Origin of the sequence: Hoeflea marina, from assembly GCF_003182275.1 — a bacterium.
Taxonomy (GTDB): Bacteria; Pseudomonadota; Alphaproteobacteria; order Rhizobiales; family Rhizobiaceae; genus Hoeflea; species Hoeflea marina.
In genome coordinates this window covers 338287-565029 of the sequence record NZ_QGTR01000004.1, presented here as the reverse complement: position 1 = coordinate 565029, position 226743 = coordinate 338287, and the positions used below count along the sequence as shown (strand labels likewise).

Annotated in this window: 205 protein-coding genes, 1 tRNA gene, 1 other RNA gene and 1 pseudogene (2 of these 208 cut by a window edge); 123 read left to right on the top strand and 85 right to left on the bottom strand. The window is 65.9% G+C overall.

What is annotated here, in order from left to right; translation table 11 throughout:
* Positions 1 to 445, top strand: partial view of a UDP-N-acetylmuramate dehydrogenase gene (gene murB / locus DFR52_RS18055; RefSeq protein ID WP_110033376.1) — the final stretch only. It extends 533 nt beyond the left edge of the window; only the last 445 of its 978 coding nucleotides appear in the window; its start codon lies beyond the left edge, outside the window; the stop codon is at positions 443 to 445.
* Positions 446 to 493: 48 nt separating this feature from the next.
* Here murB and DFR52_RS18050 read toward each other — a convergent pair whose 3' ends face one another.
* Both DFR52_RS18050 and DFR52_RS18045 read right to left on the bottom strand, forming a co-directional pair.
* Complete coding sequence (locus DFR52_RS18050) at positions 494 to 1267, bottom strand: EAL domain-containing protein (RefSeq protein WP_110033375.1); 774 nt, start codon at positions 1265 to 1267, stop codon at positions 494 to 496.
* 158 nt (positions 1268 to 1425) lie between these two features.
* Entirely contained in the window at positions 1426 to 2532 is a 1107-nt protein-coding gene (locus DFR52_RS18045; protein WP_110033374.1) for a DmpA family aminopeptidase, read from the bottom strand.
* Positions 2533 to 2834: 302 nt separating this feature from the next.
* Between DFR52_RS18045 and DFR52_RS18040 the strand changes: the two genes are divergently transcribed.
* The 8 genes from DFR52_RS18040 to recN all read left to right on the top strand — a co-directional run bounded on the left by DFR52_RS18040 (position 2835) and on the right by recN (position 13209).
* Complete coding sequence (locus DFR52_RS18040; protein ID WP_158284997.1) at positions 2835 to 4151, top strand: MBOAT family O-acyltransferase; 1317 nt, start codon at positions 2835 to 2837, stop codon at positions 4149 to 4151.
* Positions 4152 to 4349: 198 nt separating this feature from the next.
* Entirely contained in the window at positions 4350 to 5276 is a 927-nt protein-coding gene (locus DFR52_RS18035; RefSeq protein ID WP_110033372.1) for a D-alanine--D-alanine ligase, read from the top strand.
* Positions 5264 to 6193, top strand: coding sequence for a cell division protein FtsQ/DivIB (locus DFR52_RS18030; RefSeq protein WP_245415393.1), 930 nt, complete (start codon positions 5264 to 5266; stop codon positions 6191 to 6193). The genes DFR52_RS18035 and DFR52_RS18030 overlap by 13 nt, the downstream gene beginning before the upstream one ends.
* The gene (ftsA, locus tag DFR52_RS18025) at positions 6190 to 7518 is read left to right on the top strand and encodes a cell division protein FtsA (RefSeq protein WP_110033371.1); all 1329 of its coding nucleotides are present in this window, start codon (positions 6190 to 6192) and stop codon (positions 7516 to 7518) included. Before DFR52_RS18030 ends, ftsA begins: the two co-directional genes overlap by 4 nt.
* A 54-nt stretch (positions 7519 to 7572) precedes the next feature.
* The gene (ftsZ, locus tag DFR52_RS18020) at positions 7573 to 9255 is read left to right on the top strand and encodes a cell division protein FtsZ (protein WP_110033370.1); all 1683 of its coding nucleotides are present in this window, start codon (positions 7573 to 7575) and stop codon (positions 9253 to 9255) included.
* Positions 9256 to 9542: 287 nt separating this feature from the next.
* Positions 9543 to 10496 (top strand): UDP-3-O-acyl-N-acetylglucosamine deacetylase, encoded by a 954-nt coding sequence (lpxC, locus tag DFR52_RS18015; RefSeq protein ID WP_110033369.1) that lies wholly within the window; start codon positions 9543 to 9545, stop codon positions 10494 to 10496.
* A gap of 161 nt (positions 10497 to 10657) precedes the next feature.
* The gene (locus DFR52_RS18010) at positions 10658 to 11524 is read left to right on the top strand and encodes an outer membrane protein assembly factor BamD (protein WP_110033368.1); all 867 of its coding nucleotides are present in this window, start codon (positions 10658 to 10660) and stop codon (positions 11522 to 11524) included.
* Between the two features lie 11 nt (positions 11525 to 11535).
* A complete protein-coding gene (gene recN, locus DFR52_RS18005; protein WP_110033367.1) occupies positions 11536 to 13209 on the top strand; it encodes a DNA repair protein RecN in 1674 nt (557 codons plus the stop codon).
* Between the two features lie 3 nt (positions 13210 to 13212).
* On the opposite strand, the gene DFR52_RS18000 is transcribed toward recN, so the two are convergent.
* Positions 13213 to 13830 carry a hypothetical protein gene (locus DFR52_RS18000; RefSeq protein ID WP_110033366.1) on the bottom strand — a complete coding sequence of 206 codons (618 nt, stop codon included), beginning with the start codon at positions 13828 to 13830 and terminating at the stop codon, positions 13213 to 13215.
* 200 nt (positions 13831 to 14030) lie between these two features.
* Between DFR52_RS18000 and ligA the strand changes: the two genes are divergently transcribed.
* Positions 14031 to 16151, top strand: a complete 2121-nt coding sequence (gene ligA, locus DFR52_RS17995) for an NAD-dependent DNA ligase LigA (protein WP_110033365.1) — start codon at positions 14031 to 14033, stop codon at positions 16149 to 16151.
* Between the two features lie 105 nt (positions 16152 to 16256).
* On the opposite strand, the gene DFR52_RS17990 is transcribed toward ligA, so the two are convergent.
* On the bottom strand, positions 16257 to 16760 hold the full coding sequence (locus DFR52_RS17990) for a winged helix-turn-helix transcriptional regulator (protein ID WP_110033452.1): 504 nt from the start codon (positions 16758 to 16760) through the stop codon (positions 16257 to 16259).
* Between the two features lie 123 nt (positions 16761 to 16883).
* Here DFR52_RS17990 and DFR52_RS17985 point away from each other — a divergent pair, with 123 nt between their 5' ends.
* Positions 16884 to 17414 (top strand): dihydrofolate reductase family protein, encoded by a 531-nt coding sequence (locus DFR52_RS17985; protein WP_110033364.1) that lies wholly within the window; start codon positions 16884 to 16886, stop codon positions 17412 to 17414.
* A 78-nt stretch (positions 17415 to 17492) separates the two neighbouring features.
* Positions 17493 to 18338 (top strand): MBL fold metallo-hydrolase, encoded by an 846-nt coding sequence (locus tag DFR52_RS17980; RefSeq protein WP_110033363.1) that lies wholly within the window; start codon positions 17493 to 17495, stop codon positions 18336 to 18338.
* A 131-nt stretch (positions 18339 to 18469) separates the two neighbouring features.
* On the opposite strand, the gene DFR52_RS17975 is transcribed toward DFR52_RS17980, so the two are convergent.
* From DFR52_RS17975 to DFR52_RS17955, 5 genes are all read right to left on the bottom strand, one after another.
* A complete protein-coding gene (locus DFR52_RS17975; RefSeq protein WP_110033362.1) occupies positions 18470 to 19972 on the bottom strand; it encodes an inorganic phosphate transporter in 1503 nt (500 codons plus the stop codon).
* A 154-nt stretch (positions 19973 to 20126) separates the two neighbouring features.
* On the bottom strand, positions 20127 to 20981 hold the full coding sequence (locus DFR52_RS17970; protein ID WP_110033361.1) for a sigma-70 family RNA polymerase sigma factor: 855 nt from the start codon (positions 20979 to 20981) through the stop codon (positions 20127 to 20129).
* Positions 20978 to 21877 carry an alpha/beta fold hydrolase gene (locus DFR52_RS17965; protein ID WP_110033360.1) on the bottom strand — a complete coding sequence of 300 codons (900 nt, stop codon included), beginning with the start codon at positions 21875 to 21877 and terminating at the stop codon, positions 20978 to 20980. Before DFR52_RS17965 ends, DFR52_RS17970 begins: the two co-directional genes overlap by 4 nt.
* Before the next feature lie 65 nt (positions 21878 to 21942).
* On the bottom strand, positions 21943 to 22257 hold the full coding sequence (locus DFR52_RS17960; RefSeq protein ID WP_110033359.1) for an EthD family reductase: 315 nt from the start codon (positions 22255 to 22257) through the stop codon (positions 21943 to 21945).
* 242 nt (positions 22258 to 22499) lie between these two features.
* Positions 22500 to 23558 carry a hypothetical protein gene (locus tag DFR52_RS17955; RefSeq protein WP_110033358.1) on the bottom strand — a complete coding sequence of 353 codons (1059 nt, stop codon included), beginning with the start codon at positions 23556 to 23558 and terminating at the stop codon, positions 22500 to 22502.
* A 268-nt stretch (positions 23559 to 23826) separates the two neighbouring features.
* Here DFR52_RS17955 and DFR52_RS17950 point away from each other — a divergent pair, with 268 nt between their 5' ends.
* The 7 genes from DFR52_RS17950 to DFR52_RS17920 all read left to right on the top strand — a co-directional run bounded on the left by DFR52_RS17950 (position 23827) and on the right by DFR52_RS17920 (position 30683).
* Positions 23827 to 24543, top strand: a complete 717-nt coding sequence (locus DFR52_RS17950; RefSeq protein WP_110033357.1) for a spermidine synthase — start codon at positions 23827 to 23829, stop codon at positions 24541 to 24543.
* Between the two features lie 321 nt (positions 24544 to 24864).
* Positions 24865 to 26139 carry a CaiB/BaiF CoA transferase family protein gene (locus tag DFR52_RS17945; protein ID WP_110033356.1) on the top strand — a complete coding sequence of 425 codons (1275 nt, stop codon included), beginning with the start codon at positions 24865 to 24867 and terminating at the stop codon, positions 26137 to 26139.
* A gap of 85 nt (positions 26140 to 26224) precedes the next feature.
* Positions 26225 to 26638, top strand: coding sequence for an antitoxin Xre/MbcA/ParS toxin-binding domain-containing protein (locus tag DFR52_RS24920; RefSeq protein ID WP_245415391.1), 414 nt, complete (start codon positions 26225 to 26227; stop codon positions 26636 to 26638).
* The gene (locus DFR52_RS17935; protein WP_245415390.1) at positions 26635 to 27315 is read left to right on the top strand and encodes an RES family NAD+ phosphorylase; all 681 of its coding nucleotides are present in this window, start codon (positions 26635 to 26637) and stop codon (positions 27313 to 27315) included. Before DFR52_RS24920 ends, DFR52_RS17935 begins: the two co-directional genes overlap by 4 nt.
* Positions 27316 to 27440: 125 nt before the next feature.
* On the top strand, positions 27441 to 28181 hold the full coding sequence (locus tag DFR52_RS17930; protein WP_110033355.1) for an AzlC family ABC transporter permease: 741 nt from the start codon (positions 27441 to 27443) through the stop codon (positions 28179 to 28181).
* A 17-nt stretch (positions 28182 to 28198) separates the two neighbouring features.
* Complete coding sequence (locus tag DFR52_RS17925) at positions 28199 to 28495, top strand: AzlD family protein (protein ID WP_110033449.1); 297 nt, start codon at positions 28199 to 28201, stop codon at positions 28493 to 28495.
* 334 nt (positions 28496 to 28829) lie between these two features.
* Positions 28830 to 30683, top strand: a complete 1854-nt coding sequence (locus DFR52_RS17920) for an ABC transporter ATP-binding protein (protein WP_110033354.1) — start codon at positions 28830 to 28832, stop codon at positions 30681 to 30683.
* A gap of 282 nt (positions 30684 to 30965) precedes the next feature.
* Here DFR52_RS17920 and DFR52_RS17915 read toward each other — a convergent pair whose 3' ends face one another.
* Both DFR52_RS17915 and DFR52_RS17910 read right to left on the bottom strand, forming a co-directional pair.
* A complete protein-coding gene (locus tag DFR52_RS17915) occupies positions 30966 to 32309 on the bottom strand; it encodes an esterase-like activity of phytase family protein (protein WP_110033353.1) in 1344 nt (447 codons plus the stop codon).
* A 71-nt stretch (positions 32310 to 32380) separates the two neighbouring features.
* Positions 32381 to 34231 carry an aminopeptidase P family protein gene (locus DFR52_RS17910; protein ID WP_110033352.1) on the bottom strand — a complete coding sequence of 617 codons (1851 nt, stop codon included), beginning with the start codon at positions 34229 to 34231 and terminating at the stop codon, positions 32381 to 32383.
* A gap of 287 nt (positions 34232 to 34518) precedes the next feature.
* On the opposite strand from DFR52_RS17910, the gene DFR52_RS24625 reads away from it, so the two are divergent.
* On the top strand, positions 34519 to 34692 hold the full coding sequence (locus tag DFR52_RS24625) for a hypothetical protein (protein ID WP_170132302.1): 174 nt from the start codon (positions 34519 to 34521) through the stop codon (positions 34690 to 34692).
* A 278-nt stretch (positions 34693 to 34970) separates the two neighbouring features.
* Here the strand turns inward: DFR52_RS24625 and DFR52_RS17905 are convergent, their stop codons facing one another.
* From DFR52_RS17905 to DFR52_RS17895, 3 genes are read right to left on the bottom strand one after another with little or no spacing between them, the layout of a single operon-like run.
* The gene (locus DFR52_RS17905; RefSeq protein WP_110033351.1) at positions 34971 to 35861 is read right to left on the bottom strand and encodes a 50S ribosomal protein L11 methyltransferase; all 891 of its coding nucleotides are present in this window, start codon (positions 35859 to 35861) and stop codon (positions 34971 to 34973) included.
* Positions 35858 to 37765: a cation:proton antiporter gene (locus DFR52_RS17900; RefSeq protein WP_110033350.1), complete on the bottom strand. Its 1908-nt coding sequence runs from the start codon at positions 37763 to 37765 to the stop codon at positions 35858 to 35860. The genes DFR52_RS17905 and DFR52_RS17900 overlap by 4 nt, the downstream gene beginning before the upstream one ends.
* Positions 37766 to 37767: 2 nt before the next feature.
* Positions 37768 to 38364, bottom strand: coding sequence for an SCO family protein (locus tag DFR52_RS17895; protein ID WP_110033349.1), 597 nt, complete (start codon positions 38362 to 38364; stop codon positions 37768 to 37770).
* A gap of 358 nt (positions 38365 to 38722) precedes the next feature.
* Here DFR52_RS17895 and DFR52_RS17890 point away from each other — a divergent pair, with 358 nt between their 5' ends.
* Complete coding sequence (locus tag DFR52_RS17890) at positions 38723 to 39250, top strand: CreA family protein (RefSeq protein ID WP_110033448.1); 528 nt, start codon at positions 38723 to 38725, stop codon at positions 39248 to 39250.
* Positions 39251 to 39731: 481 nt separating this feature from the next.
* Here DFR52_RS17890 and DFR52_RS17885 read toward each other — a convergent pair whose 3' ends face one another.
* Together DFR52_RS17885 and DFR52_RS17880 are read right to left on the bottom strand one after the other, a co-directional pair.
* Positions 39732 to 40085, bottom strand: coding sequence for a DMT family protein (locus DFR52_RS17885; RefSeq protein WP_110033348.1), 354 nt, complete (start codon positions 40083 to 40085; stop codon positions 39732 to 39734).
* Between the two features lie 101 nt (positions 40086 to 40186).
* Positions 40187 to 42148: a putative bifunctional diguanylate cyclase/phosphodiesterase gene (locus tag DFR52_RS17880; RefSeq protein WP_110033347.1), complete on the bottom strand. Its 1962-nt coding sequence runs from the start codon at positions 42146 to 42148 to the stop codon at positions 40187 to 40189.
* Between the two features lie 466 nt (positions 42149 to 42614).
* On the opposite strand from DFR52_RS17880, the gene DFR52_RS17870 reads away from it, so the two are divergent.
* The 5 genes from DFR52_RS17870 to uvrB all read left to right on the top strand — a co-directional run bounded on the left by DFR52_RS17870 (position 42615) and on the right by uvrB (position 51595).
* Entirely contained in the window at positions 42615 to 43499 is an 885-nt protein-coding gene (locus DFR52_RS17870) for an HNH endonuclease (protein ID WP_110033345.1), read from the top strand.
* A 158-nt stretch (positions 43500 to 43657) separates the two neighbouring features.
* On the top strand, positions 43658 to 44575 hold the full coding sequence (locus tag DFR52_RS17865; protein WP_110033344.1) for an SMP-30/gluconolactonase/LRE family protein: 918 nt from the start codon (positions 43658 to 43660) through the stop codon (positions 44573 to 44575).
* 427 nt (positions 44576 to 45002) lie between these two features.
* Positions 45003 to 46076, top strand: a complete 1074-nt coding sequence (locus DFR52_RS17860) for a hypothetical protein (protein ID WP_158284996.1) — start codon at positions 45003 to 45005, stop codon at positions 46074 to 46076.
* A gap of 62 nt (positions 46077 to 46138) precedes the next feature.
* Positions 46139 to 48130 carry a DUF2272 domain-containing protein gene (locus DFR52_RS17855; protein ID WP_110033342.1) on the top strand — a complete coding sequence of 664 codons (1992 nt, stop codon included), beginning with the start codon at positions 46139 to 46141 and terminating at the stop codon, positions 48128 to 48130.
* A gap of 132 nt (positions 48131 to 48262) precedes the next feature.
* The gene (uvrB, locus tag DFR52_RS17850; protein WP_110033447.1) at positions 48263 to 51595 is read left to right on the top strand and encodes an excinuclease ABC subunit UvrB; all 3333 of its coding nucleotides are present in this window, start codon (positions 48263 to 48265) and stop codon (positions 51593 to 51595) included.
* A 119-nt stretch (positions 51596 to 51714) separates the two neighbouring features.
* Here the strand turns inward: uvrB and DFR52_RS24620 are convergent, their stop codons facing one another.
* A complete protein-coding gene (locus tag DFR52_RS24620) occupies positions 51715 to 51861 on the bottom strand; it encodes a hypothetical protein (protein ID WP_170132301.1) in 147 nt (48 codons plus the stop codon).
* A 286-nt stretch (positions 51862 to 52147) separates the two neighbouring features.
* Here DFR52_RS24620 and DFR52_RS17845 point away from each other — a divergent pair, with 286 nt between their 5' ends.
* The 5 genes from DFR52_RS17845 to DFR52_RS17825 all read left to right on the top strand — a co-directional run bounded on the left by DFR52_RS17845 (position 52148) and on the right by DFR52_RS17825 (position 55669).
* A complete protein-coding gene (locus DFR52_RS17845) occupies positions 52148 to 52465 on the top strand; it encodes a flagellar basal body protein (protein ID WP_110033341.1) in 318 nt (105 codons plus the stop codon).
* 362 nt (positions 52466 to 52827) lie between these two features.
* The gene (locus DFR52_RS17840; protein ID WP_110033340.1) at positions 52828 to 53112 is read left to right on the top strand and encodes a hypothetical protein; all 285 of its coding nucleotides are present in this window, start codon (positions 52828 to 52830) and stop codon (positions 53110 to 53112) included.
* Positions 53113 to 53344: 232 nt separating this feature from the next.
* Positions 53345 to 53968 carry a DUF922 domain-containing Zn-dependent protease gene (locus tag DFR52_RS17835; protein WP_425351220.1) on the top strand — a complete coding sequence of 208 codons (624 nt, stop codon included), beginning with the start codon at positions 53345 to 53347 and terminating at the stop codon, positions 53966 to 53968.
* 90 nt (positions 53969 to 54058) lie between these two features.
* A complete protein-coding gene (locus tag DFR52_RS17830) occupies positions 54059 to 54643 on the top strand; it encodes a polysaccharide biosynthesis C-terminal domain-containing protein (protein ID WP_110033339.1) in 585 nt (194 codons plus the stop codon).
* 3 nt (positions 54644 to 54646) lie between these two features.
* Positions 54647 to 55669 carry a glycosyltransferase family 2 protein gene (locus DFR52_RS17825; RefSeq protein ID WP_110033338.1) on the top strand — a complete coding sequence of 341 codons (1023 nt, stop codon included), beginning with the start codon at positions 54647 to 54649 and terminating at the stop codon, positions 55667 to 55669.
* A 108-nt stretch (positions 55670 to 55777) separates the two neighbouring features.
* On the opposite strand, the gene DFR52_RS25015 is transcribed toward DFR52_RS17825, so the two are convergent.
* Positions 55778 to 56395: a Kazal-type serine protease inhibitor domain-containing protein gene (locus DFR52_RS25015; protein WP_110033337.1), complete on the bottom strand. Its 618-nt coding sequence runs from the start codon at positions 56393 to 56395 to the stop codon at positions 55778 to 55780.
* Positions 56396 to 56574: 179 nt separating this feature from the next.
* Between DFR52_RS25015 and DFR52_RS17815 the strand changes: the two genes are divergently transcribed.
* A complete protein-coding gene (locus DFR52_RS17815; RefSeq protein ID WP_110033336.1) occupies positions 56575 to 56988 on the top strand; it encodes an MAPEG family protein in 414 nt (137 codons plus the stop codon).
* Between the two features lie 496 nt (positions 56989 to 57484).
* Here DFR52_RS17815 and DFR52_RS17810 read toward each other — a convergent pair whose 3' ends face one another.
* Positions 57485 to 59989 (bottom strand): ATP-dependent helicase, encoded by a 2505-nt coding sequence (locus DFR52_RS17810; RefSeq protein WP_110033335.1) that lies wholly within the window; start codon positions 59987 to 59989, stop codon positions 57485 to 57487.
* 510 nt (positions 59990 to 60499) lie between these two features.
* On the opposite strand from DFR52_RS17810, the gene DFR52_RS17805 reads away from it, so the two are divergent.
* From DFR52_RS17805 to DFR52_RS17795, 3 genes are all read left to right on the top strand, one after another.
* Entirely contained in the window at positions 60500 to 62032 is a 1533-nt protein-coding gene (locus DFR52_RS17805; RefSeq protein WP_245415389.1) for a sensor histidine kinase, read from the top strand.
* A gap of 20 nt (positions 62033 to 62052) precedes the next feature.
* Positions 62053 to 62982: a fatty acid desaturase gene (locus tag DFR52_RS17800; protein WP_110033333.1), complete on the top strand. Its 930-nt coding sequence runs from the start codon at positions 62053 to 62055 to the stop codon at positions 62980 to 62982.
* 145 nt (positions 62983 to 63127) lie between these two features.
* On the top strand, positions 63128 to 64270 hold the full coding sequence (locus DFR52_RS17795) for a glycosyltransferase family 4 protein (RefSeq protein ID WP_110033332.1): 1143 nt from the start codon (positions 63128 to 63130) through the stop codon (positions 64268 to 64270).
* An 85-nt stretch (positions 64271 to 64355) separates the two neighbouring features.
* On the opposite strand, the gene DFR52_RS17790 is transcribed toward DFR52_RS17795, so the two are convergent.
* The 4 genes from DFR52_RS17790 to DFR52_RS17775 all read right to left on the bottom strand — a co-directional run bounded on the left by DFR52_RS17790 (position 64356) and on the right by DFR52_RS17775 (position 69566).
* Positions 64356 to 65960, bottom strand: coding sequence for a GumC family protein (locus DFR52_RS17790; RefSeq protein WP_146215630.1), 1605 nt, complete (start codon positions 65958 to 65960; stop codon positions 64356 to 64358).
* 93 nt (positions 65961 to 66053) lie between these two features.
* Positions 66054 to 67115 (bottom strand): glycoside hydrolase family 5 protein, encoded by a 1062-nt coding sequence (locus DFR52_RS17785; RefSeq protein WP_245415388.1) that lies wholly within the window; start codon positions 67113 to 67115, stop codon positions 66054 to 66056.
* Positions 67116 to 67125: 10 nt separating this feature from the next.
* Positions 67126 to 68220, bottom strand: a complete 1095-nt coding sequence (locus tag DFR52_RS17780) for an acyltransferase family protein (RefSeq protein WP_110033330.1) — start codon at positions 68218 to 68220, stop codon at positions 67126 to 67128.
* Between the two features lie 68 nt (positions 68221 to 68288).
* A complete protein-coding gene (locus tag DFR52_RS17775; protein ID WP_210205864.1) occupies positions 68289 to 69566 on the bottom strand; it encodes a hypothetical protein in 1278 nt (425 codons plus the stop codon).
* 477 nt (positions 69567 to 70043) lie between these two features.
* On the opposite strand from DFR52_RS17775, the gene DFR52_RS17770 reads away from it, so the two are divergent.
* Together DFR52_RS17770 and DFR52_RS17765 are read left to right on the top strand one after the other, a co-directional pair.
* Positions 70044 to 71576, top strand: a complete 1533-nt coding sequence (locus DFR52_RS17770; RefSeq protein WP_110033329.1) for an oligosaccharide flippase family protein — start codon at positions 70044 to 70046, stop codon at positions 71574 to 71576.
* Positions 71576 to 73357 carry an alpha/beta fold hydrolase gene (locus DFR52_RS17765; RefSeq protein ID WP_110033328.1) on the top strand — a complete coding sequence of 594 codons (1782 nt, stop codon included), beginning with the start codon at positions 71576 to 71578 and terminating at the stop codon, positions 73355 to 73357. Before DFR52_RS17770 ends, DFR52_RS17765 begins: the two co-directional genes overlap by 1 nt.
* 23 nt (positions 73358 to 73380) lie before the next feature.
* On the opposite strand, the gene DFR52_RS17760 is transcribed toward DFR52_RS17765, so the two are convergent.
* From DFR52_RS17760 to DFR52_RS17735, 6 genes are all read right to left on the bottom strand, one after another.
* Entirely contained in the window at positions 73381 to 75840 is a 2460-nt protein-coding gene (locus DFR52_RS17760) for a glycoside hydrolase family 2 protein (RefSeq protein WP_245415387.1), read from the bottom strand.
* A 7-nt stretch (positions 75841 to 75847) separates the two neighbouring features.
* Positions 75848 to 76807, bottom strand: coding sequence for a DUF1839 family protein (locus DFR52_RS17755; protein ID WP_110033327.1), 960 nt, complete (start codon positions 76805 to 76807; stop codon positions 75848 to 75850).
* A 3-nt stretch (positions 76808 to 76810) separates the two neighbouring features.
* Positions 76811 to 77719 carry an amino acid--[acyl-carrier-protein] ligase gene (locus DFR52_RS17750; RefSeq protein ID WP_110033326.1) on the bottom strand — a complete coding sequence of 303 codons (909 nt, stop codon included), beginning with the start codon at positions 77717 to 77719 and terminating at the stop codon, positions 76811 to 76813.
* A 3-nt stretch (positions 77720 to 77722) separates the two neighbouring features.
* Positions 77723 to 78904, bottom strand: a complete 1182-nt coding sequence (locus DFR52_RS17745; protein WP_110033325.1) for an acyl-CoA dehydrogenase family protein — start codon at positions 78902 to 78904, stop codon at positions 77723 to 77725.
* Positions 78904 to 79155, bottom strand: a complete 252-nt coding sequence (locus DFR52_RS17740) for an acyl carrier protein (protein WP_110033324.1) — start codon at positions 79153 to 79155, stop codon at positions 78904 to 78906. The genes DFR52_RS17745 and DFR52_RS17740 overlap by 1 nt, the downstream gene beginning before the upstream one ends.
* A 489-nt stretch (positions 79156 to 79644) precedes the next feature.
* A complete protein-coding gene (locus DFR52_RS17735) occupies positions 79645 to 80115 on the bottom strand; it encodes a YchJ family protein (protein WP_110033323.1) in 471 nt (156 codons plus the stop codon).
* 284 nt (positions 80116 to 80399) lie between these two features.
* Here DFR52_RS17735 and DFR52_RS17730 point away from each other — a divergent pair, with 284 nt between their 5' ends.
* Entirely contained in the window at positions 80400 to 80933 is a 534-nt protein-coding gene (locus DFR52_RS17730; protein WP_110033322.1) for a DUF3833 family protein, read from the top strand.
* Between the two features lie 116 nt (positions 80934 to 81049).
* On the opposite strand, the gene DFR52_RS17725 is transcribed toward DFR52_RS17730, so the two are convergent.
* The 4 genes from DFR52_RS17725 to DFR52_RS17710 are packed head-to-tail and all read right to left on the bottom strand — an operon-like array spanning position 81050 to position 84575.
* Entirely contained in the window at positions 81050 to 81766 is a 717-nt protein-coding gene (locus DFR52_RS17725) for a GntR family transcriptional regulator (protein ID WP_110033321.1), read from the bottom strand.
* Between the two features lie 43 nt (positions 81767 to 81809).
* Positions 81810 to 83093, bottom strand: coding sequence for a TRAP transporter large permease (locus DFR52_RS17720; RefSeq protein ID WP_110033320.1), 1284 nt, complete (start codon positions 83091 to 83093; stop codon positions 81810 to 81812).
* A gap of 14 nt (positions 83094 to 83107) precedes the next feature.
* Positions 83108 to 83545, bottom strand: coding sequence for a TRAP transporter small permease (locus DFR52_RS17715; RefSeq protein WP_110033319.1), 438 nt, complete (start codon positions 83543 to 83545; stop codon positions 83108 to 83110).
* A gap of 49 nt (positions 83546 to 83594) precedes the next feature.
* Positions 83595 to 84575: a C4-dicarboxylate TRAP transporter substrate-binding protein gene (locus tag DFR52_RS17710; RefSeq protein ID WP_110033318.1), complete on the bottom strand. Its 981-nt coding sequence runs from the start codon at positions 84573 to 84575 to the stop codon at positions 83595 to 83597.
* A 139-nt stretch (positions 84576 to 84714) separates the two neighbouring features.
* Here DFR52_RS17710 and DFR52_RS17705 point away from each other — a divergent pair, with 139 nt between their 5' ends.
* Positions 84715 to 85626 carry an SMP-30/gluconolactonase/LRE family protein gene (locus DFR52_RS17705; RefSeq protein ID WP_110033317.1) on the top strand — a complete coding sequence of 304 codons (912 nt, stop codon included), beginning with the start codon at positions 84715 to 84717 and terminating at the stop codon, positions 85624 to 85626.
* Between the two features lie 153 nt (positions 85627 to 85779).
* On the opposite strand, the gene DFR52_RS17700 is transcribed toward DFR52_RS17705, so the two are convergent.
* A complete protein-coding gene (locus tag DFR52_RS17700; protein ID WP_110033316.1) occupies positions 85780 to 86673 on the bottom strand; it encodes a LysR family transcriptional regulator in 894 nt (297 codons plus the stop codon).
* A 117-nt stretch (positions 86674 to 86790) separates the two neighbouring features.
* On the opposite strand from DFR52_RS17700, the gene DFR52_RS17695 reads away from it, so the two are divergent.
* Positions 86791 to 87654: an SDR family oxidoreductase gene (locus DFR52_RS17695; RefSeq protein WP_110033315.1), complete on the top strand. Its 864-nt coding sequence runs from the start codon at positions 86791 to 86793 to the stop codon at positions 87652 to 87654.
* 51 nt (positions 87655 to 87705) lie between these two features.
* The gene (locus tag DFR52_RS17690; protein ID WP_110033314.1) at positions 87706 to 88179 is read left to right on the top strand and encodes an AtaL-like protein; all 474 of its coding nucleotides are present in this window, start codon (positions 87706 to 87708) and stop codon (positions 88177 to 88179) included.
* Between the two features lie 193 nt (positions 88180 to 88372).
* On the opposite strand, the gene DFR52_RS17685 is transcribed toward DFR52_RS17690, so the two are convergent.
* Positions 88373 to 88918 (bottom strand): dihydrofolate reductase family protein, encoded by a 546-nt coding sequence (locus DFR52_RS17685; RefSeq protein ID WP_110033443.1) that lies wholly within the window; start codon positions 88916 to 88918, stop codon positions 88373 to 88375.
* 120 nt (positions 88919 to 89038) lie between these two features.
* Here DFR52_RS17685 and DFR52_RS17680 point away from each other — a divergent pair, with 120 nt between their 5' ends.
* Positions 89039 to 89554 carry a winged helix-turn-helix transcriptional regulator gene (locus DFR52_RS17680; RefSeq protein WP_110033313.1) on the top strand — a complete coding sequence of 172 codons (516 nt, stop codon included), beginning with the start codon at positions 89039 to 89041 and terminating at the stop codon, positions 89552 to 89554.
* A 4-nt stretch (positions 89555 to 89558) separates the two neighbouring features.
* Here DFR52_RS17680 and DFR52_RS17675 read toward each other — a convergent pair whose 3' ends face one another.
* Together DFR52_RS17675 and DFR52_RS17670 are read right to left on the bottom strand one after the other, a co-directional pair.
* Positions 89559 to 90533: a magnesium transporter CorA family protein gene (locus DFR52_RS17675; RefSeq protein ID WP_110033312.1), complete on the bottom strand. Its 975-nt coding sequence runs from the start codon at positions 90531 to 90533 to the stop codon at positions 89559 to 89561.
* A 118-nt stretch (positions 90534 to 90651) separates the two neighbouring features.
* The gene (locus tag DFR52_RS17670; protein WP_110033311.1) at positions 90652 to 91065 is read right to left on the bottom strand and encodes a carboxymuconolactone decarboxylase family protein; all 414 of its coding nucleotides are present in this window, start codon (positions 91063 to 91065) and stop codon (positions 90652 to 90654) included.
* 201 nt (positions 91066 to 91266) lie between these two features.
* On the opposite strand from DFR52_RS17670, the gene DFR52_RS17665 reads away from it, so the two are divergent.
* A complete protein-coding gene (locus tag DFR52_RS17665) occupies positions 91267 to 92169 on the top strand; it encodes a dienelactone hydrolase family protein (RefSeq protein WP_245415386.1) in 903 nt (300 codons plus the stop codon).
* 181 nt (positions 92170 to 92350) lie between these two features.
* Positions 92351 to 94165: a chloride channel protein gene (locus DFR52_RS17660; protein ID WP_110033310.1), complete on the top strand. Its 1815-nt coding sequence runs from the start codon at positions 92351 to 92353 to the stop codon at positions 94163 to 94165.
* Positions 94166 to 94306: 141 nt separating this feature from the next.
* Here the strand turns inward: DFR52_RS17660 and DFR52_RS17655 are convergent, their stop codons facing one another.
* Positions 94307 to 94789, bottom strand: a complete 483-nt coding sequence (locus tag DFR52_RS17655) for a thioesterase family protein (protein WP_110033309.1) — start codon at positions 94787 to 94789, stop codon at positions 94307 to 94309.
* A gap of 169 nt (positions 94790 to 94958) precedes the next feature.
* Here DFR52_RS17655 and DFR52_RS17650 point away from each other — a divergent pair, with 169 nt between their 5' ends.
* Positions 94959 to 96374 carry an FAD-binding oxidoreductase gene (locus DFR52_RS17650; RefSeq protein WP_110033308.1) on the top strand — a complete coding sequence of 472 codons (1416 nt, stop codon included), beginning with the start codon at positions 94959 to 94961 and terminating at the stop codon, positions 96372 to 96374.
* A 208-nt stretch (positions 96375 to 96582) separates the two neighbouring features.
* The gene (locus DFR52_RS17645; protein WP_110033307.1) at positions 96583 to 100473 is read left to right on the top strand and encodes an AsmA family protein; all 3891 of its coding nucleotides are present in this window, start codon (positions 96583 to 96585) and stop codon (positions 100471 to 100473) included.
* Positions 100474 to 100514: 41 nt separating this feature from the next.
* Here DFR52_RS17645 and DFR52_RS17640 read toward each other — a convergent pair whose 3' ends face one another.
* The 4 genes from DFR52_RS17640 to ssrA all read right to left on the bottom strand — a co-directional run bounded on the left by DFR52_RS17640 (position 100515) and on the right by ssrA (position 102041).
* The gene (locus DFR52_RS17640; protein WP_110033306.1) at positions 100515 to 100742 is read right to left on the bottom strand and encodes a ribbon-helix-helix domain-containing protein; all 228 of its coding nucleotides are present in this window, start codon (positions 100740 to 100742) and stop codon (positions 100515 to 100517) included.
* Positions 100739 to 100942 carry a DUF4169 family protein gene (locus tag DFR52_RS17635; RefSeq protein ID WP_110033305.1) on the bottom strand — a complete coding sequence of 68 codons (204 nt, stop codon included), beginning with the start codon at positions 100940 to 100942 and terminating at the stop codon, positions 100739 to 100741. Before DFR52_RS17635 ends, DFR52_RS17640 begins: the two co-directional genes overlap by 4 nt.
* A 9-nt stretch (positions 100943 to 100951) precedes the next feature.
* Positions 100952 to 101488 (bottom strand): SspB family protein, encoded by a 537-nt coding sequence (locus DFR52_RS17630; RefSeq protein ID WP_110033304.1) that lies wholly within the window; start codon positions 101486 to 101488, stop codon positions 100952 to 100954.
* 172 nt (positions 101489 to 101660) lie between these two features.
* Positions 101661 to 102041, bottom strand: a transfer-messenger RNA (tmRNA) gene (ssrA, locus tag DFR52_RS17625).
* A gap of 123 nt (positions 102042 to 102164) precedes the next feature.
* Between ssrA and DFR52_RS17620 the strand changes: the two genes are divergently transcribed.
* From DFR52_RS17620 to DFR52_RS17575, 10 genes are all read left to right on the top strand, one after another.
* Entirely contained in the window at positions 102165 to 102473 is a 309-nt protein-coding gene (locus tag DFR52_RS17620) for a DUF2853 family protein (RefSeq protein ID WP_110033441.1), read from the top strand.
* 328 nt (positions 102474 to 102801) lie between these two features.
* Complete coding sequence (locus tag DFR52_RS17615) at positions 102802 to 103974, top strand: WD40/YVTN/BNR-like repeat-containing protein (protein ID WP_110033303.1); 1173 nt, start codon at positions 102802 to 102804, stop codon at positions 103972 to 103974.
* Between the two features lie 72 nt (positions 103975 to 104046).
* On the top strand, positions 104047 to 104841 hold the full coding sequence (locus tag DFR52_RS17610; RefSeq protein ID WP_110033302.1) for a thymidylate synthase: 795 nt from the start codon (positions 104047 to 104049) through the stop codon (positions 104839 to 104841).
* A 1-nt stretch (position 104842) separates the two neighbouring features.
* On the top strand, positions 104843 to 105361 hold the full coding sequence (locus DFR52_RS17605; RefSeq protein WP_110033301.1) for a dihydrofolate reductase: 519 nt from the start codon (positions 104843 to 104845) through the stop codon (positions 105359 to 105361).
* A 145-nt stretch (positions 105362 to 105506) separates the two neighbouring features.
* Positions 105507 to 106610 (top strand): FtsH protease activity modulator HflK, encoded by a 1104-nt coding sequence (gene hflK, locus DFR52_RS17600; protein ID WP_110033300.1) that lies wholly within the window; start codon positions 105507 to 105509, stop codon positions 106608 to 106610.
* Positions 106610 to 107575 carry a protease modulator HflC gene (gene hflC, locus DFR52_RS17595; protein WP_110033299.1) on the top strand — a complete coding sequence of 322 codons (966 nt, stop codon included), beginning with the start codon at positions 106610 to 106612 and terminating at the stop codon, positions 107573 to 107575. The genes hflK and hflC overlap by 1 nt, the downstream gene beginning before the upstream one ends.
* 16 nt (positions 107576 to 107591) lie before the next feature.
* A complete protein-coding gene (locus DFR52_RS17590) occupies positions 107592 to 107783 on the top strand; it encodes a DUF2065 domain-containing protein (protein ID WP_110033298.1) in 192 nt (63 codons plus the stop codon).
* A gap of 165 nt (positions 107784 to 107948) precedes the next feature.
* The gene (locus DFR52_RS17585) at positions 107949 to 109385 is read left to right on the top strand and encodes a Do family serine endopeptidase (RefSeq protein WP_110033297.1); all 1437 of its coding nucleotides are present in this window, start codon (positions 107949 to 107951) and stop codon (positions 109383 to 109385) included.
* Positions 109386 to 109848: 463 nt separating this feature from the next.
* Positions 109849 to 110472 (top strand): hypothetical protein, encoded by a 624-nt coding sequence (locus DFR52_RS17580; protein ID WP_110033296.1) that lies wholly within the window; start codon positions 109849 to 109851, stop codon positions 110470 to 110472.
* Positions 110473 to 110476: 4 nt separating this feature from the next.
* On the top strand, positions 110477 to 111949 hold the full coding sequence (locus DFR52_RS17575; protein ID WP_110033295.1) for a radical SAM/SPASM domain-containing protein: 1473 nt from the start codon (positions 110477 to 110479) through the stop codon (positions 111947 to 111949).
* 68 nt (positions 111950 to 112017) lie between these two features.
* Here the strand turns inward: DFR52_RS17575 and DFR52_RS17570 are convergent, their stop codons facing one another.
* The 3 genes from DFR52_RS17570 to serB all read right to left on the bottom strand — a co-directional run bounded on the left by DFR52_RS17570 (position 112018) and on the right by serB (position 114482).
* Positions 112018 to 112848 (bottom strand): hypothetical protein, encoded by an 831-nt coding sequence (locus tag DFR52_RS17570; RefSeq protein WP_110033294.1) that lies wholly within the window; start codon positions 112846 to 112848, stop codon positions 112018 to 112020.
* A gap of 135 nt (positions 112849 to 112983) precedes the next feature.
* Positions 112984 to 113595 (bottom strand): GNAT family N-acetyltransferase, encoded by a 612-nt coding sequence (locus DFR52_RS17565; protein ID WP_110033293.1) that lies wholly within the window; start codon positions 113593 to 113595, stop codon positions 112984 to 112986.
* Entirely contained in the window at positions 113592 to 114482 is an 891-nt protein-coding gene (serB, locus tag DFR52_RS17560; protein ID WP_110033292.1) for a phosphoserine phosphatase SerB, read from the bottom strand. Before serB ends, DFR52_RS17565 begins: the two co-directional genes overlap by 4 nt.
* Here serB and miaA point away from each other — a divergent pair.
* Positions 114481 to 115386: a tRNA (adenosine(37)-N6)-dimethylallyltransferase MiaA gene (gene miaA, locus DFR52_RS17555; RefSeq protein ID WP_110033291.1), complete on the top strand. Its 906-nt coding sequence runs from the start codon at positions 114481 to 114483 to the stop codon at positions 115384 to 115386. The genes serB and miaA overlap by 2 nt on opposite strands.
* A gap of 197 nt (positions 115387 to 115583) precedes the next feature.
* Positions 115584 to 116273 (top strand): GGDEF domain-containing protein, encoded by a 690-nt coding sequence (locus DFR52_RS17550; RefSeq protein ID WP_245415385.1) that lies wholly within the window; start codon positions 115584 to 115586, stop codon positions 116271 to 116273.
* Between the two features lie 136 nt (positions 116274 to 116409).
* Here DFR52_RS17550 and DFR52_RS17545 read toward each other — a convergent pair whose 3' ends face one another.
* Positions 116410 to 118419, bottom strand: a complete 2010-nt coding sequence (locus DFR52_RS17545) for an ATP-binding protein (RefSeq protein ID WP_110033290.1) — start codon at positions 118417 to 118419, stop codon at positions 116410 to 116412.
* A 374-nt stretch (positions 118420 to 118793) separates the two neighbouring features.
* Here DFR52_RS17545 and DFR52_RS17540 point away from each other — a divergent pair, with 374 nt between their 5' ends.
* The 4 genes from DFR52_RS17540 to ilvN are packed head-to-tail and all read left to right on the top strand — an operon-like array spanning position 118794 to position 121889.
* Positions 118794 to 120569 (top strand): acetolactate synthase 3 large subunit, encoded by a 1776-nt coding sequence (locus DFR52_RS17540; RefSeq protein WP_110033289.1) that lies wholly within the window; start codon positions 118794 to 118796, stop codon positions 120567 to 120569.
* A gap of 48 nt (positions 120570 to 120617) precedes the next feature.
* The gene (locus DFR52_RS17535; RefSeq protein ID WP_146215628.1) at positions 120618 to 120905 is read left to right on the top strand and encodes an AbrB/MazE/SpoVT family DNA-binding domain-containing protein; all 288 of its coding nucleotides are present in this window, start codon (positions 120618 to 120620) and stop codon (positions 120903 to 120905) included.
* Complete coding sequence (locus DFR52_RS17530) at positions 120886 to 121287, top strand: type II toxin-antitoxin system VapC family toxin (RefSeq protein ID WP_110033287.1); 402 nt, start codon at positions 120886 to 120888, stop codon at positions 121285 to 121287. Before DFR52_RS17535 ends, DFR52_RS17530 begins: the two co-directional genes overlap by 20 nt.
* Before the next feature lie 29 nt (positions 121288 to 121316).
* The gene (gene ilvN, locus DFR52_RS17525; RefSeq protein ID WP_110033286.1) at positions 121317 to 121889 is read left to right on the top strand and encodes an acetolactate synthase small subunit; all 573 of its coding nucleotides are present in this window, start codon (positions 121317 to 121319) and stop codon (positions 121887 to 121889) included.
* 137 nt (positions 121890 to 122026) lie between these two features.
* On the opposite strand, the gene DFR52_RS17520 is transcribed toward ilvN, so the two are convergent.
* Positions 122027 to 122872: an aldo/keto reductase gene (locus DFR52_RS17520; RefSeq protein ID WP_110033285.1), complete on the bottom strand. Its 846-nt coding sequence runs from the start codon at positions 122870 to 122872 to the stop codon at positions 122027 to 122029.
* A 132-nt stretch (positions 122873 to 123004) separates the two neighbouring features.
* Between DFR52_RS17520 and DFR52_RS17515 the strand changes: the two genes are divergently transcribed.
* From DFR52_RS17515 to DFR52_RS17500, 4 genes are read left to right on the top strand one after another with little or no spacing between them, the layout of a single operon-like run.
* Complete coding sequence (locus tag DFR52_RS17515) at positions 123005 to 123613, top strand: LysE family translocator (protein WP_110033284.1); 609 nt, start codon at positions 123005 to 123007, stop codon at positions 123611 to 123613.
* Between the two features lie 25 nt (positions 123614 to 123638).
* Positions 123639 to 124280 carry a nitrile hydratase subunit alpha gene (nthA, locus tag DFR52_RS17510; protein WP_110033283.1) on the top strand — a complete coding sequence of 214 codons (642 nt, stop codon included), beginning with the start codon at positions 123639 to 123641 and terminating at the stop codon, positions 124278 to 124280.
* Positions 124277 to 124936: a nitrile hydratase subunit beta gene (gene nthB / locus DFR52_RS17505; protein WP_110033282.1), complete on the top strand. Its 660-nt coding sequence runs from the start codon at positions 124277 to 124279 to the stop codon at positions 124934 to 124936. The genes nthA and nthB overlap by 4 nt, the downstream gene beginning before the upstream one ends.
* Complete coding sequence (locus DFR52_RS17500) at positions 124923 to 125288, top strand: nitrile hydratase accessory protein (RefSeq protein WP_110033281.1); 366 nt, start codon at positions 124923 to 124925, stop codon at positions 125286 to 125288. Before nthB ends, DFR52_RS17500 begins: the two co-directional genes overlap by 14 nt.
* Positions 125289 to 125475: 187 nt before the next feature.
* On the opposite strand, the gene DFR52_RS17495 is transcribed toward DFR52_RS17500, so the two are convergent.
* The 5 genes from DFR52_RS17495 to DFR52_RS24615 all read right to left on the bottom strand — a co-directional run bounded on the left by DFR52_RS17495 (position 125476) and on the right by DFR52_RS24615 (position 127728).
* Positions 125476 to 126141, bottom strand: coding sequence for a glutathione S-transferase family protein (locus DFR52_RS17495; protein ID WP_110033280.1), 666 nt, complete (start codon positions 126139 to 126141; stop codon positions 125476 to 125478).
* On the bottom strand, positions 126138 to 126626 hold the full coding sequence (locus DFR52_RS17490) for an SRPBCC family protein (protein ID WP_110033279.1): 489 nt from the start codon (positions 126624 to 126626) through the stop codon (positions 126138 to 126140). Before DFR52_RS17490 ends, DFR52_RS17495 begins: the two co-directional genes overlap by 4 nt.
* Positions 126623 to 126973: an ArsR/SmtB family transcription factor gene (locus DFR52_RS17485; protein ID WP_110033278.1), complete on the bottom strand. Its 351-nt coding sequence runs from the start codon at positions 126971 to 126973 to the stop codon at positions 126623 to 126625. The genes DFR52_RS17490 and DFR52_RS17485 overlap by 4 nt, the downstream gene beginning before the upstream one ends.
* A gap of 133 nt (positions 126974 to 127106) precedes the next feature.
* The gene (locus tag DFR52_RS17480; RefSeq protein ID WP_210205862.1) at positions 127107 to 127568 is read right to left on the bottom strand and encodes a group III truncated hemoglobin; all 462 of its coding nucleotides are present in this window, start codon (positions 127566 to 127568) and stop codon (positions 127107 to 127109) included.
* Between the two features lie 4 nt (positions 127569 to 127572).
* Positions 127573 to 127728, bottom strand: a complete 156-nt coding sequence (locus DFR52_RS24615; protein ID WP_170132300.1) for a hypothetical protein — start codon at positions 127726 to 127728, stop codon at positions 127573 to 127575.
* Between the two features lie 86 nt (positions 127729 to 127814).
* Between DFR52_RS24615 and DFR52_RS17475 the strand changes: the two genes are divergently transcribed.
* From DFR52_RS17475 to DFR52_RS17465, 3 genes are all read left to right on the top strand, one after another.
* Entirely contained in the window at positions 127815 to 128237 is a 423-nt protein-coding gene (locus DFR52_RS17475) for an RrF2 family transcriptional regulator (RefSeq protein WP_110033277.1), read from the top strand.
* 212 nt (positions 128238 to 128449) lie between these two features.
* Positions 128450 to 129577 carry an ATP-dependent DNA helicase gene (locus DFR52_RS17470; RefSeq protein WP_110033276.1) on the top strand — a complete coding sequence of 376 codons (1128 nt, stop codon included), beginning with the start codon at positions 128450 to 128452 and terminating at the stop codon, positions 129575 to 129577.
* Between the two features lie 340 nt (positions 129578 to 129917).
* On the top strand, positions 129918 to 130289 hold the full coding sequence (locus DFR52_RS17465) for a DUF1428 domain-containing protein (protein WP_110033275.1): 372 nt from the start codon (positions 129918 to 129920) through the stop codon (positions 130287 to 130289).
* A gap of 119 nt (positions 130290 to 130408) precedes the next feature.
* Here DFR52_RS17465 and DFR52_RS17460 read toward each other — a convergent pair whose 3' ends face one another.
* Positions 130409 to 130690 (bottom strand): hypothetical protein, encoded by a 282-nt coding sequence (locus DFR52_RS17460; RefSeq protein ID WP_110033274.1) that lies wholly within the window; start codon positions 130688 to 130690, stop codon positions 130409 to 130411.
* A gap of 258 nt (positions 130691 to 130948) precedes the next feature.
* Positions 130949 to 131326: a VOC family protein gene (locus tag DFR52_RS17455; protein ID WP_110033273.1), complete on the bottom strand. Its 378-nt coding sequence runs from the start codon at positions 131324 to 131326 to the stop codon at positions 130949 to 130951.
* 180 nt (positions 131327 to 131506) lie between these two features.
* Between DFR52_RS17455 and DFR52_RS17450 the strand changes: the two genes are divergently transcribed.
* Positions 131507 to 131905 carry a winged helix-turn-helix transcriptional regulator gene (locus DFR52_RS17450; RefSeq protein ID WP_110033272.1) on the top strand — a complete coding sequence of 133 codons (399 nt, stop codon included), beginning with the start codon at positions 131507 to 131509 and terminating at the stop codon, positions 131903 to 131905.
* Positions 131906 to 132043: 138 nt separating this feature from the next.
* Here DFR52_RS17450 and DFR52_RS17445 read toward each other — a convergent pair whose 3' ends face one another.
* The gene (locus DFR52_RS17445; protein WP_110033271.1) at positions 132044 to 133165 is read right to left on the bottom strand and encodes an NADH:flavin oxidoreductase; all 1122 of its coding nucleotides are present in this window, start codon (positions 133163 to 133165) and stop codon (positions 132044 to 132046) included.
* A gap of 101 nt (positions 133166 to 133266) precedes the next feature.
* Between DFR52_RS17445 and DFR52_RS17440 the strand changes: the two genes are divergently transcribed.
* Positions 133267 to 133635 (top strand): winged helix-turn-helix transcriptional regulator, encoded by a 369-nt coding sequence (locus DFR52_RS17440; protein WP_110033270.1) that lies wholly within the window; start codon positions 133267 to 133269, stop codon positions 133633 to 133635.
* A 149-nt stretch (positions 133636 to 133784) separates the two neighbouring features.
* On the opposite strand, the gene DFR52_RS17435 is transcribed toward DFR52_RS17440, so the two are convergent.
* From DFR52_RS17435 to DFR52_RS17425, 3 genes are all read right to left on the bottom strand, one after another.
* Positions 133785 to 135179 (bottom strand): putative bifunctional diguanylate cyclase/phosphodiesterase, encoded by a 1395-nt coding sequence (locus DFR52_RS17435; RefSeq protein WP_158284995.1) that lies wholly within the window; start codon positions 135177 to 135179, stop codon positions 133785 to 133787.
* Positions 135180 to 135496: 317 nt separating this feature from the next.
* Positions 135497 to 136732, bottom strand: a complete 1236-nt coding sequence (locus DFR52_RS17430) for a hypothetical protein (protein WP_110033268.1) — start codon at positions 136730 to 136732, stop codon at positions 135497 to 135499.
* Between the two features lie 37 nt (positions 136733 to 136769).
* Positions 136770 to 137216: a hypothetical protein gene (locus tag DFR52_RS17425; RefSeq protein WP_110033267.1), complete on the bottom strand. Its 447-nt coding sequence runs from the start codon at positions 137214 to 137216 to the stop codon at positions 136770 to 136772.
* 218 nt (positions 137217 to 137434) lie between these two features.
* On the opposite strand from DFR52_RS17425, the gene DFR52_RS17420 reads away from it, so the two are divergent.
* The 3 genes from DFR52_RS17420 to DFR52_RS17410 are packed head-to-tail and all read left to right on the top strand — an operon-like array spanning position 137435 to position 138918.
* Entirely contained in the window at positions 137435 to 137866 is a 432-nt protein-coding gene (locus tag DFR52_RS17420) for a hypothetical protein (protein WP_245415384.1), read from the top strand.
* Complete coding sequence (locus tag DFR52_RS17415; RefSeq protein WP_110033266.1) at positions 137853 to 138182, top strand: SCO4225 family membrane protein; 330 nt, start codon at positions 137853 to 137855, stop codon at positions 138180 to 138182. The genes DFR52_RS17420 and DFR52_RS17415 overlap by 14 nt, the downstream gene beginning before the upstream one ends.
* A 34-nt stretch (positions 138183 to 138216) precedes the next feature.
* A complete protein-coding gene (locus DFR52_RS17410; protein WP_110033265.1) occupies positions 138217 to 138918 on the top strand; it encodes a spermidine synthase in 702 nt (233 codons plus the stop codon).
* Positions 138919 to 139032: 114 nt separating this feature from the next.
* Here DFR52_RS17410 and DFR52_RS17405 read toward each other — a convergent pair whose 3' ends face one another.
* The gene (locus DFR52_RS17405) at positions 139033 to 139848 is read right to left on the bottom strand and encodes a hypothetical protein (RefSeq protein ID WP_110033264.1); all 816 of its coding nucleotides are present in this window, start codon (positions 139846 to 139848) and stop codon (positions 139033 to 139035) included.
* A gap of 225 nt (positions 139849 to 140073) precedes the next feature.
* On the opposite strand from DFR52_RS17405, the gene DFR52_RS17400 reads away from it, so the two are divergent.
* Positions 140074 to 140352: a hypothetical protein gene (locus tag DFR52_RS17400; protein ID WP_110033263.1), complete on the top strand. Its 279-nt coding sequence runs from the start codon at positions 140074 to 140076 to the stop codon at positions 140350 to 140352.
* Here DFR52_RS17400 and DFR52_RS17395 read toward each other — a convergent pair whose 3' ends face one another.
* The 9 genes from DFR52_RS17395 to DFR52_RS17360 form a co-directional block, all read right to left on the bottom strand.
* Positions 140353 to 141291, bottom strand: a complete 939-nt coding sequence (locus DFR52_RS17395) for a hypothetical protein (RefSeq protein WP_110033262.1) — start codon at positions 141289 to 141291, stop codon at positions 140353 to 140355.
* Positions 141292 to 141529: 238 nt separating this feature from the next.
* Positions 141530 to 142324: a hypothetical protein gene (locus tag DFR52_RS17390; protein WP_110033261.1), complete on the bottom strand. Its 795-nt coding sequence runs from the start codon at positions 142322 to 142324 to the stop codon at positions 141530 to 141532.
* 77 nt (positions 142325 to 142401) lie between these two features.
* Positions 142402 to 142578: a hypothetical protein gene (locus tag DFR52_RS24540; RefSeq protein ID WP_158284994.1), complete on the bottom strand. Its 177-nt coding sequence runs from the start codon at positions 142576 to 142578 to the stop codon at positions 142402 to 142404.
* 200 nt (positions 142579 to 142778) lie between these two features.
* The gene (locus DFR52_RS17385) at positions 142779 to 143903 is read right to left on the bottom strand and encodes a hypothetical protein (RefSeq protein WP_110033260.1); all 1125 of its coding nucleotides are present in this window, start codon (positions 143901 to 143903) and stop codon (positions 142779 to 142781) included.
* A gap of 27 nt (positions 143904 to 143930) precedes the next feature.
* Positions 143931 to 144386, bottom strand: coding sequence for a hypothetical protein (locus DFR52_RS17380; RefSeq protein WP_110033259.1), 456 nt, complete (start codon positions 144384 to 144386; stop codon positions 143931 to 143933).
* A 312-nt stretch (positions 144387 to 144698) separates the two neighbouring features.
* Entirely contained in the window at positions 144699 to 145970 is a 1272-nt protein-coding gene (locus tag DFR52_RS17375) for an SEL1-like repeat protein (RefSeq protein WP_110033258.1), read from the bottom strand.
* Positions 145967 to 147565 (bottom strand): tetratricopeptide repeat protein, encoded by a 1599-nt coding sequence (locus DFR52_RS17370; protein WP_110033257.1) that lies wholly within the window; start codon positions 147563 to 147565, stop codon positions 145967 to 145969. Before DFR52_RS17370 ends, DFR52_RS17375 begins: the two co-directional genes overlap by 4 nt.
* A 96-nt stretch (positions 147566 to 147661) precedes the next feature.
* Complete coding sequence (locus DFR52_RS17365; RefSeq protein ID WP_110033256.1) at positions 147662 to 150757, bottom strand: FG-GAP-like repeat-containing protein; 3096 nt, start codon at positions 150755 to 150757, stop codon at positions 147662 to 147664.
* 311 nt (positions 150758 to 151068) lie between these two features.
* Positions 151069 to 153381 (bottom strand): autotransporter outer membrane beta-barrel domain-containing protein, encoded by a 2313-nt coding sequence (locus DFR52_RS17360; RefSeq protein ID WP_110033255.1) that lies wholly within the window; start codon positions 153379 to 153381, stop codon positions 151069 to 151071.
* 444 nt (positions 153382 to 153825) lie between these two features.
* Between DFR52_RS17360 and DFR52_RS17355 the strand changes: the two genes are divergently transcribed.
* Positions 153826 to 154572 (top strand): pyridoxine 5'-phosphate synthase, encoded by a 747-nt coding sequence (locus tag DFR52_RS17355; protein ID WP_110033254.1) that lies wholly within the window; start codon positions 153826 to 153828, stop codon positions 154570 to 154572.
* Positions 154573 to 154834: 262 nt separating this feature from the next.
* Here DFR52_RS17355 and DFR52_RS17350 read toward each other — a convergent pair whose 3' ends face one another.
* Positions 154835 to 155266 carry a potassium channel family protein gene (locus DFR52_RS17350; protein ID WP_110033253.1) on the bottom strand — a complete coding sequence of 144 codons (432 nt, stop codon included), beginning with the start codon at positions 155264 to 155266 and terminating at the stop codon, positions 154835 to 154837.
* A 75-nt stretch (positions 155267 to 155341) separates the two neighbouring features.
* Positions 155342 to 156484, bottom strand: a complete 1143-nt coding sequence (locus tag DFR52_RS17345; protein ID WP_110033252.1) for a glycosyltransferase family 4 protein — start codon at positions 156482 to 156484, stop codon at positions 155342 to 155344.
* Between the two features lie 314 nt (positions 156485 to 156798).
* Here DFR52_RS17345 and DFR52_RS17340 point away from each other — a divergent pair, with 314 nt between their 5' ends.
* Positions 156799 to 158373, top strand: a complete 1575-nt coding sequence (locus tag DFR52_RS17340; protein ID WP_158284993.1) for a glycosyltransferase — start codon at positions 156799 to 156801, stop codon at positions 158371 to 158373.
* Positions 158374 to 158492: 119 nt separating this feature from the next.
* On the top strand, positions 158493 to 159986 hold the full coding sequence (locus DFR52_RS17335; protein ID WP_110033250.1) for a sensor histidine kinase: 1494 nt from the start codon (positions 158493 to 158495) through the stop codon (positions 159984 to 159986).
* Positions 159987 to 160110: 124 nt separating this feature from the next.
* Here the strand turns inward: DFR52_RS17335 and DFR52_RS17330 are convergent, their stop codons facing one another.
* On the bottom strand, positions 160111 to 160989 hold the full coding sequence (locus DFR52_RS17330) for an SDR family oxidoreductase (RefSeq protein ID WP_110033249.1): 879 nt from the start codon (positions 160987 to 160989) through the stop codon (positions 160111 to 160113).
* A 142-nt stretch (positions 160990 to 161131) separates the two neighbouring features.
* Between DFR52_RS17330 and DFR52_RS17325 the strand changes: the two genes are divergently transcribed.
* Entirely contained in the window at positions 161132 to 161545 is a 414-nt protein-coding gene (locus tag DFR52_RS17325; RefSeq protein WP_110033248.1) for a winged helix-turn-helix transcriptional regulator, read from the top strand.
* A gap of 112 nt (positions 161546 to 161657) precedes the next feature.
* Here the strand turns inward: DFR52_RS17325 and DFR52_RS17320 are convergent, their stop codons facing one another.
* Positions 161658 to 162584 (bottom strand): bifunctional helix-turn-helix transcriptional regulator/GNAT family N-acetyltransferase, encoded by a 927-nt coding sequence (locus DFR52_RS17320; protein ID WP_110033247.1) that lies wholly within the window; start codon positions 162582 to 162584, stop codon positions 161658 to 161660.
* Between the two features lie 155 nt (positions 162585 to 162739).
* Between DFR52_RS17320 and DFR52_RS17315 the strand changes: the two genes are divergently transcribed.
* The 10 genes from DFR52_RS17315 (at position 162740) to DFR52_RS17270 (ending at position 172499) form a co-directional block, all read left to right on the top strand.
* A complete protein-coding gene (locus DFR52_RS17315; protein WP_110033246.1) occupies positions 162740 to 163393 on the top strand; it encodes a DUF1007 family protein in 654 nt (217 codons plus the stop codon).
* Between the two features lie 44 nt (positions 163394 to 163437).
* Positions 163438 to 164517, top strand: coding sequence for a nickel/cobalt transporter (locus DFR52_RS17310; protein ID WP_158284992.1), 1080 nt, complete (start codon positions 163438 to 163440; stop codon positions 164515 to 164517).
* Positions 164518 to 164739: 222 nt separating this feature from the next.
* Entirely contained in the window at positions 164740 to 165492 is a 753-nt protein-coding gene (locus DFR52_RS17305; protein WP_110033244.1) for a FadR/GntR family transcriptional regulator, read from the top strand.
* Positions 165493 to 165519: 27 nt separating this feature from the next.
* Entirely contained in the window at positions 165520 to 166512 is a 993-nt protein-coding gene (locus DFR52_RS17300) for a TRAP transporter substrate-binding protein (protein ID WP_110033243.1), read from the top strand.
* A gap of 55 nt (positions 166513 to 166567) precedes the next feature.
* A complete protein-coding gene (locus DFR52_RS17295) occupies positions 166568 to 167035 on the top strand; it encodes a TRAP transporter small permease (protein ID WP_110033242.1) in 468 nt (155 codons plus the stop codon).
* A gap of 9 nt (positions 167036 to 167044) precedes the next feature.
* Positions 167045 to 168319 carry a TRAP transporter large permease gene (locus DFR52_RS17290; protein ID WP_110033241.1) on the top strand — a complete coding sequence of 425 codons (1275 nt, stop codon included), beginning with the start codon at positions 167045 to 167047 and terminating at the stop codon, positions 168317 to 168319.
* Positions 168320 to 168341: 22 nt separating this feature from the next.
* Positions 168342 to 168788, top strand: a complete 447-nt coding sequence (gene rpiB / locus DFR52_RS17285) for a ribose 5-phosphate isomerase B (protein WP_110033240.1) — start codon at positions 168342 to 168344, stop codon at positions 168786 to 168788.
* A 101-nt stretch (positions 168789 to 168889) separates the two neighbouring features.
* Positions 168890 to 169621: a TetR/AcrR family transcriptional regulator C-terminal domain-containing protein gene (locus DFR52_RS17280; protein ID WP_245415383.1), complete on the top strand. Its 732-nt coding sequence runs from the start codon at positions 168890 to 168892 to the stop codon at positions 169619 to 169621.
* 95 nt (positions 169622 to 169716) lie between these two features.
* Positions 169717 to 170736, top strand: a complete 1020-nt coding sequence (gene ilvC, locus DFR52_RS17275) for a ketol-acid reductoisomerase (protein ID WP_110033239.1) — start codon at positions 169717 to 169719, stop codon at positions 170734 to 170736.
* 575 nt (positions 170737 to 171311) lie between these two features.
* Positions 171312 to 172499 (top strand): acyltransferase family protein, encoded by a 1188-nt coding sequence (locus tag DFR52_RS17270; RefSeq protein ID WP_110033238.1) that lies wholly within the window; start codon positions 171312 to 171314, stop codon positions 172497 to 172499.
* 130 nt (positions 172500 to 172629) lie between these two features.
* On the opposite strand, the gene DFR52_RS17265 is transcribed toward DFR52_RS17270, so the two are convergent.
* Positions 172630 to 173124: a DUF992 domain-containing protein gene (locus tag DFR52_RS17265; RefSeq protein ID WP_110033237.1), complete on the bottom strand. Its 495-nt coding sequence runs from the start codon at positions 173122 to 173124 to the stop codon at positions 172630 to 172632.
* Between the two features lie 333 nt (positions 173125 to 173457).
* Here DFR52_RS17265 and DFR52_RS17260 point away from each other — a divergent pair, with 333 nt between their 5' ends.
* On the top strand, positions 173458 to 173649 hold the full coding sequence (locus tag DFR52_RS17260; RefSeq protein ID WP_110033236.1) for a hypothetical protein: 192 nt from the start codon (positions 173458 to 173460) through the stop codon (positions 173647 to 173649).
* Positions 173650 to 173671: 22 nt separating this feature from the next.
* Here DFR52_RS17260 and DFR52_RS17255 read toward each other — a convergent pair whose 3' ends face one another.
* The gene (locus DFR52_RS17255) at positions 173672 to 174391 is read right to left on the bottom strand and encodes a hypothetical protein (protein WP_110033235.1); all 720 of its coding nucleotides are present in this window, start codon (positions 174389 to 174391) and stop codon (positions 173672 to 173674) included.
* Between the two features lie 246 nt (positions 174392 to 174637).
* Between DFR52_RS17255 and DFR52_RS17250 the strand changes: the two genes are divergently transcribed.
* The gene (locus DFR52_RS17250; RefSeq protein ID WP_110033436.1) at positions 174638 to 175891 is read left to right on the top strand and encodes an aminotransferase-like domain-containing protein; all 1254 of its coding nucleotides are present in this window, start codon (positions 174638 to 174640) and stop codon (positions 175889 to 175891) included.
* 209 nt (positions 175892 to 176100) lie between these two features.
* Positions 176101 to 176790 (top strand): FKBP-type peptidyl-prolyl cis-trans isomerase, encoded by a 690-nt coding sequence (locus DFR52_RS17245; protein ID WP_110033234.1) that lies wholly within the window; start codon positions 176101 to 176103, stop codon positions 176788 to 176790.
* A gap of 54 nt (positions 176791 to 176844) precedes the next feature.
* On the opposite strand, the gene DFR52_RS17240 is transcribed toward DFR52_RS17245, so the two are convergent.
* Entirely contained in the window at positions 176845 to 177099 is a 255-nt protein-coding gene (locus DFR52_RS17240) for a hypothetical protein (protein WP_146215627.1), read from the bottom strand.
* A 413-nt stretch (positions 177100 to 177512) separates the two neighbouring features.
* Here DFR52_RS17240 and DFR52_RS24730 point away from each other — a divergent pair, with 413 nt between their 5' ends.
* The 6 genes from DFR52_RS24730 (at position 177513) to DFR52_RS17210 (ending at position 185244) form a co-directional block, all read left to right on the top strand.
* The gene (locus DFR52_RS24730) at positions 177513 to 180707 is read left to right on the top strand and encodes a peptidoglycan-binding protein (RefSeq protein WP_210205861.1); all 3195 of its coding nucleotides are present in this window, start codon (positions 177513 to 177515) and stop codon (positions 180705 to 180707) included.
* A 165-nt stretch (positions 180708 to 180872) separates the two neighbouring features.
* Complete coding sequence (locus tag DFR52_RS17230; protein ID WP_110033232.1) at positions 180873 to 181907, top strand: hypothetical protein; 1035 nt, start codon at positions 180873 to 180875, stop codon at positions 181905 to 181907.
* A 133-nt stretch (positions 181908 to 182040) separates the two neighbouring features.
* Positions 182041 to 183147: an endonuclease/exonuclease/phosphatase family protein gene (locus DFR52_RS17225; RefSeq protein WP_110033231.1), complete on the top strand. Its 1107-nt coding sequence runs from the start codon at positions 182041 to 182043 to the stop codon at positions 183145 to 183147.
* An 11-nt stretch (positions 183148 to 183158) separates the two neighbouring features.
* Entirely contained in the window at positions 183159 to 183866 is a 708-nt protein-coding gene (locus tag DFR52_RS17220) for an NUDIX hydrolase (RefSeq protein ID WP_110033230.1), read from the top strand.
* A 210-nt stretch (positions 183867 to 184076) separates the two neighbouring features.
* Positions 184077 to 185003 (top strand): PhzF family phenazine biosynthesis protein, encoded by a 927-nt coding sequence (locus DFR52_RS17215; protein WP_110033229.1) that lies wholly within the window; start codon positions 184077 to 184079, stop codon positions 185001 to 185003.
* A gap of 165 nt (positions 185004 to 185168) precedes the next feature.
* Positions 185169 to 185244 (top strand) — tRNA-Lys (locus tag DFR52_RS17210).
* 173 nt (positions 185245 to 185417) lie between these two features.
* Here the strand turns inward: DFR52_RS17210 and DFR52_RS17205 are convergent.
* The 3 genes from DFR52_RS17205 to DFR52_RS17185 form a co-directional block, all read right to left on the bottom strand.
* On the bottom strand, positions 185418 to 187208 hold the full coding sequence (locus DFR52_RS17205) for a putative bifunctional diguanylate cyclase/phosphodiesterase (protein WP_245415382.1): 1791 nt from the start codon (positions 187206 to 187208) through the stop codon (positions 185418 to 185420).
* 231 nt (positions 187209 to 187439) lie between these two features.
* Positions 187440 to 187817, bottom strand: coding sequence for a hypothetical protein (locus DFR52_RS17195; RefSeq protein WP_110033228.1), 378 nt, complete (start codon positions 187815 to 187817; stop codon positions 187440 to 187442).
* Between the two features lie 304 nt (positions 187818 to 188121).
* Positions 188122 to 189108: a GlxA family transcriptional regulator gene (locus tag DFR52_RS17185; RefSeq protein ID WP_110033226.1), complete on the bottom strand. Its 987-nt coding sequence runs from the start codon at positions 189106 to 189108 to the stop codon at positions 188122 to 188124.
* 258 nt (positions 189109 to 189366) lie between these two features.
* Between DFR52_RS17185 and DFR52_RS17180 the strand changes: the two genes are divergently transcribed.
* The 7 genes from DFR52_RS17180 to DFR52_RS17150 all read left to right on the top strand — a co-directional run bounded on the left by DFR52_RS17180 (position 189367) and on the right by DFR52_RS17150 (position 198319).
* Positions 189367 to 190233 (top strand): helix-turn-helix transcriptional regulator, encoded by an 867-nt coding sequence (locus DFR52_RS17180; protein WP_110033225.1) that lies wholly within the window; start codon positions 189367 to 189369, stop codon positions 190231 to 190233.
* Between the two features lie 92 nt (positions 190234 to 190325).
* A complete protein-coding gene (locus tag DFR52_RS17175; protein ID WP_110033224.1) occupies positions 190326 to 193301 on the top strand; it encodes a xanthine dehydrogenase family protein molybdopterin-binding subunit in 2976 nt (991 codons plus the stop codon).
* On the top strand, positions 193298 to 194125 hold the full coding sequence (locus tag DFR52_RS17170) for an FAD binding domain-containing protein (protein WP_110033223.1): 828 nt from the start codon (positions 193298 to 193300) through the stop codon (positions 194123 to 194125). The genes DFR52_RS17175 and DFR52_RS17170 overlap by 4 nt, the downstream gene beginning before the upstream one ends.
* Positions 194113 to 194625 (top strand): (2Fe-2S)-binding protein, encoded by a 513-nt coding sequence (locus tag DFR52_RS17165; RefSeq protein WP_110033222.1) that lies wholly within the window; start codon positions 194113 to 194115, stop codon positions 194623 to 194625. Before DFR52_RS17170 ends, DFR52_RS17165 begins: the two co-directional genes overlap by 13 nt.
* Positions 194618 to 196135 (top strand): AMP-binding protein, encoded by a 1518-nt coding sequence (locus DFR52_RS17160; protein WP_110033221.1) that lies wholly within the window; start codon positions 194618 to 194620, stop codon positions 196133 to 196135. Before DFR52_RS17165 ends, DFR52_RS17160 begins: the two co-directional genes overlap by 8 nt.
* A gap of 37 nt (positions 196136 to 196172) precedes the next feature.
* Complete coding sequence (locus tag DFR52_RS17155; RefSeq protein WP_110033220.1) at positions 196173 to 196979, top strand: enoyl-CoA hydratase/isomerase family protein; 807 nt, start codon at positions 196173 to 196175, stop codon at positions 196977 to 196979.
* A gap of 77 nt (positions 196980 to 197056) precedes the next feature.
* Positions 197057 to 198319: a benzoate/H(+) symporter BenE family transporter gene (locus tag DFR52_RS17150; RefSeq protein ID WP_110033219.1), complete on the top strand. Its 1263-nt coding sequence runs from the start codon at positions 197057 to 197059 to the stop codon at positions 198317 to 198319.
* A 122-nt stretch (positions 198320 to 198441) separates the two neighbouring features.
* On the opposite strand, the pseudogene DFR52_RS17145 reads toward DFR52_RS17150, so the two are convergent.
* The 7 genes and pseudogenes from DFR52_RS17145 to DFR52_RS17115 form a co-directional block, all read right to left on the bottom strand.
* Positions 198442 to 198828 (bottom strand): annotated as a pseudogene (locus tag DFR52_RS17145) (tyrosine-type recombinase/integrase); the annotation flags it as partial.
* A gap of 281 nt (positions 198829 to 199109) precedes the next feature.
* Positions 199110 to 199802, bottom strand: a complete 693-nt coding sequence (locus DFR52_RS17140; RefSeq protein ID WP_110033218.1) for an aspartate/glutamate racemase family protein — start codon at positions 199800 to 199802, stop codon at positions 199110 to 199112.
* Between the two features lie 8 nt (positions 199803 to 199810).
* Positions 199811 to 200533: an ABC transporter ATP-binding protein gene (locus tag DFR52_RS17135; RefSeq protein WP_110033217.1), complete on the bottom strand. Its 723-nt coding sequence runs from the start codon at positions 200531 to 200533 to the stop codon at positions 199811 to 199813.
* Positions 200534 to 200536: 3 nt separating this feature from the next.
* Positions 200537 to 201319, bottom strand: coding sequence for an ABC transporter ATP-binding protein (locus DFR52_RS17130; RefSeq protein ID WP_110033216.1), 783 nt, complete (start codon positions 201317 to 201319; stop codon positions 200537 to 200539).
* Positions 201316 to 202296: a branched-chain amino acid ABC transporter permease gene (locus DFR52_RS17125; RefSeq protein ID WP_110033215.1), complete on the bottom strand. Its 981-nt coding sequence runs from the start codon at positions 202294 to 202296 to the stop codon at positions 201316 to 201318. Before DFR52_RS17125 ends, DFR52_RS17130 begins: the two co-directional genes overlap by 4 nt.
* 4 nt (positions 202297 to 202300) lie before the next feature.
* Positions 202301 to 203170, bottom strand: coding sequence for a branched-chain amino acid ABC transporter permease (locus tag DFR52_RS17120; RefSeq protein WP_110033214.1), 870 nt, complete (start codon positions 203168 to 203170; stop codon positions 202301 to 202303).
* A gap of 75 nt (positions 203171 to 203245) precedes the next feature.
* Positions 203246 to 204433 carry an ABC transporter substrate-binding protein gene (locus DFR52_RS17115; RefSeq protein WP_110033213.1) on the bottom strand — a complete coding sequence of 396 codons (1188 nt, stop codon included), beginning with the start codon at positions 204431 to 204433 and terminating at the stop codon, positions 203246 to 203248.
* 176 nt (positions 204434 to 204609) lie between these two features.
* Between DFR52_RS17115 and DFR52_RS17110 the strand changes: the two genes are divergently transcribed.
* The 18 genes from DFR52_RS17110 to DFR52_RS17020 all read left to right on the top strand — a co-directional run.
* Entirely contained in the window at positions 204610 to 205320 is a 711-nt protein-coding gene (locus DFR52_RS17110; RefSeq protein WP_110033212.1) for a GntR family transcriptional regulator, read from the top strand.
* A gap of 355 nt (positions 205321 to 205675) precedes the next feature.
* Positions 205676 to 206332: a class I SAM-dependent methyltransferase gene (locus DFR52_RS17105; RefSeq protein WP_158284991.1), complete on the top strand. Its 657-nt coding sequence runs from the start codon at positions 205676 to 205678 to the stop codon at positions 206330 to 206332.
* Positions 206333 to 206343: 11 nt separating this feature from the next.
* A complete protein-coding gene (locus DFR52_RS17100; RefSeq protein WP_158284990.1) occupies positions 206344 to 207153 on the top strand; it encodes a beta/alpha barrel domain-containing protein in 810 nt (269 codons plus the stop codon).
* The gene (locus DFR52_RS17095) at positions 207140 to 208060 is read left to right on the top strand and encodes an NAD-dependent epimerase/dehydratase family protein (RefSeq protein WP_110033209.1); all 921 of its coding nucleotides are present in this window, start codon (positions 207140 to 207142) and stop codon (positions 208058 to 208060) included. Before DFR52_RS17100 ends, DFR52_RS17095 begins: the two co-directional genes overlap by 14 nt.
* A gap of 4 nt (positions 208061 to 208064) precedes the next feature.
* A complete protein-coding gene (locus tag DFR52_RS17090) occupies positions 208065 to 208748 on the top strand; it encodes a glycosyltransferase family 2 protein (RefSeq protein WP_158284989.1) in 684 nt (227 codons plus the stop codon).
* Positions 208735 to 209496 carry a class I SAM-dependent methyltransferase gene (locus DFR52_RS17085; RefSeq protein ID WP_110033207.1) on the top strand — a complete coding sequence of 254 codons (762 nt, stop codon included), beginning with the start codon at positions 208735 to 208737 and terminating at the stop codon, positions 209494 to 209496. Before DFR52_RS17090 ends, DFR52_RS17085 begins: the two co-directional genes overlap by 14 nt.
* The gene (locus tag DFR52_RS17080) at positions 209496 to 211001 is read left to right on the top strand and encodes a hypothetical protein (protein WP_110033206.1); all 1506 of its coding nucleotides are present in this window, start codon (positions 209496 to 209498) and stop codon (positions 210999 to 211001) included. Before DFR52_RS17085 ends, DFR52_RS17080 begins: the two co-directional genes overlap by 1 nt.
* A gap of 443 nt (positions 211002 to 211444) precedes the next feature.
* Positions 211445 to 211534 carry a K(+)-transporting ATPase subunit F gene (kdpF, locus tag DFR52_RS17075; RefSeq protein ID WP_110033205.1) on the top strand — a complete coding sequence of 30 codons (90 nt, stop codon included), beginning with the start codon at positions 211445 to 211447 and terminating at the stop codon, positions 211532 to 211534.
* A gap of 121 nt (positions 211535 to 211655) precedes the next feature.
* Positions 211656 to 213725 carry a potassium-transporting ATPase subunit KdpB gene (kdpB, locus tag DFR52_RS17070; RefSeq protein WP_110033204.1) on the top strand — a complete coding sequence of 690 codons (2070 nt, stop codon included), beginning with the start codon at positions 211656 to 211658 and terminating at the stop codon, positions 213723 to 213725.
* A 123-nt stretch (positions 213726 to 213848) separates the two neighbouring features.
* Positions 213849 to 215531 (top strand): potassium-transporting ATPase subunit KdpA, encoded by a 1683-nt coding sequence (kdpA, locus tag DFR52_RS17065; protein ID WP_110033203.1) that lies wholly within the window; start codon positions 213849 to 213851, stop codon positions 215529 to 215531.
* A 13-nt stretch (positions 215532 to 215544) separates the two neighbouring features.
* On the top strand, positions 215545 to 216096 hold the full coding sequence (locus tag DFR52_RS17060) for a potassium-transporting ATPase subunit C (RefSeq protein ID WP_110033202.1): 552 nt from the start codon (positions 215545 to 215547) through the stop codon (positions 216094 to 216096).
* Between the two features lie 54 nt (positions 216097 to 216150).
* Positions 216151 to 218871 carry a sensor histidine kinase gene (locus DFR52_RS17055; protein WP_110033201.1) on the top strand — a complete coding sequence of 907 codons (2721 nt, stop codon included), beginning with the start codon at positions 216151 to 216153 and terminating at the stop codon, positions 218869 to 218871.
* Positions 218868 to 219560, top strand: coding sequence for a response regulator transcription factor (locus tag DFR52_RS17050; RefSeq protein ID WP_110033200.1), 693 nt, complete (start codon positions 218868 to 218870; stop codon positions 219558 to 219560). The genes DFR52_RS17055 and DFR52_RS17050 overlap by 4 nt, the downstream gene beginning before the upstream one ends.
* A gap of 158 nt (positions 219561 to 219718) precedes the next feature.
* Positions 219719 to 220171, top strand: a complete 453-nt coding sequence (locus DFR52_RS17045) for a PTS sugar transporter subunit IIA (protein ID WP_110033199.1) — start codon at positions 219719 to 219721, stop codon at positions 220169 to 220171.
* 195 nt (positions 220172 to 220366) lie between these two features.
* Complete coding sequence (dgcN, locus tag DFR52_RS17040; RefSeq protein WP_110033198.1) at positions 220367 to 221380, top strand: N-acetyltransferase DgcN; 1014 nt, start codon at positions 220367 to 220369, stop codon at positions 221378 to 221380.
* Between the two features lie 397 nt (positions 221381 to 221777).
* The gene (locus DFR52_RS17030; RefSeq protein ID WP_110033196.1) at positions 221778 to 222692 is read left to right on the top strand and encodes a helix-turn-helix domain-containing protein; all 915 of its coding nucleotides are present in this window, start codon (positions 221778 to 221780) and stop codon (positions 222690 to 222692) included.
* 256 nt (positions 222693 to 222948) lie between these two features.
* On the top strand, positions 222949 to 226077 hold the full coding sequence (locus DFR52_RS17025) for an autotransporter outer membrane beta-barrel domain-containing protein (RefSeq protein WP_110033195.1): 3129 nt from the start codon (positions 222949 to 222951) through the stop codon (positions 226075 to 226077).
* Positions 226078 to 226522: 445 nt separating this feature from the next.
* A protein-coding gene (locus DFR52_RS17020) for an AMP-binding protein (protein WP_110033194.1) crosses the window boundary here: on the top strand, positions 226523 to 226743 show its 5' portion. It continues 1762 nt past the right edge of the window; 221 of the gene's 1983 nt are visible here — the first part of the coding sequence; its start codon is at positions 226523 to 226525; its stop codon lies off the right edge, out of view.

Genomic DNA, 226743 nt, shown 5'->3' with positions numbered 1-226743 from the left:
AGAGATGGGCTATGCCTACCGGCATTCCTCGGCGCCCCAGGGACTGATCTTTACCCGCGCAATTTTCGAGGGCGTGCCCGCCGATCGCGACGAGATCCGCGTCGCCATGGACGCCGTGCAGCATCATCGGGAAACCGTGCAGCCGATCCGCGAGAAGACCGGCGGTTCCACCTTCAAGAACCCGCCCGGCCTGTCGGCCTGGAAGGTGATCGACGAGGCCGGCTGCCGCGGGCTCACCGTCGGCGGCGCGCAGATGTCGCCGATGCACTGCAATTTCATGATCAACACCGGCCAGGCCTCGGGCTACGAGCTCGAATATCTCGGCGAAACCGTCCGCGCCCGCGTGCTGGAAAACTCAGGCGTCCGGCTCGACTGGGAAATCAAGCGCATAGGCCTGTTCAGGACCGGCGAGCCGGTGCAGGAGTTTTTGGGGCAGTTGGTCTGAGCAAGACGAAATTTGGCTGCCAAGTGCTGAAAATCGACAACCAGCCCTTTACGCAGCCCTGGCCGCCACCACGCCCCAGTCCTCGAACGCCTCCAGTTTGGGCCGGGCGAAATAGTAGCCCTGGAACAGGTCGACGCCGGCTTCGTGCAATGTGCGGACTTCGGCTTCGGTTTCGGCGCCTTCGGCAAGCACCGTTATGTCGAGCGCCTTGCAGATGGCGAGGACGCCCGAGACGATCGCGCGCTTGGGCAGCGACTTGTCGATGTCGTGCACCAGTTCCATGTCGAGCTTGATCAGGTCGGTCTGCAGCAGTGCCAGGCGGGTCAATCCGGCGTAGCCTGCGCCGAAATCGTCGAGCGCCGTGGTGAAGCCCATCGCCCTGTAGGTTTCGACGATACGGGCGATGTGGCCTGACTCGAGGATGGCCTCGTTTTCGGTGAACTCGAACATCAGCCGATGGGGGGCAAAATCCGAACGGGCGGCAGCCTCCAGAGTGGCGCGGATGCAGGCCCGTGGTTCATAGACCGCGTTGGGAAGGAAATTGACGGAAAGGATGGCGGTCGACGCAGACGGCATGTGCTTGCCGGCAAGTTCGATGGCAGTGACCCGGCAGGCCTGGTCGAAGGCATAGCGGTTTTGGTCGGTGACCTCGGCCAGAACCTCGGCAGCCGACTGTCCGCCCATCCCGCGAACCAGCGCCTCGTAACCCCAGATGTCGCCCGCGGAGACATCGATGATCGGCTGAAAAGCCATGGTAAACGGAATGGCAAAGGATTTCGGATCAGTGTTCCTGCAGCCTGCACAGGGTGATTTGGCTGACATTTCGAAGTTCCTGGATTGCCGCAATCATGATCGTGGGCTTGTGTACAATTCCAGGATTGCGGAAAGGTTAGCTTTTCACCGTGTTCTTTAGCCATCCGTGTTCAATCATATGCCCGGTGGCCGGTTGCTCGATGCCGGATCGTCGCGATTGATCCGGGTCATCCCGCCGTTACCCCATGCGGCAGAGCCGGCACGACATTGCGGTCGCGGCCGGTCATCGTTTCGTTGGCGATCATCGAGTTGAGGATGGCTTCTTCCGTCGCCTGCGCCACCGCCTCGAACAAAGGGTCCATGTCCTCGTCTGGCACGTAACGGGCAGTGAGGATCCTTGGCGCTGCGGCGCCGCCGAGGCCGGTGTTGGCGGTGGAGAAAGCGAGGAACAGGTCGCCCGAGCCGTGGTTGGCAAGCCCGCCGGTGCGGCCGACGCCGAAGGTGACGCGGCGGGCGAGCCGCTTCAACTGATGCGGCAGCAGCGGCGCGTCGGTGGCGACCACGGCGATGATCGAGCTCAGCTCGCGGTCGGGCGCGCCGCTTTGCATCTCGGGCAGCCCGGGCAGGGCGCCGATATTGCGGCCGAGCACGGTGAGATGCCTGCGGGTGCCGAAATTGGCCTGCACGAAGACGCCGACGGTAAAGGTCTCTTCTCCATACTCCACCAGCCGCGAGGCGGTGCCCGAGCCGGCCTTGAAGCCGAAGCATTTCATGCCGGTGCCGCCGCCGACGCTGCCTTCCTCGATCGACCCGCCCGCAGCCCCGTCGATGGCCTCGAACACATGCCGGTCCTGGACATGGAAGCCATTGATGTCATTCAGAAACCCGTCATAGGTCTCGGCCGCTACGGGCAGCGAGAAGGTGTCCGAGTAACGCGCGCCGAAATGCCTGACCGCCCAGCGGATGGTGGCGTCGCGGGCAAGCCCGCAGGAGTGCGTGTTGGTGATGGTGACCGGTAGCGAGAACTTGCCCGCCTCCTCGATGTAGTGCGTGCCCGAGAGTTCGCCGTTGCCGTTGAGGCTGAAGAAGCCGGCGAAGACCGGCTCGCCGATCGCCTGCCGCGGTCGGGGCAGGATCGCCGTCACGCCGGTGCGCACCGGGCCCCGGCCCACCACCAGCGGACCGTCGCCGGAGATGATGGTCGAATAGCCGACGCTCACGCCGGGCACGTCGGTGATGGCGTTGGCGGGGCCGGGCCTGCCCTCGAAGGCGAGACCCAGGCCGCGGGCGCGCATCCGGCCGGAGGGCGTCGATGTCCAGGCGGAGTTTGTCATGTCGGTCCGTCTCGCTCGGTGGCTCGGGCAGGTGGCTGGCGCTCATTGTGGGCCGGCGGCATCGATGCGGCAATCCCGCCCGCATTGCCGATTGCGTCTCCGGCCGGTCCCCTGGCGGGGCCTGAGTTTCGGAAAACCGGGGCGGGGGGTGGAAATTCCTCGCCAAAGCCGCAATTGTGGCGGACGTTCGGCTTGTAGCGCGGGCAGGGAGAGGCTGGCGCTCACGGCGCATGGGCGATATTCGGCTGCGAGGCCGGACGTCTCCGCCGTGGCACGCCGATCAACGGGAATGGACATGTGTATTGAATAGTCTGCTCTACGGGGTTTTCGCGCTTGATCTGGCGCAGGAGCTCAGCATCAACAAGATACCGCTGCTGGAACTGCTGCGTGCTCCCTTCGCCATCAATCTGGGCATTCTAGGCGTCGCCGTGGTCTGGCTGTGCCGGCAGCGGTCTGTCAGGCTCGGCCTGACGCTGTTGGGGCTCGCCTGCCTGCTGGTCATGACCGGGCTGATCTTCACCTCCCTGCTGCTGGCGGCGGCGGTCGGCGTCTGGCTGCTGGCGCGGGTGCTGCAGCGATGGGCGCTCAGGCGCGGCCGCCACGGGCTGCCGCTGCTTGTCGGCTGGGTGGTCGTCAACGGGCTGTACTTCCCGCTCTTCTTCATCACGCTGCCGCAGTTCGGCCCGTTCATGAGCGTTGGCGAGCTGGTGCTGTTCTGGGGCCCGGCGTTCTTCGTCTTCCGCTCGCTGCATTACCTGCACATGGCCTGCAAGGGCCGTGTCGATCCGTTCGTGCCCGAGGCCTTCGCGGACTTCCTGCTCTATGTCGTGCACTTCGCCTCGTTCTGGTTCGGGCCCTACCAGAAGTTCGCGCAGTTCGGCGAGGAGGTGGCCACCTGCAAGCAGCGGCAGACGGCGAAGAACCAGTTCAAGGGCTGGCTGCGCATTCTCATGGGCCTGGGCAAGTTCCTGATCCTGTTTCACTTCTTCAACATCGACCATTTCTACCGCTTCGGCTATTTCGGCCCCTTCACCGACACCCTGTTCGCCGATGCGGGCAGCGCCGAGCCGGGGCATCTGTGGCTGATGATGTATCTCTTCGCCTTCCGGATGATGCTGTTCATCTCGGCGCTCAGCGACGGCGTCATCGGCATGAACCTGCTGATGGGCATCAGGGTGCCGGAGAATTCCAACTGGCCGATCCTGTCGCGCGACATCATGGATTTCTGGCGACGCTGGCATGTGCAGACCGGGGTGTTCCTGCGCGAGGAGGTGTTCTTTCCGTCCGGAGGCATGCGCAAGCGCCGGCTCGGATTTTTCTGCGTCTTCGCCTACAGCGGCTTCTGGCACTTCCCCGCCTGGACCTCCATCCTGCTGTTTCCGCTTGTGCAGCTGGCCCTGTTCGAGCTCACCATCGCCTGGCAGGGCTTCTGGAAGTTCCATGACCGCCGCGAGGACCAGATCTCGGAGATCGGCAGGCGGCTTTACCTGCATGATTCGCTGCCGAGCGGCGTGGTCGGCTTCTTTCTGGTGCTCAATTCCAACGTGCTGACCATCGCCTTCATCCATGACCACTTCCATCATGGCAGCCGCATCCTCCCAGCCCTCCTCGGCTTCTAGCGGCTTTGCGCATGCGAAGGCCGCCGCATCCCGCCGCCCTCAATGATGAGGAGTCTGTTTGTAGACTTGCGCCGCCCGCAAACCTCTGATTCCTAGAAGCAATGACCGGGCGCCTGATGAGTCGGAGCCGAAAACGGCCGCGGCAGGCGGATCGGCCGCGGGGCGCCGCGCCCGTCCGGGGGCGATGAAGGGGTGAGAATGGGCGACAGACACGTGGCAGTCCTGATGGGCGGGTTTTCCTCAGAGCGGCCGGTGAGCCTGGCGTCGGGCAATGCCTGCGCCGATGCGCTTGAAACGGCCGGCTACCAGGTCACCCGTGTCGATGTCGATCACGACATCGCCGCAACCTTGCGCGACCTCAAGCCCGACGTCTGCTTCAATGCGCTGCACGGGCCCTTCGGCGAGGACGGCACCATCCAGGGCGTGCTCGAATTTCTCGACATTCCCTATACCCACTCCGGCGTGCTCTCCTCCGCGCTGGCGATGGACAAGAAACTGGCGAAGATCGTCGCCAGGGCCGCGGGCGTGCCGGTCGCCGAATCCAAGGTGATGAACCGCTTCGACATCACCTCCGCCCACCCGATGAAGCCACCCTATGTGGTCAAGCCGGTCAACGAGGGATCGAGTTTCGGAGTGGTGATCGTGCGCGAAGGCGAGCCGCACCCGCCGCAGGTGATCACCTCGAGCGAATGGCGATACGGCGACCGGGTCATGGTCGAACGATTCGTCCACGGACGCGAATTGACATGCCTGATCATGGGCGATGTGGCGCTCGGCGTCACAGAGATCGTTCCGGTGGGTCACGGCTTCTATGATTATGATTCAAAATATCTCGCAGGTGGCTCTAACCACATCTGCCCGGCGGAAATTTCACCAATTGTTTACCAAAAAATACGATCATTGGCTTTGAAGGCGCATCAGGCAATCGGATGCCGCGGCGTGAGCAGGTCGGACTTCCGTTACGATGACCGGTTTTCTCCCAACGGCGAGGTTGTCTGGCTCGAGGTCAACACCCAGCCGGGCATGACACCGACGTCTTTGGCGCCTGAACTGGCCCGGCATGCCGGACACAGTTTTGAAGAATTCGTAAGCTGGATGGTGGAGGACGCATCGTGTCGCCGTTGACGGGAACCAGGGCAACAGCCGGTCTGACCGGAGAGATCGCAGGGCGCCACGCGCTTCGCGACGCTCTGGTGCTGCCGCGCGTCATGCGCCGGCCGGTCCGCTTTCTGGCCGCACTTGCCGGCGGCCGCGTTGCCATTCCCGCCCATGTCGGCTCGGTCGGCGTCGCGGCGCTGTTCGTCGCCACCGGCCTCTACGGCATGTCGCTGGGCGGCCATACCGAATCCGTGAGTCAGGCGCTTACCACCGGCGCCGGCTTCGCGCTTGAAGACATCACCATCGCCGGCAACACCGAGACCTCCGACATCGACATCCTGCAGCAGCTCGGCCTCGACGGCACCACATCGGTGATCGCGCTGAGCGCCGATGCCGCCCGGCAGTCGCTGATCGGCCTGCCTTGGATCGCCGATGCCAAGGTGAGCAAGGTCTATCCGCGCGCCCTCTCCATCCAGGTCACGGAACGCCAGGCCGCCGGCATCTGGCAGCATGGAACCGACCTGTCGCTGATCGATGCGCGCGGCGACATCATCGCCCCGCTGACCGGCGCCCGTCACGCCGAGCTGCCGCTCTATGTCGGCCTCGGGGCCGACCGCCATGCCGACGAGTTGGAAGCGCGGCTGCTGTTTCATCCCGACATCCGCGCCCGGGTCAAGGCAGCGATCCGGGTGGCCGACCGCCGCTGGGACCTGCGGCTCGACAACGGCGTCACCATCAGCCTGCCCGAACACGATGTCGAAGCCGCCTTCGACCGCTTCTATGCCTTCGATGGCGGCCGCGGCGTGCTCGACCGCGACATCACCCTCGTGGATCTCCGCCTCGAAGACCGCATCACGCTCAGGCTGTCGCCCGCGTCGCTCGAGCGCCGCGAAAAGGCACTGACCCTGCGCGACAAGGCCATCAAGGCGAGCAAGCGCACATGAACTTCTTCCGCTCCTCCTCCATGCTTCCGCGTCTCAAGCCGCTTTCGAGCAAGCGCCCCAGCATCGTCACCGTGCTCGACATTGGCTCGTCCAAGGTGGTCTGCATGATCGGCCGGCTGACGCCGGTCGAAGCCGTCGAGCTGCTTGCGGGGCGGACCCACAAGATCGAGATCCTCGGCATCGGCCACCAGAAGTCGCGCGGGCTCAAGGCCGGCGTGATCGCCGATATGGACGCGGTGGAAAGCTCTGTGCGGCTCGCCGTCGATGCCGCCGAACGCATGGCCGGCGTCACCGTCGAATCGCTCATCGTCAACGTCACCGCCGGCCGTCTCAACAGCGAGACCCATGCGGCCTCGGTCAATCTCGGTGGCCATGAGGTGGCGCAGGCCGACCTCAACAAGGTCGTCTCCGCCGCAACGCGCCAGTCGCATCCGCATGAGCGCGCGGTCCTGCATTCCATTCCGTCCGGCTACACGCTCGATGGAGAGCGCGGCGTGCGCGATCCGCGCGGCATGTTCGGCGACGTGCTCGGCGTCGAGATGCATGTGATGAGTGCCGACCGGGCGCCGCTGAAGAATCTCGAACTCTGCATCAACCGCGCCCATCTCTCGGTCGAGGCCATGGTCGCCACGCCCTATGCCTCCGGGCTTGCCGCGCTGGTGACGGACGAGGCCGAAATGGGCTGCGCCACCATCGATCTGGGCGGCGGCACCACGACGATCTCGGTCTTCGCCGAAGGCAAGCTGGTGCATGCCGACGCCATCGCCATCGGCGGCCATCATGTCACCATGGATCTGGCTCGCGGCCTGTCGACACGGCTAGAGGACGCAGAGCGAATCAAGGTCGTGCACGGCTCGGCGCTGCCGCAGGCGAGCGAGGACCGCGACGTGGTCTCGGTTCCGCCTATCGGCGAGGACGAGCGCGACCAGCCGGTGCAGGTGCCCCGCGGTCTGGTGGCGCGCATCGTCCGTGCCCGGGTCGAGGAGACCCTCGAACTCATTCGCGAGCGCATCCAGCAGTCGGGCTACGGCTCCATCGTCGGCAAGCGCATCGTGCTCACCGGCGGCGCAAGCCAGCTCACCGGTCTGAGCGAAGTCGCTCGGCGGATCCTGGCGCGCAATGTGCGCATCGGCCGGCCGCTTGGCGTATCGGGCCTGCCGGCTGCGGCAAAGGGCCCTGCATTTTCCACTGCGGTGGGTCTGATGATCTATCCGCAGCTCGCACATCTGGAAACCCACGGGACAGCTCAGCGCGGTATCACCGCGATGACCGGTACCGGTGGTCGCCTTGTCCATGTGGGCAGGTGGCTGCGAGACAGCTTTTAATTCAAGAATTGGCCGACGCGGCGGTGCGGCCATACCACGGAAGGAACGGGTGCCATGACTATCAAGTTGCAGAAGCCGGACATCACTGAGTTGAAGCCCCGGATCACCGTATTCGGCGTCGGCGGCGGCGGCGGCAACGCCGTCAACAACATGATCAATGCCGGCTTGCAGGGTGTCGACTTCGTTGTCGCCAACACCGACGCCCAGGCGCTGACCATGTCGAAGGCCGAACGGATCATCCAGCTCGGTGCGGCGGTGACCGAAGGCCTTGGCGCCGGATCGCAGCCGGAAGTCGGCCGCGCGGCCGCCGAGGAGTGCATCGACGAGATCCTCGATCACCTCAACGGCACCCACATGTGCTTCGTCACCGCGGGCATGGGCGGCGGCACCGGCACCGGTGCGGCCCCGATCGTGGCCCAGGCCGCCCGCAACAAGGGCATCCTCACCGTCGGCGTCGTCACCAAGCCGTTCCACTTCGAAGGCCAGCGCCGCATGCGCCTGGCCGAGCAGGGCATCGAAGAGCTGCAGAAATGCGTCGACACGCTCATCGTGATCCCGAACCAGAACCTGTTCCGCATCGCCAACGACAAGACCACCTTCGCCGACGCCTTCGCGATGGCCGACCAAGTGCTCTATTCGGGCGTGGCCTGCATCACCGACCTGATGGTCAAGGAAGGCCTGATCAATCTCGACTTCGCCGACGTCCGTTCGGTGATGCGCGAGATGGGTCGCGCCATGATGGGCACCGGCGAAGCCTCGGGCGAAGGACGCGCAATGGCTGCCGCCGAAGCAGCGATCGCCAATCCGCTGCTTGACGAAACCACGATGAAGGGCGCCCAGGGCCTGCTGATCTCGATCACCGGCGGCCGTGACATGACGCTGTTCGAAGTCGATGAAGCCGCGACCCGCATCCGCGAGGAAGTCGACGCCGACGCCAACATCATCCTCGGCGCCACCTTCGACGAGGCGCTGGAAGGCCTGATCCGCGTCTCGGTCGTTGCCACCGGCATCGATCGCGCCGCCGGCGCCATGGACGCCCGTCCGCCGCTGCCGCAGCGCACCGCGCCGCGTCCGGCCGCGGCACCGGCCGCCGCACCGCGTCCGCAGGTGCAGCAGGCAGCCCCCGCGCCGCAGGCACCGGCACGGGACACCGTGGCGGAGACCATTCGCGCCGCCGAAGCCGAAATCGAGCATGAACTCGACATCGCCGCCGAACTGGACATGTCGATGGGGTCGAGCCTGCCGCATGCGACCGCCAAGCCGGAATTCCAGCCGCAGAACCGCATCTTCCAGGCGCCGCCCGCGGCCGCTCCCGCACCGATGCAGGCAGCCCGTCCAGCCGCCGTTCAGCAGGTTGCCGTCCCGCAGCCGCAGCCGGTCTTGCGCAGCGAGGCCGAGCCCATGCGGATGCCGCGGGTCGAGGATTTCCCGCCGGTGGTCAAGGCCGAGATGGAGCATCGCCAGGCACAGCACAACGGCGTCGTCGACGAGCGCGGCCCGATGGGCCTGCTCAAGCGGCTGTCGCACACGCTGGGCATGCGCGAGGAAGAGCAGGCGGCCCAGTCCGCCCAGGCTGCTCCCGCACCGCAGCGCCGTCCGCTGTCCGCCGAAGCCAGCGTCTATGCCCCGCGCCGCGGCCAGCTCGACGATCAGGGCAGGGTCACACCGCAGGCTCGCGGCATGAGCGAAGATGACCAGCTGGAAATTCCGGCCTTCCTGCGCCGCCAGGTCAAATGAGCCGTCGCCGGCGACTGTAACAAACGATCACACGGCGGCCTTCGGGTCGCCGTGTTGCCTTGGTTAACCCTTTGTAAAGCATGATCTATCTTTTCCGCGTGTCCGTTTCAGTTTCGTAACAAAACGAAAGAAAGCGTGATTTGGAAAGTTACAGTGGCCGCCGTATCTTGCGGTCGAAATTTGGGGTTGGGGAATCGTCGCCTGCGGGGAAGCACCGACGTTACCCTGGATAATTTGGGGCTGTGCCGGACCTTTGCGTCCGGAGTGTACGGGAAATGGCGAACCTTATGGGTATCGACGTAGTCGGCTATCAAACCACGATCGCGCGTTCAACAACCTTGTCCGGCATTGGCGTGCATTCGGGTGAGAACGTCTCGATCAGCTTTCATCCCGCCGATCCCGATACAGGCATCGTTTTCAATCGCTCGCTTGACAACGGCGACGTCGTCAGCGTCCGCGCGGTGTCGTCCCAGGTTGGCTCCACCGACCTGTGCACGCTGCTCGGCAAGGCACCCGACCGGTCGATCGCCACGGTCGAGCATCTGATGGCCGCTCTCTATGCGATGGGCATCGACAATGTCGCCATCGACATCGACGCGGGCGAAGTCCCGATCATGGACGGCAGCGCCGCCGTGTTCATCGAGGCCTTCGACAGCGCCGGCCTGACCGCCCATGCCGTCAAGCGCCGCTACATCCGCGTCACCAAGCCCGTCCGCATCGAGATGGGCGGGTCCTGGGCCGAGTTCACGCCGCACAATGGCACGCGCTTCGAGATCGACATCGATTTCGACACGCCGCTGATCGGCCGCCAGTCCTGGAAGGGCGAGGTCACGGCCGACACGTTCCGCCGCGAACTCGCGCGCGCCCGCACATTCGGCTTCATGCGCGACGTCGAGCGGCTCTGGGCTTCGGGCCATGCGCTCGGCTCGTCGCTGGAGAACTCCGTCGTGATCTCGGATGATGACAAGGTCATCAACATCGAAGGCCTGCGCTACCGCGATGAGTTCGTCCGGCACAAGACGCTCGACGCCGTGGGCGATCTGGCGCTGGCCGGCGCTCAGTTCATCGGCTGCTACCGGTCCTATCGCGGCGGGCACAGGCTCAACGCCATGGCGCTGCGGGCGCTGCTGGCCGATTCGAATGCCTATGACGTGGTCGAGGCTCCGGCCCGGCGCAACTCCGTTCGCCATGGCGAACTGGTTGCCGTCAGCGCTCCGGTGTTCGCCCCCTGGTCGGTCTGATCCTCTTCCCGAAGCCGGCAATACTTTGTTTGTCCGGGGCCGTGCCACAAATTTGCGGCAAAGCGCCATCATGACATTGCGAATGTACGGCGTTTCCGGCTAGAAACGCGGTTGATCGACCGTGCGGCGATTTCGCTGCCCGGCTCTTGAGAGGTTTGCAGATGGTGTTCTCGGGTTTTGACGGACAGCGGCGCGGCATGCGTATCGCCTTTGCCGCGGCTGGATTTATCGGCGTCGCGTCGCTGTTGGGCGGTTGCCAGAGCGATCCGGACATCGACATCACCGCCTATGTCCAGACCATCGATCCCGCGGACGTGCTCTACAACGAGGGTCTCGCCAACCTCAATGCCGGCCAATTGACCGAGGCCGGGCGCAAGTTCGACGCGATCGACCGCCAGCATCCCTATTCCGAGTACGCCCGCAAGGCGATGGTGATGAACGCCTTCGTCAACTACCGTCAGGGCCAGTATGCGGAGGCCATCAATGCCGCCTCGCGCTATCTCAGCCTCTATCCCGGCGACGCCGACGCGGCCTATGCGCAGTACATCGTCGGCCTGGCCTATTTCCGGCAGATCCCGGACGTGACGCGCGACCAGCGCACCTCGGCGCGCGCCATCGCCGCCTTCACCGAGGTGATCGAGCGGTTTCCGGATTCCGAATATGTCGAGGACTCCCAGACCAAGCTGCGCTTTGCCCGCGACCAGCTCGCCGGCAAGGAAATGCAGATCGGCCGCTACTATCTCGAGCGCAAGGAATTCGTTGCCGCGGCCAACCGCTTCCGGCTCGTGGTGGAGCAATATCCCAACACCCGGCAGATCGAGGAGGCGTTGGCCCGCCTCACCGAGACCTATTACGCCATGGGCCTGACCAGCGAAGCGCAGACGGCGGCGGCGGTGCTGGGCCACAATTACCCCGACTCCCAATGGTACGCCGATTCCTACAAGCTCCTGAAGACAGGCGGCCTGGAGCCGCGTGAAAACAAGGGCTCGTGGATTTCGCGTGCGGGAGCGCGCCTCGTCGGCGCCTGAAACGGGCGGTCATGCTTGTCCAGCTGTCGATTCGTGACATCGTTCTGATCGAGCGCCTCGATCTCGAATTTCACGCCGGACTCTCGGTCCTGACCGGCGAGACCGGCGCAGGCAAATCCATCCTTCTCGACAGCCTGTCGCTGGCGCTCGGCGGCCGCGGCGACGGCAGCCTCGTGCGCCAGGGCGCCGAACGCGGCCAGGTCACCGCGGTCTTCGATGTCGGCATCGATCATCCGGCGCGCAGGCTGATCCGCGGCAACGGCATCGATGACGAGGGCGACCTCGTCTTCCGCCGCATGCAGAGCGCCGACGGCCGCACCCGGGTTTTCATCAACGACCAGCCGGCCAGCGTCGCCCTGATGCGCGACGCGGGGCAGATGCTGGTCGAGATCCACGGCCAGCACGACGACCGCGCGCTGGTCGACATGGACGCCCACCGCACGCTGCTCGACGCCTTCGGCGGTCTCACCGAGACCGCGGCCGGGCTGGCGCGGCTGCACGAGGCCTGGCGCGAGGCGGAGCGGGCGCTGAAGGCGCAGCGCGCCAAGGTGGAGAAGGCGGCACGTGATGCCGACTGGCTGCGCTCGTCGGTGGAAGAGCTCGAGCGGCTCTCGCCACGCGACGGAGAAGAGGAAGAACTGGCCGAGAAACGGTCGCTGATGATGAAGTCGGAGAAGATCGCCAGCGACATCAACGAGGCCAACGAGGTGCTCAACGGCCAGGGGTCGCCGGCTCCGGTGATCAGCGGGCTGCTCAGGCGGCTCGAGCGCAAGGCCGCCGACGTGCCGGGGCTGCTCAACGACACGGTCGAGGCGCTGTCGCAAGCGATGAATGCGATCGCCGAGGCGCAGACGGCTGTGGAAGCCGCCATGCGTGCTGCGGATTTCAATCCGCGCGATCTCGAGGTGACCGAGGAGCGGCTGTTTGCGCTGCGGGCCGCGGCGCGCAAGTACAATGTGCCCGTCGATACGCTGGCCGAGCTTGCCGCCACCATGATCGGAGATCTTGCCGATCTTGATGCCGGCGAGGAGCGGCTGGCGCAGATGGAGTTGCGGGTCGGGGAGAACCGGACGGCCTTTCTGCAGGCAGCGACGGCGCTGTCCGAACTCCGGCATCACACCGCCGATGCGCTGGCGCGGGCGGTGATGGCGGAACTGCCGGCTCTCAGGCTGGAGCGGGCCGAGTTCCTGGTGATGATCGAGACCGATCCCGACAGGGCGTCGGCCTCCGGCATCGACACGATCGAATTCCACGTTCGCACCAATCCGGGCACCCGTCCCGGGCCGATCATGAAGGTGGCGTCCGGCGGCGAGCTGTCGCGCTTCCTGCTGGCGCTGAAGGTGGCGCTGGCGGACCGCGGATCGGCGCCGACGCTGGTCTTCGACGAGATCGACACCGGAGTGGGCGGCGCGGTGGCCGATGCCATCGGCCAGCGGTTGAAACGTCTTGCCTCCACCGTGCAGGTGCTCTCGGTCACCCACGCGCCGCAGGTGGCTGCGCGCGCCGCCACGCATCTGCTGATTGCCAAGGGGCTCAATGCGGATGGCTCCGGCTCGGTGGCGACTCGCGTCAGCACCATGGACGACGACGGCCGGCGCGAGGAAATCGCGCGCATGCTGGCGGGCGCCAGCATCACCGAGGAGGCGAGGGCGGCCGCGGCAAGCCTTCTCGCCGGAGCCGACTGAGACCTATCCGAAGGTCCTGACGAACGCGCCCGGGCCTTCAAGGCCGAGCATGATGCCGGTCACCCGGGCGGTGGCGTCGCGGGCGCTGTCGGCCGATCCCCAGATGTCGGCCCGCCCGTCCTGATCGGAAGCTGCCAGTTCGGCGATGAAGCGGAGCTGTTCGGCGGTGTTCATGAAGCGGACGGCGGTCTCCTCGTCCTCGCTGGACAGCTTGACGCTGCCGCTGCCGATGCTGCCGTCGAGGATGTCCAGATAGGACTGCGGAAGCTGTGACGGCGCGGCTGCGCCGGAATCCTGTTCGGTACCGGCCAGCGTGCGGACCGAACCGGCGAAATCGCCGGCGGCCGATTCGAGTTCGCGGGCCATGCGGGCGGTGTGATCGACGAGAAAGCCCGGCGCCAGGTTGAACAGCGACAGCTTCGTCATCTGCTCGCCCAGGAATTTGAGCCGGTCCTCGGCAAAGGCCTTGCGGCTGCGGGCGGCGGATTCGACGAAATCCTCGAGCTGCGCCAGCGGATCGGACGGGTCGGCGTCCGCGACGCCGCTTGCGGACATTGCGGCCGAAGCGACCCGTTCGGGCGCCGGCCTGGGCGCGGTGGAACTCGTTGATGCGAGGATCATGGCACTGCTTTCCTGCCGCTTCGGCTCTTCTCGATATGCATGTCGTGATTCCGAACCGCCGCACACATTCGGGCGACGTGCATTGGCCAACCTGCATCATGGCAAGGAAATCTTAAGGTCTCATTGATGGCCGGCGGACGTCTTGCATCTTCTCATTTCGCCAAATCCGTCTAAAACACTGTCGAACGCCGGAGCCCCTGATGACCCAAGACCCAAGACCGGTCGCCGACCTCACCGAAGCCGAGGCCAAGGCCGAGCTCGAGCGGCTCGCCGCCCTGATCGCCCATCACGACGAGCGCTACCACCAGAAGGACGCGCCGGAAATCTCCGACGCCGACTATGACGCGCTCAAGCGCCGCAACCAGGAAATCGAGGCGAAATTTCCAGCCCTGCTGCGCATGGATTCGCCCAGCTTCAAGGTCGGCGCCGCGGTGGCCGAAGGGTTTGGCAAGATCACCCACCGGGTGCCGATGCTGTCGCTCGACAATGCGTTTTCCGACGAGGACGTGCGCGATTTCGTCCATTCGGTCTACCGCTTCCTCGGACAGTTGCCGGACCAGTCGATCGCGATCACCGCCGAACCGAAGATCGACGGCCTGTCGATGTCGATCCGCTACGAGGATGGCAAGCTGGTCACCGCCGCCACCCGCGGCGACGGCACCACCGGCGAGAATGTCACCGCCAATATCAGGACCATATCGGAGATCCCCAACCAGCTGCCGAAGGGCGCGCCTTCGGTGGTCGAGTTGCGCGGCGAGGTCTATATGGCCAAGGCCGACTTTCTGGCGCTCAACGCCCGCATGGAGTCCGAAGGCAAGCAGACCTATGTCAATCCGCGCAACACCGCGGCCGGCTCCCTGCGCCAGCTCGACGCCAAGGTGACGGCCAGCCGCAAGCTCAAGTTCTTCGCCTATGCCTGGGGCGACATGTCGGAGATGCCCGCCGACACCCAGCACGGCATGATCGAGGTGTTTTCCAAGTGGGGCTTTCCGGTCAATCCGCTGACCAGGCGGCTCAACAGCATCGAGGAGCTGATCGGTCACTACAACGAGATCGGTCTCGCGCGCGCCGATCTGCCCTACGACATTGACGGCGTCGTCTACAAGGTAGACCGGCTCGACCTGCAGCAGCGGCTGGGCTTTCGTTCGCGCAGCCCGCGCTGGGCCATTGCCCACAAGTTTCCGGCCGAAAAGGCCACCACCCGCCTGACCGCCATCGATATCCAGGTCGGGCGCACCGGCGCGCTGACCCCTGTCGCTCGCCTTGTGCCGGTCACCGTCGGCGGCGTCGTCGTCACCAATGCGACGCTGCACAATGCCGAGGAGATCGCCCGGCTCGGCGTCAGGATCGGCGATCTGGTCGAGATCCAGCGCGCCGGCGACGTCATCCCGCAGATCCTCAGGGTGGCCGAATCGCCCGATGACGCTGTCGAGTTCGAGTTCCCGCAGACCTGCCCCTGTGACCTGAAAACCCCGATCGTTCGCGAGGAGACCGCCGGCGGCGTCGAGGGCGTCATCCGCCGCTGCTCTGGCGAGTTCGCCTGCCCGTTCCAGCGCAAGGAACACTTGAAGCACTTCGTCTCGCGCAAGGCCTTCGACATCGACGGTCTGGGCGAGAAGCAGATCGAGTTCTTCTACGACGACGCGACGCTGCCGATCCGTCAGCCTGCCGACATCTTCACGCTGCGCGCCCGGGACGAAGCCAACGGCCTGCAGCGGCTCAAGAACCGTGACGGCTATGGCGACACCTCGGCGCAGAAGCTGTTCGATGCCATCGAGGCGCGGCGCGAGATTGCGCTTGACCGGCTGATCTTCGGCCTCGGCATCCGCCACGTCGGCGAACAGACCGCCAAGACGCTGGCGCGCGCCTATGGCGACTGGGCTTCCGTGCACCAGGCGGCGCTGGCCATTGCCGGCGGCGACACGGCGGCGATCGAGGAGATGGACGCGCTCGACGACATCGGCCCCGCGGTGGTCGAGGCGGTCGGGCGTTTCTTCGGCGAGAAGCACAATATCGACATGGTCGACCGGCTGGTGAAAGAGCTCACCATTCTCGAAGCCGAGAAGCCGGCGCAGGATTCCCCCGTCGCCGGCCTCACCGTGGTCTTCACCGGCAGCCTCGAAAAGATGACCCGCGACGAAGCCAAGGCGATGGCCGAGCGGCTCGGCGCCAAGGTGGCGGGCTCGGTGTCGAAAAAGACCGACATCGTCGTCGCCGGCCCCGGTGCAGGCTCCAAGCTCGCCAAGGCCACCGAACTCGGCCTGCGCACCATGAGCGAGGATGAGTGGTTCGAACTGGTCGGCGTCACCCCGGGCGGCTGAGGCGCCGTCCTTTGTCCTCTTGTCCCACACGAGGAGAGGTGGTCGTTCCGCACTTCGGGTGCCCAGCGGCTTTCCGCCCGGGCCAGGCAATTCCTGCGTTTGGGCTCACAGCCGCGCAGAGGTGCTTCCGGCCACCGCGGTCTCGTAGGCAGATTGCATCCCGGCCAGCACAGGCACTTCCGGCGGCGGGGCGCCCAGATGGATATGCGCCAGTTCCTCCATCAACCGGGACCACATCTGTGGCCCGCCGTCCTCCAGAATCCTTGCCCGGATTGCGAGCTCCGGCGAAGCATGAGTGTGGCGCAGCCCCCAACTGCCCATCGCCGCCATCAATGGTACAAGGCCGATTGCCTTCTCGGTCAGGGAGTAGATGGCCTTCTGCCTGTGGCCCGGATCTCCGCAGCGCCAAAGCAGGCCGTTGGCCGTCAGGCGCTTGAGCCGGTCGGCAAGGATGTTGGAGGCGATCCCCTCGATGCTTTCGGTGAGCAGGGAGCGGAAGCTCCGGCGCCGCCCGCCGAACATGATGTCGCGGATGATGATCAGGCTCCAGCGGTCGCCGAAGGTTTCAAGCGTCAGGTTGATCGGGCATCCCGAGCGGCGCCGGTTCATCGACATCCTCCGTCAGACTGGTTGCAAAATAGTAGTGGTTCCTCGCGGGACAGATTGCTAGCACATTGCATGGCGCGGATGAAGGCGGTCGCTGGATCGCCGCCGGTGGACAGGAGGCATCGCATGGCCAAGTTCGTCTTCGGATTGAACCAGTCGCTCGACGGCTATGTCGATCACGACGGATTCATGCCAGACCGGGTGCTGTTCCGGCATTTCATCGAGCAGGTGCGCGACGGGGCAGGGATGGTGTACGGGCGGCGCATGTACGAGGTGATGCGCTACTGGGACGACGACCACCCGGAATGGGATGATGATCTGGCCGAGTATGCCGATGCGTGGCGCAGCCGTCCCAAATGGGTTGTGTCGCGCACGCTCGCCTCGGTCGGGCCCAACGCCACGCTTGTTTCGGATGACCTCGAAGCCGTGATGCGGGGGCTGAAAGAGCGGCTCCATGGCGACATCGAAATTGCCGGGCCGGAACTGGCTGCGAGCCTGACGGCGCTCGGGCTTGTCGATGAATACCAGATCTACCTGCACCCCGCCGTTCTTGGCGGCGGCAAGCCGTACTTCGCCGCTCCTCCTCCGCCGCTCAGTCTCGTGGCCAGCGAACGGATCGGCGAGTCTGCAATACGACTGACCTATGTGCCGGCGTGAGCGCGGTTCCACGCAAACCGGGCGTGGAGCGCCGAAAATCTGGACCGATCAAACCGTGAGTGAAGAGGAGCAATCGCGATGCTGAGTTGGCAAGTGGGGAGGGTGAAAATCACCCGCATCGTCGAGATGGATCTGCCGGTGCCGGCGACGGTGATCGCGCAGGCCACGCCTGAAGCGTTGCGCAAGCTGCCCTGGCTCTATCCGCATTTTGTCAGCGATGACGATGCCACGCTGCATCTCAGCGTTCACGCGCTGCTGGTCGAGGCACCGGGGATGCGGCTGGTCGTCGACACCTGCGTCGGTAACGACCGGCCACGCGAATTCACCGGCGGCGAGCCGCTGTCGACGCAATTCCTCGAGCATCTCGGCGAGGCCGGCTGGTCGCGCGATGGCGTCGACGCCGTGGTCTGCACCCATCTCGATGTCGATCACATCGGCTGGAACACGATGCTGGAGAACGGCAAATGGGTGCCCACCTTTCCGAAGGCGCGCTACCTCATCGGCCGGCAGGAATATGAATTCTGGAAGGATATCGATGAGGAGGAGCAGAAGGCGGCGATGGGCGACAGCATCAAGCCGGTCTTCGACGCGGGCCTCGTCGAGCTGGTCGAGCAGGACCACGTCATCTCGCCGGAGATCCGGCTGGTGCCGTCCACAGGCCACACACCGGGCCATGTCAGCGTGATGATCGAGTCCGAGGGCGCGCGGGCGGTCATCACCGGCGACATGACGCACCACCCCTGCCAGATGGCCCACCCCGACTGGACGCTTGCCGACATTGATCCAGAAGTTGCCGTGCTGACGCGCTCGCGGCTTTTCGCCGAATGGGCCGACCAGCCGATCCTCGTCATAGGCACCCACTTCGCCGCCCCCACCGCCGGCCACGTGCTCCGCGACGGCGAAGCGTTCCGGTTCAAGGTGTAAGTCTGGGGAGTCTAGACATTTTCCACCTCCCGTTTGAGGGCAGGTGGGAGAAGCGAGCGCAGCGACGCTGATTCCCGGTGGGGGCAGAGTCATCCATACCATCGATGTTTTCGCCGGCCGGGTGCCGATATTCACCCGCTGACGATCATCATCCTGATAATTACGAAAAGCACGCCCGACAGCAAGGCTGCGGCCGGCACGGTGATGATCCAGGCGGCGATGATGGTGAGGAAATGCGAGCGCCGCACCAGCAGCCGGCGGCGCTGGTCTTCGCCCTTCCTTGCCTTGGCGTCGTCGTCGGGCTTGTCGAAATGGTGGCGGGTGACATAGTCGGCGCGGCGGCGCGAATTGCCGGTGTACCATTCACGAAAGAAGCCGACGCCGAAGACGGCGCCCACCGCGATATGGGTGGAGCTTACCGGCAGGCCGAAGGCCGAGGCGACGATGACGGTGATGGCTGCCGACAGCGCCACGCAGAAGGCGCGCATCGGGTTGAGCTTGGTGATCTGGTCGCCGACCATGCGGATCAGCCGCGGGCCGAACAGCAGCAGGCCGATGGAGATGCCGAGCGCTCCCACCGCCATCACCCACAGCGGAATGTACACCGAGGTCGCCACTTCGCCGAGTTCTGCGGTGTGGACGATGGCCGCCAGCGGGCCTACGGCGTTGGCAACATCGTTGGCGCCATGGGCGAATGACAGGAGGGCCGCGGAAAACACCAGTGGCAGGCCGAAGAGCTTCCGAAGCGACTGGTTGCGATTCTCCAGTCCCTCCGACTGGCGCCGCACCAGCGGCCGGGCGACAAGCCAGCTGCCGGCGCCGATGACAATGCCGATGACGACGGCCAAGCCGAGGCTGATCGACATCACGTGATTGAGGCCCTTGAGCGCCAGATAGGCGGCGAACGTCCCCGACATGACCGCAATCAGCACCGGCACCCAGCGGCGGGCGGCGGCGATCTTGTCGTCCTGGTAGATGATCGCGGTCTTGATGAAATAGAGGACGCCCGCAGCAATGATGCCGCCCAGGAACGGCGAGATCACCCAGCTTGCGGCAATCCCGCCCATGGTCGGCCAGTTGACCGCGTCGACGCCGGCTGCGGCGATGCCCGCGCCCATGACGCCGCCGACGATCGAATGCGTGGTCGAGACCGGCGCCTTGAGCCAGGTGGCGAGATGAATCCACATGGCCGAGGAGACGAGGGCTGCCATCATCGCCGAGGTGAAGACCGCCGGATCGCTGACCGCTGCCGGGTCGATGATCCCCTTGGAAATGGTGGAGACCACGTCGCCGCCGGCAATCAGCGCGCCGGCGCTCTCGAACACGGCTGCGATGATCAGCGCGGTGACCAGCGTCATGGCGCGGGCGCCGACGGCGGGGCCGACATTGTTGGCGACATCATTGGCGCCGATGTTGAGCGCCATGTAGGCGCCGATGATGGCGGCGGCGACAATGATGACGGCGCCTGGCTGGCCGGTGACGGCGACGGCGGCAAAGACGGCGCAGAGCGCCACGAAGACCAGCGCCAGGCCCGGGGCGACGTAGAACTGGTTGAGCGAACCGGTGGCCTCGCCGATGCGGGTGAACTTGTTCAAGTCCTTGTCGAGCGTCGGCTTGCGCAATGTATCGGGCATGGGCGGTGTCCTGCTGGTCTGGCTCGGTGGCGGGGCAAGATTGCGAAGCCCGGGCCGCGGGGTCTGTCGCCGTGGCGATGCCCGTTTGTGACAGTCGGGTCAAGCCTGCGGGGGCGAAATCCCCGCGAAAGCCGGGTATTGTCTCGCCCCCAAGCTAGCCCAGTCGCACCCAATCCATTGCCTCGGTCGCGTAGGGAGCGAACAGGAAATCACGGATCGCCGAGATCTGTTCATTGCGCCACTCGAGCAGCACAAAATGCGACGGTTTTCCCATCGCATCACGATCGAAGACCAACATGGCCGGGCGGCCATCGACGGCCCCGAAGGCGAACCGCCATCTCGTTTCTTCTGCATAGCGGGTGAAATACGGGACGATCTTTTCGCGTCCATCCCATTTGAGACGGTTGACCAGTTCAAGTTTCACGTCGTCGGCAAGCATGGAACGGATCGTATCGAAGTCGCCCGTGCGGAACAGGTCGACGAAGACTGCCATCTTCTGGCGCGCCGCATCGGGCATGAGCGGAAGCCGCGTGTCCGCCGGCAATTGCGCGAGCCGGCGCAGCGCCCCGCGTCCGCGTTGGAGCGCAGATTTGGCGGCAGCGGGCGTGCACCCGGCGATACTGGCGATCTCGTCGATCGAATGGCCCAGCACATCCTTGAGGATCACGGCGCAGCGCTGAAGTTCGGGCAGCCTCAGAAAGGTCTGGAAGCCGACCGCGACGATATCCGTCTCGGGCATGGGTGCTCCCTCCAGGTCCTCCGTAAGCGGAACGATCGTCCTGCGCGCCCGGCGGCGAAGCAGGTCGAGGCTCGTGTTGTGGGCGATGCGAAACAACCATCCTTCGAGATTGTCCACCTTGGCGCCTTCGGCCCGTGCGCTGAGCGCCTTGACGATTGTATCCTGCAGCACGTCCTCCCCATCGACAGTCGATCCGGTCATGCGGGCGCAATATCGATGAAGCCGTGGCCTGAGCGCCGCCAGGCGATCCTCAAATCCCTCGATGCTCATTGAGTGTTCCGCGTTGCAAATCCGGGCTGATCGGCGAGGGAATGCGCCGCTATGTCGAGGAGAATCGTCGACAAGGCAACAGGTTGCGACAGAAAGGGCGAGTGGCTGCTTGCCAGTGTATGGGTGATTGTCGTGCTGCCGATGGTACCGTCGACCGCGGCGACCATGTAATCCTGGCCAGCCAACGGAACCGCGCAATCCTCCGTGGTGCGGATATAGTGGCGCGGCACGGAGCCAAATCTCTCCGGGGTGATTTCGGATGGCGCGAGGGCTCCGCCGTTCGGTTCGTCACAGTGCAACTGCGCTGCCGCCCTGGCAAAGTCTGCGTCGGTCACGTCTGCATAGAACGATGCCTTCAGCAGGGACCTGTAAGCCTCATCGGCTGGTCCGGGGTTGATCCTCGTCGCGCCGATTGCCCGAGCGTCACCGACGAACAGTCCAGGCGACAGAGCACTGGACATTGCTTCATGCTGAAGCATGGCGAGCAGGGAAAGACCGTTGGACACCATGAATCCTGCCAGATAGACGACGGCTTCCAACAGGTCTGGAACCTGCTCGGCGACAGCCGAAATCGTCATCCCGCCGGCCGAGTGCCCGACGAGGATGATTTTTCCGTCACTCAGCGACGCACCTCTCCTCACCAATTCGACGACCGCCTGTGTGCGTTCACCTTGGGTAACGCCGGCGATGGGCGAGGCCTCGGTCGAGAACGCCGCGAGGTCGAACGGGCGAACGGCAAGCGACTTCGGTGCCGTCGTGTTTCTGCCTGCGCCGGGAAGGTCGAGTGTGAGCACCGCATGGCCCTGGGCTTCGAGCAAGGGCCTGACCTTGTCCCAGGTCGATTGGTTGTGCCACCCGCCGTGGACCAGGACGAAAGCTGCTTTCGGTATCGACATTGGGGCTCCCCCTTGTGAAATTTTACGGTATGTGCGGTTCGCAAAGCCTGCAACCGCAAGTGAGCTCAGACTTCCCTTGTGTCGAAAACAAGGATCTGCACGCCTGTATCGTCGGGAGCGAATAGCCGGCGGTCGGCGGCAGTCGCACGGCCTTCCGGGCTGGCGAATGCCCTCTTCATCGCCTCAAGATCATCAAAGTGCACCGTCCCGATCAGATGGACATCGGCTGGCCCCGCCAACACGGAAACAGGTCCGCGGCTGACCTCGTACCGCCGCACCCCCGGCATCGTCTTGGCAAGCGGAATGTGCGTCCCGAAATAGTGCTTCTCGAACGCCTCGATGTCAGCCGGCTTTTTGTAGATGGCAACCAATCCAGCCATTGTGGCTCTCCTTTTGGATGTGGACATACCAAGGACGAAACGATGGCCGGAAACGGATCGCGGCTTTCGAAAAGTTTCAGGACGCAGCGGAAAGCATGGAGCTTTCCGGCCATGGCCCGCTGTTCCGGGTGTTCAAGGATGACATTGATTCTCGGTGTCGATGGAACGCAATCCAGCCTGAGGGACCATCCCGGTAGATGGTTGCCTCAATCCGTGATTTGACCGGTGAGCCGCGTGGGAGCCTAGACGCCCGGCGCTGGGCTTCGCCGGAACAGCCGCAGGATCCGGCGTCCCATGCGCCAGGCAAATGCCAGGGCGAGGCCAAGCCAGATCAGCGCCGAGATGAGCCAGAAAGTCAGCGAAGCGGCGATGGAGGCAAGCGAGAGCGCAGCGCCGCCGGCCAGTACCAGCACGGCCCGGGTGCGGGTGCCGAAGGTCTTCGATATCCTCGCCACCCGGCGCACATCATCGGTGTTTTCGGCAACCGACAGCGTCTGCAGCGTGCCGCGATAGCCCACCCGTTCGCCAAGCGTGGCAACATCGGCGCCGAGCGCGCGGATGGCGGAAAGTGATTTGGCAGGCACGATGCCGCGAACGGCCATTCGGGCTGCCGAAAGATCGAGGCTGCGCAGCGAGGCGCCCGCTGCCTTGAGCGCATCCATGTCGATGGCGGCTCCGAGCGTTTTGCCGAGGTGTCTTTGCAGCGCAGGCGAAAGCCGCCCCGCGCGCTTTGCCGCCTTGATGGTGCTGATGCCGGCCTTGGCGGGCAGGGCAGCGCCGAGCGAAGCGACCGTGGCCACCGTCAGCACCACCCCGACGGCGGCGAGGCCGACGGTCAGCCGGTCGACGGTCTCGCCCGCCTGATGCAGCCTTGCCTGTGTGTAGAGATCGCGAAGGTCGCCATATCCGCTGAGATCTGCCGCCACGACGCCGGCCAGTGCGGCTTCGCTCGGCGCCTCGCCGGACAGGAAACCTTTCCAGGCGTCCTGCGCGGTTCGCCCGTGGCTTGCCGCCTCGGCGGCGTCCACATCGGCCGAAAGCTCGGGGGAGACGGCAATCCCGCCGGCTGCCGCGACATCGACAAGGCTGACGGCGAGTTCGGCGTCGTCGCTGGCGATTGCCTTTCGCGCGGCTGTCTCGATGTCTCCCGCCGAAATGGTCGCCAGCCGGTAGGCGGCCACGGCTTCCGGGTCGTCGCCACCCAGGAGCAGCTTTCCTGCGCGAACGCCCTGCGGGATCACTTGCCAGCCTGTCAGCACAAGCGCGGCGGCGAGCAGAACCGCGAGGGACCGTTTAAGCACAGCTTCTCCTCCAAGGTTCGAGGTGTCGGGACAGAAAAGTTCACCATAGGCAATCCGCCCGCTGCGGCAAGATCGGCGTAGCGTTAAGATAGGTATCGTCAGGGGGTGCCGCCAGCTCTGCTGTTGACCGCTATGCCCGGCAATCCTGGCCGACGCCCCTCCACTTCAGGTCCGGCAACAGGCCGCATCGGCGATTTCCGCGTTTGCTGTCGCCTTGCGGACCGGTCCGGTGCTATCTCCCTCGTAGCCATGCATGCAGGAGACGCCGATGAGCCGACTGTTCGAGGAACTCGACTACCGCCCGACGCCGATCGGCGATATCAGCCTGCGCCGTAGATTCGAGCACAAGCTCGGCGTCGATGTGCTGGAGATCAAGCTCGGCGAGGAATTCCTGATGACCAGCCTGTTCACGGCGTCGGAGATCGCGCTGGCGCGGCTCGGGCTGGCAGAGCTTGCGGGGGAGGGGCTGGATGTCGTCGTCGGCGGGCTGGGACTTGGTTACACCGCGCAGGCGGTGCTGGAGCATGACAGCGTCGGTTCGCTCGTCGTCGTCGATTTTCTCGAGGCGGTGATCGACTGGCATGTCACCGGACTGCTGCCGCTCGGACCGGGACTTGTCGCCGATCCGCGCTGCCGGCTCGTGCACGGCGATTTCTTCGCCATGGCGCAAAGCGCCGGCGGCTTCGACCCGCAGGCGCCGGCGCGGACGTTCGACGCCATCCTGCTCGACATCGACCACTCGCCGGATTCGCTGCTCGACGCGCGCTCCACCAGCTTCTACCGGCGCGAGGGGCTCGCCGCGCTGTCATCCCATCTCAAGCCCGGCGGCGTCTTCGGCCTCTGGTCGGACGACCGCCCCGACCCCGCCTTCACCGAGCGGCTGGCGCAGGTCTTCAGCGACGCCCGCGCCGAACCGGTGACCTTCGACAATCCGCTGCAGGACCGGCCCTTCACCCAGACTGTGTATCTGGGGCGCAAGGCCTGAGGGCGAAGCCTCCGGGTGGCGTTCCCGTTCGCGTCACGGTGAGTTTTGCCCCCTCCGTCGGCTGCGCCGACACCTCCCCCCGTTGGGTGGAGGAAAGGCACTGTGCTCTCGGCGGGTTTTCCATCCCCTTCAGGGAAGGGTGGCGCGTAGCGCCGGGTGGGGTCCCTGGCATGAGCCGCCCCTCTGCGCTCCGTCCGCCGCACTTCCACGTCTGGCTGCGCATCGTGCCATCGCGCTTTCGCGTTTGTTGGCAAGTGGTTGGCCAGCCTGTACACCGGAGGTGAGGGCCGTGGTCGAGCGGCTGGAGGAGGAGGATTTGCAATGACCACCAACACACCGGGCGATGCTGTCCCGGCATCATCGACTGCGCCGGAGGCGGCACAGGTCCTGCCGCTGACCGGCATCACCGTTCTTGACATCGGCCATGTGCTCGCCGGGCCGTTTGCCAGCTACCAGCTGGCGCTGCTCGGCGCCGAGGTCATCCGGGTCGAGCCGGTGGATTCGACGGATTTCGTCCGCCGCCACGGCGGCACGGCGGAGATGAAGGCCGCGGGACTCGGCGCCTCGTTCCTGAGCCAGAATGCCGGCAAGCGCTCCGCCGCCATCAATCTCAAGGATCCGCGCGGCATTGAGCTGGTTGGACGACTTGCGGCCCGCTCCGACGTGATGCTGCAGAACTTCCGGCCCGGCGTCGCCGCGCGGCTGGGGATCGGCTTCGACGCCATTGCCGAGCTCAACCCGAGGATCATCTATCTCAGCCTCTCGGGCTACGGCGAGAGCGGGCCGCTGGCGCATGCGCCGGCCTATGACCACATCCTGCAGGGCCTGTCGGGCATGATGGCGATGACCGGCACGCCTGACAGCGGCCCGATGCGGGTCGGCTTCCCGATCGTCGACTACATCGCCGGCCAGACGGCGGCCGGCGCGGTGCTGGCGGCGCTGCTGCAGCGCGACCGCAACGGCGCCGGCGCCCAGCACCTCACGGTGTCGATGCTCGATTCGATCGTCTCGCTGATGGCCGCCTATGCGGTCGACCATCAGACCACCGGCCAGTCGCGCGGGCTCGAAGGCAACAAGGCGTTTTCCGGCAGCCCGTTCTCCGACCGCTTCGAGACCGCCGACGGCCAGCTGGTGGTCACCGCGAACACCGCCGACCAGGCGCTGCGGCTGTGCAACGCAACAGGTAAGTCAGATCTTACCATCCATGTGCGCCGCGAATTGGCTGGCGAGACGCTGACGGAGGAGGACCGCGCGCGCATCGGCGCGGGGCTGAAGGCCGCCTTCCTCGAGCGCCCGGCGGCGGAATGGGAGGTCCTGCTCAACCGCGCCGGCGTGCCCTCGGCGCATGTCCGCTCGCTGGCGCAGGTGCTGGAGCATCCGCAACTCACCCACAACCGGCTGATGCGCGAACTCGCGGTGCCGGAACTGGGTCTCAGCGTCAGCGTTCCGCATCTGCCGTTCAGCTCGTCGGGCTGGAGGCGGGGGCCGCTGGCGCCGGCCCCGACGCTCGGCCGCGACACGTCCGCGGTGCTTTCCGAACTCGCCCTTGGCGAGAGCGAGATCGACGCCCTGCGCGCCGAAGGTGTCATCGGCTAGGGCTCCGGGTTGCTTGCGACAGCCTTGTGTCTTGCCATATGGCAATCTATATTGAGCCAAATGGCAATATTGGGTGGGTATCCCCATGGCGATCATGACCGAGAGAGCGACTGAATACCGGCTCGATGCCCATGATCCGGGCGAGGTGGCGCGGGTTGCGGCCAAGGCGGCGGCCCGGGTCATGGAGGCCTGGCGGATCGGCAACGCCGCCGCGGCGGTGCTGGTCGATGTCAGCCCGCGCAGCTGGGCACGAATGAAGACTGGGCAGTGGGCCGGGCGGATGAGTCATGACCAGATGCTGCGCGTCAGCGCGCTTACCGGACTCTACAAGGCGCTGCATCTGTATTTCCGCGACGATCTTGCCGACCGCTGGGTCGGGCTGGCCAATTCCGGTCCCCTGTTTTCCGGCCGCACGCCGCTTGATGTCATGCAGTCGGGCGGCCTGCCGGCGATCCTCGAGATCCGCGCCTATGTCGATGCGCTCAGGGGCGGGGTGTGACGCCGCCGCTCGCGCATGTGGCCGAGCAGGCAACGGTGCGGCTGATCTCGACGGCCTGGTACAAGCCGCCGGTGCTGCGTCCGCTGGTCGATTCCGATGCCGATCTGGAGATCCTTGCCGTTCTCGAAGGGCTGACCAGCCGGCGGCTGAAGGCCGAGGCCAGCGGACTGCCCGGGCTCGACCCGCGCGAGCTGGTGTTCGCGGCCTGGGGCCAGACCCACATCAACGCCGCCTTCGCCTATACCCGGCCGGAAGGCAACCGGTTCAACGACTCGGGCCGTGGCGCCTGGTACGCGGCGCTCGATGATCTCACCGCCATTGCCGAGGTGGGCTGGCACCGCGGCCGCGAGCTCGCGCGCATCAATGTCTTCGAGGACGAGGCGGTTTATCAGGCGCTGCTGGCAGGTTTTCTCGGAGAGTTCCACGATCTGCGCGCCGCGCCGGCGGACACGCCCTGTCTGGGGCCAAATCCGGAAACCGCCTATCCGGAGGGACAGAAACTGGCGCGGCAACTGCGCCAGTCTGGTTCGCGCGGTCTTCTTTATCCATCGATCAGACGGCCCGGCGGCACCTGCCTCGCCGCCTTCCAGCCGCATCTGGTGCAGAATGTCCGCCCCGGCGCGCGCTGGAAACTCACCTGGTCGGGCAACGCGGACTATACGGTGACGACCGATTGAGAACGGAGCGCCAGGCAGCGGCTGCCGATCCACCGCATTTCCCGGCCTGATCGCCGCATCAATCCTATTGAATTGACTGGTCAGCATTCCTGACCTATCGCTCGGTCATCCGGAGCGAGCCATTGATGACCTTTGACAGACGCGAATTCCTGGCGGGTATGCGCGCCAGCCTGCCGGTGGTGGTGTCGGCCGCGCCCTTCGGCATGCTGTTCGGGGCGCTGGCGGTCGACAACGGCCTGTCGGTCGGCGAGGCGGTGGCGATGAGCGCCGCCGTCTATGGCGGCGCCAGCCAGATGGTCGGCATCGAGCTCTTCGGCCATGACATCGCGCCCTGGATGATCGTTTTCTCGATCTTCGCCGTCAATTTCCGCCATGTGCTCTATTCCGCCTCCATCGGCCGCCACATGCAGCTGATGAACGGCTGGCAGAAGGCGGTGGCGTTCTTCTTCCTCACCGATCCGCAATACGCCGCCTCCGAAACCCGGGTCGAGCGCGGGCAGCCGCTGGGCTTCGGCTGGTATATGGGCCTGGCGCTGGCGATCTATGTCCCCTGGGTGCTCGAGTCCTGGATCGGGGCGCTGTTCGGCAGGCTGATCACCGATCCCGAGGCGCTCGGCATCGATTTCCTGCTGCCGATCTATTTCCTGGCGCTGTTGCTCGAGTTCCGCGGCCGCAACCACTGGCTGCCGGTGGTGATCGCCAGCGCCATCGGCTCGGTGGCCGCCATCCATCTCGTCGGCTCGCCCTGGCATGTGAGCCTCGGGGCGCTCTGCGGCATCGCCGTGGCGGTGCTGCTGCCGCCGAAGGCGCCGCTGGATCTCGACGAGCCGATTCCGGCCGAGGGCCACATGGAGGCAGGCGAATGAGCGGCGAATTTCTCGGCATCTCGGCCATCTACTGGATCATCATCGCCGGCGCTCTGGTCACCTATGCCGCCCGCTTCGGCGGCCACCTGGTGCTGTCGCGCTTCGACTCCATCCCGCCGCGGGTCGACGCGGCGCTCAACGCCGTGCCCGCCGCCGTCATCACCACGCTGGTGGCGCCGGCGGCCGTCTCCAACGGCCTGGCCGAGGGGATCACCATCCTGATCGTGCTCGCCGCCGGCCTGCGCTTCCCGCTGATGGCGATCTTCGGCATCGGCTGGGTCGCCATCGTCGCGCTGAGGGCGGCGGGCCTGTAGCCGAGCCTGATCGCCCGGCCGTTCTCCGCTGTTTGATACGGTCCGCCAATGCATGTCGCCCGAAAGTGTGGAGCGGTTTCGGGATCATGACATGCATGAAGACGAAGAGCCAAAGGACAGCGCGGTCCGGAGCGCACTTTCATCATCGGGAGGGCAGCGGGCAATCACGGCACCGCAGCGCGGAAGGGAATGCAGTCGTCAGGTGCATGATCGTCCTGCTCATGGCCATCCGATTTCCCATCCCGCGCCTTGTCCGTTGCGGCTTCGGCATTGCAACCGGAAGCCGGAAAGGGTGTTCTGGGCCCGATGATTCCACCGGGACGGGGCGCAGGCCATGTCGTTGTCAGATTTTGTTTTTCGACCTTTCGAGAGCCTGGTCCGGCCGCTGGATATCCCATTCGTGCCGTTGCCGACCGACGGGCCCGCCGCGCTGGTGCTGCATTTCGCGCGGATGTTCCGCGGCGTGCTTGCCAGCGTCGCCCTGCTGATGATGGCGGTCGAGGGGATCAATCTCTCAGTCATCTGGGGAATCTCGTTCATCGTCGACGGGGTCGGCGCGACCGGGGCACGGGCCTTCCTGCATCAGGAATGGCCGGTGCTGGCGGTCCTCGGCATCCTCGTCTTTCCACTGACGCCGCTGCTGATCTTCCTGGCCAACACCATGAATTCGCTGGTGGTTGGGGTCAGCATGCCGGTGGCCATGCAGTGGCAGGGCCACAAGGCGGTCGAACGGCAGGACCTGGGCTTCTTCCACGACATGTTCGCCGGGCAGGTGGCGTCGCGCATCTCCCAGGTCGCCTCCGCCGTCCAGCAGCAAGTGGTCGTCGCCTTCTATTCCGTTCCCTATTTCCTCGTGCAGTTCTTCGGCTCGCTGGTGCTGCTGGCGACGCTCTCCTGGCCGCTCGCCCTGCCGGTGCTTGTCTGGATCGCCGCCAATGTCGGGCTTGCCACGGTCGCCGTGCCGCACTTCGCCGAGCGGTCGCGGCGCTCGGCCCGCGCCCGCAGCATGGTCGTCGGTGCAATGACCGATCTCTACGCCAATATCCAGATGGTCAAGCTTTTCGCGGCGGAGGACAGCGAGGCGGGCGCCATGCGCAAGGTAATGGGGGAAGCGGTCCGGTCCCAGCAGTTCGAGCGCCGGACCCATCTCGCCACCGACAGCACCGTCGTGCTGATCAACGTACTTTTGATCCTGGCCAATGTCGCCATCGGCCTGTGGGGCCTTGTCGCCGGCTTCGTCACCACCGGTGAATTCGTGGCCTCGATCGCCATTGTGCAGCGGCTCAATGCCAATTCCCGCGCCTTCCTGCAGATGGGGCAGCAGGTCTTCCAGGCGCTGGGCACCATCCGCGACGCCATGCCGGTCGTCACCTCGCTGCCGACGATCACCGATGCGGCGGGGGCGTCGCCGCTGGCCGTGAGAGAGGGCCGGATCGAGTTCAGGAATGTCCGGTTCGAGTACCGGCAGGGCCAGAGCGTGATCAGGGACCTGTCTCTGGTGATCCGTCCGGGCGAAAAGGTCGGGCTGGTCGGCATGTCCGGCGCGGGCAAATCCACGCTGGTCAGCCTTCTCCTCCGTTTTTTCGACGTCGAGAACGGCGCCATCCTCATCGACGGCCAGGACATCCGCGACGTGACGCAGGAGAGCCTGCGGCACACTGTGGGCGTGGTGACCCAGGACGTGTCGCTGCTGCACCGGTCGGTCGGCGACAACATCCGCTATGGACGGCCCGCCGCCTCGGTCGCCGACATCCGGCGCGCCGCGGCGCTGGCGGAAGCGGACGACTTCATCGGCGGGCTCAGCGATGCCGAGGGCAGGACGGGCTATGACGCCTTTGTCGGGGATCGTGGCGTCAAGCTGTCGGGCGGCCAGCGCCAGCGCGTCTCGATCGCCCGCGTTCTGCTCAAGGACGCACCGATCCTCGTGCTCGACGAGGCCACCTCGGCGCTCGACAGCGAGGCCGAGGCGGCGGTGCAGGACAAGCTCGCGCTGCTGATGGAGGGCAAGACGGTCATCGCGATCGCCCATCGGCTTTCGACCATTTCCAGCATGGACCGGATCGTGGTTCTCGACGAGGGCAGGATCGTGGAGGAAGGATCACCCGCCGCGCTTCTGGAGCAGGACGGGCTTTACGCCCGGCTTTGGAAACGGCAGACCGGGGGCTACATTCCAACCAGCATCGCTTGAATACCCCTCCGTCAGATGGCGCCGCGGTGTGGCAGTCGTCGGCGTGGTTGGGGACGATCATGCCCGGCATCCCCGCGCTGGTGATGATGCCGCCGGGATTTGGTTCCCGCTCCTGGCTATCTTCGGCATCGGCTCTGTGCCCATCGCCGCGGCCGTGACGACCGGGCCGGTGATGGAAGCCACGGGAGCGCGGCGCGGTGCCGTGCCGTGCTTTGACGGCACAATGGCTGATCGAGGAGATGGCGCGCCACCCGGATCGCCCGGGTGGCGCGCCGGCAGGGCTTATTTGGCCGAAAGCAGTTCCGGCACGCTGAGCAACACCACTTCATTGTCCGCCGCGGCGTTCAGCTTGCGGCCCGAGGAGAACGGCAGGTTGTTGTCCACCGCCACCATGATGTGGGTCTCGTCAACGCGCATCACGTCCTCGATGGTGAAGAAGGGCAGGCTGAAGCGCCCGGCTTCGCCGCCATCGGTGGCGATCCGTGCGCGGTTGTCGGGATCGGCGATGTTCATCAGGTCGATCTGGCCGATACGGCGGACATAACCTTCTGCGTCGACGCTGGCGGTGTCGATGAGAACGACGTGCTTGACCATCGCCGGGCTCGGAAAGCAGTCCGGCTTCGCCTCGCCGGCGCATTTCAGGCTCGGTTCGCCCTCGCCGTTGTCACGTTCGATCACCAGCGCACGCGTGGCGTCGATGAAGTTGAAGTCGCCGATCGCGGTCGCGCCTTCGGCCAGCTTGAACTTGAAGCTTTCGCCGGTCCAATCGCGCTTGGCCGGATCGAAGGCCAGCACGCGCAGGAAGTCGCCCTCGGCCTTGCCGTCCTCGCCGAGAAGCGGCTTTTCGAGCATCGCCCACAGCAGGCCGGTGCCGGGCTGCAGCGCCATGCCCTCGTAGCCGCCGGAACGCGCGACGGTCCAGTCCTTGCCGATCACCGACGTGGCCGAAATGCCCGGCGTATCGGCGCCCTTGAGCTGCTTGCCGTCCTTCATCGTGGGGTAGACGCCCTTCACCCGGCCGTCGAGACCTGCCTCGATCAGATAGGGTCCGAACTCATCGCCGATCCACACCGAATCGCCGATGCGCTGGATGCTTTCGAGGTCGAAATCGGCGCCGGTCAGGTAGCGGCTGTCGGTTCCATCCCAAGAAATACGGAAGGGCACCTTGAAATCGGGGTCGTGCAGGAAGACGGTTTCCCTGACGTCCACCTTGCCGGTGTCGAAGTCCGTGTCGATGCGGCTGAAGAACAGCATCGTGTCGGGGCTGTTGGCCTTGGAGCCGAAGCCGTTGTCGGTCAGCACAAAGACCGAGCCATCGTCCGCGCGGTCCATCGCGAAGCCGGAAAAGCCCTGCAGGGGCTGGCCGATGAAAGGCAGGCTGATGCCGGTCAGGCGCTTGCCGTGCTGCGCACCGGTGTCGCCCTCGACAGACATAGGCACCGCATTGCGTGCGGCGCCGGTGAACTTGCCGCTGATCCACGCGTCGCGCGGCGCGTCGGCCGGCGGCGCCACCAGGCTCATCGCCGGCAGATAGGCGTGCCCGGCCAGGGTGGCGGGGAAGGTTTCCTGGGCCGCGGCAGGAGCAGTCAGCGCGAGCAGGGCAAGGGTGAGCAGACGGGTCTTCATGGGGATCTCCTTGGTTGGAAATCCCTCATGACCGGAAGCGGTTACAGGGCGATGACGGCGGCGTTATGCTTTCATGACAGCCGGGCGGCCGCTGACAGCGGTGCGGTGGCAGCCTCCAGCCACTGAAGCGCCGGCTCGCCAGTCAGCAGCGGCGCGAGTTCCTTGCGCACCCGTGCATGATAGGCGTCGAGCCATTCGACCTCGGCCGGATCGAGCAGGTCGCGGATAATCAGTCGCCTGTCGATCGGACACAGCGTCAGCGTGTCGAAGCCGAGCATCGGCATGTCGCCGCCCGCGATGGCGCGCGGTTCGTGGACGACGACCAGGTTCTCGATGCGGATGCCGAAGGCGCCGTCGCGATAGTAGCCGGGCTCGTTGGAGACGATCATGCCGGGCAGCAGCTCCTGGGTGCCGCGGCGCGAAATGTTCTGCGGGCCCTCGTGCACCGAGAGGAAGCTGCCAACGCCGTGGCCGGTGCCGTGGGCGAAATCGGCGCCCGCCTTCCACAGATTGACCCGCGCAAACGCATCGATGTCCATGCCGCGGGTGCCCTTCGGAAAGCGCAGCTCTGAGATGGCGATCATGCCCTTGAGCACCAGCGTGAAGAAGCGCCTCTGCTCCTCGGGCACGTCGCCCACGGCGATGGTGCGGGTGATGTCGGTGGTGCCGGAGACATACTGGCCGCCGGAATCGATCAGGAACATTTCGCCGTCGCGGATCGTCCGGTTGGTCTCGGTGTTGACCCGGTAGTGCATGATCGCCGCGTTCGGACCGGCGCCGGCGATGGAATCGAACGACAGCGCCCGGAGCGGCATCTGCATGGCTTCGCCGGTTTCGGCGCGGAAGGTCTCGAGCCGGCGCGTCGCGGTGATTTCGTCGAGGCTACCCGGCTCCCGGGAATCGAACCAGGCGAGGAAGCGCACCATGGCGGCGCCGTCCTGGATATGGGCCGCGGCGCTGCCGGCGATCTCGGCGGCGTGCTTGACCGCGCGCGGCAGCCGCGCCGGATCGACGGCATCGATCACCGTCGCGCCGGCGGAAACCAGGAGCATGGCGACGGCATGCGGGGCGATCGCCGGATCGACCATCACCTTGGCGCCGGTCCGGCCCAGTTCGCTCAGCGCATCGTCGAACTCCGCCGGCTGCCGCAGATCGGCCAGTTGCGTCAGATAGGCTTTCGCTTCGATGCCGGTCTTGCGCTGGTCGATGAACAGCTGCGGGCGGCCCTCGGCGGGGATGATGGCGCGCGACAGCGGATGCGGCGTCGAAGGCAGGTCGGCGCCGCGGATGTTGAAGCTCCACGCCACCGAGGAGGGGTCGGCGAGCACCACCGCGTCTGCGCCGCCCGCAGAGACCAGCGCCTGCATGGATTCGAGCTTGTCGCGGGCGAGCTGGCCGGCATAGGCGAGCGGCTGGATCGAGACGGCGCCCAGCGGCGGCGCGGGCCGGTCGGCCCAGATGGCGTCGACCGGATTGGCCGACAGCAGCACCAGTTCGCCGCCGATGGATGTCAGCGCCGCCGCCAGCCGTTCGACCTCGCTGCCGGGCCAGGTCCAGGGGTCGATGCCGAGCCGCAGGCCGCTTGCGCCCTTCTCCGCGATGAAGCGCGCCAGCGGCATGGCGTGCAGGTCCTCGTAGCTGAACAGCGACGGGTCTGTCTGGGCCCGGACCTGCGCCGCATAGCGGCCGTCGATGAACATGTGCGCCGAGCCGCGCTGCACCAGCGTTGATCCGGCCGAGCCGGTGAAGCTGGTCAGCCACGCCAGCCGCTCGGCGCAGGCCGGCACGTATTCGCCCAGATACTCGTCGCTGCGCGGCACCGCGACGGCGTCGACCCCGAGTCCGTCGAAACACTGCCTCAGCCGAGCGAGGCGGTCTCGGGCAAGTGCAGGCGAGGACAGGACTTCGAATTGCTGGAACATGATCGGGCTTCCTGCCGGGCGGGCATGATGGTCAACGGCGGTGATTTCACCGGCGGACCTTAGAGCCACGTCCGGGCAAATTCAATTGCGCCGGCCCGATGCCGAAGAATCGCGCAACTGCAAATGGTTAACAAACTGGTTGCACAAATTTGCAGCAGCCCGATTCCATGCATGCAGTTTGCGCATAGCTGCACTGCAGCATAAGCGCTGGAATCCGCGCCGAAAGTGCTTATGTTGCATTGCAGCAGGAGGAGTGATTAGACACTCAACCAAGAGGGAATACCGAAATGCCGAAGAGCTTCATCCGCACCGCACTTGACCGCATGATCACCGCCCGCGAGCGTCAGGCCCGCCGTTATGTCAATGGCGCGCTGCTGCACATGGACGACGCCACGCTCAAGTCGCTCGGCCGCACCCGCGCCGAAATCGAACGCGAAGGCGCGCAAGACTACATGTATTGATCCGGCAGCCGCCTCTGGCGGCGCCAGGCATCGATCGCAGCTTTCACCAACGGCTCCCTCGCGGGAGCCGTTTTGCGTTTGGGGGACTGTTGCTCACTCCCGGCTGCATGTCGGCCTTCCCTCGCCCATCGCGCTCATCCTGAGGCCGACGCATAAGGCAACTCGCAGGGCAGGGGTATGCCGTGAGCAATTTCACCTGGACCCAGTGGTTCGAGGCTTCCCTTCACCCTCTTCCTGAGGCGGCCGCGAAACGGCCCTCGAAGGGCGAGGGCGAAGCGCTATTTGCGCAGATGAATCGTCACCCAGCCGTTGCGCCAGATGGTCTCGACATGGCTCAGCCCCTGGCCGTTGAAAGCGGCGAGAACCTTCCATCGCTGCGCCGCGAGGATGCCGGAGAGGATCACCGAGCCGCCCGGTGCTGCGCAGGCGGCGATCTCAGGCGCCATCTGCATCAAGGGTCTTGCCAGAATGTTGGCGATGATCAGCCGAAAGGGCGCCCATCCGGCGATCGCCGTGCTGTGGAATCCCCTGGCCGTGACCGCCTCGACCCGGGCAGCAACCCCGTTGAGACGGATGTTCTGCCGCGCGATGCGGGTGGCGATCGGGTCGATGTCGGTGGCCAGCACCCTGACGGGGCCCAGCATCGCGGCGGCGATCGCCAGCACGCCGGACCCGGTGCCGAGGTCGAGCACCGGGTCGAAGCCGCGCGGCCCCTCCGGGCGGCTCAGCATCACCCGCTCGATCATCTCCAGGCAGCCGGCCGTGGTGCCGTGATGGCCTGTGCCGAAGGCCTGCGCCGCGTCGACCTCGATGGCGAGATCATGCGGGCGGACGGCGGCGCGGTCGTGCGAGCCGTGCACCAGGAAGCGGCCGGCGCGCACCGGCTTGAGCCCCTCGAGCGATCTGGAGATCCAGTCGATGTCGGGCAGGATCTCGGTCTGGATGGCGACGCCGGGAAAGGCATCGGCGAGGCACTCCGCCATCCGCGCGGCGATGCTGCCGTCGTCCTCCGCTTCGAGATAGAGCGAGGCCTCCCAGATGTCGGCGGCCTCGTCCACTTCCATGGTGGCGACCGGATGGCCCTCGTCCTCGAAGATGTCCGACAGCAGCTCTAGCGCCCGTCCGGCGCCGGCCTCGTTGGTGGACAGATAGAGGCGGACATTGCTCATCGGTTCGAATCCCGGTCGGAGGCGGTGGTGCTGGAGAGGTTCGGATCGGCCGGGCCGTGGGCCTCGGACGTCCCGGCGATCCCGCCGGCGGCATTGGCGGCGCGGATCGCCTCAATGCGCGCCTCATCGCGCGGCAGCGCGAAGCTCAGGACCCGGTCATTGGCCTGCGGCTTCGAGCCGCTGACGGAGGCGAAGATGATGGCGCCCGACGGCTTGATCCAGAACATGATCATGGCATTGTCGGCCCGGGTCTGCTGGTAGGTGTCCCAGTTGAATTCGTCGGTCAGCCGGGTGATCTGGAAGGTCCAGCCCGAGAGCAGCCGCTCGCGCAGTTCGTGAAAGCCGGCGCCGGGAAGGGCCAGCGGGCGGCCGCCGAGGGTGAAGTTGATCGACTGCCGGCCAGTGTCCTCGCTGCGGCCAATCTGGAAGACGTTGGAACGCCCCAGTTCGGGCCCGAAATCGGTGCAGACCAGAGCGTTGTAGGCCTCGTTGTCGCTGGCGGCGATGAGGTTGGCGAAGCGCTTGGGGTCGATGGCGTGGTGGGCCTGCTCGGAGAGCACCTCGCCGAAATAGACCGGAATGCTGGCCAGCCGCGCCTCGGTGAGATGGTTCCAGTTCGGGTCGGCGAGCATCACCGGCACCTCGATCTCCTTGAGCTTGCGCGCCAGCGTCGTCGACCAGCGCGAGCCGCCGACGATGAGAATGCCGGGCTTGCTGTCCTGCTTGAGCTTGAGGAAGGCGGCCAGTGGCCCGAGCGTGAAGCCGTGCAGCACGATCGTGGTCACCACGACGGCGAAGGCGAAGGCGGTCATCCGCCCGGCATCCTCGACGCCGGCATCGAGCAGCAGTGTTCCGAACAGGCCGGAGACGGCGACGGCGACCACGCCGCGCGGCGCGATCCAGGCGGTGAGCAGCCGCTCCTGCATGGTCAGGCCGGCGCCGATGGTGGCGATCATGATCGCAACCGGCCGGATCACCACCAGCAGCGAGGCCACGAACAGTGCCGCGCGCCAGTCGAGGCTGACGATGTCGGCCGGCGTCAGCGAGGCGGTGAGGATGATGAAGACGCCGGAGACCAGCAGCGTGGTGATGGTCTCCTTGAAGCGGCGCATGTCGGTGAGCGAGGTGATGCGGGTGTTGGCCAGCGCCACGCCCATGATGGTGACGGTCAGCAGCCCGGCCTCTTCCAGTGCCAGGTTGGTCAGCGCATAGGCGCCGAGCACCGAGGCGAACAGCACCGGCGCCTTGAGATATTCCGGCACGTGGCCGCGCGCAAACGCCCATTCGATCGCCTTTGCCGCCGCAAGCCCGCCGCCGACCGCAATGACCATGCCGATCGTGACGAGCGCCAGCAGGTTGTCGACCTGGTGGCGGCCGAAGACGACCAGGATGACCTCGAAGGACAGCACCGCGAACAGCGCCCCGATCGGGTCGTTGACGATGGCCTCCCAGCGCAGGATCGAGGCCGGGCGCGAGTTGAGCTGCGCCTGGCGCAGCAGCGGGATGATCACGGTCGGTCCGGTCACCACCAGCACGGCGCCGAGCACGATCGCCGTCGGCCAGCTGAGCCCGCCGATCACATGCGCGGAGACGGCGGTCATCGCCCAGACCATCGGCCCCGCAAGGATGATGATGCGGCGCACCGCCTTGGATGTCTCCCGGATCTCGCGAAAGTTCAGCGACAGCCCACCCTCGAACAGGATGATGGCGACGGCCAGTGACACCAGCGGCCGGTAGATCTCGCCGAAGTCGGCCGCGGGCGTGATGAAACCGGTGGCCGGTCCGGCTATGAATCCGGCGATCAGCAGCAGCACGATGGCCGGCAGCTGCAGCCGCCAGGCCAGCCACTGGGCGGCGATGCCGGCAGCGCCGATCAAGGCGATCTTGATGGCAATGTCGTGCACGCTCAGTTCTTCAGCAGGTTGGTGAGCTTGCCGATCGCCATGTCCGGATTTTCGCCCCAGCCGATGGTGGACTTGAAGCGGCCCTTGTCATCGAGCAGGAACACCGAGGCAGTGTGGTCCATGGTGTAGTCGTCGGCGTCGCCGCTCTCGCCGGGCACCTTCTTGGCGTAGACATTGAAGCCGCGGACCATGGCGTCGACCTTCTCCGGATCGCCGGAAATGCCGATGATGCGGTCGGAGACGCCGCTGACATAGTTGCCGAGCAACTCGGGCGTGTCGCGCTCCGGGTCGACGGAGATGAAATAGGCGCCGATGCGGCCGCCCTCGGGGTCGACCTGCTTGAGCCAGCCGTTGAGCTCGTAGAGCGTTGTCGGGCAGATCTCCGGGCAATGGGTGAAGCCGAAGAAGATCGCGGTCGGCCGGCCCTGGAAGGCTGCCTCGGTGATCGGCGCGCCGGTCTGGTCGGTGAGCTGGAACGGCACGCCGTAGGCCTTGGCGTCGAGATCGGCGCTGCTGCGGTACCATTCGAAGGTCAGCCAGCCGAGCCCCGCGGCGAAGAGGACAATAAGGCTCCACAGGATGGTTCTGAAGGCGGTCATCAAAGGCTCCGTGACTGTGTTTGGGCCGCGGCGCGGCGAGGTGGCGAAGGACAATGCCCGGCTACATGCACCAGGCCAGGCCGCTGGCCGCCAATGCGTACAGCATCGAGGCCCCGTGGGTGTGCCAGCCCGCGAAGACCAGTCCGGCTGCGATCGCGCATGCAACCAGACCAGCCGCGCCGAGCAGTATCGGACGCCACGCAGGTCGGCTTCTGATCGGATCTGCTTCGGCCATGGCCCTGTCTAGGACAAGTCCGGCTGCCTGCCAAGCGGAACCTCTTTCAATGCGGCGTGTTGCGGCCCATATGGAAGGCAGCGCGGCAACACGCCGCAACCCTGACAGGAGATCCCGATGCCGATGGAATGCAGACCTTCCGCCCGTTCCGCCACAGCCATCCGCCTGCGCGCCGGCGTGGCCGCCGGCCTGCTGGCGGCCTCGGTGCTCGCAGCGCTGCCCGCCCGAGCCGAGGAGGTGGGCAAGGTCGGTGTCGACTGGCTCGGCAACGACATCCTCATCGAGGCGGTGCGTGACCCGAAGATCTCCGGCGTCACCTGCCATGTCGCCTATTTCGACCGCGGCGTCATCGACCGGCTGCAGAAGGGCAACTGGTTCGAGGATCCCTCCAACGCCTCCATCGCCTGCCGCCAGACCGGGCCGGTCGTGATCGGTGACATTGATCTCGACGAGGACGGCGAGGAGATCTTCAAGGAATCGCGCTCGCTCGTCTGGAAGAAATTGGTGGTGAACCGGATCTATGACAAGGCCAACGACACGCTGGTCTATCTCGCCAATTCCCGCCAGGTCCAGGACGGCTCGGCGAAGATGTCGCTGTCCACTGTGCCGCTCTACGGCACCGAGGTGACCTGGACAAGCGGCAAGCCGTAGCCGGGCCAGGCCGCCGCTGGTTTTCCTCCCCCGCGGTCGGGTTACGGCAGTCACACATCGCTGTCGCAGATCACCAGCGGGATGAGGAGATGCGGTTTCAGCATCCTGATGCAGTTACCCGGCAGGAATTGAAGGTGAGGGGGCGCGCCGCATGGCCCCTTGCCTTTGACGGCGGCCCCGGCCGCACGCCGGTGCCCGATGTCTGACGACGTCCTCTCCTCCGTCATGCCGGGCTCGACCCGGTATCCAGCGGCTCGCGTCCACGAGCCGGGAGACTCTTTCGGACCGTCCGCAAGCAGGAGAGTCTCTCACCGCGCGCACGCGCGGCGGCTGGACCCCGGCTCGGGGGCTGGGGTGACGGTGTGGAGGGTGCATGGTCACACGATGGTGGTTGCGATCTTTCAAAGATGGGGAGTTCTGGTTGCGCCGTCAATCCCCTGGACGGCGATCGATGTGTGCCGGCTGCGGCATCCCGGTCACCTCAGCCGCGAAAGATCAGCGCCGCGCCCGCGGCGATCAGCACGAAGCCGCCGACATGGTTCCAGCCCAGCGGCTCCTTGAGGAAGATCACCGAGAAGCCGGCGAAGACGATCAGCGTGATCACCTCCTGCATGGTCTTGAGTTCGGCCGCCGACCAGACCTCGTGGCCGATGCGGTTGGCGGGCACCGCCAGGCAGTATTCGAACAACGCGATGCCCCAGGCCACCAGGATGACGATCATCAGCGGCGTCGACTTGAACTTGAGATGCCCGTACCAGGCGAAGGTCATGAACACGTTCGAGAGGCTGAGCAGCAGCACGGGCAACCATTTGACGGCAAAGGGAGAGAGCGACATGGCGGGGTTCCGGAAGGGGCCGAGCCACCGATATGCCTCCACGCCGTGCGATTCGGCAAGGCCTGCCTGGGTCTTGGCGTGCCGGTGCCACTGGTGCGGCGTCAGCCGGCCTGGAGCTGTTCCGAGCGGACGGACAGAAATTCCGCCACCCGTGATACCGCCATCGGCCTGGAAAACAGATAGCCCTGATAGGTGGTGCCGCCGATGGAGGCAAGGATCGCCAGCTGCGAGTGGGTTTCCACGCCCTCGACGATGCACTGCAGACGCAGATTGCGGCACAGGTCGAAAATCGTCTTTAGAATGTCGCGTCCTGCCTGCTCCTTCTCGATGTCGAGAATGAAGGACCGGTCGATCTTGATGCGATCGATCGGCAGCTTGCGAACATAGCTGAGGCTCGAATAGCCGGTGCCGAAATCATCGAGCGCGATCGCCGCTCCCGCGGTGCGCAATTCGTTGAGTGCGGTGCAGGCGCGGCCGAAATCCTGCATGATGGCCGATTCCGTCACCTCGAAAACCAGCCGCGTGATGGGGAAGCCGGTCCGCTCGATCTCTTCGAAGATGGCTGCCATCGTGTCGCCCGAACAGACGTCCTGCGCCGAGAGATTGAAGGACAGATAGATATCGTCGGGCCAGGTGGAGGCTGCCCGGAGCGCCTTGCGAAAGAGTGCAAGCGTGACGCGGCCGATGACGCCGGCCTGTTCGGCGGTGCGGATAAAGACATCCGGCGGCACCCGGCCCAGCACCGGGTCGTTCCAGCGGGCCAGCGCTTCCAGACCCAGCGTGGTGCCGGTGCGGGCGTCGACAATCGGCTGATATTCCATGCTCAGCACGGCGTCCAGGTCGGCGTCGCGCAGGCGCTGGCTGACTGTGGCAGCCTGCTTGATGGCCGTCTCGTGGTTGCTGGAGAAGATCGTCGTGCCGCCGCGTTCGTGTGCCTTGGCATGGTAGAGGGCGAAATCGGCGCGCTCGAACAGGTCGGCGGCGGTTTGCCCGGCGTCCGGAAAGCGGGCGACACCGCAGGTGGCGGAAATCCTGATCTTCCCCTCGTCGAGCGCAAAGGTCGGGGCAAGCGTTGCCAGGATGGCGCCGGAGGCCTCGAGGATGTCGTCATCGCTGCCGGGGCAGGGCAGGATGATGGCAAATTCGTCACCGCCCAGCCTGAAGATCGAGGCACCGTAGGGCATGGCGGTCGCCAGCCGGCGGCCGACGGCGTGCAGCAGCTTGTCGCCGGCGCCATGTCCCAGCATGTCATTGACCGGCTTGAAGCCGTCGAGATCGATGATCCCCACCGCAAACGGGCTCCCCTTGATCCCGTCGCCATCGATCAGTCGTGCCAGCCCGTCGAAAAAGCTGCGGCGGTTGGGCAAGCCGGTGAGGCTGTCCTCGGCGGCGAGCAGGCTCACCCGATCGTTCAGCGACTGCAGTTGCTGACGTTGGATGTCGAGTTCCAGCTGCTTTTCGACCCGCGCGCTGAAGTCGGTGTGGGCGCGGCGCAGCACCACCGACAAGGCGCCGATCACCAGGATCATGTTGACGGCGATGGCGCGGAAGGCCGTCTCGTCCTGCAGCAACAGGAACAGGCAGGTGGGCACCACCACGACGCTGATCATCAGCGGCGGGATCTGCCTCAGCGGCATCAGGCAGGTGATGATGGCGATGATGGTGATGCCGTTGAAGAACGTCACCTGGCCCTTGGAGTAGGCGTCGCCGTAACCGAAAAGCGTCAGCGACCAAGCGGTGATGGCCGCGCCCAGCACGACCGCCATGATCATGGTGTCGCGGTTGTTCCTGCGGATTGTCTCGACCGCCGGCATCTGGTGCCGGCCGCGATACTTGCCTGCGGCCCGGTAGACGCAGACCAGGCCGAGCACGGTCGGCACCGCGATGGTCAGGTAATCCGGCGCCGCGCCGAGATGGATGTAGGCCAGCGTCGCCATGTTCACCAGCAGGATGGCGTACATCATTGGAATCTGGCGTGTCAGCGCGCCGTATTGGGCGTGGTGGAAGTCCGGCGTGGAATGGCCGGCGCTCCAGGCGGCGGTGAAGATGCGTCTGATGGACATGCCTGCTCCCGACAAGTTCGCGCCGATGACCCGGGGCGAGCGCACGCTTCTCGTCCCCTGCGCCCATTACAGGACTTTGCTCCGCGGCCGGATCGACCATCGTGTCGGAGTTCCAGTCCTTGGACCGGAGACTTATACCGCCAGAGTCCTTAAGGAAGTCGTGAGCCGCTGCGGCAACTTCTTGGAATTACTAATATTTCAGTGGATTATTATGGGTTTTCGATGGATTTGCCCGCCCCGCGGGCCGCTGCCGACCGTCGGCGTGGATCGGGCCAGGCCCTAAGGGGCCGCCGGCGAACGCTGTTTGCCTTGCGTCGCGTCCTCCCGGCCGATCTCGCCTGCCGGGCATTCCCTCCTACGACCCGGCCGACGGTTGGTCAGGCTTCGGCAGCAAACGCCAGGCTTGTGTTGTCGGTGCGGGCCTGGCTAACTGCGATGAACGACTCTCCAATGGTCCGGCATCATCATGGTCGCTGCAGTCTTCTATCATCGTGCCGACAGCGTTTATGACGACCTGCCGTCGAAACACTATCATTTCCCGGCGCAGTATCTGACTCGCGTCGAGCAGGTCATTGGCCGGCCGATCGTCTATTATGGCCCTCTGGAAGGGATGCCGGGGCGCTATTACTGGGGCACCGCGATCGTGTCCGGTGTGCGCGCCGATCCGACTCTGGGCGGACATTTCTACGCGGACCTGGCGGCCTATATCGATTTCGACCGGCCGGTCGATTCGAGGGAAGACGGTGGATACGAGAAAAAGCTCATCCTGCCCGATGGCAGGGTCAGCGGCGGTCGGGCAGTGCAGGCGGTGCGTGTGATCCCCGACGACGAATGCGATGCCCTCCTGCAGGCCGGCATGGGCGTGCGCAGTCCCTGGCCGGAGCGTTATGACCAACCCGGCGATGTCGCCTTTGAAATCTCCGAGCCGCCGCAGGCGCCCTTCGAGCGGCCCATGCTCGAGCAACTGGTCAATCGCCGCTTTCGCGACGTCAAGTTCCGCCAGCATGTGCGCATCGCCTACGACCGGCGCTGCGCCTTCACCGGGCTGCGCCTGATCAACGGTCTCGGCCGGCCCGAAGTCGAGGCCGCGCACATCATGCCGGTGGAGAAGAACGGGCCGGATTCGGTGCGGAACGGCATTGCGCTGTCGGGCACTGTGCACTGGATGTTCGACCGCGGGCTGCTGTCGCTGGATGACGATTTCACCATCCTGCAATCCCGCCATCTCAACCACGAGGTCTCACACCTGCTCCGCCCCGACATGAAGGCCCTGGTCCCCGACGATCCGAGGCTGCGACCGCACCCGCATTTTCTCGATTGGCACCGCAGCAACTGCTTCAAGGCGGCGTGAGGGCACGCCGCGTCCCGCCTGCGCGCCTTTGGATGGCTTGGGCCGGGTCGGCACGACCCGTTGCCGGCTTCGTCGGTCGGCCCGGGGAGGAAGCCCCTCCTTCCCCAATTCGGCGCCCTGCGCTAGGGTCGCCGCACACAGCCACCGGGGAGGGTGAGATGGCGGACGAGGATTTCGAGATTTTTGACGCGCGGTTCAATTCGCGGGTGAAGACGAGCGCCCGGCTCGACCATCTCTTCGATGATTGCCGCTGGGCGGAGGGGCCGGCCTATTTTCCGGCGCACCGGCAGCTCGTCTGGTCCGACATCCCCAACAACCGCATGCTGCGCTACGACGAGACCAGCGGGGGGGTGTCGGAATTCCGCAATCCTTCGAATTTCTCCAACGGCCACACCGTCGACCGCCAGGGACGGCTGGTGAGCTGCGAACATGGCGCCCGCCGCGTCAGCCGCACCGAGCCGGACGGCTCGATCACGGTGATCGCCGATCGCTTCGAGGGCAAGCGGCTCAATTCGCCCAACGACGTGGTGGTGCGCTCGGACGGCTCGATCTGGTTCACCGATCCGACCTACGGCATCGATTCCGACTATGAGGGCCATCGCGCCGACAGCGAGATCGGCGCCAGCCTGGTGTTCCGGGTCGATCCGCAGTCGGGCGAGATCCGCAAGGTCGCCGACGATTTCACCCAGCCCAACGGCCTGGCCTTCTCGCCCGACGAGACGAAACTCTACATCGCCGACACCGGCGCCACCCACGTGCCCGGCCATCCGCGCCACATCCGGGTCTTCGACGTCGGCGCCGACGGCGTCAGCCTCGGCGGCGGGGCGGAGTTCTGCGAGAGCACCAACGGCCTGTTCGACGGCTTCCGCTTCGACCGGGACGGCTATCTGTGGACCAGCGCCGGCAACGGCGTGCACTGCTACGCCCCCGAGGGCAGGCTGGTCGGCGTGATCCTGACGCCGGAGCGGGTAGCCAATGTCTGCTTCGGCGGCCCGCGCCGCAACCGCCTCTACATCTGCGCCACCACCTCGCTCTACGCCATGACGCTGCCGGTGATCGGGGCGAGGACGTTCTGAGGCACATCGCCGGCGGGAGCGGGTCCCGTCCAGCGGTCCTGCCCGGCCCCTCGTGCCTCGAGGCCCGCCGGCGCGCCGCCGGGCACCTCACCATGAGGGGAGCGGCGTCGCGGCGGCAGGCTGCCGGTCCGCGGTATTGCAGAATTGTGCAGGCCGGCTGCGTCCCGATCCGGCCCGACACTGTTCTGAACTGCAACTAGATACCCGAATGCGATGCTGCGACGCACAAGCGGCACGAAAATCTTCAATGCTGATAATCTATATTTATGAGCAGCATGCATGAAATCTGAAAGACGGGAAAATTGCCTCACTGCAAGAATAGTGGAAACTATTTCGGCAAGAGGAATTTGAGATTGACTCACCGGTGTCTTGGAACTCTTATTGCATCCAGCAGGTTTCAGACAATGTTGGGGGGTTGGTCTGGGTCATGGGTGCGAAGAGTGGCGTCTTGTTTGGTTCTGACCGGGTTCGACACATGTTCGTCCGATGCGGCATCCTGGTTCCGCTGCTCTTTCTGGCGACTGCTTGCCAGGAGGGGCGGCAGAACTATCTGACCAGCGGCATCGGCACAGAATTGTCGGGCACCAACCTTGCCGCCGCCGAAACCCTGCAGAACCGGTACTTTGGCTATCTCTGCCGGCAGGCATCGGCCATTGCGGTTCCGGACACCACGTGCCTGGTCAGTGACTGGAACCTCATTGCCGCTCAGGGCATGAACGACATCGACCGCCGCTGCGACGCCTATCTGCAGTGGCTGGACAACCGCAAGCGATCAAAGGGTCCCTGGGTTAGCCAGATCGGCGACACGGCGGCGGCGACAAACTCGATCCTCTCGCTGGTCAGTCCGGGTTCCAAGGCCATAACGATTGTGGCACAGGCATTCCAACTGGTGACAAAAAGCGTCGAGAACTATCATAGCCGACTGCTGCTCGAGGTTGAGTCATCGACAGTGAATTCGATCGTGCTGCAGTCAAGGCAGAACTTCCGTCAGTACCTCATCGACAATCACCGCAAGGCGACCAACAAGCCGGAAGCCGAATACATCCTGCGCGCCTACACAAGGCTTTGTCTGCCTTTCGCCATCGAGGCCAAGGTCAACGATTATTCGACCCTGGGTTCGCTCGGCGTGGCGGTGAGCGCCCAGAGCAGGGTTGACCAGGAACCGGTGCTGAATAAGTCCAGCGATCAGCTCCCGCAGGTGAGCATACAGCAGTTCAATAATTCCGGACTCAACCGTTTCGAGAAGGCGCTTGGATCTTCGGAGATCAGCCAGATTCAGGCGGCGCTGTGCGTCGAGGTGGATGGCGTGTGGGGCGCGGCGACGCGCGCCGCGCTGGTCGAGTTTTACAATGGCGCCGGGGAACCGCGTCCGTCGATCGCCCAGACCGGCATCCGGTCTGACGATCTGGTAAAACTGCGCGTTGCCATGCAACAGAGTCCGACATGCAATGCGCCCAGTGCCCACAAGAGCGCGTTCCAGCTCGGCCAGTTCGTATCTTAAGTCGGGTGTCGCCGCGCAGGCTGTGCGCCCATCTGTCCTTTTGATTGGGGGAGATCAGTTCAATGGCCATCATGACCGCGACACGCACACTCCGGGACGCTCCGTTCGGGGCATCGCTGGGAATCGAGGCAGTGGCTGGTGTGCGCGTCCGGATCGTTGACGCCGCAACCACGCCGTTCTGGACAAGGATTGAATTGATCGAAAGTACGATCGATCCGAAGCCTCAGGGCTGGGTGAGTGCCCAGGCGGTCAATGCCGACGCGGACGCAATCGGCCCCTTGGACAAGGTGATCTTTGCCCGTGAATGCGTCTTCGAGGGCGGCTCATTCGGCGTGCTTGCCCATTATCTAATGGCGGTCGCACAGATGCGGACCAACGTCACCGATGGTCCTCAGTCAGGGGATGCCGACTACGGACCATTCGCGCTATCCACGGCGGAGTGGGATTTGTTCGGCTCGCTCGAAGAATTCGATTTCAACATGAGCGCCGAGAACTACAGGAATTGGACCGCCCAGTGCATGGTGTTCGCGGCGATGACCAATGTCATGCAGCGCAAGCTGGCCGGCCTTCTCGCCAACCAGCCGACAGCCGCCCAAATGGCCCTGGCCCAGATGATCGGCACCGAGGCGTCATTCCGATCGATCAGGGCGCCGGAAAAGCCGGTGATGGATGTGGTCGCTGCTGTGACTGATGACCTGTTGAGTGCGGAAGCCATCGACCGAACCCGCTTGCCCCTCCGTTACAAGGACTACCTCGACGGCAAGACCGGGGAGGAGGTGCTGTCGGCGATAACCGCCGCGTTGCAGACATCGCTTGACGAGACACGCAGCGTCATTGCCGGGGCGGGAGCACAGCCCATTGAATTCCCGAGCGGTCCGGTGGGTGAGGCAACGTCAAGTTCCGACTTCGTCACGGCCAAGCTGACTGCTCCCAAGACCGTCACCTACACCGCTGCGGACGGATCGGTGATGGTGCGCAAGGGCGGGAGCATCGCGTGGCGGCAGAACAACCCCGGGAACATCCGCCCCGGGAATTTTTCCACCACTCATGGTGCAATCGGTGAAGCGGGGAACTTCGCGATATTTCCCAGCGAGAGTGTGGGGTTCGACGCAATCCTGCAACTGCTTTCCGGCCCAAGCTACCGTGATCTCACGCTCGAAAAGGCCATGTTGAAATATGCGCCGCCCGAGGACAGCAACAACACCGAACAGTATATCGTGGCCATTGTCAGCCAGACCGGAATTGCGCGCGATCGGGTCGTCAGCGGCATGAGCCGGGAGGAACTGACCGCCTTCGGCAAGGCCATCCAGAAGCACGAGGGCTGGACGGTCGGCAGCGAGACCTTTACGCCAGGCCCCGATGGCGCCGTTTCCGGTCTCGGCGTGACCGCCGATGCAATCGTGCTCGCCGCCACCCAGGAGTGGGAACGCTGGGGCAAATCGACCTGGAATACGATCACGGGAGCCAAGGCAATCGGCAAGACCGAAACGTCTCCCGGCTTTGCAGATTTCGTCTATGAGACCTATTACAAGACGGTGGTGAAGTCGCCGGACCCGACCAAGAAGGCTAAGATGCTCAGGCGGATCCAGGAGCTCGACACGCCCACCTATCCTTGGTCGGCGATCACCATCTCCTACATCATGAAAACGGCCGGCTTCACAAAGGCGCAGTTCGAATTCTCGGAAGGGCATTCGCGCTATATCCGCAACGCAGTCGCCGCCAAGGGCGTCGATACCGCTGCGAGCTATTGGGGCTTCCGGATCACCGACGCAGTGCCCACTGTCGGTGATCTCGTCGGCTGCGCCCGCAACAGCAACGGCACGCCGGTTTCGCACGCTGCCGGCCAGGCCTGGTACGACAAGACCGGAGACTATTCCTCCCATGCCGACATCGTGGTCGCCGTCCGTCCCGGAGAGATCGATGTGATCGGCGGCAATGTCTCGAATTCGGTGACCATGAAGACGCTCAAATGCGATCCGGTTTCCGGCAAGCTCACGGATATGTCGCATCCGTGGTTCGTGGTGATGAAACGGCGCCTGCCGGCCCCGTCCTGAGCAGAGGCCGTCGGCAAGAGCATCCCTTGCGCCATCATTGCTGACACTCCCTGTCAGCATGCCGCAGCCCGGTCGCCGTTTTGCCGCATGCTGCCTCTTTCCATTGCCGCGGACTCTGCCCATATTGCGGGCATGGCCAGATCCCCTTCCAAACCCGCCCGCCCCGTCTCCGACCGGGGCATCAATGACGAGTATGACGGCTTCGCCGAGGCGCCTCAGCGTCCGCTTTCCGGTGTGCCCGCCGGCGGCTCGATCGCCGACTGGGCCGCCGACCTGGCGCGCGAGGCCGAGCACGACGCCGCCAAGGCGCGGCGGCAGGCGGAAAACCGCGCGATCCGCTCGGCCGCCGGAAAGCACCGCTTGAAGGCGGCCAAGGGGCCTGCCAGCGACGAGCAGAGCGAGGAGCTTAAAGGCGGGACGGAGACTGCCGGAAAGCACCGCTTGAAGGCGGGCAAGATCAGCGTCGACGAGGCTGCGGCTACGCCGCCGAAGCCCGTGGCCCGGAGGTCGGCCGGTTCGGACGCCGAAACTGGAAAATTGACCGGCGGGGCGAAGAAACGGGCCCCCACCGGTGCCGAGGCCGAAGCCGAGAAGCTCAAGGGCGGGGCCAAGAAGACCGCGCGCGGCACCTCGATCGGCGGGTCGAACAATCCGCGCGAACGCGCCGCCGCAGGCCTCAACGCCGTGTCCGGGCTCGACATGTCGATGGAGGAGGCCGAGCACTCCGGCGCAACGTCGGCCAACACGGCCACCGTGCAGGCGCTGGCCGATCTGATCGAATCCGGCAATCCGCTGTTCAAGAACGGCAAGTTGTGGACGCCGCACCGGCCAGCGCGCCCGGAGAAATCCGAGGGCGGCGTGCCCTTCAAGATGATCACCGACTATGCGCCCGCCGGCGACCAGCCCACCGCGATCGCCGATCTGGTGGCCGGCGCCAATGAGGGCGAGCGCAGCCAGGTGCTGCTCGGCGTCACCGGCTCGGGCAAGACCTTCACCATGGCCAAGGTGATCGAGGAAACGCAGCGCCCGGCGCTGATCCTGGCGCCGAACAAGACGCTCGCCGCCCAGCTCTATTCCGAGTTCAAGAACTTCTTCCCCGACAACGCGGTTGAGTATTTCGTCTCCTACTACGACTACTACCAGCCGGAAGCCTATGTGCCGCGCTCGGACACCTTCATCGAGAAGGAATCCACCATCAACGAGCAGATCGACCGCATGCGCCACGCCGCCACGCGGGCGCTGATGGAGCGCGACGACTGCATCATCGTCGCCTCGGTCTCGTGCATCTACGGCATCGGCTCGGTGGAAACCTACACCGCCATGACCTTCCAGATGACGGTCGGCGACCGCATCGACCAGCGCCAGCTCCTGGCCGACCTGGTGGCGCAGCAGTACAAGCGCCGCGACATGGATTTCCAGCGCGGCTCGTTCCGGGTGCGCGGCGACACGATCGAGCTGTTCCCGGCCCACCTGGAAGATGCTGCCTGGCGGATCTCGATGTTCGGCGACGAGATCGACGCCATCACCGAGTTCGACCCGCTCACCGGGCAGAAGACCGGCGATCTCAAGTCCGTCAAGATCTACGCCAACTCGCACTATGTGACGCCGCGGCCGACGCTCAATCAGGCGGCGAAGTCGATCCGCGAGGAGCTAAAGGCCCGTCTCGCCGAGCTGGAAAAGGCCGGCCGGGTGCTGGAGGCGCAGCGGCTCGAGCAGCGCACCCGCTTCGATCTCGAGATGCTCGAGGCCACCGGCGTCTGCCAGGGCATCGAAAACTACTCCCGTTACCTGACCGGGCGGGCTCCGGGAGAACCGCCGCCGACCCTGTTCGAATACATCCCCGACAACGCGCTTTTGTTCATCGACGAGAGCCACGTCACCATCCCGCAGATCGGCGGCATGTATCGCGGCGACTTTCGCCGCAAGGCGACGCTGGCCGAATACGGCTTCCGGCTGCCCTCCTGCCTCGACAACCGGCCGCTCCGCTTCGAGGAATGGGACGCGATGCGGCCCGCCACCGTCGCCGTCTCGGCGACGCCGTCGAACTGGGAGATGGAGCAGGCCGGCGGCGTGTTTGCCGAGCAGGTCATCCGCCCCACCGGGCTGATCGACCCGCCGGTCGAGGTGCGGCCGGCGAAGAGCCAGGTCGATGACGTGCTGGGCGAGATCCGCGCCACCGCCCAGGCCGGCTACCGGGTGCTGTGCACGGTCCTGACCAAGCGCATGGCCGAGGACCTGACCGAATACCTGCACGAGCAGGGGGTGCGGGTGCGCTACATGCATTCCGACATCGACACGCTGGAGCGCATCGAGATCATCCGCGACCTGCGGCTCGGCGCCTTCGACGTGCTGGTCGGCATCAACCTGCTGCGCGAGGGGCTCGACATCCCGGAATGCGCGCTGGTCGCCATCCTCGATGCCGACAAGGAGGGTTTTCTGCGCTCCGAGACCTCGCTGATCCAGACCATCGGCCGGGCGGCGCGCAATGTCGACGGCAAGGTCATCCTCTACGCCGACAAGATCACCGGCTCGATGGAACGCGCCATGGAGGAGACCAAGCGCCGCCGCGCCAAGCAGGAGGAGTACAACACCGCCCACGGCATCACCCCGGCCTCGGTCAAGTCCCGCATCAACGACATTCTGGATTCGGTCTACGAGCGCGACCATGTCCGCGCCTCCATCAGCCTGCCCGGCGGCCGCGGCCCGGCCGGCGGCGAGGGGGCGATGGTCGGCGCCAATCTCAAGGCGCATCTCGAGGCGCTCGAAAAGCAGATGCGCGACGCCGCAGCCGACCTCGACTTCGAGACCGCGGCGCGGCTGCGCGACGAGATCAAGCGGCTCAAGGCCGTCGAGCTGGAGCTGATGGACGACCCGATCGCGCGCAACACCGGCATCGACAACACGCAGGCGTCGCGGAAGGCCGCGGCGACGGGCAAGCCGGTGCGGGGCGGCAAACGCGAAGCCCTTTCCTCCCCCCAACGGGGGGAGGTGTCGCCAACGGCGACGGAGGGGGGGCCGACGGATGGGCAGACCCCACCCGACCCTTCGGGCCACCCTCCCCTGGAAGGGGAGGGAAAACCCGCACGTGCCGAACGCCCGATGCGCGGCCCCAGCAAGGAGCCGAACCCGGACATCATGCGCAACCGCGAGTCGTCCTATTTCCGCAAGAACGACCTTGACGAAATGACCGTCGGCCGCACCGAAAAGCCGCTGGCGACGGGTCCGTTGCCGGTCAAGCCGAAAGCCGGAGCCGCGAGCCCACTCTCCCCCCCTGTGGGGGAGATGTCGCCGCAGGCGACAGAGGGGGGTAAGCCGGCCCCCGACTCCGTGCCGCGCAAAACCGGTCTTGCCACCGACGACGGCATCCGCACCCGCGGCCGCATCGGCGCCGGCTCCTACGAGGACCCCGCCGACGCCGCCCGCCAGAAACGGCGGCCGGGCAAAACGGGACGTCCGGGACGGTAGGGGGATGCCGCTTTTCCTCCCCCGCATTCGGGGGAGGTGGCGGCGCAGCCGACGGAGGGGGGCCGGACGCGAATTCGAAGCCGGACATCACCCCACCCCTGCGGCACGCCCCCGATCCGTCAGTGGAAGTGCACCTGGCCGGTCTTTTTCTCCATGTGGCAGCATTGTCCGGGCGGCGAACTCTTGCGGCAGCCGCCGCCATGGGCGGAGGCGTAACCTGTGGACATCAGCGACAGGATCGCCAGCAAGGCCGCACATCGTTTCATCTCAAAACCTCCCGCTCGGTATGAGCTGACGCACCGTTTCATCTACGGGACGACATTGCAATGCTGAGTTGATGAAAGGACTTCCGCATATCGGGCACGTTGCGGGAAGCGGGCTGGCGTGGTTCGCAAGGGAGGGCGGAAGTCCGCGGCTCGGGTCTGCTCTCCTGCTCTTGATGTCGGCAAAGCCGGTGGAGGGCGAGACCGATCCCTCAAATCCCGCCGATCCGCTTAACCCGGCCCTAACCCGCGTCCGCTAGGCTCCGGTGACATCAATCGGACCTCCGCCATGAGTCTCACCGTCGCCATGAACACCTCGCTCTCGGGCATGCAGGCCTACGGCACCCGTGCGCAGGCGACGGCGAACAACATTGCCAATGCCGAGACTCCCGGCTACCGCCGGCTCGAGACCTCGACCGCGGCGATGCCCGGCGGCGGCGTCTCGGCGCGGGTCAAGGAGGCCGATGGCGGCGTCGATCTCGGCACCGAGATCCTCGACATGCGACAGGCCGAGATCGGCTTCGAGGCCAACGCCTTCGCCTACCAGGCAGGCGCCGACATGTGGGACGTGCTGATGTCGCTCAACCGCGACGATTCCCGCGACTGACGCCTGCCGCCCGGCGCGCGACGCTCTGCTTCGGAATGGCGGCAACGGGTCTTCCGGCTCGCGCTGAACCCACTCTCCCCCCTTGCGGGGGAGATGTCCCGGCTTGCCGGGACAGAGGGCGGCAGGCTGCCACGCCCTTCGATCGGTTCGCATGCATGGAGACATTGCCCCCCTCTGTCGGCTTCGCCGACATCTCCACCACAGGTGGGGAGAATGGCATCGTGCCGCGGCGCTGATCGGGCGGCCGAGGGTGGAACTGGTCGGCGATGGCGGCAATTTGAGTCAATTCCACGACAGCGTGTTCATCCGGTTCTCACGCGCCGATGCTAGACAGCGCCAGACCCCGACACCGGACCGCCTCCATGCTGATCACCGCCGCCCCGCCCGTTTCGCCCGCGCCGTCCCGCCGGGTCCCGGCCCCCTCGGTGACGACAACTCCCGCCTCGGTTCGCCATCCGTCGGCGGCGGCCGACCGCTCCGCCCGCATCGAGTGGCCGCGCGACAGCGTGCCGGCGCTCAATGCCGAGCTCATCGCCGCCGGCCGGACCCAGCTTGCCTTCGCCGGCAAGCCCGGCGTGCTCGACAGCGGCGCCGATTTCTGGGACATGCTGGCGGTCACGCTGGAGGCTGAGCGGCGGCGGGGCTGAGCGGCGCGGCACCGGGTTCAAGCCCGTCCCCGGACCGGCCGCTGCCGCCGGCGATCAACCACTCCGGTCGCGACCGCCGCAACAACCCGGTTGATAAAGCGATTTCCGCGAGCGTTTCCGGTGTGCCGGCGCAGGGCATCCGCCTTGACGACAGACCGGCAATTCCGTGCGCTTTTGAGATTTCCCGCCAGGCAAAAGCGATCTAGGGTCCAGGCCTGATCCGGAGACCCTCATGCCCGCTTGCGTCAATCTCATGCCCCGCCCGATCTTCCGCCTTGCCCTGATGCTGGCAGCCGCGCTCGCCGGCCTTGCCGCCGCGCCGGCGCGCGCCTGGGAACCGGTCGAGAAGGTGGTCCCCTATGCCGTCAGCGGCACGAGCGGCGCCGCGCTCTATGCCTCGATCGGCGAGAACGGCCCGGTGATCGGCGGCGACCGCCGCACCATCGCCCATACCACCTTCAAGCTGACCTGGACGCGCGACTACCAGAAGCGGGGCAAGGCCTGCGTGCTCGCCAGTGCGGTGCCGAAGCTCACCATCACCTACACTCTGCCCCGGGCCGGCAAGCTGCCGCCGACGGTGAAGGCGCGCTGGGATGCCTTCGTCGAGGGCATCGCCGCCCACGAGCGCGTGCATGGCGCACACATCATCGAGATGGTGCGCGAGATCGAGGCGGTGAGCCAGGGGCTCTCTGTCGCCGTCGACCCGAAATGCGAACAGGTCCGCGTCGTGCTGCAGGCGCATCTGAAGCGGCTGTCGGACCGGCAGCGGCAGCGCGGCCGCGATTTCGACCGCATCGAGATGGGCGGCGGCGGCAATATCCAGCAGTTGATCCTCGAGCTGATCAGCGGGCAGTGAGCGCGCCGTACCGGTCAAACAGCTTGCGCGCGGCCGGCAAATGCGGAATGCTGGCGGTTTCCTCGAACCCTTTGGATGTGGAGCTCACCGATGCAGACGCCGGACCATGAACCCATTCCGGCATCCGACCGGTCGACGATCCTGGAGCGGACGCTTGCCGGCGCGGTGCAGGACCAGCGCACCGTCGACGCCGGACGCAAATCCATCGCGCCGCTGCTCGACGGCATGAGCTTTTTCGATTCGGTGCGCCACGATGACGACCGCGGCAGCGTCACCGAACTCTACGACCCGCGCTGGCCGTGGAGCACCGAGCCGATGGTGTTTTCCTACATGTTCACCATCCGCCCGGGCATGGTGAAGGGATGGGGCCTGCACAAGCTGCACGAGGACCGCTATTTCGTCATATCCGGCGAGATCGAGCTGGTGCTGTACGATCCGCGTCCGGACTCCTCGACCTGCGGCAAGATCTGCAAGGTCTATCTGTCGGGCCACAGGCCGCGGCTCATCAACATCCCGCGCAATATCTGGCACGCCGATCACAACATCGGCACCGTCGAGGCGGTGGTGATCAATTTCCCGACCATCCCCTATGATCACAGCGCCCCCGACAAGTACCGGCTGCCGATCGACACCGACTTGATCCCATATGATTTCGGCGCGGCGAAGGGCTGGTAGCAGGTGACCCGCAAGCCGCTGTTCAGCGTGCTGATGCCGACGCACAGCCGCGTTGATGTCATCGGCCATTCGATCGCCTCGGTGCTGGCACAGGACGAGGCGGATTTCGAACTGCTGGTGGTGGGCGACGGCGCGGCGGCGGGCACCGCCGAACTGGTGGCCGGGTTCGGTGACCCGCGCATCCGCTATCTCGGCCTGCCCAAGGCGCCGGATTTCGGCTATGCCAACCGCAACGCCATGCTGCGCCAGTCGCGCGGCCGCTTCATCGCCTTTGCCGCCGACGACGATCTCTGGCTTCCCGACCATCTCGCCATCCTCGCCGCGGCGCTTGAGGGCGGGGCGGCGCTGGCCCACACCCAGGCGCTGTGGGTGTCGACCGACGGCATCGCGGCGCCGTTTCCGGCCAATCTTGAAATCGCCGACCAGCACCGGGTGTTCATGGAGTCGCACAACACGATTCCCGCCAGCTGCTTTGCCTATCGCGCCGACTGCCTCGAGCGGCGCGACGCATGGCCCGAGGACGTGGCGGCGGCCGGCGACTGGCGGCTGTGGCAGCGCATCATCCGGGAGAACCCGGACCGGCCGGTGGTCTGCTGCCCGGTGATGACGGCGCTGCATTTCAGCGCGCTGTGGAAACGCTCGCGCCATTCCGGCATGCCGCAGCTCGCCGCCTGGCTCGGCATCGCCGACACCGTGTCCTGGTGGCCTGCCGAGCTGAAGGCCGCCATTCCGGACGGCAGTACCGAACAGGAAGCCTATGCGGCGCGGCTATGCGCCGACCCGACCGGCTGGAGCCGCAGCATCCGCCGCGCCGCCGACGATGTCGCCGACCATCTGGCCTGGACCCATCTGCAGCAGGGAGCCGTTGATCCGGCCGCACTCCGCGCCGATCTCGCCGCCGCCCTATCGGCACGGGACGCGGCTCTGACCGAGCGGGATGCGGCGCTGGCCGAGGTTCAGGCCCTGCGCGCATCAACCAGCTGGCGGCTGACGGCGCCGCTCAGGGCGCTTCGCCGTCCGCGCTGACAACCGGCTCGACGCGCATTGGGGACAGTTTACTTTCGCCACCGCCCATGAGATCGGGCACCGTGCCAAAAGTAAACTGTCCCGACATCCGCCGACATCCGACTCCCGTCAGTTGCGGCGGCACATCCGGTCGGAGACCACGGCCCAGCCTTCGGCCTGCGCCAGGCAGTCGTTGGAGAAGATGCGGTGGCGGCCGTTCTGCTCGCCGCAGACCGGGGCGTAGATCTGCGGGCAGATGGCGTCGGACTGGCCGGGCCGGCCGGGACGGCCAGGGCGGTCGGGCCGGCCGGGCCGATCCGGACCGCGGCGGCATTCGCCGCCCGACACCACGTTCCAGCCGGCGCGATCGGCCTCGCAGGCATTCGGGAAGGTCTGTTCGCTGCGGCCCTGGCGGGCGCACACCGGCTGGTAGATCTGGGCGCACATCTGCGGGCCGGGGCGGTCGGGGCGCCCGGGCCTGTCGGGCCGGCCCGGGCGGTCGGGGCGGCACTGGCCGCCATGCATCACCCTTGCGCCGGAGGCGCGGGCCTCGCAGGAATTGGGGAAGGTGCGCTCGCGGCCGTACTGGTCGGCGCAGACCGGATCGTAGATGCGCGGGCAGATGGTGCCGCGTCCCGGCGGCGGTCCATTGTCGACCTGGACATCGCAGGAGGCGACGATGAGGCCTATGCCGGCCAGCGCCGCAAGCCTGAGAAGTCTCGTAAACCCGTTGAAATACTGTGTCATGACCTGTCTCCCGCCGTTGCCGTCAGACAACCACCATGGAGCGGCGCGGTCAAGCGGAAGTGATGGAGCCGCGCCCGCCGCGCGCCGCTGTTGCATCCGGACGGGCAAATGGGCATGGATGTCGGCGCGGGCGCAGGCCCGGCGATCGACAACCGGCGCCCGGCGCCAGGGAGACTTGAATGGACTTTTCACCGCAACTGGCCGCCACCGGGCTTTATGCCAGCCTCAACATGCTGATCCTGCTCTGGATCGCCACCGTGACCGGAAAGCTGCGCGCCCGCTACAAGGTCTCGATCGGCGACGGCGGCGTGCCGCATCTCGTGCGCATCCTGCGCGGCCATGCCAACGCGGTCGAAAACATGCCGATGTTCTTCGTGCTGCTCACGATCGGCGCCCTGATGGGCATGCCGCTCATCATGGTGCAAGTGCTCGGCGCGATGTTTACAATCGGCCGGGTGCTGCATGCCTGGCACTTCATCCAGGCCGATGCACCGGGCTGGCAACGCAGCGCCGGCTTCGGCCTCTCGGCGCTGGCGCAGATCCTGATCGTCGTGGGGTTCCTGTGGCATGCGGTGGAACGGCTGCTGGTGTAAAAGGCTTTGCGCTGAACGCTTTCGGCCCCTTGCGGGCTACGGCATTCACACATCGTTGAGGCGGGGGAAGCTGCGGCCGCCCTCTCCGCCGTCATGCCGGCCCCGAGCCGGCATCCAGCAGGCGAGCGTCCGCGAGCCGGGCGACTCGTTTCCTGCTGCCCGCGCGGAGTCTCCCGCGCCGCCGACGCGCCGCACGCCGACGCCTGATGTCCGACAACGCCCTCTCCTCCGTCATGTCGGGCTTGACCCGGCATCCAGCGGCTCGCGTCCGCGAGCCGGGAGACTCTTTCAGACCGTCCGCAAGCAGGGAGTCTCTCACCGCGCGGACGCGCGGTGGCTGGACCCCGGCTCGGGGGCCGGGGTGACGGTGCGGAGGGTGCGGGATATGCAATCTGCTCCACATCTTCACTCAGCCCCACGCTGTCAACACGCGCGGCATCTCCGAAATGTGTGAATCTCTTAGAGCAAGGGGGGAGACTGGCGTCGTGTCCCGGCCTCACACCCTCGACACAAACCCGTCCAGCACGCGCTTTTGCCCTGCGCGGTCGAAGTCGATGGTGAGCTTGTTGCCGTCGATGGCAGAGATGTTGCCGTTGCCGAACTTCATGTGGAAGACGCGGTCGCCGAGCGAGAAGGCCGACGGCGTGTCGGTGGCGGAGCGGGCGACCAGCTCGCCGTCGATGGTGCGGCCGCGCGGGCCGGATTCGCCATAGGCGATGCGCTCCACCGAAGGCCCGGAGCGGGTGCCCCAGTTGTCGCGGGTGGCGTCGGACTTGTTGGCCTGGGCCCGCTTCCAGCCCGGGGTCTCGTAATTGCCGGAGAACGGCTCGGCGCGGTCGAAGCGCGAGGCGCCATAGGGCCCACCGGACTGGCCGCGGCCGCCGTAGCCGCCATAGGAGCCGTCCGCCTCCGCCACCTCGATATGGGCCTCGGGGAGCTCGTCGAGGAAGCGCGAGGGCAGGGTGGACTGCCAGAGGCCGTGGATGCGGCGATTGGAGACGAACCAGATATGGCAGTTCCTCTTGGCCCGGGTCAGCCCGACATAGGCGAGCCGCCGCTCCTCCTCGAGACCGGAGCGGCCGCCCTCGTCGAGCGCGCGCTGGTGCGGGAACAGGCCTTCCTCCCAGCCGGGCAGGAACACGGTCTCGAACTCCAGTCCCTTGGCCGAGTGCAGCGTCATGATCGAGACGGCGTCGAGGTCGGGATTGTTCTCGGTGTCCATCACCAGGGCGACATGCTCGAGAAAGGCGCGCAGCGATTCGAAGGTGGAGATGGTCTGCACCAGTTCCTTGAGGTTTTCGAGCCGCGTCGGCGCGTCGGCGGCGCGGTCGTTCTGCCACATCTCGGTGTAGCCGGATTCATCGAGAATGGTCTCGGCCAGTTCGTGGCCGGGCGTGGTTTCCATCATCGCCTGCCAGCGGGTGAACATCTCCACCACGTCGGTGAGCGACTTGCGCGCCTTGGGCTTGAGCTCGTCGGTGGCGACAAGATCGCGGGCGGCGTCGAGCATCGGCACGCCGCGACCGCGGGCATGGTCGTGCAGCTGGCGGATGGTGGCGTCGCCGAGGCCGCGCTTGGGGACATTGACGATGCGCTCGAAGGCGAGGTCGTCGGCGGGCTGCGAGACGACGCGGAAGAAGGCCATGGCGTCGCGGATTTCCTGGCGCTCGTAGAAGCGCGGGCCGCCGATGACACGGTAATTGAGCCCCAGCGTGACGAAACGCTCTTCGAATTCGCGCATCTGGAACGACGCGCGCACCAGGATCGCCATGTCGTTGAGATCGTGGCGCTTGCCGTTGCGGTCGGGGCGCTGCAACTGCTCGATGGTCTCGCCGATGGCGCGGGCCTCCTCCTCGGAGTCCCAGCCGGCATGGACCTGAACCTTCGCGTGCTCGGGGTCGGACTGCTCGGTGAACAGCGTCTTGCCGAGCCGGCCCTCATTGTGGGCGATGAGATGCGCCGCCGCCCCGAGAATGTGTTCGGTGGAGCGATAGTTGCGCTCGAGCTTGATCACCTTGGCGCCGGGAAAATCCTTCTCGAAGCGCAGGATGTTCTCGACATCGGCGCCGCGCCAGCCATAGATCGACTGGTCGTCGTCGCCGACGCAGCAGATGTTGGGGCGCTCGGGCGCCGGGCGCTGGGCCAAGAGCCTGAGCCACATATATTGCGCCGAGTTGGTGTCCTGATACTCGTCCACCAGAATGAAGCGGAATTTTCGCTGGTATTCCTTCAGCACGTCGGCATGGGCGCGAAAAATGCGGATCGGGTGGCAGAGCAGGTCGCCGAAATCGCAGGCGTTGAGCGTCTGCAGCCGCGCCTGGTAGGCGGCAAACAGCGCCCGGCCCTTGCCGTTGGCAAAGCCGCGGGAATCGCCCTCGGGAATGTCGGCGGGCGCATAGCCCTTGTTCTTCCAACCGTCGATCATCTGCGCGAACTGGCGCGCCGGCCAGCGCTTGTCGTCGATGCCCTCGGCCTGGATGAGCTGCTTGACGAGCCGCACCACGTCGTCGGTGTCGAGAATGGTGAAATCCGAGCGCAGACCGGCGAGCTCGGCGTGGCGGCGCAGGAGCTTGACGCCGATGGAGTGGAAGGTGCCGAGCCACGGCATGCCCTCGACGGTGTTGCCGACGAGAACGCCGATGCGCTCCTTCATCTCGCGCGCCGCCTTGTTGGTGAAGGTGACGGCGAGGATCTGCGAGGGGAAGGCGAGGCCGAGGTTGAGAATGTGGGCGATGCGGGTGGTCAGCACCCTCGTCTTGCCGGTGCCGGCGCCGGCGAGCACCAGAACGGGGCCCTCGATGGATTCCACCGCGTCGGACTGCTCGGGGTTGAGCCCTGAAAGATATTGAGCCTGCGGCTGGCTCGCCTGCCGGGCGGCATTGCTGGCGGCGAGAGCGCGCGCGGCGATGCCGCCGCCTGCCGACCGGGGCGCCGGACGGGCGGGCGTGGCGGCGGGCAGGTCGTCGCCGAAGAAGGGGATGTCGTCGCTGGAATCGCTCATTGCCGGTGAATGTAGTGATTCGGCGGCGAAAGACCAGCGTTCGCGGTTCATTCCGGGCAGAACCGCCGCCGGCGGCGATCGACCGGGGCCCGTCGGCGGGCCATTCCTGCCAGCCCGGGCGCCGCCGGCAGCCCGGGCAAACGGGCAATGGCGAAGACTGTCCGCCTTCCACCGGCCGCGACGCGGGAGAGGAGTCGTTTCTGCGTCCTGGCGCTGCCGCGCGCGGGGAGTTAAAGCGGAGGGTTTCCTGCGGCGCGACCGGCGGGGACGGTCCCGGGCCCCAGACTTCGAGCGCTTCCGCCACCCTCTCCACGATCCGCGGCGGCAAAGATTCAGCTTGATTTCATGTGGCTGTTCCGGCGATATGGGGGCAAATATGGCTTGAATTCCCAGCCAGAACCGAATTCGCCGGCACGTGAGATCGTCGCCGCAGGGGGCGCAGATCGGGGCAGGGAGAGTTGCAGGCCCCTGTTACCCTTTCCAGAGCCCAGCAGGCCAAGGTCCACGCAGTTGAACGTCCCAGACATCGTATTCGATCCCCGCCGGCTTGCCGTTCTCCGATCCTACCAGGTGCTCGACACGTTGCCGGAATCGGGTTTTGACGACATCGTGCAGCTTGCCGCCCATATCTGCGCCACGCCGGTGGCGCTGGTCAGCCTGGTCGACGGCGACCGGCAGTGGTTCAAGGCCCGCACCGGCTTTGACGGCAGCGAGACCGATCTCACCCGATCGGTCTGTGCCCATTCGCTGGCCAGCCCCGATCTGCTGGTGATTCCGGATCTTGCCCTCGACCCGCGCACAAACGCCAATCCGCTGGTCGCCGGCGAACCACGCATCCGGTTTTACGCCGGAGCTCCGCTGGTCACCGACGATGGGGTGGCGCTCGGCAGTCTCTGCGTCATCGACCAGGTCCCCCGCCCGGGCGGACTGACCGGGCAGCAGCAGACCATGCTGCGGCTGCTGGCGCGGCAGGTGATGTCGCAGCTCGAGCTGCGCCGCGCGCTGGTGGAGCGCGATGCGATCCTGCTCGACAAGCAGTCCGCGGAGGCGCTGGAAAAGGTCACAGCCTCGCTCTACACGTCGCTGTTTGATGCCATCGACGCAGGCTTCTGCATCATCGAGATGAAATTCGAGGATGGAGCGGCTGTGGACTACCGTTTCGACGAGGTCAATCCGGCCTTCGCGATGCAGACCGGCCTGCACGACGCGCGCGGCAAATGGATGCGCGATCTGCATCCCGGCCACGAGCAGCACTGGTTCGATCTGTACGGCAAGGTGGCCCGCACCGGAGAGAGCATCCGCTTCGAGAACCCGGCGCGCGAGCTTGGGGACCGATGGTATGAAGTGCACGCCTTTCCCATCATCACCAGCGGCGGAAGCCGCAAGGTCGGCATCCTGTTCAACGACATATCCGACCGCAAGGAGATCGAGCTTGCGCGTCGTGAAACCGAACGAGTGCAGGAACTGGTCAATGGCGAGCTCAGCCACCGGATGAAGAACATGTTCGCCATGGTGCAGGCGATCGCCACCCAGACGCTGCGGTCGGTCCCCGACAAGGTGCCGGTGGAGGCCTTCACATCGCGCATCCACGCGCTGTCGAAGGCCCACGACGTATTGCTGCACCAGGACTGGACGGCCGCGCCGATCGGCGACATCCTCAAGGCGGTACTGGGGTCGCTGGAGCGGATCGACCGGTTCGAGCTTGCCGGCGACAAGGTGATCCTCGGCGCCCGGGCGACGCTGACCGTCGCTCTGCTGCTGCACGAGCTGACCACCAACGCAATCAAATATGGCTCGCTTTCCAACGACACCGGCAGCGTCGCGGTGAGCTGGCGGCTGGCCGGTGCCGGCGACGGGGTGGAGCTGGTGCTCAACTGGCGCGAATCGGGCGGTCCGGCGATCGGCCCTCCCACCCGCAGGGGCTTCGGCTCGCGTCTGATCCAGACCGGTCTGGTCGGCTCGGGCGGGGTCGACCTCGACTATGATGCCGCCGGCCTGCGTGCCGAGTTCCGAGCGCCGCTGGTGCAGGTGCAGCTCTCCTGACGCAATTCCGGGAAGACACCATGGACCACCGCCAGTTTCTTGCCAGCCTGTCGCCGGAGCAGTGCCGCGACCTGACGGAGAAGTCCGACCGGCGCGGACTCGCGCAGCTGGCGCTGCATTGGGGCGCCATCCTGCTGGTCGGTGGACTGATCGCTGCGCGGGTGCCGTTCTGGCCGCTGCTGCTGCCGCTGCAGGGCGTGCTGCTGGTGTTTCTGTTCACGCTGCTGCACGAGGCCAGCCACCAGACGCCGTTCCGCGCGCCGTGGCTCAACATGCTCGCTGCCTGGAGCAGCGGCCTGGTGATCGGGCTGCCGCCGCGCTGGTTCCGCTACTTCCATTTCGCCCATCACCGCTTCACCCAGATACCGGGCAAGGATCCGGAACTGGCGGAGCCGAAACCCGAGAGCTGGGCGCAGTATCTCACCTATGTCTCGGGCATTCCGGTGTGGATCAGCCATGCTCGGGCGCTGGCGCGCAACGCCGCCGGCCGCTGCACTGACGATTATGTGCCCGCTGCAAGGCGTGACGCGGTGCGCGACGAGGCGCGGATCATGATCGGCGTCTATATGGCGCTGCTCACCCTGTCGCTGGCGCTCGGCACGCCGGTGCTCGTCTTCGTCTGGCTTCTGCCAATGCTGCTGGGCCAGCCGTTCCTCCGGCTCTATCTGCTGGCCGAGCACGGCCGCTGCGCCTATGTCGCCAACATGCTCGAGAACACGCGCACGACGCTGAGCAACCGTCTGGTGCGCCGGCTCGCCTGGAACATGCCCTATCACGCCGAGCACCACAGCTATCCGACCGTGCCGTTCCACAGGCTGCCCGACCTGCACCGGCTGATCGCCCCGCATCTGGCGGTGACGGAAGCGGGCTACGCGTCCTTCCACGCCCGCTACGCGCCGGATCTCAACGGATCGGCCGCGCCCGCGCGGGCGGAGCCGCCGGCGCCCTGAGCCGGTCGTGGCGGCGCGGCGCATGCGGCCGGAAAGTCCGGTGAAATGGCCCTGTTTTCGTTCAAAGCGGAAAAAGCGATCCGCCGGCTTAAGCAATCGCTCAATGTTTGACCGCATAGTCCAGACCGTCGAACAGCCTTGAGGAATGACCTTGCTCCCTGCCGAAGCCCCGCTCGTCGTCCATGTGGTGCGACAGTATCTGCCCAACCGCGGCGGGCTGGAGGATGTCGTCGCCAATCTGTGCGCCGAACTGCTCGGGAACGGATACCGGGTGCGGGTCGTGACCCTCGACCGCCTCTTCGGCGCTCCCGGCGAGACGCTTGCCGCCCGCGAAATCATCGCCGGGGTTGAGGTGGTGCGCATTCCCTGGCGCGGCTCCAGCCGCTACCCGCTGGCGCCGTCGGTGTTCCGGCATCTGCGGGACGCCGACATTGTCCATGTGCACGCCATCGACTTCTTCTTCGACGCGCTGGCCTGGGGCTGGCCCTTGCACCGCAGGCCGATGCTGGTGACCACCCATGGCGGGTTCTTCCACACCCGGCGCTTCTCCCGGATCAAGACGGTCTGGTTCAACACGGTCAGCCGGATCTCGTCGCTGGCCTACAGCCGCATCATCTGCTGCAGCAAGGCCGATCGGCGGCTGTTCGACGCCATTGCGGTGCGGCGCACCAGCCTGATCGAGAACGGCGCCGACACGGGGAAATTCGCCGACGCGGCCGCGCCGGCGCCGACGCAGGGCATGATCACCATCGGCCGGTTCTCCGCCAACAAGCAGATCCTGCGCCTGCTCGATGCGGCCCGTGTGCTGGTCGGGCGCGATCCCGGCTGGACGCTGACCATCGCCGGCGTGGCCTCCGACCTGTCGGAAGCCGATGTCCGGAGCGGCATTGCCGATCGCGGCCTCGACGCAAATGTCCGGCTGGTGACCGGCCCCTCGAACGCGGACATCCGGCGGATGATGGCGGAGGCAAGCCTGTTCGTCTCGGCCTCCGACTATGAGGGATTCGGGCTTGTCGCCATCGAGGCCATGAGCGCCGGCCTGGTGCCGGTTCTCCAGCCCAACAGCGCCTACCGCGATCTGGCCGGTCGGCATGACTGCATCGCGCTGGCGGACTATCGCAACCCGGCGCTGGCCGCGGACGCCATCGAGGCCGCGCATCTGCGGCTGCACTCCGATTTCGCCGGCCTGCGCGACGCGACCCGGGCGGCGGCGGCGGGCTATGGCTGGCCGGCAGTCGCCGGCGAGTACATGGCGCAGTACCAGGCGATCCTCGGCAAGGGGCGCTGACCGGCGATATCGGGAGATCGATGACCGGTCCTTTCGGTCCGGGCAGGGTCGCCCGGGCAGACCGGCAGTGCGGCGGGTATGCCGTTCAGGCCGCTTCGTCCGGCACGGAGTGGCCGCGCCTGCGCGGCGTGCCGCGGTAGTCGCTGATCAGGGCGAGAAGCATTCCAAGTCCCAGGCCGAGAAGGCTTCCGCCGAAGAGACCGGCGATCAGCAGCATGGTGCGGCCCGGTCCGTCGGCCTTGAGCGGCGGGACGGCTGCCGAGATGATCCTGATGTTGCTCTGCAGCAGGTTCTGCTCCTCGTGGATTTCCGTGACCCGCTTGAGCGCCGTGCTGTAGATTTCGGAGGACACCGTCGCCTTTCGCTCCAACTCCTTGAGCTTCACGGTCTCCGGAGAGCTGGTCGATTGCAGCGCCTTCTGGACGGTCAGTTCCTTCTTGATGTCGTTTTCGGCGTTCACGGCCTGTTCGTACTGGTCCTTCGCAGTCGCACCGGCGCGGGCAAGTTCTTCCCTGATCTGCGCCTTGACCGATTCCAGCGACGCCTGCGCGGCCATCAGCGCGGGATGGCGCGACCCCATCTTGCTGGCGAGGCTTTCGACGATGGATGTCTGCCGGGTGTACTCGCTGCGCAGGTCGCCGAGCGTGCGCGAGCCGACGCTTTCGGCCACCGACCCCGAGACGCCGTCGTTCAGCGTCGCGTTCGACACGGCCTCGTACCTGGCCTTGGCGGAAATCGTGGCCTTCTGGGCCTGGACAAGCAGTTCGTTCAGTGCGGTCAGGCGCTTGTCGGAGATCAGGTCGCCGCCCGCCTCGACCAGGTCGTTGCGGGCGCGGTAGGTCTCGACCTCCAGTTCGGCGGTCTGCGCGGCCTTGCCGAGCTCCATCAGCCGCGAACCCAGGGCGCTGTTGGCGGTGGTGTATTTCTCGACTGCGATCGCGTTGATCTCGTCCTTGAAGACGGACACCACGGTGTTTGCGATCTCGGCTGCTTTTCCGGCCTCGGACGACACCACCTTGACGGTCGTCACATAGGCGCCGTCCGCCCGGTCGACATCGATGGCGGACTGCAGCTTTGCGGCCGCCATGCGCCTGGCGTCACCGGCATCGCCGCCGACGGTTGCCGTGAAGTCCGGATCCTCGTCGAGGCTGAGCAGGTCGACGACCTTGAACAGGACATTGTCGGAGAGGATGATCATGCTCTGGCTGTCGATGATCGTGGAGATGACCACCGGAGACAGCGCGGCGGTCTTGTCGGTGTCGTCGGTCACCCGGATCTGGGTCGGGTCGAAATAGATGGTTGCCGTCGCGCTGTATTTCTTGTGAAGGAGCAGGGTTGCGCCGGCAAGCAGGACGGCACAGGTGACGACGGCCACGGCGACCGTGCCGCGATGGGCCCAGCTGGTCCGGAGGATCGACGCCAGATCAATGAGCGGCGCATCGGAACGCCGCGGATCGGATGGCTGCAGTATCTCCGCGGGCCTGGCCTCCGGCTCCAGGGCCTCTTCGCGCGGAGCGGTGGCGGCCTGGGTCGCAGCTGCGGCCGGGCCGTGCCGGTCAGTCGGCTGGAGCGGCGGCGGCCTGCCCTGGTCGGCGCGCGCGCACAGCGGACGCTGCTGGCGCCGGGTGAGGCCGCGTTCGCCCATCCACCTCGCCACAGTCGGCTTCCTGTTGTCGTCGTGCTGTGTCACGGGGCGAATCTTTGGCTGGAGGATGGGACCATTGTCGCTGATGCTATTGTTTGTTGGTTAACAAAAAATGCATTTCGCCGTCGCGGGCCGGTCTCAGTCCCGGCCGCAGCCGGGCGCGCCGGGGAGATGCGGTCCCATCGAACTCACGAGCGCGGTCAGCTGCGGCTTATCGCCCGTGCCGTTCGGCTGGATGTTCAGCGCCTCGGTCGGCGGCCACCAGTCGCCCGCCGCCCAATAGGTGAGGCCAAGCCAGGCGTCCGAGTTGGCGCGAAGATGCTCGACGATGCGGGAGAGCGCAGCGGTGCAGTCCGGTGCGGAGGAGACGCCGATCTCGCCGATCATGCCGCGGAACTTGTTCGCCCTGAGCCAGGCCGTCGCATTCACGATCGCCTGTTCGGCGCCGTCGCGGTTGGAGCATTCGGCATGCGTTCCAGACGAATCCGCATCGAGATACTGATGAAACTCGATGGCGAAATTGTTGCCGGGATCGATGACGTCCTTGATGACCTCGCTGTTGGCTCCCTGTCCGTAGTCGTCGCCCCAGCTGGCGGCGCCGCTCCAATGGGTGCCGGGCACCAGGATGAGGTTTTCAGCCTTCACCCGCCGGATGCCCAGGATGGCGGCATTCGCCGCATCCAGCCAGTCGCGCGCGCCGATGTCGTAAGGCTCGTTCATCAGGCCGAAGATGACGTCCCGATCGTCGGTGAAATGGACGGCGAGCCGTATCCAGAAGTTGGCGAACAGCGCGGCGGGCAGATCCGCCGAGCCGATGCGGCGACCGCCATGATAGCCGAAATTGTGGGGATTGAGGATCACCCGGAAGCCGCGGTCGCGCAGCGACCTGACCGAGATTGTCAGCCGCTCCAGCTCCAGGGCGTCAAGATCGCCTCCGAGGGTCGGTTGAAGCCTTTCCCACTTGAAGGGAAGCCTTATCGTGTCGAAACCCTTTTCGGCGAAATAGGCCATTGTCGTCGGCGTCGGGTAGAAATAGTTGGTGCCCACCTTGCCGTCCGCCTCGCCGTATTCGGCGCCCGACAGATTGACGCCGCGAAAGCAGAGCCGGTCTTCGGCCGATGCTGGGACAGCGGCCTGGATGCAGAGGCAAAGCGCCAGGAGCGGCGCAATGGCAAGGCGTGCCAACGGGTTGGTCATCATGGAATGCACCTCAGGAACCGGCGGATTGGTCCAGCTTGGAGTTGTTGCCGGCAAGGGCGAAGGCCGGCTCGGCCGCGGGTTTTGGCGGTTTCCTGCCGCTCAGGTATCGATCGACCGGCAATTCGAACATCAGGTGGACGAGCCCGCCGACGATGCAGGAGGCCAGCAGCATGGATGCCACGAGGATGTACTGGTTGGTCAGAATGCCTTCGGGCAGGTGGCTGTAGGCCATTCGCCAGCCCGCCAGCACGAAGATGTGGGTCAGGTAGATGCTGTAGGACGCGTCGCCCAGGAAGCGCAGGAGGCGCAGCTCGCGAACCCTGGTGAAATCGATCGAGGTCATGGCGAAAACGATCAGCACGGCAGGCAGGCCGATGGTCAGGAGGCGCTCATGAGGCAGTTCCAGGAAGTCAAAGACCAGCAGCAGGGCGGTCGACACGACGGCCAGTGCAACCGCGACAGTGGTGCCGATGCGGAACCCGCGCAGATAGAGAAGGCCGAGAACCGCGCCGGCGGCGAATTCGAAGACGATCGGATTGCCGTAGAACGTAGTGGCCGTGGTCTGCATCGACGCCAGCGAGCACAGCGCGGCGATCGCCGCCAGCGTGGCCACGAGCAGCGCGAGCCGGAACCGCGGGCGGATGAACAAGAGGGCGCCGAATATCAGGTAGAAATACATCTCGTAGTTCAGCGTCCAGCCGGGAACGATCACCGGCGCGATCATCCTGCCCTCGGGATCTGCGGGATTGATCCAGGGGAGAAAGGCCAGCGACGCGGCGACATGCTGCGCATCGAAGACGGTCGACTTGAGGATCTGCGGCGCCACCAGTGCGACCGCGGCGGCCGCGAGCGTGACCGCCCAGTAGAGCGGAACAATGCGCCGTATGCGCTTGCCGTAAAACTGCAGGGCGGTGATCGGCTTGCCGGAGGTGGTGACCCACATCACGAAGCCGCTGAGCACGAAGAACACGTCGACTCCGCTCTTGCCGAACAGCGCCACGCCGAGAACTGCCGAAGGGTCGATGGTGCGCAGCTGGAGGATGGCGTGGAAATAGACGACCAGCAGGGCGGCGAGGGCGCGTATGTATTGAAGCTGAACTAGCACTGTGCCGGTCTCCTGTCGCAATTGTTCAGCTGCTTCCGCACGCCGGCCCGGCGCCGCGATCCGGAAGCCTAGCCGGCCAATGCCGCGGCGTAGCTGTTGCGGGAAGGCACGCACTCGCGGACGTCGTCCAGCTCGGACACCTTCATGTAGCCGACCAGCAGCCACAGCAGAGCGGCGATCTTGATGGAGAACACCGCATTGCCGCCGATCATCATGTTCATGAAAAAGAAAATAGAAAGTGAATAGGCCGCCCGCCTCTGCGCCGCCGTGCGTCCTGCCGGCAGGAAGGAGACGAAGAGCCAGAGGGCGAGAAGGCCGAACGCGGTGCCGGCATTGACGACATAGGCATAGCCGCTGTCGGCGAGCTCGCCGATGACGGCGACGTTCAGTCCCATCAGCGCATTGAAGTCGATCTCGGCGAGCTTGTTGATGGTCAGCACGATCCGGCCGTTGATCGTGTCGCCCGATGCCGAGGGAAAGACAAGGTAGACAAGCAGGCCGGCCGCAAGGATCCCCGGCATGATCAGGGCCGTCAACTTCGTGCTGAGCGAGGGAAAGATGAAATAGCCGAGAAAGCACACGCCCGAAAAGATCAGCATGGTCCGCGAATCGTTGGTGGTGATGATGGCGGCGATCGTGACCATCAGCAGAATCCGGTCAGACCGCGCGATCCTGGTGTACATCGCCATCAGATAGATGATCAGGACGCCGGAGAAGTTGGCGAGCGAAACCTGCTCCAGGAAGATCGATGAGGTCCGGTGGTCGGCGAGGCCGAAGGAGAACCTGCCCGGAATCTTCTGCGCATTCTGAAACAGCTTGGAGCCGTCGAAGGAAATCTGCCGAAGCCCGCGGGTGTTCTCGAAATAGGAAGCCGGATTGAAGACATTCTCGTAGATGGTGGTCCGGAATATCTCCACCAGCAGCACGGCGAGAACGGCAATGCAGGCAATGCGGAAAATGGCGACCACCGTGGCCCGGTTCGCCCATGTGCCGATCATCGTGAAGATCGAGATGATCATGATGCTGCGGAGATACTCGATGAACAGCGCGGCGTTGACGACCATCATGTAGCCGGCGACCATGACATTGAAGCCGAGAAAGGCCAGAACGGGCAGATGCTGGCGGAATATGCCCTTCGTGAGCAGATAGATCATGCAGAGCACCAGGATGAGCATCTCCGCCAGGGCAATGTGCGCGAAGCCCAGAGGCATGACCATGTTGTTGATGACGGCCAGCACGCAGTTGTACAGAACCGATGGCAGCAGCAGCGCCATGATGACCGGGTTCCGGTCCGTCCGGCCCGACATGCCGGCGCGGTGCATGGGTCCGGTCGTCGTCTGGCTCATGATGTCCACCCGCCCGGGCCCGGGGCAGGGCAGCATGGCAGGCCTGCACAGGCATCGCCGGTGACGCGGATCCGGGAGTTGTCGACGATGTGATCGGTGCGGTTCATGGCGCGGGCTTCGTTCGAACCTCTCGCCTCCTGTCCGATCCGAAGACCGGTTGGCGCGTGGCGGTGCAGTGTGTGCGACCTGGTCGCGTCGGACTTGTCTTCGAAAACTGCCAGAGCCGGATTAACAAGCCGTCAACCATGAATGGCTTTCGATCCCGGCGCCATGGGCTCTGTCCGTTCGGATTCAGCGCAAGTTAAGTGCCCGGTTGATAGACTGGCGGATGAGACGTTGCAGGCGAGGCAGATGAACCGGAATGGCAAGGCAGCGATCATCGGGAAGCAAGTTGGACCATGAGCACGCCGCCAGGGCTTCGCGCCGCTTGCGCGGAAGGCCCGTCCGCTCGCGCCCGGCAACGGAAAGGCCTGGGCGATGAAGCCGGCCGATAGCGGGATTGTCAGGAATTCGGCGCTGAACGCCGGGGCAGGGCTGACGCTGCTGATCGCCGGATTTGTCTCGTCCGTCGTCGTGGCGCGGCTGCTCGGCCCCGGCGCCAGCGGCACCATCGCCTTTTCGCTGTGGCTGGTGACCACGGGGACGCTGATTGCCGAACTCGGCACCGGCGTCTCGTTGCTGCGGCTGTTGCCGCAGCTGGCAGCGCGCGGCCACGATCTTGCGGCCCGGCGGCGCTTCGCCGCCTACCTCGCCTGGCCGGTGGTGTTCTCGACGACGGTGTTCACCCTTGGCTATGCAGTCGTCGCCGCGCTCTCGGATCGGTCGCAATGGCACGACCTTCCATCCGAGATCGTGGTCGTCACCGGCGTCCTGTTCTTTGTCCAGTCGATCGGCTCCTACTCCAAGAACTACCTGATCGGCGAACAGCGACTGGGCGGCTTCATGAAGCTGTCGCTGGCCAGCGCGGCGATGCAACTTGCCTGCGTCACGCTCGGGGCATGGCATTTCGGAGTGCCGGGGGCATTGGCGGGCTATGCCTGCGGCCAGTTCATCCTGTTCGTGGCGACCGTCTCGATCCTGCGGTCACGGCCGGACAATTGCGGCCTGAGCATGCGCCAGGTGGCCAGCTCATCCTTGGTGGTCATCATCGAGTACATCGTCGCCGCGGTCTTCCTGGCACGGCCGGAGATCGTGTTCCTGCAGTATTTCCGCGACGCCGAAACCGTCGGACTCTACGCAGTGGCGCTGTCGCTGGCCAATCTGGCGCTGCAACTGCCGATCCAGCTGACCGGAAGCCTGCTGCCCTACTATTCCGGCCATCTGGAGCGCAACGGCGGCCTGCTGCCGGGCGGCGTCTTCGAGACCGTGGTGCGGAACTTCGCCTATCTGACGCTTCCGATCAGCTTCGGGCTCGCCGCCGTGGCGGAACCGCTGGTCACCAGCATCTACGGCGCGGCCTTTCGTGAAGCGGGGATCTTCGTGGCCATCCTGGCAGTGGCTGCCCCGGCAAGCGTGTTCCTGCAGCTGTGCACGCAGTATGTGTTCTCCATCGACAGGCCGGGGATCCGTCTGATGACCGCCCTCTTCGGCGCGATTTCGATGGTGCTCGGGCTGCTGCTGATCGTTCCCGCCTATGGCGGCGAGGGCGCGGCGGCGGTGCGCGGTCTCGTGCTGGTCGGCATGTGCGTCTACATCGTCCGGTTCACCCGGCTGTCGGCATCGTCGGCGTCCCTGGTGCCGAGCCTGGCACGGATCACGCTGGCCGCGGTGCTGTGCGCCGTCTCGGCATGGCTGGTGACGGGCGTCGTCGACGGACTGCCCGGCGTCCTGCTGGCGGTTCTCGGCGGCATTGCCGTCTATCTCGCAGGCCTTCGCGTGCTCGGCGCCGTCAGTCGGGACGACAGGGCCTCCCTGCACGCCATCGGCGCCAAGGTCCCGGCGAAGGCGCGTCCGTTCTACCTGTCGGTGGTCACGCTGGTGGCTGCGCGCGCCGGCGACGGCGGCCTGTGATGGGATATATCGACCTGTCCGGGCCCGGCACCGCGACTTCGCGTCTTCGCTCCGCCGCCGTGCCCGTCCGCTTCGGGGGCTGTGCCGGCCTGTTCAACGCCGCGGAGGCCACGGCGCCCGCTTCGGACAGCGCCGTGCTTCTCGTCAGCCCCTGGGGCTTCGAGGAGATGTGCCTGCGCAAGTTCCACTGCGAGATCGGCGAGGCGCTTGCGGCAAAGGGAATTGCCTGCCTGCGCTTCGACCTGCCGGGGACCGGCGATTCCGCCGACCCGGCGGGCGATGCGTCGCTCGCCGGATGGCGCGCCTCCGTCACGGCGGCGGCGGCCGAACTCAAGCGGCTGTCGGGCGCGCGCAGCGTCATCCTGGCCGGCCATGGCCTCGGCGCAACGCTGGCGCTCGACGCAGCCGACGGAATCGACGATGTCGCCGGTCTGGCCCTGCTTGCACCGGTGACCTCGGGGCGAAGCTATCTGCGCGAGACCGCGCTCTGGTGGAAGATGGTGGCCGCCGATCTCTATCTCGATCCGGCCGCCGATGACGGGGGCGGACTGTCCATCGCCGGCCTCGTCCTGCCCGCGGGCATCACCGCCGAGCTGCGCAATCTGAAGGCCGCGGAGTTGCGGCTGGCGCGGCCGCTGCCGGTGCTGTTGGTGGGCCGCTCCGCCGCCGCCGGCGACGAGGAGCTGGCGACGCAGCTGCAAGCCGCCGGCTGCCCCGTCGAGCGGCTGGTCTACGAGGGCTACGAGGCGCTGAAGACCAATCCGATGCGCTCGCGCAGCCCGGCGGCCGTGATCGAGGGGCTAGCCGGCTGGGCACGGATGATCGCCCCGAACCGGGCGCCCGGCCGCACCGTCGCAACCTGTCGGGAGGCCGGGCTGGCCGGCGATGGCTTCCGCGAGACAGGCATTCGCTTCGGCGACCATGGCCGGCTCTCGGGCACGCTGTGCGAGCCGGCGGGGCCCCGCCGCGGCGCGTCGGTGCTCATCGTCGGAACCGGCTATGACCGGGCATCGGGCTGGGGCCGGATGGGAGTCAAGACCGCCCGCGGTCTCGCCGGCCGCGGCATTGCCAGCCTGCGCTTCGATGCGGCCGGCGTCGGCGACAGTCCGCCATGTCCGGGAGATCCGGATCAGGTTCTCTATGCGCCGTGCATCGACCGCGATGTGGCCGCCGCAGTGGCCGAACTTGTCCGCCGCGTCCCCGGACCCACGGTGCTGAGCGGCCGCTGCAGCGGCGGCTATCATGCGTTCCGGGCGGCATTGCGCGAACCCTCCTGCCGCGGCGTGGTGAGCGTCAACTCCTATGCCTATGTCTGGGACCCGGACGTGGATTTCAACGAGGCGCTGGCGGGCGTCGCCCGGCCGCTGCGCGATTACTCGCAGCGTGCGCTCAACCCGAAGACCTTCAAACGGCTCATGGCCGGCGAGGTGGATGTGCGGCGGGCGGGACTCAACATCGCACGCCAGATCGGCAGGGGTATCGCCGGCAGATTCGGTCCCCGCATCGCCGCGCTCGTGCATCGCAACCGCCTGCGCGCCGACATCGAGAATGACTTCCGCAGGCTGCAGGCCGACGGCAGGCTGGCGGCGCTGGTCTATGGCGACGATGACCCCGGCCTCGAGCAGTTCCGGATGGTGTTCGGCCATGGCGGCGAGAGACTGAAGCACTACCCGAACGTCGTCCGGGTCAGCCTCGGCGACAGCGATCACAATGTCACGTCTGCGGAAGCTCAGGATCGGGTGATCGCCACCATCGGCGACATGGCGCTCAGGGTCGGCTGACCGGTTCGTTCCGCCGGTGCCGGTCAGAACGGGACGATGCCCCTGCCGCCGGCCAGCCGGACTTCGCCGCCGGGCCTGGCGGTGACGGATCCGAGCCGGACCAGACGCGGCCTGCCCGGCGCCAGATGAAACCAGTTGTCTTCCGGCTCGGCACCGGTGACCGCGATCTCCACATTCTGCGCAAACCTGTCGGTGGCGATTTCCAGCGCGTAGCCATCCGCTGTCTCGATCAGGAGGGCGGTGAGGTTGGCCTCGTGGCGTGCGGCGGCGCGGCCCGATGGAAAATGGAACGACGAGGCGATCTCTGCGCCGGTTTCGGCGTCGATGAGCCGCGCCAGCGTGACATTGTGCGATGGAGGGCCGAAGCGGTAGGCATAGGCGGTGTCGAAGAACGCCCCGAAGAAGTCCGTCGCGGCGATGGTCGAGGCGGAACTAGCCGCCAGCACCAACTCCTTGCGGCCGGAGGCCACCGGCACCGTGCCGTCGCGCAGGCAGACGATCTCGGCAACCACCGCGCGATCACCGGCACCATCATTGAGGAGGTGGACGTCGACGCCGTTGGTGCCCTCGTCGGTGAGCGCGATCTGTACGGGCCGGAACGCACGTTTGGCGGCAAAATAGGCGGGTTTCGGCAGGCCGGTGGAATCGACCAGCCCCCACCCGGCGCCGGGCATGAGATCCTGAAATGTCCAGATCAGCGCGCCATTGCAGGATGAGTCGCGCCGCCGCCATTCGGCGAACGTCGCCTCGATCACCTCGCCGGTGACGACGCGGGAGAGGTCGAGATAGAGTGCCGGGTTCTCGCGCCGAAGCCGCGCCGGGTCGACCTCGTAGAGGAGGCGCAGATAGTGCTCGCGGATGTCCTCGAAATCCCAGCTGGCGTCGCGGTCGCGCGGCACGCTGGCCTTCCAGCGGGGATCGTGAACCGGCGGAACCGGCAGATGCGCGTCGAGCGTCGACTGAGCGGGAACATGGGCGAAGGCGAGGCTTTCCGCAGCGAAGCGAACATTGGCGCGCCGGGCATCCTCGAGCGGACGGCAATAGGCGCCGACGCCGTAATAATGGCTGACGCCGGCATTGGGTGAAAACGGCATGGCGCCGCCATGGGGGGAGTTGGGCACATACACGCAGTCGGGTCGAAGCTCGGCGACGATGCCGGGGAGCAGATCTTCTGTGAGCGGTCCCTCGTAGACCTCGCGCGGCAGCCCCAGCATCGCTGCCTGCTGGTGGATTTCGGAACCGCCGCAGAGGACCGTCATCGAGGGCGAGGCGGAGGTGGCGGCGAGTATCTGCCGCGCCTCGAGCTCGACCAGCGCCATCCAGGCCTCGTCGGCCATCGGATAATGGAAATTGGCGAGCATGAAATCCTGCCACACCATCAGGCCCATCTCGTCGCAGAGGGCGAAGAAATCCGGGCTTTCATAGGCCATCGTGCCGCCGATGCGGATCATGTTCATGCCGGCCTCGGCCGCTTTCCCGAGCCATGGACGGTAGTCCTCGCGGCCGCCGGGAAGCCGGACGATGTCGGCGCTGGTCCAGGCGGCGCCGCGGCAGAAGACCTTGACGCCGTTGATGCGCAGTCCGAAATCGAACCCGTCGGTGCCTTGCTCGACCTCGATGCGCCGGAAACCGGTGCGGCCGATGCGCCGGGTCACGCCGCCGGTTTCCATGAGGATCTCGTGCAGGACGGGCTCGCCATGGGTGGCCGGCCACCAGGGGCGGACACCGGGAATGGCAAGGTCGGCCACGAAGCTCCCGCTGACCTCGACCAGCGGAGCGCTGTGCCCGGCGCAATGAATGATGCCGCCCAGGCCGCCGGCGAGGCGGACGCGCAGCAGGCCAGTGCCGTCGGCATCGAGGCGTGCGGAGATGGTGAGGTCGGTGACGGCATCACCGCCGCGCCTGATCAGGCTGACCGGACGCCAGGGACCGGCGGCATGGATCTCGGGGCACCAGCCCGGCATGCGGCCGAGCACGGTGGTCCGGAAAAGCCTGAGGCCCGCAGGCGTGATCATCCGCGGTCGCCAGCGGGCACGGGGGCCTTTGCGTGCCAGTTCCGGCGCCAGAGCGCGGAAGCGGATCGTGATGGTGTCCTCGCCGGTCAGCCGAACCGGCACGTCATGGCTGGTGAACATGCTCTCGGAGCGCAGCACCAGTTCCGCGTTGACGAAGACATCGCTCAGGGTGGCGAGGCCTTCGAGCCGCAGCAGCGCCTCGCCCGCAAGTCCGTCGCGCAGGCGCAGCCGGTACCATGCATCAATGCCGTCGAGGGCCACGGGCGCGTCGCGGTCGAACCGGCCTGCCTGCTCGAGCGCCGCGGCGACGGTACCGGGAACGATGGCCGGAATGAGGTCGAGGTCCTCGGGCAGGTCGCCGGGGACGGACCAGGCGCCGGGCTCGCAGAGATGCATCGTCCAGCCGCTGTCGAGCCGGCGGATTGTCTCTCCGGAAATGTTGGCATGGGGGGAGGGGCTGATATCCATGTCCGCCTCAGGCAAGCGCCTTGCCGGCGCTTTCCATCAACTGGTCCCAGGCATCGGCCGCGGGCTCAAGCACGCTGCCGAGCGCATCGAACTTGCGGCGGGTGACGGCGCGGGCGAGCTGGAACTGCGCCGATTTCATCCCCTCGGATATCTTGAGGGCATGCCCCGCCGGCTCGGTGAAGTCTTCGCCCAGCCAGTCGAAATAGCTGCCGCAGAGCTCGAAATTGGCGCCCGCCTGGCGCAGCGTGTTGAAGGCATATTTGTGGAAGAAGCCGAACGGCTTGTCGGCCACGCGGGCAGCCTCTGACGCGAAGGCAGCGGAGAAGGCGCGCAGCGGATTGGCCGCGGGACGGCGGTTCAGGTGGCGCCGGCCGAGCGACAGCGCCCCGGCGCGCAGTCGGGCTTCGTCCGGATACGTGGCTGGAAACTTGGCGAACTCGGTGTAGGGCAGGAAGGGCAGCGCATCTTCCGCTGCATTCAGCTGGAACAAATTGTCGAAGTCGTCGCCGGAAAGATGGAAGAAGCCGCCATTGTGGAAATAGTCGAGTTCGCGGCTCTCGAGATCCAGCCTGTTGATCGCAACCGTGGTCTTGCCATGCTCGATCCGGTAGGCGACGCCCTGGGTGTCGGGCATGTAGTAGCTGTCCATCTCCACCAGGCAGACGCGCCCGCGGGCCGCCTGTTCGGCGACATGGGCTTCCAGCCGGTCATAGATGGCAAGCTCTGTCACCTTGATGCCGAAGAGGCTCTCGAGATCTTCCAGCGGCACCTTGAAAAAGGTCATCTGGTCGCCCTCGAAATCCTGGGTGAGGGTGAAGCCGAGCATGGGCTCGGGCGGAAGGCCCTGGGCCGCCAGCAGCTCGATCCAGAGATCGGTGTAGCAGTTGGTTTCCGGCCACATGCGCTCGCCATTGTGGAGCGCATGCGGACGGTAAGCCGACGGCGTTATGGTCAGGATCGGCTGCATGCCCTAGTGGCCGAGCGCCTTGCGGACGCTCGCCGGCCAGAGCTTGGGATCCAGACCATGGTGGTGGAACAGCGCCAGCGCGATGCGCTCCAGCCCGAAGCCGACGCAGGCGGTGTGGGCGGTTTCGCCATCGGCGGTCTTCAGTCCCCAGGTGGAACCGAAATGGTCCTGGTGGTAGTTGAAGCTCATGCAGGCCGTCGGGTTGGCCACGGAGTTGATCGGGATCAGCAGCTCGAACTTGAGGTTCTGGTCGCGCTGGTTGTTCTTGAGCAGGCGGCCGGCGCGGCCGAAGAACGGGTCGTTGGCGACATCGACCTCGACGGGCATTTCGAGGCTTCCCATCAGCTCCTTGCCCTTTTCCATCCATTCGCCGCGGAACGCCATGACGTCCTCGGGCCTGCCGAGGCGGACGAATTCGCGCATCCGGAACAATTGCATGCGGGCGGGGTCGTTGGAAGGCTCGTGGCGGAAGCAGTAGGACTGGATGTTGAACAACGCGCCGCCGCTGGCCAGCGGGCCGCGGCGGGCGACGATGGGATAGAGCGGATAGCAGGCGGCCGGCGTCAGGACGATGTCGGAGGCCTTCTGGCCCTCGGTCCAGTCAGAGCCTTCGGCCATGCACTTGATCAGGTTCTGGTGATCCAGCTCGCAGCCGCAGAAGGAATGCACGGTGCCCGCGAGCTGGGGGAAATTCTTCATGTAGCCCGAACCCTCGAAGTGGGCGCGGTTCATGCCGGGCGGGAAGCGGATGACTTCCGCGCCGGTGTTGCCGGCGAAGCGGTCGATCAGGCCCTCGAAGGCGGTGATGACGTCCTCGAAGGTGCCGCTGCGCGCGTAGACGCCCTCGACGCCGGTGTCGATCAGGAGACCGCTGTCGAACAGGCGGTCGAGAAGCGAGATCTGCATATCCATGTCTTACCCCAGGAGGCTGGTGTCGAGTTTGTGCACCAGCAGCATGTTGGCGCTGTTGGCGAGAATCCGGTCGTTGGAGATCATGACGCGCGAGGAATGGGCGTCGCGCAGATGTCGGCCGAGGCTGAAGGGCGTGCCGTTCTTGTAACCGGCAATGCCGCAGACGATCATGGCCTGGTCGACGATCTCGATGACCATTTCCGAGCTGGTGACCTTCAGAGAGTTCATGTCGACCAGGAAGGCGATCGATATCGCATGGGCGGGATCGGCCTTGACTCGCTCGTAGTCCTGGATGCTGGCGGTGATGCTGGCTTTGACAAGATGCAGCTTGGCTGCCACTTCGGCGACACGAAGCGCCCCGGGCGGCACGCTGCCGGGATTGGCGCGCGCGGCGCCGCGGACAAAAGCCTGGGCGCGGCTGACCGCGTTGACGGCGATGCCGTACCAGACGCCCGACCACAGAAGGTGGCAGACGGCCAGCATGGATTCGGCGGCGATTTCGGCGAAGGGCTGCGGGATGATCTGACGGCTCGGCGCCTCGCCCTTGAACAGGAAGCCCTCCGAGCAGGTGCCGCGCATTCCCAGTGTGTCCCAGTCATGGGTCTTCTCAAGCGTGTACTGGCCGTTGAGAAAGACCGTCATCACCTGGTCGCTGGGGGCGGCGTCCTTGTTGGCGCGCGAGGTGATCAGGATGGCGTCGGCATGGGCGCCGTAGGAAATGACCGAAGCTTCCTTGGTCAGCCGGCAGGTGTCACCGTCGACCTCGATGGAGCAGATCGAGTTGCGGAGATTGCCGCCGATGCCCGCTTCCGTCGTCGCCGAGGCCAGAAGGAGCTGTTCGTCGGCGACCCGGCGCATGAAGCCCTCGTGCCAGGCATCGCCGCGGCCATGGGCGATCAGGCTCGAGAGCTTGATGTGGTGCATGGCGAGAATCATCGACGAGGAGGCGCATTCCTGAGAGATCAGCGAGCAGGTCTCGGCCACTTCGGCGATGGAGGCGCCGATGCCGCCGAGTTCCACCGGCACCTGGATGCCGAGCAGGCCCTCGGCCTTCATCGCGGCGACGGCCTCGGCGGGAAAGCGGCCGTGCCGGTCAACGTCGTCGGCGAACTTGCCCGCCACCGCGGCGACCTTGCGGGCGCGCTGGACGAGATCGAAACCGCTGATCCCGGAGATGACGTTCATCAGGCGGCCTCCTGGCCTGCCCGCACTGCGCTGACCGTTTCGGCGATCGCGTCGATGGAGGCAAAGGACCTGCGGTTGAGCAGGTGATCGGGGATCTCGATGTCGAACTTGTCCTCGAGGCCGAGCATCAGCTGCACCGATGCGAAGGAGGAGAGGCCGGCGGTGTAGAGATCCGCACTGTCGCTGATCGTGTCAACGCTGACCGGGAGGCCGCCGAGCTTTGCGAGGATTTCGCGAATGTCCTGTTTCATCGTCATTCCTTCGTCACACGGTTTGCAGTGGTCGTCTGAGTGCAGAGGAGCAAACCACAGGCAGGATAAGATCGACCTAAGGGATATGGATAAAATTCTGTTAGGGCGGCGAGCCGTTCGTTTCATTGCGGGAAATGCACGAATTGCGCGGCTGTCGGGTGCCCGTTTGGCAGTATCGGCACGGTCTGGCGCAGAAACGCGCGGCTTGATCGGGCAAGGGGCCGCGCCGTTCAAGCAAACGCGTCGCCATGTCCGGGCATCGAGCCTGCGGAGGCGGGGCGACAATTGGTGCGCCGCCATCGGCTGCTTTCCGCAAGCCGGTTGCCGAGCGGTGGGTTCAGTCCCGAAACGGGAGGCGGGCCGCGGCAGCAACCGTTTGCTCTCCGGCAGCTAAGGCATGTCGCCCGAAAGTGTGCAGCGGCTTAGGGATCACGACGTGGATAATTAGATGACCTAATGCTGAATTCACGCGATGTGCGTGAGCGGTTGTCAGGCACCGCAGCATTTCTTGTACTTGCTGCCCGAACCGCAGGGGCAGGGGTCATTGCGACCGGGGCGGGCGGCGGATGCGGCGACGGGAAATTCCGCCTCGGCATAGCACCAGCTTCCATCGATACGGACGAAGCGCGAGGTCTCCTCGACCGCGCCGTCGCGGCCGGCGTGACGGTAGCGCGCGACGAAGCTGACCGTGCCCTCGCTGTCGGCATCGCTGCCCCGGCGAATTGCCCTGATCTCGAGGCCGAGCCACTCGGTGCCCAGCTGGCTGGCCGCGAGCTCGGCCCGGTCGAACCCGGCGGCCGCCGGTCCCGCACAGGTCCTCTCGATATGGTCGAGATCGCCCGTGGCATAGGCCGTGTAGCGCGAGCGCATCAGCGCTTCCGCCGTCGGGGCCGCCGCGCCGGCGAGGTAGCGGCCGCAACAGGCGGACAGGTCTCGGGGGAGGCCGCAGGGGCAGGGCATGGGCGGGTCCTATTTCGGAGGCGAAGAGGGACATAGCGTGGAGGATTTCAGACGACAAGTGCAGCACCGGGGGCTAACGGCGGGGGGGGGGGAAGGAGCAGGGGCGGGTTGCTTCCGCGCACGGAATCCACGGATTGCTGAAACCAATGTGCCTGCGCAACCGTATCCGAAGTCGTGCTTCGGCCGGCTGCCCCGAATGTTTCGGTTCCGGCCGGTCCCGTCTTCCATCCCGGCGCCGCGGATCGCGTTTCGCGCCGCCGCGCGCCAAGCGAGGGGTTTGCCCAATGCTCCGCTTCCTGACACTTGCAGTCGCCTTCATCGCGCTCGGAAGCGGTCTGCTTCCGGCGATGGCGGCGGAAAAATTTGCCTTCGAGACCTATTTCCGGGGGCCGACCGTGGCTTACGGAAAGTTCTCCGCCATCAACGGCGTCAAGCGCACCTTCCGTGTCGACCTTCGCGGCACCTGGGACGGCAAGACCCTCAAGCTGGTGGAGAAATTCAAGTATGACGACGGCGAGCGGGACACCAAGATCTGGTATTTCACGAAGACCGGCCCCGGCGAATATGTTGGCCGCCGCTCCGACGTCGAGGGCGTGGCCAATGTCTCGATCGAAGGAGACACGGCCCGCTACGGCTACACGCTCTATCTCGATGCGGAGAACCGCAAGAACCTGGTGCATTTCCGCGACAAGATGGTGCTCAGGGACGACGGCACGGTGCACAACACCGCGACCGTGTTCAAGAGCATCTTTCCGGTCGGCCGCGTGGTGGTGAATTTCGCCCGCGCCAGGGACGCCCACAAGCTGAAGCGGCCGTGACACCGCTGCGGCGGGCGCCGGCGCCAACCGGCTCCCGGCGCTGCTGAGACGCGATCGTCCTGGGCATGGCGTCGCGGTCAATCGTTCTGCGTCTCCGCGCCGCCCGGGGGCGGGCCTCAGAAATAATGGGGATACTGCTCCATGATTTGCGGAACCGCGGCCAGGGTGCCGCTCAGATGCGTCCGCACCGCATTCTCCGTCGCGGCCAGATCGCCGGCTTCGATGGCATCGAGGATGTCGTTGTGGTGCTGGAGGACCGAGATCATCTTGCCCGGATCCGGCAGGTTGAGGCGTCGCAGGCGATCGATATGGCCGGACCGGCTCGAAACCAGATGGTAGAGTGAAACGACACCCGCTGGTTCGACGAGCGAGAGATGAAACAGCCGGTCAAGCGCGGTGAATTCCTCGATGTCCCGGTCTTCCCCCGCCAGCTTCTGCATGGCGAGAATCCGCCTGGCGGGACGCAGCAACTCCGGCTGTCCGGTCTTGGCCAGGTTGCGGGCGACCTCGAGTTCGATCGCCATTCTCAGGAACTGCGTCTCGCGGGCGTGGTCGACGTCGATTTTCGCGACCACCGTGCGCGATTGCGGATAGGACACGACGAGCCCCTCCTGCTCGAGCCTGTGCATCGCCTCGCGGATCGGCGACTGGCTGACGCCGTAGCTCTCGGCGATCTCCGTCCGCACGAGGTTGGAATGCGGTTCCAGGTCAAGCGAGATGATCTGCGAGCGGATGCCGGAATAGACCCGGGCCGCGGCCGATCCCTGAGCGCCGGGCCGGAATGGCTCCTCCTGGGTGCTGGTCAATGCAGCCGATAGCGGTTTTGGTGTCATGGTGCGCTCATCCGTTTTTCGTGAACCCGGCTTCCGGTCTCCATTACATGAGCCTCCCGGGCATGAGTAGCGACAGCTGTGGGAACATCACCAGAAGTACAAGGAAGACAAGGATGGCCGCGAAATACGGAATGGAGGCGCGTGCAAAACTGCCGGTCTTGACATCGAGAATACCGCAAACCGTGAACATGATGATCCCCACGGGCGGCGTCAGTCCGCCCAGATTGATCAGGGTGACGATCAGGATCCCCATGTGAACCGGGTCGTATCCGGCATGGACGAGCACCGGAAGGACAATCGGCGTTATCAACAGGATGTTGGCGGCTCCTTCAAGGAACATGCCGCTGACGATCAGCAGTACGACGATCAGGATGAGGATCATCACCGGCTGGCTTGTCAGCGAGGTGACGAATTCGGTGATCTGTTGCGGTCCGCGTTCGATGGTGACGGCATAGCCGAGCACTGCCGCCATCATGATGAGCAGCATCACCATGCCAAGATCGGCGACAGTGTCCTTCATCGCATCGTAGAGTGCCTCAAGGGTGAGTTCACGATGGATGAAGAAACCGACGATCAGGGCATAGAAGGCCAGGAACGCGCCTGCTTCCGTGGCCGTGAAGAAGCCGAAGCGGAAGCCGACGATGAGGATCACCGGAAAGGCGATCGCCCAGATGCTGTCCAGAAAGCTGGCCGACAGTTCCCTGAATGTCGGCAGGGTCTCGAGATCGGGCGCGTAGTTGTTTCTCTTGGCCACAAGCCATGCGGTGATCATCAGGATCACGGTCAGCAGGATGCCGGGAATGACGCCTGCCAGGAACAGCCGTCCGATGGAGACTTCGTTGATGAATCCGAAAAGGATGAGGCCGATGCTGGGCGGTATGGTTGCGGTGATCACCGAGCCGAAGGCGATGACGGCGGCGGCGGCGGCCTTGGAGTAGCCGCCCTGATTGATCATCCCCGGCCCGAGCAGGCGCGCTTCCATGCCGGCGTCGGCGACCGCCGATCCCGAGATGCCGCCCATCAGCATGCTCAGCACGATGGAGACCTGGCCGAGTCCGCCAGCCATCCAGCCGGTGAGCAGCCGGGCAAAATTGACGAGGCGACTGGTGATGCCCGTCGCATTCATGAGGTTGCCCGAGAGGATGAAGAACGGGACAGCCAGCAGCGGGAAACTCTGCGTCGCCGTCACCATCTTCTGCACCGCGACGGTCGGCGGCATGGTTCCGGTGAGCACGAAGACCGGAATGGACGCCAGCGCCAGCGCAAAGGCAACCGGCATTCCCACGACCAGGAAAAAGGCGAACAGCCCGCCAATCAGTAGCAACATGTGTGAATCCGCCGTTATCGACTGAGTTGAATGAGCCGGGCGACAAGTGTCCGCACGAGAAGTGCGAAGCCGAGCACCATCGAGGCGTGAAAGATCGAGCCGGGGATCTGCAGGGCGCCGTCGAGGCGCGGATGCATCAGGATCATGTTCTTCCAGGCATAGCGAAGCAGGAAGACCAGGAGACCGATCATGATGACGATGTTGGCGCCCTCGATCAGCCGGCGCGCCCGCGGCGGCACATTGTCGAGGATGATCTCGAGGCCGAAGTGCCTCTCGTCCTGCATGGCCAGGTCGATGGCCAGTACGCAGAGCCAGAGAAACATCAGCTGGGCGACTTCCACCGACCAGATGATCGGCCAGCCGAGGGCCCGGGCTATCGACCCGCCGCCGACGAGCAGGACTATGCTCGTCAGCAGGAGCGAAGCGGATGCGAATTCGATCCGTCTCAACATGTGGATTTTCCGTATTGTCCAGTGAACTGGGAGTTGTCGGCAGGCAGGCTCAGCGCCCGAGCACCCGGTCGACGATCTTGGCTTCGTTCTCGAGGTTGAGGGTCGCGTAGACACCTTTGACCGCGTCCTTGAAGGGCGCCAGGTCGATATCATCGACGGCCAGGCCGGCGGCCGCGACCTTCTCGAGCGACTCGGCCCCAAGCTTTATGGTCAGGTCGGACGCATATCGACCGGATTCGACCGCGAGATCGCGGACGATCTTCTGGTTTTCCGGCGAGATCTCATCCCACCCGGCGGCAGATACCACGAGCGCGGTCACCAGCTGGATGTGTCCGGTCCTGGTGACGACCTTGACGACCTCGAACAGTTTCGCGCCGGTGATCGCCGTCGGCTGAGCCTCGGCTGCGTCAATCGCTCCAAGCTGCAGCGCCGAATAGACCTCACCCCAGGCCATCGGTGTCGGTTCGGCTCCCATGGCCTTGATCGTTTCGATCCAGACCGGAGCGCCGATGGTGCGCATGCGGATGCCCTTGAGATCCGCGGGTGTGGTGACAGGCACTTGCGTGAGGAGATGGCGCGGGCCCTGGTACCAGTTGGACGCGAGCATCACGAGGCCGGATTTCTCCTTCAGTTCGTCGCCCCATCCGAGATATTCCGGGGACAGGGAGAACCTGTCGGCCTGCTCGTAGGTGTCGAACAGGAACGGCGCCGACATGATGGCGAGCGACGGAACGAAACTCGAAAGCCGTGCGACGTCGGTGATCGTGCCGACGCTGGCGCCGGCGCGGGCCTGGTCGATCATCTCGGTGGTGTCGCCGAGCTGCGAACTGTGGAAGATCTCGATCCTGACTTCACCGGCAGTCGCGGTCTCGACATCGGTCTTGAACTTCTCGAGTCCCTGACCCATCGGATCCTCGGGCGCCAGAACGGTTCCGATCTTCAGGGTCACGGCGGCATGCGCCGGGATGGCAAGTCCCAGCGAAAGAGTTGCGGCGAGACAGAGGCTGAGCGCCCCAGCGATGATCTTCATTTGATATCCTCCCGAAATCATTTGATTGTGCTGAACTGAAATATTAGTTGCGCTAGGGTATTAATTTGATAATTTCGTCCGTGTCAAGAACGTTCTAGGCTGGCCGAGGCCGAAGTCGATTTCCCCTGCAAGGTCCCGGATGCTCACCATCATCACACCCTCCATCCGATTGAGTTCAACCCTGGACTGCGCGGCGGAACTCGGTGAAAGCCCGGCCGTCGACCATGCCAGGGGGCAGGTCTGGTGGGTGGACATCACCGGACGACGGCTCCACCGGACGGAAATCGAGACGGGTGGCGCGAGATCCTGGACCATGCCGGAAGAGCCGGGATTCGTTGTCCTCGATGCGGCGGGCTGGCCTGTGCTCGGCATGGAAACCGGCCTCTTCGCCTTTGAGCCACTGAGCGGATCGCTGCAGAAACTGCTGGAGCAGCCGCGCGCGGGTCACCGGTTCAACGATGCCACGGTCGATGCCGGCGGAATTCTCTGGGTCTCGACGATGTCGCTTTCCGCAGACGAAGGTGCGGGCAGCATCTTTCGCATTGCCGCCGATCTTGTGCTTGTCCCTGTCGTCGAGGGGTTGACCATTCCCAACGGCATGGCTGTGGATTGCGGAAGGCGACGGCTCTACTTCTCCGACTCCCACCGCGATGTCCGGACCATCTGGACGGCCGGCCTCTGTGAGGATGGCGAGGTCGGCGAACCGGCCGTGTTCGCGGACATGAAGGCAATGGCGGGGAGGCCGGACGGCGCGGCGCTGGATGCGGCCGGCCGCTACTGGATTGCCGCTGTCGACGGCGCTGCGCTGGAGGTTTTCTCACCCGACGGCGACCATCTCTTCGAAGTCCCGCTTCCCGTAAACTGCCCGACGAAACCGGCATTCCACGGCGAGCGCCTGGACCAACTGGTCGTCACATCCAAACGCGACACCGCGCATGGCGGGCGGCTTGCCTTTCTTTCCTTCGAGAAGGACTTTGTTCGCGGCACGCACCAGGCAAGGTGGAGCCGGACTTCGCCGCGCGGCCGCATAGAGCGGTTCCAGACGAAGTGAAGTTCACTTCGTCGCAGGACAAGGCGGCTCATCAAGAGCTTGGAGCGCGTCTGCGATTCAATGAGCAGCAGAAGCGCTCCAGCGGTCAGCTGCCCGGCCGCCTGCCAGCCGGTGCCCTCGCAGGGGGCCCTCTGCGCAGCCGGATCGAAAGGCTCATCTCTCGAGATAGGCAGCGAGTTCGTCTGGCGTTCCGTGCGGAAACGCCTGCCTCAAATGGTCGAGGAACGCCGAAACGCGGGCGCTGAGCAGCCGGCGCGTCGGATAGAGCGTCCAGAGGGCAATCTCCGACCCCTCCACGTCGCCCCACAGCACCAGCCTGCCGTCTGCGACATCCTGGCTGACGAGGGATATGGGCAGGCGTCCCGCACCCACGCCCATGCGCACGGAGTCGCGAACCATGATGAGCGATGACAGGCCGAGCACCGGATTGACCGGGATCGTCGATCGGCCCGCGGGCGTCATCACGGTCCAGGCGTCGCCTCGTCCCGCCGCTCCGCGAACAACGGCGGGAACAGCCGAACCGTCTGCCGGCAGCGTCAAGGCCGGGCTTGCCACCACCACCAGCCGGTCGCGCAGGAAGATTCGTCCGACGAGGTTTTCATCCGGCTCGGGATTGACCCTTATCACCAGGTCATAGGCTTCCTCGATCATGTCGACGGCGCGGTCCTCGGTCGTGACCTCGAGCCGGACATCGGGATATCTGAGCGCAAACCCTGCGGCGAGCCTGCCCATCGCGGTCTGGGAGAACAGCAGAGGCGCGCTGATGCGCAACCGGCCGCGCGGGCTTTGCCCACCGGAGGCGATTGCCGTGGCCGTCTCGTCAAGCTCGGTCAGCAGGCGGCTGGTGCGCGCGAACAGCGCGCGCCCTTCCTCGGTCAGCTTCAGCGCGCGGGCGCCACGCTCGAACAGGCGAAGCTCAAGGCCTGCTTCCAGATCGGCGACGCGGCGGGAGAGCGTCGCCTTTGGCCTGCCTGCGGCGCGCGCGGCTTTGCCGAACCCGCCGTGACGGGCGACCAGGTTGAAATCGGCAAGCGCAAGAAGATCCATGTGTTCCACCAGTGAGACGGTTCGTCCAGTTATAGCGGCTATCGGCATGAATGTGGATCGCTATTTTCAGGGGGCAAGCAGATCTCAACCAAGGCAATCCCAACTCAGGAGACCACCATGACCATTCTCGTAACCGGCGCGACCGGCAATGTCGGAAGCAACGTCGTCGAACAACTCGTCACGCGCGGAGCCGATGTGCGCGCGCTCGTCCGCAACCCCTCGAAGGCCCGCTTTGCGGCAGGAGTCGAGCTCGCCGAGGGCGACCTGCTCGACGTCGATTCGCTGCGCCACGCATTCTCTGGCGTCACCACGCTGTTCCTGCTGAACGGGGTGGTGGCGGATGAATACACCCAGGCGCTGATCGCGCTCAACGTCGCCCGCGAGGCCGGGATCGAGCGGATCGTCTATCTGTCGGTGATCCACAGCGACATCTATGTCAACGTGCCGCACTTCGCCGGCAAGTTCGGCGTCGAGCGGATGATCGCCGAGATGGGGATGGGCGCCACCATCCTGCGCCCGGCCTACTACATGGACAACGAGATCACGATCAGGGACGTTATCGCCAGCTACGGCATCTACCCCATGCCGATCGGCGACAAGGGTCTCGCCATGATCGACGCGCGCGACGTCGGCGAGGTCGCGGCGATCGAGCTCATCCGCCGGGACCGGTCGCCGGCGCCGCTGCCGATCAGCCGCATCAACCTGGTCGGCCCGGACACGCTGACGGGCGCCGATGCGGCAGCCATCTGGTCGGATGTGCTGGGGCGCCCGATTGCCTATCCTGGCGAAGATACCGCCGCGTTCGAGCAGAGCTTGCGGCAGGTCATGCCGGGCTGGATGGCCTTCGACATGCGGCTGATGGCCGAACGCTTCCTGTCCGACGGCATGCTGCCCGAGGCCGGCGATCGCGAACGGCTGACCACGCTGCTCGGCCGTCCGCTGCGCTCCTATCGCGACCATGTCGCGCAGATCGCCGGCTGAGCCACCAATCCCGATCCATCCCTCCAGTCCCATCCACCAAGGACCATCGACATGATCTATTCAACCGCCACCGTCCGGGTGAACCCCGAAGGCGAAACCGAACTTACCCGCGAACAGGTCTGGCAGGGCCTCGAACTCAAGGCCCGTGACGCGCGGCTGTTCCTTCCGGCCGGCCTGTGCAGCCGCTGCGACGTCACCGAGGAGAGCGCGACGCACTTCGTCCGCGAGGCCACCATCGCCGGCGCCGAGCTGCGCGAGATCATCACGCTCGAGCCGCTGCAGAAGGTCACCTTCTTCCAGGCCACCGGGCCGCGCGAGGGCGCGATCGTCAACGAGCTGTTCGAGGATGAAACCGGCGCACTTCAGCTCAGGTTCTACTGCTATCTCGGGCTGCGCGGCAGGCAACCGGACGGCCCCGAGGAACGGGCCGAGCAGGCGCTCTTCGACAGCGACAAGGGCTACAGGGCCGCGCTCCTGTCCACGCTCAGGCGCACCCGCGAGCTGCTCGCCGAAGGCAGGCTCTGATCCGGGCGGTTCGCTCATCGCCGCGGGTCGGCACGACCCGCATCGCTCCCGGCAAGGCCATAGCCTGCCGGGAACTGCAAAGGGCTGTCGGCGCGCGCGTGCCGGGGTGGCGGGCAAGGAAGGCGGGTGCATCGGTATCTGCCTGTCTCGACGCGGCGATGTCGGAGGTCGGCACCTGGGGCGGAGGACGCTGCTAGGCCGGAACGTAGGTCAGCCTGATCGCGGATTCACCGATCCGGGCGTGGGCCACAAGCCGCAGCGGCGGCCGGGGGCCGGAAAAGAACGGCTTGCCGCCACCCAGGACCCTGGGCATCAAATAGAGCCGGTACTCATCGATCAGGCCGAGTTCGGTCAGTTGCCCCGCCAGATCCGGCCCGGCGACATCAATCTCGCCCTGATGCTCGCCTTTCAGCTTTCGCACGAAGGCTTCGAGATCGCCGTCGATCAATGTTGCATTCGGCCCGACTGCCTTCAGGGTCCGGGAGGCGACCCATTTCGGCTGTGCCCGCCAGGCTGCCCCAAAGTCCAGCCCTGTCTCGTCCTGGCCGGGTTGGTCCTCCTCCCAGTAGCGCATGATTTCATAGATGCGCCGGCCATAGAGGCAACCGGCGACGCTCCTGACGTGATCGTTGAAGTGGCGATGCAGCACGTCGTCAGGCACCGGCAGACCGGGCCCGCTTTCGGGACCAGCGATATAGCCGTCGAGTGACTGCATCATTCCGAACACCAGCCTTGCCATGTCGAACCTCCCACTGACGGGCGATGTGAAAAACACCTTCATTCGCGCCCTGCAGCTTGATATCAATCGACGGCACCGGAAACCACTTCGATTTTGCAACCGGTCCGGGGAGGCGATTGAATGCACAGGCGACGTTCAGGATGTCCGATCAACCTCACGCTGGAGACCTTCGGCGACCGCTGGAGCCTGATCATCCTTCGCGACCTGATGTTCGGCCACAACCGCACATTCCGTGGTTTGCTTGGCGAAAACATCGAGGGGATCGCCTCGAACATTCTTGCCGACCGGCTCAAGCGCCTGACCGCCAACGGACTGCTCTCGCGCAGCGCTGATCCGGGACACAAGCAGAAATTCCATCACACGCTGACCGAGAAAGCGATCGAGCTTGTGCCGATGATGGCTGTCATGGGTGGCTGGGGCTTGCGGCACACGTCCGCATCGGAAGAGCTCTCCGTCCGCGCCAGGATCCTCGAGGACGGAGGTCCGCAATTGTGGGACGAGTTCATGCAGGAACTCAGGCACCTGCATCTCGGTGCTCCGGCCCCGAAGCGGTCGGTCTCCGCCGCATTGCAATCCGCCTACGAAGCTGCGATGGCCCGGCGCAGGCCGTCAGCGCATGGCCCGGTGCACCGGTGACCCCCTACATCCAGCCCTTCCGCCGGAACCACAGATACGGCACCACGGCTGCCACCACCATGGCGCCGATCGCCGCCGGGTAGCCCCAGGCCCATTCGAGTTCAGGCATGTTGCGGAAATTCATGCCGTAGATGGTGGCGATGAAGGTCGGCGGCAGCAGCACGACGGCGGCGATGGAGAAGATCTTGATGATGGTGTTCTGCTGCACCGAGATCAGCCCCAGCGAGGCGTCGAGCAGGAAGATGATGTTGCCCGAGACGAAGGCGGCGTGCTCGGACAGCGACTGGGCGTCGCGGCTGATCGAGCGGCAGCGCTCCTTGAGCGTCTTGTCGGCGCGGAACTCCGGCTGGGCTTGCAGGAAGCTCGCGACGCGAGAGAGCGACATCAGGCTCTCGCGCGCCTTGGCCACCAGCCGCTGCAGCAACGCGATCTCGACGAGCCTCGCCTCGAGGTCGCGCGTGGCGCGATCGGGGTGGCTGTCGGCTCCGGTCGAGAACACCCGCGCCGACACGCCGTCGGCGGTGCGGCTTGCCTGTTCGAGAATCTCGGCGGTGCGGTCGACGATGGTCTCGATGAGCCGGGTGAGGATGTCGCCCGGGCCGTTGCCGTCCCGGCTGCGGCACAGGCTTGCGGTGAAAAGCCTGAAGGCGCGCGGGTCGGCGTAGCGCACCGAGACCAGCGTGTCGGCGGAGAGCACGAAGCCGACATCGGTGACATCGGGAAAATCCGTGTCGGTGCGGTAGGCGACGCCGAGGGTGAGGTAGAGCGCGCCGTTCTCGGTGTAGAGCCGACTCGACGGCTCGATGTCGCGCAGCTCGTCGCGGCTCGGGATCTCGAGGCCGAGCGCCGCCTCGACGCGGAGCTCCTCGTCGTGGCTGGGATTTTCGAGATCGTACCAGGCGACAACCCGGCCAGGGGGCGGGGTGCCGTCCTCGCCGGGCAGGATCTCGCTGCCGTCGCGGTCGAACATGCGGATCATCGGGCGCTTCCTTCCGGACTGGTTCCGGCGACGGGCAGACCGGACGCCGCCCGGACAGGGGCAAGCGGAACGGCGGGACCGACCGTAACGGCGGAGGCGATCACGGCGGTCTTGCGGGTCATGGCCGGGGTGCCGCGGCGTCGAAGGCCGCATCGACCGGGATCTGCAGCGCCGTGGCCAACTGGTTGGTCTTGCCGGCAAGCCCGATGATGGCGAGCAGTTCGCCGTACTGCTCGCCGCTCATGCCCTTGGCGCGGGCGGCGGCGGTGTGGGAGTGGACGCAGTAGCCGCAGCCGTTGGCGACGGAGACGGCGATGTAGATCATCTCCTTGGTCAGCGGATCGATCGACGACGGCGTGCCCATCACCGCCTTGACCTCGGCCCAGGTGCGCTCGAGCAGCGCCGGATCGACGGCCAGCCAGCGCCAGATGTTGTTGATGAAATCGGTGTTGCGGCTCCGCCGGATGTCCTCGAAGACGGCGCGGACGCGCGGGTCGGTCTCAGGGTCGGCGGCGGGCAGGTGAGTGGTCATGGTCGCATTCCCGTGCTGGATTTGTCGCTGTGTATCTAGCATGGCGCCGGCGGTTGGCCATGGCAAAACCGGAGCGTGGCAAAGTCCGTGACGGACAGCCGCGCACCGGGGGTGTTGGCTTTTTCCGCTGCCGTCCTATCTGACCGGAGGGCGGCGTCGCGTGCGCCCGTCCGAGCCATTCAACGAGGGAGCCATCGCATCATGACCGACAGATCCAGCTCAGACCATCCGGCAATGCCCGAGATCACCCAGCAGATGATCAAGGCCTATGACGACTACACCCATCTCACGCTCGACCGCCGCCGCTTCATGGAGGAACTGACGCGGCTGGCCGGGTCGGGCGCCGCGGCCGCGGCCATCGCGCCGATGCTGGCGGCAAGCCAGGCGCAGGCGGCGCTTGTCGAGGACGGCGATCCGCGCATCTCCGCCTCCGAGGCGAGCTTTCCCGCTCCCGGCGGCGAGATGCAGGCCTATCTGGTGCGGCCGGCCGACGCCTCCGGACCGCTGCCGGCGGTGCTGGTCATCCACGAGAACCGGGGGCTCAACGAGCACACCCGCGACATCGCCCGGCGGCTGGCGCTGGAAGGTTTCATGACGCTGGCGGTGGATTTCCTCTCACCGGTCGGCGGCACGCCCGCCGACGAGGACAAGGCGCGCGAGATGATCGGCCAGCTCGACGGCGCCCGGACCACGGCCAATGCGGTGGCCGCGGCGCGCTGGATGGCCGACCGTCCGGACGCCTCGGGCGCGGTCGGCGCCGTCGGCTTCTGCTGGGGCGGTGGGCTGGTCAACCAACTGGCGGTGCACGATCCGGATCTTGACGCGGGCGTCGCCTATTACGGCCGGCAGGCCGAGGCGGACGACGCGGCGAAGATCCAGGCAGCGCTGCTGCTGCACTATGCCGGGCTCGACGAGCGCATCAATGCCGGCATCGAGGCCTACCGGAGCGCGCTCGAAGCGGCCGGCAAGGACGTCACCATCCATGTCTATGACGGCGTCAACCACGCCTTCAACAACGACACCTCGGCCGCCCGCTACAACAAGCCGGCTGCCGACCTCGCCTGGAGCCGGACGGTGGAGTTCCTCAAGGCGAAGCTCGGCTGACGAAAGCGACCCGCGCGCCCTCCTGGCGGCGCGGGGGGCGAAAATCGCGGAAAAGTCATCAAACCATGGCGATTCCGGGACAAAGCCGCGCGGTTGGACGGTTTTGGGTTGTCAGGAGTGAAAGGCGTGGGCTAGACCGGGGGCATCCTCCCGCCTTCCCGCGCCAGCAGATCAGAGTCCCATGACCCGTCAGACCCAATTGGTTCCGCCCACCGTCAGCACCCGCGACGACGGTCCGCCGCCGGGCGAGCGCGAGGTGACGCTGGCGACGCTGGTCGGGCTGGCCTTCCTGGTCGGGCTGGTCGCCGCCGCCGGCGCCATCGCCTTCAAGTACCTGATCGCGATCATCTACAACATCTCTTTCTACGGCCTGTTCTCCTTCCATCTCGACCCGAATGTCTATGGCGAGCCGAGCCCCTGGGGGCCTTTCATCATCCTGGTGCCCATCATCGGCGGGCTGATCGTGGTCTGGCTGGTGAAGAGCTTCGCGCCCGAGGCCAAGGGGCACGGCGTGCCGGAGGTGATGTATGCGATCTACCACAATTCCGGCAACATCCGCGGCATCGTCGCGGTGGTCAAATCCTTTGCCTCGGCGCTGTCGATCGGCACAGGCGCCTCTGTCGGCCGCGAGGGTCCGATCATCCAGATCGGCTCCTCCTTCGGCTCGACGCTGGCGCGCCGTCTCGGCCTGATCCGTTCGCAGAAGATCATCCTGCTGTCGGCCGGCGCCGGCGCCGGCATTGCCGCCACCTTCAACACGCCGCTCGGCGGCGTGCTGTTCGCCGTCGAGGTGCTGCTGCCTGAAATCTCGCCGCGCAGCTTCCTGCCGGTGGTTGCCGCCACCGCCACCTCGACCTATGCCTATCGCCAGGTGATCGGCGCCGACGCCGCATTCGAGATTCCGCTGTGGACGCAGATGCCGGTCTCGAGCGCGGTCAACTTCGCCGAGATCGGCCTTGCCGCCTTCACCGGGGTGGCGCTCGGCGTCGCCGCCTTCCTGTTCGTGCGCGTGCTCGAATTCATGGAGGACAAGTTCGAGGAGATGCGGTTCAGCGAGTATCTGCGCAACGTGCTCGGCATGGCCACCGTCGGGATCCTCGGCTATCTCTTCATGCTGACCTCCGGCCACTACCACGTGCTCTCGGTCGGCTATGCCACCATCCAGGACATCCTCTCCGGCAACCAGATGGGCGTGGTGCTGCTGGTGGCGCTGTTCATCGCCAAGATGCTGGCGACCACCATCTCGCTGGGGTCGGGCGCGTCGGGCGGGATCTTTTCGCCCAGCCTGTTCATGGGGGCGACGCTGGGGGCGGCCATCGGCACGGCGGGCCAGTGGCTGATGCCGGGCGCCGGGCTGTCGGTGCCGATGTTCGCCATGATCGGCATGGGCGCCATGGTCGGCGCCGGCACCTCGGCGGCGATGACGGCGATCGTGATGATCTTCGAGATGACGCGCGACTACAACATCATCCTGCCGCTGGTGCTCGCCGTGGCGATCGCGCTCGGCGTCCGCAGGGCGCTTGTGGCCAATGACATCTACACCATCAAGCTGCGCAAGCGTGGCCGCGCCATCCCCACGGACCGGACCACCAACATGTTCCTGGTGCAGCCGGCGCGCGAGGTGATGTCGCGCAATTTCAACGTCCTCGAAACCGGCATGAGCGTCGCCGACGCGCTCACCCGCGTCGATGTCGAGACCAACCGCGTCATCGTCACCGACGGCCAGCGCATCGTCGGCTATGTGCGTTTCGCCACCATTCCCTACCAGGCCGACCGCTTCAGCGGCCAGACCCTGGGCGAGATCATGAAGACCGACTTCGTCATCGCCACGCCGGCCTCCAACCTCAATTCGGTGGTCACCCGCATGAGCCGGCGCGAGCGCAGTTTCGCCATCGTCGTCGACACGCCGGCCGGCGTGCCGCGGGCCGAGGACGTCGTCGGCGTCATCGACCGCGAGGAGCTGGCGCAGGCGGTGGTGCGAAACCATTATTCCTGATTCCTCAAGCGCTCCTGCTTTTCACTCAATCGCAGAAGCGCTCCAGGTTTTTGATTCGACGCATTGTCCTGCGACGAAGTGAAATTCACTTCGTCTGGACTTGCTCCAGCCGGCGGCTCGTGGGGCAGCCGGCGGTCCTCGTCACGGCTTGCGCACAATGGCGATTGCGCGGCCGGCCCGCTCGGGCCGGGGCAGGGTGGCATGGCTGTCCGCCATGGCCACGAGCTGCGCCATCACGTCGTCGGGCATCGGCGCCACCTTCGGCCCCGTCATGTCGATGTGCAGATGCAGCGATTCGGAGGTGGCGGCGAGCCAGCCATCGGCGTGGCGGAGCTCCTGGAAGAGGTGGATGCGCTTTGCGTCGTGGTCGATCCACTGCGCCGTCGCCCAGACCATCGATCCGGGCTTGAGCTCGCGGACGTAGCAGACATGGGCTTCGGCGGCGAAGAAGCTGAGATTGCGGCTCTCGCGGTAGTCCGGCCCGCAGCCGAACCTTTCGAACAGCAGGTCCAGCGCCTGGTCGAAGAGCACATTGTACCAGGCCATGTTGAGATGGCCGTTGTAGTCGAACCAGTCAGGATCGAGGCCGCGGGGGGGCGTGCGAAAGGGGGCGTCGAATGGCATGCGGTGCTCCTTCGGTGGCGGATATGGCGCTTCGGGGCCGGCCAAAACGCCAAAGCCGGTCCCGATCGGCCAAACGGGCTGGACAAGCGGGCCGGGGTTTGCACATTACGCCAACAGGTTCGTGCGGCAAGCGCCGGACCGAATTGGGCTTTGCGCCCCGGAGGTAGGCATGGGACTGGGTGATCCGGACATCGGCACGCGAAACGAAGCCGGCATTGCCGCGGTCATCGGCGTGCTGCGGCAGCGACTGGGCGATCGGCTGCAGACCGGCGAGGCGCTGCGCGGCCAGCACGCCCACACCACCACCTTCATACCGCCGCAACTGCCCGACGCGGTCGCCTTCGTGCAGTCGGCGGAGGAGGTGCGGACCGTGGTGCGTGCCTGCGCCGATCACCGCGTGCCGATCATCCCGTTCGGCACCGGCACATCGCTCGAAGGCCAGATCAACGCGCCGCAGGGCGGCATTTCCATCGACATGTCCGGCATGGCGCGAATTCTTTCGGTCAACAGCGAGGATCTCGACTGCACCGTCGAGCCCGGCGTCACCCGCGTCGACCTCAACACCCATCTGCGCGACACCGGCCTGTTCTTCCCGATCGATCCCGGTGCCAACGCCTCGATCGGCGGCATGGCGGCGACGCGGGCCTCGGGAACCAATGCGGTGCGCTACGGCACGATGCGCGAGAACGTCATCGCGGTGACCGCGGTGATGGCCTCGGGCGAGGAGATCCGCACCGCCCACCGGGCACGCAAGTCCTCGGCCGGCTATGACCTGACCCGGCTGATGGTCGGCTCCGAGGGCACGCTCGGCGTGATCACTTCGGTCACGCTCAGGCTGCAGGGCATCCCGCAGGCCATTTCCGGCGGGGTCTGTCCGTTTCCGACGGTGGAGGCGGCCTGCAATGCGGTGGTCATGACCATCCAGATGGGCATTCCTGTGGCGCGGATCGAACTGCTCGACGGGCTGCAGATGAAGGCGTGCAATGCCTATTCGAAGCTTGACTATCCGGAAGGACCGGCGCTGTTTCTCGAGTTCCACGGCTCGGACGCCGGCGTGGCCGAGCAGGCCGAGACTTTCGACGCCATCGCGCGGGACTGCGGCGGCGGGCCGTTCCTGTGGACCAAGGAGCCCGAACGGCGGACACAATTGTGGAAGGCCCGCCACGACGCCTACTGGGCGGCCCTGCATCTGCGGCCGGGCTCGAGGGCGATCGCCACGGATGTCTGCGTGCCGATCTCGCGGCTCGCCGAATGCGTGGTCGCCACCCAGGACGACATCGCCAGCGCCGGACTGATCGCGCCGATCGTCGGGCACGCCGGCGACGGCAATTTCCACGTCTCGGTGCTGATCGACGGCGACAACCCGGCCGAGGTTGCCGGCGCCAAGACCTTCATCAGCCGGCTCAATGCCCGGGCGCTGGCAATGGACGGCACCTGCACCGGCGAGCATGGCATCGGCCAGGGCAAGCGGCCCTATCTCATCGAGGAGATGGGGGCCGGAATCGCGGTGATGCGGCAGATCAAGCAGGCGCTCGATCCGCACAACATCATGAATCCGGGCAAGATCTTCGCGTTCGACGCATGATGGGCAGGGCCGGGGCCAGGTCGATTCCGGAAAGTCGCGCCGGCCATCGCCGGCCATGCCGGACTCGCGCCGATGCCGCGACATGGTCTAGATTGCGGGCCACCGTCGCTTGTCGACCGCCTGGCGCTCTCGGCCCGCACGCGGACAGCGGCGCACGCTGCGCAGCGCTGCCGCACAATGAGGAGGACTAGAACTGGCCCGGCTGTTTGTGTTCATCGGAGGTCTGCTGGTGCTGGCGCTGTTTTCGGCGCTGATCGGACCGTATTTCGTGGATTGGGGCAGCTACCGCACCGCCTTCGAGACCGAGGCCAGCCGAATCCTGGGCCAGCCGGTGAAGGTGCGCGGCAGCGCCGACGCGCGGCTGCTGCCTTTTCCGTCGCTCACCTTCTCCGACGTCGCCGTCGGCGAGGGCGCCGACGGCCAGCCGATGATGACGATCGACCGCTTCTCGATGGACGCGGAACTGGCGCCGTTCCTGCGCGGCGAGGTGCTGATCTTCGACATGCGCGTCGACAATCCGACGGCCACCGTGCGGATTCTTCCCGACGGAACCATCGACTGGGCGCTCAAGCACCGGCCCGCGACGCCCGGGGAGACCGTGGTGCTTGAAAAGGTCACGGTGTCGGATGCCAGAATCCGGCTCGTCGATGATCAGAACGGCCGGACCCAGAGCCTCGAGGCGCTCAATGCGGTGATGTCGGCGCGGTCGCTGAGCGGCCCATGGCTGATCGACGGCACGGCGAGCATTCTCGGACAGTCGGGCGCGTTTTCGATCTCGACCGGAACGGTCGCCGAGGACGGCTCGGTGCGCATGCGGCTCAGGTTGTCGCCGGACGGTCGCCCGATGCTGCTGGAGGCGGAAGGCGACGCGCGCATTGCCGACAGCAAGCCGCGCTATGACGGCGGCTTCACGCTACAGGTGCTGCAGGCGGCCCAGTCCGCCGCGACCGAGGTCAAGCCGCTGGTGGTGGCCAAGGGGTCGTTCGAGGCCGACAACGAACGGCTGAGGATCCCCGACTACCGGATGGAGATCGGCACCAGCGCCGATCCCTATGTGGTCACCGGCGAGGCGACCATCGACACCGGCCCGAAGCCGGAATTCCTGATCCTGGCCGACGGCCAGCAGGTGGACATGGACCGGCTGGCGGCCGACGCCGGCGAGGCGGACGCGCCGCCTGTGGCAGCCGCCGTGCCGCTCGCCGATCGCATCGCGCTCCTGCGCGACCTGATTTCGCAACTGCCGCCGCCGCCACTGCCCGGACGGGTTTCGATCGCGCTGCCCGCGGTGGTGGCGGGCGACACCACTGTGCGTGACGTGGCGATCGATGCGAGACCCGACGGCGACGGCTGGCAGATCGACAAGCTGACGGTCAACCTGCCCGGCCGCACCACGGTGGAAGCGAGCGGCCGGCTCGACCTCGGCCAGGACACAGGGTTTGCCGGCAGCCTCGTTGTTGCGTCGAGCCAGCCGTCGGGCCTGTCCAACTGGCTGTCCGGGGATGTCGATCTGGTGATCCGCAGGCTGCCGGCGGCCGGTTTCTCGGCCAATGTCAACCTGACCTCGCGGCTGCAGCGCTTCGAGGGCCTGGAAGTGGCCGTCGGGCCCGCAATCCTGAAAGGGCGGCTAGAGCGACAGTCCCCCGAATCGGGTCCGCCCTCGCTCTCTGTGGAACTTGCCGGCGACACGTTCGACGTCGACGCCATCCGCGCACTGGTGCTGCTGGCGGGCGGCAAGGCGCAGGGCGCCGAGTCGGAGCTGTTTGCCAGCCACAACATCTCCGGCCGCATCCGGGCGGGCAGGCTCGCCATCGACGATGTCACGGTCGGCGGCTTCGATTCCGTCTTCGTGTGGAAGGATGGCGACCTCGCGCTCGAGCGGCTGGCATTCGAGGATCTGGCCGGAGCCGCAGGCTCTTTCCGGGGCCAGGTCGGGGGCAGCCTGGTCGCGCCCGTGGGCGAACTCGCCGGCCGTCTCACCGCGGCGACCGCGGACGGACTGTTCGCGCTGGCGCGCAAGCTAAGCGGCGGTCACGGCGTCATCGAGCGGCTTGCCGCCAACTCGATGGGCTATGACGACCTCACCCTCGACCTGAAACTCGGCTTCAACAGCGATTCGGGCCCCGACCTCAGCCTCAGCGGCACGGCCGGTGGCGGGCAGATTTCGGTGCAGGCCTCCGGCGCGGGGCTGATGCCCGATCGCGGCGGCGCCCGCCAGATCAGCGTCAAGGCCAGCAATCCGGCCGCCTGGCGGTTGCTCGAGCAGGCGGGCTTTGCCGTGCTGCCGCTGGACGGCTACGGCCCGGCCGAGCTGGAGATGAGCCTGACGGCCGGGGCGCAGTCCAGCGGCGTCAAGGACAACGACATGGCCATCGTCGCGACCCTGACGGCGCCCGATTTCGTCATGTCCGCCAACGGCAACGGATCAATCCCGGCCAACGGCCCGATGACCGGCAGGTTCAGCCTCGGCATCTCGGCGGGTGACGCAGAGCCGATGCTGACGCTGTTCGGCCAGGCGCCGCCGCGGACCGAGGCCGGCCTCGTGCTGGAAACCAATGCCGCCCTCGAGATGACCGGGACGAGCCTGGTGCTGTCGGAGATGGAGGGGGTGGCCGGCGGCAACGCGTTTTCGGGTGCCCTGTCCTTTGACCGCCAGGCGGCGGAGCTGTCGGCCAGCGGCGAGCTGAAGCTCGATGAGGCCGACCTGGCCTGGCTTTCGGAGCTGGTCCTGGGGCCGGAGAGCGGCGCGGCCGGCGAGGGCAACTGGAGCGCTTCGCCGTTCCTGGCGCCGGTGCCGGGCGGGCCGCGCGCGGCGCTGACCCTCGAGGTCGGCCGCTTCGACATGGGGCGCGCTGGCAGCGCGGACGGACTGACGACGACGATGACGCTCGCTCCCGGCGCCCTGACGCTGGCCGACGTCAAGGCCGGCTGGCTCGGCGGACGGCTGAGCGGTGAGATGAGTCTCAACAATCCCGACGGCACTGCCTATCTGTCCGGCAGGCTCGCGGTGGACGGCGCCGACTTCGCCAGGGCGCTTGGCGCCATCGGGACCAAGGTGCCGGCGCGAGCCGCGGCCGGGCTGCAGGCCAACATCGAAGGCAGCGGCGGCTCGATGCAGCAACTGGTCGGCTCGCTCTCTGGCGGCGGCCAGATGGTGCTCGACTCGCTGACGCTGGAGGGCATCCACACCGGCGCGCTGAGCCGGATCCTCGGCGCGGTCGACCAGCAGGAGGCGAGGCCGGAGACGGCGGCGGTGTCGGCGATCGTGACCGAGGCGATGGGCGGCGGCGAAGTGGGCGCGCGGCATGTGGTGATGCCGTTCTCCATAACCGGCGGCGTGCAGCGGTTCGCGCCGGTCTCCATCAGCGACGAACACGCCACCATGTCGGCGGACGGCCGCATCGACCTCGCCTCGCTCAGGATCGACGCGGGACTGCAACTGACCTTCGAACCGGGCGTCGAGGCCGTGGCGGGTTCCGATCCGTCGGTGACCTTCCGCGTCGAAGGCCTGGTCTCGGATCCGGGTGTGAGCCTCGACGCCACGGCGCTGACCAATTACCTCTCTGTGCGGGCCTTCGAGCGCGAACGGCGCAAGGTCGAGTTGCTGCAGGCCGGCGTTCTCGAAAAGCAGCGGATGCGGCGCGAACTGAGCCTGCTGGCCGAGCGCGCGGACGATCGCGCCGCCGAGGCCAGGCGCAAGGCTGAGGCGGAGGCGGCGCGCAAGGCGGCGGAAGCCGAGGCCGCGGCTGCGGCCGAAGCGGAAGCCGCGCGCAAGGCCGAGGAAGAGCGTGCCGCCAGGCTGGCTGCCGAGGAGGCTGCCGCGAAGGCGGCGGCACAGGCCGAGATCGAGCGTCAGGCGGACGAGAAGAAGGCCGCTCAGGCGGCGGCGGAAGCCGCGGCCGCCCGCGAGGCCGAGGAAGCCCGCAAGGCAGAGGCAGCCAGGGCTTTAGACGCTGGCACGCCCGGCGACGTCAGCCGGCAACCGGCGCCCGCGCCAGGGCCTGGAGCGGAGCCGATGGTGCCCACCGACCCGAACCAGCTGGATTTCCGGAATCTTCCCGGTGTCGAAGACCCGATCCGGAACCTCATCGCGCCGAACTGAGCTCTTCGTGTTGTGAATCAGAGGCCTCGGCCGGGAAGGCCTTATTCGCGGTGGCTCAGCGCCCAGTCGAGTACTCTGAGCCGTATCATCGAGGAGAGGTTGCCGTCTCCGGTGCGTCCTGCATCGATCTCGGCGACCAGCGCGGCCACCGGCATGCCGCGCTCGGCCGCCATGCGCCTGAGGCAGGTCCAGAAGCGGTCTTCGAGCGAGAAACTGGTCCGGTGTCCGGCGATCGAGACGGAACGCTTGCGGTTTTGCTGGTCGCTCACTTCGGATCGGGTTCGTCGACCGCCGGGTCGCGCCGGCCGCCGTCGAGGCGACGTTTGGCCTGGTCGTTACGGGCGCGGGCCAGGTCGCGCTCCGCCTTGGTGCGGCCGTGCTCGAAGCGGTTGCGTTCGGCCGCGGCCTCCTTCTCGGAGCGGTCGCGGCGCTTGCGGGCCTGTCGGAGATTGATCACCTCGCCGGCCATGGCTTCGGCTCAGGGCTTCTTGCGGAACGCGTCGAGCGAGACCACGTCGGCGCCGGGCTTGGCCTCGCCGTCGCCCGCCTGGCCGGCATCGCCGTCGGCGGACTTGTCCCCGGTGACAGCCGGCTCGATCAGGCGGTCGATGGCCGACGCCATGTCCTCGTCGCCGCCGTCATTGGCCGCTTCCTCGACAGCGGTGTCGAATTCGAGTTCGAAATTGACCGACGGATCATAGAAGCCGCGAATGGCCGAGAAGGGAATGACCAGCTTCTCGGGCTTGTCGGAGAACGAAAGACCGATCTCGAACAGGCTCTCGGTCACCTTCAGTTCCCAGAACTGATGCTGCACCACGATGGTCATCTGTTCCGGATAGCGTTCCTTCAGCGCCGTGGAAATGCGCACGCCGGGCGCTTCGGTCATGAAGGTGATGAAGAAATGGTGCTCGCCGGGAAGATAGCCGGTCACAGCCACTTCGCTCAACACCTTGCGGATGACGCCGCGCAGGGCGTCCTGGGCAAGGATGTCGTATCGGATATGGTCCTGCGGCATGCGTTCGCTCTTTCCTGGCTCTGTGTCCGCCGGCCGGGCCGGGGCTTCTGCTTCCAACTGGCGCGGCCATGCGTCGAGCGCTGCGGCACCGGTAATCTGCTTTTCCTATAGACGGAAACGACGGCTGCCGAAAGCCATCGCTTGGCGCTGTCTGATGTCGTCAACTGGAAAAGGTGGAGGTTTCTGTTGCCAGGTACCTCCGAACCCCGCCCAAGAGTGCGACCCCTTAGGACTTAGTTTGAAGTGTCACACCGCAATTAAGCAGCGAGACGAGCTTCCGCATAGTTGTCATTTGCAACTACAAGTTTAGTCCGATAACGGTGGTACAATGCCGAGCAAAAAGACGATCTTTACACCCTCGTCGATCCTGTTTCGCCCCCAGCACAATCCGGCCGCATCCGTGGCCGTTGAGATCCGACGGTTTCGCCGGATTGTGGTGGAGGCGCCGGGTACCGCCCCCGGGTCCGAATGGTTTATTTCACCGCTCATTTATCGCCATATCCGCTTGCGCGGCACTCCCTATATAGGATGCCCGGTCGCCAGTGAAAAGGGGGCATCTGGCCCTCCGGCAAAATCCGGCTATTGACAGCTCCATGAGCATTCACAAACATGAGGGTGGGATCAGTGGAGGGTTTTCCAGGGTCCTTTCGGATCCTGAACCATGGGAGAAGTCTTCATGACCGATTACACCGCCGACGTGAAAATCTACGATGCCAATGCTTCCGACGAGGCGATCGGCAAGATCGTCAGACATCTGGGGATCGCGCTACGCAGCCGCGACGCGTCGATGGTGTCCTGCTCGGATCCGACGGAGCTTGCCCGCGTGGCGGAAAAATGGTGCGGCAAGAAGCTCGGTGTGACCGGTGACGCAGCCGATGCGGCGGTGGCCAAGGTCTGCGAGACGATGAAGGCCGACCGCTCGAAGGCGCGCGTCACGTTCTACTATCTGGTGGCCAAGGAACTGGGCAAGCTCGACGCCCTGTGACCAGCGGCAGTCCGTAAAGCGAAGGCCGACGCGGATGCGATGGTTTTCCTCCCCCGCGCTCGGGGGAGGTGCCGGCGGAGGGGGCTGATTTAAATCGCCGCGGGGTGTTCACCTGGCCCGCAGTCCAGCGCCAGAAATTGCAGGTGAGGGGGTGTGGCCGCGCGCCTAACCTTCGTGCTGCGCACATTCATACAGGTCCGCGCCATCAAAACGGATGGCCCCTCAGATGTGCGAGGCCGCGGCTCGCCCGGGGCGATGGGCCACGGCAAGTCTAGGCAGCCCGCGGCTCCGGTGCTAATCTTCCGCCAGTCTGTCGGAGCGCGATGCGATGTCTGAACGCGGCATTTCAATCCTTGTCGGCACCACCAAGGGCGCCTTTGTGCTGTCGGGGGACCGGAACCGCGGCGGCTGGAGCGTCGAGGGCCCGTTCTGCGGCGGCTGGCCGATCAACCACATGATCGGGGACCCCGAAACGGGCACGCTCTGGGCCGCAGGCGGAAGCGACTGGAACGGCGCAGGCGTGTGGCGCTCGCCCGACGGCGGCAGGACCTGGGCGGTGACGCGGCTCACCCGCGGCACGATCGACGACTGGGCGGCCAGGGATCCCGGCTTTGCCGCGATGATCGGCTGGACGGAGGAAGAGCTGCCCTTCGGCAGCGACTTCTCGCAGATCTGGTCGCTTGGCCTTGCCCACGGCACGCTCTATGCGGGCACGAAACCGGCCAGCCTGCTGGCCAGCCGCGACGGCGGCAGGAGCTGGGACAGGGTCGACGGCCTGACCGACCATCCGTCCGCCGGCAGCTGGGACCCCGGAGCGGCGGGGCTGGTGCTGCACACCATCATCTCCGATCCGGCCGACGCGCGAAAACTCTGGGTCGGCATCTCGGCGGCGGGCGTCTTCGCAACCGAGGACGGCGGCAGGACCTGGGAGCGCCGCAACCGGCTTTCCAACGCCGAGGCCTGCGCCGGCCACGATTATCCGGCGGGGCCCCGCGACGGCGAGATCGGCCATTGCGTGCACAACATGATGCGGGCTCCGGGCGACACCGACCTGCTGTACCAGCAGAACCACCACGGTGTCTGGCGATCCAACGATGGCGGTCGCAACTGGGACGACATCACCGCCGGGCTGCCCTCGACCTTCGGCTTTCCGATCCGGGTTCATCCGCGCGATCCGGCCACGCTGTGGACGCTGCCGCTCAACGGCGACAGCCAGGGACGGTTTCCGCCCGATGCGAAGGCGGCGGTCTGGCGGTCGCGCGACGGCGGCGAAAGCTGGCAGGACCTCCGCGAAGGCCTGCCGCAGCAGAGCTGCTATTTCACCGTGCTGCGCCAAGCCATGGCCGGCGATGCGCGCGAACCGGCGGGCGTCTATTTCGGCACCAACAGCGGCTCGATCTTCGCCAGCCTCGACGAGGGCGAGCGCTGGGAGGAGATCGCGCGGCATCTGCCGACCGTGCTGTGCGTGGAGACGCTTGATCGCGGACAGGCGGCGGGATAATGCGCCATCGGCGTTTCGACGGCGCGCCAACTCCGCTACCATGCTGCCAACTCGAATCACAAAGCGGTTTTCATGCGGCAATATCAGGATCTTTTGAGTCATGTGCTCGCCAAGGGCAGTGACCGCGGCGACCGCACGGGGACGGGCACGCGCAGCGTCTTCGGCCACCAGATGCGCTTCGATCTGGCGGACGGTTTTCCGGTGCTGACCACCAAGAAGCTGCATCTCAAGTCGATCATCCACGAACTGCTGTGGTTCCTCAGGGGCGATACCAACGTCGCCTATCTGCATGAGCATGGCGTGAAGATCTGGGACGAATGGGCCGACGAGAACGGCGATCTCGGTCCGGTCTACGGCGCGCAGTGGCGCTCCTGGCCGGCGCCGGACGGCCGCCGGATCGACCAGATCGCCCATGTGGTGGAGCAGATCCGCTCCAATCCGTCCTCGCGTCGCCACATCGTCAGCGCCTGGAACCCGGCCGAGGTCGACGAGATGGCGCTGCCGCCGTGCCACTGCCTGTTCCAGTTCTATGTGGCCGACGGCAGGCTGTCCTGCCAGCTCTACCAGCGCTCGGCCGACATCTTCCTGGGCGTGCCCTTCAACATCGCCTCCTATGCGCTGCTCACCATGATGGTGGCGCAGGTGACCGGGCTCAGGGCCGGCGACTTCGTCCACACGCTCGGCGACGCGCATCTCTACGCCAATCATTTCGAGCAGGCGCGGTTGCAATTGACGCGGCAGCCGAAGCCGTTGCCGACCATGAAGATCAACAGCGAGGTCACCGATCTGTTCGCCTTCAGCTACGAGGATTTCACTCTGGCGGACTACGCGCCGCATCCGCATATCTCAGCCCCGATCGCGGTCTGAGATGGCGGAGGGCGCAATCGACGTCGTGCTGGTAGTGGCCATGGCGGACAACCGCATCATCGGTGCCGACGGCGGCATGCCCTGGCGGCTGCCCACCGACCTCAAGCGGTTCAAGGCGGTGACGCTGGGCAAGCCGGTGATCATGGGCCGGAAGACGTGGGAATCGATCGGCAGGCCATTGCCCGGCCGCGCCAACATCGTCGTGTCGCGATCGGCGAGCGCCCTCGAGGGGGCGGAGGTGGCGGCATCGCTCAACGATGCGCTGGTGCTCGCCCGCGCGCACGCGGCGGCTGCGGGCGCCGGGCAGATCTGCATCATCGGCGGCGGCGAGATCTATCGGCAGGCAATGGACCTCGCCGATGAGCTGGTGGTCACCCATGTGTCCGCCGAGCTCGACGGCGACACGGAGTTTCCCGAGATCGATCCCGAGATCTGGCGCCGGATCTCGGAAATCCCGATCCATCCCGGCGAACGCGACAGCCATGCGATGGTTTTCGCCAATTATCGCCGCCACAGGTGACGGATGGTGCGAATTCGCGCCGATTCAGGGCAAAGCGCGGTCAGGCGCGTTGAAAGCGACGCTCGCCATCCCTATAACAGCGAGGACTGCAGGATGGCGCGGGGGAACCCTTTGCTGCCTGACAACCGAATTGAAAGAGGTATGGATGCCCTGGAGCAATCAAAACGGAGGAGGCGGCGGCCCATGGGGCGGCGGCGGAGGTAACAACCAGGGGCCCAGGGGGGGCGGAAATCCGCCTGATCTCGAAGAACTGATCCGGCGCGGTCAGGACAAGCTGCAGTCGCTGTTCGGCGGCGGCGGTGGCGGCGGCAGCGGTGGCGGAGGCGCGGCGGGAGCCGGCAACTCCAAGCTGATTGCCATCATCGTCGGCATCGCGCTGGTGGTGTTCTGGCTCACCCAGGCCATCTACACGGTGCAGCCCGATGAGCGCGGCGTCGAACTGGTGTTCGGAAAACCGAAGGACGAGATTTCCCAGCCGGGACTGCATCTGGTGCTGTGGCCGTTCGAGACCGTCGAAGTTGCCACCATCGTCGAGCGTGAAATGACCTCCGGCGGCAATTCGCGCAATGGCACCACCGACGGGCTGATGCTCACCGGCGACCAGAACATCGTCGATGTCGAGTTCAAGATCCTCTATTCCGTCAACGATCCGATGCCGTTCCTGTTCAATGTCACACGGCCGGAAGACACTCTGCGCCAGGTGGCCGAGAGCGCGATGCGCGAAATCGTCGGGCGCCGTCCGGCGCAGGACATTTTCCGCGACAACCGCGAGGCGATCGCCGTGGAAGTGCAGCAGACAATCCAGAGGGTGATGGATTCGTTCCCTTCCGGCATCGTCATCAACGCTGTGTCGATCGAAGACGCGGCGCCGCCGCGCGAAGTGGCCGACGCTTTCGATGAAGTGCAGCGCGCCGAGCAGGACGAAGACCGCTTCGTCGAGGAAGCCAACCAGTACGCCAACCAGAAGCTCGGTCAGGCCCGCGGCCAGGGCGCCCAGGTCAAGGAAGAGGCATCCGCCTACAAGGATCGCGTCGTCAACGAGGCCACCGGTGAAGCGCAGCGCTTCCTGTCGGTCTACGGCGAATACGCCAAGGCGCCCGAAGTGACGCGCAAGCGGCTTTATCTCGAGACCATGGAGAAGGTGCTCAAGGGGTCGGACAAGGTGATCATCGGCCAGGAAGGCGGCAATGGCGTCGTACCCTACCTGCCGCTGCCCGAAATCCAGAAGAACGCCGGAGGACAGAACTAATGGGCAATCGTCTCCCCATCATCGGCGTCATTCTCGCCATCATCCTGTTTGTCGCTTATCAGTCGGCCTATGTGGTCAACGCCCGCGAACAGGCCATCGTCGTGCGCTTCGGCGAGATCCAGGACGTCCGCAAGCAGCCGGGCCTGTATTTCAAGCTGCCGATCGTCGACACAGTGCAGCTGATCGACAAGCGCGTTCTGCGCTTCGACCTCAACGACATCCGCGTCCAGGTGTCGGGCGGCAAGTTCTACGAGGTCGATGCCTTTGTGCTCTACAAGGTCACCGATCCCACACGCTTCCGCCAGACCGTCTCGGCCGATCTGGTGACGGCCGAATCCCGGATTCGGACCCGTCTCAACTCCGCGCTGCGTACCGTCTACGGTCTGCGCGGCTTCGAGGCGGCGTTGTCGGACGAACGCACCTCGATGATGCGGGAAGTCCGCGACCAGCTGCGCCCGGAAGCCGAAACGCTCGGCGTGCAGATCGACGACGTCCGCATCCGCCGCACGGATCTCACCCAGGAGGTCTCGCAGCAGACCTATGAGCGGATGAAGGCCGAGCGACTGGCCGAAGCCGAACTGATCCGCGCCCGCGGCAACGAGGCCGGCCAGCGCATTCGCGCCATCGCCGACCGTCAGGTGGTCGAAATCGTGTCCGGCGCCCAGCGGGATGCGGAAATCACCCGGGGTGAGGGCGACGGCGAGCGCAACCGCATCTTCGCGGAAGCGTTCACCCAGGATCCCGGCTTCTTCGAGTTCTACCGCTCGATGAACGCCTATGTGGAATCGCTGGCAAGCAGCGGCACCACCATGGTGCTGTCGCCGACGTCGGAGTTCTTCCGCTTCTTCACGGATGCGGGAGGCGAGGTGCCGGCGACCGGACAGAACGGCCAGCCCGCCGCAGATGCGGCACCGGCTTCGGCTCCTGCCGCCCCGGCGGCACCTGCCGCGGCGCCTGCAAACTGATGCCGGGTCCGGGCCTGTGACGACGCTGTTGCAGGCCATCGGACTTGTTCTTGTCGTGGAGGGGCTGGCCTATGCGCTGGCCCCTTCGCTTTTGCAGCGCATGGCCGAGCAACTGCCGCGGCTCGATGAGCAGACGCTGCGGCTTGTCGGCGTGGCGGCCCTCGCCGCGGGCACCGGGCTGGTGTTCCTGGCCCGCCACTGGGGCTGACGGCGGCCCGTGCCGCCGACGCCGAATGGCGCCGCCTCGCAAAAAGATGATTGGACCATCGCGCAATTGGCCCTATCTCTAGGGCTGACCAGATCCGTCCCGAGGAGAGCATCCGTGCCGCCCAGACCCATTCGTTCCGCCCTGTTGTCCCTAGCCCTCGCAGCAATGTTCGGGGCTGCGCCGCTGCTGTCGGCGGCGCCGGCACAGGCCGTGGATCAGGGGCCCGCATCGGTGGCCGATCTCGCCGAAGGCCTGCTCGACGCAGTGGTCAACATCTCCACCACGCAGAATGTCGGCGACGACGCAGTCAAGGGGCCGCAGCTCAGGGCGCCGGAGGGCTCGCCCTTCCAGGATTTCTTCGACGAGTTCTTCAAGGACCGTGGCGGCAGCAACGGCGGCGGCAATCGCCGGGTGTCCTCGCTCGGCTCCGGCTTCGTCATCGACCCCGAGGGGATCGTCGTGACCAACAATCACGTCATCGAGGGCGCCGACGAGATCGAGGTGATCTTCACCGATGGCTCCAAGTTGAAGGCCGAAGTGCTCGGCGTCGATCCCAAGACCGATCTGGCCGTCCTCAAGGTCAATCCGGTCAAGCAATTGACGGCGGTGGCGTTCGGTGATTCCAACACGATGCGCATCGGCGACTGGGTGATGGCCATCGGCAATCCGTTCGGTCTCGGCGGCACGGTCACGCTCGGCATCATTTCGGCGCGCGGCCGCGACATCAATTCCGGGCCCTATGACAACTTCATCCAGACCGACGCCGCCATCAACCGCGGCAATTCCGGCGGTCCTCTGTTCAACATGTACGGGCAGGTGATCGGCATCAACACCGCCATCATCTCGCCCTCGGGCGGCTCCATCGGCATCGGCTTTGCTGTTCCCGCCGAACTCGCCGCCAATGTGATCGGTCAGTTGCGCGAGTTCGGCGAGACCCGCCGCGGCTGGCTCGGCGTGCGGATCCAGCCGGTGACCGACGAGATCGCCGAGAGTCTCGGCATGGATAGGGCCAAGGGCGCTCTGGTGGCGGGCATCATCCGCGGCGGCCCGGTGGATGACGGCTCGATCCTGGCCGGAGACGTGATCATCCGCTTCGACGGCCGCGATGTCGAGGCGATGCGTGACCTGCCGCGGGTGGTGGCGGAAAGTCCGGTCGGCAAGGCCGTCGACGTCGTCGTCATCCGCAAGGGCGAACAGATGGATGTCAAGGTGACGCTGGGCCGGCTCGAGGACAGCGAGCAGCAGGCTTCCGCGGATGATCCGGCGGCAGGCGACACCGGCGATGCGCCCGATGCGGCTGCCCCGGTCACCGCGCTGGGCATGACGCTCTCCGAACTGACAGACGAGGCGCGTGCCGAATTCGGCATCGCCGAAGACGTCGAGGGCGTCGTCATCAGCGAGGTCGATGCGGGTTCGGCCGCCGACGACAAGAAGATCACCGCCGGCGACGTCATCGTCGAGGTCGCCCAGGAGGCGGTGATGAGCCCTGCCGACGTCATCGAGCGCATCGAGGCGCTGAAAGCCGACGGCCGCCGCAATGCGCTGGTGATGATCTCCAACAAGTCCGGCGAGCTGCGCTTCATCACGCTCAGGATGGATTGAGACGCGTCGCAGCGATCCGTTGATTCGCTCAATCCGGGGATCGTGAAGCGGCAGCGCGGCTCGGGGCCCCGTTCTCGCGCCGGCGTCCGATGCCTCACTCCGTCTGCCTGCCGTGAAAGCGGAGAGGACCGCCCGATCGCCGGGCGGTCGCATCGCCTGGCCCAAGGGCAGGTGGAGTTCGCCCGCCCGGGACGCGCCGGTCGAACGCCGCAATCGGGTATTCCCAGCAAGAGGCTGGCCCTGCCGGCGATACGGCGACAAGCCAATGGCTGTATCAGGCGTTGCAGGGTCAGTGCAGGTGGCCGGATATAAGTATAAGTATCCGAATAAAAACATATATATAGTTCATATTGACACTTTAATCTGATAAATACTTCAAATTGATCCGAATATGAATTATAGTTCGCGGAATGGGATGACGTGGTGCGTATTTGCGAAATCTCGTATATTCGGAGGATGAAACGTGGCAACCGAAGCGAATTCCCCAGACCAGGAGCCGGTGATCATGCAGATGGTCGACGGCAAATTCTACAAAGTGCCTATCGATCGCCTTGGCGAATTTGAAATGAGTTCGGAAGAAGTCGAAAGCGAACTCGCGAGGCGCGGCATGAGCGGCGGCACGGGCAGCCCGGTCGGCATGCCCGGTGCTATGGTTCGCGCCGCGCCTGGCGCGATGGTACGTGCGGTGCCCTCGGGCATGGTTCGCGCCGCGCCGGGGGCGATGGTGCGTGCGGTTCCCTCGGGCATGGTTCGCGCCGCGCCTGGCGCGATGGTGCGTGCGGTTCCCTCGGGCATGGTTCGTGCCGCGCCGGGGGCGATGGTGCGTGCGGTTCCCTCGGGCATGGTTCGCGCCGCGCCGGGGGCGATGGTGCGTGCTGCGCCCTCGGGCATGGTTCGCGCCGCGCCGGGGGCGATGGTGCGTGCTGTGCCCTCGGGCATGGTTCGCGCCGCGCCGGGGGCGATGGTGCGTGCCGCGCCCTCGGGCATGGTTCGCGCCGCGCCGGGCGCAATGGTGCGTGCGGCCCCCTCGGGCATGGTGCGGGCAGCGCCGGGGGCCGTTATGGGTCATTGGGTGATCTACAGGTGATGCGATGGGACTTCCGTATCAGGCATTCTTCAGCCGGCCCTATGTGGCGCCAAACCTGATCCGCCGCAGGGTCGGGCACGGCGGGCTGGAGTTCGATTTCACCATCGATCCGGGCACCCAGCACTGGGCCATTCTCGATACGCGGGCCCGGGCCTATGCTCGGCACGCCAACGGAAAGACGCGGCTGGCCGACATCGTCACCGCGGTCAGCGCAGAGATGTGCATGGACGACGTGCTGATGCTGGACGCGGACATGCGCGCGGCCGGGTTGAGTTGGCAGAGCATGCGGGAGCAGCGGCAGGCCTCGACACCCGTCTATACCCATGGCGACCCGGTCGGCATGCACCTGGAGATCACCAATGCCTGCAACCTTTCCTGCAAGCATTGCTATGTCGCCTCGGGGACAGCGCTGCCCAACGAGATGACCGACGAGGACATCTACCGGGCCATCGACCTGCTGCCGCCCTTTTCGGGCATGCAGCTGGCGATTTCCGGGGGCGAGCCCATCGTTCGCAAGAACTGCATGGATTTCGTGCGTTACGCGGCGATGGACTGCGGTCATCGTGTCGATCTCTACACGAATGCCTGGAAGTTTCCGCGCAAGTTCGCGGAGGCGATCAAGCACATCAACGAGAGCGCCATCGGCCATGTTCGCATCCAGATGAGCCTGGAGGGGGCGGGCGGCCAGACCAATGACATGGTGCGCGGCGTCGGCACGTTCTCGGAATCGATGAAGTCACTCGAGATGTTCAAGGAGCTAGGACTGCAAAAAGACGTGGTCCTGTTTGCCTGCGTGACCACCAGCAACATTCATGAGGTGGACAACCTGATCCGCATCGCCGAGGAGCACGGCGTCGGGCAGCTGGTGTTCTCGCAATGGCAGCGCCAGGGACATGCGGAGAACACGCCCTGGGCCAGCATAGCCCCCTCGACCCCGGACTGGGTCGCCGCCGGCGAACGGATCCTGGCTTACAACAATCCGAATCTTCGGGTCTACGGCAATTTCCACGGCGACATCCGCAACACGTCGGAGGGACGCCTCGACCTCGACTCACCCCTCTTTCCCAAGCACATCTTCTTCTTCAACGCCTTTCCGCGCATCACCCCGCAGGGCAACATTCTCGCCGACCAGCTTTGGGTCTCGCCCAGCTGGTTTCTCGGCAATCTCAAGGACGGGATGACGCTGGAGCAGGCGTTCCGGCAGTCGAAATTCCACGCCCAGCTCGACATGATGCGGGAGCGGACACGCCATATTGAGGAATGCCGTGCCTGCCGTTGGCACGATGTCTGCGAAGGGGGATCGCCGGGCCATACCCATGCCGAATACGGCCACATGAATGCCAAGGATCTCTTCTGCGAGTCACGGATGTACTGGTTCGACCGCTATGTCGAGCACCAGGCCCGCAAGCTGCTCGGGCCGGAGGCGCGCATCATCGAAGACCGGGTCGCCGAAATCCGGGCTGCCGAGCCGGCCTGAGCAGCGAGCGCCCGGATTTCGGTCGCTGCATGGCGGGACCGCGCCCGCGACGGCAGGTCCAGCGCAGATCAGTCAGCCGCGCCGGCGTCTTGCGCGGTGGGGTCGGGATCATTCTCATGCCGGGGCCCTTCCGGCGGCTTGCCCATCTCGTAGAGGAACAGCCGCGTCCTGCGCCGGTCGGCCACTTCCCAGATTTCGTCAGCTGCGACGCCGGGTACCGCGAAGCTGTTGGAGACAAGCAGGCTGCCCGGCCTCATCTCGGCCTGTGCCTTGGCGTAGAGCCGCGGCATGGGCTCGGGCGAGAGAAAGGCATAGACGAGGTCCTCGCCGGACAGGTCCGTGGGCCAGATGTCCTGGCGCAGGATGCGACCGCGGCCGGTGGCCTTCGACATGAGGGCCGAAAGCAGCCAGACCATCGGCGCGGTTTCGACCCCGAGCGCGCTGCGGCCTTCGCCGTCGAGCGCCCGGACCACGCCGCCCATGCCGGAGCCGAGATCGGTGAAACGGAGCGCGCCGCGCTGCTGCATCAGCGAGAGCAGGGCAGCAGCCGTTTTTCTGTTGCTGAGATAGAGCGGCACCCGCTCACGGGCGGTGTTGGAGAAGACCAGATAGAGCAAGACGAACCCGATGCCAAAGGGCCAGGCCGGCAGGTCACCGGCCCGCAGTGCCATGTAGACGGCCAGCGGGAAGCCGAGACCGATCCAGATCCACCATGAGGGCAGCCCGAATGCCCTGGTCAGAGCCGCGGCGAGGACACCCTGCACACCGAGGCCGGCCCAGAGCAGCGTCGACGGCTCGGCAGCTCCCGCCACCGCGACTGCTGCCGCGATCACGAGCAATGCCGCGAGCAACTGGGCGATGATGGCGCCGATGATCGGATAGTGGCGGATAGACTTCATCAGCTGTCCTGTTTCTGGCGGGCGTGGCCGGGGGCCGGCGCCCGTGGCGACAGTGGCAGCGACGGCGGCGATTCTCAAGCGGCGGGTCGCCGTGCCGTTGGCCGGGCTCTGCCGCCGGGGAGCTGCGGCGATCGATCAGGCCGGACCGGCGCTTGCCAGGCTCTCCTTCGCGTTCGCTTCCATCGCCCACAGCACGTGGCGCTTCAACTGCGGGTGGGTGTCGGGCACCAGCGGATGATCGAATTCCACTCCCTGGACAGGCAGCATGCCGATGCGGCGCATCACGCCGAGCGAGGCGTGGTTGTCGGGCACGGCCATGGCCAGGAGGCGCTCGAGACCCAAGCCGGACTCCGGCCCTGTTCCGCTCGGGCGAAATCCGTGGTCGCGAAGCGCCAGTGCTGCCTCGGTGGCCAGTCCCCGGCCCCAGGCTTCAGGCACGTAGCGCCAGCCGATCTCGACGCCGGGGCCGGTGATCTCTTCGATGCGCAGCTTGCCGAGGCCGACCAGCCCCACGGGTTCGCCCGTATCCCTGAGTTCGGCAATCGCCCAGCCAAAGCCGTTGCTGCGGGTACGGGCGTTCATTTCGTCGAGCTTGCTGTCTGCTTCGGCGCGGGTCCAGCGCTGCGCGAAGAAGCGCAAGATTGCATCGTCGCTGCTCATGCGATGGAAGAAGCGGCGGTCTGCCTCGTCGTCGCGGAAATGCCGGATGCGCTGGCGCCCGGTCTCGAGCGTGACGCCGAGCCTCATGGCAGGACAAAGTCCGTCCGGCGGTAGCCCTGCAGGTAGAGCAGTGCGGTGAGGTCGCCATGGTCGATGCGGATACCGGCGGCGGCGGCGACGGCGGGCTTGGCGTGCAGGGCGACGCCGGAGCCGGCGCGGCCGAGCATGCCGAGATCATTGGCGCCATCGCCGACCGCGATGACCTCGTCCGGCGAGATGCCGAGCCGGGCGGCGATGGCGTCGAGCGCGTCGATCTTTGCCTGGCGGCCGAGAATCGGCTCGGTGACGGTGCCCGACAGGGTCTTGCCATCGTGCTCGAGCACATTGGCCCGGTTCTCGTCAAAGCCGATCATGTCGGCCACCCGGTTGGTGAACAGCGTGAAGCCGCCCGAGACCAGGGCCGTGTAGGCTCCCCGGGCGCGCATGGTGGCGACAAGTTCCCGGCCGCCCGGTGTCAGCGTAATGCGGCGCGCGATCACCTCGTCGATCACCGAGACGGGCAGGCCCTTGAGCAGGGCGACGCGCTCGCGCAGGGCGGGCTCGAATTCGATCTCGCCGTTCATGGCGCGCGCGGTGATGGCAGAGACCATTTCCTTGAGGCCGACTTCGGCGGCCAGTTCATCAATGCATTCCTGTCCGATCATGGTCGAATCCATGTCGGCGATCAGCATCTTCTTGCGTCGCGCGTCGGCGTCCTGAATGGCTGCATCGACGGGCGCGGCGCCGAGAACCGCGCGCAGGGCCGCCATGGCGGCAGTGGCATCCGTGCCGTCGCGCAGCGCGATGTCGCAGGCAATGCCGTCGGCAAGCCAATAGAGCCCGGCGCCGTCGACGGCGGCGCAGGCGGCTTCGCCCAGACCGGCGCTCAATTGCGGATTTGACGGATTGGCGACAAGCGTGGCAACGAGGGCCATGAACACAAAACTCCGGATCGACGGCTGCGAGGCCATCCTGATAGCCGGGCCGACGGCCAGCGGCAAGTCGAAGCTGGCCCTCGAACTGGCGGCAAGCCGCAACGGCGAGATCATCAACGCCGATTCGATGCAGGTCTATGACGTGCTCCAGGTGCTGACGGCGCGTCCGTCGGAGGCCGAGATGGGCGGAGTTGCGCACCATCTCTACGGCCATGTGCCGCCGGGGGCGGAGTATTCCACAGGTGCGTGGCTGGCGCAGGCCGAACGGTCAGTGGCGGATGTGCGGGCGCGGGGCCGGTTGCCCATCCTGGTGGGCGGGACGGGACTTTATTTCCGGGCCATCACCGGCGGCCTGTCGGACATGCCGACGATTCCGCCCGGTGTGCGTGCCGCGTGGAGGGCGCGGCTCGAAGACGACGGAGTCGAAGCGCTGCACGCGGAGCTCAGTCGCCGCGATCCGGCAATGGGCGCGCGGCTGAAGGTGGCCGACCGGCAGCGGATTCTTCGCGCGCTCGAGGTGATCGACGCCACCGGGAAGTCGATCCTGGCATTCCAGGGCAGGGGCGCGCCGGCGGTGATCGTGCCGGAGCGCGCCGAGCGCATCGTCATCCTTCCCGATCGGGCGGTGCTCAACGCGCGCATCGGCGAGCGGTTCTCCCGCATGGTTGCCGGCGGCGCACTGGAGGAGGTGCGGCGCCTGATGGCGCTCGGGCTCACCGCTTCGAGCCCGGCCATGAAGGCGATCGGCGTCAGTCAGTTGCGCGAGGTGATCGAGGGCAGGTGGACGCAGGCGCAGGCAATCGAAAAGGCCACGATCGCCACGAGGCAATATGCCAAGCGGCAGATGACCTGGTTCCGCAACCAGCTCGACGACGGCTGGATCCGAGAGGCCGGTTCCGTCTGACGGACAGGCAGGGCTGCAATTGGCAGTCCGGGGCAGTCCGCGTTAATTCAAACATAACCGGCGGAGGCTAGACTTCGCCGGGTATGAATTGGGGGTCTGCGTTGCGGAAGAAGGGTTTCCATAAGGCCGAGATATTTCTGTTCTTCCTGATGTTGCTCATCGGGCTGGCGGGAGCGTCTTCATGGGCTGCATGGTCGATGGCCATCGGCGGTGGTGATGTCACCGGCGGCGCGCATACGGTTGGCCAGTTCACGTTCCTCGCCATGGTTTTGTCCGGCCTTGCCTTCACTTGCAGCCTGCTGCTGATCCTGCCGACATTGTCGCGGGGGCTGCGCGAGCAGGGCAAGCTACAGCGCATGACCGAAACCCTCTCGATGCGCTCGCAGACGCTCGAGCATGCCGCCGTCACCGACGCGATGACCGGCATGTACAACCGCCGCTATTTCGACGAAGCCCTGGTGGAATACCTGGCCGCATTCAAGCGCATCAGGAAGCCCATCGGCATGGCGGTGTTCGACCTCGACCACTTCAAATCGGTCAATGACACCTACGGCCACGATGTCGGCGACGAGGTGCTTCGACGCGTGGCGGGCTGCTTTCAGGATTTCACCCGCTATCACGACGTGGTGGCGCGGCTGGGCGGCGAGGAATTCGCGATCCTGTCGCCGAACATCAACGAGAGACAGCTGTTCGATCTCTCCGACCGGGTCCGCCAGGCGGTCTCGCAGCTGAATCTCGAAGCCGGCAACGTGACGCTGCGGGTGACCATCAGCGTGGGCCTGGCGATCTGGGACGGATCGGAAAGCGGCGAGGATCTCTATCGCCGCGCCGACAAGCAGCTCTACGAGGCCAAGCGCAAGGGCCGCAACCGCGTCTGCGCCGCCTGAGCCCGGCCGCGGCGCCGCGGCCTTATCCGATCATGCGTGACTTGACGACTGAACGCCCGAACCGTCCCGAGTGGCCGGTGCGCGGACAGGCGCTCACACATGCCGCCGTCGGTCCATCGCGACAGCCGCTCAGTGGTCAGTTCTTGATGAGCGAACTCAGCGGCTTCTTCAGCAGGCTGGTGCGCAACGGACTGAGTTCGCGGCGTTCGCCCTGCTGGCCGAAGCCGCGGGTGATGCCCTGGTCGGTCGCGGGCGGGCCGGCAGGCGCCGGGTCGCTCCGATACGCGGCCGTTTCAGCCGTCCTGGCAGGGCCTTCGGGCCAGGCCTGCGGATACTCGGCGCGCATCGACGGCAGGGCCTCGGCGGCCATCGGTGCCGGTTGACGCATGGGCTCCGGGAACTGGTCGTCGCCGCGCTGGGGAAGCGGCTGGCGTCGGTCGCCGCCGTCGCGCCGGTCATAGTTGTCGAGCCGGTCGACGGCTGGCAGCTGTGCGGAGGGCTGATGCTGGAAGCGGTCGTCCTGCGCCTGGTCGCCGTCTGCGGCCGATATGTGGCGCATGCGCTGGACGATCTTGCGCAGGTCGATGGAGGTGGCGTCGCCGGTGATCACCGGCGCGAGACCGGAATTGGCGCGCGGCAGGATGCTCTCGGGCACGCGCTCGAAGATCATGCGCATCGGCACCGCCACCGCCTCGCCGAAGGCGATGGCCTCGCCGTTGCCGATCGAGGAGAGGAAGCTGATGGTCGAGGCCGAGGAATCCGGGATCGCCGAGCGGATGATCTCCTGGTCGTGGTCGTTGGACAGCCGCATGGCAAAGACGGTGGAGCACTGCGACAGGATGGTCGGGTCGAGTTCGCCGGGACGCTGGGTGATGACGCCGAGGCTGACGCCGTATTTGCGGCCTTCCTTGGCAATGCGCGAGATCGCCTGGCGGGTGGGGAAGAAGCCGAGCGACTGATCGGCCGGCACGTAGCGGTGCGCCTCTTCGCAGACCACCAGGATGCGCACCGACCCGCCGCTCCACAGCGCAATCTCGAAGGCCATGCGGCACAGAATCGAGGCGACCGAATTGACCACCTCCGAGGGAATCCCGGCTAGCTGGAACGTGGTGACCGGCTTGCCATCGCCCGGGATCCGGAAGATGTGGCTGATCGTCTGCATGATCGTGTCCTGGATCGTGTTCGACGAGAACATGAACTCGTAGCGCGGATCATTGATCGCGGACTGGATGCGCACCTTGAGCGAGCGCAGATGCGGCTTTTCCGAGCGTCCCTCCAGCTTGCCGATGCGCTCGTCGATCAGCGCCAGCAGGTCGGCGACGCGGTAGGGCACCGGCGTGTCGGCGGTGAGCGAGGACTTCTCCTGCGCCTTGCGGATGAGCGCCGTGTCGGCACTGCCCTTGAAGGAACGCTTGGCCTCCGGGATGAGGTCGCGCAGCGCGTCGATCTCTTCGGGCACGGCCGGGCGGCCGCGGAACAGCACCTCGGTCAGTTCCTCGAGCCGGAACAGCCAGAAGGGCAGGTCCAGCGTCTCGGTGTCGATGACAACGGCTTCCTGCGGGAAGGCGGCGGCGAATTCGTTGTGCGGATCGAGAATGAGGATGCGCAGTGCCGGGTCGGCCTTGAGCGCCTTGTGCAGCAGCAGCGTGACCGCCGTGGACTTGCCGACGCCGGTGGTGCCGACGACGGCGAAGTGGCGCGACAGCAGCGACGGAATGTGAATCAGCGCGCTCAACGACGTGTCCTGGGTGAGCCTGCCGATGACGGCGGTATCCACCGAGCCCGGGTCATAGATGACGCTGAGATCCGAAGACCGCATGCGGTGGGCAATGGCGCCCAGATAGGGATAGTGGCTGATGCCGGCGGAGAATTCCGGCTTGCCGTCGATGCCGCTGTGGATCTCGCCGACCAGTTCCACCTCGATGTGCATTGTGTTGTCGGCGGCTTCCGTCCATTCCTCCTTGTTGGTCTGCATCGAACAGACCAGCGCGACCACGCGGTTGGACGCCACGCTGATGGAAATCAGACGGCCGACCGACCACAATTCGGACAGGGCGGTGTTGCCCTTTTCGGCGATGGCCGAGATGGTGGCCTTGGAGCCGCTGCAGGCGACGACGCGACCGAGAAAGCGGTTGCCGGGCGTCATCCCGTCCCGCCGTTCGCGTTCGTTTCTCTCCTCGTAGGATTCCTGGGAAACTGGTTGGTCCAAGCGTTCATTCCCGGCTGTTGAACGCGAACCCTATCAAGCGGGAGTTAACAGCGCGTTGTGCCAGCGGGCGGTGCCTCACAGTGCGATGGACCGATGGCGAAAAAACCCGTTGACCGCCGCAGGGCCAGGCGATAGCATCGCCGCCATGATCACTGCAGCAAACCTTATTGTGGTACGACCGCGCATGGGCAGGGTGGCATAGCCGCCCGGCGAAAGCTCCCATGCGCGACAACAGGCTCCGGAAGGAGCCTTTTTTTATGGCTTGAACCGGGCTATGCAGCCCAGACACAGACGGGATCGGGAAGAGACCAATGACCGGCAAGAACATGGAAATGACCGGCGCCGAAATGGTGCTGCAGGCAATGCGCGACAATGGCGTCGAGCATATCTTCGGCTATCCCGGAGGCGCCGTGCTGCCGATCTATGACGAACTGCACCAGCAGGACACGATAGAGCACATTCTCGTCCGCCACGAGCAGGGCGCCGGCCACATGGCCGAGGGCTATGCCCGCTCCACCGGCAAGCCGGGAGTGGTGCTGGTGACCTCCGGACCCGGCGCCACCAACGTGGTCACGGCGCTGCAGGACGCGCTGATGGATTCGATCCCGATGGTCTGCATCACCGGCCAGGTTCCGACCTCGCTGATCGGCACCGACGCATTCCAGGAATGCGACACCGTCGGCATCACCCGGCCCTGCACCAAGCACAACTGGCTGGTCAAGGACGTCAACGATCTCGCCCGCATCATCCACGAGGCCTTCCGCATCGCCACCAGCGGCCGTCCCGGTCCGGTCGTCGTCGATGTTCCGAAGGATGTGCAGTTCGCCACCGGCATCTACACGCCGAAGCCCGACGTCTCGGTCAAATCCAGCTATCAGCCGAAGCTGTCGGGCGATCTCGACCAGATCCGCGCGGCGGTCGAGCTGATGGCCGGCGCCCGGCGTCCGATCATCTATTCGGGCGGCGGCGTCATCAATTCCGGTCCGGAAGCCAGCCAGTTGCTCCGCGAACTGGTCGAACTCACCGGCGCTCCGATCACCTCGACGCTGATGGGGCTCGGCGCCTATCCCGCCTCGGGCAAGAACTGGCTCGGCATGCTCGGCATGCACGGCGCCTACGAGGCCAACATGGCCATGCATGACTGCGACGTCATGCTCTGCATCGGCGCCCGTTTCGACGACCGCATCACCGGGCGGCTGGACGCGTTCTCGCCCAACTCGAAGAAGATCCACATCGACATCGACGCCTCCTCGATCAACAAGATCGTCCGGGTCGACGTGCCGATCATCGGCGATGTCGGCCATGTGCTCGAGGACATGGTCCGGCTGTGGCGCGCCTCCAAGGCGCCCGACCGCAAGCAGATCGCCGACTGGTGGTCGCAGATCGGACGCTGGCGCGGCCGCAATTCCTTCGCCTATGCGGCCAATGCCGATGTGATCATGCCGCAATACGCCATCCAGCGGCTCTACGAGCTGACCAAGGACCGCGACACCTACATCACCACGGAAGTGGGCCAGCACCAGATGTGGGCGGCGCAGTTCTACGGCTTCGAGCAGCCCAACCGCTGGATGACCTCGGGCGGACTGGGCACCATGGGCTACGGTTTCCCGGCCGCCATCGGGGTGCAGGTGGCGCATCGCGACAGCCTGGTCATCGATATCGCCGGCGACGCCTCGATCCAGATGTGCATCCAGGAAATGTCCTGCGCCGTCCAGCACGAGCTGCCGGTGAAGATCTTCATTCTGAACAACCAGTATATGGGCATGGTCAGGCAATGGCAGCAGCTGCTGCACGGCAACCGGCTGTCGCATTCCTACACCGAATCCATGCCCGACTTCGTCAAGCTGGCAGAGGCTTATGGCGGCGTCGGCATCCGCTGCGACAAGCCCAGGGATCTCGATGACGCGATCCGGACGATGATCGACACGCCGCAGCCGGTGATCTTCGACTGCCGGGTGGCCTCGCTCGCCAACTGCTTTCCGATGATCCCGTCGGGCAAGGCGCACAACGACATGCTGCTGCCGGACGAGGCCACTGACGAAGCCGTCGCCTCCGCCATCGACGCCAAGGGCAGGGCGCTTGTCTGATGACGGGAGAGGCGTATTCTGACATCGTCTCTGGCTGAGGAGGGTCAAATGGGTGAACGTACGAGAATGTCGAGCCGGGGCCAGGTGCTCCTGCCCAAGCAGCTTTGCGATGCCCATGGCTGGACTGCGGGCACTGAATTCGAGGTCGTCGACGGCGCCACTGGCGTGCAACTCAGGCCCGTGGCTGCTTCAACCAGCACCGGTGGCACTCTCGCGTTCAAGGAATTCGTGGATATGATTCCGAAGCGAAGCGGATCGCCGGTCTCGGACGAGTTGATCGACGCCGCGATCACCGAGGAGGCAAGGCGGCGTTGGCATGAAAAGACTGGCCGTTGACACCAATAATCTGGTGCGGCTGTTGGTCCGCGACGACAGCACGCAGTGGGACACCGCGCGGGCGCTGTTCGAGGCAAACCACGTCGTGCTGGTGTTGAGCGTGCTCCTGGAGACGGAGTGGGTGTTGCGCAGCCGGTTCGACTACGGGCGGGAAACGATCAGCAGTCTTTTTGATGCGCTGGCGCGCACGGAAATGGTCGAATTGCATGAGCCGGAGCGCACTGAACGGGTGCTTGCCGCCTACCGTGCAGGGATGGATTTTGCGGACGCCGTGCATGTCAGCGGCGTCCGGGCCGGCGAGAGCTTCGCCACTTTCGACAAGGACCTGGCGCGTCGCGCCGGTTCACACTTCAAGACGGTGAGCGTGGAACTGGCTTCCTGACACCCAGACAATCAAGAACGGAGTCACTCATGAACGCGCAGCACCAGCCCACCGGCTCGGCCTATTTCATCGCCAAGGAGACCCAGCGGCCGGAGACCCACACGCTGTCGGTGCTCGTGGCCAACGAGCCTGGCACGCTGGCCCGGGTCATCGGCCTGTTTTCCGGCCGCGGCTACAACATCGACAGCCTCACGGTGTCGGAGACCGAGCACGAGGCGCATCTCTCGCGCATCACCATCGTGACCACGGCCACCCCGCATGTGCTCGAGCAGATCAAGGCACAGCTCGAGCGCATCGTTCCGGTGCACCGGGTGGTGGATCTCACCGTGCGCTCGCACGAGCTCGGCCACGACAAGCCGATCGAGCGCGAACTGGCGCTGGTCAAGGTCACCGGTACCGGCGACAACCGGGTCGAGGCGCTCAGGCTCGCCGACGCCTTCCGCGCCCAGGTCATCGATGCCAACACCGAGCATTTCATCTTCGAGATCACCGGCCGGGTGTCGAAGATCGAGCAGTTCATCGCCATCATGAAGCCGCTCGGGCTGGTGGAGATCTGCCGCACCGGCATCGCCGCCATGAACCGCGGTCCGCAAGGCATGTGACCAGCCCGGCCGCGGACAACGCGCGGCCGGAGCTTGATGCATGTCGCCCGAAAGCGTGCAGCATTTTCGCGATCACGCCATGCATCACGACTAGGAGCCGAAGCACATCGCGTGAATTTGAATGCACGCGGTGCGCGTTAGATCATCTCCAGCGGCTGCCGGGATCGCGGCGGCGGGAACAGGCCGTCGAGTTCGGCGAGATCCGCGGGCGACAGCGCGATATCGACAGCCGCCCGGTTCTCGGCCACCCGTTCGGACGACGCCGATTTGGGAATGGCAATGACGTTTTCCCTGCGCAGCAAGAAGGCGAGCGCGAGTTGCGCCGGGCTGGCGCCGAGCCGCTTGGCGATCTTGCCAAGCCCTGGATGGCGCATCAGCCTGCCCTCGTCGAGCGGAGAATAGGCCATCAGCGGCATCTCGTGCTCGGTCATCCAGGGCATCAGGTCGAATTCGATGCCGCGGGTCGACAGATTGTAGAGCACCTGGTTGGCAGCACAGCTGCGACCGCCGGGCAGGGCTGCGAGCTGGCGCATGGCGAGGCTGTCGAAATTGGACACGCCCCAGCGGGCGATCTTCCCCGAAACGCGCAGCTCTTCGAACGCATTGACGGTGTCGGCGAGCGGATGACGTCCACGCCAGTGCAGCAGGTAGAGATCGATGCGATCGATGCCGAGCCGGGCGAGGCTTGCCTCGCAGGCGGCGATGGTACCCTGGCGGCTGGCATTGGACGGCATCACCTTGGAGACGACGAAGACCTCGTCGCGGCGGCCGGCGATGGCCCTGCCGACAACCTCCTCGGCGCCGCCGGAGGCATACATCTCGGCGGTGTCGATGAGCGTCATGCCGAGATCGATGCCGGCCTGCAGTGCCCGGATCTCGGTCGCGGCGGAAGCCCGGCTTTCGCCCATGTGCCAGGTGCCGAGACCGAGCGCCGGCACGGCATGGCCATCGGGAAAGGTGACGGTCGGGATGGGCTGGCTCATGGCGGTCTCCTCTGCGTGTCGCGTTCCATCATATCTTCGAATGCGGGAATGACGAGATTTTGTTGGTCCGGGAGGCCAGCTGCGTTATCAACAGGCGTCTCGCCCCGGCAGGCCCCTACCATGGAAACTCGCATGAGCCCGGAAACGTTCCTGTCGCTGATCGTCTTCGCCTTCGTCACCTCGGTGACGCCGGGCCCCAACAACATGATGCTGTTTGCCTCGGGCGTGAATTTCGGCTTTCGCCGCACCATCCCGCACATGGTCGGCATCGGCGTCGGCTTCTTCGCGCTGCTGCTCGGCGTGGGCTTTGGCCTGGGAGCCTTGCTCGAGACGGTGCCTGAGGTCTATCTGGCGCTGAAACTCCTGGGTGGCGCCTATCTGCTCTTCATCGCCTGGAAGATCGGCAGCGCCCGGGTGATGCCCGAGGGCCGGGCCGGGGCCCGGCCGATGACGCTGATCGCCGCCGCTGCCTTCCAGTGGGTCAATCCCAAGGCCTGGGTGATGGCGGTGACCGCGATGGCGGTCTATATCGACGCCACCGAACTTGCGCCGGGCGCCCACACCCGAGGCGTGCTGCTGGTCGCCACCGCCTTTGCGCTCACCAACTTTCCCTCGGTCTCGACCTGGGCGGGCTTCGGTTCGGTGCTCAGGTCCTGGCTCGCCGATCCGGTGCGGCTCAAATGGTTCAACATCGTGATGGCGGTTCTGCTGGTACTGAGCCTGTGGCCGATGTTGCGGTAGGTTTCTTGACGAAGTAGGATTTGCCATGAGCCACGATCACGACCATCCGCACCATCACGCCGACCACCACCACGACAACGAGCTCGACCCGATGGCGGCGCGCGTTCGGGCGCTGGAGACGATCCTGACGGAGAAGGGGCTGATCGAACCTGCGGCGCTCGACGCCATCATCGACACCTACGAGACCAAGGTTGGCCCGCGCAACGGCGCCCATGTGGTGGCCAGGGCGTGGACCGATCCACAGTTCGCCGAGTGGCTAGGACAGGACGCCACCGCGGCAATCGCGTCGCTCGGCTATTCCGGCCGCCAGGGCGAGCACATGCAGGCGGTGTTCAACACCGCCGACACCCACAATCTCGTCGTCTGCACGCTCTGCTCCTGCTATCCCTGGTCGGTGCTCGGCCTGCCGCCGGTCTGGTACAAGTCGCCACCCTATCGCAGCCGGGCGGTGATCGACCCGCGCGGCGTGCTGGCCGAATTCGGGCTCGTGCTGCCCGGGACCACCACCGTCCGGGTCTGGGATTCCACCGCCGAACTGCGCTATCTGGTCGTGCCGATGCGCCCGGATGGCACCAAGGGCTGGAGCGAGCAGAAGCTCTCCGCACTGGTCAGCCGCGATTCGATGATCGGCACCGGGGTGGTCGACGTTCCGGAGGCGCTCACATGAACGGCCCGCACGATCTCGGCGGCCAGATGGGATTCGGTCCGGTGGCGCCGGAGACGGACGAGCCGCTCTATCACGCCGCCTGGGAGGCGCGCGCCATGGCGGTGACCATTGCCGCCGGTGCGATGGGCGCCTGGACCATCGACGAGAGCCGGCATGCGCGCGAAAGCCTGCGCCCGGCCGACTACTATTCCTCGAGCTATTACGAGATCTGGATCAAGGCGCTGGAGCGGCTGCTGGTCCGCCACGGCTTTGTCAGCGCCGAGGATCTGGCCAGCGGCCACGCCGAGACCCCGGCGGCGAAGCCGAAGCGTATTCTGCAGGCCGACACGGTGGCAGCCGTGCTGGCGCGGGGCGCACCCTGCGACCGCCAGGTGGCGGCCGAGCCGCGATTCGGGCCGGGCGATGCGGTGCGGACGAAGAATTTTCACCCCGAGGGCCACACGCGGCTGCCGCGTTATGCCCGCGGCAAGGCTGGCACGGTCGAGGCGGTGCGCGAGGCCTATGTTTTTCCGGACAGCAACGCCCATGGCGGCGGCGAGGCGCCGCAGTGGGTCTACACGGTGGTGTTTTCCGGCGGAGAGCTCTGGGGCGACGGCGCCGACCCGACGCTCCGCGTGTCGATCGACGCCTGGGAGAGCTATCTTGAACCGGCATGAGTCGGCGCCCGGCCTGCCGGATGGCGACGGGCCGGCCTTCGCCGAGCCCTGGCAGGCGCAGGCCTTCGCCATGACGGTGGCGCTGCACCGGGCGGGACTGTTTTCCTGGGGCGAGTGGGCGGAAGCGCTGTCGGCCGAGCTGAAACGGCCGGGCGCGGCCACGGACGGCTCGGACTACTATCGCCACTGGCTTGCGGCGCTGGAGGGACTGCTGGCGGCGCGCGGCGTGACCGACCCGGCCAGCATCGAAGCGCTCAGCGGAGCCTGGCAGCGCGCGGCGCACGCCACCCCGCATGGCAGCCCGATCGAGCTTGGCAACGATCCCGAGCGACACGCACCCGCCTCGTCCTGAGGCGGTCGCGACAGCACCGCCCCACCCTCATCCCGAGGCGGCCGCGACAGCGGCCTCGAAGGGCGAGGGTGGCCGAGATGCGGGAATTTCACCCGGCCCCTCGTGGTTCGAGACCCGCGGCCTACCCCCTTCGACAGGCTCAGGGTAGCACCTCACCTTGTGGGGAACGGAATAAGCGCCTGCCTGATCAGATCCGCGGCTTGGGGTCGCGCGGGAACCAGGCGAAGAACGGCTCGGCCTCCTTGAGCACCCGCGCCGCCGAAGGCCGCGCCTTCAGCCTTTTGAGATAGGCTGTCAGCTTTGGGTGGTCCGCGCTGAAGGGCTCGACCGTGTCGGCCCAGAACAGCGCCGGCAGCGCCGAGCAGTCGGCCAGCGTGAACATCTCGCCCAGGCACCAGCCATCCGCAGGCAATCGCTCCTCGAAAACCGGATAGGCGGCCCTGAGCTCGTCGCGCGCCTTGCCGAGGCCAAAGGCATCGCGATCGCGTGGAGAGCGCAGGGCGTCGCCGACCATCTGCTGCATCGGCGTCTGGAAATGGTCGTCGAACAGCCGGTCCCACATGCGCGCCTGCCAGCCGAGATCCGGATCGGCCGGGATCATCGGGGCTGGCGGAGCGGCGAAGCGGTCGACGTAGTCGATCACCGCCGCCGAGCCGATCACGGTCTGTCCGCGATCGTCATCGACCAGAACCGGAAATTTGAGCAGCGGCCAGACCGCCGAGAACGCACTGCGCGAAGCGTCGTCACCGAGATTGACCTCGACAGTCTCGAAGGCAATATCGTTATCGTAGAGCGCAATCAGCGGCTTCCAGCAGTAGGAGGCGAGAGGATGCGAATAGAGTTTCAGTGTCATGGCTGCATATCTTTCTTCTGGCCTTCGCTGCGTTCGAGGAAGCCGGTGAGATTGTCGATGAGATAATCGCTGCCGCGCCGCCGGCTTCCGTCGTCGTCGAAACCGTCGAGGAAGACCGCCTGTTCGGTGAAGACCAGCTTCGTGCCGGCGCCGTCCGGCTTGAAGTCGACGGTGGCGAGCGACACCGAGATGCGGGTCTCGTTGATGTGCATGTCGTAGGCGTAGATGATGCGGGCGTCCGGCACGATGTCGCGATAGACGGCATCGAAATGATGCAGCTTGCCGTCGCCGAAATCGGTCGACAACTGCTCGCGCCCGCCGACGCGGAAATCGAAGCTGCGCTTGACGGTCTGTCTTGGCGGCGGGGCCGCGAACCAGGCGGTCTTGTTCTTCTCGTCGGCCCAGGCGTCAAATACGGTGGCCGGCGCCTGCCGATAGTGGCGGGTGATCGAAAAGGTGGCGTGTGAAGCGGTGCGTGGGGTCAAGTGTCGTCTCCCGTTCTTGGTTCGTCTTGTGCGTCGAGGAAGCTGCCCAGCCGGTCCAGGCTTTCGTTCCAGCCGATGCGACGGGCATTGAGCCATTGTTCGGCCAGCGACAGTGTTTCGGGCTGCAGGGTGCAGGTCCGCACCCGTCCGATCTTCGTGCTTGCCACCAGACCGCAGGTTTCGAGCACGGCAAGGTGCTGCATCACCGAGGGCAGCGACATGTCGAGCGGCGCGGCAAGCTCCTTGACCGAGGCCGGTCCTGCGCACAGCCGGTCGATCATCCCGCGACGGGCCGGGTCGGAGAGAGCCTGGAACATGGCGTCGAGTGGGTCAGAATGGTTAGGCATTGACTTAACTGTTGCGCGATCCGGGCAAACAGTCAAGCGGGAGCCTGAATTGGCCAGCCGTCCGCTGCTGACCACCTTCATCCTGAGGCGGCCGCGTAGCGCCACTCGAAGGGCGAGAACGTCGGCCCGGCGCTCAGTCGAGCCAGGCGGGGGACCGGTTGAAGGGCGTGCCGAATCGGGCGAGCCAGAGGCTGCGGGCGATGCGGCGGGCTATGGTGAGGATGGCGGCGGCGACATCGGGCGCGAACAGCCGCGCCGAGGTCGCCTCGAACAGGCCGATCCAGATGCGGAAATCGTCTTCTTCCAGCCCCGGAAGGCCGTTGTGCTTGACGACGGGCTGGCCGTAATATTCGCCCGAATGGTTCAGCACCGAGCGCCAGAACTGGTTCATGCGGCGCAGGTGCTCGGGCCATTGGCCGGCAAGCCGGCTCTCGAACAGCGGCCCGAGCCGCGGGTCATCCCTGATGTCGGAATAGAATTGGTCGACGAGGCGGGCGATGGCATCGTCGCTGAGGTCAAGCCCGGCGCGGCGGGGCGGTGCCGCGCGGGCGATGAGTTCTACCGTCGTCTTCGCCGGTGCTGCAGGATCGGTCATGCGGTCACAGCCAGGTCAGCGCGGTCCAGAGCGCGATGGTGCCCCAGAAACACATGTTGACGAAGGAGCGGATCAGGCCGCCATCCTCGTCGACCGTGATGCCGAGCTTCCTGCGGACCAGATCGCCGGGAAACAGAAAAACAAAGAGCAGCGTGTGCATGACGACCTCATAAGTGGTATTGAAATTACCAGTATACCGCGACGACACGAAATGCAATATCTGTAATACCAGTATTCGAGATGCCCATGCGCCTGACCCTGCACACCGACTATGCCCTCCGCATCCTGATGGCGCTGGCCCGCGCGCCTGAACGCACGGTCTCCGTCGATGAGCTGGCGCGCGATTTCGCCGTGTCGAAGAACCATCTGATGAAGGTGGCGCAGAACCTCTCCTCCGGCGGCTTTGCGGTAGCGGTGCGCGGCCGCAGGGGCGGTTTGCGGCTGGCGCGGCCGGCCGACGAGATCAACCTGCGCGCGGTGGCCGAGCACATGGAGCCGGATTTTCACATCGCCGAATGCTTCAGCGGCGCGGATTGCGTCTTCCTGCCCGACTGCCGGCTCAAAAGCCTGCTTGGGCAGGCAAAACTCGCCTTTCTGCAGACGCTCGGCGGCAGGTCACTGGCCGACATTTCCGCCCCGCCCGGGCTCGCGCCGCCGCGGCCGGGCTGAGCGGGCGGGAGCGGCCGCATCGGCTGCCGCATCGCAACCGCCGCCGGCCGGCATCAGCCGGGGGCGTCTTCGGAGCCAACCGGGCCACCTTCTTCGAAGCTGACCGGGGTCGAACAAGTTCAACCGGGGTCGCCTCCTTCGGAGCCAACCGGGTCACCTTCTTCGAAGCTGACCGGGTTGAGCGAATCAGGCAATCCTGTCACTTGGGTACGATGATATTCGCACCGCAACAGGACGAAGCGCTGAAGGCGGTTTCGCGCTGGCTGAAAGAGGGCCGGCAGCCCGTCTTCCGGCTCTTCGGCTATGCCGGCACCGGCAAGACGACGCTGGCCAGGCATTTCGCCGACAATGTCGAAGGCGAGGTGCTGTTTGCCGCCTTCACCGGCAAGGCGGCGCAGGTGCTGCGCGCCAAGGGCGCTCGCAACGCCCGCACCATCCATTCGCTGATCTACCGGCCGCGCGGCGAGGAGGAGGTCTCCAACGAGGAGACCGGCAAGACCTCGATGGCGCCGATGTTCTCGATCAACCGGCAAAGCCCGCTGGCCCAGGCCAAGCTGATCGTCATCGACGAATGCTCGATGGTCGACGAGGCGCTCGGCCGCGACCTGATGAGCTTCGGCACGCCCATCCTGGTGCTGGGCGACCCCGGCCAGCTGCCGCCGATCTCGGGCGGCGGCTATTTCACCGAGCACGAGCCCGATTACCTGCTCACCGAGATCCACCGCCAGGCGCGCGACAACCCGATCATCGATCTGGCCATGCATGTGCGCGAGGGCCGCGAGATCATGCATGGCGACTACGGCACCGCGCAGGTGATCGGCAAGTCCGAAGTCACCCAGGAGCTGGTGCTCGAGGCCGACCAGGTTTTGGTCGGCACCAACCGCACGAGGCGGCGCTACAACCAGCGCCTGCGCGAGCTCAAGGGCTTTGACCAGAACTATCCGCAGGCCGGCGACAAGCTGGTCTGCCTCAGGAACGACCCCTCCAAGGGCCTGCTCAACGGCTCGCTTTGGCAGGTGATGACCTCGTCCAAGGAAACGGTCAAGCCCGGCATCAACCTGCTGATCCGCCCCGAGGAGGACGACATCGAGCGCGGCTCGGCCAAGATCAAGCTCCTCAAAAGCGTGTTCGACGCCCCCGACGCCGACGTCCCCTGGACCACCAAGAAGCGCTATGACGACTTCGACTACGGCTACGCGCTCACCGTGCACAAGGCGCAGGGCTCGCAGTGGAACAATGTGGTGCTGTTCGATGAAAGCTACGCGTTTCGCGAGACCCGCGAGAGGTGGCTCTACACGGCGATCACGCGGGCCGCGGAGCGGCTGACGATTGTCAGGTGAGGGGGGCGCGTTTGTGCTGCGACGGGAACGGGGCGCGATGAGAATGTCTGCTTCCGAACCCGGCCGGCTAAGCTGACATTCACCCGCACCGGATATTTTGGCGCTCCCGGCCCATTGCGGACCTTCCAGTATCCGCATTGGAATGGCAGGTCTGTGACCCAATTCAATCGTACCGAAAGACTTGCAATTGGTTTTTGCGGCAACCAAAGTGAGGTCTTCGGCATTTTATTGAAACAGGAGACTACGATCCAGCTTCTCTTGTTGGACGAGGTTTAGCCTCTAGGAACGGAACCGATCGGACCATGATGCGTTTTCTGTGGTGTCGCGAAAGGAGAGGAAAATGAGCTATATAGATGGATTTGTACTTGCTGTACCCAAAGCGAATAAGCAAAAATTCATCGACCATGCGACCGATGGCAATGCTGTCTTCATAGAACTGGGAGCAGTCCGGGCCTGGGAATGCTGGGCCGATGACGTTCCTGTGGGAAAGCAGACCGATTTTCGCATGGCTGTGAAGGCTAAGGATGACGAGGATGTCGTTTTCAGCTGGATCGAGTGGCCCGATAAGACTGTCCGGGATGCTGCTATGGCGAAGATCATGGACCCCAAGAACTCTGATCCACGCATGGACCCAGAGAAAAACCCGATGCCTTTCGACGGTGCACGGATGATTTTTGGCGGCTTCGTGCCCGTGGTTTCTCTTGGAAAGTAACAGTCAATGTCATCGCGACGCCTGTTGACCATATGGGGTCGAAGAGTTGCTAGCAAGTGAAACCGAATTGGATTCTGTTTCAGCTTACATCAACAAGGCAGGAGTTCTCGCAACCGGTGCTACTCGCCAAATTCCTTTTGTGATCGCGGCGCATCGCGCAGTTGCTCGTCGAGAGACTGTCGATAGCGCGTGCATCCCCTCATGAACTGAGGCCATTCAGGAACAATCATCCCCCCCGCAGGGGAATCAGGCAACAATGCCCACAGGTCCGGATGATGCCAGCAAAGCTCGTGCATGGAAGTGTCTCTATGTATTCGTATTTGCTTGCGCATTGCTCGCGCAGCGGCCAAGAGCTCCGATTGCGACAAATTTTCCAGGTCGTCGTCCAAATCCGTATCCATTGAATGCTCCCTCATACAACGTTGCCGAATTGTGAAACGGGCAGATGTTCATCGCGGTTCCGGCGATTGATCCTGCTTGAGGGCAGACAATTGAACCGGCCAGGCGCGAAACCGCCGCCGGAAGCATCCCGCGGCGATCCGGTTCCACCAGTTCCAGGCTGCCGCCACCAGTTTTCGACGCAGATCGGGCGGCTTCAGTCGCAAGGAGCGCTTTGGCGAGGTAGCGCTCTGCTGCCAGGACCTCCGCACCGCGCCCCATCAGCTCTTGTGGACGACCTCAAACGAATAGCCATCCGGGTCGATGACGTCGGCGGCATAATAGCCGGGATAGTATTCGAGCCGCGCACGCGGCGAGATGTTGTCTGTCGCCCCGGCCGCGATGGCAGCTTCATAAAAGCTGTCGACCAGAGCGTTGCTTTCCGCCTTGAAACCCCAATGAATGGCCTCTGGATTTGGCTTCCCCTGTTTGAGCCAGAAGATCGCGCTTTGCCCATCGCCAAACCCCCACAGGTCGGGATGGCCGTTTTCGCCTTTGAAAGGCATGAAGAACTTGATGCCGAGCGGCTTGAGAGCTGCTTCGTAGAAGGCAAGCGAGGCCTTGATGTCACTGACAGTCAGGATGATGTGGTCGAGCATTTGTCATTTCCTATCTCTACGGGTCGCGTGCGAAACGCCTGATCGCGGCTAAAGCGGCGACTGCGGCGGGCGCTTTTTTCCCTGTCCCAAGGCGCTAACGTTTCGTAAGCTGCTTCTACGTCGTCAGCGGATTCGCCACAAGAACGCACGTCAATGTCGGGAACCAACAGGGATGTAAGCATGGGAAAGAGCGCCGGGAAAACGCAGCTTGAGCCGGGGCTGCTTTGCCGCAACGAAGATCCGGTCGCGTTCCGTGAACTGTTGACGAAGGTGGGAGACAAGTGGAGCATCTTCACAATGCTGGCGCTCTCGATGCTTCCAGGCGAGCGGGCCAGGTTCTCGGAGCTGAACCGGTCGATCCCCACCATATCGCAACGCATGCTGGCACTGACCCTGCGCAATCTGGAGCGCGACGGACTCGTCATCCGGGAGGTGTTCGCCGAAGTGCCGCCACGGGTGGAATATGAGCTGACGCCGATGGGGCAAAGCCTGCTGCCGGCTCTTCAGGGTCTGGTCGACTGGGTCGCCGGCAATTCAGCCGATGTCAAACTTGCCCGGGCAGCGTTCGACACACGGTAGGTTCGCTCGGCCCATTCTGGGCCTGCCCTGAGCGAGCAAGGCCGACATCATCGGCATTGGAACGCCCCACGCAAAACCGCCGCCGGAAGCTCCTCCCGGCGGCGGTCCATTGTCATGGTGATTTCAGCCCGTGTGGCCTCAGACCAGTTCGGCCAGCGACGCGGGGTCGAAGTTCTTGAGGTCCTCGGTGTCGCCGGTCCTGATCTTGGTCACCCATTGCGGGTCGCCGAGGATGGCGCGGCCGACGGCGATGAGGTCGAACTCCTCGGCCTCCATGCGGCGGACGAGGCCGTCGAGGCCGACTGGCGAGGATTTCTCGCCGCCGAAGGCCGCCAGGAATTCGCCCGACAGGCCGACGGAGCCGACCGAAATGGTGGCGGCACCCGTGAGCTTCTTGGCCCAGCCGGCGAAGTTGAGGCCTTGCTCGCCGTCGATTTCCGGGAATTCCGGTTCCCAGAAGCGGCGCTGCGAGCAATGGAAGATGTCGACGCCTGCTTCCTTGAGCGGCACCAGCCAGTCGGTCATCTCGTCGGGCGTGGTGGCAAGGCGGGCCTTGAAGTCCTGCTGCTTCCACTGGCTCACCCTGAGAATGAGCGGCATTTCGGGACCGATCGCGGTGCGCACGGCGGCAACCACCTCGGCTGCGAAGCGCGAGCGCTGCTTCAGCGTCTCGCCGCCGTAGCGGTCGCTGCGCGCGTTGGAACCGGCCCAGAAGAACTGGTCGATCAGGTAGCCGTGGGCGCCGTGCAGTTCGACCACGTCAAAGCCCAATCTGCGCGCGTCCGAGGCCGCGCTGGCAAAGGCGGACACCGTGTCGGCGATGTCTTCCTCGCTCATCGCCACCCCGTTCGGGTCGCCCGGGCCGTTGAGGCCGGAGGGGCTCTCGACCGGGACGGGCGGCGTCCAGCCGCTCTGGCCGCGGGTGGCGCCGGTGTGCCAGATCTGCGGGCCCATCCTGCCGCCGGCGGCGTGCACGGTGTCGATGACATTCTTCCAGCCGGCGAGCGCTTCGTCGCCGTGAAAGAACGGAATGCCCGCCTCGTTGCGCGAGGACGGCCGGTCGATGACGGTGCCTTCGGACAGAATCAGGCCGACATCGGCCTCGGCGCGGCGGCGGTAATAGTCGGCGATGTTCTGTCCGGGGATGCCGCCCGGCGCGAAGGTCCGGGTCATCGGCGCCATGACGATGCGGTTCCTGAGGGTGAGGGACTTGAGCTGGAAGGGGCGGAACAGGCTGTCTGCATTCGGGGAGGTTGGCATGAAATCTTGCGTCCTTTTCATCGGGAGCCTTGAGGTATATAGTTTATACCAAGGATCAAGAACGCACTTTGGATCAACCAGGTATACCGAAGGAAACCACCATGGGCGAAACCACCTGCCAGAGCTTCTTCGCCAGCTGTCCGAGCAGGGTGCTGTTCGACCAGATCGCCGACAAATGGTCGATGATGGTGCTGACGGTGCTTGATGCCGGACCGATGCGGTTCAACGCCATCAAGCGGCATCTCGAGGGCATCACACAGAAGGCGCTCACCGAATGCCTCAGACGGCTCGAGCGCAACGGGCTCGTCGAGCGGCGGGTGCTGCCGACGTCACCGGTGGGGGTCGAGTACGAGATCACCCCGCTCGGCCGCACGCTGCAGCCGCCTTTCAAGGCGCTCTATGCCTGGACGGTCGAGCAGATGCCGAGCGTCGAGGACGCGCGGCGCGCCTTCGACGGGCGTGCCGGGTAAGCCCGCGCCGGATCCGGTCGGAGGCTTCCAACAGGCAATGGGCTGTCGCCGGCTGTGGCTGCTTCGCTTGGTTGCACGGAATTACGGGGCGTTGCGCGGATGGCCGGTCGCCTGCCTGCGATAGCTGCAGTCACGTCGCCGGGCGCGCCCTACGCCGAGCGCCGGGTGCGGTCGTTTGCCGCCGGTAGCAATGCGGGCGATCCGCCTGCTGCCGCCTGCCGGACGTGGTCGGCGAAGGCAGCCGCGTCAACCGGCCGACCGAAATGGTAGCCCTGGAATTCATGACAGCCGCATTCGAGCAGGAAGGCGTGCTGGGCCGAAGTCTCGATGCCCTCGGCGAGCACGACAAAGCCGAGGTCGATGCCGAGATGCACGATGCTCCTGACCAGGGCTCCGCCGCGATCGCTCTCGAGCGATTCCTGCACGAAGCTGCGGTCGATCTTGAGCTGGTCGACCGGCAGGCGCCTGAGATAGCTCAGTGACGAATAGCCGGTGCCGAAATCATCGAGCGCGAAGGTGATGCCGATGGCGCGCAAGGCGTTCATTTTGGCGACGGTGGGCGCCAGGGCGTGGACAATGACGCTTTCGGTCAGCTCCAGCTTGAGCCTCGCCGGATCGATGCGATGGCGTCTGACGGTGCCGAGAACGGTGCGCTCGAAATCCTCGAGTTGAAACTGGCTGGCGCTGACATTGACGGCTAGGGTCAGCCGGGCGAGCGCCGGATCGTCCTGCCATTGCGAGAGGGTGCGGCAGGCCTCGGCGAGCGCCCAGCCGCCGAGCAGCGGCATCAGGCCTGCCGCTTCGGCGGCTGGAATGAAATCGTTCGGTGGGATCAGACCACGATCGGGATGCTGCCATCGCATCAGCGCCTCTGCACCGATGATCTGCCCGGTGCGGTCAACTTGCGGCTGGAAATGCAGGCGCAGTTCGCGGTTGCGAACCGCGTTGCTGAGGTCCAGCATCAAGCCTTTCGGCCGGGTGAACTCCTTCTGGATGGCATAGATGCCGCCGCACAGCATTGCCGTCGCCAGGATGGAGTTGACCCAGATGCCGCCGGCGCGGATGTCGTCCGGGATGGTCCGGGCGAAGGGAAAGGCATAGGTGGTACTCGACAGCACGATGAATCCGACAAGACACGCCGCCGTGACCAACAGCTGGAAGGCCGACCTGCGCCTGAGATGGTTGATGTAGCCCAGCATCGCGATCACCAGCAGATACAGATGGGTGATCCTGGGAATATCCGCGCTCGGTTCATCGAACATCAGGGCGTAGCAGACCGTGAAGATCATCAGGGTGACTTCCGAGACGATCAAGGCGGAATTCAAACTGCCCGCCCTGATCATCGCCCAACTCGCCGCCGCAAGGCCGGCGAGCAGCAGGTCGGCGGCGGCAATCGGCCACTGCTGCCTCGAGGCGAAGAACGCCGTCCAGAACAGGCTGACTGCCAGGATCAGGATCGCGGCGGTTTCATAGGCGAAGATCAGTCGGAGCGACTGCCTGTCTGCAGGGGATGCCGTCGATGGGGCCGATAGGGGTTCCGCCAAATTCATCTCACAAGTCACGGCCGCCACTTCAAGGCGGGCCTGCATCCATCCCGAGCAAGGCATGCCACGATCATCCTTAAGAAGATCGACCATGCCGGGTGCAAGAAGTCGCCTTCCATCGCGTCGGTTCTAGCGCAGAGCGAGGCAGGGTTCGTGGAGCGGCGGGTGCTGGCGATGCGCCGGTGCCCACCGATTGCGAGGTCGTCTCACTTACTCAGCCGGAGGCGGCGCCGTTCGGGACGCCACATGGCGGAACATGGTGCACGAGGTCGGTGTCGCTCCCGTCGGGGTCCCCTCGACCGGCAACTGGCCCGGCCTCAATCGAACGCGGCGAAATAGGCCGCGCCGGCGTCGGTCAGCAGGGGCCGCGCCTGCGACAGCGGTATTTCCAGCAGGTCGTCGGTGCAGGCGAAAATGGCGTGGGGCAGGTCCTTGAGCGTGAACACCAGGCTGTGCTGGCGGAAATAGACGCCGAGATGGGTCCGCACGAGGTCGTCCAGACCGCAATCGGCTTCGCGCTGGCTGTCCGAGCGGTCGCGGCGGGCATTGACATAGGCGGAGAGGTCCGGCCCGGCAGCGTCGCCGTTCCAACCGGCCAGCAAGCGATCCGCGTCGATCGGCCTGCCGGTCACGGCATCGACCAGATGGTCACGCGTGAAGTTGTCGGGATAGGCGCCGGCGCAGAAATAGCTGCCGGATTCGGCAAAGCCCATCAACCGGGAGGTGAGATGCTCCGGCCGGACGCTCCAGTTGCCGTCGAAGCCGTCGCTGCCGTCACTGGGCGATCCGGACCAGCCGAAGCCGAGATAGGCGGTGGCAGCGCAGGCGAAGGCGGGCGCTTCGGCCTGCAGCCGCTGTTGCGCCAGATAGGCATTGAGCGGCGCCGGGTCGGCGCCGGCGAGGCTGACGATCACCGGATAGTCGAGGCCGTTGCGAGGGTCCGTGTCCATCCGGATGACCCCATCGCCGAACGGCAGTTCCGGTCCGCGGTCGAAGGCGATCTCCATCCTGAGGAAGTCGTAGGGCCGTTCGGCAGTGCTCACAACCGGATCGGCGGTGTCATCGGCGGCCGGATCGGGCGCAGATCCCGTCAGCGCCTCGAACGGATCGCGGCTGCCGTCGCCTTCCGCACGGCGTGCCCGCAGCTGGAGGTCGATCTGCAGCGTCCTGCCGTTCGGCAGGGCGCGCCACGTGCCGCGAAGCCGCTTGTCGCCGACGGCGCCGGGCAGCGTCCATTCGGCGCCAATCGGGGCCTCGGTGACAAGGTCGCCGCCCGCGGTGCGGCACAGGGCCTCGGTGCAGGCGCTCTCCTCCATGATCCGCAGGCCGCCTGCATGGACGGAGAGGTGCAGGGGAATGTCGACACCCTTCGACCGATAGGCATAGCGGCCGACCTGCGGGGTGATACCGCCAGAGGTGGTGAGTTCGACGATCACCGGCAAGGAGCCGATATGGCCGCTGTAGCTGACCGCGTCGGCCGCTGCCGGCATTGCCGGGAAGGCGCCGAGGGCAGCGAGAGCGGAGAGGGCGGCCCGGGCAGGCATCAGGCGCATCGAAGTCTCCTTGCGGGATCAGGTGAGGGAGCAGCCGTCAGGCCCTGTCGCGCGGGCGGGCCAGCGACAGGGTGAGCCCGGACAGGCCGATGGCGCCGATCCATGGTGCCATCGAGACGGCAAAGGCGGCCAGATAGGTCTCGTAGGAACGGCCCCAGAGCATCCATTGCAGCAGCCAGCCGCCGAGGAAGCCGCCAATGGCGGCGGTTCCTGCCATCAGCCAGGGGCCGGCCGGCCGGCGAGGCGCGGCGACCGTCGCCGGGCTGCGGCCGGAGGCAACGAAATACCCGATCGAGGCGGCCAGCGCCGCGACCAGGGCCACGGCCGGGCAGATGACGAAGGCCAGCCCCATGGCGTTCGCGCCCTCGCGGTCGGAGACGTCGAGGAGGTCGAAGACCAGCAAGCCGATGCCGAGGGCGGCGGCATAGGCGCCGACGAGCACCGCCAGGGCGACGAGCGCCGTCTTGAAAAGTCGCAAGCCCATCCGGTCCTCCGCCCTGGTCCACCTGGCCATGCGCCATCGGCGCTGCCGATGATAGCGCCGAATCCGGTCTTGGCGAGCGATTTCGCGGCGACAGCTTCGGCTGCCGCGGCACAGGTCAATGGGGAAAGTCGGCGCCAGGCGTTGCGCGCGTCCGGCGCGGGCCGTAAGTTGCCGGTCTCGCCCATCCCGACCGGGTCCTTCCACTGAAAGCGCGCAAGATGATCCTCCTTTGTCGAGCCAGCCTGGCCCTCTTGCTTGCCGGCACTGCCGTCGGACTCGCCTCGCCGGCCTTCGCCGACAGTCTTGTCGCCGTCTCCTCGACCGCGATGGCGATCACCGGCGACATCGAGCTGGATGATTTCGGGATCGTGTTTGAAAACGGCGAGTCGCTCGTTTTCGATGAACTGGTCGGCGACACCTTCATGGTCGGCGGCGAGCAGGTCGGCGCCTCGGTCTACAGCGTCCGGACACCGTCCGATCCGGAGCTCAACCAGGGCAACAGGCTCTGCGGCCAGGGCGATGTCACCTATGTGGCGGCCTGGGGAGACGCGTCGGATGCCAGCCTGACCATCGTGGCGGTGTTCGACACCCAGGATGTGCCGGACGGCGACGACGCCATGTGCGCCTCCTACACCTATGCCTATCCGTGACCGGAGCCGCGGCGGGGCGCGGCGGTTCCTGGGCAGGGCGCTGAGCGTCATCACCGCCGGCTATGCACTGGCAGCGCTGGCATCGCTTGCCCTGGCCGTCGTCGGGGTGAATGGACTTTTCGGCCTCGAGCCCGACCCGTTTGCGTCGATCTTCGCAATGCTGCTTGCCATGCCCTGGTTCCTTCTCATCGATTTCGGTCCCGCCGCTGTGCCGGAATTGGCGGCCTTCGCCATGCTCGTGCTGGGGATGGCGGTCAATCTAGGCATTCTCCTGGGCCTGCGCCGGTTGATGCGGCGCGGGCGAGGCGTGCTATAGTGGCGCCGATGCAACCGATGCGACGGACATTGCGATGATACCCTGGATCAGGCTCGACGCCGTGCAACTCGACGACGGACAGGAACTGCGGCTGATGAGCCGCGGCTCGGAATTCTCCATCATGCTGGGCTCCAACGAATTGATGAACAGCCGGCTCAGCGGCTCGGAGGAGGCGCTTGCCGACCTCTCCTGTGGACGGCTCGGAACACGGCCGCGGGCGCGGATGCTGGTTGGCGGACTCGGCATGGGGTTCACGCTGCGCGCGGCGCTTGCCGGCCTCGGGGCCGGGGCGGAGCTCACCGTGGCGGAACTGGTGCCTTCGGTGGTCGCCTGGGCTCGCGGACCGATGAGCGAGGTTTTCGCCGGCTGTCTCGAAGACCCGCGGGTGCATGTGCATCTGGGCGATGTCGGCGAACTGATCCGGGGCGGCGACGGCGCCTGGGACGCCATCCTGCTCGATGTCGACAACGGACCGGACGGGCTGACCCGCAAGGGCAACGACGCGTTGTATTCGGCCGCGGGGCTCCGCGCGGCGCATCGGGCGCTTGCGCCCGGCGGCATCTTCTCGGTCTGGTCCTCGGCCCCCGACGCGGCCTTCAGCCGCCGGCTCAGGCAGGCGGGATTTGCGGTCGAGGAAGTGCCGACGCGCGCCAACGGCAAGCGCGGCGGCGCCCGCCACATGATCTGGCTGGCCACCAGAGCATTTCCAGACGAAGTGAATTTCACTTCGTCGTAGGACAATGCGACAAATCAAAAACTTGGACCGCGTCTGCGATTCAATGAAAAGCGGAAGCGCTCCCAGGCCGCCTGACCATCCGTGCGGCGGCACCCGCTGCCGCGCCGGGCGGCGTCAGCTCACCGAAAACAGGATCGCTGTCGCGTCGTCGCTCTGCTTGAACCGCGGAAATTGATGGCCATCGGCATCCTCGGCCTCGATGCCGCGCAGTTCCGTGCAGAGCGCCGCCAGCCCGCGCTGGCGGGCGGCGGCCACCAGGCCGACGGCGGTATAGGCGGCATAGCGGTCCGCCAGCGCGCTGAAGCCGTCGCTCATCAGCAGCCCCTGCAGCGGCCGTCCGTCGAGGAATTCGGGCGGCACCCGGGCGAAGCTCGCATGGTCGGCGGCGTCGGGATTGCGTCCCAGCGTCCAGACCGGCGAGCCGGGCTTGTTGTAGCCGGCGCGAAACATCCGCATCCGCTCCTGCTCGGCCTCGTCGTGAAGCATCGACGGCAGGCGCTTGAGCCCGCCGGCGCGTGCAATGGCGGCACGGGCGGAGATCTGCTCGGCGTCCGAAAACTCCGGCAGCGGCGTATGGCTGAACACGGCGCCGTCAGCGTTGACGAGATGGAGCACGCAGTCTCCCAGTCCGGAGATTTCCAGCCGGTCGCCGACCAGGCGGAGCATTTCGTAGCCGGCGACCGGGTAGCGCCAGTCCTCCACGACGGCTGCCGCGGCGTCGGTCTCGGCATCCAGGAAAGCGCGCACATCCGTGTTGACCTTGCGGATGATGTCGGTGGTGTATTGTCCGCTGCTGCACAGCGCCGCAAACCGGTTGCGCGCCATCTCGGACAGCCACGCCGCATCGGACCCGGGATGGGCGGTCAGTCGGTCGCCGCCAAGGCCCGTGGCTCCGTCGAACACGAAACAGGCCGTCGCGGTCCAGCCCATGCAGTCTTCATTGCAGCGCCCCGGATGGCCGGGTCGGGAAAGCGAGTCCAGGATCCGCAGGCTTTTCAATGCATTTCGTCCACATCATCGGCGGCATGTTGGTGCAAAAGGCCAGGCTGTTCCACTCATCGGGCGTCTTGCCCGGCGGTGGTTGAACCTTGATTAAGCACTTTGTGCCAGAATGCGGCGACAAGATGATAACGGATCTATCCAGGGGATCATGGCATGTGGAAGACGACAATTCCGCGAATCGGTGCGGCGGCGATGTGCCTGGCGGCCACTCCGGCGCTGGCGCTCGATTTCAACGAAGCGTTGCGCACCGTGTTCGGCTCCGACAAGCTCAAGGATCTCGGTGTCCCCATGCTGCTCGGTATCGGACTCGTGGCCGTCATTCTGTTCTGGGTGGCGCTGCGCATCGGCAAGCGCCGCCAGCGGCGGATGATCGAAGGCTATGATGCGCAGCTCAACGACTATTCGACCAGGCTGCGGCGCAATCTCAAATAATCAGACCGCATCCGGACTGTCGCGAAAGAATTCAGGGGAGCCGGCGGCGTCGCCCAGAAAAGCGGCGAAGCGGTTGAGGCTCTCGGCGGCCCCCGGATCCCGTGCGGCGATCGCGGCGGCCAGCGATCCGATGATCCGAGGCTCGATCAGGACCGTGTCCCGGCGCCAGTCGGGATGCCAGGACTGCGTGAACACCGAATGGCTGGTGCCGAGATGGGCCTGCAGGGCAGCGCGCCAGGCGCGGCGCACCGTCTCCGGAGCATGGCTTCTGTTGACCTCGAGCATGAGCAGGACAACCCAGTCGGGGACGGAGTCGTTGTTGCGCGGCAGGGGCGGCAGGGCGGCGCCTGCAAGCCCAAGCGCGGCCTTGAGACCAGCAAACCAGTCATCCTCGTAGGCGAGACGGATCACGCTCCCGGCCGCGTAAGCCGCCTTCATTCCGTCGGTCAGGCCTGCATGATCGGTCAGGCGCCGGGCGCGGGGATGGGCGGAAAAATCGTCGAATTCAAGCGTCGTGGCCCACAGATCGCTGGCCCCATTGGCCGGATTGACGATGCATTGCCGGTAATAGGACCGCAGCCAAGGCAGCCGGGCCCGCGTGATGAGCAGGATCTCGGTGTCAAAGCCGGCCGCGCAGTCCCGGAACCGGGCCAGGTGGCTGTCGCTGAAATCATCGAGATGGTTGGAAAGTCCTTCGCTTGACAGGATGACCGTGGGCGAGGTCGAGCCGGCCAGCACCGAGCCCAGCGTGTCGAACGTGCCCGAGCGAAGGGCGCCGACCAGAAACTGGTGCTTGTCCTCGCCCTCGGCGAAGGCATCGGGGTAGTCGATCCCGTGCGGGCGAAGAGTGTGCGCATTGGCACGCAACCATGCCTGCAGGGCGCTGGTCCCGGTCTTCGGCAACCCCACATGCAAAAGCAGTTTCCGGCGTCCGGTCATTCGGCATCCTCGTCACCAAAGCACATAGCATGAGTGCGGTTTCACGCCATGTGCTTTAGCGCCTTATAATTATGCATGTCGTGATCCCGAAACCCCTGCACACTTTCCGGCGACATGCATCGGTCCTGCAATCTATCGCCGGGGCGGGCGCCGGACCAGCCGGCCCGGACGGAAATCCGCAGTTGCGCAAGACTGTTCCTATCCCCGATGCCCTGCACCCTGCCACTTAGCGGTCGGCCTAGTCGCACAGGACGGGGTCGAAGCGCGCATATTCGTCTCTGGAGATCGCCAGCGCCTGGTTGGCGCGGTCGACCCAGATGTCCACGGCGGTTGCCCCCGTGGGCTGCAGCCTGCCATCGACGTCGATGCGATGGTGGTAATGCAGCGCACGGATCTCGGCCGGCCGCCATCGCGCATAGGCCTCCGGTTCGAAATGGGTAGGGAAATTGTCCTCGGTCGCCAGCGGCTCGAAGGGCAGGTCGAGCTCGATCATCGCCAGCATGAAGCCGAGCTGGTCGATATGGATCGCGGCGTCGCGCAGCAGTCCGATCTTCCGCGAGCATTGCATGGTCCAGTCGATCCAGCGCTCGCCGACAAGATCGAGACAGGTTCGCGGCAGGACATACAGCCCGCCATTGCAATTGTATCGGTGCGTGGGATGCCCCGGCGCGAAGTCGGGACATCGGTCGAGGGTTGCGTCGGGAAAGCCCATCTCGCTCAGCAGCTCCCGCAATCTGTCGCCGGGCGGGTTCGGCTGGTCGACAATCTTGGCGCGGATCTTTCCGGCTTCGATCAGACCAGCGGGAGAGGCCATGAACGCGATGTCGATGTCGCTCATGATCAGATAATCGGCGCCCGACCGGGCAAGATGAGAGAGTTGCCCGAGCTTGTTGCAGTAGGGGGATGCGGCAAGGCCGAAAGGTGGAACCTGCACCAGCTCGATGCCGTTCCGTCGGGCGAAGTCGGTCATTTCGGCCGGAATGTCGCCGACATGGAATGCGATCCGATGCAGGGCACGGCCAGGGTCGACCATATCGAGAGAACGGCTCCAGACTATGAACTGCCTGTAGAATTTGCGACTGCGATCAAGAACGCAGGAAATCGAGCATTTCATGGCGTCTGGCCTTGGCTTGACCCTGACTGGACGTCGAAGATGGTTGAAACCATGAGCAGACCTGAAATTCTGTATTCAAACATGCATCGAGCCGCGGATTGCGGTGCAAGATATCCCTCCTGACGCATGCTTGCCGCGCCGCGGTCGGTCACAGGAATGGATTTGACGATCATGCGGGTTCCGGCCGGGTCTTCTCTGGCGGATTTCAGGAGATCGGCACGACATCGCCGGGTGCGGCGTCTTGCCTGGGGGTGTCAAGGCACGGCGCATTCGACATCCGCTGCGCCGATATCGCTGCGGCGGTGCCGGGAGGGTGATTGAACAGGCTTGGCGCCATCCCCGGCATGGCTCCGGTCAGCGTGCTCGCATCCGGCTACGGGCTTGCGGTGGGCCTGTCCTGCTCCAGATCGGCGATGCGTTGGTGCAGTTCGGCGATGTAGATGTGGGCCTTTTCCAGTTCATTGAGCATCCGGGTTATCTTGTCCGTGACATCGATCGGCTCGCCCGCCAGGGTCGGCCCGACTGCGGGCAGGTACTGGTTGGCCCACATGTCCCGGGCGTGTTCCTCGATTGTCGGAAGCTTCGACGGATCGGCAAAAACAAGGTCGCAGGGCGGGTTCGGCGGAGCGCATGTGCCGCCGGCACCGGTGACCAGATTGCCCTGGATGGTGAGGCCACCCGCCGCACCGGCGCGGAAAATGAAGTCGGCGCCGACCGATGCCGCGTCATTTAAGGCAAACTCTCCGTCCGTGCGCAGCACCAGCTGCCAGGTGCGGTTGATGGCGGCATTGGTGTTTTCCATCGTGAGCGTCGTGGCGGCATTGTCGGACCGGCTGATATGCAGCGCCGTGTCAGGCGTGGTGCCCGCACCGAGACCGACATTTCCGACATTGTTGATGTAGACCGAACTGGTCGGAGCCCCGGGCTGGATCCGGAACGGCAGCCGGCTGCCGTTGGTGACGTCGCGAACGAAGAAATTGGCCTCGTTGCCGGCCACGTCCCAGGTCTGGGCGGGGAATCCGGAGGAGCCGTCCTGTTCCATCCGCATGGCGGGCGTGTTTCCGCTGCGGATGTGCAGGTCGAGCACGGGCGTGGATGTCTTGAGACCGAGCCGGCCCACGGAATCGACGAACATCGAATTGCTGGGCGCATTGCCGGTGATGGTGAAGGGGACCGTGGCGGCGGTCAAATCCTCGATGGAGAACTTGTTGGCGCCGCCGCTGGCGCTGTCATTGGCGGTCAGTTGCCAGTCGGTGCTGGGGAAGGTTCCTACCGAGGTGTCGAAGAATCTAACTCGGGTGTTGTTTTCCTTCATCAGAATCGTCGTATCACCAAAGGTCTCGTTATTGACACAGTCGAAGCCGACGCAGAGGCTGCCCTGTATGATGACATCGTCGGCGAATACCTGGTCTGCCTGTGCCGGAGCCGCGCCGAACGCGCCACCGCCGATGCCGACAGCCAGGATGCTTGCGGTCAACAGGTTCTTGCGGTCCCTCATCTGACATCTCCCTTCACCCCTCGGGCGCTATTCCTTTTCCTCGACCGGTTTGATGATCGCGCCGTCCCTGATGGTGAAGACGCCGCTCATTGTGACGCTTGCGGGCACGCTGTCCGGGGCAGGCTTGTCACGGCCGTTGTCGAGCTGCACCTGCTTCATCATCACGGACGGATCGGCTGCGGTGAGCTGGTAGTGATACTGCCCGTCTGCCAGCTTGCCGGATCCGCCCAGATCGAGACTGGGTGCGGATTTCTCCGCGTAGGCGCTGGCGAGGTAGCCATCCGGGCCTGTCACCGTCAGCGTGACGTTGCTGTAGGTGCCCTTGATTTCAAAGCCGAGCGTGGCGCCGGAGAAGCGGTTGGCGGCGCTGATGTCCGCCGCGCCGGCGCCGCCGGCCAGCAGCGCTGCCGCGAGACCGGCAAGGCCAACCCCTCGCGCTGACCGCCGGCTTGAAGGTGAGTGTGCTGATCTGCATGCTGCCATTGCGCATCTCCCATAACCGGCCAACCGGATTTCCGGTCATCGTTCGCCAGTCAATATAAAAAGTGCCATCGACAATTCATTACGAAACAGGATTCAATTATACATAAAAGATGAAGTTCAACAAGGCAATGACGCCCACATTTCGAATTCAATTCGCAAAATAAGCTTCAAGGATGCCGATTGTCCGGTGACATGAGAAATTTCTTATTTGCGTGGGCAGTCGGGGGCGCCCGAGTTGCTGACCTGTGCGCGCCGTCCCGAAAGCAGCTATGTCACGCTTGAACGCAGGTTGACCTGGCCGCAACTGCCCGGTCAGCGGCGCGGCACGGCCGGCATCAGCACTGCGGCCAGTCGCTGGGCCTCGTTGATCTGTGCCTCGGTCAACCGCGCCGCAGCGGCATCGCGCAACTCGGCCGAACCGGGTTCGCCCGCCGCTGCGGCCAGCATGATCCACCCGTATCCCAGGACGAAATCCTGCGGCACACCCTGACCGCGCATGTGCAGCAGCCCGAGATTGGTCATGGCCGGCGCAATGCCGGCGCGGGCGGACTTGCGGAACAGGGTTGCGGCGGCGGCGGGGTCGCGATCGACGCCGAGCCCGACGGCCAGCAGATAGGCGAGAATGAACTGCGCCACAGGGTCGCCGCGTTCCGCCGCCGACCGGTGGGCGGCCAGGCTCCCGCCGTCTGCGCCCGGCGGCTGGAGCCTGGCATCGTAGACATAGTCCGTCGCGTCATCAATAAGCGCAAATCCGGTGTCCGGGGCCGTGCCCTGCCGGCCGCCGCGCCGGTACCATTCTGCGGCCGCCGCCTCGTCGATCGGCACGCCGAAGCCGTTTTCGTACATCACGCCGAGATTGGTCATGGCCTGCTTCAATCCCTGGTCGGCGGCCTTCCGAAACCAGCCGGCTGCGGTTGCGTAGTCCTGCGCCACGCCTTCGCCCCGCACATACATCAGCGCCAGGTTGTTCTGCGCACGGGCCTGCCCCTTTCCGGCGGCGGCCTGCAGGAGCTCGAATGCGCGAGCCGGATCCCGCGGCACGCCTTCGCCGCGCTGGTGGAGCAGGCCCAGACTGGCTTCGGCGTCGGCAAGGCCCTGTGCCGCGGCAAGGGCGTACCATCTCGCCGCCTGAGCCGGATCTCGCGCCACGCCCTCTCCGTTTTCATACATCCGCCCCAGGTCGAACTGATGTTCGGGCGCACCCTGTTTCGCGGCACTTGCATACCATTTCAGGGCCGCCGCCCCGTCCCGCGCCACGCCCAGTCCCGCGGCAAGCAGTGCGGCATAGCCGTTCTGCGCCTCGGCATCGCCCTGCCGGGCTGCCAGACCCAGCCAGTGCGCGGCCGCGGCATGATCCTGCAGGACTCCCACGCCGCGGGCATGAATCCAGCCGAGCTGCTTCTGCGCTTCCGCGTCCCCGGCTTCGGCGAGCGGCCGGAGGCGTGCCAGCGCCGTGGCGACATCGGCAATTTCCGGCACCGCGGAAGCAGCCGGTCCTTCCGCGCATGCCGTGCCCGCCGATGCGACCGCCAGCGTCAGGACCGTGGCGATGAGGCCGGCGGCCGCCCTTCCGACGGAGGTCATCGGGCGGCGTCCGGCTGCCCACTTGTCCAGTCGCGCGCGGCTGCCTGCGCGCGCGCGACCTGCTCGGGCGTCATCAGCGCGGCCAGCAGGGCGCGCTGCCTGACCGCCTCTGGATTGCCCTCGGCGGCCGCGAGATTGACCCACTTGTGGGCCTCGACATAGTCCTGGCCGACTCCATCGCCCCGGGCGTATCTGAGCCCCAGCATCAGCTGCGCATAGGTTTCGCCCCGGTCGGCGGCGTCGCGGTAGAGCGCCAGCGCCCTGTCGGCATCGACAGATCCGCCGCCGGTTTCCAGCAGATGCGCCAGGCGGCCCGCCGCGGCCGCGTCGCCGGTCGCGGCGGACCGCTCGAGCGCGTCCCGCGCCGCCGTGTCCCCGGCGGCCGCGGCGACTTCCATCCATGTGGCCAGTTCCGACCTGTCGGCGCCCTCGATGCCGCCGCGCGCGGCAAGCTGGCCAAGCCGCAGCCGGGCTTCCCGCCAGCCGGCCTCCGCGGCCCTCCGGTACCAGTGCACCGCCATGGCCGGATCGGGTTCAAGGCCGCGGCCCCGTTCGTACAGAAGTGCAAGCGCGGCCTGGGCGCGCGGCAGTCCGGCCTCGGCCGCCTGGCGGTACCAGTCCGCCGCCACGGCATCGTCGGCCGCCACGCCGGTGCCGGTCGCATACAGGTAGCCCAGGCTGCTCTGCGCGCCGGCGTCGCCCTGCGCGGCCGCCCTTTGGAACCATTCCAGCGCTTTGGCGGTGTCGGGATTCTCGCCCTGCATGGCCATGGCGCCAAGCAGCGCCTGTGCCTCCATGAGGCCGGCCTCGGCCGCGGCTCTGTAGAGGTCCATCGCCCCGGCCTCATCTCTGCCGATGCTCCGGCCTTCGCTCATGGCGCGGCCAAGCGCATACTGCGCCGGGGCGTATGCGCCTTCGGCGGAGCGCTGCAGCCAGGCCAGCGATTCGCCCTGGTCGGCGGCCACTCCCGAGCCCTGCCGGTAGATGAGGCTCAACTGGAACTGCGCGGCGGCCACGCCGCCGACCGCCGCCGCCCGCAGCCAGGTGAAGGCTGCCAGCGGATCCGGGTCGATGCCCGTGCCGTTGCGGTAGAGCAGGCCCAGTTCGTACTGCGCGGTGGCATTGCCCTTCTCGGCTGCGCGCGTCAGCCAGTGGACGGCCCCGGCCGCGTCGCGCTCGACTCCAACGCCCTGCAGATGGAGCCGGCCCAGCAGCGCCATCGCCTCCACCTGGCCACCGGTTGCCGCCTTTTCCAGCCATTTCGCCGCTGCCGCCGGGTCGCGGACGCCGCCCTTGCCCTCCAGCAGCATGTGCGCCAGCCGGTATTCGGCCAGCGGATCGCCTGATTTCGCCTGGGGCTCGAGCAGCCGGCGGGCGGTTGCGAAATCGCCGGCGCGGTAGGCCTGCTCGGAAGCGGCCATGTTGCCCGGGGCCTCGGTACCGGCAGGGCCGGCCCCTGGCGGCGCCTGCCCATCCTGCCGGGCCGAGGGGATCGGTGACGGCGTTGCGTCACCGGCCGCGGCGGCGACCGGCCAGGCGAGGCAGGCTGCGGTCAGGGTGAGGAGAAGGATGGTCGGCAAAGGCAGCTCGCGCATGGGTTCACTCCCGAAAGGGTCGCCGGCGCAGCGCGGCGGCGGATTGCGGCCGGGTCGGGCGCGGCCGACATCGTGGCAATGGCGCCGCGCGAATGCTCATGACGGGGCCTGCATGCGGCTGATCCGGTAGCGGGCGCCGGCAGGCAGCGGACCGGTGATGTCGATATGGCCGCCCGTCGACCAGTCGATGCGGAGGCTGTCGACGGTGTCGGCCGCGCCGAGGCCGAAATGCGCGACCGGGACGTCAAACGACATGTAGCCGCCGCCGAGCTGCAGCTCGCGCGTCTGCATGGCGCCGTTGCCGTAGCGGATGGTGAGGCGGTTGCCGATGCCGAAGCGGTTGCCGATCTCGTCGGCGAAGTCGAACGCGACGGCGTTGCCCGCGGACGAGTTGTTGACGAAGGCAATGAGCGGTCCATTGACCGGCACGGAGACGAAGTCGATGTCGCCGTCATTGTCGATGTCCGCGGCGGCCGCGGCGGCGGTGATCAGGTAGTCCTCCAGTCCGAAGCCGGAGGTTGCCTCCTCGAACGTGCCGTCGCCCCGATTGCGGAAGAAGATGTTGGAGGGCGAGACCTCGTTGGGAACCCATGTGCCGTTGACGATGTAGACATCCTGCCAGCCGTCATTGTCGACATCGGTGATCTTGGTGTCCCAACTCCAGCCGCCGACATCGAGACCGGCAGCCTCGGCGCGCTCGTCATAACCGCCGCCCCTTGCCGGGACCAGCAGCACGTTGCGGCGCAGGATCTGCGGGATGGCCGCAGCCAGCTCCGCCGCCGTCGGTTGGCGGACGGGCCTGAAGTGGATGTCGCACAGGGTTCGCGCCCGCTTCGCGCCGATCGGAATCAGGTCGCAGACCGCCGGATCATGGTTCTGGATCGCCAGGTCCTTGACCAGCATGGCCCTGCATTCAGCCTGGTAGCGTCCGCTCATCTGTCCGCACTTGCCGGCATAGCCGGGGTCGAAGCTGTGGCCGGACTTGTACCACGACTTGATGTCGATGTTGGTCTGGCAGCTGGCATGGTCCCCGGAGCGCTCGATGCCGTCGCAATAGTGCTCGAGCGGCCGCATCCTGAGCTTCCTGGAGACGCCCGAGGATCGTCCGGCGATCTGGGCGATGTAGATCGACGGCCTGCCGGAATTGTCGAGATCGGCCGTCTTGATGCTCATCGTCGTCGTTGTGGTCATCGGAATCACGCCGTCGTTCCTGCCGATCGGAGTGAAGCCGCCGCGGCCGTCGCCGTGCGAGAAGATGTCGGGCTGCTCGAAATCGTTGCCCTCCAGGAGGTCGAGCGCGCCGTCGAGGTCGATGTCGCTGAGCAGCATCGACAGGGTCTCGCCTGGCGGTCCTGGCAGTTCGGCGAAGTGCTCGCCCGTCAGCCTGCCGGCATCGTTGAAGATGATGCGGTTGGTCGCCTCCTCGCCGGGGATGCGGCGGTACCAGCCGGCGGACCAGTTGCCGACCGCCAGGTCTAGGTCGCCGTCGCGGTCGATGTCGCCGAAGCTGAGCGCCATTGCCAGCATGGCGTCATCCCTGTTGGCGACGCGGGCCAGCCGGGCGGCGTCGAACCTTCCGCCGACATTGGGCAACAGGTAGTTTCCTTCGGCATAGGTGGCAACAAACAGGTCCAGCCAGCCGTCATTGTCGATGTCCACCGGGACGGCGTTGAACACCGCCATGCCGGCGAGGGCGCCGAGGGGCACGTCCTGCCGGGTGAAGCGGCCGCTTCCGTCGTTGCCGTAGATGTAGAGCCCCTTCTCGGATGAGGCGAACACCAGATCCGGATCGCCGTCGCCGTCGTAATCGCCGGCGGCGACCGAGCGGCCTTCCCAGAAGGGAGGCCACATGTCGCCGAAGGAGAATTCCACCGGCTTGTCGAGGCCGAGATGCCAGGCTTCCAGCCGGGTGAAGGGGGCTGCGCCAGCGGGCGAGCGCGCGGCAAACGGCGTCGGGGTCAGCGTGATGCGGCTGGTGCCGTCGCTCAACTGCCGGAACGGGGTGCCCCCGGGCATCGTCGTGGCGGCGTGGGCCGCGCCGACCAGGTTGATTTCGAAACCGGTCAGGATCTCCAGCGCCTTGCGGCTCTGCCGGTCGTGCCACAGCGAGATGCCGGCCCCGGCCAGCACGCCGAACACCATGATGGTGCCGGCGAGCAGGAGAGCGGCACGGGCGGAAATGGCGCCGGCGACGATGAAGAAGGAATAGACCGAGAAGATGCCGAGCGTGAACAGCAGCGCCATGACATAGCCGGGTGCGAGGCCGCCATTCATCAGGGCGCCGGTGGCGACCACGTCGAATCCGATCGGCACCGGCAGGAAGGTCCCGACGACCGCGATGGCAACCAGCCCGACGAAGCCGAAGCCGGCGCCTTCAAGCAGGCTGGCGGGTACAAGGGTGGCGACGACGGCGCCGAGGAACCCGGCCAGGAGCATCAGAGGCACGGTGGTGCGGACGATGAACCAGAGATTGCTCAGATAGTCGGCCACGAACAGCAGCACCGCCCGCTGCAGGGTCTCGCGTTCCGCAGAATCGAGCCGCGGCGAAGGAAGGGCGAGGGCCTTGCGGGACCCGACGGCGGCCTGCAACTGCCAGGCGGGAAGCAGCCGGCAGATCAGCGGCACGGCGACAAGGATGACCAGCAGGGACAGCACGATCTTCGTGACCGCCATGTAGACCGGGAACAGCGAGAACAGCATGGTGAGCACGACGATGTTGAGCGTCGGCGAGGCGATCATGGCGGAGAGTGTGGATTCGGCGCGGGCGCCGCCCGAATACAGGCCTTTCGCGATCGGGGCGGCGCAGTTGACGCAGACCCCGAGCGGAGCGCCGAACACCATGCCGAGCGCCGAGTTGGAAAAGCCGCCCTTGAAACTGTGCCTGCGCAGGTAGCCGAGAAGGGTCAGGAAGGCGGCGGCAAACAGCACGCCGAAGGTCATGCCCTGCCGGTTGGTGCTGATCCAGTTGACGGTCGAATAGCCGATCTTCCGCCAGGCAGGATGGTCCGGAAGGACCGGATACCTCGCTTCGAAACTGAGCGGGTCCTCAAGCTGGATGGCGCCGCTCATCACCGCCTTGTCGTTGAGCGAGGGATAGCGCGACGTGGTCCAGAAATTCAGCGCGAGAAAGGCCACCAGCAGAACGGCCAGCGTGAAGCGCTTGCCAAAAGGTCTGAGCACGATCACGTCCATCCGAACCTCCCACTGCCCGGAATGTCAGGCCTTCGGCATCGGTCGCGTGCCGGGGCCGGCCGTGGCGAATCCGGCAGTCATGCTGCAACGGGAGCGGTTGTGCTGCCTAAGCTCCAGCATATCGGCCGGCGTATCTCCGGAGAGTAGGAGGAACAAACAGGAAAATCCAGTTGTATTGCGGAACCCGTGCAATACCGGCAGAAGTTCTGCCAGGCTGGACCGTATTGCTTCCGCTGTTCATCACCAATATGCTGGTCAGGCGGGCGGGATACCTGCAGCAGCCGTTCCCGCCGCGCCGATGCGCCGCCGGGTCAGAACTTCATCGTGAAACCGGCGCTGAGGCCGTTGTCCATCAGGTCGCTGCCAAACTGGCCCTGGTAGCTGACCGTGAGGCTGGCGGCGGGCGCGATGGCCAGGCGGAGGCCGAGGTCGACGAGCGCGGTGTCGCGCGGGACGGCAAGGCCCTTCACCGCGAAGGCATCGCCGCCGGCAAATGCCAGATCGGGGACCGGGCCTGTCTCGCCGAAGCCATGGCGCCAGCCGATCTGGCCGGTGGCGGTCAGGGCCATGGTTCCGGCGGGCAGCGCCATCGAGCCGCGCATGCCGAGCGTCGAATAGGTCACGTCCATCCTGTCGGAGCCGCCGGAGAGGGCCGCCGCGTCACCGCTCTCGGAGAAGCCGTCAGTGGCGAGGTGAACATGGGCAAGGCCGATATAGGGATCGAGGCGGACGGCGCCGAGATCGATGCGGTGGGCGGCCTCGGCGAAGATTTGCGAAAGCGTGCTGTCGTAGCTCGCCGAGAGTGAGTCAGAAAAGCCGGAGAAGTCGAGCGTGCGCCCGGTGTCGATCCGGTTGAAGGCAATGGCGCCGCCGCCCTTGAGCACGATGCCGCCGAGTTCGGCGCCGGCATAGGCGCCGAGGTGGTAGCTGTCGACGCCGGCGGAAGAGACGTCGACATCGAACCGCGAGTGGCTGTAGCCGGTGACGAAGCCCAGTCGCACCCCGTCGGTGACGAAGCCGTCCGCACCGATGAACACGCCGCCAATCGAGCGGTCCATGTCGGCGGCATTGTCGTCGCTGCCGGTCCGCCCCCAGGCGCCGAAGCCCTGCATCCACGGCGAGGCGCCGGTCTCGGAGGCAGTCGCGGCGAAGGCCAGCGTGATGCGGTCGGTAACGACGGTGCGGATGTGGCGGCTGTCCTCGATGAGGCCGGACTTCAGCGACGCGTGAATCTCGCCCGAGAGCAGGTCAAAGGCGTCGCGCGCATTGGCTTCATTGGAAAAGAGGATGGCGTTGTACACGGCCAGCGAGCCGCTGCCGGCGGTCTGGTCGAACCGGTTGACGGATCTCGCCACGGCGGTCTGGTTGGCCGTGACGGCGACGCTGTCGAGCGGATGGATCTCCAGGTTCCATAGGTTGAGCGACACGGTTCCGCCCGCGTAGCTCAACGATGAATTTAGGAACGCCGAATCGAGGCTGACGCCGCCGAAGCTGCCGTCGAGCGCGCCGGCCTCGACGATGACATAGGTCTGGTTGAGCGCATAACTGACCGTCGGGTCGTAGGTGACGACCTTGACCGTGGCGCCGCCAAGGCTTGCCGTGCCGGTGACCCGGACCAGGCCGGAGGCAGCGGCGGTGTCGGTGACGACCTCGAAGGTGCTGCCGGAGGCGAAGTCGAGATCGCCCGCGACATCGAGCACGTCAAGCGCATCGCCGGGCGCCAGCGTTGCGCCGGATGCTACGGTGACGCTGCCGACGCTGCCGGTGCCCGCAAGGGTGGCGCCGGCGAGGATGTCGATCGTGCCTGTCAGGCTGCCATTGACGGCGAGAGCACCGGCCGCGACCGTGGTTGGCCCGGCATAGGTCGCGGCGCCTGCCAGCGTCAGCGTGCCGGCCCCGGTCTTGGTCAACGCCAGCGCGCCGGCGCCGCCGTCCTCGATCGTGCCGGAGAACGTCGTGTCCATGTCGTTGAAGATCTCGAGCGTCGCAGCCGCCCCGTTGCCATTGCGGATGGTGCCGGCGCCCGACAGGTTCATCAGCGTCATGTCATAGCCGTTGATCTCCAGGGCGGCGCCGGCGGCAATCCGCATTTCGCCTCCCGCCTGGGTGTCGAACAGGCCATCCGCCACGGTGCTGTTGCCGATTCGCAGGATGCCATCGTCCACGCTCACCAGACTGGCCGAGCCCACGATGCTGGTGCCGCCGTCGCCTCCGAGCACGACCGTGCCGGAGTCATCGCCTGCCAGACCGAAATGCAGCTCTGCGCCTTGCTCGAAATACAATGCGGGCGCCGCGAGCGTCAGGGTTGTGCCTGGACTGGCGAGGATGGTGCCGGTCGACTGGAAGTTCCAACTCAGGGTGTTGCCCAGAGTGATGGTCTCGGCGCCGATCAGATAGGCGCGTCCGAATATCAGCTCGATCGTCCCGAGACCGTCGGCATAGGCGACCAGATCCTGGGTGTCGACAAAGAAGGCGTTGCCATGGACATTCTGAGCCTGGGCAGTGCCGGCGGCGAACAGGGCCGACAGCGCTGCGCCGGCCAGCGCGGTGCCGCGCAGCAGGGCGCCGGGCAACCGGCGGAGCGAGAGGCGCAAAGCAGGCGAAGACGTCGACGCAGTGATCATGGCGGCCCCGGGGGTGCGGCCGAACTGTTCAAGCGCGCATGAAGTGTGATGGTGATCGTTGCAACGTAGCGTATCGCGCAGCAATGGCAATTGCCGCCGTCCATCCGATCGGTGAATTTCAATTTATAATCAATTATTTAGTATAAGAGTCGCGGAAATGACACAGGCCGCCCGGTCAGCCCGGGAGCCTCACATGCGGGCGTGCGCAGCACGGGCGGGGGACGGGCGGGGGACATCGGCCGCCGCAGGCGCGGAGACTGCGTCCGGCATCGCCGACGCCTGCGGCCGGCCGGGCCCGCCCGGCGAGCGCCTCACACCCGCAAGCCGCCCGACCGGGATCGCCAACCATCAGCCGGACGCATCGACGCTTCACGCAAATCCGGGTTTTCGTGCCCCGGTGAAGGTGTTAGGTGTGAGCCCCATCGCCAGCACCGGACACATTCCATGGCCGCCAAGCTCTCCGTCAATCTCAACGCCATCGCCATGCTGCGCAACCGGCGCGACCTGCCGTGGCCGAGCGTCACCGGGCTGGGGCGCATCGCGCTTGCCGCCGGCGCGCACGGTCTGACCGTGCATCCGCGCCCCGACCAGCGCCACATCCGCTTTTCCGACCTGCCGGAGATCCGGGCGCTGATCGACGACGAGTTCCCGCAGGCCGAATTCAACATCGAGGGCTATCCGACCGAGGAGTTCTTCGAGCTGGTCAGGGCATGCGCGCCCGAGCAGGTCACGCTGGTGCCCGACGACCCGGCGCAGGCCACCTCCGACCACGGCTGGGACTTTGCCGGCCAGGGCAATTTCCTGCGCGACTGGGTGCAGCGGCTGAAGAAGTCGGGGGCGCGGGTGTCGCTGTTCTGCGATCCCGATGCCGACGAGGCAGCTCTCACGGCTGCCAAGGCCACCGGCGCCGACCGGATCGAGTATTACACCGGCCCCTATGGCGGCACTTATGATGATCCGGCGAAGGCTGCGGCGGCGCTCGCCGATCTGGAGGCTTCTGCCCGCATCGCGAAAAGGCTCGGCCTCGGCGTCAATGCCGGCCACGATCTGACTGTCGCCAACCTGCCGGCGCTGGCCAGGGCCATTCCCGACCTCCTGGAGGTCTCGATCGGCCATGGGCTGACGGCGGATGCGCTCGAATATGGCATGGCCGAGACGGCGCGCCGCTTCATGCGCGCCTGCGGCGGCTGAGCGATACCGAGGAGGCTGCCCCGGGCGACCCGGATGCCGGGCGGGCGCGAAACCTGCGATCCAGCTGATAGGGCAGGTCACCGCCGAAAGCCGGCCATGTCGCCGACCGATTTCCAGGCAGCAAAGGCGAACCCGTGAGCCATAAGGGACGGGTCTGCCCGCGCCGGGATGCTCGCCCCTCATCGTTGTACGTCTCCGCGTAGGCGGCCATCGAAGGGTGGCATGACGGAGAGGGGGATCGTCAGATATCAGGCACGACGATCTAGAAGTGCTCGCCCGAGCGGAAGGGGCCGACGCGCATGGAGGCGGCAATCAGATAGGCGGTCGACCAGCCGATCAGCAGGAAGCCGTTGATGCTCTCGAGCGCCGCCAGCAGGCGCCAGTCCTTTTCGATGACGACATCGCCATAGCCGACGGTGGAGAAGCTGGAGGTGGAGAAATAGAGCGCCGTCTCCAGGTCGCCGAAGACACCGAGCGCCAGATAGCAGACCGCCCAGAGCCATACCTCGACCGTCAGGATGGCGAAGATGCCGAGAACGACCGAGTTCATTGCCAGGAGCCGGCTGCGCTGGCCGTAATGGCGGACCTTGTCGGTGAGCCAGTTCATGGCATGGGTGACGCCGATGAGCCCGAAGGTGTGGATCAGCACCGTCAGCGAGATGATGAGAGTCCCGAGGGCGAGGTCAAGGAGCATGATGTTTCTTAGCCGAGACCGGGCGCAAGTCAACGGCGCGGCGCACCGGCCGGCGCGTGGCCATGTTCTGCCCGATCAGCGCGCCGTCGCCGTGTCGGCGGCCATCAGGGCAGCCGCGGCCATTCGCACGGCGCCGTCTATCGCCTCTTCGCCGTGGCCGGCCAGCACATGGGCACGGCCGGCGGCCACCAGTGCTCCGCTGAGGGCGGGATTGGCGGCGAGTTCGAGCGTGGCGCGGACAAAGTCCGCCGATGTCTCGGCCCGCAGGTAGTGGGTGCCAGGCACCAGACCGAGACCTTCCACGGCCAGCCCGGTGGCGATGATCGGCCGGCCGACCGCGAGGGCCTCGATCACCTTGATCCGGGTTCCGCCTCCGTGCCGGATCGGCAGCAGCACCATGTTCGCCGCCTGGTAGAGCGGCGCCAAGTCGGCGGGGCTTTCCACCAGATGGCAGCCGTCCGCGCGCTGCAGCGTCTTGATCATGCGCGAGCCGGCATTGCGGCCGGCGATGACGAGTGTCGCCAGAGGCGCGCGGCGGAGGAGACCCGGCATGATCCGGCGCGCGAGCTGGCGCACGGCCAGCTTGTTGGGCCGGTAGGCGAGCTGGCCCACGAACAGCGCTGCGGGAGCGCCCGTGCGGTCCGGCGCCGGAAGCATCTCGCACCAGGCCGGGACCGGATTGGGAACCACGTCGATGCGGCCGCCGAGGCCCATGGCGCGGGCTCGCGCCGCGTCGGCTTCCGAACAGGCCCAGATCGCATCGGCGGCTATCGCGGCGTCGAATTCCGCCTGTCGCGCGAGACGCCAACGGCGCCCGTACAGCAAGCCTGCGCTCCAGCGCGCACCGGCGGGCAAGCGGCTGATGTCCATCTGGCGCAGCAGGTCGCTCTCGATATTGTGGAAGTCGATGACGATGCGGGCGTGGGGGAAGGCCGATCGCAGTGGCTGGACCAGGTCGACGAGACTGGCGCCTTCAAGCAGCAGCAGGCAAGGGGGGTTCGATTGCAGTGCGGCAATGAGCGACTTGACCTGCGCGGTCGAGAACCGCTGGCGGATCATCCATTCGCTCGTCTTTGGCGGGAAGTCTCCCAAGGCGGCCATCGCGATGCGCTCTGCGTATCCCAGTTTTCGCAGCGAACCGAGCAACTGATGGTTGCGGATTTCGCCCCCGGCCGCCGGTTCCGCGCTGAGAGTATTGGTGATCTGGATCCAGCTCATCGCGCGGACATAGGGCAGGGCGGGCGGTTCCGCCAGACCGGTCGGCGCCGGCCGCCGGGTTTCTCGTCGGGGTCACGCATGGGGATATGGCCCGGCAGCCGCGCTCGGCAGGGCCGCGGCGGCACTCTCCATGAAAAAACCATTGCCATTCCGCGCGCCAGTGGTGATTAGTGCAGCCATTGTATCAAGTTACCGTATCCGAGCCGGACCGTGAGGCCGGTCTCCCCCACCCGAACCGTGTCAATCCATCCATGTCATCGTCAGACCAGCCGCGCATCCCCCGGATCATCCACCAGTCGTGGAATTCTCGCCACGTGCCCCGCGAGATTGGCGATCCGCAGAGCTGGATCGACCAAAATCCCGGTTGGGACTACCGCTTCTGGACCGATGAGGACCTGCTGGTCTTCATGCGGGCGGAATTTCCGCACCTGATGGACATCTATCTTGCCTATCCCAATCCTGTCCAGCGCGCCGATCTGTCGCGCTATTGTCTGCTGTGGCATTTCGGCGGGGTCTACGCTGACATCGACACCGCGTGCATTTCACCGCTGGAGCCGTTGGCGGGCGACGCGCGCGTGGTGCTGTGTTCGGAGCCCCTAGCGCATATCACGTCCGGTCACCTGCGGGGGCTGGAGGCGATGTGGTTCAACGGCACCATGGCGAGCCCCGCTCGGCACCCGTTCTGGCTCAGCGTCATCGAGCTGTGCAAGGTGATGGCGCCGCATGGACACGTCGACGTGTTGGCGAGCACCGGCCCGCTGGTGCTGTCAGGCGCGGTGGCTCAGTATCCGGACCAGGGCGGACTGTCGCTCAACAGCTGTCACATCTTCACGCCGCATGCTCGCGGCGGCGTGCTCGACGGGGCCCCGTCCAGCGGTCCGCATGGCGAGCTGAGACTGTCGCACCATTACTGGCGCGGCAGCTGGTACGAGGGCGAAAGCCCTCGGGGATGGGGCAGGGCCTGGGACGGATTCTGGCGCGCCGCGAAGGGCCGATGGCGCAAGGCCCGGCACGACCTGACTGCCGGCCCGTCGCAGACCTTGGCGCAGGCCTCCGCAGGCATCGATCTCGCGCTGATGGCCGCACCTCTTCCGCCGCGGAGACCGGCGCCCGATGTGGTGGTCTTCGTGCCGGTGCGCGACGGCGCGCGCTTTCTCGACCGCAACCTGGCGCTGATTCAGCAGCTCGATTATCCGAAGCAGAACATTTGCATCGTCTACGGCGAGGGTGAGAGCGGCGACGGCTCTGCGGCGGCCATCGACAGGATCATCGCCAAGCACGGCACTGCCTTCGCGGGCATCTCGCGGCTGGAGATCCGGACCGGCGGCCGCACGATCCCGCGCCGTCGACGCTGGCTGCCGGCGCTGCAGCTCGAGCGCCGCGCGATGATCGCGCGCGCCCGCAACGCCATGATCGCGCAAGGGCTCGCAGCCGGAGACGACTGGGTGCTGTGGATCGATGTCGACGTGGTGGATTTTCCGCCCGAGACGCTGGGCAGGCTGCTGGCAGCGGAGACGAAGATTGTCGTGCCGCACTGCGTGCTCGAATCGGGCGGGCCGAGCTATGACTGCAACAGCTTTCTCGAGGTGGGCGAGCCCACGCCGGCCGAATACTACAAGCATGTCCGCCACGGCCTGTTCCAGCCTCCTGCCGATTACTGGTGCCGACGCCATCTCGACGGACTGCGCTATCTCGAGCGGGTGCCGCTGCATGGGGTCGGCGGCACCATGCTGCTGGTTGACGCGAACGTTCACCGGGCCGGTCTGGTGTTCCCGGAAACGCCCTATCGCGACCTGATCGAGACCGAGGCCTTCGGCGTGCTGGCGCGCGATCTCGGCATCTCGCCGATCGGACTGCCCGGCCTGGAGATCCGCCATGACCGGTCCTGACAACCCGCGCCCGGATTCCCGATTCGGGACATGAGGACACCGGCGGAGATCATGGGGATTGGCATGTCCCGCCAACCTCAGGTAGAGTGAGGCAAGGCACGGACAAGAGATTGATTTTGATGGACAGCATGCGGGGCCGGACGACAAGTTTCTTTGCGGGCGGCGGCGAGATGGGAGCGCTGATGCGGGCCCGCGACTGGTCGGCCACAGAGCTGGGTTCGCCTGAAAGATGGCCGCAAAGCCTGCGCACTTCCATCCGCATCCTGTTGTCCAGCCAGCACCCCATGTTCATCTGGTGGGGTCCGGACCTCATCCAGTTCTACAATGACGCCTATCGCCAGACTCTGGGCCCCGAACGTCATCCCGCCGCACTTGGACAGCGCGGACGGGACTGCTGGGCCGAAATCTGGGATATCATCGGACCGCAGATCGAACATGTGATGCGTGGCGAGGGCTCAACCTGGAATGAAGACCAGCTGGTGCCGGTCACCCGGCATGGCCGCCGCGAGGATGTCTGGTGGACCTATGGCTACAGCCCCATCGATGACGACACCGCGCCTGGCGGCGTCGGCGGCGTGCTGGTCGTCTGCAATGACGTCACCGACCGGCACACGGCGTTCGAGGCGCTGAAGGCAAGTGAGGAGAGGCTCAGGCTCGCGGTCTCGGCCGGGAGCATCGGGACCTGGGACTGGAACCTGCAGACCGACAGGCTGATGTTCGATGCCGCGTTTGCCCAGATGTTCGGTGCCGCTCGGCAAGACGAATCAGGCATGGGTGGGGTGGAACAGCTGCTCGAGGGTGTGCATGGCGATGACCGCGAGCAGCTCGGCGCCCGCATCCGCCAAGCCATCGACGCGGGAGAGCAGTTCCATGCGGAATACCGGATCGTGCTGGCCGACGGCAGCGTGCGCTGGGTGTCGGCGCGCGGCATGTGCCATCGCGACGAAGACGGGCTGCCGACGCGATTCGTCGGCGCGGCGATGGACATGACAGACCGAAAGCAGGCCGAACTGCACCGGCAGTTGCTGACACAGGAAATGGACCATCGGGTCAAGAACATGCTCGCCCGGGTGCAGGCGATCGTCAACCAGACACTCAGGGACGGTGTCGACCTGGCGGAGGGGCGCGACAAGATCGCCGCCCGGCTCTCGGCGCTGTCGCGGGCGCAGGACATTCTGACCGGGCGTCAGCTGGCGGGCGTCGACCTGCCCACGGTGATTGCGGCGGTGACGGAATCGCTTCATGGCGAGCAGTTCTCGGTCGACGGGCCGGAGATCACGCTCTCGCCGCGGGTTTCACAGTCCTTCATGATGGCCTTTCACGAACTGGCCACCAACGCGGTCAAGTATGGCGCGCTGTCGAACCCGGACGGGCATGTCAGCATCGACTGGAGCGTGACTGCCACAGCCGGGAGCCGTGAGTTCAAACTCAACTGGCGCGAGACCGGCGGGCCCGCCGTCCGGAAGCCGACAGCCACCGGCTTCGGCACCAGGCTGATCAACAAGCTGCTCAGTGCCGAGCTCAGGGCCAGGGCGGTGATCGACTACGATCCCGCCGGTCTGGTGTGGACGATCTCGGCGCCGCTAGACAGTCTCCGCGACGCTCAGGAGTGAGACCGGTCCGGCGTCAAACCGGACGAAGTCGGCGTGCAAGCGCAGGGAGTCGCAACCAGACCCTTGCCCCGGGCGCGGAGCCGGCAGCCGGGCGAGAGGCCTCCTCGCCCGGGCCGTCGTCCATTCAGCCGGCGAGCGCGGTGAGATTGGCTTCGAGGAAGCTCTTCAGGGTCTGCGGCTTGCCGCCTGTCAGGCGCTCGAAGGCATCGGTCTGCATCGCCATGTGGCCTTCGCGGGTGTTGGCGTCGAAGGAGACCAGCATCGGGATCACGGGCTCCGGCACCCCGGCGGCCTTCATGCCGGTTGCCAACTGCTCATCGGTGAGGTGGACGACGGCGAGCGACCTGCCGGTGAGCTGACGCACGAGCTCGGCGAGCTCTTCGGTGGTGAAGGATTGCGGCCCGGTGAGCGTCAGCGTGCCGCCGCCCAGGTCGCGGGCGAGCACCGCGGCGATGGCGCGGGCGGTGTCGTCGCGGGAGATATGGGCCAGCCGGCCGTCGCCGGCCGAGCTGTACCAGGCGCCGCCCATGAGCGCCTGCGGCAGCACCATGAACAGGTTCTCCATATACCAGCCGTCGCGCAGGATGGTGTGGGGAATGCCAGTGGCCTTCATCGCCTGCTCGGTTCCCAGATGGTCGCCGGCGAAGGTGACAAGGCTCGATTCCGGGCTCGGCATCGACGTGTAGACGATGTGGCCCACCCCGGCGGCGGCAGCAGCGGCGACGGCGCGGCGATGCTGCTCAAGGCGCTTCCCGGAGCCGACCGCATCCGTCGAAATGATCAGCAGCCTGTCGACGCCGGCAAAGGCCTTCGTCATGTCGTCCGAGCGGTCGAAGTCGACCGTGCGAAGCTCGACGCCGCCGGCGGCAAGGTCAGCCAGCCTGGCCGTGTTGCGGCTGCCGGCGATCACATCCGGGGGGGCAACGCCCTCGGTCTCGATGAGGTGTCTGACGACCAGCCGGCCGAGATGGCCGGCGGCGCCGGTGACGAGGATCTTGCTCATGAAAGGGTCCTTCACTGCCGTCGCGGAGGCGACGAATGCATCGGTTGCTGCTCTCGATTTGAGAGCTGCTCTTACATAGAGATTGACGGCAGTCGGTAAAGGAGGCAGTTTTTCCGCCGCTGGGCATCGGAAGGGAACCATCATGGCGGACACACACGCCGGCATCGCCGGCAAGCTCCGGGCGAGGCAGGCCGGAGAGGTCGAAACTCTGGATCTGGAGAATTGTCCGGTGCGCACCGTGATCGGCCAGATCGGCGGCAAGTGGTCGCCATTGGTGCTGCAGCTGCTCTCCGAACGGCCCTACCGTTTCGGCGAACTCAGGCGACTGGTGCCGGACATTTCGCAGCGGATGATCACCCAGACATTGCGCGACCTGGAGCGTGACGGCTATGTCGACCGTACCGTCTATCCGACCAAGCCGCCCAGCGTCGATTATCGCCTGACCGACCTTGGCCGGTCGATGTTCGTCTCGTATTCGGTGCTGCTGGAATGGGCGCATGCCAATGCGGACGCGGTCAAGGCGTCGCGGCGGCGGTTCGACTCCGAAGCGGCGTGAGGCCGCCCATTCGAGGATGGCGATTTGGAGCGGCTCGCCGGGCGGCCCGCGGCTGTGGTGAGGAGGGTGCGTGGCATTGGCGGCGGTGGGCGCGCCGCATCGGCCACCCGCGTCACAGCTCCAGCGTCCAGGTCTGGCCGGTGAGGTCCGGCCCGAACATCGTGTGTCTTTCCTCCGAGACAAGCCGGAAGCCCTGCTGCCGGTAGATCGCCCGCGCCGCGTGCAGGATGTCGTTGGTCCAAAGGGTGAGCTGCCGGTAGCGGGCCTGACGGGCAAAGGCGATGCACTGCTCGACCAGCATGCGGCCCAGCCCCAGGCCGCGTGCCGATCCGTCAATATAGAGCAGCCGCAGCTTGGCCACGTCGCCGCCGCCATCGGCGACCAGCACCGAGCCGATGCGGATGCCGTCGCGCTCGGCGATCCAGCAGTGCTCGCGAGCAGGGTTGAAGTTGCGGAGAAACGCACCCGCGACTTCGGCCACCAGCGCCTCGAAGCGGTCGTCCCAGCCGAATGTGCCGGTGTAGAACTCGGCCTGGGACTGCACCATCCAGCCGAGGTCGCCGGGCCTGTGCGGGCGGATGACGACGGGGCCGGCGGCCGCGGAGGGGTCGAGCAGCCGGCGGAGGCTTGCGAAGGCATGAGCGATTTCGCTGCGCCCGGCCGGCTCGATCGGAGCCAGCAATGCGGCAAGCTGGCGCCGTGACAGCGCTTCGATGCTCTCGAACGCCGCCGTTCCCGCGGCGGTGAGCGAAATGACGCGGCTGCGCCTGTCGTCGGCGTCGATCCGGCTGCCGACGAGGCCGGCATGGCCGAACTTCTTGAGAATGCGGCTCAGATAGGCCGGGTCGAGATGCAGGTCCCGGGTGAGGTCGCTGGCCGCAAGTTCGCCGCGCGCGCCGATTTCATAGAGGACCCGCGCCTCGGTCAGGGTCATGCCCGCCTCGAGATAGCCGCGACCGAGCAGGCCAAGATGGCCGGTGTAAAAGCGGTTGAAGCCGCGTATGGCCTCGATCAGGCCGGCGTCGCTATCCCCGGGCATTGGCTCACTCCATGACCGGGACAGGTTCAAATATATAATGGACGGAGTCAAGTATCTTCGGACGGAACGGCTGTCCTGCGACTTCAACCCGCATCGCATGGACCCGAATTCCGCCTTATTGCGGGGTCTTGCTGGCGATCGAAAGAGGCAGTTGCATGACACGAATCGCGGGGATTCTCGGCGCCGCGCTGGTGGCGCAGGCGGGGCTGGCGGGAGCGGCCCGCGCCCATCCGCATGTCTGGGTCGATGGCGCCGTCACGCTCAATATCGAGGCGGGCAGCCTCGCCTCGGTGACCAATGTGTGGACCTTCGACGCGCCGTTTTCGGCCTATGCGGCCCAGGGGCTGGACACCGACGGCGACCACCGGCTCTCGGCAGCCGAACTCAAGCCGCTGTCGGATACCAACATGGAGGCGCTCGCGCCCTATCATTTCTTCACTTATGTGACGGCCGGCGGGAAGCAGTCCGAGCTGGGCCCGCCTGTGCATTACGCGCTGGCGATGGCTAAAAAGCGGCTGACGCTGACCTTCACGCTGCCCTTGGCCACCCCCGTTGCCTTCGATGCGGCTCTCGAAATCGACGTGCTCGATCCGGAGTACTTCGTCGCCTACAGCTTTCCCGGAACGGCGCCGGTCATGGTCAAGGGAGAGGCGGGGAACTGCCGGGCCCGCTACCAGCCGCCCCGGGAGCTCGATGCCGCGATCATGGCGCAACTTGCCGAGATCCCCGCCGACCAGCACGATCTGCCCGAGGCGCTGCAGGACGCCGCCGCGGGCCTCGCCCACCGCTTCGTGGTCGCGTGCAAATGAGGCCGGGCCGTGCCGCGACGGCCGTGCGGAGGCATGCCGGCGGCATGCTCGGGGCACTGGCGCTCACGGCCCTCTCACTCGTCGCGCGGCCCTGTCTTGCGGCCTCCGGTCCGTTCGGCGTCGCCACTCCCGATTCGCCGGCCGGCATGGGCTGGAGCGGACCGTTCGCGGGCCTGGTGGCCAGATCGATGCAGGCGCAGGCCTATTTCCACGGCCGGCTCACAGACGCCGTCGACCACTTCCCCGCCAGCCCGCATGCGCTTGCCTGGCTCGTCGGGCTCAGCCTGCTCTACGGCGTCTTTCACGCCGTCGGCCCCGGCCACGGCAAGGCGGTGATCTCGTCCTACCTGCTGTCGACGGGGGATTCCCTGCGACGGGCGGCGGCGATCTCGTTCGCAGCCAGCCTGATGCAGGCGTTCGTGGCCATCGGCCTTGTGCTGGTCGGCACCTTGGCCTTCCATGTCACCGCCGCCGGAATGGCCGGGATGACCGATATGGTGGCGATCGCCAGCTACGGACTGATCGCGATGATCGGGCTGGTGCTGCTGGTGGCGCGGACTCGGCAGGCCCTCGGTCCGCCACGCTTCATTTCCAGCGGCCAGTTCGTCTGTGAGCAGGTCGAGACCCGGGGCCTTGGCGGTCCCGGCGCGGCGGGCGAGGGGGCATGGCTTTCGCGGCTCCGGCAGGCGGTGCGCCGCGGATGGCGCGGTTTCATCAGCGCCGGGCACCATGTCCATGGTGCCGCCTGCGGCTGCGTGCCCACGCGGTTCGGCGGTGCGCCCATCGAGAGCCTCTCCTGGCCAAGACTGCTGCCGCTGATCGCTTCGGTCGGCATCCGCCCCTGTTCCGGCGCGCTGATCGTGCTGGTGTTCTCGCTGTCGGGAGGGGTGCTCCCGGCCGGCATCGTCTCGGTTGTCGCCATGGCGCTCGGCACCGGCGCAACGATCGCGCTCATCGCGCTGATGTCGGTGGTCGCCCGCGACACGCTCACCCGCGCGGCGTCGGTCAATTCGGTGCTGGCTTCGCGGGTTTCGCTGGGGCTGCAACTCACAGCGTCGCTGATCATCCTGGCGTTCGGGCTGACCATGCTGGCGGGAGCGCTGGCGCTGCAGGCCGCAGGCTGAGCCGCCCGGCTCTTCAGCCTTCCCATGCCCTCCACCGGTTGATGCTTGAGGACCCCAAGGTCCCCGCTTCATGGTTTCAACTGGTCTGAACAGTCAATCCAAATGAATGCGCCTCATTGGCATCAGTTTATCAGCTTCACGGCATGTCGCGGTCTCTGCGAGTGCCCTCTTGACTCCTTGCGCTCGTAGAGGTTTATAGTGGTAAGACCACTGGACGAGACCATGACAACCAACGAGACGCCCACCGAAGTCACCGATCCGCGCAGCGGCAGCGAGAGGGTGTTCGCCTTCTTCCGCAAGAAGCTGCTTTCGGGCGAACTGCGAACCGGCGACCGGCTGCCGGCCGAGCGCGAGCTGGCAGTCCAGCTCAATGTCGGCCGCCCGCTGCTGCGCGAGGCGATGCGCTCGCTGGCCATGCTCGGGCTCGTCGACATCCGCCATGGCAGCGGCGCCTTTGTCGGCAAGGCCGACATCTCGGTGCTCACCGATTTCTTCACCTTCAGCCTGGCGCAGGAACAGAATGTCTCCGAGGACATCATGCAGGCGCGCATGGCGATCGAGTGCCAGGCAATCCGGCTCGCCTGCGAGCGCGCCACCGACGGCGACCTCGATCGCATCGGCGGCTGCCTGACAGCGCTGATCGCCACGCTCGCCGATCCCGAGAAGGGCGGCATGGCCGATTTCCGCTTTCACGCGGCCATCGTCCAGGCGAGCCACAGCCAGGCGCTGATCACGCTCTACAAGGCGATCTCGGAACTGCTGATGCGCAACCATGTCGAGCGTCGTCGCACGGCGCGCAAGGCGCCGGAGGTCATCGACGATCTGGTGGAATCGCACCGCCGGGTCTTTCTCTCGATCGTGGAGGGGGATGGAGACGCGGCCGACAGCCGGCTGCGCGAGCATTTTGCGATCGGCGACGAACTGCGCCGCAAGAGCATCATTGCCGCTTTCAGCAGAAGCGGCATGGAGGAGTAGACCAAACCAACTGTGGAGGAGTGAGTTATGTATTCTTCAATCACCGGGCGCATCGCGTCCGCCATCATCGCGTTCGGCGTCCTGTCGGCGCCGGCTTTCGCCGAAGAGCTTCGCTATGCCCATGTCGGCTCGGAGGGCGACATCCAGACCCGCTATGCAACTGAAGCCGCGGCGGGCATCTCGGAAGCAACCGGCGGCGACATCACCGTGCAGGTGTTCCCCGCGAGCCAGCTTGGCGGCGTTGCCGAAATGGTCGACGGCGTCCGTCTCGGCTCGATTTCCATGGGCCACCATGACTTCGCGTCGCTCGCCCGCATCGTGCCGGACGTGGCGGTGTTCAACGCCCCCTTCATCTATCGCGACGCCGAACAGGCGCTGGCGGCCACCGATCCCAATTCCTCGCCGGCGCTGCAGGAAATCAACGAGAAGCTGATCGCCGAAGGCGGGGTGCGGATCATCGGCCGCATCTATCGCGGCGCCCGCCACATCTCGTCGAATTTCGAGGTGAAGTCGCCCGCCGATCTTCAGGGCAAGCCGTTCCGCGCCGTGCCGCTCGATCTCTGGGTGTCGATGGTCAAGGGGTTCGGCGCCACGCCGACGCCGGTGGAAGTGGCCGAGCTTCCGACAGCCCTGATGACCGGGCTGGTGGTCGGCCAGGAAAACCCGCTGACGATGATCGCCGCCAACAAGCTCTACGAGGTTCAGTCGCACGTCGCCATGACCGGCCACATGCATTCCGTGCTCGCCGTCTTCATCAACGAGGCGGTCTGGCAGGGCATCAGCGAGGACAACCGGGCCAAGATCACCAAGGTGCTCGACGACAAGGCCAAGGAATCGCTGAGCTGGGCGCAGGAATCGGAAACAGCTCTCGTCGAGGAGCTGAAGGCCAACGGCATGACCGTCGTCACCGAGGCCGAAGGCCTGGACATCGAGGCTTTCCGCAAGCCGGTGCTCGAGCAGATCCGCACCGATTTCCCGAGCTTCAAGCCCTATATCGAGCAGATCGCAGCGGTCAACTGACCGTCGCATCCACTGACGGACGCCCGCGGGCGTCCGTCTCCCTGGGGAGGGGCGCATGAAACCTTTGAGACGCATCATCGAATATGTGAGCGTGTTCCTGCTCGGCGCACTGGTGTTCGTGCCCTTCGCCCAGATCATCATGCGCTCCCTGTTCGGCGCGCCGATCGTCGGCGCCGAGGAGTTCACCCGCTTCCTGCTGATCTGCGTCGTCTTCGTGAGCTACCCGCTGGTGGTCGAGGCCGGCGAGAACATCGTCATGGGCGATCTTCGCAACGCCCTGCCGGACGTGCCACGGCGGATCCTCAACCTCGCCACCTCGATTGCCGCCATCTTCATCGCCTGCGTGGTCGCCTACGCCGCCTTCAAGACCATCGGAATGAACCTCAACAACGCCACCCCGACCCTCAAGATTCCGTTCTGGATCTTCCTCGGCTCCACCTTCTTCGGCTTCGCATCCGCGGCCGTGGTCCATCTCGTCCATCTGCGCAAGCCGCCGCAGAAGGCGTCCAGCGTCATCATCTAGGGTCAGGCCATGGGCATCGTCATCATCATCGCCTTTCTGGGCCTGTTCATCATCGGGTTCCCGGTGGTCTATGCCATCCTGCTGCCCGCCATCCTCTACATCCTGGTGGAAGGGTTTCCGCTCGGGCTGCTGGCGCAGCGCATCACCTATGCGCTCGACAGCTTCCCGCTGGTCGCGGTGCCGATCTTCATTTTTGTCGGCAACCTGATGAACCTGTCGGGCGTCACCGAGCGCATCTTCCGCTTCGCCGACACGCTGGTGGGGCGCGCGCCGGGCGGGCTGGCGCAGGTCAACATCTTTTCCTCGCTGATCTTTTCGGGCATGTCCGGGGCGGCGCTCGCCGATGTCGGCGGCCTTGGCAAGATCGAGATCGAGGCGATGCGCAAGCGGGGCTTCTCGGCGCCGTTCTCCGCCGCCGTCACCGCCGCCTCGGCCGTCGTCGGCCCGATCTTCCCGCCCAGCATCCCGCTCATCGTCTACGGCTCGGTGACCAGCGTCTCCATCGTCCAGCTGCTGCTTGCGGGCATCGTGCCGGCGCTGATCTGCGTCGCGCTGCTGATGCTGACTGCGGCCATGCTGTCGCTGCGCCATGCCATGCCGCGCGCCGAGCGCTGGCCGACCCTGCGCGAGATCTGGCATTCCTTCCTGCCGGCGCTGCCGGCGATCATCGCGCCGGTGCTGATGATTTCGGGCATGCTCTTCGGCCTCTTCACGCCGACGGAAGCGGCCGCCGTCACCGCCGTCTACGTCATTCTGATCAGCGCTCTCGTCTATCGCGAACTGACCTGGTCGCATCTCTGGCACTCGACGCTCGCCACCGTGCGGTCGACCAGCGCCATTCTCATCATTGTCGCCGCCGCAGCCCTGTTCGGCTGGATCCTGGCCGTCGAGCAGGTGCCGCAGGATTTTGCCGCCATGATCCTGCAGCTCTCCACCAACCCGGTGGTTCTGCTGCTGATTGCCAACCTGATCTTCTTCATCGCCGGCATGTTCCTCGATTCCACCACGGCGACTCTGCTCGTGGTGCCGGTGATCGCGCCGCCGATGGTGCTGGCCGGCGTCGACCCGGTGCATCTCGGCATCGTGGCGATCTTCAACCTGATGATCGGGCTGCTGACGCCGCCGATGGGCCTGTCGCTGTTCCTGGTCTGCTCGATCGCCGAGATCTCGCTCAGGGATCTGCTCAAGGCGCTTGCGCCTTTCTACATCCCGCTGCTGGCCACCCTCGGCGTGATCACCTTCGCCCCCGATCTTGTTCTCTGGCTTCCCAGCTTCCTGCGTTAGCCCCCTTTGGAAGGATACTGAAATGCGAATTGTAGTCGGTTCTGATCATGCCGGATTTCCGATGAAGGCCCATGCCATCGAGACCATCAAGGCGCTCGGACACGAGGTCATCGATGTCGGCTCCTTCGATGACCAGCCGGTGGATTTTCCCGATATCGCCAGGCTTGTGACCGGCGCGCTCACCGAAGGCACGGCCGATCGCGGCCTGATGGTCTGCGGGACCGGCGTCGGCGCCTCGATCGCCGCCAACAAGGTCAAGGGCATCCGCGCCGCCGTCTGCCACGACGTCCATTCGGCTCACCAGTCGGTCGAGCACGACGATGTCAATGTCATGTGCATCGGCGCCCAGATCGTCGGTCCGTGGCTCGCCCGCGACCTCATCGCCGCCTATCTCGAGGCGGAGTTCTCCACCAGCGAAGAATTCCGCCGCCGCGTCGAGAAGCTGCACACGATGGATTCCGAACGCTGAGCCGGCGCCGCGCGGGCCGCCTGGATGGACCGGGTGGACCGTCCCGGCGGGGAGGGCGCGGAGAAGTCGATCTCCGCCAGCTGTAGGCGCCTGATCGCCCCTTGACACCGTACCGTACGGTACGGTACATGCGCTTCATGAACATCAGCGCCGTTCTTTCCAGCCCATCCGCACCGGACGATCGTGCCCTGGCATCCGGCGTTGATGCCGGGTCGCCGGCCGCGGTCGCAGGCGACGAGGAGTATTCGCCGCGGCAGCGCGAGGTGCTCGATGCGGTGCTCAGGCTGCTGGTGGAGGAGGGCGACGGGTTTTCCGTGGCGGCGGTGGCGCGGGCTGCGAGCTGCTCGAAGGAAACGCTCTACAAATGGTTCGGCGACCGCGACGGCCTGCTGACGGCCACCGTGCGCTGGCAGGCCTCCAAGGTGCGGATGCCGAAGCTGCCGAGCGAGGGGCTGACGCGCGAGAGCCTGAGCGAGGCGCTGTCGAGCTTTGCCGCAAGCTGGCTCACGGTGATTTCAGGCGAGCTGTCGATCGCGCTCAACCGCGCGGCGGTCTCCCATGCCGGATCGAACAGGAGCCGGCTCGGCGAGATCGTGCTCACCAACGGCCCGGTGGCGATGGCGCGGCGGCTCGAGCCGCTGTTTCTCGCCGGGCGGTCGGCGGGGCTCCTGACATTCGACGAAGCTTCGGAGGCATTCCGGGCCTTCTTCGGCCTGGTCATTGCCGACACGCAGATCCGGGTGCTGCTGGGCGAGACAGGCCGGCTCGACGACAGCGAAATATCGGCGCGGGCGAAAGCCGCGACGGACAGGTTTCTGACGCTGTTCGGCTGACCCCATCGGGGCAGGCGGGCATGCGCCAGCAAGTATCGGCAGGGCCAAACCCGTGCCGCAACGGACAATGGAAACGCACACAACAGGAGTGACCCATGCGCGTTTATTACGATCGTGACGCCGACCTCAATCTCATCAAGTCGAAGAAGGTGGCCATCATCGGCTACGGTTCGCAGGGCCGGGCGCATGCGCTCAACCTCAAGGATTCGGGCGCAACCAACGTCGCCGTGGCGCTCCGCGCCGGTTCGGCCACCGCCAAGAAGGCCGAGGCTGACGGCTTCAAGGTCATGACCGTGGCTGAAGCCGCCGGCTGGGCGGATCTCATGATGATGGCCGCTCCCGACGAGCTGCAGGCCGACATCTACAAGGACGAGATCGCCGCCAACATCCGCGACGGCGCTGCCATCGCGTTTGCCCACGGCCTCAACGTGCATTTCGGCCTCATCGAGCCGAAGTCGACCGTCGACGTCGTCATGATCGCGCCCAAGGGCCCCGGCCACACGGTGCGCGGCGAATATCTCAAGGGCGGCGGCGTGCCCTGCCTCATCGCCATCCACCACGATGCCTCGGGCAACGCCCATGACCTCGCGCTCTCCTATGCCTGCGGCGTCGGCGGCGGTCGCTCGGGCGTCATCGAGACCAACTTCAAGGAAGAGTGCGAAACCGACCTGTTCGGCGAGCAGGCGGTTCTCTGCGGCGGCCTGGTCGAGCTCATCCGCGCCGGATTCGAAACCCTGGTCGAAGGCGGCTATGCCCCGGAAATGGCCTATTTCGAGTGCCTGCACGAGGTCAAGCTGATCGTCGACCTGATCTATGAAGGCGGCATCGCCAACATGAACTACTCGATCTCGAACACCGCCGAATGGGGCGAATATGTCTCCGGCCCGCGCATCATCACCTCGGAAACCAAGGCCGAGATGAAGCGCATCCTCACCGACATCCAGACCGGCAAGTTCACCTCCGAGTGGATGCAGGAATACCGCGCCGGCGGCGCCCGCTTCAAGGGCATCCGCCGCAACAATGACAGCCACCAGATCGAGGAGGTGGGCGAGAAGCTGCGCGCCATGATGCCCTGGATCAAGGGCAACGCGCTCGTCGACAAGGCCAAGAACTGAGGCCACGGTTCGACGACCAAGACTGATCTGACCCAGACTCATCGGACAAGGGACCGCGGCGGAAACGCCGCGGTCCTTCGCATTTCGGGCTTCGCGTCCGGACCGGAACGACGAGATCGCAGCCGGAACCTCGGGCCTTGGTGCCGGACCATCTCACGACACTGCTATGCTTCCACGCAATAGAGCCAGACGGGTTGTACCGCGCCCTCCACACCGTCGCCCCGGCCTCCTGAGGTGCTCGCGTAGCGAGCCTCGAAGGACGAGGGTCCCCAGAGACCCGCGCGTCCGCGCGGTGAGAGACTCGCCTTCTTGAGGATGGTCCGCTACGAGTCCCCCGGCTCGCGGACGCTCGCCCGCTGGATGCCGGCGCGCGGGCCGGCATGACGGAGGAGGTGCCGCCGCGGCGGTCCCAAACGGGCAACCGGCAGCCCTCGGCGCTCCCCCCGGCAGACCGTCCGGGTGCCGGGCGGCGCCGGGCCTTCGGGACTCGCCGCCATCGCCGCATTAGCAGGATTTAAACAACTCCGCCCTATGCTTGACGCCAGCCAACCGCCACCCCGATCGAGGCCAGGCGCATGAGTTCGCAGTCACGGCAGCATCACTGGGATTTTGCGCGCGCACTCTATCTGCTGCTTGGAATCCCGTTTCATGCGGCGGTGGTCTATTCGACGCATTTCGTCTGGTCGGTCTCCTCGCCGCAGCACAGCCCGCTGCTGACCCTGATCGCCGACAGCATCCATGTCTTCCGGATGCCGGGATTCTTCATTCTGGCCGGCTTCTTCTCGATGATGATGCTCTCGCGCCAGGGTGCCCGACCGTGGCTCGGCAAACGCCTCGTCCGGCTCGGGCTGCCGCTCGCCACGGCAACGCTGACCATCCTGCCGCTGCAGATCGTCATGCAGCAATACGGGCTTGTGGTCTCGGGCGAACTTGCCCCGGCCCGGCTCGGGGCCAGCATCGCCTTCAGCGAGACCCACTTCGACGAGCCGTGGGTGTCGCATCTGTGGTTCCTCTACTGCCTGATCACCTATTCGGCGGCGCTGGCCGGCATCGTCGCGCTGACCGGCGCCGCGCGGTTTTCGGCCCTGGTCGCCGCGGTCGCCGAGTTCGGGCTCAGGCACCGCTGGCTGGCCTTTGCCACGCTCGCCGCCGCCTGCGCCGGGCTGGCGCTGGTCCTTCCTGCACTCTACCGGGTTGGCGGCAGCCACATGCCGGCCGCCGTCGCCTACAATTCCTACGCGGTCTATTTCTGCTTCGGCGCCGCCATGTTCATCAGCGCGCCGCTGAGGGCGTGGTATTCGGGGGCCGGATGGATGGCGCTCGGCATCGGCTGCCTGCTCGGGCTGGTGTCGCTGATCGCGCCGTCGACGCCATGGTCGCAGGCGGTGTTCATGATCTCGGGCGTCGTCGCGGCGATGATGATCACCGGCTTCATCACCGGCATGGCGACCGTCCGCTTCAACGGTCACAATCCGGCGATCCGCCGGATCGTCGATGCGTCCTTCACCATCTATCTGTTCCATCATCCGCTGATCTTCGCGATGGCGACGCTGTTTCTCATGCTCGACTGGCCGCCGCTGCTCGAGTGGCTCATCACCTTCACGCTGGCGGGCCTGCTGTCCTATGGCATCCACCTGCTGATCGCGCGGTCGGCGGTTGCGTTGCTGCTGTTCAATGGCGCCCGCGCCAGGCCGCCGGCCGGGCAGACTGGCGCGGCCGGGCTGCAGCAGCCCTCTCGCGCCGGAGCCTCCGGTCAGTCCTGAGGCCGGCGATCTGTGAGGCGGCAGGGCAGAGCCGGACAGGACGCACGGACCGGGCCTGAACTCAAGCGCCAAATGCAGAAAGGCCGCGGAGCACCCCGCGGCCTTTCCAGTCTCTGGAGGTCGGTTCAGATCAGCCGGGCGTGCCGATCAGGGTCAGCGAGGCGACGCCGACGGCGATGTTGACGCCGTCCTGGGCCTGGATCGAGACCGGCTGCAGGCCAAAGGATTCATTCGAACCGCCGACCAGCACATTGGCGCCGAGACCGGCTGCGAACGACGCCGACGCCTGGGCTCCGTTGTATTCACCGGCAAGCGCGCCGGCGGCATACGGCGCCTCTGTCGGCGACACGACGGCCCACTTGATCAGGGTCGTGCCGGTGACGCCAAGATCGAGACCGTACTTGTTGATCACGCCGGCATAGGTGTCGGCCGGAACGGCCGGATCGGCAGGCGTGAAGGTGCAGGTCAGGTCGCGGCTGGAGCCGAAGACGAAGCCGACGCCGCCTTCAACCGTGCAATCGAGCATGCCGACCTCGACACGATCGGCGGCACTTGCCTGGACGGCCAGCGCGCCGGAGGCTGCGGTCAGGGCCGAGGCGAGGATGAGTGTTTTTGCGAATGTCATGGTCGTATCCTTCAATCATTACGTCAAATGCTCCGACTGCGTCCGTCCCTAAGCTGCGGCACCCTGGAGCTTGCGAAGGGCGCCGCCGTGGCCGGCGGATCGGGGGATCGTGTCGCCCCCCTGATCATCCAGTCTGCCTGCACAACGCCGCGATCCGCCGATCGTTCCGTTGAGCGGGGATTAGGTTTGCGGCAGGGGCGGGGGACAATCGGGGGCAGGCGCTTGGACCCGGGCGGGCGGAAATCCGCACCCTCATGGGGGCATCGGCGTGGCGGCGGGGGTAGGCGTCGCGGCGCACGGCGCATCGGCTGGCTTGCCGATGTGCCGGAGCCGGTGCGCAAGCAACTGCCGACGGCGGTCTATCGCAAGCTGCTGCCAGCCCTGGCCCTGCTTACCGGCATCGAAACCGTGGTGGTTCTCAAGGATATATACCAGCTTGATGGCAATGGGGCCGCGGAGGTGACGTTGTGGGCGGCAAAGACATTGCTCACCGGGGCAATGACGCAGGCTTCAATGCAAAGCTGAGCCGCTTGCGCTCGTGCCGGCGTCAGCAGCCGTTCTCGGCCCTGATGCCGGCAATGAAGCTGCGGCCTTTTCGCTGCACCGTCGTCACCGTGGCGCGGCCATCGCATGTGCCGCTGCTGCTGCGGAAGCGGTATCGCACCGCGAAGCGGTTCGGCCCGGTCTTGCGCAGTTCGATCAACCACAGCTTTTCGGGCAGGCCGCCATAGAAGCGGCTCAATGCCTTGGCCGAGAAGGGGCCCTTGGCGGTCTTTTCCGGGATGACGAAGCCAGCGGCGGAGGCGCCGTCGCCACTGCCGAGCGCCAGGTAGAAAGCCTCAACCGTGCTCGCTCCACCATCCCCCTCGGATGCAGCACCGTCCTCGGGCTCGATTGCTGTCACCCAGGCCACCAGTGGGCGGTGGTGATGTCCGGTCATGGCCGGGATGGGGGTTGCCAGCGTGACTTGGACACGCTGCTCATTGAGCGCCACCATCGCTTCGCCGGTCGCGTCGGTCGAGACCAACTGCACCTCATCAAACGCAAAGTCCGGATCTGCAAAATCCTCGTCGCCGGTCAGGCAGATCGGTGCTTCGAGCTTGAGTATGTACCCAGGCTCCGGGGTGTCTCCGGTCTGCACGTCCTCGAAATTCGGCGGTCCGGCAAAGATACGGTGAGACAGCATGCCGCTGAGTTCATGCGGTTCGGCCTTGCCGAGATCGAAGCAGGCCGCCGCGGCAGGCAGCGGCAACATCAGCGCGGCCATCAGGCCGATATGTTTAAGCACACTCATCCCGACTGACCCTCCGCCTGTTGAATTTGCGTGGATATTAGCAGGATCTGCGGCAAGGGAAATGGGCAACCGCTCGCGCCATCATGGTGTCGCTGCTGCGCTCTGCACGCCCAAACCCCGCGTTCTGCTGCGCTGCAGCGACGAATAATAGGTCAGCAATGTTGACTTAAATTTCGCCGCATGATGATGCTGTCCGATCGCATCTTCGGAGGATCGGGCATGGCGCAGGCTGCAATGGTTGAAACCGCATCGCGAGACGGGCTGGACTGGCCGACGCTGTTTGCCACCCGTTCAGCGCGGATGAAGGCGTCGGAGATCCGCGAACTGCTCAAGCTGCTCGACCAGCCCGATGTGATCTCGTTTGCCGGCGGCATTCCCGATCCGGCCCTGTTTCCCGCCGATGCCTTCTCCGCCGCGCTGACCCGGGCGCTGACCGGGCCCGGCCGCGGCGCGGCGCTGCAATATTCCGTCTCCGAAGGCTACCGGCCGCTGCGCGAGTGGCTGGTCGGGCGCATGGCCTCGCTCGGCGTCGCGTGCTCGATCGACAACATCATGATCACGTCCGGCTCGCAGCAGGCGCTGGACTATCTCGGCAAGCTGTTTCTGACCCGGGGCGACACCGCGCTGGTCGGCTGGCCCACCTATCTCGGCGCCCTGCAAGCCTTCAATGCCTATGAGCCGACCTTCGACCGGCTCGATCCCTTTGCCAACCGCAGCACTGATGACTACCGCGCCACGGCGGCGGCGGCCGGCGGCAGCGTCAAATACGCCTATGTGTCGGGCGATTTCGCCAATCCGACAGGCGAGACCCTTGACCGCACGGCACGCGGGCGGGTGCTCGATCTCGCCGAGAGCCTCGACATCGCCGTCATCGAGGACGCGGCCTATCAGTCGCTGCGCTACGACGGCGAGGAGATCGAGCCGATCCTGGCGCTCGACATCGCCCGCCACGGCTCGATCGAGGCCGCGCGCACCATCTATTGCGGCAGCTTCTCCAAGACGCTGGCGCCCGGCCTGCGCGTCGGCTGGGTGGTGGCCGCCAGGCCGGTCATCGCCAAGCTGGTGCTGATGAAGCAGGCGGCCGACCTGCATTCGGCGACGCTCAACCAGATGGCCATCCACACGGTGGCAAGCGATGGCTTCTCCGCCCAGGTGGACACCATTCGCGGGGTCTATCGCGGCCGCCGCGACCACATGCTCTCGGCGCTGTCGCGCCATATGCCCGAGGGCGTGAGCTGGACGAGGCCGGACGGCGGCATGTTCGTCTGGGTGACGCTGCCCGAGGGGATCGACGGCGCGGCGCTGCTGGCAAGGAGCCTGGAGACGGCGCGCGTCGCCTTCGTGCCCGGCCGCGCCTTCTTCGCCGACGGCTCGGGCGCAAACACCATCCGGCTGTCGTTCTCCTGCGCTTCGGAGGCGATGATCGAGGAGGGGATCGCACGGCTCGGCAAGGTGGTGCGCCAGCAGCTCTGAACCGCGGGGAAGCCGCTCCCTGCGGAAGGCCGCGCGCGGCAATTTTCAGTGACTGACGATTGTGTCATCGCTTCGACAAGATTGGACGGCATGACCCGTAGCCAACTGGTTGGATCGACGCTAGCTTCGCGCCACCCGTTCCCGGGAAACCGGGTCAGTCAATCCCTTGCCCCGGCGCGGAGCGATCCGCTGCCAATTCGGAGCCTTCCATGACATATCGATTTCCCGCCGTTCTGGCAGCCCAGATCTCGCTGATCGCGGTGCTTACCTCCTCCGGCCTGGCCTATGCCGCCGACACCGCGCCCGCCACCGAGGACGAAAAGGTGCTCTACGCCATCGGTCTCGCTCTGGGCAAGAACCTGGTTCCCTTCCGGCTGACCGAGACCGAGCTGACGCAGGTGCAGGCCGGCATCGCCGCGGCATCCAACGGCGCCGAGCCGGCTGTGGCGCTCGAGGAGTACGGCCCCAAGATCGGCCCCTTCGTCCAGGCGCGGCATGACGCGCTGGCCGCAACCACCAAGGCGGAAGCCGCCAGGTTCCTTGAAGAACAGGGCAAGGCAGACGGCGCGACCGTGACTCCGTCGGGCATCATCATCAACGAGATGACAGCCGGCAGTGGCGAAAGCCCGGCGGCCACCAGCAAGGTCAAGGTGCATTACCACGGCACGCTGCCCGACGGCCATGTCTTCGACAGTTCGGTGGATCGCGGCGAACCGGCTGAATTCGGCCTCGACCAGGTCATTCCCTGCTGGACCGAAGCGGTGCAGACGATGAAGGTCGGCGGCAAGATCCGGGTGGTCTGCCCGGCCGATACCGCCTATGGCGACAAGGGAGCGGGCGAAATCCCCGGCGGTGCGGCGCTGGTGTTCGAAATCGAACTGCTCGACATCGTCAAGTAACGGACCGACCTGAGCGCCGGACTCCGAGCGGGTCCGGCGCCTGCGGCGTTCGCCTCAGTCGTCCTTGCTCCAGCTGATCTCGACGATCAGCCGGTGCAGCAGCTCGCACAGCATCGTGTTGTGGTGCTGCCACCAATCCGGATCATGGAGTTCGCAGTCGGGGACCCGCCCCCTGTTCATGCCGCGATTGGTGCCTTCGATCAGATAACCCGCAATCCGGTCGTCGTTGAGCAGGGCTTCCATGCCCCGCCAGACGATGGGAGCGGGGATGTCTGCTCCGGGTCTGTCGTTGTCTCGTGTGTCTGCCACGTCAATTATCCGCATTTCCGCCTGAACCGAAACTGGCCGCGCCGGACTGCGGCGCCTCTCCTGCAGCCGCCGCCAGTGATGCTGTGCTCATGCCGCCGACTTCCGGTCCCCGTAACCTCCGGGGCATACTCTTCCCGGTCGGGTTAACAAAACATGCAGCCGAAAATGCCGAATCTGGCCCTGCTGCCGGATGCGATGGATGCTGCCGCCAATCCCGGCCGGCCCGGAGCCCGGAGGGTCTTGGACTCCGCTTCCGCCGGACGCGTCCGGCGGCCTTGCACGAAGCACTTTGCCGCGTCGCGAATCTGCGATATGGTGCATCCATTGGGGCTAGGAGTTTCCGGAGGGAGGACGGACTGCAATCTCGTGATTGCGGTTGGCGTTGCTGCCGTCCGGAGCAAGAGGACAGTCCCATGCCCACCCTTCTTCCCGTTCAACGACGCGGTCGGCGCGGCCGCGCCACCAGGCCCGCTTCCTTCGCGGCCCTGCTGCTGGCGGGCAGCGCACTTGCCGGAGCCGCGCTGGCCGAAGAGCCGATCCGTCCCGGCGAGGCCTTCGCCACCCGCTTTTCCGGCAGCATCGACATCACCCTCGGCGACGGCACGCGCCTGCCGCTGATCGACCAGGATGGCGTGGTCGGCAGCCTCGTCGATCTGCGCAGTCCCGGCTTTGCCGCCGACGGACGCCACTGGGCGGACGAGCCGCAGAGGATGCGGGTCACCGCCGCAGAGGTCGGCCAGGTGTTCGGCGTTGCCTTCGACACCGGCTCGCCGGTCAATGTGCTCATGGCCGCCACCTCCGCCTTCGGACTGCACCGGTTTGATGACGGCAGCGACTGGCTGCCCGGCCAATGGGGCGAGGGCGGTCCCGGCGGCCTCTACCGGCTCAACGGCGGCAATGGCTATGCGCCGGAGCTGCTGGCGACGATCACGCTCGACGGTCGGCAGAACACCGGCGCCGGCCTGGGCGATGTCGCCTTCGATCCGGGGCACCGGCAGATTTTTGTCTCGGACCTCGAGACGGGCATGATCCACAGGCTCAGCGCCGAAGGCGAGGATCTTGGTCATTTCGATCACGGCGCCGAGGGCCGGCCGTCCTTTCTCGACGCCGACAGCGGCAACCGGCAGAGCCTCGCCGCGGTGGCGTTTGATCCCGGGACGGAGGCGCGGCTGTCGGACTGCACGGACGAAGCCGGCGCACCCGCGCGGTTCGACGCCACGCCGTCCTGCTGGAACTATGCCGATTTCCGCCGCCGCGTGTGGGGGCTGGCGGCGTTCTCCGATCCGGTCTCCGGCAAGACGCGCCTCTACTACGCCGTCTCCGCGGCAAACGGATTGGGCAATCCGGAGTGGACCGGCGACAGCGAGGAGGCGAGCAACTCCATCTGGTCGGTGGCACTGTCGGACGGCGGCGATTTCGATCGGACCGACATCCGCCGCGAACTGGTGCTGCCAGGCCCGGTCGATGCCTCGGCGCCGGCGTCGGTGCCGGACCTCGCCATCTCCGACGAGGGGGTGATGTTGGTGGGCGAGCGCGGAGCGGTGCGCAATCTCGGCCTCGATGCTCCGCAACCCTTTGCCGTGCCGCATGGCGCTCGGGTGCTGCGCTACTCTCTGGCCGACACCGGCCTGTGGATGCCCCAGGGCCGTCACGATGTCGGCTTTTATGACCGCAAGGCCGATGGCCAGCCGTTCCTGCGCGCCAATGCATCGGGCGGGGTCGATTTCGGCTACGGCTATGACGCGACGGGGGCGGCGGATTTCGCCCGGCCTGCGGGCTCGGTGTGGATGACCGGAGATGCCCTCTGCTCTCCCGACGGACCCTGCGCCGATCCGGCCGGCGGCCGTTCCGACGACTCCCAGGTGCACGGTCTGCAGGGCACGCCCGCCGCGGCCACGGTGGACGTCGATCCGCCCGGCGCCCGTCAACCTTATCCGGAGGGCGGCGATCCCTATCCCGCCGACGCGATGCTGGCCTCCTACCTGATCGACCTCGACGACAATCTCGGCGCTTCGGGGTCGCCTGACCGCATCCAGGCGCTCAAGGACGATGCCACGAGGATCGGCGATGTCGAGGTCCTGCGCGGCGCCCCCGCGGCGGCGCCGGCTTCGCTTGAGGGGTATGATCTCGAGATCGACAAGTCGGGTCCGGTCACATGCCTCGCCGGAACCGGCTGTTCCTTCACGCTGACGATCACCAACAACGGCCCGGCCGAGTTCTCCGGACCGGTCAATCTCTGGGACGACGTCGAGCCTTTCGACGCGCCGCTGTCGGGATTCTCCGGCGACGGCTGGCAGTGCTTCGAGTTTGCGGGCGGCATCCATTGCGGCATCAGCGAGCTCAAGCTCGGCGTCGGAGAGGCGACCGATCTGGTGGTGACGGTGACCGTGCCGGGAAATTACCGCTCCGATATCTTGACCAATTGCGCCAGCGTCACCTGGCTCTACACGGCCGAAGGCGGCTACGACGTGCGCTCGGTGCAGGTCGCGCTGTCCCTGCTCGGTTATGACCCCGGTCCGATCGACGGCGTCATCGGCTCCCGCACGCTGTCGGCGCTGGCCGAGTTCCAGTCCGACAACGGCCTTGAGCCGACCGGCGAGATGGACGAGGAGACCGCGGCGCTGCTGTCGCCGGGATACGCAGGTGTCCCCGGTGATCTCGATGGATCCAACGACAGCGACTGCCATGACGTGGTCACCGGCGATCCGCTGCCGGTGCACACGAAGTGGCGGTCGCATCTCAAGACCGGCTCTCCGCACAACAAGGTTCAGTCGCATCTGAAGACCGGCTCGCCGCACAACAAGCTGCAGTCGCATCTGAAGACCGGCTCGCCGCACAACAAGCTGCAGTCGCATCTGAAGACCGGCTCGCCGCACAACAAGCTGCAGTCGCACCTGAAGACCGGCTCGCCGCACAACAAGCTGCAGTCGCACCTGAAGACCGGCTCGCCGCACAACAAGGTTCAATCGCACCTCAAGACCGGCTCACCGCACAACAAGCTGCAGTCGCATCTGAAGACCGGGTCGCCGCACAACAAGCTGCAGTCGCATCTGAAGACCGACTCGCCGCACAACAAGGTTCAGTCGCACCTCAAGACCGGCTCGCCGCACAACAAGGTTCAGTCGCACCTCAAGACCGGCTCGCCGCACAACAAGGTTCAATCGCACCTCAAGACCGGCTCACCGCACAACAAGCTGCAGTCACATCTGAAGACTGGCTCACCGCACAACAAGCTGCAGTCACATCTGAAGACTGGCTCACCGCACAACAAGCTGCAGTCGCATCTGAAGGCGGGCTCTCCGCACAACAAACAGCAGTCGCACCTGAAGGCGGGCTCTCCGCACAACAAGATCCTGTCCAATCAGAAGCTGCAGCCCGTCCACACCAAGGCGCAGTCGCACCTGAAGACTGGGTCGCCGCACAACAAGGTCCAGTCGATCCAGAAGCTGGCGCCGCGCCACACCAAGGCGCAGTCACATCTGAAGACTGGCTCGCCTCACGACAAGATCATTTCGGCCCAGAAGGTGCAGGTGCCCGTCGTGCCGCCGCCCGACGGCAACGGGGCGGTCATCCGGATCAATCCGCTGCTGCTTGCACCCAAGCAGTGATCATCCGGGCCGGGGCCGGAGCATTTGCAGACGAGGTGAACGTCGCTTCGTCGCAGGACAATGCGAGAAAAAAAGACCTTGGAGCGCATCGCGTCAATCTCAATTCATGCGATGCGCTTCAGTCCCGGCCCGTCACCATTCCATTCCGATCAGACGGAGTACACCATGTCGCCTTCGATCCTGACCCTTGCCAGGGCGGCCAATGCCGCTGCCGGGACACTCATGCTGGCCGTGGCCTGCCTTGCCGCGTCGCCCGCCGCCGCCGACAATCCGATCCACACCAACGAGGCCTATATCGACGAGATTCGCGCCGCTGCCGGTTTCGATGTCGCCAAGATCGACGAGGCCTTTGCCTATGTGTTCGACCAGCTGCCCGGCGAGGTGACGGTCTATCCGACCGAGAACTACTATTACTTCAAGTTCATTCACGGCGGCGTCCCCTATGCCGGCAACTTCCGGCTCGATGTCGCCGATCGCGACACGGGCGTCATCCACTTCGCCTATTTCTCCGAGAACAACGGCTTCGACCAGCAGCCGGTCTCGGGTCATCTGGCCTACAGCGCCGAACTCGGCGTCGGGGTGAAGAAGACCGGCGATCTGGATTATGCGGTCACGGCCCGGGGCAGGACGGTGGTGTTCCATCTCAATGACCTGCGCGGTGTCCGGCCGGCGCAGGGCATGATGGCGGCGGGCGAGGAGTTCATCGGTCCCGTGTTCGATGAATCCGGCGTGCCGATGCTGCTGATGTGGAACGCGGATCTCGAGATGTTCGTCTACGTGCTCGACGAGACCAGCCCGGCGGAGACCTATGTCGAATCGCAGGTTTCAAGCCAGATCCGGCTCGGGCTGCGCACCGGCTTTGCCTGGTACCGCGACCGCTATCTCGATCGCTGGATCCTGGTCGGCGTCGCCGCGGCGCAGACCGAACTCAACACCTATTTCGACGGCCCCTTCGACCAGTTGCCCGACAACTTCATCGAGGGCGAGAAATTGCGCGCGGCCTTCCTGGCCTTGAGCCCGGAGGTCGAGGGCCAGATCGACCGCTGGGGAAATTCCGCCGATCTCACCGGCCGCATGCTCGCCGACCCCTATGTGCTCTATTCGGAGGAAAGCGAACTCAGCCAGTTCGACCAGTGTGCCGCCGCGGCGACCGATCCGGCGAGCTACTATCCGTGTTTCGCCGTCGGGCAGACGCGATAGGCAGGACACCCCGCCCCGCGTTTCGCGGCGGGCGCTAACCCCCGATTGGCCTTGCCCCGTGCGGCGCGCCTGCATAGGCTGCTGGCGTGCGTCGGGACCGTCCTGGCTGTGGCGTGCAGGAGCAACACCGCCGATGTCCGTCCGCATAGCCACCTTCAATGCCGAGAACCTGCTCAGCCGCTTCGATTTCTCCGGCTTCCGCAACGAACTGCGCCAGGACCGGGTGAGCCAGCTCTACGAGGCCGTCGACGAGGCGCAGTACCGGCAGATGGAGATTGCGCGCGCCATCTCGCTCACCGACGACACACGGCAGATGACCGGCCAGGCCATCGCCGAGGCTGACGCCGACATTCTCTGCCTGCAGGAGGTGGAGAACCTCGATACCCTGCACCGCTTCGAATACGGCTATCTGTTCAAGATGATGGGCGCCGGCTACCGGCACAAATACATGCTCGACGGCAACGATTCGCGCGGCATCAACGTGGCGGTGATGATGCGCGAGCGGACGCGCGACGGCGCGCCGATCGAGTTCGTCGCCATGACCAGCCATGCGCATGTCACCTACGAGGCGTTCGGCCTCTACCGGCCCGAGCTGGCGGAGCTGGCCAGGCCGTCGGACCGCATCTTCAAGCGCGACTGCCTGGAGATCGACGTGCGCATCGGCGGCAAGCCGCTGACGATCTATGTGGTGCATTTCAAGTCGATGGGATCGGATCGCGGCGACGTCGACGGCCGCAGCTACACCATGCCGGTGCGCATGGCCGAAGCCCGCGCGCTCAGGCGCATCATCACCGACCGCTTCGGCGAGCGCGCAGGCGAGACGCGCTTCGTGATCTGCGGCGATTTCAACGATTACCGCGAGAAGCTGGTGATTAGCGGCGACCGCCGCAACGGCCATGCGTTCGAGCCGGTCACGGAGAAGCTCAGTTCGCTCGATGTGCTGCTGGCCGACGGCTTTGCCGTCAATGCGGTGGAACGGCGGCCGGTCCTCGACCGCTGGACGCTCTACCACACCCGCGGTCCCGCCGAGCGACATCTCTGCCAGCTCGACTACATCCTGCTGTCGCCCGCGCTCGACCGCATCGGAGCCGCCGAGCGTCCGGACATCGTGCGTGCCGGGCAGCCCTGGCGGACCCTGTTTCCACCCGGCCAGGAGGTCGAGCGCTATCCGCGCACCGGCTGGGACCGGCCGAAGGCGTCGGACCATTGTCCGGTAGCGCTGCAGATCCTGCTCAGATGAAAGATGACCGCATGGCGATGTTTGCCGAAGACAGCTTCGTTCCGCTCGACCACGTGACGCTGCGCCTGGCCGAGGGGCCGCATCCCTGGCAACTGGCCGAGCGCGACGCGGTCGAGGCGCTGTGGGCGCGCGAACGGGTCGAGCGGCCGTTCCTCTACAACGGCACGGTGATCATGCATCGGGGCCTGGCCATGCAGGGCGGCGGCATCACCGGCATCAGCCACGCGGTGCCTTATGCGGTGCTGCTGCACTGGCTCGAGGCCCAGCCGGCCGAGGCCGACATCTGGCACCTGTTCGGATCGCCGGTGATCGTCTCCTCCGACCAGGCGCTGGTGCTCATCCGCATGGCGCAAAGGACGGCCGGCGCGGGCCGCATCGTCTCGCCCGGCGGTTCGCTCGATCTCGCCGACATCCGCGACGGTGTCTGCGATGTGGAGGGCAACATGGCGCGCGAGATGGCCGAGGAGACCGGACTGGATCTTGCCCATGCGCGCGCCGAGCCGCAGCTCACCGGCTGGCGCCGGGGCCACCGCGTCACGGTGTTCCGCCGCTATCATTTCGACCGGACGGCCGCGGAGATCGCCGCGGCCATCGAGGCGCACATCGCCTCGGAGGCCGAGCCCGAGGCCGACGCCGCCGTCGTCTTCCGCAACGCCGGCCAGATCACCGGGGCGGTGCCCGCCCACATGCGGGCGATGATCCGGTTTCAGTTTCGCTAAAGCCCATCGCGTGAATTCAGATTCACGCGATGGGCTTTAGCTCTTTGTGATCATGCATGTCGTGATCCCGAAACCGCTGCACACTTTCGGGCGGCACTCATTAACCTGATCGGCATCGAGGCGAAGTCGGGCATTGGCAGGACCCCGGATTGGGTTAGGATGCCGGCCACACCCGGTGCGACCGCGCCGGAACGGAGCCGAGGGGCGGACATGACCAGTTACCACTACGCGATCTATGACGTGTTCACCGGCACGCGGCTCGAAGGCAATCCGCTGGCGGTGGTGTTCGGCGCCGACGGGCTGAGCGACGCCCGGATGGCGATGCTGGCGCGCGAGTTCAACCTGTCGGAGACGGTGTTCGTGCTGGGCTCGGACAATCCCGGCCATACCGCGCGGCTGCGCATCTTCACGCCCGCCCGCGAGATGCCGTTCGCCGGCCATCCGACGGTGGGCACCGCGGTGGCGCTGGGCGAGAGGATGGTCGAGAAGGGGGAGGTCGCGGCCGACGCCGACCTGGTGATGATGCTCGACGAGGTCATCGGCCCGGTGCGCTGCGCCACCAGGCTGGTCTCGGGCGAACCCGGATTTGCCGAGTTCGACCTGCCCAGGCTGTCGCGGCGGCTGCAGGCGCCGCTGACGAGCGCCGAAGTCGGGGAGGCGCTCGGCCTGTCCGCCCACGAGATCGGCTTCGAGAACCACGTCGTCTCGCTCTGGAGCGCCGGCGTGCCCTTCGTGCTCGTGCCGGTGCACGACCTATCGGTGGCAGCCCGGGTGGAGTGCAATGCGGCGCTGTGGCAGAACATCGCGCCGATGGGCGACGGCCAGCTGGCGCACGCCTATGTCTATTGCCGCGGCGGCGTGCACCACGACGCCGCCTTCCATGCCCGCATGTTCGCGTCGGAGGAGGGCACGGTCGAGGATCCGGCGACAGGATCGGCGGTTGCGGCGATGTCGGGGGCGATCCACCATTTCGACGGCGTCCGCGACGGGCATCTGGCATTGATGATCGAGCAGGGCGTCGAAATGGGACGGCCCTCGCACATCCACCTGCATCTCGACTGCGCCGGAGGCAAGATCAGCAAGGCCCGCATCGGCGGCCAGGCGGTGCGGATCGCCAGCGGCCGACTGACGCTCTGACGGGTCCGGCCGGCCGGGCGGGGAGGGCGGTGCCCGATAATTTCCGGCGCGGTCCCAAGGCTTTGCGGGCTCTTCGCGGGCGGAATCGAAATGAGCGGATTTTGCTTCTGGACAAGCCAGTTCATCCGGTCTATACGCCCCCTCGTTCCCTTCGCGGAACAGGTGGGGCGCGTAGCTCAGTTGGTAGAGCAGCTGACTCTTAATCAGCGGGTCCACGGTTCGAGCCCGTGCGCGCCCACCATCTTTTTCAATGAAATCAAGGGCTTTGCTTGCCTCGGTTTTGAGCCTGACGGTGACCCTGCGGATGGGTAACCTCAGGGTTACAGGGCTTGAGGCGCGCGCGGTTGGTGTTTTCAGAAAAGCAGGGTTCTTGCTGGTCCGGCGCTGATAAGGCCATCCAGGTAGCGCCGAGGCTCATGTCTTGGCGTCGACGATCCCGGGGGCGGGTGCGGCTGCGTCCGTTCCCCCTGTGGCTTGCCGCTCCAGGCTTGCGGCGAAGCTTTCTTCATCGGTCGGGACTCCGAACAGGTAGCCCTGGCCGACCGGGCAGCCCATTTCGGAAAGCATGGCCCGCTGGGCTTCTGTTTCCACTCCCTCTGCGACCACAGTCAGGCCCAGGGCGCGCCCGAGTTCGATGATGGCGCGGACGATCACCCTTTTGGACGGCGCCGTGGCGAGTTCGCTCACAAAGGTGCGGTCTATCTTGATCTCGGTCACCGGAAACCGTTCGAGCGATCGCAGGTTCGAATAGCCCGTGCCGAAATCGTCCACCGAAAGCCCGACGCCGATCCGCCGCAGCCGCTCGAATGCGTCGATGACGCCGGGCGTGTCGCTCAGGAACATGCTTTCGGTGATCTCGAGAGTGAGCCATGCAGGGTCCGCGCCGGTCTGACGCAGGATGCGGTCCAGCAGTTCGGCCATGTCGTGGCGCAGAAATTCGCCTGCGGACACGTTGACCGAAAAGCGGAGCGGCTTGTGGCGGTGGGCGTTGATGCGCCTGGCGAACGTCGTGACCGTAGTCAGGCTTCGTTCGGTCAGTTCGAGCAGCAACCCCGATCGCTCGGCTGTCTCGATGAACCTGCCGGGAAGCTGGCTTCCGAACAGGGGATGGTTCCAGCGGATCAGCGCTTCAGCGCCCAGCCACTCGCCGGTGACAAGGTCCACCTGGGGCTGGAAATGATACACGAATTCATTGTTGGCGACCGCGGACTTCAATTCGCGCGTCATGCGCAAGCGACGACGGGCTTGCTCGTCGTCTGAGTCGCGAAACCGGCGCGGCCCGCCAAGCGGATCGGACTTGGCTGCCCAGAGGGCGGTGCCCGCATTCCGGATCAGGGACAGGGTGCCGCCCACAGGCTTGCCGATCGCGTAGCCGATGGCGAACCGCAGCGAGACATTGGCGCCGGCCACGACGAAGTCCGCGGCAAGCAGGGCGGTGACCATTGAGACGATGGCGTCGGCGCTCTGTTCATCCGGGAGCTGGAAGGCCAGGGCGAACTCGTTCGCGCCCATCCGGGCCACCAGCGCGGCGCCCAGGTCCCTGAGACGCCGCCCGGTTTCGCAAAGCAGGGCATCCCCGACTTCGAACCCGTAACCAGTGTTGAGATCGTGAAAGTCGATCACATCCAGCTTCACGACCAGAAGCAGCGCCTCGGCCTGCGTTGCGAAACGTTCGTCGGCGGTCAGGAGAAACGATTGACGGTTCAGGCAGCCGGTAAGCCCGTCCAGGTTTGCGACCCGGTCCAGCGCGATGTGCGTCTGGCGGATCGACGAGACGTCGCGCAGGATGGCGACATAGAGCAGCGCGTCGCCAACCCAGGCCGGTCTGAGACTGAGACTGTTCCAGAACTCCGATCCGTCCTTGCGGTAGTTGCGCAGCGTCGCATCCACGGGCTCCGCCGCCTCGATCGCGGCGCGAATGCGCGCGATCTCCGGCTGGTCGCGTTCATTGCCCTGCAAATAGCGGCAGTCCTTGCCGATGACCTCATGACGGGCATAACCCGTCAGGCGTTCGAAGGACTTGTTGACGTAGAGCAAAGGCGAATTGGCCCCCGAACGCTGCCCGATGGCGATCCCGTCGCTCAGTTCCTCGACCAGCGTGGGAAGTATGGACCGGATCGAATCGGTATCGGCCAGCCCGTCGCCGGCGATGCTCGGCACGCGCTTGATGAAGTCCGCCGGCATGAGATTTCTGATTTCTTCCATGACAGGGAGCATGGACGGCGGCCCGAAACCGGGCAACCCAAAGCCGGGGCGCTTCCAGGACAACCGTCAGCCGTTTTCGGACAAACTACGCCTTGCTCCGTCGCCGGATGTCCGGAAGCGATCGCGATAATCGGACGGCGTCACTCCCACATGCAAAACAAATGCGCGGCGCATTGCGCGTGGCGATTGCTCCGGGGCTGCGGCCGCTGCCGTCCCAGGCGCCCTCCCGCCTCAGGCGAGGCCTTCGAGGCCGTAGAGGGCGGGGCGGATCTCCTCGAGCAGAGCGAAGGGATCGGCCAGCGAGGCGAAGACATTGATGAACACGGTCGGCTGCTCGCGGATGAAGCGGACATGCAGCACGCCGTTCTCGCGGTGCACGACCGCGCAGCCGATATGATACTGGCGGTCGCCGATCGAGATGAAGAAATGGTCCGGAATGTCATGGCGATGGCTGGTGGCCATCAAGCCGTTCTCCGAGATGTCGAGGACGCGCAACTGGGCCTGGCTCACCTGCCGCACTCCCTTGAGCGTGAAGAGCACATGGACGAGAACATTGCAACTGCGCCGCACCCAGTTGCGGGATTCCTGCTCAAAGGCCAGTTTCGTCAAGTAGTTCCTACGAGAAGACATGCTCTTGTGAAATGTCATCTGACTTGGTCCCTGGCGTGTCGGCGTCGTAACGCTCGCGATCCCTTCGGCAGGTGGTACGATGAGAATTGCCTCCGTCATGTTCCCCGGCAGTTCTTGCCAGTTCGACTATCTGTGCCCGCTCGATGACGTGAAGCCGGGCGACAACGTCATCGCGCTTGATGAAGTCCAACGGCATGAGGTTTCTGATTTCTTCCATGACAGGGAGCATGGATGGCTGCCCAAAACCGGGCAACCCACAGCCGGGGCGGTTTCAGGACAACCGTCAGCCGTTTTCGGACAAACTGCTCCTTGCTCCGTCCCCGGACGTCCGGAAGCGATCGCGATAATCGGACGGCGTCACGCCCACATGCGCGACGAAGGCGCGGCGCAACGCACGTGCCGACCCGAACCCACTTCTCTCCGCAATCGATGCGATCGGCAAGCGGCTCCCTTCCAGAAGGAAGCGGGCAACGTCGATCCGCGTGAGGTCGACATATTCGGACGGCGAGATGCCGATCTCCTGGGAAAAGACCCGCGTGAAGTTGCGCGGGCTCATCGCCGCGATCTTCGCCAGGGCGGTGACCGAGAGGTCGGCCGCGGGATGGTTGAGCACGAATTGCTGGACGCTGTGCAGACGGCTGCGGTCGCTCGCCTGCGCGGCCAGATGCACGCTGAACTGGGACTGGTCGCCGGGCCGCTTTAGAAAGACGACGAGCCGGCGAGCGACGTAGAGTGCCACCTCCCGGCCGAGATCCTCCTCGACGAGGGAAAGACCCAGATCGATCGCAGCACTGGATCCGGCCGAGGTGATCATCGCGCCGTCACGGACAAAGACCCGGTCGCCTTCCACCCGTCCCTCGGGGAAGCGCTCGGCAAGCAGGGTTGCGTACTGCCAGTGCGTGGTCACGCGCCGGCCCTTGAGCAGGCCAGCCTCGCCGAGCACGAATGCCCCTGTGCAGACGGAGCCGTAGCGCCGGGCCCGCCCGGCAATATCCACCAGCCAGTCGATGATCTGCCCGCCGGGACGTTTCGGAACGCCGACGCTCCCCGCCACGAGTACGGTATCGGGGTCACCGGGATACGCATCAAAGGCACAGTCGGGCAGGACCCTCAGTCCCGATGCACAGCGGATGGTGCGATCGTCTTCCGCGACGATAGCAACCTCGTAGACCATTTTGCCCGCACGCGCGTTCGCTTCTGCGAACACGTCCATGAGCCCGGCAAGTTCGAGGGAATGCACATCGGCAGGCACGAAGATCACGATCCGCACAAGGATATCTCCCACCGCACAAGGGACTCAAGGTTCTCGACGAGGTTGCGCGCCGACACCTGTCTGTTCCGGCGACGGTCGCACAGCGCTACCAGATCGTCAAAGTCAAATGATCGCGGTCCAGCGGGCGAACGGTGCAATGGAGAGAGCGTCTTGACTGTTCTGAACCGTCGACCGGACGGGCTGCTGCAGGCACGGGCCTTGATGGCTGATCCATCCCGGGCTTGTAATTTCCAAAAATTGATTAATATATGAGCAATGTCGATTGCACTTCGCATCGCACGTGGCCGCTTCGGGAGGGTGGCGCTGCTGGATATGGATCGGCCTCTGGTGCGGCACGCGCACCCGCATTGCCATGTGCTGTTGAAGGTCGAGGGAGCCGACACGCAGTTTTCGGTGCGCGACAGGCTCGTGCCGCTCACGGACGAAAGCGCTGTTCTCATCAACGCCTGGGAACCGCATGCCTATGCGCACGAACCGACGCGGCCGAAGACAGTCATCCTTGCGCTCTATATTGAACCGCAGTGGCTCGGTCATTTCCGGCCGAACTGGTCGGCGAGCCACGCGCCCGACTTCTTCGCCTCCAATGTTGGCTCGATCACCCGCGACATCCGCACGCACGCAGACATGCTTGCGGAGGCCATGGTGCAGGAGCCGAACAGTGCCGACAAGCACGAGGTGCTTCTTGGCGAACTGATGGTTGCCGTCATCGAACGCTTCGCGGACTGGCGGGCGGTGCCGAATTCGATCCGTGACCTCGCCTCGCGCCATCGGGTTGATTTCCGCATCCGCAAGGCCGTCGAGCGCATGAAGGCGGCACCGGGCGAGATCGCCGATCTCGATCTTCTCGCGACCGGCGTCGGCCTGTCGCGGGCGCATTTCTTTAGGCTGTTCGAGACCTCGATCGGGGTGACACCGCGGGTCTTCCTCAACGTGCAGCGCCTGGAAAAGGCGGTTGCGGCCGTCGCCGACGGAACGCAGAACTTCGCGGCGATCGGCGATCAACTCGGCTTTTCCGTACCTGCGCATTTCTCGCGCTTCTTCCACGATCATGCCGGCTCCTCGCCGAGCATCTTCCGCAGTGTAAGCCGCCTCTCGGCTGAGGATTTTGAGACTCCTCGGTAAGGTCTGATACGCGGCGGTATCGCCCGATCGCGCCCCCCGCTTCACTCTTCCCCCCTAAGGCACCCCTTCACCAGCGGGTGCGGGAGGAGCGAATGACCAGATTGGAAACGGCGGGAGGCATGATTGGCCGGTCCGTCCCACGGGTCGAGGACGCAGGGCTTCTGACCGGCCGCGGCCGCTACATCGACGACCTGCCGGTTCGGCGCGACACCGCGCATCTGGCTGTTCTGCGCTCGCCCCACGGCCACGCCGAAATCCGTGCGATCGATATGACTGCCGCCCGTGCGCTGCCCGGCGTCTTCGCCGTGCTGACCGGCGAAGACGTGGCAAGGCTCACCCGCAGCATGACGGTCGGGGTCAAGGCCAATGTCGAATGCTGGCCGATCGCCCGCGACCGGGTGCGCTATGTCGGGGAACCCGTCGCGCTTGTCGTTGCCGAGAACCGCTATGTTGCAGAGGATGCGCTGGACCTGATCGAGGTCGTGTATGAGCGGCTTATCGCCATTGTCGATCCCGAGAAGGCACTCGCCGCAGATGCACCGGTTCTGCATCCCTCGCTCGGCACCAACCTCATCAATGAGCGCAGCTTTCGCTACGGCGACCCGGAAACGGCGATCTCGACTGCCGCCCACCGCGTCTCCATCCGCATCGCCTATCCGCGCAATTCCTGCACGCCGATTGAGACCTACGGCGTGATCGCCGAATACGATCCCGGCGAGGACGCCTATGACGTCACGGCGAATTTCCAGGGGCCGTTCTCGATCCATGCCGTGATTTCCCGCGCGCTGAACGTCCCCGGCAACCGCATGCGGCTGCGCACGCCGCCTGATTCCGGCGGCTCCTTCGGCATCAAGCAGGGCGTGTTTCCCTATGTCATCCTCGCCGCCGTCGCCGCCCGCGTCGCCGGACGGCCGGTCAAATGGATCGAGGACCGGCTCGAGCACCTGACAGCCTCGGTCTCGGCAACAAACCGCGTCACGACGCTGGAGGCGGCCGTTGCCGCCGACGGTCGCATCACCGCGCTTAGCTGGGATCAGCTGGAGGATTGCGGTGCCCATCTGCGTGCACCGGAGCCGGCGACGCTCTACCGCATGCACGGCAACATGACCGGCGCCTATGCGATCGAAAACGTCGCCATCCGCAATCGCGTCGTGCTCACCAACAAGACGCCCACGGGGCTCAACCGCGGCTTCGGCGGACCGCAGGTCTATTTCGCGCTCGAACGGCTCGTCCACAAGATCGCCGACAACCTTGGCCTCGACAGGCTTGCCGTCATCCGCCGCAACCTCGTGCCGGCCGACGCCTTTCCCTACCGCACGGCGACCGGCGGGCTTTTGGATTCGGGCGATTATCAGACCGCAATCGATCGCGCCTGCCAGGAAGGCGGCCTCGAGGCGCTCCGGCTGCGAAGGGATCAAGCGCGTGCCGAAGGGCGGCTCTACGGCATCGGCTATGCGGCGGTGGTCGAGCCGAGCGTCTCCAACATGGGCTACATCACGACGGTCCTGACGCCAGACGAGCGGGCGAAGGCCGGGCCGAAGAACGGCGCCCAGTCCGTCGCGACTGTGGCCATCGATCCGCTCGGCTCCGTCACCGTCAAGGTCGCTTCGGTGCCGCAGGGCCAGGGCCATCGCACGGTTCTGGCGCAGGTGGTCGCCGAGCGGCTTGGACTCCCCCTTGAGGCCGTGCGCGTCAACACCGAACTCGACACGGCGCGCGACGCCTGGTCGATCGCGTCGGGCAATTATGCAAGCCGGTTTGCCGCTGCCGTCGCCGGCGCCGCTGCCCTTGCCGCCGATCGCATCAGGGACCGTCTTGCAGCGATCGCCGCTAGCCAACTCAATGTCACGGCGGATCGGATAGACTTCAGGGCCGGAAAGCTCTTCGATCGCGACAACCCGGACAATGCCATCTCCTTCGGCCGCGTGGCGGCGGCCAGCCACTGGGCGCCCGGCACCCTGCCTGATGGAACCGGCCAGACTATCCGCGAGACGGTTTTCTGGACACCGGAGCAACTCGAGGCGCCGACGGCAGCGGACGGGATCAACTCGTCGCTTTGCCATGGCTTCATCTTCGACATCTGTGGCGTGGAGATCGACCGGGCGACCGGCCAGGTGCGCATCGACCGCTATGTGACGATGCATGACTGCGGCCGCATCCTGCATCCCGGCATGGTCGACGGCCAGGTGCGCGGCGGCTTTGCCCAGGCCGTCGGCGCCGCCCTCTACGAGGAATATGCCTATGGCGGCGACGGCAGTTTCCTGACCGGCACGCTTGCCGACTATCTGATCCCGACCGTGATGGAGACGCCGGAGCCGCTGATCCTCCATCACGAGACGCCATCGCCCTTCACGCCGCTTGGCGCAAAGGGCGTCGGCGAAGGCAATTGCATGTCGACGCCGGTCTGCATCGCCAATGCGGTCGCCGATGCGCTCGGGGTCGAGGACATCCGGCTGCCGCTATCGCCGAGCCGCGTCAGCGAATGGCTCTACGGCGAGGAGCGCCCGCCGTCGAAACCTCAGGATTCGATCCCCGTCGCTACCGGCGCTTCCGGCGAGCGCTTGCTGACCGGCTCGGGCTCGGCCGAAGTCGTCGCCACGCGTGAGTCCGTCTGGACGATGCTGCTCGACCCGAACACGCTGAAGGCCATCATTCCCGGCGCACATGAGGTCCGAAAGGTCTCCGACACGCATTTTCGCGCCGAGGTCACCCTCGGCATCGGCCCGGTCAAGGGCCGGTACCGCGCCGACATCCGCCTCTCCGACATGCTTGCGCCGGAAGCGGTCACGCTCTCCGGCGGCACGGAGGGCGCACTCGGCTCCGGTCGCGGCACGGGCCGAGTCACGCTGACGGAAACGGCGATCGGCACCCGCATCGACTATCGATATGAGGCCGCGATCGGCGGCAAGGTCGCCTCTGTGGGTGGCCGACTTCTTGATGGCGCGGCGCGCGTGGTGATCGGACAGTTCTTCCAGGCGCTCGCCCGTCATGCCGGCGGCGGAGGGCCTCCCAGCGCCGCCGCCGGCTTCACTCAACGGCTTTCGAGCCTCTTCAGGAGGCGCAGATGAAGCCTGCATCCTTCGATTTCCTCTGCCCGGACACGCTGGAGGAAGCGCTTTCCGCACTCGCCGAGGGCGGCGGTGAGGCTCGCGTCATCGCCGGTGGGCAGTCTCTGGTGCCGATGCTCAACATGCGGCTCGCCCGTCCAGGCCTGCTGGTCGACATCATGCGGCTCGAGGCATTGCGGCGCATCGAAACGTTGGGCAACGAGATCACCGTCGGCGCCAGCGTGCGGCAGGCGGAACTTGAAGCCTGGGCAGATCTTTCGCGCGACCTGCCGCTTCTGGCGGCCGCCTTCCCCTGGCTCGGCCATGTGCAGACCCGGGCGCGCGGCACGGTGTGCGGCTCTGTCGCCCATGCCGACCCGAGCGCCGAACTGCCGCTTTCCCTGGTGACGCTCGGCGGTGCGGTGAGCCTGCGCAGCCGCAAGCAGAAGCGCAAGGTCAAAGCGGACGACTTCTTCATCGGCATGATGGCGACCGATCTCGCCGAGGGCGAGATGATCGAGGCCGTGCATTTCCCGAAGGCCCGGCCCGGCAGCGGCTATGCCTTCCGCGAGGTCGGCCGCCGGCATGGCGATTTCGCCATCGTCGCCTGCGCTGCCGTCGCCGACGACAAGGGATTGCGGCTCGGCATTGCCGGGGTCGATGACCGGCCGCGTGTCTTCCCGTTGCCGGCGCTCGACGACGACCAGTTCGACGATGCGCTGAACGACATCGCCTGGTCGCTGAACGCCCGCGACGACATTCACGCCAGCGCCCGCTACCGGCGCGAACTGGTCCGCAATCTTGGCCACGAGACCCTTAGGGAGGCAAGCCGATGCCGCGCATGAACGCTGCCCAGAGGCATGGCGTCGACTTCACGCTGAACGGCCGGAAGGTCCGCGCAGAGGCCGAAAACCGGATGCTGCTCTCGGATCTGCTGCGCCACGAGATCGGGCTGACCGGCACCCATGTCGGCTGCGAGCACGGCGTCTGCGGCGCCTGCACCGTGCAGATCGACGGAAAGCCGGCGCGCGCCTGCCTGACGCTCGCCCAGCAGGTGCGCGGCAGTGACGTACGGACCGTGGAAGCGCTGGCTCCCGCCCCGGCGGAGCTCTCCCCGCTTCAGGCGGCCTTTCGCCGCCATCACGGCCTGCAATGCGGCTTCTGCACGCCCGGCATCCTGATGTCGCTCGACACCCTATTGCGCGAGCGGCCGGAGGCGGGCCGGGAAGACATTCGCGAGCACCTCTCCGGCCATCTCTGCCGGTGCACGGGCTACGCGACCATCGTCGAGGCGGCGCTCGCCGCCGCGGAGGAACAACGGAAGGAGGAGACACCCAATGCTTGATCTAGGAACGAGCTTCCTCGCGAGCGTGGAGCGTGACCCGGACGCGCTCGCGATCGTCGACGGGGAGATGCGCCTGAGCTATCGCCAATGGTACGACAAGGTTTCAGCGCTTGCCGCGGCCCTTGGCGAGACCGGCCTGCAGCGCGGAGACCATGTGCTCACCGTCATGCAGAACCGTTGGGAGAACGCGTCGCTGCACTGGGCCTGCCAGTTTCTCGGCCTGGTCGTCACACCGCTCAACTGGCGGGCGAAGGCCGATGAAATCGATTTCGGCATCGAGGATGCCGGCGCGAAGGCCGTGTTCTACGAGGCATCGACGGAAGAGGCCGTGCGCCTGTCGCGGCTCGCGCAGGACTTGCCGCAACTCTCGGCCGAGGCGCTCGCCGATATCATGACAGGCAGAGCCGCCGATGCGGTGCCTGTCGCCGACGCCCGCGACTGGTCGCTGATGCTCTACACTTCGGGCACAACCTCGAAGCCGAAGGGCGTGCCACGCCGTCACCACGCTGAACGCGCCGGCGCCGTCGCCCATGTGGCGCAGAACCTCTACCGGCATGGGGAGCGCACGCTTGGCGTCATGCCGCTCTACCACACGATGGGCGTGCGCTCCCTGATCGCATCCTCGCTGATCGGCGGCACCTTCGTCTGCCTGCCGCGCTTCGACGCGGCAAAGGCGCTCGACCTGATCGAGAAGGAAAAGATCACCAATCTTTATCTCGTGCCGACGCTTTATCACGACCTCCTGTATCACGAGGCTTTTTCTGCCGAGCGCGTCGCCTCCGTCCGCAAGCTCGGCTATGCCGGCGCTTCGATGACCGACGGATTGCTGAAGCGGCTGGAGCAGATCTTCCGACCGGAGCTCTTCGTCAACCATTATGGTTCGTCTGAAATCTACACCTTCACGATCGAGCAGACCGCGGCCGCTAAACCCGGCTCCGCCGGCCGCGCCGGAATCAACCAGACGATCCGGGTCGTGAAGCTGGGCAGCCGCGACCCGAACGAGCGGGCAGCCGTCGGCGAGGAAGGCGAGATCATCGCGCTGATGAAGAGCGACGAGGCCTTCGAGGGGTACTGGAACCGGCCCGACGCGGATGCCAAGGCACTTCACGGAGGCTGGTACTTCACCGGCGACACCGGCTTCTTCGATGGGGACGGTGATCTCTTCGTCACCGGCCGCGCCGACGACATGATCATCACCGGCGGCGAAAACGTGTCGCCGGTCGAGGTGGAAAGCTGCCTGTCGCTGCACGAAGGCGTCGCCGAGGTCGCGGTCGTCGGCCTCCCCGACGAGCGCTGGGGCAAGATCGTCGTCGCCTTCATCAAACGACGCGACGAGGTCAGCGCCGAGGATCTCGACCGCCATTGCCGCGAGTCCGGTCTCGCCAATTTCCGCCGCCCACGCCGCATCGTCTTCGTCGAGGAGATCCCGAAATCCCCCGTCGGCAAGCTGCTGCGCCGCCTTCTGGTGGCCGGTGAATACACCGAGGAACGCATTCCCGCAAATCGATGAGCGGCACTCCGCCGCCAGACCAACGAAAGGACTTACCATGGCCGAACACGCCACATTCCAAGACCCGCGCCTGGCAGAACTCGACGGCTTCACCGTCACAATAGATGCCGCCCGTCAGCGCGCCGACGTCACGCTCGACTATCCGCCCTACAACGTGGTCTCCATGCTGGCCCGCGACCAGTTGCGCCTCGTCTTCGAGGCGCTCGACGAGGACGCGAGCGTGCGCATCATCGTCGTTGCGGGCAAGGGCGAGCACTTCTCATCCGGCGGCAACATCAAGGGCTTCCTCGAGGCAAGCCCGGAACATGTCTCGCACCTCGCCTGGAACATCGCGGCACCGACGCGCTGCTCCAAGCCGGTCATCGCTGCCAACCGCGGCTATTGCTTCGGCGTCGGCTTCGAACTGTCGCTTGCCTGTGACTTCCGGATTGCGACCGAGACCACCCGTTACGCGCTGCCTGAGCAGAAGCTGGGCCAGATCCCGGGTTCCGGCGGCTCGGCCCGCCTGCAGAAGATGGTCGGCGTCACCCGCACCAAGAACATCGTGATGCGCTCGAAGCGGATCACCGGTCAGGAAGCCTACGACTGGGGCATCGCGTCGGAGATCGTTGCGGATGCCGATCTGGAAAAGGCCGTCGACGCGCTTGTCGAGGAACTGATCGGCTTCTCTCCGCTGGCACAGCGCACGGCGAAGAAGCTCCTGAACGACACGGACGACGCGCTGCTGTCGACCGCCATCGAGCTCGAGGGCCATTGCTATAGCCGGCTTCGGACATCGGAGGATTTCCGCGAAGGCGTGCTGGCCTTCCACGAAAAGCGCGCGCCGACCTTCGTCGGGCGCTGAACCAACGGCCGGGCGGGAGCCCGGCTTCATTTCCACGAGGAGGGAGCGGCCTCGGATCCGCTTCGGGAGGATTGAGAATGGATACGACCCAGCAGAACACACAGGAAACGCGCCTTGTCGAACGGGGACCCGGCCTTATGTCGGGTCTCAGAGACCTGCCGAAACATCTCGGCATCAAGACCATGAGCGCCGGGCTCGTCGCCGCCATCTTTGGCTGCTCCGGTCCTGCCCTGATCGTCATCGGGGCGGCCGAGGCGGGCCATCTCAGCAACGGGCAGACCGTCGCCTGGCTCTTTGCGATCTACGTGCTCGGCGGGCTTATCAGCTTGGCTCTCGCGCTCTATTACAAGCAGCCGATCAACGGCGCCTACTCGATCCCCGGCGCAGCCCTTGTCGCCGGCTCGCTTGCCACCATTCCGTTCAACGAGGCCGTTGGCGGCTTCATCATGGCTGGCCTGCTGGTTCTGCTGCTCGGAGTGAGCGGGCTCATCGGCAAGGTGATGCGCTGGCTGCCGATGCCGATCGTCATGGCGATGATTGCTGGTGCGCTGATTCGGTTCGCTATCGGCACGGTGACGGCGCTCAACTCGGCGCCGCTGATTGCCGGCGCGGCAATCCTAGCCTTCTTTGTCTCGATGCGGCTGACCAAATTCGTTCCGCCGGTTCTGGCGGCCCTGGTCGCAGGCCTGATCGTTGCGCTTGCGACGGGTGCGGTCGGCGGCGGCGCGGCCAACATTGCCTTCGCCGCGCCCGAATTGACGATGCCGGTGTTTTCCGTCGATGCCTTCTTCGCGATTGCCATCCCGCTCGCCCTTCTGGTGATCGGCGCCGAGAACGCCCAGGCGACCGGCGTGCTCATGGCCGAGGACTATCGGCCACCGGTCAACGCGATGACGATCATTTCCGGCATCGGCGGTGTCGCCGCCGGTATCCTCGGCGGCCACAATGCCAATATTGCAGGGCCGATGACGGCGATATGCTCGTCCGAGCAGGCGGGCGAGAACAAGGAGGGGCGTTATGCCGCGACCGTCGTCAACGGTGTGCTCTTCGCCGCCTTCGGCCTCCTCGCGGGCGCCGCAGTTCCGATCGTGCTCAGCCTGCCGTCCGCCCTCATCGGCACCGTCGCCGGCCTCGCCATGATCGGCGTGCTGCTGTCGGCCTTCCAGAACGCCTTCGGCAAGTCGCTCGGCAACCAGACAGGAGCCTTTGTGGCGCTCGCTGTCGCCATGTCGAACGTCTCGCTGCTGGGCATCAGTGCACCCTTCTGGGCCCTGGTGGCGGGCGTCATCGTCTCCGCTCTGGTCGAGGCCGGAAGAATCGGGGAGAAACAGGCCGCTTGATTGCGGCTTTGATCGACATCTGCTGCCAAGTCGCCCCCATGCCTGTTCTGTATGATCGGCATGGGGGCGAAAAGCGGCTAGCGTGCGAGACGCACGGAACCCCTCGGGGCGGGACCGCTCCGTCAAATCTCCGTGTGCTCCGCCAGCTCGAGGACATCCTCGATGTCTACCCCAAGATACCTGACGGTATTCTCGATCTTGTGGCCCAACAGGATTTGGATCGCGCGAAGATTGCCTGTCGCCTTGTAGATCATAGTCGCCTTGGTTCGCCGAAGCGAGTGTGTGCCGTAATCCTCGCATCGCAGACCGATTGTGGCCATCCATTCATCAACCAATTGTGCGTATTGGCGGGTGTTTAGGTGATCGGCAAGATCGACCCGGCTGGGAAAAGCGTAGTCGTCCACCGTTCCAGCTCTCCGCTCAAGCGAGACAAGCAGGCTGGCTCTTACGTCGGCCGTGATCTCGAACTGAACCGGACGACCGGTTTTCTGCTGGATCACCATAGCGCGAAGGGGCCAGCCTATTGAGGGCTTCCATCGGGGCGGAGCGCTGGACCAGTCGCTCCGTTCTGCATTTCATTCTTAAAATGGCTCAGATCGCCGAATTAGATGCCAAGCCGTGCGGTCCGCCTGGCGGGTAGCGCGATCCAGCCTGGCCGGAACAGCATGCTGCGCTGTCCGCTCGCCGTCATCATCCCCGATGCCGCGACAGTCCACGACATGAATGCCTGAAATCCAACCTTATCGCGTCCCGTTCACCACCGTCTCCGGCATCTGTCGCCGCTCCGAACCTATTTCTTCACCGGCGGCGTGTAGCCGCCGAGCCGGGAGGTCTTGAGGCCGAGCCGGACCAGCCCTTCGCACAGCACGACAGCGCAGCCGACCCCGTCGAGAACCGGCAGCCCGTGGTCCGCCGTCAGCGACCGGGTCAGGTCGGTCATGCCGGCGCATCCGAGCACGATGGCCTCGGCACGGTCCTCGGCGATGGCGCGACGGATCTCGGTGTCGATCTTGGCGCGCGCCGGGCCGGCGTCATGCTCGAGATCGAGCACCGCCACCTCGGTGGAGCGGACCCGCGCGCAGCGCGTGGCCAGTCCGTAGCGGACCAGGTTGTGCTCGATCGCCGGCACCGAACGGGCGAGCGTGGTCACCACCGAGAACTTGTTGGACAGCATCGAGGCCATGTGAAACGCGGCCTCGCCGATGGCCACGACCGGGCAGCCCGCAAGGCTGCGCACCGCGTCCAGCCCCGTGTCGTCGAAGCAGGCCACGACGATGGCGTCGACGTCAAGATTGGCCTCGACCACCTGCAGCAGGCCGGCCAGGCTGATGGCCTCGTCGTAATAGCCCTCGATGCTGACCGGCCCGTGCGCGGGATTGACCGCGATGATCTCGGTGCCGGACGAGGCGACGGCTCTCGCCGTCGCGCCGATCTTTTCGGTCATAGATGCGGTGGTGTTGGGATTGACGACCAGAATACGCATGCTTGTTCCTATACATCGCCGCCAAGGTAGGCCGCCTTGATGCGGTCATCCCTGATGAGGTCCTTTGAATTTCCACTCAGCACCACCGAGCCGGTCGACATGGCGTAGGCCCGGTCGGAGATGCTCAAAGCCATGCGCGAATTCTGCTCGACGAGCAGCACCGTGACCTTCTCGTCGCGGCTGATCGCCACGATCGAGCGCGCGATGTCCTGCACCAGCTTCGGCGCAATGCCGAGCGACGGCTCGTCGAGCAGCAGCAGCCGCGGCTTGGCCATCAGCGCCCGCCCGATCACCATCATCTGCTGCTCGCCGCCCGACAGCGTTCCCGCCGTCTGGCCATACCGCTCCTTGAGCCTCGGGAACCGTGTCAGCACGCTGTCGAGGGTGCTGGCGATGCCGGCCTTGTCGCTGCGGGTGAAGGCGCCCATCAGCAGGTTGTCCTTGACCGTCATGTAGGGGAACACCCGCCGCCCCTCGGGCACCATGGCGATGCCCTTGCGGACGATATCGGGCGCCGACATGCCGTCGAGCTTCTCGCCCATGAAGCGGATCCGCCCGCTCCGGATCGGCGCCAGTCCGGTGATCGCCCGCAGGATCGAGGATTTTCCGGCCCCGTTGGCGCCGATGAGGGCGACGGTCTCGCCCTCGTTCATCGCGATCGAGACGCCCTTCAGCGCATAGACGTGATCGTAGTACAGTTCGACATTCTCGAAGCTGAGCATCTCAGTCATGGCTTACATCCCGATCGCGTCGTCTTCGCTGCCCAGATAGGCTTCGATGACCTGTTCATTGTTCTGGATTTCGGCGGGCGTGCCCTCGGCGATCTTCTGGCCGAAATTGATCACCACGATGCGGTCCGAGATCTTCATCACGGCCGGCATGTCGTGTTCCACCAGCAGCACGGTGACGCCGCGCTCGTCGCGAAGCCGCCGCACGTTGGACACCATCCGCATGGTCTCGTCGTGGTTCATGCCGGCGAAGGGTTCGTCGAGCAGCAGCACCTCCGGCCCGGTGGCGAGGCCGATGGCCATGCCGAGCGCGCGCAGGTGGCCCTGCGGCAGGTTCGAGGCCAGTTCGTCGCGGATGTCGCCGAGCCCGAGAAAGCCGAGAATGTCATCGGCCGATGCGCCGAAAGTCTGGACGTCGGCGCGCGCCGCGGCGGTGCCGAAGAAGAAGCCCGCCAAAGTCGCCTTCGAGCGCAGATGATGGGCGACGATGACATTTTCGCGGACGGTCATCGAGCGGAAGATGGTGGTTTCCTGGAAGGTCCGGACCACGCCCCTGCGCGCCACCACATGCGGCGCAAGATCGGAGATCCGCTCGCCCTTGAACAGCACTTCGCCGCTGCTGGTGCCGACGAAGGACGAGATCAGCTTGAACAGGGTCGACTTGCCGGCGCCGTTCGGCCCGATCACCGAGATGATCTCGCCCTTGGCGACGTCGAAGCTGACATTGTTCACCGCGGTGAGGCCGCCATAGCGCTTGCTCACGCCCTTGATCTGCAGGATGGGGGTCATTTGCGCATTCCTTTGCCGCGCAGCTGGTTCAGGCTGAGAAGGCCGTTGGGCAACAGCATCATCAGCGCGATCAGCAGCGACGAGTAGATCAGCAGCTGGTAGCGGCCGGTGGTGAACAAGAGGTCCCAGCCGAAGTAGAGCACCAGCGTGCCGAGCATCGGCCCGAACACGAAGCCAAGGCCGCCGAGAAAGCAGTTCAGCATGAAGTTGACGCTGTCGGCGACCTGGAAGCTCGAGGGGTAGATCGATTGCGAGATGGCCACGAAGCTGGCGCCGGCGATGCCGCCGTAGAAGGACGAGATCGCATAGGCCAGCACGCGAAGATAGGAGATGTTGACGCCGATCGAGGACGCCAGTTCCTCGTTCTGCTGCAGGGACCGGCACAGATGCCCGAGCCGCGAGTTCACGATGCGGTAGAGCGCGGCGTAGCTGGCGATCATCAGGATCACCGCCATCAGGTAGAAGGCGAGTTTCGGGTTCTCCAGCCTGGCGAAATCCGGGATCAGCGTCATGCCGAACAGCGACAGTTCCCTGGGAAGCGGTATCGAGGTGATGCCCTTGGCGCCCTGGGTGATCGGCAGAGCCAGCGCGGTCAGGCGCGCCACCTCGGTCAGAACCAGCGTGATCATGGCGAAATAGACGCCGCGAAGCCTGAGGATCGGCAGTCCGATGAGCACGCTCAGGGCGGCACAGAACAGGCCGGCCAGCGGCAGCGTCAGCCAGAAATTGACGCCGGCCTGGGTCACCAGCACCGCCGAGACGTAGCCGCCGGCGAGCGTGTAGGCGCCCTGGCCGATGTTGATGCGGCCGATGTAGAAGGTCAGCCACACGCCGGCCGAGGCAATCGACAGCAGCGCCACCGAGGTCAGGGTGTAGTAGAAGTCCCAGCGCCCACTGGCGGCGATCGCCCAGGGGACCATGACGAAGACGATCAGCAGGAAGATCCCGACGCCGGCAATCTTGGTGGTGTTTTTCATGTGCTCAGCCCCAGGGCTTGCCCATCAGCCCTTGCGGACGGAAGGCGAGGAAAACCATTAGCAGGACGAAGATCGCCAGGTAGGTGATGTCGCCATAGGCGGCGAGAACGGTCAGGCCGACCGATTCCATCATGCCGAGGATGAAGCCGCCGGCGATGGCGCCGGAGATGACGCCGGCGCCGCCGATCATGATCATCATGAAGGCCTTGATCGAGGTCGGTCCGCCCATGCCGAGATTGATCCCGGTGATGGTGACCAGCAGCCCGCCGACCAGCCCGGCCAGCATCGCGCCGAGCGCAAAGCCGAGCGTCGAATAACGGTTGACGTCGACGCCCATCAGCTGTGCCGCGACCCGGTCCTGGGCCAGCGCCCGCATCGCCCGCCCGGCTGTGGAGTACTGCATGAACAGGATGAAGGCGGCGATGAGCGCAATGGCCAGCGCGCCGATGAGGATGCGGTCATAGGGCATGATCAGCCGGAAGTCCCAGTTGAAGACCCCGTTGATGATCTTCGGCACGCCGCGCTGCTTCTCGCCGAAGGCAAGAAGGATGACTGCATCGAGAAAGAAGGCGATGCCGGCTGCCAGCAGCATCGTGCTTTCCTCCCGGTGGGAGCGACGGATGACCGTGCGGAACAGGTATCGCTCGATCAGCCCGCCCACCACGGCAAGCGTGACGGCGGAGGCCAGTAGACCGACGATGAACGGCATTCCCAGCTGGCTGACGACGGTGTAGGTGACGAAACCGCCGAGCACATACATCTGCCCGTGGGCGAAATTGAGCACGTTCATCAATGAGAAGATCAGCGTCAGCCCGAGCGCGATGAGCGCGTACTGGGCGCCAAGATAGAGACCGTTGGCGAGTATCTGTTCCATGGGAAAGCCTTGGTTGCGGCGGGCGTCCGGCCGGCGGTTGCGGGCCGGACGCCGTACGACACTCTTGCGAAAAGGTCAGTCGACCTGCGCCACGAACAGCGTCATGAAGCCGCCGTCCTTGTACTCGTTGACCACCAGCGGCACCGACAGCTGCCGTTTCTGCCCGAACGAGGACGTGCCGACATAGGTGAGCTTGGCGTCGCCCGTCATGTAGGGGTTCGGCGCCTCGAACGTGTCCATCGTCGTCTTGAACGCCTCGACGTCGGTGATCGCCGCCGGGTTCGCCTTCAGCGTCTCGAGGATGTATTCGAGCGCATAGACCTTGGTGTTGGACTCGTCGTTGTATTCGCCGAACATCTTGGTGTAGCGGTCGACGAACTCGCGCATCTGGTCCGAGGCGAGTTCCGGCGTCGAGGCGCCGCCGACCGAGATGAAGCCGTTGGCCAGCTCACCCGCGCCCTCCTGGAGCACGCCCGCGTCCTGGGCGGTTTCGGTCGAGATCAGACCCTCGTAGCCCAGTTCCCGGGCAGACCGGATCAACTGCGGCGCATTGGCGGGCGAAACCCCCGAGAGCACCAGAAGGTCGGGCTGGGCCTTGATGGCCGGGAGCAGCACCGGCGTGAAGTCGGTGGTGTCCACCTGGTAGGTGATGCTGTCGGAGACCACTTCGAGACCGAGTTCCTTGGCCGCGGCAACGCCGCCGTCGCGCTGCGACAGCGGGTCGGATTCGTTGGCCGCGACAAACGCCACCTTCTTGATGCCGTTCTTTTCAATCAGGTATTTGTAGATCGCCGGTCCGGACTGGTAGTTGGCCACCATGCCCAGCACGGCGTTCGAGGCCGGTGCCTGGTAGAGCGACTTGGGGAAGGCATAGGGGAAATAGATGATCCCGTTCTGCTCCGCCACCGGGCGGACCGCCGCGGCGCCGTCGTCGACATTGGGGCCGACCACGTAGTGGATGCCTTCCTGCGCCATCTTCTCCATGCCGGCGATCGCCCGCTTGGGGTCCTTCTGGTCATCGAAGGCGACAATCTCGACATTGTAGACCGTGCCGCCGATGTCGACGCCGCCGGTTTCGTTGATCCACGCGGCACGCGTTTCCATCGATCGCTGGTTCGATGTGCCCCAGGCCGCGGCGGGACCGCTGGTCACCCCCACGAATCCGATCTTGAGCACTGGATTTTCTGCAAAGGCCGATCCGCTGAAGGAAAGGCTCGCCACGGCCACGAGGGCGGTGGAGATGAGCAAGGCGCGACGTTTCATTTGGTATCCTCCCAAAACAGTTCCACGTCCTCTTCCCGGAGTCTCCGAGCGTGGTCATTGCAGACAAGCATTTTGTTAACAAAACTGTCAACAGGATTGTCGACAGCGCTGTGAATTGTCATCGCCGAGCGCTATGCTATAGCGGATATCGCAATCCCGCCGAATCGGAAGTCGTCATGCTTGTGGATGAAACGTCTTCGGAAAGCGCAAGCCCCGAGCTCACCGAAGCCCAGATCGTCGATCAGATCTTTGATGCGGTCATCGACCAGCGGCTGCCGCCGGGCGCGAAACTCTCGGAATCGGCGCTGTGCGAGGCCTTCGGCGTCGGCCGCATGCGCATCCGCCGCAGCCTGCTGCTGCTTGCCAGCCGCGAGGTGGTCGATCTGCGGTCGAACCGGGGCGCCTTCGTTTCCAGTCCGACTGCCGAACAGGCGCGCGAGATCTTCGAATCGCGGCTGATGATCGAGCCCAACGTTGCGGTGCTGGCTGCCGAACGGGCCAACGAGACCGATCTGGCGATGCTGCGCGCGCATCTGGAAAAGGAGCACCAGGCGCATCGATCGGACAATCGCCACGAGGCCATCCGGCTCTCCGGCCAGTTCCATGTCGTGCTTGCCAGCATCGCCGCCAACAGCGTGATGGAACGGATGATCAAGGAACTGGTCACCAGGACGTCGCTGATCATCGGCATCTTCGGCGCGCCGGGCACCGCGAACTGCCGGGACGACGACCACTCGCTGATTCTCGAAGCGCTGCGCACCGGCAACGGCGAAGCGGCGTCACGGTTGATGACGGAACATCTCGGGCACATTCAGGCGAATCTGGACCTGAGCAGGGGACGCAAGAACAATGTCGACCTTGTCAGACTGTTCGGGGACCAGCGGTAATCCGACGACTTTGCATCGCCGGTGGCGGTCTCTTCTCCCCGACCCGGGCAGGCCATCGTCCTCGGCGATACCCTGAAGCGCTGCCGCGGCGGCCCCGCCGCCCCACAGCCTCGAAGGGCGAGGCTGTGGCCCCGGTGACCGGGCTGCAAGCGCGAGCCGTCTTGCCGGGTTTTCGGCAAAGGGGAGGCTCAACTATTGATCGACACGCCCGGGGGTTTCCGGTAACGCCAGTGCGGTGGGCGTGTGAGGCTCGCACGGATTGATGCATATGGCGAAATCGCTCCCATTCACGCTCGAACGGTTCAGGGTCCTGCAGGACATGCAGGCTGACCACTTTTGGTATGCCGGACGCCGGATGATGATTGCGAATGCGCTGACGTCCCTCGGAGGTCGGGCCGTCGACACGGCTCTGGACATCGGATGCGGACCGGGCACCCATCTCAGGGCGTGGTCGGGATACGCGCGGAAGGTCTTCGGAATCGACCAGTATGCGGGCCAGGTCGATTCCGCGGCGTTTGACTCCAACACGCAGCTCATAGCCGGCGATGTCGCCAGCCTGCCGTTCGATGACAACTCCATCGATCTCATGTTCGCGCTGGATGTGATCGAGCACGTGCCGGATCTGCCGACGCTCTCCGAGGCGCGGCGTGTCCTGAAGCCCGGCGGCCATATCCTCGTCACGGTGCCGGCCTTCCAATGGTTGTGGAGCGTTCGCGACGAGGACGCGGGGCATCTGCGTCGCTATTCCAGCGCCCAGATCCGCGAGGTGGTCGAGGCGGCCGGACTTAAGGTGAGCAGAATCCGCTATTACCAGTGCCTCCTGTTTCCGCTGGTGGTCCTGTCGCGCATGTTTGGCCGCAGGTCGTCGGCAACGCGTGACATGGAAGATTTTCCGCCGCGCCTGATGAATGCCGCCTTTCGGGCAGTGAACCGTCTGGAGGGTCGCATCGACGCCCTGGGATTGGCCATGCCCTTCGGGTCGTCGCTGGTCGTGCTGGCAAGAAAGCCCTGAGCCCGATGTCATTGCCCACGAAATTTGAAGCATTCGACCTGCTGCTGTTTCACCGGGAGGTCCAGCTTTCCTGTGATTTTCTCGAGGCGGGCGTCTCGGGCATCATTGTCGATCTCGAGCACTCGGGAAAGCACCACCGGCAGGCCGGTTTCGATACCGAAATCAATGCCCATCGCATCGAAGACATTCGACGCCTGCGCGACCGGACAAAGGGCTTCATTCTCTGCCGGCTCAGCGGTCCGGATGCCTCAGAGGAAGAACTGTCGGGCATCATCGAGAGCGGCGCGGACGAGATCATCGTTCCGATGGTTCGAGCTCCCGAGCAGGTGGAGCGCATTGCCCGAATTGCCGAAGACCTCTGCCGGATCATGGTGATGATCGAGACCGTGGAGGCGACCCGGCATGTCGAGGCGCTGTGCGCCTTGCCGATCGGGCGCATCTATGTCGGGCTGAACGATCTTCGCATCGACCGAAAATCGGACAGCATCTTTGCACCGCTTGCCGACGGTCTGCTGCCGGCGCTGCGGCAGCGCTGCTCCGGCATGCCCTTCGGGTTCGGAGGGCTGACGCTGCCGGAGTTGGGTGCGCCGCTGCCCGCCAGGCATCTGTACGCGGAGATGGCGCGGCTGGACTGCGGGTTCTCGTTCCTGCGCCGGTCCTTTTACCGCGACACGGCCGACATGGATCCGGCGGCCGCGCTGCTGCGCATGCGCAGGGCGCTGAGCGAAGCGCGAGGGCGGGGTGCGTCCGCCGTGCAAGGGCAACACCGCGAGATGGTCGCGGCGATCGAGGCGCTGCAGGAGTCCAATGCCAGAGTCTGATCTCAGTGGCAGAGCCGTCCTGGTCACCGGAGCCAACGGGTTCATCGGGGCCCATCTGACCGCGGCATTGCTGCAGGCCGGGGCGGATGTGCATGCGATGGTGAGAGCCGGATCCTCGATGGACCGTCTGGATCGCCTGCAGACCGCGCCGCGCATTGTCGGCGTCGACCTGACCGATCACGCGGCGACCCGCGATGCGGTACACCGGATCCGGCCGGAGTTTGTGTTTCACCTGGCCGTCAGCCGGCAGACGGGCGATTGGGATCGGCTGCTGGCGGTCAATGTCGCTGGGGCGATGAACCTGCTGCGGGCCTCAGGCGAGATCGATTGCCGGCGCTTCGTCAGTCTGGGCAGCGCGCTCGAGCGGATTGATCCGGCCACGGGCACGGCCGCAAATGACTATGGCGCAAGCCGCGCCGCCGCCGGTATCCTCCTGCGGCAGCATGCGCGGGAGCACCGCATCCCCTTGGCCTGCCTGCGCACCGACTACGTCTATGGTCCGCTGCAGGGCGAGGGGAAGCTCATTCCAACCGCGTTGCGCCATGCTGCCCGTGGCAGCGCCATGCCGCTTGCGCCGTCAACCGCACGCCGGGATTACGTGCATGTGTCCGATGTTGTCTCCGCGTGCCGGCATGCCGCGCAGGCACACCAGCCGGACCAGTTCTCGGCCGAGATCGCAACGGGGCGCCTCTGGTCGGTGGCGGAGGTCATCGCCCTTGTCGCGGAGCTCACCGGTGCCGATCTCAGGACGGAGCCGGGGTCGGCGCCGGCACGGGCCTGGGACACGCACCGCGGTCAGCCGGACACGGAAACAGCAAGCCCATTGCCGGGCTGGTCCGCCACCATGGATCTGAGAGCGGGCCTGCTGGATCTGATCAGTCATGACAGGAGCGGCCGTGAAGGGTAGGCTCGTGTCGATCGTGATCCCGGTTTTCCAGAACGCCGATACGCTGGCCACGCTGCACCAGGAGATCGGCGCCGCGCTGGCCACTCTGGATGTGGCGCCGGAATTCGTCTTCGTCGACGATGCCAGCAGTGACCGGTCCGCCGAGATCCTGGGGGCTCTGCAGGCACAACACTCAGACATCAAGGTCATCACCAACGAGACCAACGCCGGACAGCAGGCGGCGATCCGCAAAGGTCTGCGGGCCTGCAGCGGCGACAGCGTTGTGGTGATGGACGCCGATCTGCAGGATCCTCCCTCGGCCATTCCCCTGTTGCTGGCGGAACTTTGGCTGGGAGAGTGCCAGGCGGTGTTCGCCACGCGGGTGGGAAGATATCAATCCGACCTGCGCATGCTGTCCTCGGTGATCTACCGGATCCTGATGCGGCAGCTTGCCCGATTGCCAAAGGGCGCCGGGGGCTTCGTTGCGATGACGCGCGTCCTGGCTGACGAAATCGCGCAAAGCCCGAACACGCGCTTTTATCTGGCCGGCCTTGTCGGTTGTCACGCCACGGCCGTGGGCGCCATCCCTGTCGCGCGCGACTTCCGCCGCTCCGGCGCCTCCACCTATACCGGCCGGATGCGGCTTGCCACCGCCCTGTCCAATATCCTGTGTGTCTTGAAGGAGCGATGGTTTCATGCCGCGACCTGATGCCGACCAGTCCGCCCACAACCGCGTGCAACTCGACTATTACGAGGGCCGCAAACATGCGGACAACAAGCGCGTCTTCGTCGGAGCGACGCCCTATGTGAACAACCACCTCGACAAATTCCTCTCCTTCTCAAATCTTGATGCGCAACACCGAATTCTCGATATCGGCTGCGGCATGGGGAAATACACGATCCCGCTGGTGGAGGCGGGCTATCAGGTCGATGGTCTCGACCTGTCGCCGAGGCTGCTGGAGGAACTGAAGCGGCAGGCTGCATCCCGGGCCCGGATCGCCACGATCTGCGGGGACATCCTGAACCCGGATCCCGCCCTTCTCGGCAGCTATGATCATGTGGTCGGCTTCTTCATGCTGCACCACCTGTTCGATCTGCAGCAAGCGTTCAAGCAGATCGCCCGGCTGCTCAAGCCGGGAGGCCAGGTCACATTCCTCGAGCCGAACCCGTGGTGCGCCCTGTTCTACATCCAGATCACCCTGGCTCCGACCATGTCCTGGAAAGCGGAGAAAGGCATCCTGAACCTGACGCCCGGCAAGACCGCCAGGTCTCTCGAGGCTGCGGGATTTGCGGACGTGAAATTTCAGCGGTTTGGAATCCTGCCTCCCGCCATCCGCAACACGACGGCAGGTGCGGCGTTCGAGCGGGTCTATGACCGCATGCCGATGTTCCGCCCCGTTTCGGCCTTTCAGCTTGTCAGCGCACGTCTGGAGGCGGCGCCGGTTCAGGAGATGTGATGGCTTACCTTTCGGCGCTGCTGCTGCCGTTGGCCCTGCTGGGATTGGCGACGCTGAGCAACATCCGGCACGGGCTCAACCTCGGCGATGAAGGGTATCTCGTCTACGGCACCCAGGCTGTCCTGCGCGGGGAAGTTCCGATCCGTGACTTCCGGGCCTATGACCCGGCCCGCTATTACTGGTGCGCACTGTGGTGCCGTCTGCTTGGACCGGGCATTCTCACGGTCCGCGTGTCGATGGCTGTCGTGCAGGCGGGGTCGCTCGCGCTGATCGTCCTGGTCGTGGGCCATGCGACGAACAGTGCGATGGTGGCTGCCTTGGCGGGCTGTGTATCCCTGTGCTGGATGTTCCCCCGCCACAAGCAGATCGAAATCTTCTTCAGCATCGTCTGCTGCGGCGCGATGTATGCCCTGGTCCTGGGGATCGGCAGCGGCTTTGCCCTGGGGGTGCTGGGCGCGATAGAGCTGGCCTTCGGGCTCAATATCCTGGTCTATCTGCTGGGCGCCACCGCTCTGGTCGCCCTGTCGGGCGCTCTGGCGACTCCCTTTGCCGCCGCTCTCGACGTCATCGCGGGATTGACCGTCGGCGGTGCTGTCCTGCTGGTTCTGACGAGCCGGGTGAGCGGATTCCTGAGTTCCTATCTGGACAGGAAGGTCTTCGCGCTCTTTCGGCGCGGCACCACCAATCTCGCGTTGCCGAAGCCGTGGGTCTGGGCCACGACCCCGCAGTTTCGCCATTACGGCTTCATCCGGCGCGGCGTGCTCAAGGCGGTCTTCACGCTCATCCCCGTCGCCAGCGTGGCGGCAATCGCAATTCTTGCGCTGTCGCCGTCAGGCATGGCGACAGAGAGCCGCGCCCTGGCTCTGGCCTCGGCCTGCGCGGGTCTCGCCTATTTTCATCACGCCTTTTCCCGCGCCGACCTGCCGCATTTTGCCCAGATCATCCATCCGATGGTCATTCTGGCTGCTGCATCCGGCCAAGCTTTCCTCGGAGCCGCCGGGGCTTCCGTCGTTCTGCTGGCGCTGTTGCTGGCAAGCATCGGACTGCTGCGAGAGGAGGCGGAGTTTCCGCTCCACCGGTTGCTGCGCCGGCGGGCCGCGGAACCCGGCGTCGCCTCGAACGGTCTTGTGCTGCCGCGCGCGACGGACGAGACCCTGAAGCGTGTCAAGGCGATCGTCGATGAATGGTCAGGCGCCGACGACACGCTGTTTGCCGCCCCCGCCTGTCCCGGCTTTCTGGCGCTGTTTGAACGGCGCACCGCAGTCTATGACACTTTCCCCGTCTACCCCTCGAGCCCGGAGGGACGGGCAGCGATGATGACGCAGTTCAGGGCCGCCGCGCCCCCGGTAGCCATCGTTTCGGCAGTGGCGATCGACCGCCGAGAGGAACTCGCCTTCGCCAACAACTATCCGGAGTTGATGGCTTACATTCTGGCCAATTATGAGGTCGCCTTGGAAACCGGGTCGGAAAGTGTCTACGTCAGGCGGCAACAGGATCCTGAATGAACGAACGGACACCGTTGCCTTCCGGCGCCCATGACGGCTCGCCCCGTCCAGGATGCCGGCCATGTACCCGGCCATTGTCGAATGCTGCGGACCGCCGCCCCACAGCCCCATCCTTGAGGTGCGAGCCCGAGCCCGGCGAGGGCGAGCCCCGAAGGGCGAGGCTGTAGCCCTGGTGATCGGGCTGCGACCCTGTGGCTTGCCCCCGCCCTTCGAGGGCCGCTCACGCGGCCCCCTCAGGATGAGGACAGCGACGGATTCCGACCGAAATTCCTATGAGGATTCTATTTCTTCCGGTCCCCGCCCGTCTCGAACCCTTATGCGCTTTCCGCCTATGATCGCGTCAAGCTTGCAGGCTGTCTGGTCCGATCCGTCAGGACGCACCGGAGACGGGCAGGGCAACACGGCGCGCCGCAGGGCGGCATGGCAGACGGAAGAGACGTGACATGACATTCGACCTTGTGCTCGGCGGAGCGGTGACGCTGTTCGTCACCGCCTATCTTGTCTACGCACTGCTGCGTCCCGAACGGTTCTGATGCCACAGGCATCCGACGCTCCGGGGCCGCGAAGCGGCGGTCCGGACGTCTCAAGCCGGCAGGCCGCCGCTGTCGGGCGGCCGCAGCCCAAACCCCCACACCCATTCAGCTGGAGTCCTTCATGAGCCGGTCCCCATCCGCGAGCATCTTCGACGCCCGCATTCTGGCCCCCGCGATCGCGGGCGCATTCCGCAAGCTCGATCCCCGCACGCTGGCCAAGAACCCGGTGATGTTCGTGGTCGCCGTCGTGTCCGTGCTAACGACGGTTCTGTTCGTCAGGGACCTGGTCACCGGCGCCGGCGATCTCGGCTTTTCCTTCCAGATCAATCTCTGGCTCTGGTTCACGGTGCTGTTCGCCAACTTCGCTGAGGCTGTCGCGGAGGGTCGCGGCAAGGCCCAGGCGGAATCGCTGCGCCGTTCCCGCAGCGAGACCCAGGCCCGGCTGATCAACGCGGACGGCGAGGGGACCCGGCTCGTGGCGGGGGCGAGCCTGAAAGTCGGCGACCTGGTGCTGGTGGAAGCGGGCGAGATCATCCCGTCGGATGGCGAAATCGTCGAGGGCGTGGCCTCGGTCAACGAAGCGGCCATCACCGGCGAATCCGCCCCCGTGATCCGCGAATCGGGCGGCGACCGCTCGGCGGTCACCGGCGGCACCCAGGTGCTGTCCGACTGGATCAGGGTCCGGATCACCGCGGCGGCCGGATCGACCTTCATCGACAGGATGGTCGCGCTGGTCGAGGGCGCCGAGCGGCAGAAGACCCCCAACGAGATCGCGCTCAACGTGCTGCTGGCCGGGCTCACCCTGATCTTCGTGCTGGCAACGGCGACGATCCCCGCCTTCGCCGCCTATGCCGGAGGCTCCATTCCGGTGATCGTGCTGGTGGCGCTGTTCGTCACGCTGATCCCCACCACCATCGGCGCGCTGCTCTCGGCCATCGGCATCGCCGGCATGGACCGGCTCGTGCGCTTCAACGTGCTGGCCATGTCCGGCCGCGCCGTCGAGGCGGCGGGCGACATCGACACGCTGCTGCTCGACAAGACCGGCACCATCACGCTCGGCAATCGCCAGGCCTCCGATTTCCGGCCGGTCAAGGGCGTGACGGAGCGGGACCTGGCGGACGCGGCCCAACTGGCCTCGCTCGCCGACGAGACGCCCGAGGGCCGTTCGATCGTCGTGCTCGCCAAGGAGAAATACGGCATCCGCGGCCGCGACATGGCCGGCCTGAACGCCACCTTCGTGCCGTTCACGGCGCAAAGCCGGATGAGCGGCGTCGACCTCGACGGATCGTCGATCCGCAAGGGCGCCGTCGATGCGGTGCTCAGGCACATCGAGCGGACCTCTGCCGCCAACGGTTCAGCGGCCGGCACCGCCGAGAGCCGTCGCGAGCTCGAGGCGATTGCCACCGACATTTCGAAGGCCGGCGGCACGCCGCTGGCCGTCGTCAGGGACGGTCGGCTGCTGGGCGTCCTGCATCTCAAGGACATCGTCAAGGGCGGCATCCGCGAGCGCTTCGTCGAGCTGCGCCGGATGGGCATCCGCACGGTGATGATCACCGGCGACAACCCGATGACCGCCGCGGCGATCGCGGCGGAGGCCGGGGTCGACGACTTCCTGGCCGAGGCCACGCCGGAGGACAAGCTCAAGCTGATCCGCGACGAGCAGGCGAAGGGAAAGCTGGTGGCCATGTGCGGCGACGGCACCAACGATGCGCCGGCGCTCGCCCAGGCCGATGTCGGCGTGGCGATGAACACGGGAACGATGGCCGCCCGCGAAGCCGGCAACATGGTGGACCTCGATTCCGATCCGACCAAGCTCATCGAAATCGTCGAGATCGGCAAGCAGCTGCTGATGACGCGCGGCGCGCTGACGACGTTCTCGATCGCCAACGACGTGGCCAAGTACTTCGCCATCGTGCCGGCCATGTTCATCGCGGTCTATCCGCAGCTCGACGCGCTCAACGTCATGGGCCTGTCGACGCCCGAGAGCGCCATCCTGTCGGCCATCATCTTCAACGCGCTCATCATCGTGGCCCTCATCCCGCTGTCGCTGAAGGGCGTCGCCTACAAGGCGATCGGTGCCGACCGGCTGCTGCAGCGCAATCTCCTCGTCTACGGCCTCGGCGGCCTGATCGTGCCGTTCATCGGCATCAAGGCGATCGACATGATCGTCACCGCCATCGGCCTCGTCTGATCCAGAAAGGCTGCCCATGATCCGTCCCTGCTTCGTTCCCGGTCTCTCGGTCCTAGGGCTCCCGCCCGTTCCGACCCAAGCCCCCGACCGGGCACGGCCTTCAGTCAATCCGGAGAGTTTTCGATGCTGACCCAATCCATCCTGTTCGTCGTCCTTGTCGTCGGCGGCACCGCACTCGCCTCCTGGCCGCTCGGCCGCTACATGCAATGGGCCATGGACCCCGCCGACCTGCCCTCCGGCATCTCCGGCTGGAAGACCCGCGCCTTCGCCGCCATCGGCGGCCCGCTGGCCGCGAGCAGCCAGAACTGGACGCGCTACATGTCCGCCATGCTTGCCTTCAATCTCGTCATGTTCGCCGTCTGCGCAGCCATCCTGGCCCTGCAGCAGCATCTGCCGCTCAATCCCGACGGCCGGCCAGCGCTTGAGGCCAGCCTGATCTTCAACACCGCGGCCTCGTTCACCTCCAACACCAATCTGCAGCACTATTCGGGCGAGGTGTCGCTGAGCTACCTGTCGCAGCTTGGCGCGCTGATGTGGCTGCAATTCGTCTCGGCGGCCACCGGCATCGCGGCGCTTGCCGCGCTTGCCCGCGGGCTTGCCGGCAGGCCGCTCGGCAATTTCTTCCTCGACATCCAGCGCGCCTGTTTCCTGGTGCTGCTTCCCGCCGCCCTGGTGCTCGCCGTGCTCCTGGTGATCGGCGGCGTGCCGATGACCTTCGAGGGTGCGGCCATTGCCACGACGCTGGAAGGCGTCCAGCAGACGATTGCGCGCGGACCGGTTGCGGCCTTCGTGTCGATCAAGCAGCTCGGCACCAACGGCGGCGGCTTCTTCGGCCCCAACTCGACGCATCCGCTGGAGAATCCGGGCTTCTGGACCAACATCATCGAAATGGTCGCCATCATCCTGATCCCGATGGCCTGCGTGTGGATGTTCGCGCGTATCATCGGCCGCCTGCGCCACGGCGGCGTCATCTTCGCGGTGATGCTCGCCTTCCTGCTGGTCAAGATCGCCGGCTCGGTCTACTTCGAGGCGGCCCCGACCCGGGCCTTCGCCGGCCTGCCGATCGACCAGACGCTCGGCAATCTCGAAGGCAAGGAGATGCGCTTCGGTCCCGCCGGCGGCCCGCTCTGGTCGGTGCTGACCACCTCGACCTCCAATGGCTCGGTCGGCGCCATGCATGACAGCCTCAACCCGATGACCGGACTGATGCCGATGGTCGGCATGTGGCTCAACGCCACCTTCGGCGGCGTCGGTGTCGGCATGATCAACATGTTCCTCTACATCGTCGTCGGCGTCTTCATCGCCGGCATGATGATCGGCCGAACGCCGGAATATCTGGGATGGCGGGTGGAAGCCCGCGAGGTCAAGCTGGCGCTGCTGGCGCTTCTCGCCCATGGCCTGTTCGTCCTGGGCGGCACCGCGATCTTTGCGGCGACGCCATGGGGCGCCGACACTCTCAACAACACCGGGCCGCACGGCTTCAGCGAGATCCTCTACGAGTTCACCTCGGCCAGCGCCAACAACGGCTCGGGCTTCGAGGGGCTGGGAGACAACACCATGCCATGGAACATTGCCACCGGAATCGTGATGCTGCTGGCGCGCTTCATCCCGATACTCCTGCCGCTCGCCATCGTCGGCTCGCTGTCGGGCAAGCGCCGCAGCGCGGAATCGAACGGCACGCTCAGTGTCGAGGGCGGCGTCTTCGGGACCATGCTCGCAGCCACCATCGTGGTGGTCGGCGCGCTGACCTTCTTCCCCGCGGCGACGCTCGGCCCGATCGCCGAACACGTCACCACCATGAACTGAAAGGAGCGGACCCATGCAGTCTCTTCTCGCAAGCATCCGCATCGCGGCGATGACCATGCTGATCTGTGTCGCCGGCTATGCCACCGCGGTCTGGGCCGTTGCCCAGGCGGCCTTCCCCGATGGCGCCAACGGCTCGCTCGTCACCGGTCGCGGCGGTGCGATCGTCGGCAGCCGGCAGATCGCCCAGGCGTTCACGCAGCCGGGGTCCTTCTGGCCCAGACCCTCGGCGGTCGACTACAACGGCGCCGCGGCCGGCGGCAGCAACAAGTCGCCGACAAGTCCCGACATTGCCGCGCGCGGCCGGGAGATGGTCGAGCGCTATGGCGCGACGCCGCAATTCCTCCTGCCTGCCGATCTGGCCGCGGCGTCGGGGGCGGGGCTCGATCCGCACATCTCCGAGGCCGGCGCGCTGTATCAGACGGCCCGTGTGGCGCAGGCCCGCGGTCTCGACCCGGCCCGCGTCGAGGCGTTGGTCCGGACAACCGCCTTCTCGCCGGGCGGGTACCTCACCCCGGATCGCATCGTCAATGTGCTCGAACTCAACCTCGCGCTCGAAATGTTGTAAGCGTGGGCAGCGGCGATCCTCTTGCCATGGCCGTTTCCCCACGGGAGCTGAATGATGAGTACCCAGAATCCGGCCGACGATGCATTGCGGCCCTGTCCCGAGGCGCTCTTGGAAAAGGCGGTGCAGGAAACGCGCGGCCGGTTGAAGATCTTCCTCGGCGCGGCGCCCGGTGTCGGCAAGACCTACGAAATGCTGATGTCGGGGCGGGCGCGCCGGTCCGATGGCGATGACGTCGTCATCGGCCTGGTCGAGACCCACGGGCGGAAGGAAACCGAGATGCTCGTCGAGGGTTTCGAGATCATCCCGAGAACGACGGTTGCCTACAAGGGGCGTCCGCTTGAGGAAATGGACCTCGACGCGGTGCTTGAACGTCGCCCTCAACTGGCTCTCGTGGATGAACTTGCGCACACCAACGCGCCGGGCAGCCGCCATCCGAAGCGCTATCTCGACGTTCTGGAGCTGCTTGAGCACGGGATCGACGTCTATACGACGCTGAACATCCAGCACATCGAAAGCCTCAACGATGTGGTGGCGCAGATCACGCGGATCAGGGTTCGCGAGACGGTGCCCGATTCGGTCATCGACCGGGCGGATGACGTCGAGATCATCGATCTCACCCCCGAAGACCTGATCAGGCGTCTCAACGAGGGCAAGGTCTATCTCCCCAGGACCGCCAGTCGCGCGGTCGAGAACTATTTCTCCCCCGGCAACCTCACCGCGCTGCGCGAACTGGCGCTGCGGCGCACGGCGCAGCGGGTCGACCAGCAACTGCTTTCGCAAATGCGCCAGAGTGCGATCGAGGGTCCGTGGGCGGCGGGCGAACGGATTCTGGTCTGCATCAGCGAGGATCCCCGCTCTGCCAGTCTCGTGCGCTACGCAAAGCGGCTAGCCGACCGGTTGCACGCGCAGTGGACCGCGGTCTATGTCGAAGGCCGGCGCAATCTGCAACTTGATGACGGCGAGCGCAGCCGCATCGCGGACGCGCTCCGGCTGGCACAGAATCTCGAGGGCGGCGCGGTGACGATTCCCGGGGGGGATCGCCACATCTCCGATGACGTCATTGCCTATGCGCAGGCAAACAATTTCACCCATATCGTCATCGGCAAGAGCCGCCGTTCGCGCTGGTTCGAGATCCTGCACGGCTCCGTGGTGCACGAGCTCGTCCGCCGCGCAGGAAACATCAGCGTGCATGTCGTTGCCGGCAGCAAGGAAACCGACATTGTCGCTGCCGCAAAGACCGTCGAGACGGCGCGGCTGCGCCGTCGCCCCAACTGGCTGGCCTTCGGCCGCTCGACGCTCGTGGTCGCGGCCGCCATCGGTGTGGGCCTGCTGCTCTGGCCGTGGATCGGCGTCGAGCACATAGCCCTGATCTTCCTCACGTCGGTGGTGGCCGTCGCCGTGTGGTTCGGCCTCCTGCCCTCGCTCTATGCCAGCGTGCTGTCGGCGGCCAGCTACAACTTCTTCTTTACCGATCCCTATCACACCTTCCTGATTTCCCGGCCGCGCGAGGTCGTCTCGGTGGTCTTTTTCACCATCGTGGCCGTGATCGTTTCCAATGTCGCCGCGCGCGCGCGCGCCCAGACCATTGCCGCCAACGCGAGGGCACGCACCACCGAGTCGCTCTATTCCTTCAGCCGCAAGCTGGCGGGCGCCGGCACGCTCGACGACGTGCTGTGGGCGTCGGCGCACCAGATGGCGTCCATGCTCAAGCTGCGGGTCGTCATCCTGCTGCCCGAGAACGGCACGGTGGCGGTCAGGGCAGGGGTTCCGCCGGACGACACCCTTGTCGATGCCGATATCGCCGCGGCTCGCTGGGCCTGGGAGCACAATCGCGCCGCCGGACGCGGCGCCGACACGCTGCCGGGAGCCAGGCGGCTCTATCTGCCACTGGTCACCGGGAAGACCCCGGTGGGTGTCGTCGGGCTCGATGGCGACCGGGAAGGCCCGCTGCTGACGCCCGAGCAGCGGCGTCTGCTCGACGCGCTCGCCGACCAGGCGGCGGTCGCCATCGAGCGGATCCAGCTCGTCGCCGATGTCGACAGGGCGAAGCTTGCGGCGGCCGCCGACAAGCTCCGTTCGGCTCTGCTCACCTCGCTGTCGCACGACCTCAAGACGCCGCTTGCCGCCATCCTCGGCGCGGCCGGCACGCTCAGGGACTACTGGAACTCGCTGCCGGAGGCGGACCGTGTGGACATGCTGTCGACCATCGTCGACGAGTCGGAGCGCCTCAACCGCTTCATCGCCAATCTCCTCGACATGTCGCGGATCGAGACCGGTGCCATGGAGCCCAATGCCTCCTGGCAGTATCTGGATGACCTCGTCGGCTCGGCGCTGCGGCGGGCACAGAAGATCCTGTCGGGTCACCGGACGCAGGTCGACATCCCGTCCAGCCTCCCGGCGCTCAGGCTGGACCCGGTGCTGTTCGAGCAGGTCCTGTTCAATCTTCTCGACAACGCCGCCAAATATGCGCCGCCTGGCACCATCATCCGGCTGCGCGCCTGGGAGGACGGTCGCTGGGCGATTGTCCAGATGCTGGATGAAGGGCCGGGAATACCGCAGGCCGATCTGGAGCGGATCTTCGACAGCTTCCATCGCGTGAGCAAGCGCGACCATGTGCTCGCCGGCACCGGTCTCGGCCTTTCGATCTGCAAGGGTTTCGTGGAGGCGATGGGCGGAACGATCACCGCCTCCAACCGGACCGACCGCAGCGGCGCCGTATTCACGATCCGCCTGCCGGTTCCGATCGACATGCCTAAACTGGAAGACCTGGGATGACCAATCTGAGCGTGAAGATTCTCGTGGTCGATGACGAGCCGCCGATCCGCAGGCTGCTGCGCGTCGGCCTGACCGCCGAAGGATACGCGATCATCGAAGCGTCCAGCGCCATGGAGGCGATGGAAAAGGTCGGGGACGAACAGCCGGATCTGATCCTGCTGGACCTGGGTCTGCCCGACATGCAGGGACACGACCTGCTGGCCAGGTGGCGGAATGAGCTGGTCGAACTGCCGATCATCATCCTGTCGAGCCGCACGGACGAGACCGGCATCGTCAAGGCGCTGGAGCTCGGCGCCGACGACTATGTGACCAAGCCCTTCGGCATCAGGGAATTGGCAGCCCGCATCCGCGTCGCCCTCCGCCACAGACTCCAGCAGCAGGGCGAACGGCCGGTCTTCCAGACCGGCGAGTTGTCGGTCGACCTGGTCAAGCGGATCGTCAGGGTCGCCGGCAAGGAAGTGAAGCTGTCGCCGAAGGAATACGACATCCTTCGGGTGCTGGTGCAGCACGCGGGCAAGGTGATCACACATCAGCATCTGCTGAGCCAGGTCTGGCGCGGATCAGGCGATGTCCAGTATCTGCGCGTCTATGTCCGGCAGTTGCGCCAGAAGCTCGCGCAGGAGGCGGATGCGCCGCAATACATCACCACGGAGACCGGCGTCGGATACAGGCTGCGCGAAGCCGACTAAGGCATTTCCAGAGGAAGTGAATCTCACGTCGTCGCGGGACAATGCGACAAGTCAAAAGCTAAGAGCGCCTCTGCGATGCAATGAAAAGCAGAAGCGCTCCAGGGCGACAACTGGCCGCGAACCCCGCCGCGACGGCCACTGAACGGAAACAGGCAAGAATGACGATATCCGGCATCATGACGCCAGGCGACGTGCTCATCGGCGTGACAGTCTCCGGCAAGCCGAAGCTGCTCGGCTTCGTGGCGGACACCGCCGCGGCGACCCTGGGAATCGGGGCGTGCGTCATTCTCGACGCGCTTGAGGGCCGGGAACGGCTGGGGTCGACGGGCATCGGCGCGGGCATCGCCATTCCCCATGCCCCGGTCGATGGGCTGGCCGCCCCGTTCGTGCTGCTGGTCGGTCTTGCCGCACCGATCGATTTCGATGCCATCGACGACAGGCCGGTGGATGTCGTCTGCATGATCCTGACGCCGCCGGGCGACCAGTCCGGCTATCTGAAGCTGCTGTCGACGATCGCCCGGCAGTTGCATCGCCCGGAGACGGTGAAGGCGATCAGGACCGCGGGGGACGCGGCGCAGGCCTACGAGGCGATCGCGGGTTGCAAGCCGTGACCGGTCTGTCGGCGCGCTGACGGTGGTCGGCGGCCCCGGCTGCTCTTCGGATGCCGCGCACCGGCGGACGTCTCCGCACTGCACGCCGATGGCCGGGACAGCAAAATCATCCGCTTGACGCTGCCGGGGCGCAGGGCGACACTGGCGGAATTGTGCGCTGCGTGCGTCCCGTTTCAGTCCCTTCCGGAGTTCTCCATGATCATCGATCCACCCTACCTGATCTTCCTCGGCGATGTTCCCGACGCGCTGGCCGCCAAGACCGGTCTGGGCATCGTCGACTGGCGGCCGGACTGGTGCATCGGCCAGTTGCGGCTGCCGGGCTGCCAGGCCGATGCCGGAATCCCGGACCTGTCGATCGCGGAAGCGAAGTCCCGGGGTGTGAAAACCATGGTGGTTGGCGCCGTCAATGCCGGCGGCGTGCTGCCGCCGCACTGGATCTCCCCGATTGTCGAGGCGCTCGACGCCGGGCTCGATGTGGCCACCGGCCTGCATGTGAGGCTGTCCTCGGTGCCCGAGATCGCCGAGGCTGCCGCGCGCAGCGGCGCCAGGCTCCACGATGTGCGCTTTTCCGACCAGCGCTTTGCCACCGGCAAGGGTACCAGGCGGCCGGGTCTCAGGCTGCTGACCGTTGGCACCGATTGTTCGGCGGGCAAGAAATACACCGCCCTTGCGCTGGAACGCGAGATGCGGGCGCGCGGCTGGGACGCGGATTTCCGCGCCACCGGCCAGACCGGCGTGTTCATTTCCGGCCGGGGCGTCTCCATCGACGCGGTGGTCGCCGATTTCATCTCCGGCGCGGTCGAGTGGATCTGCCCGGCGGCCGATCCCGGGCACTGGGACCTGATCGAGGGGCAGGGCTCGCTGTTCCACCCGAGCTTCGCCGGTGTCTCGCTCGGCCTGTTGCACGGCGCCCAGCCCGATGCCTTCGTCGTCTGCCACGAGCCGACCCGAACCACGATGCGCGGGGTCTCGCATCCGCTTCCGTCGATCCAGGAAGTCATCGATCTCACCATCGCCTGCGGCAGGCTGACCAATCCGGCGATCAAATGCACCGGTATTGCGGTCAACACCCAGAAGCTCAATGAATCGGACGCACGCGTGCTGCTCGACGGCTACGCCGCCGATTTCGGCGTGCCGGCCACCGATCCGATCCGCTTCGGCGTTACCAATCTGGTCGACCGGCTGGAAGGATTTGGCCAGAATCGCTAACGCTTTTCCCGCAGCGCTCCGCCGCTGGAGCATTTCCAGACGAAGTGAATTTCACTTCGTCGTAGGACAATGCGACAAATCAAATACTCAGAGCGCCTCTGCGATTCAATGAAAAGCGGAAGCGCTCTAGGGTTGTACGGCGCGCTGTCTTGTTTGCCGAAATGCAGTTGCGGACGGACAGATGTCAAAACAGGTGTTGCATGGACGCAGACCGTCTGGCTGACCGCTTTGACGCGCGTGAAAACACAACCTACTGTAGGACACGCCTTGGCTCCTCACGCCAAGAGAATGGAAAGTCCGACAGGAAGCCAAGACGCTGGACACTTCAGGCAAGCCACACGCCGAACATGACGTCAGCGGCGGCGCCTGCCCGGATGGGCCGCGGCTCCGCTCGAGCGTGATCCGGGACGCCGCGCACCAGACCGCCCTGCAGCCCTGGGTGCCGATGGACTGTCACCAGCTCTCCAGCGGCGACCGGGTCGGGCAGGTGGACATTCTCGAGCTGGGGGCCGAGCGGCTCGTGCGCGAGCGCCAAGACGCGGCGGTGCAGAAACTGGGCATCATGCCCGCCGGCCTGTGCACCATCTCGCTGTCGCGTATCCCGAACGTTCGCTTCTCCGAGATTCTCGAGACCGACGATCAGTCGGTGTTCTTCCTGCCGGAAAACACCGAATTCGATGTCCATGTTCCCTGCGGCATCGAAACCGCCTATGTCAGCTTCAATCAGGATGATTTCCTGCGGGCCGCCCGGATCCTTGATCCCGATGGTTGGGAAACAGCGCCGCGGCAGCTCACCTGGCTGCAAACGCCCCGGAAGGCGGCCCTGTGGGCGGCCATCGACCAGTGGTTCCGCCTCGCCGCCGGCGAGGCGGCGCCGCCGGCGGGCGTGCTGCAAAAGGCGCTGTTCGAGACGGTGCTTCAGGTCGCCACCGCCGTTCCGCTCAACTGCGCGAGCGATCCCTCCGCCTCGACCCGCCGCAGGGCCATGGGCATCGCCCGGGCGGCGAGCGCCTTCATCGAGGGGCGCCTCGCGGAAGACCATCTGCCCAGCATCATCGACATCTGTCAGGAACTGCGGGTTTCCCGGCGCGCGCTGCAATATGCCTTCCTCGACTACGCCGGTCTCACGCCGCTCGAATATCTGCGGCGTGTCCGGCTCAACGGCGCGCGCAAGCTGCTGCGCGAGTCCGGGCCGCAGTCGATCACGGTGACCGAGGCTGCCATGCGCTTCGGCTTCCTGCATCTCGGCCGCTTCGCGCTGGACTACAAGGCCCTCTTCGGCGAGTCCCCCTCCACGACACGGACCGCGTAAGCGCCGGATAAATCGGCCGATTTTTTGAGATTTGCCAAAATCGGATAGCGCGCACTCTCCACCCTCCTCAAGGTTGCACCGGACCGAACCCGTCACGCTGTCCACACAGCGCGGCGTGTCGGCATGGGGCACGTCTGTCGAAAGGGAGCCGCCACGGACGTCTTTTGCGTTCGGGGCCAAAGCCGCGACGGTCGCGTCCTCAGCTGATTTCAACAGGGGCCGCGGCCCCGATCGCGGACGCGGGGAACAGAACGACATGCGGCATTCTTTCATCGGCGAACCGAGCGACCACGGCGAACGGGGACCGTTCGGCCGGGCGAACACCCATCCGCGGCGGCGCGCCATGCTGCTGTCCGCCACCGCGCTGGTCTCCGCGGCCCTGCTGATTGCCGCCTCCCATTCCGCCTTGGCGGATCTCAAAGTGATCGGCAACCAGACGCTGATCGGCACGGGAGAGGGCGGCGACGGCACCGAAGGCACGCTTGGCACCAGTCCGCTTGATCCAGGCCTCGTTTTCGTGGGCACCAGTTCAGGGGCCGGCGGCCTGACGATTTCGGCCGGCGGCTCGCTCTCGAGCTCCAATAGTTACCTGGGGTATTCTGCCGACTCGACCGGCACGGTCATGGTGACGGGCGCCGGCAGCACCTGGACGAATAGAACAAACCTTACTGTCGGCTACATTGGTGCTGGCGAACTGACGGTTTCGGATGGCGGGTCGGTCTCGAGCTTCAACAGTTATGTGGGGGGTGTTCTCGGCTCGACCGGCACGGTCATGGTGACGGGCGCCGGCAGCACCTGGAGGAATACATTAAAGCTTACTGTCGGCGACATTGGTGCCGGCGAACTGACGGTTTCGCAGGGCGGGTCGGTCTCCAACGTGGACGGCTATCTGGGGGCCGATTCCGGCGCGACCGGCATCGCCACGGTGACGGGCGCGGGCAGCACCTGGACGAATTCGGGAAGTCTCCGTGTCGGCAGCTACGGCACCGGCACGTTGACGGTGTCGGAGGGTGGCGCGGTGACGAGCGCCAACGCGTATCTGGGGCAGGGCAGCGCCGGCACCGGCACGTTGACGGTATCGGAGGGTGGCGCGGTGACAAGCGCCAACGCGTATCTGGGGCATGGCAGCGCCGGCGTTGGTACGGCCACCATCACCGGCGCGGGCTCGACATGGACCAATGACGCCCTCGCCGTCGGCTGGTTCGGTACGGGCACACTGAGCATTGCCGATGGCGGAACGATTTCGACGGATGATAGCGCATTTGTCGGCATGCAGGGTGGCAGCAAAGGTGCGGCCACGGTCACCGGAACGGGCTCGAGCTGGACCACCGGCGGGTTTCTCGGCGTAGGTTACAGTTCCTTCAGCGATGGCGCGCTGACGGTTTCAGCCGGCGGAGCAGTGACGACCGCTACGGGATATATAGGTTTTAACCACGACAGCACCGGCGCGGTCGTGGTGACCGGCGCGAATTCGCGCTTTACCAGCACCACGGGGCTGGGAATCGGAAATGGTGGCGCCGGCGTCCTGACGATTGCCGATGGCGGCACGGTCAATGTCGGCGGCGGGTCCGGCACCGTGACGATCACCGAACAATCCGATGCGACCGGAACGATCAACATAGGCGCCGCTGCCGGCGACACGGCCGTGGCGGCCGGCACCCTGAACGCCGGAACCCTGGCGTTTGGCATCGGCACCGCCAAGCTCGTCTTCAACCACACCGATACCGATTATGTCTTCAACGTGGACCTGACCGGTTCCGGCGCCCTTGAGCACTATTCCGGCACGACCAGCCTGACGGGCGATCTTGCAGGCTTCACCGGCCCGATAGCGGCCCTTGGCGGAACGCTTTCGTTGAACACGACCTATGGCGGCGCCGTCACCATCGGTGACGGCGGCCGTCTCGCCGGCAATGGAACGATCGGTGGGATCACGGCCAATTCGGGCGGCACGGTTGCGCCGGGCAACTCCATCGGCACGCTGACTGTCGCCGGCAACGCCAGCTTTGCCGCTGGTTCGACCTATGAGGTCGAAATCGACAGCGCCGGCAATTCCGACCGGATCGCGGCGACCGGAGCCGCGGCGATCAATGGCGGCACCGTCTCCGTGATCCCCTATCCGGGCTACGCCGTGGCCACCCCCTACACGATCCTGACGGCCACCGGCGGCGTGACAGGGACCTTCGACGCCGTCACCTTCGCCTCCCTCTTCCTGACGCCGTCGCTCACCTACACCGCCAATGACATCCAGATGACGATCGCGCAGAGCAGCTTCGCCAGCGTGGCCGCGACACCCAATCAGGCGGCGACGGCCGCGGGACTGGATAGTGTAGGCAATGGCGGTGTCTTCGATGCTGTCCTGGCGCTCGGCACCAATGCCGAGGCGCAGGCTGCCTATGACGCCCTGTCCGGCGAGATCCACGGCTCCGCCAGGGGGCTGCTGCTCCAGCAGAGCCGCATCGGCCGCGATGTCATCGGCGCGCGCATCCGCGCCGCCTTCGGCGGTCCCGGCCCGGGCGACAGGCCGCTGATCGCCTTCCACGGCAAGGGCGACGCCCCGGCCATGGGAGCGGTTGCCTGGGGGCAGGCCTACGGAGGCTGGGGCCGGACCGGCGGCAATGCCGCCGGGCTGGACCATGCCGGCAGCGGCTTCTTGCTCGGCATGGACGCGGATGTCTTCGGCGGTTGGCGCGCCGGTGTGCTGGCCGGGTATGGCAAGAACCACTTCAACGTCGACGCCCGCGGCTCTTCCGGCGATGCCGACAGCTATCACGCCGGTGTCTACGCCGGCCGTCAGGCCGGTCCGCTCGGCCTTCGGCTCGGCGCCACCTACGCCTGGCATGACGTCGCCACCAGCCGACAGGTGATCGTCGGCGCCTTCAGCGACAGCCTGAGCGCCCGCTATTCCGCCGCCACCGCCCAGATCTTCGGCGAGGCGGGCTACACGCTGGACACACGGTTCGCCCGGCTGGAGCCCTTCGCCGGCCTCGCCCTGGTCAACCAGCACATGGACGGATTCACCGAGACCGGCGGCGCGGCGGCGCTCACCGGCCGGGTCAGCAACGACACCACGGGCGTCACCACGCTCGGCCTCAGGGGCGAGACAGGCCTGGGAACCTTCAACGGCTTCACCACATCGCTGACCGGGTCGCTCGCCTGGCGCCACGCCTTCGGCGATGTGGCTCCGTCATCGACCCTGCGCTTTGCTTCCGGCAGCGACGCCTTCGCCATCTCCGGCACCCCCATCGACGTGGACACGGCGTTGGTCGAGGCCGGTCTGGCCTTCGGCTTCACCAACGGAATGGACCTGTCGTTTGGCTACAGCGGCGAATTCGGCAAAGGCCTGCAGGACCACAAGGTCTCGGCTCACCTGGCGGCAAGTTTTTAGGAGATATGACCCGCCCGACGAACAGGGGGCTGACTTGGGGCCGTCCACAACCGGCAATTTCGCTGTTCTGTCTCTCCACCGCCTCGTGATCTTTTCTCACTCATCATCCGATTTGTGGGGTCTTTTCCAGTCCTTGCGAAAACAGTCGGCAAAATTGCGGCCAATGTAATTGGTCCAAAGACGAACCGCTTCCCGGTTGACTGTCCGCCACAATCGGCGGCGATTCCAGGGTGAGGCGCTTCTAAGCCGAAAGTAACGCTTGCAACGGCGGCAAAGGCGAATAAACTAAACGAGCGTTCATTTAATTCAGATGCGCACTGGACGCGGATCCTATGGGAGTGGGGACCGCCGAATTCCGGAGACGAGGCCGGGGAGCGGCCAATGGCGGGATCATCCGCCGCCGGGCAGGCGCCAAGCCGCCCGGACAGGGGAGGAAGTGGAGGAGATGCAGTCCACAGGCATCACGTCCGGCGGCAAGCCGGTCACGTTTCCGCAATATCTGCTGCTCAACGCCCGGCGCTTCGCCGATCGTCCGGCCATGCGGTTCAAGGACTACGGCATCTGGCAGACCTGGAACTGGGCCGAGCAGATGGTCGAGGTTCGCAATCTGGCGCTGGGGCTCAAGGCCATGGGGCTGGGGCCGGGCGACCGCATCGCCATTGCAGG

What these genes read in the sequence shown, in the direction of transcription:
- DFR52_RS18050 (WP_110033375.1), bottom strand. Translation starts at nt 1,267, where the DNA reads ATGTCAGCCAAATCACCCTGTGCAGGCTGCAGGAACACTGATCCGAAA.
- DFR52_RS18045 (WP_110033374.1), bottom strand. Translation starts at nt 2,532, where the DNA reads ATGACAAACTCCGCCTGGACATCGACGCCCTCCGGCCGGATGCGCGCC.
- DFR52_RS18035 (WP_110033372.1), top strand. Translation starts at nt 4,350, where the DNA reads ATGGGCGACAGACACGTGGCAGTCCTGATGGGCGGGTTTTCCTCAGAG.
- ftsA (WP_110033371.1), top strand. Translation starts at nt 6,190, where the DNA reads ATGAACTTCTTCCGCTCCTCCTCCATGCTTCCGCGTCTCAAGCCGCTT.
- ftsZ (WP_110033370.1), top strand. Translation starts at nt 7,573, where the DNA reads ATGACTATCAAGTTGCAGAAGCCGGACATCACTGAGTTGAAGCCCCGG.
- lpxC (WP_110033369.1), top strand. Translation starts at nt 9,543, where the DNA reads ATGGGTATCGACGTAGTCGGCTATCAAACCACGATCGCGCGTTCAACA.
- DFR52_RS18010 (WP_110033368.1), top strand. Translation starts at nt 10,658, where the DNA reads ATGGTGTTCTCGGGTTTTGACGGACAGCGGCGCGGCATGCGTATCGCC.
- recN (WP_110033367.1), top strand. Translation starts at nt 11,536, where the DNA reads ATGCTTGTCCAGCTGTCGATTCGTGACATCGTTCTGATCGAGCGCCTC.
- DFR52_RS18000 (WP_110033366.1), bottom strand. Translation starts at nt 13,830, where the DNA reads ATGATCCTCGCATCAACGAGTTCCACCGCGCCCAGGCCGGCGCCCGAA.
- ligA (WP_110033365.1), top strand. Translation starts at nt 14,031, where the DNA reads ATGACCCAAGACCCAAGACCGGTCGCCGACCTCACCGAAGCCGAGGCC.
- DFR52_RS17990 (WP_110033452.1), bottom strand. Translation starts at nt 16,760, where the DNA reads ATGAACCGGCGCCGCTCGGGATGCCCGATCAACCTGACGCTTGAAACC.
- DFR52_RS17985 (WP_110033364.1), top strand. Translation starts at nt 16,884, where the DNA reads ATGGCCAAGTTCGTCTTCGGATTGAACCAGTCGCTCGACGGCTATGTC.
- DFR52_RS17980 (WP_110033363.1), top strand. Translation starts at nt 17,493, where the DNA reads ATGCTGAGTTGGCAAGTGGGGAGGGTGAAAATCACCCGCATCGTCGAG.
- DFR52_RS17975 (WP_110033362.1), bottom strand. Translation starts at nt 19,972, where the DNA reads ATGCCCGATACATTGCGCAAGCCGACGCTCGACAAGGACTTGAACAAG.
- DFR52_RS17970 (WP_110033361.1), bottom strand. Translation starts at nt 20,981, where the DNA reads ATGAGCATCGAGGGATTTGAGGATCGCCTGGCGGCGCTCAGGCCACGG.
- DFR52_RS17965 (WP_110033360.1), bottom strand. Translation starts at nt 21,877, where the DNA reads ATGTCGATACCGAAAGCAGCTTTCGTCCTGGTCCACGGCGGGTGGCAC.
- DFR52_RS17960 (WP_110033359.1), bottom strand. Translation starts at nt 22,257, where the DNA reads ATGGCTGGATTGGTTGCCATCTACAAAAAGCCGGCTGACATCGAGGCG.
- DFR52_RS17950 (WP_110033357.1), top strand. Translation starts at nt 23,827, where the DNA reads ATGAGCCGACTGTTCGAGGAACTCGACTACCGCCCGACGCCGATCGGC.
- DFR52_RS17945 (WP_110033356.1), top strand. Translation starts at nt 24,865, where the DNA reads ATGACCACCAACACACCGGGCGATGCTGTCCCGGCATCATCGACTGCG.
- DFR52_RS24920 (WP_245415391.1), top strand. Translation starts at nt 26,225, where the DNA reads ATGGCGATCATGACCGAGAGAGCGACTGAATACCGGCTCGATGCCCAT.
- DFR52_RS17930 (WP_110033355.1), top strand. Translation starts at nt 27,441, where the DNA reads ATGACCTTTGACAGACGCGAATTCCTGGCGGGTATGCGCGCCAGCCTG.
- DFR52_RS17920 (WP_110033354.1), top strand. Translation starts at nt 28,830, where the DNA reads ATGTCGTTGTCAGATTTTGTTTTTCGACCTTTCGAGAGCCTGGTCCGG.
- DFR52_RS17915 (WP_110033353.1), bottom strand. Translation starts at nt 32,309, where the DNA reads ATGAAGACCCGTCTGCTCACCCTTGCCCTGCTCGCGCTGACTGCTCCT.
- DFR52_RS17910 (WP_110033352.1), bottom strand. Translation starts at nt 34,231, where the DNA reads ATGTTCCAGCAATTCGAAGTCCTGTCCTCGCCTGCACTTGCCCGAGAC.
- DFR52_RS24625 (WP_170132302.1), top strand. Translation starts at nt 34,519, where the DNA reads ATGCCGAAGAGCTTCATCCGCACCGCACTTGACCGCATGATCACCGCC.
- DFR52_RS17905 (WP_110033351.1), bottom strand. Translation starts at nt 35,861, where the DNA reads ATGAGCAATGTCCGCCTCTATCTGTCCACCAACGAGGCCGGCGCCGGA.
- DFR52_RS17895 (WP_110033349.1), bottom strand. Translation starts at nt 38,364, where the DNA reads ATGACCGCCTTCAGAACCATCCTGTGGAGCCTTATTGTCCTCTTCGCC.
- DFR52_RS17890 (WP_110033448.1), top strand. Translation starts at nt 38,723, where the DNA reads ATGGAATGCAGACCTTCCGCCCGTTCCGCCACAGCCATCCGCCTGCGC.
- DFR52_RS17885 (WP_110033348.1), bottom strand. Translation starts at nt 40,085, where the DNA reads ATGTCGCTCTCTCCCTTTGCCGTCAAATGGTTGCCCGTGCTGCTGCTC.
- DFR52_RS17880 (WP_110033347.1), bottom strand. Translation starts at nt 42,148, where the DNA reads ATGTCCATCAGACGCATCTTCACCGCCGCCTGGAGCGCCGGCCATTCC.
- DFR52_RS17870 (WP_110033345.1), top strand. Translation starts at nt 42,615, where the DNA reads ATGGTCGCTGCAGTCTTCTATCATCGTGCCGACAGCGTTTATGACGAC.
- DFR52_RS17865 (WP_110033344.1), top strand. Translation starts at nt 43,658, where the DNA reads ATGGCGGACGAGGATTTCGAGATTTTTGACGCGCGGTTCAATTCGCGG.
- DFR52_RS17860 (WP_158284996.1), top strand. Translation starts at nt 45,003, where the DNA reads ATGGGTGCGAAGAGTGGCGTCTTGTTTGGTTCTGACCGGGTTCGACAC.
- DFR52_RS17855 (WP_110033342.1), top strand. Translation starts at nt 46,139, where the DNA reads ATGGCCATCATGACCGCGACACGCACACTCCGGGACGCTCCGTTCGGG.
- uvrB (WP_110033447.1), top strand. Translation starts at nt 48,263, where the DNA reads ATGGCCAGATCCCCTTCCAAACCCGCCCGCCCCGTCTCCGACCGGGGC.
- DFR52_RS24620 (WP_170132301.1), bottom strand. Translation starts at nt 51,861, where the DNA reads ATGAAACGATGTGCGGCCTTGCTGGCGATCCTGTCGCTGATGTCCACA.
- DFR52_RS17845 (WP_110033341.1), top strand. Translation starts at nt 52,148, where the DNA reads ATGAGTCTCACCGTCGCCATGAACACCTCGCTCTCGGGCATGCAGGCC.
- DFR52_RS17840 (WP_110033340.1), top strand. Translation starts at nt 52,828, where the DNA reads ATGCTGATCACCGCCGCCCCGCCCGTTTCGCCCGCGCCGTCCCGCCGG.
- DFR52_RS17835 (WP_425351220.1), top strand. Translation starts at nt 53,345, where the DNA reads ATGCCCGCTTGCGTCAATCTCATGCCCCGCCCGATCTTCCGCCTTGCC.
- DFR52_RS17830 (WP_110033339.1), top strand. Translation starts at nt 54,059, where the DNA reads ATGCAGACGCCGGACCATGAACCCATTCCGGCATCCGACCGGTCGACG.
- DFR52_RS25015 (WP_110033337.1), bottom strand. Translation starts at nt 56,395, where the DNA reads ATGACACAGTATTTCAACGGGTTTACGAGACTTCTCAGGCTTGCGGCG.
- DFR52_RS17815 (WP_110033336.1), top strand. Translation starts at nt 56,575, where the DNA reads ATGGACTTTTCACCGCAACTGGCCGCCACCGGGCTTTATGCCAGCCTC.
- DFR52_RS17810 (WP_110033335.1), bottom strand. Translation starts at nt 59,989, where the DNA reads ATGAGCGATTCCAGCGACGACATCCCCTTCTTCGGCGACGACCTGCCC.
- DFR52_RS17800 (WP_110033333.1), top strand. Translation starts at nt 62,053, where the DNA reads ATGGACCACCGCCAGTTTCTTGCCAGCCTGTCGCCGGAGCAGTGCCGC.
- DFR52_RS17795 (WP_110033332.1), top strand. Translation starts at nt 63,128, where the DNA reads ATGACCTTGCTCCCTGCCGAAGCCCCGCTCGTCGTCCATGTGGTGCGA.
- DFR52_RS17785 (WP_245415388.1), bottom strand. Translation starts at nt 67,115, where the DNA reads ATGATGACCAACCCGTTGGCACGCCTTGCCATTGCGCCGCTCCTGGCG.
- DFR52_RS17775 (WP_210205864.1), bottom strand. Translation starts at nt 69,566, where the DNA reads ATGAGCCAGACGACGACCGGACCCATGCACCGCGCCGGCATGTCGGGC.
- DFR52_RS17770 (WP_110033329.1), top strand. Translation starts at nt 70,044, where the DNA reads ATGAAGCCGGCCGATAGCGGGATTGTCAGGAATTCGGCGCTGAACGCC.
- DFR52_RS17765 (WP_110033328.1), top strand. Translation starts at nt 71,576, where the DNA reads ATGGGATATATCGACCTGTCCGGGCCCGGCACCGCGACTTCGCGTCTT.
- DFR52_RS17760 (WP_245415387.1), bottom strand. Translation starts at nt 75,840, where the DNA reads ATGGATATCAGCCCCTCCCCCCATGCCAACATTTCCGGAGAGACAATC.
- DFR52_RS17755 (WP_110033327.1), bottom strand. Translation starts at nt 76,807, where the DNA reads ATGCAGCCGATCCTGACCATAACGCCGTCGGCTTACCGTCCGCATGCG.
- DFR52_RS17750 (WP_110033326.1), bottom strand. Translation starts at nt 77,719, where the DNA reads ATGGATATGCAGATCTCGCTTCTCGACCGCCTGTTCGACAGCGGTCTC.
- DFR52_RS17745 (WP_110033325.1), bottom strand. Translation starts at nt 78,904, where the DNA reads ATGAACGTCATCTCCGGGATCAGCGGTTTCGATCTCGTCCAGCGCGCC.
- DFR52_RS17740 (WP_110033324.1), bottom strand. Translation starts at nt 79,155, where the DNA reads ATGAAACAGGACATTCGCGAAATCCTCGCAAAGCTCGGCGGCCTCCCG.
- DFR52_RS17735 (WP_110033323.1), bottom strand. Translation starts at nt 80,115, where the DNA reads ATGCCCTGCCCCTGCGGCCTCCCCCGAGACCTGTCCGCCTGTTGCGGC.
- DFR52_RS17730 (WP_110033322.1), top strand. Translation starts at nt 80,400, where the DNA reads ATGCTCCGCTTCCTGACACTTGCAGTCGCCTTCATCGCGCTCGGAAGC.
- DFR52_RS17725 (WP_110033321.1), bottom strand. Translation starts at nt 81,766, where the DNA reads ATGACACCAAAACCGCTATCGGCTGCATTGACCAGCACCCAGGAGGAG.
- DFR52_RS17720 (WP_110033320.1), bottom strand. Translation starts at nt 83,093, where the DNA reads ATGTTGCTACTGATTGGCGGGCTGTTCGCCTTTTTCCTGGTCGTGGGA.
- DFR52_RS17715 (WP_110033319.1), bottom strand. Translation starts at nt 83,545, where the DNA reads ATGTTGAGACGGATCGAATTCGCATCCGCTTCGCTCCTGCTGACGAGC.
- DFR52_RS17710 (WP_110033318.1), bottom strand. Translation starts at nt 84,575, where the DNA reads ATGAAGATCATCGCTGGGGCGCTCAGCCTCTGTCTCGCCGCAACTCTT.
- DFR52_RS17705 (WP_110033317.1), top strand. Translation starts at nt 84,715, where the DNA reads ATGCTCACCATCATCACACCCTCCATCCGATTGAGTTCAACCCTGGAC.
- DFR52_RS17700 (WP_110033316.1), bottom strand. Translation starts at nt 86,673, where the DNA reads ATGGATCTTCTTGCGCTTGCCGATTTCAACCTGGTCGCCCGTCACGGC.
- DFR52_RS17695 (WP_110033315.1), top strand. Translation starts at nt 86,791, where the DNA reads ATGACCATTCTCGTAACCGGCGCGACCGGCAATGTCGGAAGCAACGTC.
- DFR52_RS17690 (WP_110033314.1), top strand. Translation starts at nt 87,706, where the DNA reads ATGATCTATTCAACCGCCACCGTCCGGGTGAACCCCGAAGGCGAAACC.
- DFR52_RS17685 (WP_110033443.1), bottom strand. Translation starts at nt 88,918, where the DNA reads ATGGCAAGGCTGGTGTTCGGAATGATGCAGTCACTCGACGGCTATATC.
- DFR52_RS17680 (WP_110033313.1), top strand. Translation starts at nt 89,039, where the DNA reads ATGCACAGGCGACGTTCAGGATGTCCGATCAACCTCACGCTGGAGACC.
- DFR52_RS17675 (WP_110033312.1), bottom strand. Translation starts at nt 90,533, where the DNA reads ATGATCCGCATGTTCGACCGCGACGGCAGCGAGATCCTGCCCGGCGAG.
- DFR52_RS17670 (WP_110033311.1), bottom strand. Translation starts at nt 91,065, where the DNA reads ATGACCACTCACCTGCCCGCCGCCGACCCTGAGACCGACCCGCGCGTC.
- DFR52_RS17665 (WP_245415386.1), top strand. Translation starts at nt 91,267, where the DNA reads ATGACCGACAGATCCAGCTCAGACCATCCGGCAATGCCCGAGATCACC.
- DFR52_RS17660 (WP_110033310.1), top strand. Translation starts at nt 92,351, where the DNA reads ATGACCCGTCAGACCCAATTGGTTCCGCCCACCGTCAGCACCCGCGAC.
- DFR52_RS17655 (WP_110033309.1), bottom strand. Translation starts at nt 94,789, where the DNA reads ATGCCATTCGACGCCCCCTTTCGCACGCCCCCCCGCGGCCTCGATCCT.
- DFR52_RS17650 (WP_110033308.1), top strand. Translation starts at nt 94,959, where the DNA reads ATGGGACTGGGTGATCCGGACATCGGCACGCGAAACGAAGCCGGCATT.
- DFR52_RS17635 (WP_110033305.1), bottom strand. Translation starts at nt 100,942, where the DNA reads ATGGCCGGCGAGGTGATCAATCTCCGACAGGCCCGCAAGCGCCGCGAC.
- DFR52_RS17630 (WP_110033304.1), bottom strand. Translation starts at nt 101,488, where the DNA reads ATGCCGCAGGACCATATCCGATACGACATCCTTGCCCAGGACGCCCTG.
- DFR52_RS17620 (WP_110033441.1), top strand. Translation starts at nt 102,165, where the DNA reads ATGACCGATTACACCGCCGACGTGAAAATCTACGATGCCAATGCTTCC.
- DFR52_RS17615 (WP_110033303.1), top strand. Translation starts at nt 102,802, where the DNA reads ATGTCTGAACGCGGCATTTCAATCCTTGTCGGCACCACCAAGGGCGCC.
- DFR52_RS17610 (WP_110033302.1), top strand. Translation starts at nt 104,047, where the DNA reads ATGCGGCAATATCAGGATCTTTTGAGTCATGTGCTCGCCAAGGGCAGT.
- DFR52_RS17605 (WP_110033301.1), top strand. Translation starts at nt 104,843, where the DNA reads ATGGCGGAGGGCGCAATCGACGTCGTGCTGGTAGTGGCCATGGCGGAC.
- hflK (WP_110033300.1), top strand. Translation starts at nt 105,507, where the DNA reads ATGCCCTGGAGCAATCAAAACGGAGGAGGCGGCGGCCCATGGGGCGGC.
- hflC (WP_110033299.1), top strand. Translation starts at nt 106,610, where the DNA reads ATGGGCAATCGTCTCCCCATCATCGGCGTCATTCTCGCCATCATCCTG.
- DFR52_RS17585 (WP_110033297.1), top strand. Translation starts at nt 107,949, where the DNA reads ATGTTCGGGGCTGCGCCGCTGCTGTCGGCGGCGCCGGCACAGGCCGTG.
- DFR52_RS17575 (WP_110033295.1), top strand. Translation starts at nt 110,477, where the DNA reads ATGGGACTTCCGTATCAGGCATTCTTCAGCCGGCCCTATGTGGCGCCA.
- DFR52_RS17570 (WP_110033294.1), bottom strand. Translation starts at nt 112,848, where the DNA reads ATGAAGTCTATCCGCCACTATCCGATCATCGGCGCCATCATCGCCCAG.
- DFR52_RS17565 (WP_110033293.1), bottom strand. Translation starts at nt 113,595, where the DNA reads ATGAGGCTCGGCGTCACGCTCGAGACCGGGCGCCAGCGCATCCGGCAT.
- miaA (WP_110033291.1), top strand. Translation starts at nt 114,481, where the DNA reads ATGAACACAAAACTCCGGATCGACGGCTGCGAGGCCATCCTGATAGCC.
- serB (WP_110033292.1), bottom strand. Translation starts at nt 114,482, where the DNA reads ATGGCCCTCGTTGCCACGCTTGTCGCCAATCCGTCAAATCCGCAATTG.
- DFR52_RS17550 (WP_245415385.1), top strand. Translation starts at nt 115,584, where the DNA reads ATGGCCATCGGCGGTGGTGATGTCACCGGCGGCGCGCATACGGTTGGC.
- DFR52_RS17545 (WP_110033290.1), bottom strand. Translation starts at nt 118,419, where the DNA reads ATGACGCCCGGCAACCGCTTTCTCGGTCGCGTCGTCGCCTGCAGCGGC.
- DFR52_RS17540 (WP_110033289.1), top strand. Translation starts at nt 118,794, where the DNA reads ATGACCGGCAAGAACATGGAAATGACCGGCGCCGAAATGGTGCTGCAG.
- DFR52_RS17535 (WP_146215628.1), top strand. Translation starts at nt 120,618, where the DNA reads ATGGGTGAACGTACGAGAATGTCGAGCCGGGGCCAGGTGCTCCTGCCC.
- DFR52_RS17530 (WP_110033287.1), top strand. Translation starts at nt 120,886, where the DNA reads ATGAAAAGACTGGCCGTTGACACCAATAATCTGGTGCGGCTGTTGGTC.
- ilvN (WP_110033286.1), top strand. Translation starts at nt 121,317, where the DNA reads ATGAACGCGCAGCACCAGCCCACCGGCTCGGCCTATTTCATCGCCAAG.
- DFR52_RS17520 (WP_110033285.1), bottom strand. Translation starts at nt 122,872, where the DNA reads ATGAGCCAGCCCATCCCGACCGTCACCTTTCCCGATGGCCATGCCGTG.
- DFR52_RS17515 (WP_110033284.1), top strand. Translation starts at nt 123,005, where the DNA reads ATGAGCCCGGAAACGTTCCTGTCGCTGATCGTCTTCGCCTTCGTCACC.
- nthA (WP_110033283.1), top strand. Translation starts at nt 123,639, where the DNA reads ATGAGCCACGATCACGACCATCCGCACCATCACGCCGACCACCACCAC.
- nthB (WP_110033282.1), top strand. Translation starts at nt 124,277, where the DNA reads ATGAACGGCCCGCACGATCTCGGCGGCCAGATGGGATTCGGTCCGGTG.
- DFR52_RS17495 (WP_110033280.1), bottom strand. Translation starts at nt 126,141, where the DNA reads ATGACACTGAAACTCTATTCGCATCCTCTCGCCTCCTACTGCTGGAAG.
- DFR52_RS17485 (WP_110033278.1), bottom strand. Translation starts at nt 126,973, where the DNA reads ATGCCTAACCATTCTGACCCACTCGACGCCATGTTCCAGGCTCTCTCC.
- DFR52_RS17480 (WP_210205862.1), bottom strand. Translation starts at nt 127,568, where the DNA reads ATGACCGATCCTGCAGCACCGGCGAAGACGACGGTAGAACTCATCGCC.
- DFR52_RS24615 (WP_170132300.1), bottom strand. Translation starts at nt 127,728, where the DNA reads ATGCACACGCTGCTCTTTGTTTTTCTGTTTCCCGGCGATCTGGTCCGC.
- DFR52_RS17475 (WP_110033277.1), top strand. Translation starts at nt 127,815, where the DNA reads ATGCGCCTGACCCTGCACACCGACTATGCCCTCCGCATCCTGATGGCG.
- DFR52_RS17470 (WP_110033276.1), top strand. Translation starts at nt 128,450, where the DNA reads ATGATATTCGCACCGCAACAGGACGAAGCGCTGAAGGCGGTTTCGCGC.
- DFR52_RS17465 (WP_110033275.1), top strand. Translation starts at nt 129,918, where the DNA reads ATGAGCTATATAGATGGATTTGTACTTGCTGTACCCAAAGCGAATAAG.
- DFR52_RS17460 (WP_110033274.1), bottom strand. Translation starts at nt 130,690, where the DNA reads ATGGATACGGATTTGGACGACGACCTGGAAAATTTGTCGCAATCGGAG.
- DFR52_RS17455 (WP_110033273.1), bottom strand. Translation starts at nt 131,326, where the DNA reads ATGCTCGACCACATCATCCTGACTGTCAGTGACATCAAGGCCTCGCTT.
- DFR52_RS17450 (WP_110033272.1), top strand. Translation starts at nt 131,507, where the DNA reads ATGGGAAAGAGCGCCGGGAAAACGCAGCTTGAGCCGGGGCTGCTTTGC.
- DFR52_RS17445 (WP_110033271.1), bottom strand. Translation starts at nt 133,165, where the DNA reads ATGCCAACCTCCCCGAATGCAGACAGCCTGTTCCGCCCCTTCCAGCTC.
- DFR52_RS17440 (WP_110033270.1), top strand. Translation starts at nt 133,267, where the DNA reads ATGGGCGAAACCACCTGCCAGAGCTTCTTCGCCAGCTGTCCGAGCAGG.
- DFR52_RS17430 (WP_110033268.1), bottom strand. Translation starts at nt 136,732, where the DNA reads ATGCGCCTGATGCCTGCCCGGGCCGCCCTCTCCGCTCTCGCTGCCCTC.
- DFR52_RS17425 (WP_110033267.1), bottom strand. Translation starts at nt 137,216, where the DNA reads ATGGGCTTGCGACTTTTCAAGACGGCGCTCGTCGCCCTGGCGGTGCTC.
- DFR52_RS17420 (WP_245415384.1), top strand. Translation starts at nt 137,435, where the DNA reads ATGATCCTCCTTTGTCGAGCCAGCCTGGCCCTCTTGCTTGCCGGCACT.
- DFR52_RS17415 (WP_110033266.1), top strand. Translation starts at nt 137,853, where the DNA reads ATGCCTATCCGTGACCGGAGCCGCGGCGGGGCGCGGCGGTTCCTGGGC.
- DFR52_RS17410 (WP_110033265.1), top strand. Translation starts at nt 138,217, where the DNA reads ATGATACCCTGGATCAGGCTCGACGCCGTGCAACTCGACGACGGACAG.
- DFR52_RS17405 (WP_110033264.1), bottom strand. Translation starts at nt 139,848, where the DNA reads ATGGGCTGGACCGCGACGGCCTGTTTCGTGTTCGACGGAGCCACGGGC.
- DFR52_RS17400 (WP_110033263.1), top strand. Translation starts at nt 140,074, where the DNA reads ATGTGGAAGACGACAATTCCGCGAATCGGTGCGGCGGCGATGTGCCTG.
- DFR52_RS17395 (WP_110033262.1), bottom strand. Translation starts at nt 141,291, where the DNA reads ATGACCGGACGCCGGAAACTGCTTTTGCATGTGGGGTTGCCGAAGACC.
- DFR52_RS17390 (WP_110033261.1), bottom strand. Translation starts at nt 142,324, where the DNA reads ATGGTCGACCCTGGCCGTGCCCTGCATCGGATCGCATTCCATGTCGGC.
- DFR52_RS24540 (WP_158284994.1), bottom strand. Translation starts at nt 142,578, where the DNA reads ATGATCGTCAAATCCATTCCTGTGACCGACCGCGGCGCGGCAAGCATG.
- DFR52_RS17385 (WP_110033260.1), bottom strand. Translation starts at nt 143,903, where the DNA reads ATGAGGGACCGCAAGAACCTGTTGACCGCAAGCATCCTGGCTGTCGGC.
- DFR52_RS17380 (WP_110033259.1), bottom strand. Translation starts at nt 144,386, where the DNA reads ATGGCAGCATGCAGATCAGCACACTCACCTTCAAGCCGGCGGTCAGCG.
- DFR52_RS17375 (WP_110033258.1), bottom strand. Translation starts at nt 145,970, where the DNA reads ATGACCTCCGTCGGAAGGGCGGCCGCCGGCCTCATCGCCACGGTCCTG.
- DFR52_RS17370 (WP_110033257.1), bottom strand. Translation starts at nt 147,565, where the DNA reads ATGCGCGAGCTGCCTTTGCCGACCATCCTTCTCCTCACCCTGACCGCA.
- DFR52_RS17365 (WP_110033256.1), bottom strand. Translation starts at nt 150,757, where the DNA reads ATGGACGTGATCGTGCTCAGACCTTTTGGCAAGCGCTTCACGCTGGCC.
- DFR52_RS17360 (WP_110033255.1), bottom strand. Translation starts at nt 153,381, where the DNA reads ATGATCACTGCGTCGACGTCTTCGCCTGCTTTGCGCCTCTCGCTCCGC.
- DFR52_RS17355 (WP_110033254.1), top strand. Translation starts at nt 153,826, where the DNA reads ATGGCCGCCAAGCTCTCCGTCAATCTCAACGCCATCGCCATGCTGCGC.
- DFR52_RS17350 (WP_110033253.1), bottom strand. Translation starts at nt 155,266, where the DNA reads ATGCTCCTTGACCTCGCCCTCGGGACTCTCATCATCTCGCTGACGGTG.
- DFR52_RS17345 (WP_110033252.1), bottom strand. Translation starts at nt 156,484, where the DNA reads ATGAGCTGGATCCAGATCACCAATACTCTCAGCGCGGAACCGGCGGCC.
- DFR52_RS17335 (WP_110033250.1), top strand. Translation starts at nt 158,493, where the DNA reads ATGGACAGCATGCGGGGCCGGACGACAAGTTTCTTTGCGGGCGGCGGC.
- DFR52_RS17330 (WP_110033249.1), bottom strand. Translation starts at nt 160,989, where the DNA reads ATGAGCAAGATCCTCGTCACCGGCGCCGCCGGCCATCTCGGCCGGCTG.
- DFR52_RS17325 (WP_110033248.1), top strand. Translation starts at nt 161,132, where the DNA reads ATGGCGGACACACACGCCGGCATCGCCGGCAAGCTCCGGGCGAGGCAG.
- DFR52_RS17320 (WP_110033247.1), bottom strand. Translation starts at nt 162,584, where the DNA reads ATGCCCGGGGATAGCGACGCCGGCCTGATCGAGGCCATACGCGGCTTC.
- DFR52_RS17315 (WP_110033246.1), top strand. Translation starts at nt 162,740, where the DNA reads ATGACACGAATCGCGGGGATTCTCGGCGCCGCGCTGGTGGCGCAGGCG.
- DFR52_RS17310 (WP_158284992.1), top strand. Translation starts at nt 163,438, where the DNA reads ATGCTCGGGGCACTGGCGCTCACGGCCCTCTCACTCGTCGCGCGGCCC.
- DFR52_RS17305 (WP_110033244.1), top strand. Translation starts at nt 164,740, where the DNA reads ATGACAACCAACGAGACGCCCACCGAAGTCACCGATCCGCGCAGCGGC.
- DFR52_RS17300 (WP_110033243.1), top strand. Translation starts at nt 165,520, where the DNA reads ATGTATTCTTCAATCACCGGGCGCATCGCGTCCGCCATCATCGCGTTC.
- DFR52_RS17295 (WP_110033242.1), top strand. Translation starts at nt 166,568, where the DNA reads ATGAAACCTTTGAGACGCATCATCGAATATGTGAGCGTGTTCCTGCTC.
- DFR52_RS17290 (WP_110033241.1), top strand. Translation starts at nt 167,045, where the DNA reads ATGGGCATCGTCATCATCATCGCCTTTCTGGGCCTGTTCATCATCGGG.
- rpiB (WP_110033240.1), top strand. Translation starts at nt 168,342, where the DNA reads ATGCGAATTGTAGTCGGTTCTGATCATGCCGGATTTCCGATGAAGGCC.
- ilvC (WP_110033239.1), top strand. Translation starts at nt 169,717, where the DNA reads ATGCGCGTTTATTACGATCGTGACGCCGACCTCAATCTCATCAAGTCG.
- DFR52_RS17270 (WP_110033238.1), top strand. Translation starts at nt 171,312, where the DNA reads ATGAGTTCGCAGTCACGGCAGCATCACTGGGATTTTGCGCGCGCACTC.
- DFR52_RS17265 (WP_110033237.1), bottom strand. Translation starts at nt 173,124, where the DNA reads ATGACATTCGCAAAAACACTCATCCTCGCCTCGGCCCTGACCGCAGCC.
- DFR52_RS17255 (WP_110033235.1), bottom strand. Translation starts at nt 174,391, where the DNA reads ATGGCCGCGCTGATGTTGCCGCTGCCTGCCGCGGCGGCCTGCTTCGAT.
- DFR52_RS17250 (WP_110033436.1), top strand. Translation starts at nt 174,638, where the DNA reads ATGGCGCAGGCTGCAATGGTTGAAACCGCATCGCGAGACGGGCTGGAC.
- DFR52_RS17245 (WP_110033234.1), top strand. Translation starts at nt 176,101, where the DNA reads ATGACATATCGATTTCCCGCCGTTCTGGCAGCCCAGATCTCGCTGATC.
- DFR52_RS24730 (WP_210205861.1), top strand. Translation starts at nt 177,513, where the DNA reads ATGCCCACCCTTCTTCCCGTTCAACGACGCGGTCGGCGCGGCCGCGCC.
- DFR52_RS17230 (WP_110033232.1), top strand. Translation starts at nt 180,873, where the DNA reads ATGTCGCCTTCGATCCTGACCCTTGCCAGGGCGGCCAATGCCGCTGCC.
- DFR52_RS17225 (WP_110033231.1), top strand. Translation starts at nt 182,041, where the DNA reads ATGTCCGTCCGCATAGCCACCTTCAATGCCGAGAACCTGCTCAGCCGC.
- DFR52_RS17220 (WP_110033230.1), top strand. Translation starts at nt 183,159, where the DNA reads ATGGCGATGTTTGCCGAAGACAGCTTCGTTCCGCTCGACCACGTGACG.
- DFR52_RS17215 (WP_110033229.1), top strand. Translation starts at nt 184,077, where the DNA reads ATGACCAGTTACCACTACGCGATCTATGACGTGTTCACCGGCACGCGG.
- DFR52_RS17205 (WP_245415382.1), bottom strand. Translation starts at nt 187,208, where the DNA reads ATGGAAGAAATCAGAAATCTCATGCCGGCGGACTTCATCAAGCGCGTG.
- DFR52_RS17180 (WP_110033225.1), top strand. Translation starts at nt 189,367, where the DNA reads ATGTCGATTGCACTTCGCATCGCACGTGGCCGCTTCGGGAGGGTGGCG.
- DFR52_RS17175 (WP_110033224.1), top strand. Translation starts at nt 190,326, where the DNA reads ATGACCAGATTGGAAACGGCGGGAGGCATGATTGGCCGGTCCGTCCCA.
- DFR52_RS17170 (WP_110033223.1), top strand. Translation starts at nt 193,298, where the DNA reads ATGAAGCCTGCATCCTTCGATTTCCTCTGCCCGGACACGCTGGAGGAA.
- DFR52_RS17165 (WP_110033222.1), top strand. Translation starts at nt 194,113, where the DNA reads ATGCCGCGCATGAACGCTGCCCAGAGGCATGGCGTCGACTTCACGCTG.
- DFR52_RS17160 (WP_110033221.1), top strand. Translation starts at nt 194,618, where the DNA reads ATGCTTGATCTAGGAACGAGCTTCCTCGCGAGCGTGGAGCGTGACCCG.
- DFR52_RS17155 (WP_110033220.1), top strand. Translation starts at nt 196,173, where the DNA reads ATGGCCGAACACGCCACATTCCAAGACCCGCGCCTGGCAGAACTCGAC.
- DFR52_RS17150 (WP_110033219.1), top strand. Translation starts at nt 197,057, where the DNA reads ATGGATACGACCCAGCAGAACACACAGGAAACGCGCCTTGTCGAACGG.
- DFR52_RS17140 (WP_110033218.1), bottom strand. Translation starts at nt 199,802, where the DNA reads ATGCGTATTCTGGTCGTCAATCCCAACACCACCGCATCTATGACCGAA.
- DFR52_RS17135 (WP_110033217.1), bottom strand. Translation starts at nt 200,533, where the DNA reads ATGACTGAGATGCTCAGCTTCGAGAATGTCGAACTGTACTACGATCAC.
- DFR52_RS17130 (WP_110033216.1), bottom strand. Translation starts at nt 201,319, where the DNA reads ATGACCCCCATCCTGCAGATCAAGGGCGTGAGCAAGCGCTATGGCGGC.
- DFR52_RS17125 (WP_110033215.1), bottom strand. Translation starts at nt 202,296, where the DNA reads ATGAAAAACACCACCAAGATTGCCGGCGTCGGGATCTTCCTGCTGATC.
- DFR52_RS17120 (WP_110033214.1), bottom strand. Translation starts at nt 203,170, where the DNA reads ATGGAACAGATACTCGCCAACGGTCTCTATCTTGGCGCCCAGTACGCG.
- DFR52_RS17115 (WP_110033213.1), bottom strand. Translation starts at nt 204,433, where the DNA reads ATGAAACGTCGCGCCTTGCTCATCTCCACCGCCCTCGTGGCCGTGGCG.
- DFR52_RS17110 (WP_110033212.1), top strand. Translation starts at nt 204,610, where the DNA reads ATGCTTGTGGATGAAACGTCTTCGGAAAGCGCAAGCCCCGAGCTCACC.
- DFR52_RS17105 (WP_158284991.1), top strand. Translation starts at nt 205,676, where the DNA reads ATGATGATTGCGAATGCGCTGACGTCCCTCGGAGGTCGGGCCGTCGAC.
- DFR52_RS17095 (WP_110033209.1), top strand. Translation starts at nt 207,140, where the DNA reads ATGCCAGAGTCTGATCTCAGTGGCAGAGCCGTCCTGGTCACCGGAGCC.
- DFR52_RS17085 (WP_110033207.1), top strand. Translation starts at nt 208,735, where the DNA reads ATGCCGCGACCTGATGCCGACCAGTCCGCCCACAACCGCGTGCAACTC.
- DFR52_RS17080 (WP_110033206.1), top strand. Translation starts at nt 209,496, where the DNA reads ATGGCTTACCTTTCGGCGCTGCTGCTGCCGTTGGCCCTGCTGGGATTG.
- kdpF (WP_110033205.1), top strand. Translation starts at nt 211,445, where the DNA reads ATGACATTCGACCTTGTGCTCGGCGGAGCGGTGACGCTGTTCGTCACC.
- kdpB (WP_110033204.1), top strand. Translation starts at nt 211,656, where the DNA reads ATGAGCCGGTCCCCATCCGCGAGCATCTTCGACGCCCGCATTCTGGCC.
- kdpA (WP_110033203.1), top strand. Translation starts at nt 213,849, where the DNA reads ATGCTGACCCAATCCATCCTGTTCGTCGTCCTTGTCGTCGGCGGCACC.
- DFR52_RS17060 (WP_110033202.1), top strand. Translation starts at nt 215,545, where the DNA reads ATGCAGTCTCTTCTCGCAAGCATCCGCATCGCGGCGATGACCATGCTG.
- DFR52_RS17055 (WP_110033201.1), top strand. Translation starts at nt 216,151, where the DNA reads ATGAGTACCCAGAATCCGGCCGACGATGCATTGCGGCCCTGTCCCGAG.
- DFR52_RS17050 (WP_110033200.1), top strand. Translation starts at nt 218,868, where the DNA reads ATGACCAATCTGAGCGTGAAGATTCTCGTGGTCGATGACGAGCCGCCG.
- DFR52_RS17045 (WP_110033199.1), top strand. Translation starts at nt 219,719, where the DNA reads ATGACGATATCCGGCATCATGACGCCAGGCGACGTGCTCATCGGCGTG.
- dgcN (WP_110033198.1), top strand. Translation starts at nt 220,367, where the DNA reads ATGATCATCGATCCACCCTACCTGATCTTCCTCGGCGATGTTCCCGAC.
- DFR52_RS17025 (WP_110033195.1), top strand. Translation starts at nt 222,949, where the DNA reads ATGCGGCATTCTTTCATCGGCGAACCGAGCGACCACGGCGAACGGGGA.